The organism is Mycobacterium sp. 852014-50255_SCH5639931 (genome assembly GCF_001665605.1).
GTDB classification, from domain to species: domain Bacteria; phylum Actinomycetota; class Actinomycetes; order Mycobacteriales; family Mycobacteriaceae; genus Mycobacterium; species Mycobacterium paraffinicum.
In genome coordinates, this window is record NZ_LZSV01000024.1 from 56,886 (window position 1) to 239,811 (window position 182,926).

Consider the following 182,926-nt stretch of genomic DNA (forward strand, 5'->3'; position numbering starts at 1 on the left):
GAGTCTGGATCTGCTCGGCGTAGACGCGGCTTCGGGACTCATGGACCGCGGTGCCGACGGTGGCGGCGACCGGCACGGTGAACAATGACACCGCGACGGCCAACACCACGAGCAGCGCCTCCACGCGGTCGCTTGCTCGTACCAGTGGATTTCGACCCAACAGCCGAGTGAACAGCCTTCGTGGCAAGGGCACGGTGAACGTCTCCAGCACGGCGTGATCGTCCGGCGGATGGGCGCTCCGCGGTTGAGGATCGTGACGCGGGGTGGTCATCGAGTGTCCTATCGACGGATCGGCATGGGTTTGAGGGATCCGCAAGGGAGGCGGCAGCGACACCATCCTCGAAACCTGGCCGTGTTTTCTACCTCGATGATGTCGCGGATGGGCACCGCAAGACTTGCCGAAGTCCGACAATGGCGCCGCGGCGCGTTGTCGGATTTCGACAGCGTTCGATCAATAGATGTCGGTGGCCGCGAGTTCGATCATCATGGCCAGCCGCTTTCTGGCGTCATCCAATGGGAGATTGGTGATTTCGGCCATCTTGCGGAGTCGGTAACGCACGGTGTTTTCGTGTACTCCAAGACGCTCACCGGCTTCCGCCGGGTCGCCCTGGGCCTCTAGCCACGCCCGGAGGGTGGCGAGATAGTCGGTTCCGTTGGCGCGGTCGTGGCGGCCCAATTCGGCCACCGGTCCACGGGTCGGAGACCGGCCGGCTCGCGCCGCGGTGCGTAACCGCTGCAGCAGGATGTCATCCCACGATTCGTCGTAGGCGGGAAGAGATAGTCCGGGCGACGCCTCGTGCAGTGCCAGGCATTCGTCGGCCTCCTGGCGCGCGGCGGTGAGATCGGCCACCTCGGCCGCCCCGCTGATGCCGGCCAACACAGTCACCTGTTCGGGCAGGGCGGCTTTCAGGCCCGTCACCCACCTGCGCGCCGTCGAGGCATCCTCGGCAGGAAGCACGGTGTAGATGGTGTTGCCTGCCAAGGCGCTCCGACCCGGCCGTGACCAGCCGAACCCGGTGGTGGCGCGCTCGAACGCCAGCAGCAGGGCGGCATCGCGTTCGGCGCCGACGGACGCCTGGAGTGCGATCACCCGCAAACCGGTCTGTGGCAGACCGAGCTTGCTTGCCGCCGTGACGGAATCAGCGCTGCCTTCCAGCAGCCGGATCACCAGCTCAGTCTCGACCTGACGTTCGAGATCCGCGCTCGCTTGTGACCGCAGCAGGTGCAGGGCGACGGTGTGCGCACCCTCAGCCAGCGCGCCGCGCGCCGGCTCGTCCAGCGGCTCTGAGCAGGCCACCCACACCGACCCCATCGGTTCTCGGCCGGAGCGCACCGCCACGACCATGCGTCCGGTCAGGCCGTAGTCCGCATCGCCCTCGACAAAAAGCGGCTCCTCTGAGCTCGCCAGATGTGCAAACACGCCGCGGGCATCGAACAGCGCGCGCAGTCGGTCCGGGGTCTGTCGGCCCAGGATGGTCTCGACCCGCGCCGGGTCGGCGTGTTCCTGTAGCCGTGAATAGGCGAGCACGCGCAACAGCCGATCGTGGATGACAACGGCACTGCCGATCGCGTCCGCCAGGCTATCGGCCAGCGCGAACAGATCGGTCGGGCCCCGACCGGCCGCGGTTTCGCGGCCCTCCAGCACCAGCCCGTAGATGACCGCGGCCACCTCGCTCCACGAGAGCGTCTCGTCGATCAGCATCACCGCGCCGACCCCGGCGTCCTCGTCGAATGTCATCGGCTCGGCATGCTCGCGTGTCAACATCACGACTGCGTGCGCCGAGCTCGCCCAGCGGATCCCTTCGTTGACCGAGCGGGCACCGATTGCCAGCAGAACGTCGCCGACGACGACGCGGTCGTCCTCGTGAATGACCACGCTGCGCAGCTCAGTGGACCTTGGCACCGAAGACCAAACCAGCCGCACCCCATAACCACCCAGCACGTTGACCAGGCGGTCCAAAGTGATCATGAGCGCTCCCAACGCCACTGAGAAATGAGACGCTGATGCCTTTGTATCGTCCGGCGGTCAGCAGCTGCACGCGATTACCCAATCCGTCGCTCCCGAGACCGCGAAACTTGACGCTTTCATATGTGGCAACCGGCGGCCCTGGGTGGGGCGAACCGCGTCATGCAGCGGTAACCAGACAGCTCAGAGGATGTGCATGCCCTGGGCCAGCTGCGTGACGCCGACCACCGCGAAGACGGTCACCAGGATCTGCCGGTGATAGGCGCGCGTGCAGCTGCCGCAGCAGGGCCTGGGTTCGAGCCGGTGCCGCCACATAGCCCACCAGTATCATCTCGACAACGGCATACATCAGCAGAACGAAGGCGATCGAGGCGCTGACCTGCGTGGTGACCGCTGCCCGGGATGCCACGATGATCGCGAGAATGAAGAGAACCCCGTCGACGGGCACCGATGCCAGCCCGATCACCCAGGCGACCCACAGCGATCCTTTTTCCCACGCGCGATGGGCGCGATGGAGCAGGCGCCGGACTCCGGAACTGTCGTCGGCCGAGACATCCCGTGCGCGGCTCAGGAATCGTGGAACGGCGATCGGTGAATCGGAGGCCGGCGCGGGTGTCGAGGCCCCGTCGCTCGATGCGCGCGCCTCCGCGCGCTGACGCGTCGAGAAGCGCACGGTCATCAGCGCGGCGATCGACAACCCGAGCACGCCGAGCCCCATTTGGATTCGTGGGAGCGTCGAGCTCGCGGAAGGGCCGGCCGAACCGTGCCCGATGGAGCCGAACGTTGACGTGAAATTGAGCAGGATAAGCGGGGCGAGCAGCTCGGGCACACATACGGTGAGGCCGCCGACCCAATAGGCAAGCAGATTCGGCCCGGGGCGCGGCCGGGAGATCATCAAGAGTGCGAGGCCCAGACGCACGGGATTGAGTGCCGCCAGAATTCCCTACCCCAGCACGGACCCCCACATTGGCGCAGCTCTACCCGCGACCGAGGGAGTCTAAACACCGGCGCTAGGAATTGTGGCCCTGTGCATCAATTCACACCTTGCAGACGGCCGAGCCCTCTCAAAGCCCCGAATTGTGGTTTTTTGCAACAACTTCGAACAACATCCTCCCGTGAATATGAACGCCCCGCCAACGCGGCGTAAACGCATGCGTGGAGGTCCGTCGGGGCGGTCACGGCCGTAGTCGTCGGCGAGATGGCGCCGCGGCAACGCATAGCCAGCACCCAGGTCCGCAGCCGCGTCAGCCGCAAGATGAATGCACTGTCCTTGGCATGCTCCGCTCGGCGCAGCAACGTTCGACGCCAGCGGTAGTCGCGGCGCGGGCCGGACGACAGCAAGCGCCGATGTCCTTGGGTTCTGCGAAGGGGCGCTTGCCGCAAAGCGCATGCGGTCGTTTCAACAATGTTGTATGTCGGTGTAAGCAAACGGCGAGCGATGCGGCCATCGCGCGCCGGACACGGCGCGGCGCCTGGGCTCCAGAGGGGCGAATGGCGTGTCGGGACAAACGTTTGTTTTGCTGAGTGACGAGAACCAATCCAGGGCTGCGAATCTCTTATGCAGGAACGAGATTCACAGGTTTGACCGCACCTACCGCCGGGTACATGCGGAGCCGTGGAGTGCGACATCCAAAGTCGTAGTGCCAGCCTGTTAGTGGTTCGCTGGTGCGCCGACGGAAGCCCCCGCAGAGCGGCGTGTGCGGTTCCCGGGTTACCGTTGACGCTGCGGACGGTATTGCGATTCGGGTCGGGGACACAACTGGGGCCAGAACCGCAGCCATCACGGTCACATCACGACGGGGATCTCCGCGAAGCTTCTTGGCGCTGGCATCGTGCCGGTGGGCAGGTCGCCATACTGGTCGAAACTAACGGCCAATCCTGAAGCGCTGCACCGTTTCTAGTGCTGCGCGCGCAGCGCTTCTGCATTTTTTCATCTCGTATGTAGGAGGTCGTCCGTTGCAGTTCAATCCGTTCGACGATGACAGCGGCAAATTTTTCGTATTGGTCAATAACGAGGAACAACACTCCCTTTGGCCCGTCTTCTCCGACGTCCCGGCCGGCTGGCGAGTGGTGTACGGGGAGGCCGACCGCGCGGTCTGTCTCGACTACATCGAACGGAACTGGCCCGACATTCGTCCGAAGAGCATACGAGACAGGGTCTCCGCTGCTGGTTTGTGATGTATAGACGGTCTAGGTATGAAGGAGTCGGGAAGGCTTTCGGGGGGATTTAGTGGAATTGGGTGACCGGGCACTACCGCTGACGCGGGCGCAGCTGGATATCTGGCTCGCGCAGCAAACGGGTCACTTCGATGTGGCGTGGCAACTCGGCGTGCTCGTGCGGATCGAGGGCCCCGTCGACCGCGCTCTGTTCGAGCAGGCCATGCGTCACGTGGTAGGCGAGGCCGAAAGCCTCAGGGCGTACTTCTTCGAGGTAGACGGCCAGGTCTTTCAGAAGGCGATCGACGACCCGGATGTCGAGCTGGCCTTCTACGACCTGAGCGACGCGTCCGATCCCGAGCGCGAGGTCCGGGAGCGGGCGTCGGCGATCCAACGGACTCCGATGCCGCTCACCGGTCCGATGATCAACTTCTACTTGTTCCAAACGGCGCCCGCTGAGTACTACTGGTTCACCTGCTGTCACCACATAGCCATCGACGGGCTGGGCCTAGCCCTGCTGGGCCGCCGAATCGCGGCTGTCTATTCCGCGCTTGCCTCTGGTGCGGCCATATCTCCCGCCTTCTTCGGCACCTTGCGCGACCTCGTCACCAGCGAGTCGGAGTACGCCGCATCTGCCGATTACGTTTCGGATCAGGCCTATTGGGCTGAGCACCTCCCGTCGGCAAGCGAATCCGAGTATCGGTTGACCCAAGCCGCCAGCGAGCGGGACCCGTATGCGCCCTCTGCGCCAGTCCAATTGGAATCGTCGGTGGTCGGCTCGATCAAACAGCTGTCCAAAGCGTTGGGCATCCGCCGATCATCGATCCTCACCGCCGCCTGCGCGCTCCTGGTCCGCGGATTTCGCACTGACAATTCAGACGAAGTGGTGCTCGACTTCCCCGTCAGCCGCCGGCTGGATCCGGAGTCGAAGACGCATCCCGGAATGCTCGCCGGGGTTGTGCCGCTGGTGCTGAATGCGCCGCCGACGGCCACGGTCGCCGACTTCCTTCAGCAAGTCGATACACGGTCACGAGAAGCGTTGCGGCATCAGCGGTTCCCAGTGCACATGCTTGGCGGCGACGGCGGCTTCCGTGGTGCTCCGCAGGCGTCCAACCGAGTGGTCGTCAACTTCGTCCCGGCCAGACTGACCCTCAGCCTCGCGGGCGTACCGGCGACCGCGACCTACACCACGTTCGGTCCGGTCGGCCACTTCGGGCTGTTCTTCCTCGGATTCGGGGACCAGCAATACCTGAGCACGGTCGGGGTCGGACAACCCTTCTCGAACTTCGACGTCTCGGATTTGGCCGGGCGGTTGCAGGAGCTGTTGGTGGCGATGGCGGCTGACCCCGGCCAGGCGTTGTCGTCGGTGGATGTGCTTGGTGAGGCTGAGCGTGCCCGGTTGGGGGTGTTTGGGAATACGGCGGTTTTGACGGGGCCGGTGGGTGTGCCGGTGTCGGTGCCGGAGTTGTTCGCCGCGCAGGTGGCATGCGTGCCGGGGGCGGTGGCGGTGTCGTGTGGTGGGTTGTCGGTGTCGTATCGGGAGTTGGATGCGGCGTCGAATCGGTTGGCGCATTTTTTGGTGGCCCAGGGTGTGGGGCCGGGGTGCGCGGTGGCGTTGCTGTTGTCGCGGTCGGCCGAGGCGGTCGCGGCGATGTTGGCGGTGCTCAAGAGCGGGGCGGCGTATGTGCCGATCGATCCGGGGTCGCCGGATTCGCGGATCGGGTTCCTGTTGGCCGATGCCGCGCCGGTGGCGGTGCTGACCACCGCCGAGCTGGCCGGGCGGTTGGCGGGTCATGGTGTGGCGGTGGTCGATGTCGATGATCGGCGCATCGACACCTTGCCCGACACTGCCTTGCCCGAGCCGGATGTCGGGGGGTTGGCGTATGTGATTTACACCTCGGGCACCACGGGTGTTCCCAAAGGTGTTGGGGTGACTCATCGTAACGTGGCGCAGTTGATCGGGTCGCTGGATGCGGGGTTGCCGGCGCCGGGGGTGTGGTCGCATGCGCATTCGTTGGCTTTTGACGTTTCGGTGTGGGAGATCTTTGCCCCGCTGCTGCGCGGTGGACGGGTGGTGGTGGTCGACGAGGACACCGCGCGCTCACCCGAAGAGCTGCATGCGGTGTTGGTCGCTGAGGGTGTGACGGTTTTGACCCAGACGCCGTCGGCGGTGGCGATGTTGGATCCGGCCGGTTTGGATTCGGTGTCGTTGGTGATGGCCGGGGAGGCTTGCCCGCCCGAGGTGGTGGATCGGTGGGCGCCGGGTCGGGTGATGGTCAACGCCTATGGTCCGACCGAGACGACGATGTGTGTGGCGATCAGCGCCCCGCTGACCCCCGGGTCGGGGGTGCCCCCGATCGGGTCGCCGGTGCCCGGGGCGGGGTTGTTCGTGCTCGATGGGTGGTTGCGGCCGGTGCCGGCCGGGGTGGTCGGGGAGTTGTATGTGGCCGGGGCCGGGGTGGCCGTGGGATATCTCGGGCGTGGCGGGCTGACCGGGGCGCGGTTTGTGGCGTGTCCGTTCGGCGGGTCCGGGCAGCGGATGTATCGGACCGGGGATCTGGCGTGTTGGGGTGCTGATGGGCAGCTGCAGTACTTGGGCCGCGCCGATGAGCAGGTCAAGATCCGCGGGTATCGCATCGAGCTGGGTGAAATCCAAGCCGCACTGGGTGCTTTGGATGGGGTGGGGCAGGCGGTGGTGATCGCCCGTGAGGACCGTCCCGGGGATAAGCGGCTGGTGGGTTACATCACCGGGACGGCCGATGCGGCCGAGCTGCGGGCGCGGCTGTCGGAGCGGTTGCCGGCGTTCATGGTGCCCGCGGCCATCGTGGGCCTAGACGGGTTGCCGTTGACCGCGAACGGCAAGCTGGACACCCGCGCGTTACCGGCACCGGAATATCAGGCCGGTGCCTACCGCGCCCCGCACGACGCAGTCGAAGAAATCCTGGCCACCATCTACGCCGAGGTCCTCGGCGTCGACCGCGTCGGCATCGACGACTCCTTCTTCGAACTCGGCGGCGACAGCATCTCGGCGCTGCAGGTGGTGTCGCGAGCGCGGGCGGCCGGATTGACGTGCCGGCCCCGGGACGTCTTTGTCGAACAGACGGTTGCCCGCCTGGCCCGCGTGGTCGGGGCAACCGACGGCGAGGCCGGCGTGATCGACGAGGGCATCGGTCCCGTCCTTGCCACCCCGATCATGCGGTGGCTGCAGGACGTGAACGGCCCCATCGATCAGTTCAACCAGACGATCGTGCTGCAGGCGCCGGCCGGAGTGACCGAGGCCGACGTGGTGCCCGTGTTGCAGGCCCTGCTGGACCGGCACTCCATGCTGCGGCTGCGCGTCGAGGGTGACGGGCGGGCGTTGTGGGTTCCCGAGCCCGGCTCGGTGGACGCGGCCGGCTGCCTGCGATCCGTGGCTGCGTTGACCGATGAGGCGCTGGTGGAGGGGCGGTCGCGGCTCAACCCCGCCACCGGGATCATGCTGAGCGCGCTCTGGGTCGGTCCCACCCGTCAGCTGGCGTTGATCGTCCACCATCTGGCCATCGACGGGGTGTCCTGGCGAATCCTGTTGGAGGATTTGAACATCGCTTGGGCGCAGCACCGGGGCGGTCAGCCGGTGGCGCTGCCGACGGGTGGCACGTCGTTCGCCCGATGGGCCACGCTGCTCGGCGAGCATGCGCACCGCCCGGAGGTTATCGAACAGACCGATGCCTGGGCGCGAATCGCGGCGACCCCGTCGTCGTTGCCGGCGGTACGGCCCGGCGCCGACACCTATGCCACCGCCGGGCACCTGTCCGCGTCCCTGGATGTCGAGACCACCCGCACCCTGCTCGGCGAGGCGCCCGCGGCGTTTCACGCTGGCGTGCAAGACATTCTGTTGATCGCGTTCGCGGTGGCATGGGCGGAGTTCTTCAGCGATGCCGCGGGGCCGATCGGCATCGACGTCGAAGGCCACGGCCGGCACGAGGAACTCACGCCCGATGTGGACCTGTCGCGTACGGTCGGCTGGTTCACCACCAAATACCCGGTGTCACTGACGGCCGGTGGGCTGGACTGGGCGCAGGTGCTGGCCGGCGAGCCGGCGCTGGGGGCGGTGATCAAAGAAGCCAAGGAACAGCTCCGCGCCGTGCCGCACCCGCTGACGTACGGCGTGCTGCGCTACCTGAACGGTGACGTGGAACTGGACGGCGCCGACCCGACGATCGGGTTCAACTATCTCGGTCGCCTGGTCGCCGGGCAGGAGCTGTCCGAAGATTTGTGGCGACTGCACCCGGAGAGCCTTTCCCTGACCGCTGCCGCCGCGGCGATCCCAATGTCGTTGGCGCACACCGTCGAACTCAACGCCGGCACCGTCGACACCGACGCCGGCCCGCAGCTGCACGCCAACTGGACCTGGGCGCCGTCGGCCCTCGACGAAGCGCAGATCTCCCGGCTGAGCCAATTGTGGTTCGACGCCTTATCCGGCATCTGCGCGCACGTGCGAGCCGGCGGCGGCGGCCTGACGCCGTCGGACATCGCGCCCGCCCGCCTGAGCCAACCGCAGATCGACGAGCTGCACCGGCGGTACGAACCCGCCGACATTCTGCCGCTGACCCCGCTGCAGCAGGGTCTGCTCTTCCACTCCAGCACCGCGCAAGGCAGCGACGACATGTACGCCGTGCAGCTGGACTTCACGCTCACCGGCCCCCTCCACCCCGACCGCCTGCACGATGCGGTGCGCACGGTGATCAACCGGCATCCCCACCTGGCGGCCCGGTTCTACGAGCGCTTCGACGAGCCGGTGCAGATCATTCCGGCCAATCCGGTGGTGGCCTGGCGCTACGTCGAGCTCGATACCGAGGAGCAGATCGAGCGGCTGTGCGTCGACGAACGCGCCGCGGTCTGCGACCTGGCCGACCAGCCGCCCTTCCGGGTGGCGTTGGTGCGCACCGGGATCGACCGGCACCGGCTGGTGCTGACCAACCACCACATCGTGCTCGACGGCTGGTCGCTGCCGATCCTGCTGCGCGAAATCTTCACCAGCTACTACGGTGAGCCGCTCGCCGCGGCCGCGCCCTACCGCAGCTTCGTCACCTGGCTGGCCGATCGGGACCTCGACGCCGCCCGCGCGGCCTGGGCTCAGGTGCTCGCCGACTTCGAAACGCCCACATTGGTCGGCACAAAGGATCGATTGGGACAAGGGCGGCGCGGATCGGCATCGTTCCGTGTGGCAGAGGAAACCACCCAAGCCCTCACCGAACTCGCGCGCTCGTGCCGGACCACCGTCAGCACCGTCCTGCAGGGCGCCTGGGCGTTGCTGCTGACCTCGCTGACCGGCCAACCCGACGTCGTCTTCGGCACCCCGCGGTCGCGCGTGGGCCAACTCGAAGTGGCCGGCGCCGAATCGATGGTGGGGCTGCTGATCAACACGGTGCCCGTGCGCGCCGCCATCACCGCGACGACCACCCCCGCGGACCTGCTGCGGCAGTTGCAGGACACGAACAACGACACGCTCGAGCATCAACACCTGGCGCTCAGCGACATTCATCGCCTCACCGGCCACGAGCAGCTCTTCGACACCCTGTTCGTCTACGAGAACTACCCGATCGGCGACGGCATGGAGTTGGGCCCCGACGGGCTGGCCATCGCCGGGTTCACCAACCGCGAGTACAACCACTACCCGCTGACGATGGAGGCCCTCCCGGGCCGCGAACTCGGCCTGCACGTCGAGTTCGACACCGACGTGTTCGACGCCGCGAGCGTCGAGGCGCTGGTCGAACGGTTCCGGCGCGTGTTGGTGGCGATGACTTCCGATCCCGCCCGCCGCCTGTCATCCGTTGAGCTGCTGGATCGCGGCGAGCGTGAACTGGTGCTGTCGCAATTCTCCGGCGCGGGTGTCGCCGCGCCGGTGGGGGTGGCGCCGAAGTTGTTGGCGGCCGCGGTGGCGACCGACCCGGGCGCGGTGGCGGTGGTCGACGGCGACCGGCAATTGTCGTACGGCGAACTCGACGAGTGGTCAACCCGCCTGGCGCGCAAACTGATCGACGCGGGCGTGGGCCCGGAGCGCGCGGTGGGTGTGGCGATGGATCGCCGGGTCGACTTGGTGGTTGCCTTTTGGGCGACGGTCAAGGCCGGCGGCGTGCATGCACCGGTGGATCTCGACCATCCGGTCGAGCGGGTCGCCGCCGTGCTGGACGCCGCGGGCGCGGTCTGCGTGTTGACCTGCGACACAGACGAAGTGGCCGGGGCCGGCACGCGGCCGGTGCTACGGATCGACGGCCTTGACCTGTCCGGGCAGTCCGACGTGCCGATCACCGACGCCGATCGATTGGCGCCGCTGACCGCGCACGACACCGCGTACGTGATTTTCACGTCCGGGTCGACCGGCGTCCCCAAAGGGGTGGTGTTGAGCCACGCAGGCCTGCTGGGATGGGCCACCGCGCAACGTGATTCGTGTGGATTGGATGCAGACACGCGGGTGCTGATGGTGGCCTCGCCGACCTTCGACGCGTCGGTCGGCGAGATGTTGCTGGCGGCGGCATCCGGGGCGGCGCTGGTGGTGGCCCCGCCACAGGTGTACGCCGGGGAGCCGCTGACCGCCCTGCTGCAGAGTCGGCACGTCAACGCGGCGTTCCTGACGCCGACGGTGCTGTCGTCGCTGGATCCTGCCCGGCTGAAAGCGTTTGACAAGCTGATGATCGGCGGCGAGGCCTTCCCGGCGGAGCTGGCGGCCGCCTGGGCGCCGGGCCGGCGCATGTTCAACGTCTACGGCCCGACCGAAACCACCATCTGGATCACCGCTGCGCCGCTGTCGGCCGAGGGTCCGGTTCGCATCGGCACCCCCGTCCCGGGCGTGTGCGCCGTGGTGCTCGACGCCTGGCTGAACCCGGCACCGATCGGCGTCGTGGGCGAGCTGTATGTGAGCGGGCCGGCGTTGGCGCACGGCTACCTGGGTCGGGCCGACCTGACCGCGGAACGGTTCGTGGCCAACCCATTTGGCGGCACCGGCGAGCGCATGTATCGCACCGGCGACCTGGTGCGCTGGACCCGCGACGGCGTCTTGGACTTTGTCGGTCGCGCCGACGCACAGATCAAACTGCGCGGCCAGCGTATCGAACTGGGCGAAATCGAAAACACCTTGCTGGCCTGCCCGCACGTGACTCAGGCCGCCGTCACGGTGCACGACAGCGGCGCCGGTTCCCATCTGGTCGCCTACGTCACCCTCGATCACAACACCAGCGCCGACCACGACGCGGAAAACGTCGAAGAGTGGCAACACCTGTACGACGAGTTGTACAGCCCCGATGCCGGGTCGGACTTCGGCATGGACTTCCGCGGTTGGAACAGCAGCTACACCGGCGACGCCATCCCGCTCGAGGAGATGATCGAGTGGCGTGCCGCCACAGTGGATCGGATCATGGCTTTGCGGCCGCGCCGAGTGCTGGAGATCGGCGTCGGCTCGGGATTGCTGTTGTCACAGATCGCCCCGCAGTGCGATCAGTATGTCGCCACCGACTTCTCGCCGGTGGCGATCGAAAACCTGGCCCGCTCGCTGGAGCGGTTGCGGTTCGCATGGCGCGACCGCGTCGAGCTGCTGACCCAGCCCGCCCACGTCACCGACCAACTGCCACTGGGGCACTTCGACACCATCATTCTCAACTCGGTCGTCCAATATTTCCCCAACGCGAGATATCTGGCCGAAGTGATCGACAACGCGATGGAACTGCTGGCCCCCGGCGGGGCGATGTTCATCGGCGACGTGCGTAACCACACCCTGCAGCCCGCGTTCCAGACCGGAATCGCGCTGGCGCGCAACGGCGCGGACGCCACCGACGCGTCCGACATCCGGCAGCGTGTTCGCCACGCCATGCTCGGTGAGACCGAATTGCTCTTGGCCCCGGAGTTTTTCACCACCTGGGGGGTCAACAGCCAGTCGGCGGACGGGCTCGACATCCAAGTCAAACGCGGATTTGCAGACAACGAACTGAACCGGTACCGCTACGACATCACTATCCACAAGGCGCCCGCACGCGCGCGCTCGGTGGCCGCCGCGCCCACCTGGACGTGGACCGAGTGCGGGGGCCTGGACGGGCTGCGCGGCGAATTGGCGGCGCTGCGTCCCGCCGTCGTCCGCATCACTGAAATCCCCCAGGCCGGAGTGATCGCCGACGTCCGCGTCGAAACCGCGCTCGCAGCGGGGCTGCCCGTGGCCGATGCGCTCACCCAAGCCGGCTCCGACGCCGGCCCCGGTGCCGCCGTCGCCGAAGAACTGCATCGCATCGGTGACTCCACCGGTTATCGGGTCGCGGTGACCTGGGGGACCCAACCGGGCACGCTCAGCGCGGTTTTCGTCGACGCCGCCGACCAGCCCGCCGAGCCCCTGATCGACCTCTACCTGCCCCCGGCCGGGACGCGCCAGCGCACGAGCCACGCCAATGACCCCCGCACCAACACCAAGATCGGCGAGGTGCGCGAGCGGTTGAACGCGTGGCTGCCCGAATACATGGTGCCGACACACATCGTGGCGCTCGAGGAGTTCCCGCTGACCGCCTCGGGCAAGCTCGACCGAAAGGCCCTGCCTGCACCGGATTACCAGGACGTGGACCGCTACCGCGCGCCGGCCACCGCCGTCGAAGAGATCCTCGTCGGCATCTACGGCCAGGTGCTCGGGCTGGAGCGCGTTGGCGTCGACGACTCGTTCTTCGACCTGGGTGGGGATTCGCTGTCGGCGATGCGCCTGATCGCCGCCGTCAACACCAGCCTGAACGCGGACCTCGGGGTGCGGGCCGTCTTCGACGCACCCACGGTTGCCGAGCTGGTGCTCCTCATCGGTGACGGAGCCAACCGGCCGGAGCCGCTGGCGGCGGGGGAGCGTCCCGCGGTGATTCCGCTGTCGTTCGCCCAGAGCCGGCTGTGGTTCATCGACCAGTTCCAAGGCCCCTCACCGATTTACAACGTCACTGTCGCATTGAAGCTGCGCGGTCACCTGGACGCCGACGCGCTTGGTGACGCCCTGGCCGACGTCGTGAGCCGCCACGAAAGCCTGCGCACGGTGTTTGCCGCAACCGACGGCGTCCCGCAGCAGGTGGTGGTTCCCGCCGAGCGGATCGGCTTTGCCTGCGACGTCGTCGATGCCCGCGGGTGGCCGGAAGACCGGCTGCGTGAGCGGATGGCGGCGGCGGCGCGTTACACCTTTGACCTGGCGAACGAAAGCCCGTTGCACACCGAGCTTTTCGCCGTCAGCGACGACACCCACATGCTGGTGGTCGCGGTGCACCACATTGCCGCCGACGGCTGGTCGATCACTCCCTTCGCGCGTGACCTCGGGGTGGCATACGCCAGCCGGTGCGCGGGGCATGCCCCCGACTGGGCGCCGCTGGCCGTGCAGTATGTCGACTACACGCTATGGCAGCGCGCGCATCTCGGAGACGTCGACGATGGCGACAGCCGCATCTCGGCCCAGCTGAACTTCTGGGCGGACGTCCTGGCCGGGCTACCCGAACGCCTGCAACTGCCCACCGATCGGCCCTACCCCCAGGTCGCCGACCACCGCGGCGCCCGCCTGGCGGTGGACTGGCCGGCGGAACTGCAGCACCAGATTCGCCGGGTGGCGCGCGAGCACAACGCGACCAGCTTCATGGTGATTCAGGCCGCGTTCGCCGCGCTGCTCGGCAAGATCGGCGCCGGCGACGATGTGGCAGTGGGCTTCCCGATCGCGGGGCGATCCGAGCCCGCGCTCGACGAGCTGATCGGGTTCTTCGTCAATACCTTGGTGTTGCGGGTCGATGTGGCGGGGAACCCGACGTTCGCGGAGCTGCTGGCCCAGGTGCGACGGCGCAGCCTGGCCGCTTTCGAGCACCAGGACGTGCCGTTCGAACTGCTGGTGGAGCGGCTCAATCCCACCAGGAGCCTGACCCATCATCCGCTGATTCAGGTGCTGCTGGGCTGGGAGAACTTCCCCGGGGAGGTCGCCGATCCCGCGGGCGGTCTGGCCCTGGGGGATCTGCAGGTCACGCCAATGCCGGTGCACACCAACACCGCTCGCATGGATCTGACCTTCTCCCTGGCCGAACGTTGGACCGACTCGGGGCAGCGCGCCGGCATCGCGGTGACGGCGGAGTATCGCACCGACATCTTCGAGGGCAAGACCGTCGAGGGATTGATCGAGCGGTTGCAGCGGCTGTTGACGGCGGTCACCGCCGAGCCGGAGCGCCGGCTATCGTCCGTGGACCTGCTCGATGCGGGCGAGCAAGCCCGGCTACAGGAGTGGGGCAACGCGGGAGTGCTGGCCCGGCCGGTGACGCCAGCGTCGGTCCCGGCGTTGTTCGCCGCGCAGGCGGCCCGCACGCCCGGCGCGGTGGCACTGGTCTGCGAGGGCCGGTCCATGACGTACCGGGAGCTGGACGAGGCGGCCAACCGGTTGGCGCACCTGCTGAGGCGCAACGGCGCTCGCCCGGGTGAGCTTGTCGCGCTACTGTTTTCGCGCTCGGCCGAGGCGATCGTGGGGATACTGGCCGCGCTCAAGTCCGGGGCGGCCTACCTGCCGATCGACCCGGCGCTGCCGGCGGCCCGGATGGAGTTCATGCTCGCCGACGCCGCGCCGATCGCCGCGCTCACCACCGCGGCGCTGGCCGACCGGCTGGACGGGTTCGACCTCGCGGTCATCGACGTCCATGACCTCGCCGTCGCCGACCAACCGACCACCGCCTCGCCGGCGCCCGCCCCCGAAGACCTTGCCCACATCATCTACACGTCCGGCACCACCGGTGTGCCCAAAGGCGTTGCGGTAACCCAAAACAACGTCGCCCAGCTCTTCGACTCGCTGAAGATCGGCATCGAGTTGTCGCCGGAGCAGGTGTGGACGCAGTTCCACTCGTACGCCTTCGACTTCTCGGTATGGGAGATCTGGGGCGCGCTTCTGCACGGCGGGCGACTGGTCGTGGTGCCCGAGTCGGTGGCGCGCTCACCGGAAGAATTCCACGCGCTGCTGGTCAGCGAGCGCGTCACCGTGCTCACCCAGACCCCGTCGGCGGTCGGAATGCTTCCGGCCGACGGTTTGGATGCGACAGCGCTCGTGATCGGCGCCGAGCCCTGCCCGCCAGAGCTGGTGGATCGCTGGGCGCCTGGGCGGGTGATGGTAAACGTCTACGGCCCAACCGAAACCACGATGTGGGCGTGCAAGAGCACGCCGCTGGAAGCGGGATCGGGTTTCCCGCCGATCGGCTCCCCGGTCACGCGGGCCGCCTTCTTCGTGCTGGACGAGTGGCTGCGGCCGGTGCCGGCCGGCGTGGTCGGCGAGCTGTACCTGGCCGGCGACGGCGTCGGCGTCGGATACTGGCGCCGGGCCGCGTTGACCGCGTCGCGCTTCATGGCGTGCCCGTTCGGCGCGCCCGGAACCCGCATGTACCGCACCGGCGACCTGGTGTGTTGGGGCACCGACGGGCAACTGCGCTACCTGGGCCGCGCCGACGAGCAGGTCAAGGTCCGCGGCTACCGCATCGAACTCGGCGAAATCCAAGCGGCGCTAAGCGCTTTGCCCGGCGTGGAGCAGGCGGTGGTCGTCGCCCGCGAGGACCGCCCAGGCGATAAGCGCCTGGTGGGTTACGTCACCGGGACGGTGGACGTGGCCAAGGCGCGTTCCGCGCTCGCCGAGCGACTCCCCGCGTACATGGTCCCGGCGGCGGTCGTCGTGCTGCCGGCGCTGCCCATGACGGTCAACGGCAAGCTCGACACCCGCGCCCTGCCGGCACCGGATTACCGAGACATCGACAGCTACCGCGCGCCCACCACCGCGGTCGAAGAGATCCTGGCCGGCATCTACGCCGATGTGCTCGGCGTAGAGCGCGTCGGGGTCGACGACTCGTTCTTCGATCTCGGCGGCGATTCATTGTCCACGATGCGACTGATCTCGGCGATCAACTCCTCGCTGGATACCGATCTACCGGTGCGCGTCGTGTTCGAGGCGCCGACGGTCGCGCAGTTGGCCCCCCGCATCGACGAGGGCGCGGGCCGGCTGCAGCCGCTGGTGGCCGTCGAGCGCCCGGCGGTGATCCCGCTGTCGTTCGCCCAGAGCCGCTTGTGGTTCTTCCAGCAGCTGCAGGGGCCGTCGCCCATCTACAACATGGCCGCCGCGTTGCGGCTGGGCGGCCGACTCGACACCGACGCGCTGCGTGCGGCCCTGGCCGATGTGGTGCGACGCCACGAGAGCCTGCGCACGCTGTTCCCCGCCCGCAAGGGAACGCCTCAGCAATTGGTGGTTCCCGCCGAAGAGGTCGATTTCGGCTGGGACATCGTCGACGCCACCGGCTTCTCGACCGGTGAGCTGGACGAGGCCATCGAAGCGACGACGCGCTACACCTTCGACCTGGCGGCCGAAACCCCGCTGCGCGCCAAGCTGTTCGCCCTCGACGAGCAGGAACACCTGCTGGTGATCGTGGTGCACCACATTGCCGCGGACGGCTTGTCGCTCACGCCGTTGGCCACGGATCTCAGTGTGGCGTACACCAGCCGCGCCTCAGGACGGGCGCCCGGCTGGGCCGACCTGCCGGTGCAGTACGTCGACTACACGCTGTGGCAACGCGCGCAATTCGGTGAACTCGACGACAGCGAGAGCCCCATCGCGGCTCAGCTGTCCTACTGGCAGGACGCCCTGGCGGGCATGCCCGAGCGGTTGGAGCTGCCGACCGACCGGCCCTACCCACCGGTCGCCGATCAGCGCGGCTCGAGCGTGGTCGTGGACTGGCCGGCGGAGCTGCAACACCAGGTTCGCCGGGTGGCCCGCGAACACAACGCGACCACCTTCATGGTCGTGCAGGCCGCACTGGCGGTGCTCTTGTCGAAAATCACCGCCAGCTCGGATGTTTCGGTCGGCTTCCCGATCGCCGGGCGTCGCGACCGCGCGCTCGACCAGCTCGTCGGCTTCTTCGTCAACACGTTGGTGTTGCGGGTCAATCTGGCCGGCGACCCCAGCTTCACCGAACTGTTGGCACGGGTTCAGGCGCGCAGCCTGGAGGCCTTCGAGCACCAGGACGTGCCGTTCGAGCTGCTGGTGGAGCGGCTCAACCCGACCCGAAGCCTGACCCATCACCCGCTGGTGCAGGTGATGTTGGCCTGGCAGAACTTCGCCGGGCACGACGATCCGGCCGCCGGTCTGGCGTTGGGGGACCTCGAGGTCACCTCCGTGCCGGTCGACACCGATTCGGCCCGAATGGATTTGGTGTTCTCGCTGGCCGAACGCTGGAACGAGACCGGCGAGGGCGCCGGAATCGGTGGGCGCGTCGAATTCCGCACCGACGTGTTCGACGCCGAGACCATCGAGGCGCTGATCGCGCGGCTGCAGCGGGTGTTGGTGGCGATGGCGGGCGACCCTTCGGGGTTGTTGTCGTCGGTGGATCTGCTTGGTGAGGCTGAGCGTGCGCGGTTGGAAGTGCTTGGTAATAGGGCGGTTTTGACGAGGCCGGCGGCTGTGTCGGTGTCGGTGCCTTCGTTGTTTGGTGAGCAGGTGGCCCGTGCGCCGGGGGCGGTGGCGGTGTCGTGTGGTGGCTTGTCGGTGTCGTATCGGGAGTTGGATGAGGCGTCGAATCGGTTGGCGCATTATCTGCTAGCTGCGGGTGCGGGCCCGGGTCGCACGGTGGGGCTGTTGTTGTCGCGGTCGGCTGAGGCGGTCGCGGCGATGTTGGCGGTGCTCAAGACCGGCGCGGGGTATGTGCCGATGGATCCGGGGTCACCGGATTCGCGGATCGGGTTCCTGCTTGCCGATGCCGCGCCGGTGGCGGTGCTTACCACCGCCGATTTGGCCGATCGGCTCGACGGGCACGGCGTTGCGGTGATCGATGTCAATGATCGGCGCGTCGAGGCCGAGTCCGGCACTGCCTTGGCGGAACCGGATGCCGAGGGTCTGGCGTATGTGATTTACACCTCGGGCACCACGGGTGTGCCCAAAGGTGTTGAGGTGACGCATCGTAACGTGACGCAGTTGATCGGGTCGCTGGATGCGGGGTTGCCGGCGCCGGGGGTGTGGTCGCATGCTCATTCGCTGGCTTTTGATGTGTCGGTGTGGGAGATCTTTGCTCCGTTGCTGCGCGGTGGCCGGGTGGTGGTCGTTGATGAGGAGGTGGCGCGTTCGCCGGAGGAGCTGCACGCGGTGCTGGTCGCCCAGGGCGTGAGTGTGTTGACGCAGACGCCGTCGGCGGTGGCGATGCTGGATCCGGCCGGGCTGGATGGGGTGGCGTTGGTGATGGCCGGTGAGGCGTGTCCGTCCGAGGTGGTGGACCGGTGGGCGCCGGGTCGGGTGATGGTCAATGCCTATGGGCCGACCGAGACGACGATGTGTGTGGCGATCAGTGCCCTACTCCAACCCGGGTCGGGGGTGCCGCCGATCGGTTCGCCGGTCGCTGATGCGGGGTTGTTTGTGCTGGATGGCTGGTTGCGGCCGGTGCCGCCCGGGGTGGTCGGGGAGTTGTATGTGGCCGGGGCCGGGGTGGCCACCGGCTACCTCGGGCGCCCGGGGCTTACGGGGTCGCGGTTTGTGGCGTGTCCGTTTGGTGGGTCCGGGGCGCGGATGTATCGAACCGGGGATTTGGCCTGTTGGGGTGCTGATGGGCAGCTGCGCTATCTGGGTCGTGCCGATGAGCAGGTCAAGATCCGCGGGTATCGCATCGAGTTGGGCGAAATCCAAACCGCGCTCAGTGCTTTGGATGGGGTGGAGCAGGCGGTGGTGATCGCCCGCGAGGACCGCCCCGGTGACAAGCGCCTGGTCGGTTATATCACCGGAGAGGCCGATCCGGCTCAGCTGAAGACCGCGTTGGGTGAGCGGTTGCCGGCATTCATGGTGCCCGCGGCCATCGTCGGCCTGCAAACCCTGCCGCTGACCGCCAACGGAAAGCTGGACACCCGCGCGCTACCGGCACCGGAATACCACGCCGGTGACTACCGCGCCCCGCAAAACGCAGTCGAAGAAATCCTGGCCACCATCTACGCCGACGTCCTGGGCGTCGAGCGCGTCGGGGTCGACGACTCCTTCTTCGAACTCGGCGGCGACAGCATCTCGGCGATGGGCCTCATCGCCGCGATCAACAGCAATCTGAACGTCGGCCTCCCGGTGCGCGTCGTGTTCGAGGCGCCCACCGTCGCCCAGCTGGCGCTGCGGATCGGTGAGGGCACGGGCGGGCTGGAGCCGTTGGTGGCCGCCGAGCGGCCGGCCGTGGTGCCGTTGTCTTTCGCGCAGAACCGGTTGTGGTTCCTCGACCAATTGCAGGGCCCATCACCGGTTTACAACATGGCGGCCGCCCTGCGGCTGAGCGGGCCGCTCGACGCCGACGCGCTGGGCGCGGCGCTGGCCGACGTGGTGGCCCGGCACGAGAGCCTGCGCACCCTGATCGCCGCGCCCGAGGGCACGCCGCAGCAGCTAGTGACCCCCGTCGAACGGGCCGATTTCGGATGGGAGATCGTCGACGCCAGCGCCTGGTCCGCCGGCCAGCTCCATGAGGCCATCGGCGCCACGGCGCGCTACACCTTCGATCTGGCGACCGAAATCCCATTGCGGGCAGAGCTTTTCCGCATCCGCGACGACGAGCACGTGCTGATGGCGGTGGTCCACCACATCGCCGCCGACGGGATGTCGATGACCCCGCTGGTGCGCGACCTGGGCATGGCGTACGCCAGCCGCTGCGCCGGGCATGCCCCCGGCTGGGCGCCATTGGCGGTGCAATACATCGATTACACGCTGTGGCAGCGCGCACAGTTGGGCGACCTCGACGACCGCGGGAGCGCCATCACCGCGCAGCTGGCCTACTGGGAAGAGGCTCTGGCCGGGATGCCCGACCGGGTGCAGCTGCCCACCGATCGGCCCTACCCGCTGGTGGCCGATCAGCGCGGCGCCATCATCGAAATCGACTGGCCCACCGAGCTGCAACGGCGAGTCAGCGAAGTGGCCCGCAAGCACAACGCCACCAGCTTCATGGTGGTCCAGACCGCTCTGGCGGTGCTGCTCTCCAGGCTCAGCGCCAGCCCCGATGTGGCCGTGGGGTTCCCGATCGCCGGGCGGCGCGACCCCGCGCTCGACGACTTGGTCGGGTTCTTCGTCAACACTCTGGTGCTGCGGGTCGACGTGGCCGGCGACCCCACCTTCGCCGACCTGCTGTCCCAGGTGCGGCAGCGCAGCCTGGCGGCCTACGAACACCAAGACGTGCCGTTCGAGGTGCTGGTCGAGCGGCTCAACCCGACCCGAAGCCTGACCCACCACCCCCTGGTCCAAGTCATGCTGGCCTGGCAGAACTTCGCCGGGCACGACGGCGGCCCGGTCGCCGCCCTGGCGCTGGGCGACGTCGAGATCACGCCGATACCGGTGGACACCCAGACCGCGCGGATGGACCTGACCTTCTCACTGGGCGAACGGTGGAGCGAAGCCGGGGATCCCGCCGGCATCGGCGGGACGGTGGAATTCCGCACCGACGTGTTCGACGCGGAGAGCATCGCGGCGCTGATCGGACGGTTGCAGCGGGTGCTGCTCGCGATAACCGCCGACCCCGCACAAACATTGTCATCGGTGGACCTGCTCGATGAGGCCGAACACGCCCGGCTGGACGGCTTCGGCAACCGCGCCGCGCTGACCGCAGCGGCGACCGAGACGTACTCGATCCCGGCGCTATTCGCCGATCAGGTGGTGCGCACCCCGGACGCCGCGGCGCTGGTGTGTGCCGGCCACTCGATGACCTACCGCGAGCTGGACGATGCGTCGAACCGGTTGGCCCATTTGCTGGTCGGTGCGGGTGTGGGGCCGGGGCAATGTGTCGTACTGCTTTTTCCCCGGTGCGCCGAGGCGATCGTGGCGATGCTGGGAGTCCTCAAGACCGGGGCGGCGTATGTGCCGGTTGATCCGGCGCACTCGGCGGCGCGGATGGAGTTTGTGCTCGACGATGCTGCACCGAGCGCGGTCATCACCACGGCGGACCTGCGGTCACGGCTGGATGGCGCGGGACTGCCGGTGGTGGATGTGTATGAGCCCGCCGTACAGGCTCAATCGTGCGCGGCGTTACCGGTGCCGGCCGCAGAGAACATCGCTTACGTCATCTATACGTCCGGGACGACCGGCACTCCTAAAGGGGTGGCCGTTCCCCAACACAACGTGACTTGGCTGGTCGAGTCACTCGATGAAGGGCTGCCGCCGGGCCGGGTATGGACGCAGTGTCACTCCGCGGCGTTCGACTTTTCGGTTTGGGAGATCTTCGGTGCGCTGTTGCGCGGTCGGCGGCTGGTGGTGGTGCCCGAGTCGGTAGCTGCTTCCCCTGAGGACTTTCACGCGTTGCTGGTCGCGGAAAAGGTCAGCGTGTTGACCCAGACCCCGTCATCGGTGGCGATGTTGCCGGCGCAGGGGTTGGAGTCCACCGTATTGGTGGTTGCCGGTGAGGCCTGCCCCGCCGAAGTGGTGGATCGGTGGGCAGCGCCGGGGCGGGTGATGATCGATGCCTATGGGCCGACGGAGAACACGGTATGCGCGTCGATGAGTTCGCCGTTGGTGCCCGGGTCGGGAGTGGTGCCGATCGGGTCTCCGATCGCGGGTGCGGCGACGTTTGTGTTGGACGGATGGCTGCGGCCGGTGGCGGCCGGGGTGGTCGGTGAGTTGTATCTGGCGGGCCGCGGCGTCGCGATGGGATATATGCGCCGCGCCGGTTTGACGGCGTCGCGATTTGTGGCTTGTCCGTTCGGGGCGCCTGGAGCGCGCATGTATCGCACCGGGGACCTGGTGCGCTGGGGTGCCGATGGGCAGTTGCAGTATGTCGGGCGGGCCGATGAGCAGGTGAAGATCCGCGGGTATCGCATCGAACTCGGCGAAATCCAGTCGGTGCTGGCGGGTCTCGACGGCGTCGATCATGCCGTGGTGATCGTCCGCGAAGACCGTCCCGGGGAGAAGCGCCTGGTCGGCTACGTTACCGGCGCCGCAAAATCAGATGGTTTGCGCGCTGAGCTGGCCGAGCGGTTGCCGGCTTACATGGTGCCGACGGCGGTGGTGGCATTAGACGCGCTGCCGTTGACAGCCAACGGCAAACTCGACACCCGCGCCCTCCCGGTACCCGAGTACACCACCGGTGAATACCGTGCCCCAAGCAACGCGGTCGAGGAGATCCTGGCCGGCATCTACGCCCAGGTCCTCGGCGTCGAACGCGTCGGCATCGACGACTCCTTCTTCGATCTCGGCGGCGACAGCATCTCGTCGATGCAGGTGGTGACCCAGGCGCGTGCCGCAGGCCTGGTGTGCAATACGCGCGACATCTTCACCGAGCAGACGGTGGCCCGGCTGGCCCGCGTGGCCGAGGCGGTCGGCACCGACGCCGCCGTGATCGACGAGGGCCTCGGGCCGGTGGTGCCCACCCCGATCATCCGTTGGCTCGAAGACGTGGAAAGCGCTGGCGGCCAAGTCGATCAGTTCAACCAGACCATGCTGGTGCAGGCGCCCGCCGGTGTCACCGAGGGCGACGTGGCGACGGTGTTGCAGGCCCTGCTGGATCGCCACGCCATGCTGCGGCTGCGCGTCGACCGCGACGGCTCCGGCTGGTCCCTGACGGTTCCCGAGTCGGGCTCGGTGGATGCCCGCGCGTGCCTGCACGCGGTGGACGAGCTGTCCGACGCGGCGGTCGTCGACGCGCGGTCGCGGTTGAACCCGGCCGCCGGGATGATGCTCAGCGCGCTGTGGGTGGTCTCCACCGGCCAGCTGGTGGTGATCGTTCACCACCTCGCCGTCGACGGCGTTTCCTGGCGAATCCTATTGCAGGACTTGAATATCGCCTGGGCCCGGCATCACGGCGGGCAACCGGTCGAGTTGCCCGCCGCGGGCACCTCGTTTGCCCGGTGGTCGTCGCGGTTGGCCCAGCACGCGCACCACCCCGACGTCGTCGATCAGGCCGACACCTGGACAAAGGTGGCGGCGACACCGCCGGCCCTGCCCCCGGTGCGGCCCGAGGTGGACACCTTCGCCACCGCCGGGCATCTCTCGGTGGAGCTGGATGCCGAGACCACCGGCATGCTGCTCGGTCAGGTGCCGGCGGCGTTCCATGCTGGGGTGCAAGACATTCTGCTGATCGCGTTCGGCTTGGCATGCGCGGAGTTCTCCGGCAACCGCGGCGCCATCGGCATCGACGTCGAAGGCCACGGGCGCCAAGAGGAGGTGGGTCGCGACGTCGACCTGTCCCACACCGTGGGATGGTTCACCGCCAAATACCCGGTTGCGTTGTCGGTGGGTGGCGTCCCCTGGGCGCAGGTAGTCACCGGAGGGGACGCGCTGGGCGCGGTGCTCAAAGACGCCAAGGAGCAGCTCCGGGCTCTCCCGGATCCACTGACCTACGGACTGTTGCGCTATCTGAACACCGGAGTCGACCTGGACAACTCCGACCCGCCGATCGGGTTCAACTATCTGGGACGCCAGGGCGGTGCGGCCGAGCTCACCGTCGACATGTGGCGGCCCGTGCAGGACGGCTGGTCGGTCACCCGCGCGGCTGCGTCGATATCCATGCCGCTGATGCACACCCTTGAGCTCAACGCGGTCACCGTCGACTCCGAGGCCGGCCCGCAGCTGCACGCGAACTGGACGTGGGCGCCATCGGCGCTCGACGATGGGCAAATCACCCGGCTGAGCCGGCTGTGGTTCGAGGCCCTCGCCGGCATCTGTGCCCACGTGCGTTCCGGCGGCGGCGGTTTGACGCCGTCCGACATTGCCCCCGCGCGTCTCAGCCAAGAGCAGCTCGATCAGCTTGCGCGGCAACACCACCCTGCCGATGTGCTCCCCCTGACCCCGGTCCAGCAGGGGCTGCTCTTCCACGCCAATACCGCGCGGGCGAGCGTCGATCTCTACGCGGGACAGCTGGACATCAGCATCCGTGGCCCGCTCGACCCCGACCGCCTGCGCGATGCGGTGCACACGATGATCGCCCGGCACCCGAACTTGGTGGCGCGATTCTGCGACCGGTACAACGAGCCGGTCCAGGTCATCCCGGCGGACCCAGAGGCGTCCTGGCAGTACATCGAGCTCGACGGCGATTCCGACGTCGACGAGCATGTCGAGCGGCTGTGCGCCGCCGAGCGCGTGGCGGTCTGCGGCGACCTCGCCGAGGATCCCGCCTTCCGGGTGGCCCTGATCCGCACGGCATCCGACCGGCATCGGCTGGTGCTGACCAATCACCACATCGTGCTCGACGGCTGGTCGGTGCCGATCCTGCTAGGGGAGATCTTCGCCGGCTATTACGGCCAGCGGCTACCGGCGACGGCGCCCTACCGCAACTTCGTCACCTGGTTGTCCGAGCGAGACCTCGATGCCGCCCGCACCGCCTGGGCCAAGGTGTTCGCCGGCGTTGACAGCCCGACCCTGGTCGGTCCGCAGGACCGGGTCCAACTTGGGCAGCAAGGCGTCGAGTTGTTCGCCCTGCCGCCCGTCCTCACCCAGGCCATCACTGACTTGGCGCGGTCGTGCCACATCACCGTCAACACGGTCCTGCAGGCCGCCTTCGCGCAACTGCTGTGCGGCTTGACCGGCCGACGTGATGTCGTTTTCGGCACCACCGTTTCGGGCCGGCCCGCCGAAGTCACCGGCGCTGGAACGATGGTGGGCCTGCTGATCAACACCGTGCCGACGCGGGCGAACATCACCGCGACCACCACCACCGCCGATCTGCTCGAGCAACTGCAAGGCGCTTACAACCACACGCTCGACCACCAGCACTTGGCGCTCAACGAGATCCACCGGATCGCCGGACACGATCAGCTGTTCGACACCCTGTTCGTATACGAGAACTATCCGATCGACGCCGGCGCGCTGTCGGGCAACCACGAGCTGGCCGTCACCGACATCATCAGCCGGGAATCCACCCACTACCCGCTGACGATGCAGGCGCAGCCTGGGCACGAGATGCGTTTACAGGTCGAATACGACACCGATGTTTTCGACGCGGCACACATCGCAACGCTGCTCGAACGGATGCGGCGGTTGCTGGTCGCCATGACCAGCGACCCGGCGCGCCCGTTGTCTTCGATCGACGTGCTCGACGACGCAGAACACAACAAGCTCGACGAGATCGGAAACCGCGCGGTCCTCATCCAGCCGTGGGTGGCGATGTCGATTCCGGCGTTGTTTGCCGCGCAGGTGGCGCGGGCGCCGGGGGCGGTGGCGGTGACGTTTGAGGGCCGGTCGTTGTGCTATCGGGAGTTGGATGAGGCGTCGAATCGGTTGGCGCATGCGTTGGTTGGTCGGGGTGCGGGGCCGGGTGAGTCGGTGGCGGTGGTGTTGTCGCGGTCGGCGGAGGCGATCGTGGCGATCTTGGCGGTGTTGAAGTCGGGGGCGGCGTATTTGCCGATTGATCCGGCGTTGCCGTGGGCGCGGGTCGAGTTCATGCTCAGCGATACCGCGCCGGTGGCGGTGGTGAGCACCGCGGCGTTGGCGCCGCGGTTGGCCGGGTATGGCCTGCCGATCGTGGATGTGGGTGATCCGGCGTTGCTTCGCCAGCCGCGTTGGGCGCCGCTGGGGCCGGGTCCAGAGGATGTGGCGCACGTTATTTACACCTCGGGCACGACTGGGGTGCCCAAGGCGGTGGCGGTCAGCCATGCCCAGGTGACTCGGTTGTTCGACGCGCCGCAGGTGGGGGTGGTGTTGGGACCGGGGCAGGTGTGGGCCCAGTTCCATTCGTATGCCTTTGATTTCTCGGTGTGGGAGATCTGGGGGGCGTTGCTGCACGGTGGGCGCCTGGTGGTGGTGGCGGATGCGGTGGGGCGTTCGCCGAAGGATTTGCACGCGCTGCTGGTGGCCGAGCAGGTGAGTGTGCTCAGTCAGACCCCGGCGGCGGTGCGGATGCTTTCCCCGCAGGGTTTGGAAGGCATGGCGTTGGTGATCGGGGCCGAGCCGGTGGGTGCGGAGTTGGTGGATCGGTGGGCGCCGGGGCGGACGATGATCAATGTCTACGGGCCGACGGAGAGCACGATCTTCGCCACGGCGAGCACGCCGTTGGTGGCGGGGTCGGGTCTGCCGCCGATCGGGTCGGCGGTGCCCGGGACAGCGTTGTTCGTGCTGGACGGCTGGTTGCGTCCGGTGTCGGTCGGGGTGGTCGGGGAGTTGTATGTGGCCGGGCGCGGGGTGGGTTATGGGTATGTGCGCCGGGCGGGGTTGACCGCGTCGCGGTTCGTGGCGTGCCCGTTCGGGGCACCCGGGCATCGGATGTATCGGACCGGGGATTTGGTGTGTTGGGGTGTTGATGGGCAGCTGCGTTATGTCGGGCGCGCTGATGAGCAGGTCAAGATCCGCGGGTATCGCATCGAGGTCGGTGAAATCCGTTCGGCGCTGGCCGCCCTCGAGGGCGTGGACGAGGCGGTGGTCGTCGTGCGTGAGGACCGCCCCGGCGATAAACGCCTGGTCGGCTATTTCACCGGCACCGCCGACCCCGCCGAGCTGCGCACCGCGCTGGCCGAGCGCCTGCCGGGCTACATGGTCCCCGCCGCCATCGTCACACTCGACAAACTGCCCCTAACCCTCAACGGCAAACTCGACATTCGCGCCCTGCCCGCACCCGAATACACCGCCTCGGGGTACCGAGCCCCCACCAATCCCACCGAAGAAATCCTGGCCGGCATCTACGCCCAGGTGCTCGGCGTCGAGCGGGTCGGGATCGACCAGTCGTTCTTCGACCTCGGCGGCGACAGCATCTTGGCGATGCGCCTGATCGCCGCGGTCAACACCGACCTGGACGAGTACCTGTCGGTGCGCGCCGTGTTCGAGGCGCCCACCATCGCCCAGCTGGCACCCCGGATCGGTGAAGGCGCCGGACGGCTCGAGCCCCTGGTGGCCGGTCCGCGGCCGGCGGTGGTCCCGCTGTCGTTCGCCCAGAGCCGGTTGTGGTTCCTGGACCAATTGCAGGGCCCGTCACCGGTTTACAACATGGCGGCGGCCATGCGCCTGCGTGGGCGGCTCGACGCCGGCGCGCTCGGTGCGGCCTTGGCCGACGTGGTGGCCCGCCACGAGAGCCTGCGAACCGTGTTCGCGGCACCCGAGGGCACGCCCCAGCAGGTGGTCATCCCCGCGGAGCAGGCCGATTTCGGCTGGCAGGTCGTCGACGCCAGCGGCTGGTCGGCGAGCCGGCTGGACGGGGCCGTCAAGGCCGCCGCCCGCGAGACCTTCGACCTGGCGACCGATATTCCGTTGCGCGCCTGGCTGTTCCGTGTCGCCGACGACGAACACGTGCTGGTGGCCGTGGTCCACCACATCGCCGCCGATGGCTGGTCGCTGCGGCCGTTGGCCGCCGACCTCGGTGTCGCCTATGCCAGCCGGTGCGCGGGGGAGGCCCCCGATCTCGCCGAATTGCCGGTCCAGTACGTGGATTACACGCTGTGGCAGCGCGCCCAGTTCGGCGACCTGAAGGACAGTGACAGCCGCATCGCCGCGCAGCTCGGCTACTGGGAAGAGGCCCTGGCCGGCATCCCGGAGCGGTTGCAGCTGCCCACCGACCGTCCCTACCCAGAGGTGGCCGACCAGCGCGGGGCCACGGTGGCGATCGACTGGCCGGCCGACTTGCAGCAGCAGGTTTCCGCGGTGGCCCGCGAACACAATGCGACCAGCTTCATGGTGGTACAGGCCGCCCTGGCGGTGCTGCTGGCCAAGCTGAGCGCGAGTAGCGATGTGGCGGTGGGCTTCCCGATCGCCGGGCGACGCGACCCCGCGCTCGACGACCTGGTCGGATTCTTCGTCAACACCCTGGTGCTGCGCGTCGACGTGTCCGGCAACCCCACCTTCACCGAGCTGCTGGACCGGGTGCGCACGCGCAGCCTGGAGGCCTTCGAGCATCAGGACGTGCCCTTCGAGGTGCTGGTAGAGCGGGTCAACCCCACCCGAAGCCTCACCCATCACCCGCTGATTCAGGTGATGCTGGCGTGGCAGAACTTCGGTGGGCAGGACAACGACGCCGCGACCGGGCTGGCCCTGGGCGACGTCCGGGTCACCTCGATACCGCTGGACACCCAGGTCGCCCGCATGGACCTGACGTTCTCACTGACCGAGCGCTGGACCGAGACGAATGAGCCCGCCGGAATCGGCGGGCGGGTGGAGTTCCGCACCGACGTGTTCGACGCGGACAGCATCGAGACACTGGTCGGGCGCCTGCAGCGGGTGCTGTCGACGATGACCACCGATCCAGCCCGCTCCGTGTCGTCGGTCGACCTGCTCGAGGCGGACGAACGTGCCCGGCTGGACGAGATCGGCAACCGGGCGGTGCTGGCCGCGCCGGCGGACGCGCCGACGTCGATTCCGGAATCCTTTGCCGCCCAGGCCGCGCGCACGCCGGATGCGCCTGCGCTGCGCAGCGGTACCCGGTCGTGGACGTATCGCGAGCTCGACGAGGCGGCCAACAGGTTGGCTCACCTGCTGGCCCACCGCGGCGCCGCCCCGGGGCAGTGCGTGGCGCTGCTGTTCGACCGCTCGGCCGAGGCGATCGTGTCGATCGTGGCGGTGCTCAAGACCGGGGCGGCCTATCTGCCCATCGATCCCGCGCATCCGGCCGCCCGGATCGGCTTCATGCTCGCCGACGCCGCGCCCGTCGCGGTGGTCACCACCGCCGCCCTGGCCGACCGGCTCGACGGGCACGACGTGGCGGTCATCGACGTGGACGATCCCGCCGTCGACGCCCAGCCCGTCACCGCGTTGCCGGCGCCGAGCCCGGAGGACGTCGCCTACCTCGTCTACACCTCGGGAACCACCGGTGTGCCCAAGGGCGTGGCGGTCAGCCACCGCAACGTGACCCAGCTGATGGCGACGGTGGACGCCAGCCTCCCGGACGCCGGCGTGTGGTCGCAGTGGCATTCCTACGGCTTCGACGTGTCGGTGTGGGAGATCTTCGGCGCGCTGTTGCGCGGCGGGCGCCTGGTGGTGGTCCCCGACGCGGTGGTGCGGTCCCCGGAGGACCTGCACGAGTTGCTGGTCGCCGAGCGGGTCAGCGTGCTGAGCCAAACCCCTTCCGCCGCAGCGATGCTCGACCCGCGGGGGCTGGAGTCGACGGCGCTGGTGGTGGCCGGCGAGGCCTGCCCGACCGAGCTGGTGGACCGGTGGGCGTCCGGGCGCGTGATGATCAACGCCTACGGACCCACCGAAACCACGGTGTACGCGGCGATCAGCGCGCCGATTGTCCCCGGCTCCGCCGCCGTTCCGATCGGCTCCCCGGTGGCCGGGGCGGCGTTGTTCGTGCTCGACGAATCCCTGCGGCCGGTGCCGCCCGGCGTGGTCGGCGAGCTGTACGTGGCCGGCGCCGGGCTGGCCCGCGGTTACTGGCGCCGGGCGGCGCTGACGGCGTCGCGGTTTGTGGCCTGTCCGTTCGGCGGGCCAGGGGCACGCATGTATCGCACCGGCGACCTGGTCTGCTGGGGCGCCGATGGGCAGCTGCAGTATTTGGGACGCGCCGATGAGCAGGTCAAGATCCGCGGTTATCGCATCGAGCCCGGCGAGATCCAGGCGGCGCTGGCCGAGCTGCGCGGGGTGCGGCAGGCCGCCGTCATCGCCCGCGAGGACCGGCCCGGTGATAAGCGCTTGGTCGGCTACGTCACCGGTTCGGCGGACCCCGCCGAGCTACGCGCCCGGCTGGCCGACCGGCTCCCCGCGTACATGGTTCCGGCGGCCGTGGTGAGGCTCGACGCGCTGCCGCTGACACCCAACGGCAAGCTCGACGCTCGCGCCCTGCCGGCGCCCGAATACCGGGAGGTCGATCGCTACCGGGCCCCGAGCGGTCCCGTGGAGGAGACCTTGGCCGGCATCTACGCCCAGGTGCTCGGCGTCGAGCGGGTCGGCGTCGACGACTCGTTCTTCGATCTGGGCGGCGACAGCATCTCGTCGATGCAGGTGGTGACGCGGGCGCGGGCCGCCGGCCTGACGTGCCGGACGCGCGACATCTTCGTCGAGCAGACCGTGGCCCGGCTGGCCCGCGTCGTCGGCGTGGCCGACGGCGACACCGGCGCGACCGACGAGGGCATCGGGGAACTACCGGCGACGCCGATCATCCGGTGGCTCCAGGGCATAGAAAGGGCAGGCGGTCCGGTCGACCAGTTCAACCAGACGATGGTGGTCGAGGCTCCCGCCGGGGTCACCGAGACCGATGTGCTGGCGGTGCTGCAGGCCCTGCTGGACCGGCACGCCATGCTGCGGCTGCGCGTGCACGACGGCTGGTCGCTGACCGTGCCCGAGGCGGGATCGGTCGACGCCGCCGACCACCTGCACGCGGTGGACGTGTTGTCCGACGCCGCCGTGACCGCGGCGCGCTCGCGGCTGAACCCGGCCGACGGGGTGATGCTGAGCGCGCTGTGGGCGGCCTCCACCCGACAGCTGGTGCTGATCGTCCACCACCTCGCCGTCGACGGGGTGTCCTGGCGAATCCTGTTGGAAGACGTGAACATTGCTTGGGCGCAGCATCGCGGCGGGCAGCCGGTGGCGTTGCCGCCCGGTGGGACGTCGTTCGCCCGCTGGGCGGCCCTACTGGGCGAGCACGCGCATGACCCGGCGGTGGTGGAGCTGGCCGGCGCCTGGCGGCGGATCGCGGCGACGCCGCCCGCGCTACCGGGGGTGCGCCCCGAGACGGACACATACGAGACCGCCGAGCACCTGTCGGTGGCGCTGGACGTGGAGACCACCCGCACGCTGCTCGGAGAGGCGCCGGCGGCCTTCCACGCCGGCGTCAACGACATCCTGTTGATCGGTTACGCCCTGGCCTGGGCGGAGTTCCTTGGCGGCGACCTTCCTGGCGGCGGGCCGGTCGGCATCGACGTTGAGGGCCACGGCCGACACGAGGAGCTCGCCGCCGGAGTGGACCTGTCGCGCACGGTCGGGTGGTTCACCACCAAGTACCCGGTGTCCTTGGCGATGGATCAATTGCCTTGGGAGCGCGTGGTTTCCGGTGACTCCGCGCTGGGGGCCGTGCTCAAGCAAGCCAAGGAGCAGCTGCGCGCCCAGCCGGACCCCCTGACCTACGGGCTGCTGCGCTACCTGAACGACGAGGTCGACCTGCACGGCTCCGACCCGACGATCGGCTTCAACTATCTGGGCCGGCTGGGCGGCGCGGCCGCCGAGTTGTCGGACGAGTTGTGGCGAATCTCGCGGGACGGCTCGTCGGTGACCGGCACCAGCACGGCGGTGCCGATGCCGCTCATGCACACCGTGGACCTCAACGCGGGCACCGCCGAGACCGAGGCCGGCCCGCAGCTGCACGCCAACTGGACGTGGGCGCCCTCGGCGCTGGACCGCGAGCAGCTCGCCCGGCTGAGCGGGCTGTGGTTCGAGGCGCTGACCGGGATCTGCGCCCACGTGCGTTCCGGTGGCGGCGGACTGACCCCGTCGGACATCCTCCCGGCCCGCTTGGTCCAGCAGGAGATCGACGAGCTCGAGCGGCAACACCGGATCGCCGACGTGTTGCCGTTGACCCCGCTGCAGCAGGGGCTGCTCTTCCACGCCACCACCACGCGGGGCAGCGCCGACGACCTGTACGTGGTGCAGCTGGACATGAACGTGACCGGCCCGCTGGACCCGGACAGCCTGCGCGACGCGGTGCAAACCGTGGTCGACCGGCATCCGCACCTGGTCGCCCGATTCTGGGACCGGCCCGACGAGCCGGTGCAGATCATCCCCGCCAACCCGGCGATGGCATGGCGGTACGTCGAGCTCGACGGCCGCCAAGGCGCCGACGAGGGCATCGGGGAAATCTGCGCGGCCGAGCGCGCCGCGGTCTACGACCTGGCCGATCAGCCGGCCTTCCGGGTGGCCATGATCCGCACCGCGCAGAACCGGCACCGGCTGGTGCTGACCATTCACCACATCGTGCTCGACGGTTGGTCGGTTCCCATCCTGGTGAACGAGACATTCGCCAGCCTCACCGGGCAGCGGCTGGCTCCGCCGGCGCCGTACCGCCGGTTCGTCAGCTGGCTGGCCGACCGCGACGTCGATGCCGCGCGGGCGGCGTGGGGCCGGGTGCTCGCCGGCTTCGACACCCCGACGCTGGTCGCGCCGCCGCACGAGTTGGAGCTGGGTGCCCGCGGCCTCACGACGTTCGCGGTGCCGGCCGAAACCACCCGGGCGCTCGCCGAGCTGGCCCGGTCCTGCCAGACCACGGTCAGCACCGTGCTGCAGGCCGCGTGGGCGCAGCTGCTCACGTGGCTCACCGGCAACTACGACGTCGCGTTCGGCACCACGGTGTCGGGCCGGTCCGCCGAGTTCGTCGGCGCCGAGTCGATGGTGGGCCTGATGATCAACACGATCCCGGTGCGCGCCCGCATCACCCCGGCGACCACCACCACGCAGCTGCTGGACCAGCTGCAAAGCGCCCACAACGACACGCTCGAGCACGAGCACCTGTCGCTCAGCGAAATTCACCGGATGACCCGGCAGGAGAAGCTCTTCGACACGCTGTTCGCCTACGAGAACTATCCGCTGGAAACGTCCGCGATGGCGGTCAACAACGAGCTGTCCATCACCGACTTCAACGTCTTCGAGCGCAACCACTACCCCCTGACGATGCAGGCCGCCCTGTCCGGCGAACAACTCGGCCTCCGAGTGGAATACGACGCCGGCGTCTTCGACGCGCGCACCATCGAGGCGCTCACCGAGCGACTGGAGCGGGTGCTGGTGGCGATGACCACCGACCCGACCCGGCGGCTCTCCTCGGTCGACCTGCTGGACGGGCCGGAGCACGCCCGCCTGGATGAAATCGGCAACCGGGCAGCGCTGACCCGGCCGGTGCCCACGCCGGTGTCGATCGCGGAGCTGTTCGCCGCGCAGGTCGCCCACCAGCCGGACGCCGTGGCGATCGGCTGGGGCCGGCAGTCCATGACGTACCGGGAGCTGGACGAGGCGGCGAACCGGTTGGCGCACCTGCTGATCGCCGAGGGCGCCGGCCCGGGACAATCTGTGGCGCTGCTGTTTTCGCGTTCGCCGCGGGCGATCGTGGCGATCCTGGCGGTGCTCAAGACGGGGGCGGCGTACCTGCCGATCGACCCGGCCGCCCCGGCCGCGCGGATCAGATTCATGCTCGAGGATGCCGCGCCGATCGCCGCGGTCACCACCGCGGGACTGCTGTCGCGGCTGGACGGCAGCGGCGTGCGGGTCATCGACATCGAGGACCCGGAGATCGACGGCTATCCGCGCACCGCGCCGCCCGCACCCGCGGCGGACGGCACCGCCTACATCATTTACACCTCGGGGACCACCGGTGTGCCGAAAGGTGTTGCGGTCACGCATCGTAACGTGACGCAACTCATCGGCTCGCTCGACGCCGGCCTCCCGGCCCCGGGCGTGTGGACGCAGTGCCACTCGTACGCCTTCGACGTGTCGGTGTGGGAGATCTTCGCCCCGCTGCTGCGCGGCGGGCGCGTGGTGGTGGTGCCCGAGTCGGTGGTGCGCTCACCCGAGGAATTCCGCGCCTTGCTGGTCGACGAAAAGGTCAGCGTGCTGACCCAGACGCCGTCGGCCGTGGCGACGCTGGACCCGGCGGGCCTGGATTCGGTGGCGCTGGTGATGGCAGGGGAGGCCTGCCCGCCCGAGGTGGTCGATCGCTGGGCGCCGCGTCGGGTGATGGTCAACGCCTACGGCCCGACCGAGACGACGATGTGCGTGGCGATCAGCGCCCCGCTCGCGGCGGGCTCGGGAATGCCGCCGATCGGCTCGCCGGTGCCCGGCGCCGGGTTGTTCGTGCTCGATGGCTGGCTGCGGCCGGTGCCCCCCGGCGTGGTGGGCGAGTTGTACGTGGCCGGAACCGGGGTGGCCGCCGGCTATGTCGGGCGCGCCGGACTGACCGGTTCGCGGTTTGTGGCCTGCCCGTTCGGTGAACCCGGGGCGCGCATGTACCGCACCGGGGACCTGGTGCTCTGGGGTGCCGACGGGCAGCTGGTGTATGTGGGCCGCGCCGACGAGCAGGTCAAGATCCGCGGCTACCGCATCGAACTGGGCGAGGTTCAGGCCGCGCTCGCCCGGTTGGACGGCGTGCAGCAGGCGCTGGTGATCGCCCGAGAGGACCGCCCCGGGGACAAACGCCTGGTCGGCTACGTCACCGGAACGGCCGATCCCGCCGAGGCGCGCACCGCGCTGGCCGGGCGATTGCCGGGCTACATGGTTCCCACGGCGGTGGTGGGACTCGACGCGCTGCCGCTGACGCCCAACGGCAAGTTGGACACCCGCGCCCTGCCGGCGCCCGAGTACTCCGGCGGTGGATATCGGGCCCCGTCGAACGCAACCGAGGAGATCCTCGCCGGCATCTTCGCTCAGGTGCTCGGGGTCGAGCGGGTCGGTGTCGACGACTCCTTCTTCGACCTGGGTGGCGACAGCATTTCCGCGATGCGCGTGATCGCGACGATCAACAGCAACCTGGTTGTCGACCTTGCGGTGCGCACCCTGTTCGACGCGCCCACCGTCCGCACCCTGAGCCAGCGCCTGGGCACGGACACGACCGCCACGCAGGACGTCGTACCCATTCAGACCCTGAAGCAGGGCGCCGGCACTCCGCTGTTCTGCATTCACCCCGCGGGCGGCGTGAGCTGGCCGTATCAGGTGCTCGGCAGCTACCTGGACTGCCCGATCATCGGTGTCCAGCAGACCCGTCAGGGCGAAGAGACCGAACCGCGATCGATCCGCGAGATGGCGGAGAACTATGCCGACAGGCTGCAGGAGATCTATCCCTCCGGGCCCTATAACCTGCTCGGCTGGTCGTTCGGCGGGGTCATCGCGCACGAACTCGCGGTGGAGCTGCAGCGGCGCGGATGCGTAATCGCCCGCCTGATCCTGCTCGACGCCCAACCGACCGTGAACGGCGGTGTCGCCCCGCCCGAGGATGCGGTGGGCGAACTACAGCTTCCGGAAGTCTCGCGATCCAGGCGGCTTGTCGACCTGCTCTCCGAAAACCTTCGCCAGAACATCGACCGGTACCGAACCCACCGGCCCGGCGTTTTCCACGGCGACATCACCATCTTCTCCGCCGCGGGGGACGGGAGCGACCGCAGTGGGTTCCTGTCCCAGTCGTGGCGGCCGCTTGTCTCCGGCGAGATTCTCACGTACTCGATCGACTGCGCGCACGACGACATGCTGACCCACGATTCGGTGGGTCTGTACGGGCAACGACTCAGGCATCTGCTGGTCCTCGCGGAACGCCGGCTCGAGCTGGCCCACGGCGGTCAGCAAGTGGCGGCGTCGCGGGACGACAAGCTGCCCGGGGAGCGCGCCGGGTAATGGTCAGGAGACCGAAGTGCCGATAGCGCCTCTGTGTTGGGGGCAATAGGACGCCACTGAGGCGCCGAGAAGATAGCCGGCTTCGTGCGCCGACAAATCGGTGGCCCGTACCACGTTCAGCACCAACGAAGTTGGCGTCTTCCCCGAATCGAGTCCGGCGCACATGTTATGTCCCGCGGCGATCGCGGCGCCGCGGTCGGTAAAGACAATCCCGTTGCGCTGAATCTCCGAAATGAACGCATCGTCTTTTTGATCGGCCGACGCCGGTGCCGCGAAAAACACCGCGGCTCCCGCGAGCGCGACTATTGTCGACCAATTCCCAAGGCGCGCAATTGTTCGGGTCACGATGTTCCTCGATGTGGCATCTGGGCTCTACGCCTTAACGGTGGCTGAACATTAGCCAGAATCGACGCATTTTTCCCGCCGGCTTCAACCGCGCCACCTCACACAAATCGGCCCCGATCTCCAGGGCGATTGGCGGCTCGCGCCCCAGCGCGCGCAGCGGCCCGGCGCCGTGCGGGCATCGAAAATTCCTGTGTGGCGGGCATTTCCATTCGCCAGCACCGGTCCGCGCGATCCGCGCACCGGCGGGAGCGGCGAGGGCGGACGTCGCGGCGGGCCCGGTGGGCGGCCAACGGCGAGAGCAGAGCGCAACCAAGATTTAACCGTCGCGGCCATCGCCGCGGGCAAACTCCGGCCCTCCCACCGGTAATCCGCGCCCGATTTGCGAGATTGCCGCCGTCGGCCCCCGGAAGCCGGTGCGACCTGCGCGCCGACGCATTTCACAGTGGCCGTACGGGTGCGCCGGAACCCCCTTCGGTATGGTTCAAGGAGTGTGCGGAGTCACCGGGGAGGTACGGCTCGACGGGCAGGTCCCCGATGTAGCAGCGGTGTCAGCAATGGCCGGCGTGATGGCGCGACGGGGTCCCGACGCTTCCGGGTCCTGGTCACAGGGCCGTGTCGCGCTCGGCCATCGTCGCCTCAAGATCATCGACCTGAGCGAGGCCGGAGCCCAGCCGATGGTCGACCCGGAACTGGGTCTGGCCATCGCCTTCAACGGCTGCATCTACAACTACAAAGAGCTGCGCCGCGAACTCACCGGACACGGCTACCGGTTCTTCTCGCACAGTGACACCGAAGTCCTGATCAAGGGCTACCACCATTGGGGCGACGACTTCGTCAGCCACCTGCATGGCATGTTCGCCTTCGCCATCGTCGAACGCGACAGCGGCCGGGTGCTGCTCGGTCGCGACCGGCTGGGGATCAAGCCGCTCTACCTGACCGAGGACAGCCACCGGATCCGGTTCGCCTCGGCCCTGCCCGCGCTGCTGGCCGGCGGCGGCGTGGACACCCGCATCGACCCGATCGCGTTGCATCACTACATGACGTTCCATTCGGTGGTCCCCGCGCCCCTGACCATCCTGCGCGGCGTCCGCAAGGTGCCGCCCGCTTCCCTTGTTGCCATCGAGCCCGACGGCCGGCGCACCATCACCACGTACTGGACCCCCGACTTCACCCGGCACGACGACCGCGCCGGCTGGTCGGAAACCGACTGGGAAGACGCGGTGCTGGACGCGCTTCGCGTCGCGGTCAAACGCCGGCTGGTCGCCGACGTGCCGGTCGGCTGCCTGTTGTCCGGCGGCGTCGACTCGAGCCTGATCGTCGGCCTGCTCGCGGAGGCGGGCCAGCACGGCCTGATGACCTTCTCCATCGGCTTCGAGTCGGCCGGTGGCGTCGAGGGCGACGAGTTCCGGTGGTCGGACATCATCGCCCGGCGCTTCGAAACCGACCACCATCAGATCCGCATCGAAACCGACCGGATGCTGCCCGCGCTCGACGGGGCGATCGGCGCGATGAGCGAGCCGATGGTCAGCCACGACTGTGTGGCCTTCTACCTGCTCAGCCAGGAAGTGGCGCGCCACGTGAAGGTCGTGCAGTCGGGCCAGGGCGCCGACGAGGTGTTCGCCGGCTACCACTGGTATCCGCCGATGGGCTCGCCGGCCGCCGCCTCACTGGAGGGCTCGGTCGCCGAGTACCGCGGGGCCTTCTTCGACCGCGATTCGGCCGAAATGGCGGGCCTGCTCGGGCCGGGCATCATGGCCCCGGGTGACCCCAGTGAGCGCTTCGTCACCGAGCACTTCGCGCGCGCCGGCGCCGAGACGGGCGTCGATCGCGCGCTGCGCCTCGACACCACCGTGATGCTGGTGGACGACCCGGTGAAACGCGTCGACAACATGACCATGGCGTGGGGTCTGGAGGGCCGGGTGCCTTTCCTCGACCACGAGCTCGTCGAGCTGGCGGCGACCTGCCCCCCGGAACTGAAGATCGCCCACGAAGGCAAGGGCGTGCTCAAACAGGCTGCGCGACGGGTGATTCCGTCGGAGGTCATCGACCGGCCCAAGGGATACTTCCCGGTCCCCGCGCTGACCCACCTCGAAGGGCCCTACCTCGACATGGTGCGCGACGCGCTCTATGCGCCAGTTGCCAAGGAGCGCGGCCTGTTTCGCACGGAGGCGGTCGACGCCCTGCTGGCCGACCCCAACAGCAAGCTGACGCCCTTGCGCGGCAACGAACTCTGGCAGCTCGCCCTGCTCGAACTCTGGCTGCAACGGCACGGCATCACGGGCCCGGTGGCATGACCGTGACCGATCCCCCCGGCGATCCCACCGAGGCGATCACGATGGGCCTCCACGACGCCTCACCGCCGGAGCTGGTGGAGGCGATGGCGAAGGATGTCGAGCTCGAATTGGGTTGGGGCCGGCTGATTTTCGGCCAGACCTTCGCCGACTCCCACGAGCTGGTCGAGGCGCTGCGCCGGGAGGGCCCCGGGCGTCGCGACATCTGCATCTACGCCCGCGAATCCCACGTGGTGGTCGCCGAAGCGCCGACCGAGCTCTTCATCGACCCCAGCCACACCTATCGCCTGCGCTTCACCGATGCCAAGCCCGAAGACCTGTCGCCCGCGCCGCTCGGCGTCACCGTGCGCACGCTGAACGATCCGGTCGACGCCGACGCCATGAACCGCGTCTACGTGCGCTGCGGAATGGTCCCGGCCGGGGTCGACGTCATCTGGAACAACCACCTGAACGTGCCCGCGGTGACCTACCTGCTGGCGGTGCGCGACGAAGACGGCGCCGTGGTGGGCACCGTCACCGGCGTCGACCACGAGCTGCTGTTCTCCGACCCCGAGCAGGGGTCGAGCCTGTGGACGCTGGCCGTCGACCCGGCCGCCGGGCTCCCCGGGATCGGCGCCGCCCTCACGCGGGCGCTGGCGGAGCGCTTCCGCAACGCGGGCCGCGCCTACATGGACCTGTCGGTCGCGCACGACAACGCCGCCGCCATCGGCCTGTACGAGAAGCTGGGTTTCCGCCGCGTCCCCGTGCTGGCGATCAAGCGCAAAAACGCCATCAACGAGCCACTTTTCAGCCCGCCGCCCGAGACGGTCGACGACCTCAATCCCTACGCCCGGATCATCGCCGACGAGGCGCTGCGCCGCGGCATCTGGGTGGAGGTGCTCGATGCCGAGACCGGCGAGATGCGCCTCACCCACGGCGGCCGCAGCGTGGTCACCCGGGAATCGCTGTCCGAATACACCTCGGCGGTCGCCATGTGCCGCTGCGACGACAAACGGCTGACGCGCCGCCTCGTCTCCGAGGCGGGCATCACGGTGCCCCGCGCCCGGCTGGCCACCTTCGACGAAGGCGACTACAACTTCCTCACCGAGGTCGGGGAGGTCGTCGTCAAACCCACCCGCGGCGAACAGGGCAAGGGCATCACGGTCGGGGTGACCGCCGACAACGGCCCCGAGGAGCTCGCCGCCGCCCTGGCCCGCGCCCGTCAGCAATACCCCGACGTGCTGATCGAGCAGCGCGTGCTGGGCGATGACCTTCGCTTGGTGGTGATCGACGGCCGGGTGGTGGCCGCCGCGCTGCGGATGCCGCCCGAGATCATCGGCACGGGCGAGCACACCATTCGCGACCTGATCGCCGCCGAAAGCCGGCGGCGCTCCGCGGCCACCGGTGGCGAATCCCGCATCCCGCTCGACGACCTCACCGAGGCGACGGTCGCCGAGGCGGGCTGGTCGCTCGACGACGTGCTGCCCCAGGGCACCCGCCTCCGCGTCCGCCGCACCGCCAACCTGCATCAGGGCGGCACGATCCACGACGTCACCGCGGTGGTGAACCCGGAACTGTGCCGGGTCGCGGTGACGGCGGCCGAGGCGATCGGCATTCCCGTGACGGGCATCGACCTGCTGGTGCCCGATGTCACCGGCGCCGAGTACGCCTTCATCGAGGCCAACGAACGACCGGGGCTGGCCAACCACGAACCACAGCCCACGGCCGCGGCGTTCATCGACTTCCTGTTCCCCGGCCACCCGGGCCAGCCGCAGGCCTGGACTCCAGAGGAGTCGCGCGCCGAACGCGGCTGAGGCTTGCCGCGCGCCTCGCTTGGGTAATTCTGAATCACCTCAGATAGGAGCCAGATGAGCGGAAGCGTGCAAACCGGAACCATCACGACCCGCGTGCCGGCGCGGCTGGACAGGCTGCCGTGGTCTCGATTCCACTGGCGCGTCGTCATCGGTCTCGGCGGGGTGTGGATCCTCGACGGGCTCGAGGTCACGATGGTGGGCAACGTGTCCGCTCGCCTCACCGAAAAGGGCAGCGGCATCGACCTGAACGCGGCGCAGATCGGCCTGGCGGCCGCGTTCTACATCGCCGGCGCCTGCCTGGGCGCGCTGTTCTTCGGTCACCTGACCGACCGCTTCGGGCGCCGCAATCTGTTCATGCTGACCCTGGCGGTCTACCTGGTGGCCACGGTTGCGACCGCATTCGCTTTCGCCCCTTGGTATTTCTTCGCCGCGCGCTTCTTCACCGGTGCCGGCATCGGCGGCGAATATGCCGCGATCAATTCGGCCATCGACGAGTTGATCCCTGCCCGCCTGCGCGGCCGCGTGGACCTGATCATCAACGGCACGTACTGGCTCGGCTCGGCCGCGGGAGCGGCCGGCGCTCTCGTCCTGCTCGACACCTCGCACTTCGCACCCAACATCGGCTGGCGGCTCGCCTTCGGCGTCGGCGCCATCTTCGGCATCTTCGTCCTCCTCGTCCGCCGCAACGTCCCGGAAAGTCCGCGGTGGTTGTTCATCCATGGCCGCGACGAGGAGGCCGAGCGGATCGTCGGCGAGATCGAGGAAGCGGTGCGGGAGGAAACCGGCGAGCCGCTGCCCGAGCCGCACGGGCGTGAGCTCAAAATCCGCCAGCGCGAGACGATTTCATTCCGCGAAATCGCCCGGGTGGCGTTCAAGCTCTATCCGCAGCGCGCCATCCTGGGGCTGGCGCTATTCACCGGGCAGGCGTTCCTCTACAACGGGGTGACGTTCAATCTGGGCACGCTGTTGAGCGGGTTCTACGGGGTGCCGTCCGGGAAGGTGCCGCTGTTCTTCATCCTCTGGGCGCTCAGCAATTTCGTCGGGCCGCTGGCGCTCGGCCACCTCTTCGACACGATCGGGCGCAAGCCGATGATCACGGCGACCTACATCGGGTCCGCGGTCGTCGCCGCCGTCCTGGCGGTCCTGTTCGTGACCCAGACCGGCGGGGTCTGGGCGTTCATCGGCGTCCTCGCGGTCGCGTTCTTCCTCGCCTCCGCGGGCGCCAGCGCCGCCTACCTGACGGTCAGCGAGATCTTCCCAATGGAGACCAGGGCGCTTGCGATCGCGTTCTTCTACGCGGTGGGAACCGCGATCGGCGGCATCAGCGGCCCGTTGCTGTTCGGGCAGCTGATCAATTCCGGGGAACGCGGTCAGGTGGTGTGGTCGTTCTTGACGGGCGCCGCCGTCATGGCGATCGCGGGCCTGGTCGAATTGCGGCTCGGGATCGCGGCCGAACGCCGCCCGCTCGAAGAGCTGGCCTTGCCCCTGACGGTCGCCGACGCCGACGCCGATCGGCGGGATCAGCCGTAGGCGTCCCACCAGGTGTGCAGGTCCTCAACGGTGGCCGGGTCCCCGGACACGTCGCTGAGCATCAGCTTCTCGTCGTTGGTCCAGATCACGTTCGGGTGGTTGTTGTAGGTGCCGCACGCGATCAGCCCGGCCATGTCGTTCGGGGTCTGGTCGTAATGCCAGCTGACCGGTGAGCGCCCCTCGCCGGGACAGTTCACCAGGCTGACGTTGGCGATGTCGTTCTCGAAGGCCCGCTTCAGCCGGTCGGGCGTCGCGAACAGCCCGTAGGTGGCGTGGCTGGGACCGCCGGGCTGGGTGTTCTGCCCGCACGTGACCATGGCGACCGCGTGCACCCAGATGCTGCCCGACTCCGGGGTCGCCGGCGTGCACGTGCCGGCCAGGTAACCGGGTGGGAGCAGGCTGATCAGCCGGGCCTGGTCGTCGTTGGGGGCGGCGGTCGACGGAGGCGGGGTCTTCGCGACGGTCGCCTTGGCGTGCCGCTGGCCGGCGGGTTTCAGCATGAGCCAGAGCCCGACGGCGCAGACGGCGACGACGACCACCGCGGCGGCGGCGGCCACGATCGGCCAGCGGTTGCGCTTAGCCGGTGCGCGCGGGCGCTCGGAATCTGTTGCGGGGGACAGGATTTCGCTCTGGCGCAGGATCGTGTCGGCGCGTTCGCGCTCGGGGCTGCTGAGCGCCCGGTGCGCGGCCTCGGCCAGGGCACCGGCGGTAGGGTAGCGCTCGATCGGGTTCTTGGCCATGCCGCCCGCGATCACGGCGTCGAAGGCCGGGCTCACCCCGGCTCCCTGCTCGCTGGGTTTGGGGATGGGCTGCATCATGTGGGCGCTGATCAGCATGCCGGTGCTGTCGGCGCGATACGGCGGGGTCGCGGTCAGGCATTCGTAGAGCACGCAGGCCAGCGCGTAGACGTCGGCGCGCTGCGTCACCTCTTCACTCGAAAACCGTTCGGGGGCCATGTATTTCAACGTGCCGACCGCGGTGCCCAGTTGGGTGAGCTTGTCGTCGGTCTTCGCGCTGGCGATCCCGAAGTCGACGAGATAAGCGAAGTCGTCGCCGGGGATCAGGATGTTCTGCGGTTTGACGTCACGGTGGGTCACCCCGGCCGCATGGGCGGCGTCAAGGGCCGACGCGACCTGCCGGATGATGGCCACCGCCCGAGGTGCCGGCAGTGGCCCGGCCCGTTCGAGCATGCTGCCCAGGTCGATGCCCTCGATGAGCCGCATCTCGAGATACAGCTGCCCGTCGATTTCGCCGTAGTCGTGTATCGGGACCACATGGGGTTCCAACAGTCGGCCGGTGATGAGAGCCTCGCGCTCCATTCGCTTGCGGAACACCGGATCCTGGCTGAACGTGTGCGACATCAGCTTCAGCGCAACCGTCCACTGTTTAACGGTGTGCTCGGCTTCGTAGACCTCGCCCATCCCGCCGCGACCGAGCAGCCGCTTGAGCCGGTAGGGCCCGAACATCGTCCCCACCCGCGGGTCCTGCGCGCCGGTCACTGCTGACTCCCATCGAAGGACCACGGCGGTGAGCGCCCACTGGCCTCACCGCAGGAAACGTACAACACATCGCCCCGGCACGTGTCGGCTGCGCGAGGCGGGCCGCCGGGATCATCGGGCCGGGGGAGCGATCTCCGTGACGGTGCCGTCGGCGGCCAGCACGATGGTGCCGCTGAGGGCGCCGTCGCTGGCATTGATCTGCAAGTGCAAGCCGCCGTCCTTGCGCGACTCGATCGTCAGGAAGATCCGGTTGGCGTCGTAGATGTGCAGGGTTTGGGGTGCCTGCTGGACGACGCCGACGACGGCTTGCACGTCGAACTTGCTCAGATCACCGACCGCCAGGCGGGCCGCCAGGGCCATTTTGGGCCCGACGCTCGCCCAATTCCCGTCGCGGTACAGCCAGGTCACCAACTTTTGGGCGTTCGCGGTGTCCGGGCGTTCGACGACCGCCTGATCCTGGTAGATGTTCAGCTGGTAGCCCAATGTGTCGCCGAACTGCGTCCGCATCTGGGCCAGCACCCCGCTCACCCCGCTCAGGGTCAGCAGCTGCGGCGGTGGCGTGCTCGTCGTCAGGGCCGCGGAGCTGGTAGGGGCCGCGGTGGGGGTGGTCGACGCCGGCGGGGCGGAAGTGGTGTCGCCCTGCAGTCCCCAGGCGAGGCCGGCGCCGAGCAGCACCAGCGCGCAGGCGACGGCGATCCAGGCCCCGCGTCGGCCGATTCGTGACCGCGACGCCGGCGGTTGCTCCGAGGCCGGGCGGATTTGCAAGTCCGTCACCAGCGACCGCAGCTCGCGCAGCGTGGTCGCCCTGGTTGCGGCGGCTACCCGCTCGCGGTGCTCTTCCGTCGACAGCTGACCGTCGCCGAGCGCGGCGTCGAGCACCTGGCAGATGGCGTTGCGGTCGTCGTCGCTCGCCCTGGTGTCATCGCTCATCGGCCGGCTATCCGAGGAGCTTCGTCAACCAGGCCGGGTCCTGATAGTTCACCGACGCGGTCCCATCCCACACGAACGGGGTGGAGTTGGCGTTCAGCCCGGACAGCGTCGCGTAACCGCTGGCGGACTTCGCCTTGCCCGTGCCGACGTCGTCTCCGGACTTGATGCAGGTGATGACGTCGGTGTCGGCGCCGACGTTTTTGGCCAGTTGGGCCAGTTCACCATCGGTGCGGTCCTCCGCGGCGTCCTCCGCCGGCTGGAAGTTGCTGGCGAACAAGCCGGAATAGAAGTCGGTGTAGAGCTTGGCCTCATTCTGGGCGGCGACGCAGTACGACGCCGCCACCGCACGGGTCGAGTAGTTCTTGCTGTGCGACTTGTCGTCGAGGAAGTCGAGCAGGTGGTAGCGCACCGCGAGCTTCTTGTTGTTCACCGCGGTGTCGATGTCACCCGCATTCGACCTGATGAAACTGCCGCAGGGCGGGCAGATGGGTTCGTTGAAGATGTCGATGGTCATCGACGCCGCCGAGCTGCCGACGAACACACCGTCATCGAGGACTCGGAGCGCGACGGCGTCCGGTGGTGGCGGCTGCTTGGTCGGCGTCGCCGGGGACGACGACTCCCATGGCCGAACGACGGCGAGCGCCACGCCCACGATGGCCACCAGGGCGGTGGCGGTGACGCCCACCCACAGCCAAGGCTTTCTACTCCGCCGCGGCGGCTGGCCCCATGGCGGCGCCCCGGCGGTGCTGGGACCCCAAGTGGGGGCACCGGCCCAGCCCGTCGGCTGGGGCACCGGACCCCCGGGCGGTGGCGGCACCGCCGCCCACATCGGGCCGGACGAAGGGGCGTGCGCGGGAGGGGCCTGGGCGATTCCCCCGGGCTGCTGGCCGGCGAATGCCGCCGGCATCCGCGCCACCTGGCTGCGGGCCAGGATGTCGGTGGCCCGGTCCTGGTCTGGTTCGGCCAGTGCCGCGTAGGCGGCCGCGGACAGGTCACCGCAGCTGGCGTAGCGGTCCGCGGGATCCTTGGCCATGCCGCGGGCGATCACCGCGTCGAAGGCGATCGGGATGCCGGGCCGCGCGGCACTGGGCTGCGGGATCGCCTGGTGCAGGTGGGCACCCATCACGCTGATCTGGTCGCCGGTGTACGGCGGGGACCCGGTCAGGCACTCGTACAGCACGCAGGCCAAGGCGTAGATGTCGGCCCGATGGGTGACCTCGGAGTCGCTGAAGCGCTCCGGGGCCATGTATTTGACGGTGCCCACGGTGGTGCCGATCTGCGTCAGCTTTTCGTCGGCGGTGGCGCTGGCGATTCCGAAGTCCACGAGGTAGGCGAAGTCGTCGCCGCTCACCAGGATGTTTTCCGGCTTGACGTCGCGATGCAGGACGCCGGCGGCGTGCGCGGCGTCGAGCGCCGAGCCGATCTGGCGCACGATGGCCACCGCCCGGGGCGGGGAGAGCGGCCCGTACCGGCTCAGCATGGTGGCCAGGTCTTTGCCGTCGATCAGGCGCATGTCGACATACAGCTGGCCGTCGATCTCGCCGAAGTCGTGAATCGGGACGACGTGCGGTTCCTGCAGCCGACCCGCGGTGCGGGCCTCGCGCTGCATGCGGGAGCGGAAGACCGGGTCGGTGGACAGCGTCTGCGACATCAGCTTCAGCGCGACGGTGCGTTCCCGGACCGTGTCCTCGGCCTCGTAGACGTCGCCCATGCCGCCGCGACCGATCAGCCGCCGCAGCAGATATGGCCCGAACTGCGAACCCTCCCGCGAATCCGCGGTCGTGTCACCCATCCCGACTCCTCAGTCACCGACCGTGCGCAGGCATAAGGCTAAGGTTTCACAGGCCGCTGGGCACGGCGAATAGCGAAAGCCAGCTAATAGGGCAACGCGGATTAACGGAGTTCGTCGTCACCGCTGGTGCGTTCGGTCAGCCCTTCGCGGGACAGGGCCCGCACGAATCCGAACGCCTGCATCCCGGCGGGGCCGGGGTTTTCGGTGATCCAGTCGTTGATCTTCCCGAACGCGTTGGCCAGGTCGTCGCGCTTGACGCGGATCAGATAGGTCATTCTGTCGTCGTCCGGATCGTCGATGGATTCGGCTACGGCGACGGGATTCTTGAAGGCGTACGCGATCCCGTGTACGGCGTCGTGGTTCAGCGCCCATTGAAGTTCGCTGGGCCGCAGCCGGTTGACCGCCAGATTGCGGTAGTCATGGTCGTCTTTTGAGCTGCTCACCTGGCCGATAGTCCTCCTCTGTATGGCTCGAGAAAGTGGACGGCGAGGAACTGAAAATGATGCCGCGCAGGCGATTCGATACGAGTGCGCAACCGGGCATTTCCATCATAGGAAGCGGGTCCGTCGGCTGCATGTCGAGCGGAATCAGCGGCGATATTTCAAGAACACGTAGCCGTCGCAAACCAGGGCGTGTTCGAGGCGCATCGTCACCGGTGCGGGCAGCGACGACGGGGTGAGGCGGTGGCCCACCGGCTGGCTGGCGGCGAGTTTGGGGGCCAAAGTCACGCAGATCTCATCGACGGCGTCGGCTTCCACCAGCTCGTCGAGCACGGTCGGTCCGCCCTCGCACAGGATGTGGTGCAGCCCCCGTGCGCGCAGCAGCGCGACGGCCTGCGCCACATCGACGGATTCTTCGCCCGCCACCAATACCTGCCGCCCACCGTCGCCGAAGTCGTCTCGCGCCGCCGCGGCGTGCGCGCACGTCACCACGATCGGTGGCTGGTCGGGGTCGTCGAACAGCCTCGACGGCAGCCGGCCGCTGCGGCTGATCACCGCGATCGGGGGCGGTGCGGTACGGGTCGCGTCGATGAGCCGCACCGGGCCGTAGTTCTCGGCGCGCGCGGTGCCGGCGCCCACCAGGACGACGTCGGCGAAGCCGCGCAGGGTTTTCAGCAGCTGTTGGTCGATGGGACACGACAGCGGACCGGCCCGACCGCCGAACGCGGCCGCGCCGTCGGCGCTGAAGATCATGTTGGCGCGCACGCCCGGCGGGGGATCGGCGTAGAACGATGCGAGTTCGGTGATGCCGGCGACGGTGCCCACCCGGGGGATCACTGCTACGCCTCGTGGCCGGGTTCCAGATGCTGAACGTCGCTGAACGACACCCAACTTTCCAGTTCCCGCGGGGGCCGGCCGTCCACCGGCGCGAGCAGATGCCCGACGTGGTCGCCCAGCGTGAAACGCTCGAGAATTTCACCGACGAACCACGCGGCCGCGTCGTCGAGGATGGGCATCTGCTCCGGACCGCTGTGCCACGAGCAGCGGTCGAACTTGTTGATCGTGTCGCCGGTCTGGCTGCCGAAGAGCTCCACGATGTCGAGGTGCTCGTGGTCGAAGACGTGCACCGCCAGGTGAGTCGCCTCGGTGGCGACCCGGAATGTGTGGTTCTTCCGGGACAGACCGACCAGAAATCGGGGTGGGTGAATGCTGGTCTGGCTGGCGAACCCGACCAGGCAGCCCGCCGCGACGCCGCCGGCCCGCGTGGTCACGACGTACATCGGGTAGTTCAGCAGCGCGACCAGCTTTTCGAACGCGTCTTCTCCCGGGTCGGCCATCCGCTCAGTGTTCCCGTTCGGCCCGCGGGGGAATCGGGCGGTGCCGCTAGGCCTGGCAGCAGGGTTCGTCGGTGGTTTCTCCGAAGGTGTCGGAGTCCGCGATCACGGTGTAGACCTCCCAGCGTTCCCCGCCGGGGCCGGTGACCCAGACCTTGTCCTGGCTGGCGAAGCAGCAGGTGGTGTTGAGCTCCTCCTCGGTGACCAGCCCTCGTTCGGTGAGGCGGGCGATTTCGGCGTGCACGGTGTCACTGGTGGCGACTTCCACGCCGAGGTGGTTGAGGCTGCCCCCGTGACCGGGGTTCTCCAGCAGCACCAGCTTCAGCGGGGGCTCGGCGATCGCGAAGTTCGCGTACCCGGGTTTGACCTTGGCCGGTTCGGTGTCGAACAGCTTGGAGTAGAACGTGATCGCCTCGCCGAGGTCGTCGACGTTGAGGGCGAGTTGCACACGAGACATGAGGTGTCCTTTCTTCGGGTGCGGGGCTATGGGGTTGTGGTGGAGAGGAGTTCGGCGATCAACGCCTCGACGCGTCGGGCGATGTCGTCGCGGATGGCACGCACCGTGGTCAGCGGCTGGCCGGCGGGGTCGGGCACCTTCCAGTCGCGGTAGGACACTCCCGGAAAGTAAGGGCAGGCGTCGCCGCAGCCCATGGTGATGACGACGTCGCTGGTTCGCACGTCGTCGCCGCTGAGGATTTTCGGGTTGGCGGCGGTGATGTCGATTCCTCGTTCGGCCATGGCGGCAATCGCAACGGGGTTGACCTCGTCGGCGGGTTGCGTTCCGGCCGAGCGGACTTCGATGCGGCCTTCGGCCATCGTGCTCAGCAGGGCGGCGGCCATCTGTGAACGTCCGGCGTTGTGCACGCAGACGAACAGGACGCTTGGTTTACCGGACATCGGCGCGGGCCCCTCGGGTCGACTCGGCCGGGAACCTCCGGGCGCGCAGCGCAAGCGAAACGTAGACCAGGCCAACGAGCACGGGCACCTCGATCAGTGGTCCGACAACCCCGGCGAGCGCTTGCCCCGACGTGGCGCCGTAGGTCGCGATGGCCACCGCGATGGCCAGTTCGAAGTTGTTCCCGGCGGCGGTGAACGCCAGGGTGGCGGTGCGGGCGTAGCCAAGCCGCAGCAGCAGTCCGAGGCCGTACCCGCCCGCCCACATGATCGCGAAGTAGGCCAGCAGCGGGATGGCGATGCGGGCCACGTCCCATGGCCGTGATGTGATCGCATGGCCCTGCAGGGCAAACAGAATCACGATGGTGAACAACAACCCGTACAGGGCCCACGGCCCGATGCGGGGGAGGAACCGCGTCTCATACCAGTCGCGGCCCCGAATCCGTTCGCCCAGCCGGCGGGAGGAGTATCCCGCGAGCAGCGGGATGCCGAGGAAGATCAGCACCGCCTTGGCGATCTGCCAGGGGGAGACGTGGATACCGGTTTGGGGCAGGCCCAACCACCCGGGCAGCACCGACAGGTAGAACCAGCCCAGCGCGGCGAACATGACCACCTGAAACAGCGAATTCAGCGCGACCAGCACGGCCGCGGCCTCGCGGTCCCCACAGGCCAGGTCGTTCCAGATGATGACCATCGCGATGCAGCGGGCGAGCCCGACGATGATCAGGCCGGTGCGGTACTCGGGCAGGTCGGGCAGCAGCGACCAGGCCAGCGTGAACATCACCGCGGGACCGACCACCCAATTGAGCAATACGGAGGACACCATCAGCTTGCGGTCGGCGGTGACCTCGTCGAGCCGGTCGTAACGGACCTTGGCCAGCACCGGATACATCATGACCAACAGGCCGACCGCGATCGGCAGCGAAACCCCTTGCACGGCAACGGCGCTCAGCGCCGTTCCGAGCCCGGGAACGATGCGTCCCAGCAACAGGCCAGCAGCCATCGCCGCGCCGATCCATATCGGCAGGAACCGGTCCATGACGGGGAGCCGGGCCGGCGCCGCGGCTGGGGTGGTCGTTGGTGTGTTCATGGCTTCAAGACCGCCGAAAGTTGTTGCAGTGCCGCGGGAATCACCCAGTAGTACACCCAGGTGCCGCGTCGCTCGCAGTCCAGCAGCCCGGCCGAGCGCAGCAGCTTGAGGTGGTGGGAAATCGTCGGCTGGGAGAGGTCGAAGGTGGCCGATATCTCGCAGACGCACGCCTCGCCGCCGGGGTGGCTGGCGATCAGGCTCAACAACCTCAGGCGCACGGGGTCGCCCAGCGCTTTGAACATCGTCGCCAGCTCGGTGGCCTGGGACTCGGCCATCGCGGCCGCCCCCAGGGTCGGGCAGCACGCCATCTGTTGATTCGACATCCTTCTATATAAACATTTATCGAATCAATGCGCCACCCTCACTTCGCGCGGACGACCCGAATCGCGTAGGCGGCGATGCCCATGCCCAGCACCGTCACGCCCGACAGCACCGACGACAGCGGCATCGCGAACGCGAGGAGCACACATCCGACCAGGCCGGTCAACGGAATCACCGGAAGCGGGCGGCCCTCGTCGGGCCTGAGGGTGAACGCGGAGGCGTTGGCCACCGCGTAGTAAATGAGCACGGCGAAAGAGGAGAACCCGATGGCTCCGCGCAGGTCGGCGGTCGCGGCCAAGACCGCCACCACGAGGCCGATCAGCAGTTCCGCTCGGTGGGGGACCCCGAACCGCGGGTGCACGGCGGTGAGCACGTGGGGCAGATGGCGATCACGGGCCATGGCCAACGTGGTGCGCGAGACGCCCAGGATCAGCGCCAGCAGGGAGCCGAGCGCCGCGACCGCGGCTCCCACCTGCACGACGGGAACGAGCCAGGCCGTCCCGGCGGCCCGCACCGTGTCCACCAGCGGCGCCGTGGCCTGGCCGAGGCGCCGGGGTCCCAGCACCGCTAGCGCCGCGACGGCCACCAGGGCGTAGACGGCCAGGGTGATGGCGAGGGCGAGCGGTATCGCGCGGGGGATGGTGCGCGCCGGGTCACGCACCTCCTCGCCCAGGGTGGCGATGCGGGCGTAGCCGGCGAAGGCGAAGAACAACAGCCCCGCGGCCTGTATTACCCCGGCGACGGTCGTGCCCACCGGGCGGAGTGGTACCGCGTCACCCGCTCCGGACGTGAACGCGGCGACGACCACCGCGGCCAGCACGGCGAAGACGAGCGCGACGATGACGCGGGTCAGCCAGGCCGACTTCCGCACCCCGGCGTAGTTCACCGCGGTCAGCGCCACCACGGCGGCGACGGCGACCGGGTGCGCGTGCGAGGGCCACGCATAGGAGCCGATGGTCAGGGCCATCGCGGCGCACGAGGCGGTCTTGCCGGCGACGAAGCCCCACCCCGCCAGGTATCCCCAGAAATCGCCCAGTCGCTCGCGGCCGTACACATAGGTGCCGCCGGAGGCGGGGTAGCGGGCGGCCAGGCGCGCGGACGAGGTGGCGTTGCAATAGGCCACCACCGCGGCCACCCCCAGGCCCAGCAGCAGGCCCGAGCCCGCCGCGCGCGCCGCCGGCCCGAGCGCGGCGAAAATCCCGGCGCCCATCATCGAGCCCAGCCCGATTGTCACCGCGTCGAACAAACCCAGGCTTCGGCGAAGCTCGCCGGTGTCGTTGTCGGCCAATCGGTCTCCTCACCGCGCACGCAGTGGCTAACCTATCAAACTAGTTTGATGTAATGTCTGCTGGGATGGTGGCAAGCAAGACGGCGGTTCCGTCGCTGATGCAGATGGCGTCGCACCCGGTGCGCTGGGCGCTGCTGACCGAACTCGCGGGCAGCGACCACCGGGTGCGGGAATTGGCTGCCGCCGTTGACGAACCGCAAAACCTGGTTTCGTATCACTTGCGCCAGCTGCGCGCGGCTCGGCTCGTCGACGCGCGGCGCAGCAGTTTCGACGGTCGCGACACCTATTACCGCCTGAACCTGACGGGCTGCGCCGGTGCGTTTCGCGAGGCCGCCGCGGCGCTGCATCCCGCACTCGCGCCGACGCCAGTCGCCAAGCCGGCGGCGCGGTCGGTGCTGTTCCTGTGTACCGGCAACAGCGCACGATCACCCATGGCCGAGGCGCTGCTGGAGCACAGGGGCCAGGGGCGCATTCGGGCCGCGAGCGCCGGCAGTCATCCCAAACCGCACCTGCACCCCAACGCGATACGCATCATGCGCGACAGGTACGGCATCGACCTCGGTGGGCGCCGGCCCCAACCGTTGACCGCCGTGGCCCGGCGTCGCTTCGATTGTGTGATCACGCTGTGCGACAAGGTCCGTGAGTACGCGCGCGACCACGACCTGGTCACGACAATGCACTGGAGCCTGCCCGATCCGTCGGCCGGCCGCTACCCCGAATTCGAGCGGGTGGCAAGCGAATTGGACGACCGCATCGACTTCCTGTTGCCCGTCCTGGACGCATACCCGCGGAGGCGATGACCGTGTCACTCGATCGTCGTGAGTTTCTCAAGTGGGGCAGCGTGGCCGCCCTGGCCGCGTGTGGGCGGCCCGAACCACCCAGCGGTAAGGCCGACTACACGCTGCGGATCGGCACCGGCGCAGTCGAATTGGCGCCGGGCCACGTCGTGTCGACCCTGACCTACAACGGACAATTCCCCGGCCCGTTGCTGCGGTTCACGGAGGGCCGGTGGACGACGGTGGATGTCTTCAACGACACCGATTCCCCCGAGCAGCTGCACTGGCACGGCCAGCACGTCGGCGACGTCGTCGACGGCTCCGCCGAAGAGGGCACGCCCTACATCCCCGCGCACGGCATGCGGCGGATCTCCTTCGTCCCCGGCCCGGCGGGCTTCCGCTTCTACCACACCCATGTGGTGCCGCGATCCGACCTGTCCCGCGGTCAGTACACCGGACTTGTCGGCCCCGTCTACATCGAGCCCAGGCAGAACTCCGGGGCCTATGACCAAGAGATCTTCCTGACGCTCAAGGAATTCGAGCCCACGTTCAGCCGCGGCGGCGACATGGCCAGTGAAATCCTGGCCGGCGACGAAGACCCGGAGCTCAAAGCCAAGGGCGAATCAGCGATGGCGGCCTCGCTGGCTCGCGGCGAACCGCGCGGCTTCGAGGTCGGCTACGGCGCGTTCGCCGTCAACGGCCGCATGCTGGGCCACGGCGACCCCATCCGCGTGCGGACCGGCCAGCGGGTGCTGCTGCACGTGCTGAACGGTAGCGCCACCGAGACCCGCAGCCTGGCGCTGCCCGGGCATGCCTTCAATGTGATTGCGCTGGACGGCAATCTGGTTCCCAACCCGGCACCGGTGCCGGTGTTGTGGCTCGGCGCCGGCGAACGCATCTCGGCGCTGGTGACCATGACCAATCCTGGCGTGTGGGTGCTGGGCGACGTCTCCGACGACGACCGGGGCCGCGGCATGGGGGTGGTCGTCGAATATGCCGGGCGCGGCGGGGATCCGCAGTGGGCGGCGCCGCCGCCGTTCAAGTGGGATTACCGGCTGTTCGCGCGGCCCGCGCCCGTCCCCCCGCCCGACCGCGCGATCGAGCTGCTGATCGAGAAGCGCAATGCCGCAGAGAACGGGTTCAACGTGTGGACCTTCAACGGCACACCGTTTTCCATGGACACCAACCATCCGGTGCTCGACGTGCAGCGCGACAAGCGCTACCGGCTGCGCTTCCGCAATGCCAGTGACGACCTGCACCCGATGCATTTGCACCGGCACACATTCGAAATCACCCACTTCGCCGGCACGCCGACGGCCGGCGTGCGCAAGGACGTCGCGATGCTGGGCGGCTACCAGAGCATGGACGTCGACTTCGTCGCCGACCAGCCCGGCCTGTCGCTGCTGCATTGCCACCAGCAGATCCACATGGATTACGGTCTCATGCTGCTGCTCAACGGCGCCTGATCTCAATCAAGCGGATTATTCTCCCGCACACCGCGATACATGCCCCAGCGCACGATCCACGGCATCACCACCCGCTCGACCGACCACGCCGGAAACCGGAACGCGTGCCCGCTGGGCAGAAACACCTCCAGCCCGTTGGGTTGAATACCGACCAGCGAACCCCACCGCCGCGTCGGCGCACGATAGGTCTCGAGCCGCCCGCCGCTGAGTTCGGCCAGGACGTTGCGGGCCACCAACGCATCTCCGCGGTTGCGGGCCGAGCTCCGCAGCGGATCGGTCGCCGCGACATCGCCGACCGCGAAGACACCCGGGTGCCCCGGGACCCGCAGCTCCGGGGTCACGCGTACGAACCCGTCCTCGTCGAGCAGCTCGCGCGGCAGCCAATCGGTGTTGGGTCGCACCCGCCCGATCGCCCACAGCACGGCGTCGGCGGACGCCGGGGGTTGTCCGGTGCTCCAGGACACCGGGTCACCGGTGATTTCGTCGCCCGCGAACGCGTCGGGCAGCACGGCGCGGTGGCCCGGGTGGATGCCCACGCCCAGCGCCGTTAGTCGGGCGTGAATCCGCCTCCAGATCCGCGGATGGTGTCCGCCCAGCGCGGATTCTCCGGGGAAGTACAGGTCGATCCGCTTGTCCGGCCACGTGGTGGCCATGTTGAGCGCGCTGCTCACCGCCGCCGCGCCGCCGCCCACGACGGCGACCGAGCCGGCGGCCGCCAGCCGGTCGTGCGCGGCACGCAGCTCCGCGCCGACCTCGGCCACCGATTGCAGCGTCGGCCGGCGCCAGAAGCCGTTGCTGACCCCGGTCGCGATGATCAGCGCGTCGTACCCCTCCGCGAGGTCAGCCCCGTCGGCGTGTTTGCCCACGACGGTGCGGGCGGCCAGGTCCAGGCCGGTCAGCCGGGCCTGCATCGTCCGCACCCGGTCCAGGCGCCGGAACCGGTCGAACGGAATCCAGTAGTCACGGGCCCAATCGTCCGGGCGCGAGAGCCGAACGCCGAGTTCCTGACCGCTGACCAGCGCGGGCTTGACGGAGATGCCAACGACGTCGGCGTACCCGGACAGCCGGATCGCGGCCAGGACACCCGCGTCTCCAAGCCCGGCAATGACGACACGCTTGCGGTTCATGTCGCTATCCTGCCTGGCATGACGTTTCCGACCACGCACTGATCGACCGATTGCCAGGAGCACGTCAGTTGATCGCCACCGAGTTGCAGCGGCCGATGCACCCGCGCGCGCGTGCCGCGTTGCACGCCGCCGTGCGCGCGTCGGCCCCGCGCCCGGCCGCTGCCCGGCGGGCCGCCAAGGACTTCGCGAAGCCGGCCCTGGGGGCGGCGGTGCTCGCGGAGATCCGGTGGGCGTTCACCGCGCCCCGCACGTGGCTGATGGGCGTGGTCGCCAACATCATCTTCGCCGCGGCGTGGCTGCTGGTGCAGCCGCTGACCATCGGCCGCCACCACACCGACTGGGTGATTTTGATTGGCACCTATTTTTCATCGTGGGTGCTGGCCGACGTCACCACCACCAACCTGTTCGGCGCCGATCACTATCGCGTCCTGGCCGGCCTGTCCGACGGCGTGCCGTTCTGGCGAATCCTGCTGATCAAAAACCTTGCCCTGCTTGCGATCGTCGGGCTGCCCACCTTGCTGGCGGCCATGGTGTTGACGCTGTGCCTGGAAACGCCTGGGCGGCTGGGGATCACGATCCCCACCGTCGCCGTGCCCATCGTGTCCTGGCTGGGGGTGGGCAACGTGATCTCGGTGCTGCATCCGGTCAGCGTCGAGCCGCTGATTCGGCGATGGCGGCAGCGCGGCGATCGGCGCCGCACCGGCAGCTGGCTGACGGTGCTGACCCTGCCGTACGCGCTGTACTACGTCGCCGACCCGATGAACGGGGTCGAGCACAAGGTGCTCTGGACCAAGCTGCCCGCGATGATCTGGCCGGTGTTCGGTCGGGACACCAAGAGCTTCGTGCACCTGGCTGTTGCCGTGGCCGTCTGGATCGCAGGCACCGTCGCCGCGGTGTTGTGGGTTCGCAAGCGCGGGTTGACGATCAGGTGATCGGTCCCGGCACCTTGGGCTTGATTTCCTCGATCACCCACTGCGCGTAGTCGAGGTATTCGTCGACGCCGCCGACGGCGGGGATGGGCACGGCGCTGACCGTCACGCCCTGCTCGGCGAGCCAGGCCAACCGGTCGACGATCTCGTCGGCGCTCATGCCGGGCCGTTCGGCCGGGTCGTCGCGGGCGACGTGTCCTTCGCCGACCCGGTTGGTGCTCAGCCCGTGCATCACCTCGAACGGCCGGCCGTCATAAGACGGCTGGGATTTGAGGTAGTCGAGCCTTTCGGCGATCCGCTCGGGCGGCGTCAGGAACGGCCACCAGCCGGACGCGTACTTGGCCGCCCTGCGCAGCGCCGCATCGGCGTCGCCGCCGATCCAGACCGGAAGGTGGGGCTTTTGAACCGGTTTCGGTTCGAACGCGATGCCGTCGAACGACACGTAGCGGCCGTCGAATCGCGGGGTGTCACTGGTCCACAGCTCCACGATGGCCGCGAGGTATTCGTCGGCGATGCGGCCCCGCTCGCCGAAGGGCACTCCGAGGAGCTCGAATTCCCTTGCCAGCCAGCCGACCCCGAAGGTGACCATCATCCGGCCCCCGCTCATCCAGTCCGCGGTGGCCAGCGCCTTGGCCAGGGCGATCGGCCGGTGCAACGGCAGGATGGTGACGCAGGAGTTGATCGCGACCCGCTCGGTCGCACCGGCGATGTAGGCCTGGGCGGCCGTCGAGTGCAGGTAGTGCGGCCCGGAAAGCTCGACGTGCTCGGTGGGGATGACGAGATGCTCGGGGACGGCGATCATGTCGTAGCCCCACCGATCGGCGCATTTGATCATGCGGGTCTGGTCCGGCCCCGTGACCGCCGCTTCCCAGGGTTGCGTCATCGCCGGCAGGCGCACCATGTGCGGAAGGGGGAACGCGAACTTCATGTTGTTTCCTCCAAAGCCATCACGCATCTCCGGGGACCGGCTGTCTCCCTGAGACCATCGCCCAGCACACTGCATCCCGCCTAGCGGTCCGCGTCAAACAGATCCTCGTCCCGGGTTGTTAACCTTGCGTCGTGGACTCCGAACCGGACCCTACCGGCGAAAACAAGTCGAAGGCGGCGCTTGCCGCCACGAGTTGGGCGCTGCTGGGCATGATGTCCTACGAGGAGGAGGTCTCCGGCTACGACCTGAAAAAGTGGATCGACTGGAGCGTCGATCTCTACTACTGGAGTCCGTCTTACAGCCAGATTTACACCGAGCTGAAGAAGCTCGAGGGGCTGGGCTTGGTGACCTCACGCGTTGAGCACGACGAGGGTACGCGCAGCCGCCGACTCTATAAGATCACGCCAGCCGGGATGGCCGCTGTCACCGACTGGACCAACAACGCCCCGGTGGACCCCCCGGTGCTCAAGCACAGCGTCCTGTTGCGGGTGACGTTTGGTCACCTCAGCAACCCGGCGCGGCTCAAGGAGCTGCTGCAGGAACACGTCGCCTACGCCGAAGCCAGGCACCGCAAAGCGGTTGAGGACGCCGACGGCGCCGAGGCCCAACCCGCATGGGCGTATTCGGTGATCGCGCTGCGCTGGGCGGCCAAGTACTACGCGGCCGAGCGCGAGTTCGCGCTCGAACTGATGAAGGACATCGACGAGGCGGACGCCATCCTGAAGAAGGCGACCAAGGGGGGCTTCGGGCAGCCGCGCCCGATGCCCGGCTACTGGCGTGAGGTCGAGAAGCAGGTCGAGGCCAAACGCAAAGCGGACTAGCCCGTCGCGTCCCGCGCCGCGTCGCGGGCCGCGATGTAGCCGTACACCAGGCCCTGCGCGATCGTCGCGCCCGCGCCCGGGTACGTCGTGCCGAACGCGTTGGCGGCGGTGTTGCCGATTGCATACAGGCCGGCGATCACGCTTCCATCCTCGCGGAGCACCCGTGCGCGCTCGTCGGCCTTGAGCCCGCCGCACGTGCCGAGGTCGCTGAGCACCATCTTCACGGCGTAGAACGGGCCCTTGGCCAACGGGCGCAGATTCGGGTTCGGCTTGATCGTCGGGTCGCCGTAATAGCGGTCGTAGGCGCTGCGCCCTCGGCCGAAGTCGGGATCCTCACCGACAGCGGCGTTTTGGTTGAAGTAAGTCATCGTCTCGCAGAATTCTGGCACCGGAACGTTCATCCGGGCACCCAGCTCGCCGAGGTTGTCCGCCCGCACCGCGATTCCCGCGTCGTACCAGGCTTGCGGGATGCGCATGCGCGGGAACAGTTCGGCGCCAAAGACATAGCTGTTGCGGTACTGCTGGTCGAAGACGATCCACATCGCGTCCACGGGGCTGCCCGACCGCTCCAGCTCGAGCAACCGCTGGCCGAACGACATGTAATCCGCGGACTCGTTCGCGAATCGGTGGCCGTTTTGGTCGACGATGAGACTTCCAGGCAGTGAACGTTCCGCCAGCATTACCGCCGGCGCCTTGCCCGGCAGGGGCGCGATGGCGGGAAACCACCAGGCTTGATCCATCAAAGCAGTATCGGCGCCGAATTCCTGCCCCGCACGAATGCCGTCGCCCGTATTGGATTGGGCACCCAGGCTCAGATTGGCGCCCAGCGACTCGGACTGAAACTTCCACCTCATGTCCATGCTGTGGTCGAAACCGCCGGTTGCCAGCACCACTCCTCGCCGGGCGGTGATCGTCACCTCCAGCCCGTCATAGTCGACGACCGCGCCAGTCACCCGCTCCCCGTCGCCGTCCAGGCGCACGAGCGGGCAACCGGTCCACACCGGGATACCGGCGCGCAGCACCCCCGCAAACAGCCCGGCCATCAGACCCTGGCCGCCCGCGGCGTAGCGCCGACCGATAATCCTCCCGCCGAAGCCCTGCGCCACCCGCTTGCCGAACGTGGGAATGCCCTTGCGCGGCACCCGGGCCACGAGGTTCATCCACCGGTAGTCGGCGCCCGTCGTCGGTATCGAGACGCCGGCCTCGAGCACGCCGGGCCGCAACCGCGTGCGGTACCGGCCGAGGATCGATGTGTCGAACGGGTGGCATTCGCACGTCCGGCCCGCCGCGCTGCCACCCGGCTCCTCGGGGTGGTAGTCGGAGTAGTCACGGGCCCAGAACAGCCGCAGCGGGGTAGTGCGGCGCAGCATGTCGACCGTCGCCGCGACATGAGCCACGAATTCGGCCGATCGCTGCGCCGGGGCCGAACCCGCCACCACCGAGTCCAAATACGCGGCGGCGCGCTCGGGGGAGTCTCCGGCGCCGGCATCTCGCAGCACGGGACTGACGGGTAGCCACAATGCGCCGCCCGACCGGGCTGTCGACCCGCCCACGTACGACGACTTCTCCACGATCAGCACCGACAGCCCGAGTTCGCGGGCGGCCAGTGCCGCGGCCATGCCGGTCCCGGACCCGACCACCAGCAGGTCGACCGCCACATCGGCCACGGGAAGCCCGGCGGGGATCGTCGCGCTCTGGGGGTTCACGCGCAAAACCGTATGCCCAGGCCGCCCGACAACGGAAGAGCCGTCCTGATCAGTGGGAACAAGCGGCCCCGCAAACGGCGCGACGGGAGTTTAATCTTCCCTATGACGACGCAGTCCGAGGTCGACGAAGTTCGGCAGATTGAAGCGCAGGCCGTGCCGACGCGGTTCGCGCGCGGCTGGCACTGCCTGGGCCTGATTCGGGATTTCGGTGATGGCAAGCCGCACGCGATCAACGCCTTCGGACAAAAGCTCGTTGTCTTCCGCAGCGCGAACGGCACCATCAACGTCCTTGACGCCTTCTGCCGGCACATGGGCGGTGATCTCTCGCAGGGCGAAGTCAAGGGCGACGAGATCGCCTGCCCGTTCCACGACTGGCGCTGGGGCGGTGACGGGCGGTGCAAGCAGGTGCCCTACAGCCGGCGCACGCCGAAGCTGGCGCGCACTGCGGCGTGGACCACGCTGCAGCAGGACGGGATGTTGTTCGTGTGGAACGACCCGGAGCGCAAACCGCCGCCCGCGGAGGTCACGATCCCGCGCATCGAGGGTGCCACCAGCGACGAGTGGACCGACTGGCACTGGTACACCACGGTCGTGCACAGCAACTGTCGCGAGATCATCGACAACGTGGTGGACATGGCCCACTTCTTCTACATACACGGCTCGTTACCCACGTATTTCAAGAACATCTTCGAGGGGCACGTGGCCACGCAGTACATGAACGGTGGGAGTCGTCCCGACATCGGTAGCCCCGAGGGGACCACGATGCTGGGGACCACGTCGGTGGCGTCCTACTACGGGCCGTCCTTCATGATCGACGACCTGACCTACCACTACACGGACGGCGACGCCAAGACGATCCTGATCAACTGCCATTACCCGATCGACTCGAATTCCTTTGTGCTGCAATACGGCATCATCGTCAAGAAGTCGGACAAGTTGCCCGGCGATGAGGCGCTGAAGACCGCGATCAGCCTGGGTGACTTCGTCAAGATCGGCTTCGAGCAGGACGTGCAGATCTGGCGGCACAAGGCGCGCATCGACAACCCGCTTCTCGTCGAGGAGGACGGGCCGGTCTACCAGTTACGTCGCTGGTACCAGCAGTTCTACGTCGACGCCACCGATGTCCAACCGGATATGGTGGACCGCTTCGAGTTCGAGCTCGACACCACCCGGCCCCACGAGGCGTGGATGAAAGAGGTCGAGGCCAACATGGCCGCGCAGGGCGCTGGCTAGCGTGATGTCGCTCGATTCGTCTGTGCGGCAAGACAATCGCCTCGACGAGATGCCGATGCGCCCAGTGGGGTGCCGCAGGTGCGGGGCGCAGGTACTTGCTCGCAAAAGTAGCTGGAATCAGACCAGCGTGCAGTGGAACGCCGATGCGACGGCCCGGTGCGTCGAGCGTGCCGAAGCGCAGAGTATCGCCACGCCCGGCGGTCGTGGCGTGTTCCTGGCGTGTTCGGCGTTGCAGGAGTCGATGCTCGAAGCCGTGCGGCGTGGCGGTTTGGCCGTCGTCGACGAAACTGCTTGACCCTTATTCCGCCGACTGCCGAATTATGTTGGCTTTGAAGGCGTTTCCGTGCAGACGAGTCGACGCTCGGCGGTGAGGTGATCCCATCAGGCGAGCTGGAATGCGCTGATGGGCGCCTCTTCGGGGTAGACGGCGGGGCCGCCCAGGTCGTAGCCGGCGTTAAGCGCGCTGATGAACGCCGGGTCGTGCAATGGTTCACTGGGAATGTCAAGCTTGATGCCCCTGCCGTTGAGGTCGTCGACCATGATGTCAATGGCCTTCTCGATGGTCAGGTCGTGCGAGCCCTCCATGTTCTTCTTCAGCTCGTCGTGGTCGGTGAACACCTCGGCGGACCAGTGCACCAGGAACCGCAGTTGGTCGGTTTGGTGGCGGGCGATCACCTCGTCGCCGTTCTTGAGCAACCACTGATCCCGGTCACCGGGGTCACCGGAAAAGACGGTGTCGAAGGATAATCCGGCCGGAACTTGTTGCTCGAGTGGTCCATTCGCTTCGCCGCGATGCACCATCATTTCGTTCTGCACCACCACGCCACGGTTATTGATCGGCGGCAAAACGCGTTTGGGGGCCTTGAGCGGCCCGTCGGGCCAGTAGGTGAATCCGCTCCCGGGGTCGAGCGAGAACCAAGTGATCACCTGCGCCATTTTGATCAGGTAGTCGCCGAAAAGGCCGGACTTACCCATCACGCTGGTGAGCCAGGTCGGCGCGTTCTCGTGACGCACGCCGCGAAAGCTCGGCGAGTCCAAATGTCCCGGGTCGCGGTTGGCGCAGGGCCCGTTGATATTGAACAGCATCAGCTGTGGTTTGGCGTACGGGGCGTTCCAATAGCTTTTGGCCATCTCGAGGAACTGCGCGTTGTAAAAGCAGTCGTGCAGCTGTGGGTAGAGCACCGCGCCGTAATTGGCGAGGTAGCCGCGGAAGGTCGGGGTCAGGAACAGGTCGAGCGATGGGGTGAAGCCCTCTGGGAAGAGGCCGCTCATGGTGGCGATCAGCTCGTCGGGGGACGCGAAGTGTTGCGCAATGATCAACCGCCACGGCCCCTCCGTGCGTACCACGTCGAGCAGGCGTTCGCGCTGATCGTCCGTATAGACGTTGTCGACCTCGCGCGGCGGCGCGGCCGGCCGCAACACGTCGGAAAGCTCCATCCGCCGGTCGTCGGTGAGCATCAGCTGTCTCCTTTTGCAGTTCGTGGTCTGATTGTGGGCAGCGCGGTTGCGATAAGCGGGGCGGCAGCCCGGTCACCGGGACGTCAAAACCGGACCGGATGGCCGAACTTCGCCCGCAGTAGCGCGCCGATCTCGGCCATGGCCAGCCGGCCCCGCGCCGTCGCATCGGAACGCATCAGAAATCCGTGGCACATCCCGGGATAACGGGTCAGGGTGGTCTGCACGCCGGCGTCCCGCAGCCGTGTCGCATACCGCTCACCCCAATCCCGGATCGGGTCGCACTCCGCGGTGACGACGATGGCCGCAGGGAGGCCGCCAAGCTCGGATGCGTAGGCGGGAACCAGGTATGGGCTGCTGGGCGCACCCGCATCGCCGTCGACCAGGGAGTGCATGAAGTCGATGTCATCGCGGGTGAGCATCGGGGCGTCGGCCAAGGAGGTGAGGGAAGGAGCCGCCATGTCGCGGTCCAGGCCCGGATATAGCAACACCTGCGCGCAGATCGGCGGACCGCCGCGAGCACGCGCGGCGAGCGCAACGCCGGCCGCGAGCGCGCCACCAGCACTGTCGCCGATCACCCCGAGTCGTTCGGGGTCGACCCGTAGATGACGGGCATTGCGTGACACCCATTCCGTCGCGGCGTACGCATCGTCGAACTGCGCGGGCGGCGGCCACTCCGGGGCCAGGCGGTAGTCGACCGCTACGACGGTGGCTGCCGACGCCGCAGCCAGCTCACGCGCCAGGGGCTCGAACGAGCGGTTCGACCCCATCACGAGCCCGCCACCGTGCAAATACACCAGCACGGGTCCGCCACCCTCGGTGTCGGGGCGGTAGACCCGTGCCGGCATGTCGCCCGCGGGACCGGGGATGGCTACCTCCGTGACGGCGGCCATCTCGGCCATTGACTCGGGCGGTGGCGCGGATTCGAGCCCGGCGCGCACGGCCGCGAGCCCGCGCTGGCGCATCGGTGGGACGTCACCGAACGAAGCGATGCGGGCGGCGGCATCGGGGTCCAGCTCGGAGGACCCCATGTCAGAGCTGTTCGGCAATGAACCGGCGTTCCGTGCGCAGTACCGGCCGTCGTTGCGTGGCAAGCACTTCCGCGCGCTCCGCCATCGCCGACCCGACCTCCGGATGGGTGAGCAGGTAGAAGCGGCCCTCGGCGGCCTGTTCGAATAGTGTTTCGGCGGCCGTCAATGGGTCCATAGCCACCGCTTTGATATCCAGCATGGCCTCGCGGTGCGTCTCGGCGGCGCCGACGTCAGCCGTCTCCGTGGCATCGACACCCCCCGCGGATTCGAAGATATTGGACACCACCGGCCCGGGCAACACCGCCTGCACATGTATGTGGTGGTCGTGTCCCGCCAATTGCACCTCAGCGCACAGGCATTCGGTCATGGCGAGCACAGCGTGCTTGCTCACGATGTAGGGCGTCTGCAACGGCATTGTGACCACGGCGCCGACTGACGCAACGTTCCACACCCACGCTTGCTCGTCGACGGCCATCATTTTTGGCAGAAATGCCCGCACGCCGTAGAAGACTCCGCTGATGTTGACGTCGACGACGCGCTGCCAGTTGGTCACCGGCGTATCCCACAGATAGCCGAACTGTTCGATGCCCGCGTTGTTCACCAACAGTCGCACCGCGCCGAAGTCGCGGTAAACCCGGTCCGCGAGGCCCTGCACCGCCTCGGGATCACGCACGTTGCAGGTGATGTCGACGGCCGTGCCGCTGGCCGCGCACAGTTCGTCGCGCAGCGCGGCGATGCCGTCGGCGTCGATGTCGGCGAGCACCACGGTCATGCCCAACCGGTGGGCGTGCCGCGCCAAACCGGCACCGATCCCGGATCCAGCCCCGGTGATGACGGCGACGCCACCGGAGAATACGCCGCGGGCGGTCATGACGGGGCGGTGCTGTCGGCGTGCAGGTCCGCCAGCAGGACCGAGTTGGTCGCATCGAGGACGACGTCCATCTCGGTGAATTGCAGCCCATTGTCGCCGCGTCGGACGGCGACGTTGACAACCCCGCTGGAGACCGCGAACGGCACGAAATTAGCGATTTGGTTCACCAGGATGTAGAACCGCGCGCGGGTGACGTCACCGTCGGCGCCGGTGCGGTGGACGTTGGTGGCGTGGTGACGCAATGGGTACGGGCTTTGCTTGCGATGCTGGGACAACCACTCGATCACCGCGTCTCGGCCGTTGAGCTCGGGCGACATGAGGTCCTCGAAAGGACTTGCGCCCGAGTCGCTTCTCGTCACGTAGCGCACGTCATGGGCGTATCTAACCGCCAGCTCGTCGTAGTGGGCCTCGTCGTAGTGGTACCAGAACTCGCCGATGAACTCCTGCAGTTCCGACAGCGGGATGTCGTTGCTCATGGCATCGAATGAAACTCCACTGTGGCCTCGGCGGCACGGCGACTGCCCGATGAGTGGAACACCGTCCGTCACTCGGTAATGAGGCTCCACAAGCCCCCGGCGCTCGCGTGCATTGCAGCGTCGGTGATGACGTCGTCCCAGTAGCGCATCGAACCGAACTCCGATCGCCACGCGAGCGCGGCCCTGGTGAATTCATGCAGGCGGTGCTCACGGGTGGTGCCGATGGCGCCGTGCACTTGGTGGGCGTTTCTCACCACGACGGATGTCGCGTGGCCCGCACACGAACGCGCCGCGGCCACAAGGAATTCCAGGGTCGGGCTCGCCCACTCTGCCGTGACGCCGGCCGTCAACGCCGCCTCGGTTGCGGCCCTGGCGAGCGCGGCCTCGGCGGCAACGTCGGAGACCAGGTGCTGAACGCCTTGAAATTTCGACAACGGGCGTCCGAACTGGGTTCGTGAGGTGACGTGCTCGATGCAGAGTTGCAGTATTTCGTCCAGGGCGGCACACACCTGGATCGCCCGCACCAACCCCGACTTCAGCCGCAGCTGGCTGACCAGGGCCGGGCCGATGGGCGTTCCCTGCAAGCCGGAGAGCTCGGCAGCCACGGTGTCGCGTGGTTCACCGATCAAATTGGCGCCGGGGGTGATGGTGAGCGTCTCGGCTGCAACGTCGGCGACGCGATATTGCCCGTCGGCGCGCCATACGACCACCACCCGTTCGGCCGCGCTCGCCCACGGCACGTGCGTCGCGACGCCATGCGTGTCGACCACGCAGACCGTCCGCGCCGCGCCGTCGGCGGCCGACCCGCAGGCCTCCAGGAGCCAGCATGCCAACAAGTCGTGCTCCGCCAGCGGGATCCGAATACCGCTGCGCACCGCCGCCTTCAGGAGTTCGGCCGCCTCGTACCACCCAGCCCCGCTGCCGCCGTGCTCGACCGCACCGGTGAGGCGCAGCAGACCGAGCTCAGCGAGCTGGTGCCACAGGTCAGAGCCCCGCTCGACGAGCTTTTCGCCCACGAGCTTTTCGCGGCGACCGGCAAAGACGGCACCCATCATGTCGGCCAGGGCTTCGTCGACGGACGGCCAGGCGCTCACCGCAGCCCCAATCCGCGGGCGACGACTCCGCGAAGCACCTCATTGGTGCCGCCGCGCAGAGTAAACCCCGGGCGCTGGTCCACGGCGGCACGCACCAACTCCGCGAAGATCCGATCGGGGAAGTCCTGCAGGTCGGCGAACTCGGCGATGTCGCCTTCGGTGGTGGTGCCGAGCACCTTGACCAAGGCGGCGGGGATGTCGGCCGGCTCGCGCCGTTCCAACGCGCCGGCAACCGCGGTGGACATGTGGTGCAGACCGGTGACCCGCGCAACGAGCCTCCCCAGCTCCGCGTTGCGGGGAATGGCATTCGCCGCCATCCGGTCGGCGCAGGCGGCCAGCAGCACGAAGGTCGACAGGTAACGCTCGGGTCCGCTCCGCTCGAAGCTCAGCTCGGAAGTCACCTGCCGCCAGCCGTCACCGATTGCGCCGAACACCATGTCGTCGGGGACGAACGCCTCGTCGAGTACCACCTCGTTGAAGTGGTGGGCGCCGTTCATCGAGACGATCGGGCGCACGTCGACCCCGGGCCCGCGCAGGTCGACGATGAACTGGCTCAGTCCGGCGTGCCGGTGCTCTGGATCCAGTGGCGCTGTTCGGGCGAGCACGATGAATGCGTGCGCGAGGTGTGCGCCCGACGTCCAAACCTTGGTGCCGGTCAGCGACCAGCCTCCGTCGATGCGCAGCGCCCTGGTGCGCACGCTGGCCAGGTCGGAGCCGGACTCCGGCTCGCTCATGCCGATGGCGAAGAAGCACTCGCCGCGCACGATCCGCGGCAGGAAAGCCAACTTCTGTGACTCTGTTCCGTATTTCAGCAATGACGGCACGATCTGCCGGTCGGCGATCCAGTGCGCAGCGACGGGGGCGCCTGCGGCGAGCAGCTCCTCGGTGACGGCGAACCGCTCCAGGAACGAACGTCCGTGGCCGCCATATTCGACGGGCACCGTCATTCCCAACCAGCCGCGCGCCGCGAGCGCGGCGGTGAAGTTTTCATCCCATCCCGACAGCCAGGCGTCCACCGACGGGGTGAACGCCCCGGCCGCCCGTTGGTCGTCGAGGAACTGCCGCACCTCGTCGCGAAGGCCCTGCGTCGACAACGGGTCGATTGAGGTAGGGGGCACCAACCGGGAGAACGCCATCACCGTATCTTCCACCCTGCGCGTTTCACCGATCAGCTGATCCCGGGCTGAATCGCTCGCGCAGCATGCGTTTTAGCAGCTTGCCGCTGGGGTTCTTCGGTAGGGAATCGACGAAGAAGATTCGCTTGGGTGTCTTGAACCCGGCCAGGTGCGCGCGACAGTGCGCGAGTATGTCGCCCTCGGCGAGGTCGACGCCGTCGCGCAGCACCACCGCCGCGACGACGGCCTCGACCCAAACCGGGTGGGTCAGGCCGAACACCGCGACTTCTTCTACGCCGCTGTGTCGGTAAATGACTTCTTCGACTTCCCGGCTTGCGACGTTTTCCCCGCCGGTCTTGATCATGTCCTTCTTGCGGTCCACGACATGAAGCAGCCCGCGCTCGTCGTAGTAGCCGAGGTCGCCGGAGTGGAACCATCCGCCCCGGAAGGCCTCGGCTGTCTTCTGTGGGTCGTCCAGGTAGCCCAGCATCAAATGCGGGCTGCGATGGGCGATTTCACCGACGACGCCCGGGGCAAGCGGGGCGCCGTCGTCATCCAGGATCGCGGTCTCCACGTTAGCGACCGGACGCCCCGCCGAACCTGCGTGCGCGTCCTGTTCGTCGGGGCCGAGCGCGGAGGCCAGCGGCGCCATTTCGGTCTGGCCGTAGAAGTTCCACAACCTCAGGCGCGGCAGGCGCTCCCGAATCTCGCTGAGGATCTCGACTGGCATCGCCGAGGCGCCGTAATACCCTTTGCGCAGGCTGGACAGGTCGACGGTGTCGAAGACGGGTGATCGCAGCAACGAGATCCAGACCGTCGGTGGGGCGAAATAGTTGGTGACGGCGTAGCGCTCGACAGTGCGCAGGACGAGTTCGGGATCCGGCCGCGGCAGGATGATGCTGGTAGCGCCGAGATAGACATCGGTGGCCAGGAAATTGTCGAGTTGTGCGCAGTGGTAGAGCGGCAGGGAATGGATCTCGACATCGTCGGCGGACATGTCGCCGGCCAGGATCGTGCTGATGTAGTTCCACATCAGGCTTCGGCTGGTGTGCATGGCGCCCTTGGGTCGCGATTCGGTGCCGCTGGTGTACATCAGGCGCAGTAGTTGGTCGTCGTGGATATGGGGGCGTGGGGCCGTCGATGTAGTGCTCAGCCACTCGGCGAAGTCGGGCCAGCCAGCCGGGGCGGACTGCCCGGGTGGCAGCAGCGCCGCCTTCGTCGTTACCGATCCGCCCAGTCGCATGGCTTGGTCGGCGGTGGGTGTCAACGCCGCTTCGACGATGAATCCTCGTGCGCCACTATGGCCGAGGATGTAGGAGACCTCCTCGGCGGTGAGCATGAAGTTGACCGGGACGAGGACGACCCCAGCCCGGGCAGCAGCGAATACCAGTACGGCGTATTGCCAGCAGTTGTGCGACAAGAGCGCCAGTCGCTCGCCGGCTCTAAAACCGTTGTCGCCCAACGCCGCCGCCGCGCGGTCCACCAGGTTCTCGAACTCGGCGAAACTCAGCACGACATCACCGTCGACAATCGCGATCTTGTCCGGGTGCCTGCGCGCAGGCCGGCGGGGGATATCGCCGAGCGCATGACTGCGTGCGCGCACGACGGTGACGTCAAGGTCGCCCAACTGCATGCGGGCCACCGTAGGCGCCGACAATCGACGATTTGTTGCCGGTGTCCCGCTGAGTAGACAAGGGCTGCCCGATAGCGGTGGGCGGCGGCGATACTCGGCGTCATGAGCACTGGCGCAACCGCGAGAGCCGACCGCACCGGGCGCGTGGGCGTGGATCGCGACGAACTGCGGGCCAACCTGGTTCGGGCCGACCCCGGCGTGCTCGTCGCGGTGCTGACGCAACTCACCGGTGACGCAGGGGTGGTCGACCGCTTCGCGCCGAAGATCACCCACGTGCCCGACCCGCCAGAGCAGGCGGGCACTACCGACCCGGAGACGAGGGCGGCCATCGTCGAGGCAGTGGTCAGCGCGCTGCAGCTGCCCCGGTCTTTTCACGCTGCCGGTGCCGACGACCCCGACCTGTTCGCGCGGATCGCGCCGGTCGCACTCGGCGGAACGATCGACCCCGAGTACATCCCGCTGCTGTTGGAGCAGGGCGGATTCCAGCCGCCGCAGCCGGTGCTGCCCCGCACCGCGAAGCTCCCCGACGACTTCCGGGTGGCGATCATCGGCGCCGGTATTGCGGGATTGACCGCCGCGTTGGAGTTGGCCGACGCCGGCGTGAACTACCAGATTTTCGACCGTCATGACGAGGTAGGCGGAACCTGGTACACGACCACCTATCCCGGAATCGGTGTGGACACCCCCTCGGCGTACTACTCGTTGTCGCGCGACATCAACGGCGACTGGTCCAGCTATTACCCGATGGGGCCGGAGTATCAGACATATCTGGTGTCGGTGGCCGACAAGTACGAACTGCGGCAACGCACCCGCTTCGGTACCGAAATCGAAGCCCTTCGGTGGGACGACGAGCGTCATCAGTGGCAGATCAGTGCGCTGGGTCCCGGCGGTGCCCGTGAGATCAGCTACGCCAATGTGGTGATCCCCGCCGCCGGCTACCTCAACCGGCCACGCTGGCCGCAACTGAATGGAAGGGGGACTTTCGCCGGAGTCGAAGTCCATTCGGCGCAATGGGATCCCGGTCTAGATCTGACCGGCAAGCGGGTTGCCATCATCGGTGCGGGATGCACCGCGGTGCAGATCGTCGACGCGTGCGTCGACCAGGTGTCACACCTGACGGTGTTCCAGCGCCAGCCGCACTGGGTGGCGCCGCGGCGGCGGCTGACCGACGAGGTGCCCGACTATCAGCGATGGCTGGGTACCCGGTTGCCGTTCTACGCCAATTGGATTCGTCTCAAATCCTATTGGGGAACCGCGGACAACAACTACCCCGTGATCTTGTACGACGCCGACTGGGCGCGCGGCCATCTGTCCGTTTCACCGGCCAACGACGCGCTGCTGCAGATATGCCTAAAGTACATCGACGACGTCTTCGGCGCCGGTAGCGAACTCGCGCGCAAGGTCACGCCGGACTTCGCGCCGTACGGCAAGCGGATCATCCGCGATCCCGGCGGATATTATGCGGCGCTGGCCCGCGAGCACGTCGACGTCGAAGCGAGCGAGCCGGCCCGTGTCAACGAGGCGGGCATCGTGACGTCCGACGGCCGGCAGATCGACTTGGACGTCATCGTCTACGCGACCGGCTACCATCTGGATTTCCTGTCCACCATCGACATTCAGGGGCGAGACGGCAAGAAGCTGGCCGACGAGTGGGGCAATCGACCGCGGGCTTACCGCGGTGGGACCGTCCCCGGGTTCCCCAACTTGTTCATCTCGTCGGCACCCAACTACAGCCCCGGACACGGCGCGGGCCACAATTTCGGCGTCGAGGTGATGGTGCACTACGTCATGGAATGCCTGCAGCTCATGGCGCTGCGAGCGGCGTCGACGATCGAAGTGAGGCAGCGCGCTTACGACGACTACGTCGCCGACATCGACGCGACGATGCAGGGCACGGTGTGGTGTCACACCCCGTCCGCGCACACGTACTACCGGTCGGGCGGCGGGCGGATCGTGACGGCCTTCCCATATCGGCTGCTCGACGTATGGCGTGATCACCGTGCACCCGTTGAGGACGATTTCGAGTTGCGATGAGCGAGTTGCTCTCCGGCAGGACGGCTTTGGTCACCGGCAGTAGCCGCGGGATCGGCCGGGCGATCGCCCAGCGCTTGGCTGCCGAAGGCGCCACCGTGGCAGTCACGGCCCGTTCACACGCCGTGTCGTCGTCCATCCGCGGTGGGGCGGGCACCACGCTTCCAGGCACCGTCGGCGAGACGGTCGAGTTGATCGAGGCCGCCGGCGGGAAGGCATTCGCCGTCGCGGCCAATCTCGAGGATGCCGCGCAGCGCGACGGGCTGATCGACGCGGTGCTCGACCGCGCCGGCCGCATCGACATCCTGGTCAACAACGCCGGTTTCGCGGATTACTCCCTCGTGGAGGACATGAGTCTGGAAATGTTCGACCGCACGGTAGAGCACTACCTGCGCACGCCGTTCGTCTTGACGAAAGCGACTGTGCCGCAGATGCGCAAGCAGGGCGCAGGCTGGATCGTCAACATCGGCTCGGTGACCGGCGTCGCCCCGGTGCGACCGTATCGCGACTACAACAAGACCTCGGGCGACGTGATCTACGCGTCATGCAAGGCCGCGCTGCATCGCTTCACCCAGGGCGTCGCCGCCGAATTGCTCGATGCCAACATCGCGGTGAATTGCGTAGGCCCATCGACGGCCGTCCGCACTCCCGGTGCGGCCCAGCTCATTCCGAATGGGTTCCCGACCGAGCCGGTGGAATACCTGGCCGAGACCGTGCTGGCGATGTGTCACCTGCCCGCCGCCGAGCGCACCGGGCTAGTCGCGTTCAGCCTGCACTTTCCGTGGTCGCAGCAACTGCCCGTGCACAGCCTGGATGGAACCGCGGTGCTGCCGCCGCTGCCGCCACCGCCGACGGCCAACCCGAATATCCGGGCGGCGGGGCTCTAGCTCGCCGCCTCCACGCCGCTCTTTGGTCAGGTGAGAACCCGGTCGTCGCAGGCGCAGAAGCTGTGGCAGACGCGGTCGTGGATGATGACGTCGGGACACTCGGGGTCGAACCAGCGGTCCACGACGGCCCAGTGGATCGGATGCATCAAATACGGCCCCAACAGCCCGTCGACGTCGGAGAACTCTTGCTCGAACACGTGGGTCCAGGCGGAGGTTCCGACGCCCTCGGACACCCGGCTCAGCTGCCATGCGCGGATGGACGAGACATAACGCGCCATCGATGACAGTTCGTGCTCGAAGCGGGCGACGATCGCGCCCGGCGTGTCGGGGGACACCCGAAGTAACAGTGCGCGGTACACCGTGCCCGGGGTTTCGCTGCGGCGAACGGGCCTGCCCCGATAGTTGGCACCGTTGACCCGGGTGACTGCGAAGTCGGTGAGGAGAGGGGTCAATCGCCTCAGGGCTAGGCCGGCCCGGTCTTCGGCATCGAACCTCAGGTGCAGCAAGATGTCTCCGCCGTTACGCGCCCCCGGCAAAGTCGGCTGCACCACCCAGCGCAACGCTCGGGCGTTGCGGGCGGCCGCCCGCAACGCGGTGAGAATCCGGTCGCGTTCGTCCTCGACAACGTCTAACAACCTGGTGACGCTAAACATCGCAAAGTCGGTCCACGTCCTCGGGGGCCGCGGCGAACGATCGGGATCGCTCATGCACGAGTTCGGCTATGTTGCACCACCATTCGCCGAGGGCCGGGTCCGGCCTGCCCTTCCACGTCATCTCCCACCACGCCCGCACGTCGGGCAGCGTCCAGGTGATCGTCACGATGTTGGTTTCGTCATCGAACCAGATCGGTGGGCTGACCAGAACATCGCGCAACGTCATTCCGCGCTCCCGTGCGCCGGGGGCGTACTCGGCGAGGTAGGCGTCGACGAACCGTCGAGCGCAGCCGGGCCGGGTAACCACCCGGTCGATCACGAAGACGTGGCCGCCCGACATGTGCAAGCGTTCACGCGTACTGAAGGGCGGGCCGCGTCGCCGGACCTGCGGGACGCAGCGGGCGCAGCGGCTGCAGGGTTGGAGCGACGCGTTGCGGGCCGTCTTCGACGTTGCGCCAGATGCCCATCGCGGTCATGCGCACCGGGGCCGTCAGTCGCTGGTCGAACATCATGCGGTTCATTGGACCGCACACCGACACGGCGGCCACCGCCTCACCCGGGCCGCCGATCGGTGCCGCCACGCAGCCGAAGCCGAGCAGTGACTCCTCGCGCTCGAACGCGACGCCGTGGGCCCGCACCTTGGCTAGCTCGACGGCCAGCTGGGTGCCGCTGGAGATCGAGTATCTCGTCTTCCGAACCCGCAGATCGATTTCGGCATCCTCGTCGCGATAGGCGAGGATCGCCTTGCCGACTGCGGTGCAGTGGGCGGGTTGGCGACCACCCACCCGGGTGGGGATTCTCTGGTCACCGATCTTGTCCAGGTACACAACGTCGGGGCCGTCGAGCACGGCCAGGTGCACGACAAGGCCGGTGGCGCGGTGCAATTCACCCAGCAACGGGCCGGCCGCCCGCACCAGCCGGTCCTGATGCACGGCGAGCGATCCGAGTTCGACGAGTCGCATGCCCAACTCGTAGTCGCGACCGCTGCGGCGCAGCCAGCGCAGCTGCACCAGGCGTTCGAGCATCCGATGCGCCGACGAGCGCGGCAGGCCGGTGCGCCTGACGATCTGCGCCAGGGTGAGCCGCCCCGGACCCTCGAATGCGTCGAGAACCAGCGATATGCGGTCGATGACGGCCGTGGGGGTGGCGGGTTCGGCGATACCTGACATCGATCCTCCAATGTGCCTGACCGATATATTCCTATTAGGAATATATTCCTAGCACACCGGTATGGCGCTTGTCACGCGTAGCGGCCCGGGGCGTCGGGGGCGTGGGGCTGTGTGGCGGCGGCGGTGAGGTATGCGGCTGGGCTCAGCCCTTGGCCGCGGACCGGCCCGCGCGGCGGCCGTAGAAGCTGCCGTCACCGAGCGAGATACCGCTGGCGTAGCCCCACGCGGCCAGTCCGGCGGTGCAGCGCCCGGCGGCGAAGAGACCGGGGATGGGATCTCCGCTGACGTGGAGCACCTCGGCGTCCAGCGTGGTGGCCAGGCCGCCCAGGGTGAAACCGCCGGTGTTCTCCCGCAAGTCGATGGCGCCGACCGGAGAACCGATGGGCTTCAACCACTCCGGCTTCTTGTGCAGCAGCGGGTCCTCGCCCCGGGCGGCGCCCTCGTTGTAGGCCGCGACGGTCGCCTGCAGGGATCCCGGCGCCAGGCCCATGTCGCGTTCCAGGTCGGCGACGCTGTCGGCCACCCAGGTCGCCGGGCGCAGCATGAATTTCGGGGACCACGACGCCATCGCCTCTTGCTGGGCGTCGTCGTCGATGATCAGGAACGCGATGTTGTCCTGCTGGTAGAGCGTGAGCTGGCCGATGCGGCCCGGGTAGGTGTCCTCGGCGACGTAGCGCTGGCCGCGGCCGTTGACCAGGATGCCGCGCACCAGCTGCTGGGGGTCGATGAAGATCGCGACCTCGGTGGCGTCCATGTGCGCCAGGTCGGCGCCCAACGCCTGGGCCATGCGGATCGCCTGTCCGTCGTGCTGCTCGATGGATGCGGCCGGGCGGCCCGCGATTCGCGGGGCGTAACGGGCCACCATCGCGTCGTTGTAGGCGAAGCTGCCGGTCGCAAGCACCACGCCCGTGCGGGCACGGACCGCGATGTCGTTGCCGTACTGGCGCGCGCGGATCCCGACCACCCTGCCGTCCGCTTCCACGATGAGGCGTTGGACCCGCACGTCGTAGAGTGCGCGTGCGCCGGCGGCGGTGGCCGTCTCGACGAGCGGCTTCATCAGCATGTAACCCGCGCTGGCTTCGCCCTGCTTCTTGTTCGACATCTGCGGGACGTGCCCCCGCGGGGCGGGGGAGGCGATCGTGTTGAAGGGGTACGCGTTTTCGCCGCCGCTGTACATCAGGCCCTGGTCACCCATCGGTTCCCAGCCGGGCTCGGAAAAGAACTCCGCTTTGAACGGAACGCCGCAGCCGACCAGCCAGTCGAAGTGGGCGACGCTGCCGGCGCAGTAGTCGCCGATCCGCTTCTCGTCGGCGCCGGGCCCCATCGCGACGTTGAGAAAAGCCGCCATGTTATCGACGGAATCGTCGAAGCCACAAGCCTTTTGCAAGGGCGTGCCCCCGCCGAGGTAGATGAACCCGCCGGCCATCGCCGCCGCCCCGCCCCAGGACCCGGTGCGTTCCAACACCAGCACGTCGGCGCCGGAGCGTGCCGCCTCCACCGCCGCGGCGGCGCCGGCCACCCCGTAGCCGGCTATGACCACGTCGGCCTCGTCATCCCACGACGTGATTGATGCGGCCGGGACCGGCGTGACCTCGGTATCCGGCGTCATAGCCGCATGGCCGCGGGCATTTCGCCGATCCACTGGTGGCCCCAGTAGCTGTCGGCGGTGATTTCCTCTGCGGTGTAATAGGTTTCGTCGACGCGCATGCCGTCGGTACCGAACTCGATGTCCCAGTCGCCGGGCGCGCGGACGTAGAACGACACCATCTTGTCATTGGTGTGCCGGCCCAGCGTGGAGGACAGCTGGAAGCCCTCGGCGTTCACGCGGTCCAGAGCCTGGCCGACGGCGTCCAGGCTGTCGACCTCCACCATGATGTGCACCAGGCGCGGGTCGCGCTGATGTGCGGCAGGCACGATCGCCAGGCTGTGGTGGCGTTCGTTGATGCCCAGGAAGCGAACCCGCACGGGCCCAAACTCTTTCGGCAGCGGCACCCGGAACGCGCCGCGGGCGCGGAAACCCAGCACCTCGGTGTAGAAGTCGAACAGCCCGCCCGGGTCCATCGCCGGCACCACCACATGGCCCATGCCCTGATCGCCGGTGACGAATTTCGCGCCGAACGGGGTGACGACGGGGCTGTGGTCGAGCACCGCGCCATGGAAGACCTCGAGCGTGGTGCCGGCCGGGTCCTCGAACGTGATCACCTCTTCCACGCGGCGGGCCTCGGCCTCGTCGGCGGACAGTTGCTTGAACGGGGTCCCCGCGGCGTCCAGGGTCGCCTTGACCCGTTGCAGCGCCGGGCGGTCACGGACCTCCCAGCCGACGGTCAACACCCGGTCGGTCTCACCGGGCACCACGATGAGCCGGGCGGCGCGCTCGTCCATCCGCAGGTACAGCGCCTCGGGGTCGGGACCCTTGCCCTCGGCGAAACCCAGGACACCGAAGGCGAATTGTCGCCAGCGGTCGATGTCGTTCGTCGAAATGGTGATGTAGCCCAGGCTTTTCAGGTCGGTCAACGTGTTCTCCTAGATCAAAGCCCGCAGTGGGCCCTCGGGCGGATCGATACCCAGCGAACTCAGCGCCGACGCGTGATAGGTCGTGCCCGGCATGTGGATGGCGTGCAGCTGGCCGACATGGACATCGCGCCAATACCGTTGCAGCGGCTTGTCCATCCGGGCCGCGTTGCCGCCCGAGCGGGCGAAGATCTCGTCGACCGCCGCCACCGCGCGCCACACCGCACGGATCTGGGTGCGTCGACCGGCCGCGCGGTCGGCGAACGACACCTCCTTGCCTGCGGCGACCATGTCGTAGATGCGGTCGGCGTTGGCCAGCAGTTCCTGGCGTGCGGCGTTGATGTCGGCGGCCGCCTCGCCGATGGCGAACATGACGTAGGGGTCGTCCTTGATCGCGGTGCCGGTGGCGCCGACGCGCTCGCGCTGGTAGTCCAGGTGTGCGGCCAGGGCCCCCTCGGCGATGCCGATCGTCGCCGCCGAGATGCCCAGCGGGAACATCGTCGACCACGGCATCAGATACAGCGGCTCGGTCATGCCGGCCTCGCGCTGGGCGGTGCCGTCCATCACCTTCGTCGCGTCCATCGTCCGGTAGGACGGGACGAACGCATCCTTGACGATGACGTCCTTGGAGCCGGTTCCACGCAGCCCCACCACGTTCCACGAGTCCTCGACGATCTCGTAGTCCTTGCGCGGCAGGATCATATGCAGCATCTGCGGCGGCATGATCGGAATGCCCTTGTCGTCGCCCAGCATCGCGCCCAGGATGATCCAGTCGCAGTGGTCGGTGCCCGAGCTGAACTGCCAGCGGCCGTTGAAGAGGTAGCCGCCGTCGACGGGTTTGGCCACCCCCTGCGGGGCGTACGGCGAGGCCATCCACGTGTCGACGTCGTCGGCCCAGATTTCGGCGGCGACCCTCGGGTCGGCGTAGGCCAACTGGTAGGGGTGCACGCCGACCACGCCGACAATCCAGCCGGCCGCCGGGTCCAGCGCCGCGGTCGCCATCGTCGTCTCGGCGAACTCGCGGGGATGGACCTCGAATCCCTGATATTGCTTGGTTTGCAGCAGCCGGATCAGGCCGGCGCCCTTCATCTGCTTGACCGTGTCATCGGTGAGCCGGCCGATCCGCTCGGCCTCGGGGGCCTGGTCGCGCAACTGGTCCGCCATCGCCACGACCCGGTCGAGTACCCGTTCGCTCATGTTGGTGTCCTTTACGTCTGGGGCTTAGTAATGGTCTACCGCAGTTCGTGCCTCAGCCGAAGCCCTTCCCGATGAGCGGAAGCAAAAGCGCTCAGAATTCAATGCACAATGCGGCGCTCACGGGCCGGGCCTGGCACGCCAGGATCAGTCCGTCCAGCCTGTCGCCTGGCTCGAGGATGTCGTTCACGATCGTGTCGACCTCGCCCTCGACGACCGTCGCCACACAGGACCCGCAGCGGCCCTCCCGGCACGAGTGGGGCACATCAATGCCCGCACCGAGCAACACGTCGACGAGCGTCTGATCGGGTGGCCAACGAAGCCGGTGACGCCGACCACGCACGTCGACCTCCAGCCGCGCAACCTCCGCCATGCGGGGGATCGTCTGCCTCCGAGAACGTGCCCGCCAACGTGCGCGCCCGATGGCCGGGACAACGTCACGGCAGTGTCCGGTGACCGGGAACCGGCCCCGGCGGTCGAGCTGGCAGGACATACCGTCCCTGCCTGTGGGTAGCGCGGAGCTGGTCGACGTTGTCGTGGTCGGCGCCGGGTTCGCCGGCCTCTACGCCCTGCACAAGCTCCGCAGTCAGGGACTGTCCGTGCGGGTCCTGGAGGCGGCGCCCGAGCTGGGAGGCACCTGGTACTACAACCGATACCCGGGGGCGCGCTGTGACGTCGAAAGCGTCGATTACTGCTATTCGTTCTCAGATGAACTGCAGCAAGAGTGGAACTGGACCGAGAAGTACGCCGCCCAGCCGGAGATCCTCGCGTACCTGAACTGGGTGGCCGACAAACTCGACCTGCGCCGCGACATCACATTCCGCAGCCGCGTCGTCGCCTCGGCGCTCGACGAAACCACGCTGCGCTGGGTGGTTACCACCGACGGCGATGACGTGCTGTCCGCCCGGTTCTGCCTGATGGCGACGGGCCCGCTGTCAGCCGCTCTGACGCCGAACTTCCACGGCCTCGATTCGTTCGCGGGCGAGATCTACCACACCGCCGCGTGGCCACAGCAGCTCGTCAATTTTGCGGGAAAGCGGGTCGCCGTTATCGGCACCGGTTCGTCTGGCATTCAATCGATTCCGATCATCGCCGAACGCGCCAAGCATCTCTTTGTCTTCCAGCGCACGCCCAACTACAGTGTCCCGGCCGGCAACAAGCCGCTGAGCCAACGGGAACTCGACGATATCAAGGCGAACTACGCAGAACGGCGGCGGCTCTCGTGGCGCAGCAGCGGCGGGTCACCACACATTACGGCGCCGAAGCCGACGATGGAGTTCACACCGGACGAACGTCGCGCGGCGTTCAATAAGCGTTGGCAGCTGGGCGGCGTGCTGTTCTCAAAGACGTTCCCCGACCAGATGACAGACTTGGCGGCCAACGACGAGGCCCGACAGTTCTACGTGGAGAAGGTGCGCGCGGTCATCGACGACCCCGCGCTGGCGGACCTGCTTATTCCCAATGATCACCCGATCGGTACGAAGCGGATCTGCACCGACAGCAACTACTTCAGCACCTTCAACCGGCCGAACGTGTCGCTCATCAGCGTGCGCGACACACCGATCGAATCCGTCGACACCACCGGGATCAGAACCGCTCGCGCGCACTACGACGTCGACATGATCGTGCTGGCAACGGGTTTCGACGCCCTCACCGGTGCGTTGGCCAAGATCGACATCATCGGACGCGGCGGTCATCGCTTGCGGGACGACTGGGCCCAGGGACCGCGCACCTACCTGGGGCTGGGCGTCGACGGATTTCCCAACCTGTTCCTGATCTCCGGTCCCGGGGCGCCCGCAGTGCTGGCGAACATGGTGCTGCATGCCGAGGCGCAGGTCAATTGGACCGCCGCAACAATTGCTTACCTCGATGACCACGGGTTGGCCGCGATCGAAGCGACCCGCGATGCCGTCGACGGCTGGGGAGCCGAATGCGCCCGACTCGCCGGGGCCACGCTGTTCACCAAGGCGGAGTCCTGGTACATGGGCGCCAACGTGCCTGGAAAGCCAAGGGGATTCATGTTATTCGTCGGCGGCTTCGCGACCTATAACGACATCTGCGACGAGGTGGCCAGGGCCGGTTACCCGGGCTTCGATCTGGTTAAGATGCCGCGATGAAAAGACTGCTTGGCAAGGTAGTGTTGGTCACCGGCGCCGCCAAGGGCACGGGACGGGTGCATTGTCAGCGCTTCGCCGACGAGGGCGCAAATGTGATCGCGCTCGATGCCGCCGCGACGAGCGACGAGTTGCTCGACACTGCAAGGGATGTCGAAAGCCGCGGTCGACGCTGCGTGATGGGCGTTGCCGACGTGAGCGACTTGGAGGCTGTATCGAGCGCCGTAGCCAACGGCGTCGCGGCACTGGGGCGACTCGACATCGTCGTCGCGAATGCCGGAATTCATCTTGCCGGCGGGCGGACATGGGAACTTGACCCCCAGGACTGGCATCGCACGCTCGACATCAACCTGACCGGCGTATGGCACACGGTCAAAGCCGGCGTACCGCGCATGGGCGAGGGTGGCGCCATCGTGATCGTCAGTTCGACCAATGGTCTTCGCGGGACGCCAAATACCGCGCATTACACCGCGAGCAAGCACGCGGTGGTGGGGCTGGCGCGCACCCTGGCGAACGAGCTCGGGCCTTCCGGCATCCGGGTCAACACTGTTCATCCCGGGCCGGTCGCGACCCCGATGGTTCTCAACGACACGACGTTTCGGCGCTTACGCCCGGATCTCGAAAACCCGACCGCCGCGGATGCCGCGGAGGTGCTGCGGGCGCGCAACCTGTTGCCGGTGCCGTGGGTAGAGCCCGTCGACGTCGCCAATGCGGTGGTGTTCCTGGCCTCCGAGGAGGCCCGCTACATCACGGGCACCCAGCTCGTCGTAGACGCCGGCCTCTCGCAGAAGGCGACATGAGCACGCGACCGGATAAACGGTCACCACGCTCGTGGGGGTGGCGCGATCAACCGTGCTCGCGCGGGCCGCGCACTTCGCGCAGCAAGGGATGGTGGGGATGATGGGAGACGAGGGCAGCGGCGCACCGGCGTATGAACCGCTCGCCCGGTCCGTTCGCCGACTGATTGAGGCGACCATCCGCACCGAGGCCGGCGCCGGTACCGTTGCGGCGGCGAAGACGCACATTGATTGCGCGGTAGAGCAATTGAGCGAAAGCCTCATGCCGGGCTCATTCGGTGTTCGCCATCCGTTCGACGGCCAACCCGTGACCTCCGGCAACGTCATGATTGGCGCACGCAACCCGGTCGCACCTCCGCTGGTAATTCACCGCGACGCCGGTGGTGCCGTATGGACGGAAATCACACTGGGCGCCGCTTACGAAGGGCCTCCGGGACATGTCCATGGCGGAGTGTGCGCTTTGGTCCTCGACCATGTCCTGGGCGCGACCGCGCACCAACCCGGCCGACCGGCCTACACCGGCACGCTCACGCTGCGCTATGTCCGGGGGACTCCGTTAGGTCTGGTGCGGGTAGAAGCGTGGGTCGACCGCGTCGAGGGCGTGAAAACCTTTGCGAAGGGGCAGATCACCGGTAGCCAAGGAATCACGGTCGCCGCGGAAGGCGTGTTCATAACGCCGCGCGGTGACCGTGACTGAGGGATTCACGGGCGATCGGTGACGGCGTCTGCCGAAATCCGATGTTGGTGTTGGTCCACCAATTTCAGCGCACGCGCGGTCTTCGCGGGAGCCGTCAGGACCGCGGTATGCGGCGCCCGGGATCCGCTGTGCTGCGGTGGTGGTGGGGCAGCCTCGGCGGGCTCGTCGAGTTGCGGGTCATCGGTGAGTGGTGACTCTTCGTCCCGGCCGCCCAACCGCAACCGGTTGGTGGCGGCGACGGCGAGGACGGCGGCCGCGGCGGTGCCCAGCCCCTGCGTCCAGCCCAAGGGGCCGACCGGTGTGCAGCCCAGGAGTTGGCTGATTCCCGGGGTGCTGATCATCGCGGTGAATGCTGCGAAGGAGCCGGCGGCGGTGAGTAGCACCAGGGGCGCGTGGGAGTCGACCACGGTCTGGCCGAGCTCGACGCCGACCAATGAGATCAGCGCGACAGTGGATGCCCGCTGCGGTAGCCCGGTGACCGAGGCCATCACCCAGGCCGTCGTGGCGGCGGTGGCGGTGAGCGCCCCCCGCGCGACGACGGTTCGCCGTAGCGCGAGTTCGTCGATGCCGCGGCCGACGCGTTGCACCGGCCCGGCGGGCGTGCTGACGGCGACCGCGGTCGCGGGCAACGCGTCGGTGAGCATGTTGATCAGAAGCAACTGCCGGGTGTTCAGCGGCGACGTGCCGGTGAGGGCCGTCCCGATGACCGAGAAGATGACCTCGCCGGCGTTGCCGCCGAGCAGGCCGGCCACGGCCGCCTGGACGCCGCGCCACAGTCGGCGTCCCTCGTCGATGGCGGCCGTCAGCGTCTCGATGCGGCCGTCGGTGAGGACGAGGTCGGCGGTCGTGTGGGCGGAGTCGCTGCCGCGGGCGACCACACCGACGCCGACGCTTGCGGCCCGGATCGCGGCGGCGTCGTTGGCGCCGTCGCCGACCATGGCGCACACCCGCCCGCCGCGCTCGAGCGTCTGGACGACCTGCACCTTGTTTTCCGGTGACATCCGGGCGAAGATCACCCGCTCGGAGACCGCGCGCTGCTGATCGTGGCGTGACAGCGCGTTCCATTCGGACCCGGTGATCACTTGGTCGGCGCTCACCGACACCCCCAGTTCGCGTGCTATGGCGGTGGCGGTTACGGGATGGTCGCCGGTGATCAGCCGGATGGCCACGCCTCGGGCGGCCAGGTCGGCCAGCAACTGTGGCGCCTGGGGGCGCGGGGTGTCCGAGAGGCCCAGGAATCCTGTGAGCGTCAATCCCGTCTCGCACAATCCGGTGATGCTGTCGGGGTCTTGCCGCAACGCTGCCGCCTGTGCCGCGCTCAGGCGTCGTTGGGCCACCGCGATGGTCCGCAGCCCGGCCGTCGTCAGGGCCGCTACCGCGTCCTCCACCTCCGCGCCGGCTTCCCGGCACGCCGCCAAGACCACTTCCGGTGCGCCCTTCACGGTCAACTGCGTGCCCGTCACCGAGGCCGAAAACGCCCGGCCGGACCGGAACGGCAGGTGCGCGTCGGGCTCGGGTCGTGAACCGGACCCCGCCACCGCGTCCGCCGCCTTGATGATGGCCTCGTCGGTGGCGTGGACGTGGGGATTGCCGTCGTCCGCCGGTGCGGCCTGGGCGGCGCCCCTCAGGACATCATCGCGGGAATGGCCCGCGAACGCGTGCACCTCGGCGACGCGAAGACGGTTCTCGCTCAGCGTCCCGGTCTTGTCGAAGCAGACCACCTCGACACGACCAAGCGCCTCGGCCGCGCGCGGCACCCGCACCAGCGCCCCGCATTCGCCCAGCCGCTGCGCCGACGCGGATTGGGCGAGCGTGGCCATCAGGGGCATGCCCTCGGGGACGGCCGCCACGGCGACCGCGATGGCGCTGCTGAGGGCTTGGCGCAGACCGCCGGCCCGCAGCAGGCCGAGCGCGCCGACCAGGATGCCGCCGCCCGCGCTGAAGGGGAACGCCCGGCGCATCAGCTGGCTGAGTTGATGGTGCAGTCCGACGGTCGGCAGTTCACCGGACGCCAGTTCGGCCGCGCGGCGGCTCTGGGTGTCGGCCCCGACGGCGGTGACCAGCGCGACCGCGGTGCCGGCCACCACGGTGGTACCGGCGTAGATCATGCAGCGTCGCTCGGCCAGTTCGGCCCCGGGCGTGGCCTCGACCTGCTTCTGGACCGACAGGGATTCACCGGTCAGCGACGATTCGTCGACCTCGAGGTCGTGTGCGTCGATCACCCGAGCGTCGGCGGGCACCACCTCGTCGCTGCGTACCTCGATCACGTCGCCGGGCCGCAGCTGCTCGATGACAACTTCGCGGTAGCCGCGCGCGGCGTCGGGCCCCTGGGTGACCACGCGGGCCGGTGGGGTCTGCTGAGCGAGCAGGCGGTTCAGCCGGTTCTCGGCCCGAAGCTGTTGGGCGGTCGACAGCAGCGCGTTCCCGGTCAGCACGGTGCCGACCAGCACCGCGTCGGTCGGTGACCCCAACACCGCGGTGGCCGCCGAACACAATCCGAGGATTGGCGTCAACGGGTCACCGGTCAGCTCGGCGACGGCGGCCCTGGCGAATTCCCACGCCGCGGCGGGGAACCGTGCGCCGTCTTGCGCGGAATCCGGCGCGGTAGAAAGGTTGTCGGGATCGCCTAGCGCCGCCAGCACTTCGCGGACCCGCTCTGGCGACATCGCGTGCCACTCGAACGCGGGCGCGGGCCGGGGCACGGGCGTGCGAATCGTGCCGAGCGCCAACAAGTATCCCGACAGCAGCCCCGCGACGGCGCCGACGGTCACCGGGCCGGGCCCGCGCAACCGGCGGACCCCGGGCACCATGAACAACGCGCCCAGCGCCGATGCGCCCACTGAGATCGCGATGCCCTGCTGGCTCGCCCTCCTGGCCGCCGGTAACGCATGCAGCACCCGCCACGCTCCGGCCAGGTCGTCGAGCATCAGGTCGGCAGTCCAGGGCGGCGGAGCATCCGCGTCCGGCCTTATCCCCAGCGCCACGTCGGCGCCCGAAAGGGCTTGCGCGCCAAATGAAGACAGAACAGCAACGGTATGCCCGTCCCGTTGCAGCGCGGACACCGCATCGGCGAGCGCGCCTTCGATGTCGCCGCCGCCAACCGCGTGGACGTCATCGAAGGCGGGACGCAGGTCACCGAGCAGGTCGGTGTCAACGGACACCAGGCGCGCACCGGAGTCGCGCGCGCGGGTGATCAACGCCGACGCGAGAGGGTGTGGGGCCGGAGCGATGAGCGCCTCTACCGCCCCGCCGCCATCGACTTCGTCGTTGGAGGTCGCGGAAATCCGGTGCCAGCCCGGGGCCGGGCCGTCGTCGAGCAGCTCCTGCGCAGCGGCCCAAGCCGTCGGCAAGTCGTCGTCGCGCGCGCCGCGGACGCGGACCACGCGCATCTGAGCGCCACAGAGCACTCGCGGATCGATCAGCAGTGCATCTACCTTGTCGAGCCGGCGCAGACTTTCCGGCCGCAGCGGAAGCACCGCGTGCCGGTCTGCCAAGCCTCGCCCGAGCGTGGCCGCGAACGCCTCATGCGTGGTGCGCATCGCCTTCGGCGAGGCCGCCAGCGCCGCGTTCGACGCCATGGTGACGTTGCGGGTGATGCCCCCGGTCAGGCTGACGCCGATCATCTGCACCCACGCCACGCGCTTCCCATGGCGTTCGATAGGACCGGCCGGTGCGGGAACCGGGCGCAGGGAACGGTGCAGCTCCGACTCGTCGGCATGCCGGGCCAACTCCGGCTCATAACGGGCCCACGCCCGCGCCGCGGCCCGGCACTCGGCGGCCTTGAACGCCTGCATCGCCAGGTCGACTGAGAGCTTCGCCGGCGACAGCGTGACAACATGCGCGGCGGTGCTGAACACCGACAACGCGGTGTCCGTTGCACCGGGGCCGATCCCGCCCTCGACCAGGCGACGCAGCCACGGTTGATGATTCGCGATCGCCGACACGGCCTCGACGGCGATCGGGGCCGCCGGCATCCGCAACGCCCGGCCCGCGACCGCGACCGCGAACCCGGCCGCGTTGACGGCCACCATCGCGCCGCGGGTGGCCAACAGCAGCCCGTCACCGGGCAAGCTGTCGGCACGCGTGGAATCGCTTACACCGCAGGCACGTTCGGCGTCGTCGAGCGCGGAGAAGAGCGCGTCGAGCGACACGCCGTCGTCGATCTCGACGACCACCCGCGACAGCGGACGGTTCAGGCTGACCTGCGTGACGCCGGGCTGTGCCCGCAGCGCATCAACGGCGGCGCGCCCACGTGCCGCACCGTCCGTGCCGTCGAGGCCGCGCACCTCGATCCACACCCGACCGTCGCCGCGGCCGCACCGCCGGGTCAGCGTGGAGCGGGAGAGCTCACCCGAGAGCACCTGTGCGCCCACCCGGACCGGCAGCGCGACAACGTCGAGGCCGGCGGTCGCCAGCCTGCCGACCGCGTCGCCTAGTCCCGCGGCGGCCCCGAGTCCCGTCGACACCACCCGCAGAGGTGAAAGCTGTCGCACGCGCAACCCCTTTCACGCACGTGACGAATGGATGCTTCGCGGTTTTCCGCGAGGAAGGCCGCCGACCGACGCTGGCCGCGACTGCAAACCCGACCAACCTAACCCGCGGTCAAGGGGCCAGCAACTTGAGATGGATCCGCGTAAAGAACATGTAAATAGTGATCGCGGCTGTTAGGGGGTTTCGATCAAAATGTTCGGGTCGCCTGATTCATAGATTGAGCAAACCCCCATGGGCCGTTGCGGTTACCCCGCTACGGATTGAAGCCCGTCAGCCCTTGATGCTCAAGCCGTCCGCCCTAGCGTGTGGGGGGCTGGTAGTGTCCGCTGCCGCGATCCCGACGATGAGGAGCAACCATGACCGACCTCGACGAGTTGGCGGCTCGGCTGCGCCGGCTCGAGGACGAACGCGATATCGCGCGGCTGATCGCCTCGTACGGTCCGGCGGTCGACGCAGGGGATCCCGATGCGGCCGCGCGGTTGTGGGCGCACGACGGAATCTACGACGTCGACGGCTGGCGCATGGAGGGCCGGGCGGAGGTGCACGCCATGGTGAGCTCGTCGGCCCACCAGAACCTGGTGGCGAAGGGATGCGGCCACTTTCTCGGGCCCTGCGTCGTCACGGTCACCGGCGACTCGGCAGTGGCGGTGTGCGAGTCCTTGGTCCTGGTTCGCGACGGAGAGGGTTATCGCGTATGGCGTTGCGCCGCAAACCACTTCACGCTGCGGCGGATCGACGGTCAGTGGCGGATCGACGTCCGTACCACCCGTGTCCTGGACGGCAATCCCGACGCGCACGACCTGTTGAGCAGAGGCCTGGCCGGGTCGGTCTAGTCCTGATGGTGGCGACCCGCTTCGCCCGGCTAAGCCGCGCTCGCGAATCCACTAGCGCGAGAGAAACGCCAGCACGGTGCTCTCGAACGCCTCCCGGGCTTCGATCATCGCCCAGTGGCCGGAGTTGGGGAAGATGTGCAGCTCCGCGTTGGGGATGGTGCGCATCGGGATGAGCGCCATGTCCGGCGGGCTTACCCGATCGTCGCGTCCCCATGTCAGCAGGGTGGGCGCGGTCAACTTGTGCATGACGGCCCATGGCAGCGGGCGGTCGGAGGCGGCCATCGCGGCGTTCATGGCGGCGAAGGCCGCCTTCCCGTACATGCGGCGCGCGGCGGCCAGCGTGGCCGGGTCGGTGGCCAGCTCCCAGCGTTCCTCGACGAGTTCCTCGGTGATCAGCGCCTGGTCGTAGACCATCGACTTGAGCCAGTCCACCAGCCGCTGGCGGGTTGGGTCCTCGACGAACTCCTGCAGCAGCCGGATGCCCTCGCTGGGGCTCGGGCTGAAGATGTTGGTCCCGATGCCGCCGATGGTCACCAACCGGTGGACGCGGTCCGCGTTGTGGGTGGCGAAGTTGATGCCGACGCCGCCACCCATCGAGTTCCCGACAATGTGCACCCGCTGGACACCGAGCGCGTCCAGGAACGGTGACACGGTGCCGAAGGCGGTGACCATCGGGTGGCCGCCGAAATCGTCGCTGACGCCGAAGCCGGGGAACTCCAGGATCAGGCAGCGGAACCGCTCGGCGAACGCGGGCAGTATGCCGCGGAAGTTGCGCCACCCTGTGACGCCCGGTCCCGAGCCGTGCAGGAACAGCAACACCGGAGCGGATTCCGGGCCGCTGTCGTAGTAGCGCAAAGCGCCCTTGGGAGTGCTGATTTCGCGCAGGTCCTGCTGCGTAACGGTGTCTGCCACGGGTGTCACCTTGCCATGCCACGGCGGCGTGGCCCTACAGGGTTGGTGGCTCAGGCCTGGTCGTGCCTGGGCTCGCTGCAATTGAGCAGCTCTTTGAGCGCCGCGGGAAACGCATCGGCGAGGTCCCAGAGGTCGGCAACCAGGTCGGGGCAGGAGATGAGGCCGACGCCGAGTCGGCCGTGGAGCGACATGACGGTGACGTTGAGTCCGGCACCGGCGATGATCGGGCCGAGCGGATACATGGCGTCGACCCGGCAGCCCATGAAGTAGAGCTGTTCCTGCGGCCCGGGCACGTTGGACAGCACCAGGTTGTGCGGCGGCTTGTCGGGCAGCGGGATACGGGGCAGCAGCTTCATCGCGGCGCCGAACATGGTCTGGCCGGCCACCTGCGTCCAGTCCTGCAGCAGGCTGGAACCCATGGCGGCGGCATGGTCCTTGGCCGCGGCATTGCTCTGCGCGATGCTGCTCAGCCGTTCGGCCGGATCGTCGATGTGGGTTTCGAGCCGGCAGAGCATCCAGGTGGTCTGGTTGCGGCCCGGCCGGTCGGATTTGCCCCGCACCGAGACCGGCACGCTGGCCACCATCGGGCTGTCCGATAGTTCGTTGCGGTCCAAGAAGAACTGTCGAAGCGCCCCCGCGCACAGCGCCGTCACCACATCATTGATCGTGACTCCGAACCTGTTCTTGACTTTCTTGAGGTCCTCGAGGTCAAGCGTCGTCAAGGCGACGTTTCGGCGCCGGGTGAACGGACCGTTGAACGCCGTGGGCGGCGCTGCGAAGGGGGCTGCCATCGTGTGCCCGCCGCCGCTGGCGCGGAGCATCGTTTGCGCCAGCGTCAGGGCGGTTGCCGGCACCACTTTGGCAAGGCGCCACGGCCGCAACGCGGCCCCGATGAGGCCGGACGCCGCGATCTGAAGGGGATGCGCCGCGCCCGCGCGGGCGGCGGGTTCGGGCGCCGGGGCGTCAGGCGCGGTGCTGCACAACTGGGCCATCAGGTTGGCCCCGCCGATCCCGTCGATCACGGCGTGGTGGGCCTTGAGGACGACCGACAGCGCGTCGCCGTGCAGGCCCTCGATCACCCACATCTCCCACAGCGGGCGATCACGGTCCAGCGCAAGCCCGGCGACGTGCCCGCAGATCTCCGCTAACTCCCGGGATCCCCCGGGCGCCGGCAGGGCCACCCGGTGGAGATGCCGCGCCAGGTCGAAACCGTCGTCGTCCACCCAGACCGGGTGGTCGAAGTTCAGCTGGTTGTCGGCCAGCTTGAGGCGGAATTCCGGCACCGCGTCCACCCGCGCCGACAGCGCCTCGCGAAATCGGCCGAAGGTGTAGCCCCCGGGCAAGTCACCGGGGTCCAGCTCCAACACGCAGCAAACATTCAACGGCTGCTTCGGGGATTCCAGGTACAGAAAGAACGCGTCTAATCCACTCAGTCGTTGCATTTTCGCTCGTCTCGATTGTGCAGCCATGACCGCTGGTCACGTGACCTGCGCTCAACCCGGGCCCCACCGGGGAACGCAATCACGGTTGACTGCAATCTCTAGGTGTGATTCCTATCTGTAGCCGTTGAGCGGTCTGCGGCAAACATTTGAGCAAGACATTCAACGAAATTGCCACCGACGTTCATCTCGGCGCAGGACTCAGTCGCCGCGAGACTGCCCTGCCATGGTCGACCCGGGCGCCGCCCAGTCGGTCGACACCTTGCGATGCTTGATCAGCCAGGCGTCACCGTGGGGCACCAGGGTGTCGCGATAACGACCGAAATGGTCGAGGCCGATGTTGGTGAGCACGGTGAAGTACGACGAGACCTGCGCCTGATCGGCATCGAGCGCGGTGAACAGCACGTTGGTGAGGTTGTGCCGGACGACGGGCTTGACGCGGGTGCCGGCGGCGACGTTCCCGGTGATGCCGCCGAGGAAGGTGATGATCGCGGATCGGCCGCGCAACGGCTCGAATCCGCGTATCTCGAGGACGCCGTCTGGGCAGAAGGTCTCCGCAAGACCCTCGAGGCGGCCCGCGTCACCGGACCAGTTGTATCGCGCCAACGTCTCGCGGATTCGCTCACGGGCGACCAGTTCCCACGTCTCCACCGTCGTGACTCCTCGCCAGGAGCGCTCTCGCGCTGCGTATCGCCGGGTCTTTGTGTTGGATGACTAGCGTAGGCAGGTGGCGAGCAAGCAGGGGGCGGTCATTACAACAAGCGATCTCACACGTGTCGTCGGCGCCGACATCGAAGTCGAGGTGACGGCGCCGACGACCCTGGAATTCCAGGTCACGGTGGCCCAGCAGCCGGGTATCGACGTCAGCGAGTCGCTGGCGATCACCTTGGACGGCAAGCCAATTCAGCCGCGCGAGATCGTCGGTGAGCACGGCACCAGGATCCATTCCATCGAGGTCGAAACCGGGACCGTCACGCTTTCGTACTCTGCAACGGTGGTCGGACAAGCTGAGCCCCCGCCGGTGCGCGACATCGACTTGATCACCTATCTGCGCCCGAGCCGGTACGCGGAGGCCGACAAATTCTTCGGCTTCGCCGCCACAGAATTCCAGCAGTATGCGACCTCGGAGATGCTGCTCGAAAGGGTCTCGTCGTGGGTGGGTACGCGCCTGAATTACGTTCCCGGCTCCAGTGATCCGATCGACGGGGCCACCGACACGTTGCTGGCGGGCGCCGGGGTGTGCCGTGACTACGCCCACCTGGTGATCGCATTGCTGCGCGCGCTGAACGTCCCCGCCCGGCTGGTGGCGGTCTACGCGCCGGGATGTCAGCCGATGGATTTCCACGCGGTGGCCGAGGCATTCGTCGACGGCGCCTGGCGTGTGGTCGACGCGACGTGCCTGTCGCCGCGGCAGTCGATGGTGCGGATCGCCACCGGTCGTGATGCCGCCGACACGGCGTTCCTGGACAACCACAAGGGTGCCATCACGTTGAACTACGCGACGGTCACCGCGGTGGTGGACGGAGAGCTACCCAAGGATTCGGTCGATCAACTGGTGACCCTTTGGTAGCGGCTCTGAGAAGTCACCTCACGATGTGGGGCCGGAAGCCTTGTGGGGCGGCCGGTGTCACGCCATTGAGATCGAAGACGGCGATCAGGGCCCGCAGCAGGGCGGGGGACCAGTCCTCGAACGGTTGCGCGTCCAGTCGGCTGAGGACTTCATCTCGCAGATAATCGATGCCCGACGGGTGGCGTTGGTCGCTCAACGCGCCAGCTCCCTTCCCGAAGACCTACTGCGTCGACGCTAGGGCCGGGGCGTCGCGCTTGTACAGCTGACTGGTCAAACTCAAATGTGTTTCAAGGGACGCCCCACGCACCACCAACCCGCCATCCGTTCATGCTTATTCCGCACACGGGAATGAATCCCGGCCCGGGGCCGTCACATCACGCATGAAACTGAACGACGCCGCCCGCGATCTGATCGGCAAGGGTGCCGACGCCACCCTGGTCACCCTCAACCCCGACGGCAGCCCCCAGGTCAGCCTGGTCTGGGTCGCTCTGCAGTCGACGCCCGACGGAGACGAACTCGTCACCGCGCACCTCGCCGCCCACAAGAAGGTTCGCAATGTCCGTAACGACCCGCGGGTGGCCGTCACCATCGTGTCGCTCGACGAGCCGAGCGCGGGGATGCGGCCGTACCTCTCGATCACCGGCACGGCACGAATCGTCGAGGGCGGCGCGCCCGAGCTTCTCGAGGAGCTCAACCCGATCCTCGGGGACCCGAACATGAAATTCCCGCCGGACGGCGCGCCGCCCGGGTTCCTGACCCGCATCCGCATCGAAAAGGCCGGCGGCATCGGCCCCTGGGCGTCCTGACCCGGATCGCCACTTCCGCGACGGTCGGTAGCGGAATACAGTGGGTGGGTGACGACGGGCGAAGACGGCAGGCATCTGCGCACCTGCCCCCTGTGTGAAGCCATGTGCGGCTTGGAGATTCAGGTCGACGGTGGCAGGGTCACCAGCATCCGGGGAAACCGCGACGACGTGTGGAGCCGCGGACACATCTGCCCCAAGGGCGTCTCACTTGCGGCGCTCCACGACGACCCGGACCGCATCCGCCGGCCCATGATCAAGGTCGACGGCCAGTGGCAGGAGGTCAGCTGGGACGCCGCGTTCCGCCGCTGCACCGAATTGCTGACGCCGGTGATCGAGAAGTATGGAATCGGGGCGGTCACCGCCTACACCGGCAACCCGCTGGCGCACTCGTTTTCACTGGCCCGGTACGCGGGTGTGCTGATGGGCATGTCCGGCATGCCGATCACGTATTCACCGGGGACGGTCGACCAGTGGCCCAAAAACCTGTCGTCGCACCTGATGTACGGCCTTTGGTGGAACTTCCCGGTGCCCGACATCGAACGCACCGACCTGATGGTGATCATGGGCGCCAACCCCGCCGCGTCGCAAGGTTCCTTGCTGGCTGCGCCCGATGTGATGGGTCTGATCGACCGGATCCGCAAGCGCGGCAAGGTGATCGTGATCGACCCGGTGCGCACGCAGACCGCGGCGCGCGCCGACGAGTGGCTTCCCATCGTGCCCGGGACCGATGCCGCGCTGCTGCTGGCCGTGGCGCACACGCTGTTTGACGAGGGCCTGATCGATCCCGCGCCACACGTCGACGGTGTTGACACGATGCGCCGGGTCGCCGCGGAGTGGCCGCCGGACCGGGTCAGCGCCGTCACCGGCATCGACGAGGACCGCATCCGGCTCTTGGCCCGCGAGCTCGCCGGCACCGAAAAGGCGGTGGTGTACGGCCGAATCGGTCTGTGCAATCAGGAGTTTGGCAGCCTCGCCAGCTGGCTGGTCGACGTCATCAACATCTTGACCGGCCATTTCGACGTTGCCGGGGGAGCGATGTTCCCCAAGCCGGCGGCCTGGTCGATCACCACGCAACCGCTGCCCGGCCTGGAAGGCGGCCTCCCGGAATTCGGCCGCTGGCACACCCGCGTGCGCGGGGCAAAGGAAGTGCTCGGCCAGGCGCCGGTGTCCTGCATGGCCGAAGAGATCGCCACCCCGGGCGAAGGACAGCTCAAGGCCCTCATCACCGTCGCCGGCAACCCGGTGTTGTCCACCCCCGGCGGCGACAAGCTCGACGAAGTCCTGCCGATGCTGGAAGCGATGATCTCCGTTGACCTTTGGCTCAACGAGACGACGCGGCACGCCGATGTGATCTTGCCGGGCCTATCCCCGCTTGAACAACCCCACCACGACGACCTGATCCTGCTTTTTGCGATCCACAGCATCGCGAATTACTCGGCGCCGGTGTTCGATCCGGGGGATCGCCCACACGAATGGGAGATCCTGATCCGGCTGACCGGCCTGTGCACTGGCACGCCGGCCGAAGATGTCGATGTCACGGCCATCGACGACGGCTTCTTCGATTACCTGGCTTTCACCCGCGGCGTCGACGGGGCGGAGATCCGCAAGCTCTACGACCGGGGCGGCCCCGAGCGCATGCTGGACCTCACGCTGCGAACCGGACCCTTCGGGGACCAGTACGGGAAAAACCCGGGCGGGCTCACGCTGGACCTACTGAAGGCCAATCCGAACGGCATCGACTTCGGCCCGATGGTCCCGCAGCTGCCGGACATCCTGGGCACCCCCGACAAGAAGATCCGGCTCGCCCCGCAATACCTGCTCGACGACCTGCCCAGGCTGGCCGCCCGGATGGAACGACCGGCCGAGCCGCTCGTTCTGGTGAGCCGCCGACACCTGCGCTCGAATAACACCTGGCTGCACAACGTGCCGGCGCTGATGAAGGGAAAGGACCGGTGCACTTTGCTGATTCACCTCGATGACGCGGCCCGCTGCGGCATCGAGGACGGCGATGTCGTCACCGTGAAATCGGCCGCCGGGGAAATCAAAGTGCCGGTCGAGGTCACCGACGCGATCAAACCCGGGGTGGTGTCGATGCCGCACGGCTGGGGCCATGGCAAGCCGGGGACCCGCATGGCGGTGGCCAACAGCTCCCCGGGCGCCAACACGAATGTGCTTTCCCTGCCGACGTTTATCGACGAGCCGTCCGGCAACGGCGCGCTCAACGGCATCCCGGTGACGATCATCGACGATCAAGCGCGATTCCGGTCCGCGCAAACAATCTAGGCGCGTGGGTCCGCTGCCCCGGCTTCCCTCTCGCTTGGTTAACCCTAAGTGCAGGACTGTGGTTCATCTCACCTGGATGACACTCCGATGAACCGTTGAGCGGAGCCCGTCGTCGGATTAGGCATGACTGCAACATCGCATCTCACATCCCCATCGTGGGCCGTCCAGCGTGGCGTCGGCGCGCCGCACATCGCCGGCGCCGCGGTGGCCTTCACCTCGCACCGCTACGACCAGGACGAAGTCGCCCGCGAGCTAACCGAATTCGCCGACCCGCGGTTTATGCGCTTCGCGCAGACGACGGGGGTCGATCACCGCAGCCTCGCGCTGCCGCTCTCGCGTTACCCACGGCTGAGTGGCTTCACCGAAGCGAACGATGCCTATCTCGAGGTCGCCGTCGACCTCGGCGAACGCGCCATTCGTTCGGCGTTGGCCGAGGCGGACATCGAACCACACGAGGTGGACACCATCGTGATGGTGTCCAGCACCGGCATCGCGGTGCCCACCATCGACGCGCGGCTGATGACCCGAATCGGGCTGCGGCCCAATGTCAAACGGGTCCCGCTGTTCGGCCTGGGTTGTGTTGCCGGGGCCGCCGGGATGGCGCGTGTGCACGACTATCTGCATGGCTACCCCGGTCACGTGGCCGTGCTCCTGTCGGTGGAGCTGTGTTCCCTCACGCTGCAGCGTGACGACACCTCAATTCCCGCCCTCATCGGTGTGTCGTTGTTCGGGGACGGCGCCGCGGCCGTGGTCGCCACGGGCGCCGACCGAATTCCCCCGGGCCGCAACGGCCGCCGAGCCCCGCGCATCCTCGGGACCCGCAGTGCCGTGGTTCCGGAGACGGTCGACGTCATGGGCTGGAACGTAGGATCGAGCGGGTTTCAACTGGTGATGTCGCGCGACGTGCCGAAGATGGCCGACACCTACTTACGGGAAGAGGTCGACGGTTTCCTTTCCGACCACGGCTTGTCGCTCGCGGACGTCTCTGCCTGGGTGTGTCATCCCGGCGGCCCGAAAGTCCTCGACTCGATCGAGGACACACTGTCGTTATCGCCGGAGGCGTTGATCCACAGCCGAAACTCCATGCGCGACAACGGCAATATCTCCTCGGCATCCGTGCTCGACGTGCTGCGCCGGACCGTCGCGGAGCCGCCGGCCGAAGGAACCTTCGGGGTCATGCTGGCGATGGGTCCGGGCTTCAGCTTCGAGCTGCTGCTGCTGCAGTGGTGAGGGGCGAGGCCGTGTACTACTACCTGTTGATTCTGGCGATCGGCGGCGAACGCCTGATCGAGCTGGCGGTCGCGCAGCGAAACACCAAATGGTCACTCGCGCACGGGGGCAAGGAGTTCGGCCTGGACCACTACCCGGCGATGGTCAGCATGCATGCGCTGCTGCTGGTTTCGTGCGTCGTGGAAACCTGGGCGCTCCGCCGGCCGTTCATTCCGTGGCTGGGCTGGCCCATGCTCGCGATCGTGGTGCTTAGCACGGTGGTGCGATGGCGCTGCGTGAGCGTCCTCGGCAGGCGTTGGAACCCAAGGCTAATCGTGATCCCGGATGCTCCGCTGGTTCGCGACGGGCTCTATCGGTGGGTGCGCCACCCCAATTACACGGCGGTCGCGGCGGAGGTGGCGGCGCTGCCGCTGGTTCACTCGGCGTGGCTGACGGCAACCGTGTTCACCATCGCGAACGCGCTCGTGCTCAGGGTGCGCATCCGGGCGGAGAACGCCGCGTTGGGCCTGGTCTGAGGACTGCCCGCGCGATCAGGGCGCGATGGGGCGATTCGTCCACTCGCGGTCGGGCCGGCGCGACGAGCGGAACCAACCGCCCGCCGCGCCGGTACCGCCGTCGGTCGGGATGGTGTGGCCGGTGACGAAGGCCGCCAAGTCGGAGGCCAGAAACAGGATGGCGTGGGCCTGATCCTCGGGCACGCCCATCCGGCCGACCGGCACCCACTGCGGCCACTGGGTCTGCTCGTCGGCCGACAGCCACTGCGAGTAGGGCACCTGGAGGGATTCGGTGACGTCGGGGGCGATCGCGTTGACCCGCACCCCATGCACGCCCACCTGCACCGCAAGGCTGCGGGTGAACTGGATGACGGCGGCCTTGAAAGCGGCATAGACCGGGTCCTCCGGGTAGCCGCGCAGGCCCTCGACGGAGGAAACGTTGACGATCGCGCCGGCCCGCCGGGCCACCATCGCCGGCAGGAACGCGTGGGTGACCAGGAAGACGTGGTGCAGGTTGATCCGGTACAGCTCGTCCCAGAACTGGGGGTCGGTGTCGACGAAATCTCCCGGATGGCGCAGCCAGTGGCCCACGTTGTTGACCAGAACGTCCACCCGGCCGTAGCGGTCCAACACCGATCGCGCCAGGTCGTCGACCGCATCCGCATCACGGACGTCGGTGACCACCGCCACGGCCGATCCACCCGAGGCCGCGATGTCATCGACGGTGCCCGCGGCAAGTCCGCCGTCGATATCGACGATGACCACGTGTGCGCCATGCTGAGCGAACACCTGCGCGGTGGCCGCGCCGATGCCGCCGCCACCGCCCGTCACCACCGCCACCCGGCCGCCGAGCAGCGACTCAGCGCGCGTTTCGTCACTCATCGCTCATATCTTGGCCCACCGGGCGGAGATCGGCCGGAAATCGGCCAGGCCCAGAGGCGGCAAGCCGCCGGAAACGTCCCTTGTACCCAGCCACCCGCGTCGATAAACCGTGATGTAGCCAACATTCGTGCGACCTTCACCCGCAGTTTTTCCGGGCCATGGAGGGGTACTCCCTGCCCACGTAGGAGGGATTGCATGGTTAGCACCGCCGATCCACGTCGCGTATTGCCAAGTCGCGCAATGAAGCGGCGAATCCACCATCGCCACAGTCCGCAAGCGGTCGCGGTCTCGTTGGCCAGCCGCCTGATCGTGAAAAACACCGTGCGCGCGTGGGCAATCACCCCGAACCTGCGCTGGCCATTCGAATACGTCGACGGACTCGCGGGCTTGGCGCCGCGCCTGGGCATCGCAGCTGATATTGAACCGGTGCGGCTGGAAAATTGTGCCGCCGAGTGGGTTTGCGCCCCCGGCGCGTCGACGGATCGGGCCATCCTCTATCTGCATGGCGGTGCGTTCCTGACCTGCGGCCTCAACACGCATCGCTCCGTGGTGACGCGCCTTTCGAAAGCCGCGGACGCCGCCGTGCTCACGGTCGGATACCGAAAGCTGCCCACGCATCAGTTAACCGACGCGATCGACGATGGAATGAGCGGTCTTCGCTGGCTGCAGGATCGCGGCTTCGACGGTGACCAGGTAGTGGTAGCCGGCGATTCCGCCGGGGGATATCTCGCGTTCATGACCACGCTGCTGGCCATCAGCAATGAGCTGATGAGACCCGCGGGGATTGCGACGATCTCACCGTTCACCGACGCCGACCCGGCACGAAAGCTGAAGCACCGCAACGCGCGCAAGTGCTCGATGTTCACGCGCGGGGCTTTATCGATGTTCGCTCAATACCTCAGCCAGGCGCAGCTCTTGGAGGGGCGCGGCGACTCCACCGTCGCCTCACCTGTCGACGCCGATCTCTCGTCGTTGCCGCCGGTGACCATCCACGCCAGCTCGGATGAGTTGCTGCTTCCGGATGCCGAGTTCATGGCAAAGCGCTTGGAAGCCAGCGGAATCCCGTGCGATCTGCACCTATGGGACGGACAGATCCACGACTTCCCGCTGGCGGCGGACATCCTGCCCGAGGGCAGACGGGCCATTCGCTACATCGGGGATTTCATCAAGGACGTCACCGCAGCGCGCGAGTCGTGGCGCTATAGTTTGCACGCCACCGCGGCGGCGGGGTAGCAGAAGCCTCGGACGCGCCTGCGGCGCATGCTAATTCAGCGATGACGAGGCGCGTCCACTACTGATGCCCTCGGATTCGGGCTCCATCAACATGATTTCACGCTGCCCCTGCCAGTCGGGCGGGGGCGTCTCGAGCCGCACCCCACTCTCTCGTCGCCGGGCGGAACGTCCGCTGTGGCGCGCTGCCGCTCCGCGGCAACTGCGGCGGGGTCGTCGTGAGAAAATTATCGTCGCTCTCTCGCATGAACGGTGGGTTATCCGCCGCCCACCCGTCGAACACGGGGGCCAATACGTCGCGTCGTAGCTGGTGGCGAGGCCCCGGCGAATTCGGCGTCCTGATTCTTGCGGCTGCCGATACAGTTGGTCCTGATGAGCCGACCAGCCCCGCCCGTGTTGACCGTGCGGTACGAGGGATCCGAGCGCACGTTCGCCGCAGGCAACGATGTTGCGATCGGGCGTGACCTTCGGGCCGACGTACGCGTGGCACATCCCCTGATCTCCCGCACCCACCTCATCGTCCGATTCGACCAGGGCCGATGGATCGCCGTCGACAACGGCAGCCTGAACGGGCTGTTCGTCAACCATCATCGCGTGCCCATGGTCGACATCCAGGACGGCACGCGCGTCAACATCGGCAATCCGGACGGTCCGGCGCTGACCTTCGAGGTCGGCCGCCACCAGGGCTCGGCCGGGCGGCCCCCGCTGACGACGTCGATACCGATCGTCAACCCAGCCAGCGCGGCGAACCCACAGGTGTCGCAGACCCAGCCGCCCAGCGCGCCCTGGCCCGGCCAGCCCCAGCATTCGCCGTCGGCCGCTTTCCGGCAGCCCACGCATCAGCCCAGCGGACCGCAGCCCGTCCACCCGCCGAGCGGATCGATGCCGAGCCACCCGTCCGCCCCCCAGCCCCGATACCCGACCGGTGGCCAACCGGCGACCCCGCCGAGCGGACCGCAACACGCCCCGCACATTTACCGCTCGTCGCCGATGAATGTCCCCCCGGCCCAGCCGCAGCAGCCGGCCGGGCTGGAGACCGGGCGCGTCGGTGGTGATGCGGCGAACCTCGCGACATCGATGCTGAAGATCCTGCGGCCCGGCAAAGCCGGGCTGGACTCCGCACCGGGCGCGATCAAAATCGGCCGGGCCAACGACAACGACATCGTCATTCCCGAAGTGCTGGCGTCCCGCCACCACGCCACCCTGGTCCCGACGCCGCACGGCACCGAGATCCACGACAACCGCAGCATCAACGGCACTTTCGTCAACGGCGCGCGGGTCGACACGGCGGTGCTCCACGACGGCGACGTCGTCACGATCGGCAACATCGACCTCGTCTTCGCCGGCGGCACGCTGGCCCGCCGCGACGAGAGCGCGACCGCCACCCCCACGGGCGGCCTGGACGTGCGCGGGGTGACCTGGACGATCGAGAACAACAAGACGCTGCTCGACGACATCTCGCTGGGCGCGCAGCCCGGAACGCTGACGGCCGTCATCGGCCCCTCGGGTGCGGGCAAGTCGACGTTCGCCCGGTTGGTCGCGGGATACACGCACCCGACCAGGGGCACGGTCGCGTTCGAGGGCCACAACGTGCACGCCGAGTACGCCTCGCTGCGCAGCAGAATCGGCATGGTCCCCCAGGACGACGTGGTGCACGGACAGCTGACGGTGCAACAGGCGTTGATGTACGCCGCCGAGCTGCGGCTGCCCCCGGACACTACGAAGGACGACAGGGCTCAGGTGGTTGCCCGGGTCCTCGAGGAACTCGAGATGACCCAGCACCTGCACACCCGGGTCGACAAGCTCTCCGGCGGCCAGCGCAAGCGCGCCTCGGTCGCCCTGGAGCTGCTGACCGGGCCGTCGCTGCTGATCCTGGACGAGCCGACCTCCGGCCTGGACCCGGCGCTGGACCGCCAGGTGATGACCATGCTGCGGCAGCTGGCGGACGCCGGACGTGTGGTGCTCGTGGTCACCCACTCGCTGACGTACCTGGACGTCTGCGATCAGGTCCTACTGCTAGCGCCCGGCGGCAAGACCGCCTTCTGCGGGCCGCCCAACCAGATCGGGCCGGCCATGGGCACGACGAACTGGGCCGACATCTTCAGCACGGTCGCGGGCGACCCCGACGGGTCCAAGGCGCGGTACCTGGCGCGCACGGGGCCGCAGCCGCCGCCGCCCCCCGCCCAGCAGCCCGCCGACCTGGGCGACCCGTCGCACACGAGCCTCTTCCGGCAGTTCTCCACGATCGCCAGGCGCCAGGTCCGGTTGATCTTCTCCGACCGCGGCTACTTCGTCTTCCTGGCGGTGCTGCCGTTCATCATGGGTTCGCTGTCCATGTCGGTGCCCGGCACCGTCGGATTCGGCATCCCCAATCCCATGGGCGCCGCACCCAACGAGCCCGGGCAGATCCTGGTGTTGCTCAACGTCGGCGCGGTGTTCATGGGGACCGCGCTGACCATCCGCGACCTGATCGGCGAACGCCCGATCTTCCTGCGCGAACAGGCGGTCGGCCTGTCGACCAGCGCTTACCTGATGGCGAAGGTCTGCGTCTACACGATTTTCGCGGTCATCCAATCGGCGATCGTGACCATCATCGTGCTGCTCGGCAAGGGCGGTCCGACCCAGGGTGCCGTGGCGCTCGGCCGGCCGGGTCTCGAACTGTTCGCCGACGTCGCGTTGACGTGCGTGGCCTCGGCGATGCTCGGGCTGGCACTGTCGGCCATCGCCAAGTCGAACGAACAGATCATGCCGCTCCTGGTGGTGGCGGTCATGTCGCAGCTGGTGTTCTCCGGCGGCATGATCCCGGTAACCGGGCGGCTCGGGCTGGACCAGATGTCCTGGGCGACCCCGGCGCGCTGGGGGTTCGCGGCGTCGGCCTCGACCGCCGACCTGACCAAATTGGTGCCCGGCCCGCTCAGCCCGAAGGACGCCCACTGGCATCACACGCCGGGCGCTTGGTGGTTCGACATCGCGATGCTGGTGGTTATCAGCGTGTTCTACCTGAGCTTCGTCCGCTGGAAGATCCGGCTCAAGGGCGGCTGAGGCGGCGCTCGGTCAGGCTCCCTTGCGGATTGCCTGCTCCGCGGCCGTCCGCATGCGGTCGGACAATTCCAGGAGTGCATGCTCGCCAACGCCCAGCGGCAGGGTGTACGCCAGTTGGCGCAATTCGACGGCATAGTTGCGCATGTCTTCGCGGAGGCGGGTCTCAACACTGGGCATGACTTCTCCCTCAGGCTGCGGCTGGGCAGAGTGCCTGGTCAGCATCGACCGGCCGATGTAAAAAGCTTGGCAGCGATGCCGCGGATCTGCGAGAGCGCCGATACGAATTAACGGGAGTTTGACAGCGTATTTACAGTCGGGACGCGCAGACGATCTCCTCCCGCGCCGAGGGCGACGTCACGACGAAATCCCTGGCGCGATCTCGCCTTGGCGTTACGCTGGCGCTGCTTGGTGGAAAGCCTTTCAGAAAGGCTGCAGAAAGGCAGTGGCGCCGGAATGGATTTCGAACTCGACGCCGGGCAGCGCGCCTGGCTGGCCGAGGTCCGCGAGTTCCTGCACGACAACGTCACCCCGGAGTTGCGAGCCGAGCTCGCCGAGCACGACCTGGAGTTCCCCGGCGGCGAGGTGGCGCGGTTTCGTCGCAAGATCGGGGGGAAGGGCTGGTTCGGGCTGAACTGGCCCCGCGAGTACGGCGGGCTGGGGCTGGGCGCCATCCACCTGCACCTGTTGATGAGCGAATTCGAGTACTGGGGCGTCCCCGGGCCCGACCTGACGGTCACCTCCGTCGCGCCGATGATCATGCGCCACGGCACCGAACGGAACAAAATCGAATGGCTGCCGCTCATCGCCAGGGGCGAAATGGTCTGTGCCGTCGGATATTCCGAGCCCGAGGCCGGAACCGACCTGGCCAATTTGCGCACCAGCGCCTTCCGCGACGGCGACGAATGGGTGATCAATGGCACCAAGATCTGGAACAGCGGCGCCCAGCGCGCCACCCACGAGTGGCTCTGCGTGCGTACCGATCCGAATGCCGTTCGCCATCGGGGCATCTCAGTCATCATCGTGCCGATCGACAGTCCCGGTGTGACGATCAGGCCGCTGTACGCGTGGTCGGGCTATCGCACCAACGAGGTGCACTTCCGTGACGTGCGGGTGCCGGTCACCAACCTGGTCGGCGAGGTCAACCGCGGCTGGACGTACATCACCGGCGCGCTCGACCTGGAACGCGGCGCACTGACCAACGCGGGCGACCTGCATCGCGCCGTTGAGGAGCTGCGTGAGCTGGCGCGGGTGCCGCGCCGAGATGGCACGGTGCCCTCCGACAGCCCGTCGCTGCGGCGCCGGCTCGCGCAGGCGGAAGCCGACGTGGCGGTGGCCACCCTGATGGGCTACGAGGCCGCGTCGATCCTCGACAGCGGCGTCATCCCTTCGGTGGAGGTCAGCGTCGAGAAGATCTTCACCAGTGAACTGCGCCAGCGCATCGCGGTGCTCGCGCTCGACCTGCTCGGCCCGGACGGTTTGTTGGCGCACCGCAGCCAAGAGGCGCCGCTGGGCGGCAAGTTCGAGCGGCTCTATCGGGCCGCGCCCCTGATGCGTTTCGGCGGCGGCACCAACGAGGTGCTCCGCGACATCGTCGCCCAGCGCGGGCACAAGATGCCCAGCTACGGGCGCTGACGGGAACGCACAGTAATCAGATGAAGGCGATACCCACCGCTGAGCAGCGCGAGTTCGCCTCGGCGTTGCGCGCCCTGCTGGCGGCCGAAAGCCCAGTGCCGTTGGTGCGCGCGCTGAACGAACCGGGCGCGGACCGTCGCACCCCGGCGCTGTGGAAAGCGCTGAACGACGCGGGCGTCCTCGGGCTGGCCATCGCCGAGGAATACGGCGGCTCCGGCGGCTCGCTCGACGATCTCGCCGTTTTCTACACCGAGGCCGGACGCGCGCTGTGCCCGACGACGATCCAGAGCAGCATTCAAGCGGCGCTCGCGGTCGACCAGCTCGGCTCCCCGAATGCCAAGGGCACCTGGCTGCCGCCCCTGGCCCGCGGCACCGTTCGCGGCACCACGGCGCTGTGGAGCGCCCGCGACGCGGCCGTGGTGTCGGCTGCCCTCCGCGCCGACCCCGTGTCGGGGCAATGGCGGCTGAACGGCACCGCGGACTACGTCGCCGACGCCGACGTCGCCGACATCATCGTGATTTCGGCTGCGGCGCAAGAACATACGTTCGCTTTCATCGTCGACACCAATGCAACCGGGGTGGTCACGAAACCGCTCGCCATGGCCGGCGGGAACCGGGCGTTCACCGTGCGCTTCGACGACGTCATGGTCCCCGCCGACGCGCTGCTCGGTGACGTCTCCGCCGTGAAACTGCGGCGGTTGGCCAATGCGGCGGTGGCACTGGGATCGCTGGACCTGGTGGGAGTCGGCCAGGCGGTCATCGACCGCACCGTCGAATACACCACGCTGCGTCACCAGTTCGGCCGGCCCATCGCGTCGTTCCAGGCCGCCCAGCACCTGGTCGCGGACATGCACATCGCCGTGGCGGCGGCGCGGCTGGCCGCGCACGCGGCGGTCTTCTGGATCGCACGCGGTCGCACGGCGACCCGGGAGACCGCCATCGCGCGCATGCACGCGGCCGGCGCGGCCAGGCTGATCACATTGGACGCCCACCAATTGCACGGCGGCATGGGATATGTCACCGAAACCGACCTGCATCTGTGGACCGAGCGGGCACGGCGGGGCTCGACGTGGGGCGGCGGGGCGGACGTCGCCGCATCGTGGCTGGAGGAGACCTTGGACTCGGAGGAGCCTGGATGAGCTCGAATGAACACGACAGCTTGATCGATGCCGAATCCGCGTCGCGCGTCGGCACCGTCGCCGCCACGGCGACGGGCGAAATGAACCGGCGTGACTGGCAACGCTGGGCGGCGGCGATCGGTGACCACAATCCGTTATGGTTCGACCCGGACTACGCCAGGACCAACGGCTTTCGTGACATCATCTGCCCTCCGCTGTTTCTGCAGTACGCGGTGCTCGGTGTTACGCACCTCGAGGCACTGCGGCCCGACGGTTCCTCCGGCGCGATCTCGGGCAGCCTCGCCTTTCCGCGCGCTCCCAAGCGCATGGCCGGCGGCGAGAGCTTCACCTTCCACCTGCCGGCCTACCACCGCGACGACATCGAAATGGTGCGCAGCATCGAATCGATCGTCGAAAAGCAGGGCCGCTCCGGCAGATTCGTGTTGGTCACCTGGCGCACGGTATACCGCAACCAGCACCGAGAGCTGCTCGCCGAAGCATCGACTTCGATGATCGCCCGTCCCTAGGAGCGTCATGGCCGACCAAGTCTTTTATGAGGACGTCGAGGTGGGTGACGCGATCCCCGAACTCACCGTCACCGTCGACGAGACGCAGTTGTTCTTCTTCAGCGCCGCCACCTACAACGGCCACCGTATCCATTACGACAAGGACTGGGCGCGCACGGTCGAGGGCTACGACGACGTGCTGGTCCACGGCCCGCTGCAGGCCGCGCTGCTCGGCCGGGCCATCGGGGACTGGATCGGCGGGCATGGCCGGCTGGTGTCCTTCTCCGTCCAGAACCGCGCGGTTGCCCACCCCGGCCAGCCACTGAGCTTCCGCGGCACGGTCACCGGCAAACGCCTCTCCGACCGGGGCGCCGGGATGGTGGACCTCGACATCGCCGGCCGCCGCGAGGCGACGGTGCTGATGCCCGGCACGGCGACGGTCGAACTGCCCCGCCGCGGAACGCCTCGGGGAGCCGATCAGTGACCGGGCTGCGGGGCGAGGCCGCGATCGTCGGCATCGCCGAGCTGCCGGCCGAACGGCGTCCCACCCGCCCGCCGCTGTTCACCCTCGACCAGTACGCGATGCTCGCGCGAATGGTGATCGAGGACGCCGGCGTGGATGCCGCGTGCGTCAACGGCCTGCTGACCCACGGCATCGCCGAGTCGGCGATGTTCGCACCTGCCACCCTGTGCGAATACCTCGGCCTGCCACTCGATTTCGGTGAACGCGTCGACCTGGGCGGCGCAACGGCGGCGGGCATGATCTGGCGGGCCGCGGCCGCCGTGGAGCTCGGCATCTGCGACGCGGCCCTTGCCGTGGTTCCCGGATCGGCTTCCCAGCCGCAGTCCGAGAAGCGGCCACCGCCGGCCGGAAATTGGTATGGGGCGTCGTCGAACAACTATGGGTCGCCGCAAGCGGAATTCGAGATCCCGTACGGCAACGTCGGCCAGAACGCGCCCTACGCGCAGATCGCCCAGCGCTATGCGGCCGAGTTCGGCTACGACCCTGCGGCGGTGGCCAAGATCGCCGTCGACCAGCGCACCAACGCGTGCGCCCACCCGGGCGCGGTCTTCCACGGGACCCCGATCACGGTCGACGACGTTCTCGCCAGCCCGATGATCGCCGACCCCATCCACATGCTGGAGACCGTGATGCGGGTGCACGGGGGAGCGGGCGTGCTGATCGCCAACGCCGACATCGCCCGGCGCGGCCGCCACCGCCCGGTGTGGATCAAGGGCTTTGGCGAACACATCGCCTTCAAGACCCCGACCTACGCCGAGGACTTGCTGCGCACCCCGATCGCCCGCGCCGCCGACCGGGCGTTTGCGATGGCCGGCCTGAACCGGCCCGAGGTGGACATGGCGTCGATCTACGACTGCTACACCATCACCGTCCTGATGAGCCTCGAGGACGCCGGCTTCTGCGCGAAGGGCGAAGGGATGTCGTGGATCGCCGACCACGACCTGACCTACCGCGGCGACTTTCCACTCAACACCGCGGGCGGCCAACTGTCGTTCGGGCAGGCCGGCATGGCCGGCGGCATGCACCACGTCGTCGACGGTGCCCGGCAGGTGATGGGCCGGGCCGGCGATGCGCAGGTGCGCGACTGCCACACCGCTTTCGTCACCGGCAACGGCGGCATCATGAGCGAGCAGGTCGCCCTGCTGATGCGGGGGGACTAGCGATGAGCATCCCCGTTCCTGAGCCGACGCCGGTGTCGCGGCCCTTCTGGGACGCCCTGGCCCAGCACCGCATCCTGGTGCAGTACTCACCCTCGCTGGGGCGCTACGTGTTCTACCCGCGCACTCTTGCCCCGGGAACATTGGCCGACGATCTGGAATGGCGCGAAATCGACGGCGCGGGAACGCTGTACACGTTCACGATCGCCCGCAGGCCCACCGGTCCACCCTGGGCCGGTTCGCTACCGCAGCTGCCGGCCGTGGTTCAGTGGGACGCGGGACCGAAATTCAGCACCGAGCTGGTGGACGTCGACCCTGGCGAGGTCCATATCGGCATGCGGGTCGAGCCGGTGTTCTACGATCTGCCCGAAGACGGAATCACCCTATTGAAATACCGGCCGGCGTGACCGACTCAACGAGGAGTTCGGGAGGTGTACATGGACGATCCCTTTGACGGCGTCCAGGCGATGCTGCGCGATTTGGACGCGGGATTCCCGCGCGTCGAGACGATGACCGCCGCGCAGGCCCGAGCCGCCGTCGCCCAGCGGCGCCAGCCCGTCGACAACATCGACGACGTGCACCGCACCGAGGACCGCTCGATCCCGGGCCCCGCCGGCGCCATCCCCGCGCGGGTCTACTACCCGCACGGCGGGCCGCAGGAAGACCGCGCCGCGGTCGTGTTCTGCCATGGCGGCGGATTCGTGTTGTGCGACATCGAGTCCCACGATGGCTTCTGCCGCGCCCTGGCCCGCGGGACCCAGGCCGTCGTCGTGTCGGTCGGCTACCGCCTCGCGCCCGAACACCCGGCCCCCGCGGCCGCCATGGACGCCTTTGCGGCGTTCTGCTGGGTCGTCGACCACGCGTCAGAACTCGGCATCGACCCGACGCGGACCGCCATCGCCGGTGACAGCGCCGGCGGCAACCTCGCCGCGGTCACCGCCATCCTGTGTCGTGAACGTGCCGTCGCCGCGCCGGCCGCGCAGCTCCTGATCTATCCGGTCATCGATCCGTCTTTCGATACCGACAGCTATCAACGCTGCGCCACCGGCCACTTCCTCACCAGCGCCGCCATGCAGTGGTATTGGCGCCAATATCTGGGCGCCCAAACGCTTTTGGGCCAGGACCACCTGGTGGCACCGTCGCGCGCGGGGTCGCACGCCGACCTGCCGCCCGCGGTGATCGTCACCGCCGGCCTCGATCCGTTGCACAGCGAGGGTTGCGGCTATGCGCTCCGGTTGCGCGAGGCGGGGGTGCGCGTGGTGCACCGCGACTTTCCGGACCTGTTCCACGGCTTCCTGACCATTCCGTCGTTTCCACCGGCGGCCTCGGCGCGTGACCTGATCTGTTCCGACCTGCGGGAGCTACTCCAGCCCACCCTGTGCGAGTCGGCATGACGCAAGCCGACGTGATCGTGATCGGCGCGGGGTTCGCCGGGCTCTACGCCGTGCACCGGGCCGCGTCGGCGGGCCTGTCGGTGATCGGCCTCGAGGCGGCGCCCGACGTGGGTGGCACGTGGTACTGGAACCGGTACCCGGGCGCCCGGTGTGACGTCGAAAGTGTCGACTATTCCTACTCATTCGACGAGGAACTGCAGCAGAGCTGGATGTGGACCGAACGCTTCGCCGCCCAACCGGAGATCCTGGCCTACCTGCGCCACGTCGCCGACCGGTTCGATCTGCGCCGCCACTACCGTTTCGGCATCGACGTCGTCGGCGCCGCCTTCGAGCAAGGCCAATGGCGGGTCCGCGCCCGCGACGGTCAGGCCTACGCCGCGCAGTTCCTGATCTGCGCGACGGGCTGCCTGTCGGCGGTCAACCGCCCCGACATCACCGGCGTCGACGATTTCGCGGGCGAGGTGTACTTCACCGCCGCGTGGCCACGCGAAGACCCCGACCTGCACGGTAAGCGGGTGGGCCTGATCGGCACGGGATCCTCTGGCATCCAAGCGGTTCCGATCGTCGCCGCGCAGGCGGATCGACTGGTGATATTCCAGCGGTCCGCGAACTACAGCATTCCGATGCCCAACCGCCCCTGGACGCCGGAGGAGCAGCAACAGATCCGGGAGCAGTATCCCGAGCGCCGCCGCGCCGCGGCCTACGCGGCTGCGGGCACCCCGCACGGCACGTACCACAAGAACGCGGTCGACACCGACCCACAGGAACGCGCCGAGGCACTGTGGCGCCGCTGGCGCGAGGGTGGGGTGCTGTTCGCAAAGACGTTTCCCGATCAGAACTCCGACCTCGCCGCCAACCACATCGCACGGGAGTTCGCCGAGGAGCGGATCCGCGAAATCGTCGCGGATCCGGGCGTGGCCACCGACCTCATACCCGTCGACCACCCGATAGGGACGAAGCGGATCTGCACCGACGGCGGTTACTACGCCGCGTTCAACCGCGACAACGTCGCGCTGGTGAACCTGCGCCGCGAGCCAATCGAGGCGATCACCGCCGACGGCGTGCGAACCAGCGCCGCGACCTATCCCTGCGATGTGCTGATCTTCGCCACCGGCTTCGACGCGCTGACCGGCGCGCTGACCCGCATCGACCCGGAGGGGCCCGGGGGAGTGCGACTGCGCGACGTGTGGGCCGACGGACCCCTGACGTTCCTCGGCCTGATGGTGCCGGGCCTGCCGAATCTGTTCACCATCAGCGGCCCCGGCAGCCCGTCGGTGCTCGCCAACATGGTGCTGCACGCCGAGGTGCAGGTCGACTGGGTCGTCGAGCTGGTGTTGACCGCCCGCCGCCTTGGGGTGACGGAGGTGGAGCCGCGGCGCGACGCCGCCGAGGCCTGGACCGACCACGTCGGCCAGGCGGCCGAGCGGACGCTCTTCCCGAAAGCGGCCTCGTCGTGGTACCTGGGCGCCAATATCGAAGGCAAGAAACGGATTTTCATGCCGTACGCCGGTGGGTTCGGCACGTATCGACGCCACTGCGATGATGTGGCGCGTCGCCACTACGCCGGGCTGGTGCTGACCACCCGATGATCGAGACGGTCCAGCAGCTGCTGCGGCAACGTCGTGGCGACGACACCCCGGCCCTCTCCTCCGGCGAGCACACCTGGACGTGGCGCGAACACCTCGCCGAGGCCGAGGCGGAGGCCGCCGCGCTGATCGGGATTGCCGACCCGGCGCGTCCGCTGCACGTCGGGGCCCTGCTGCCCAACTCCCCGGCGATGCTGCGCGCCATGGCCGCCGCCGCGCTGGGCGGCTACGTGCTGTGCGGGATCAACACCACGCGGCGCGGGGCCGGGCTGCTGGCCGACATCCGGCGGTCCGACTGCCAGCTGCTACTCGTCGACCCGGAACATCGCGAACTGTTGGATGGCTTGGACCTCAACGGGATTCAGGTGCTGGACGTGACGGGTCGGCGCTACGCCGAACTGGTGGCCGCCGCGCCGCCCCTGGTTCCGCACCGCGAGGTCACCGGCGGGGACACGCTGATGATGATCTTCACCTCCGGGACCAGTGGTGACCCGAAGGTCGTCCGGCTCGCGCACGCGATGGCGGTCATGTGCGGTGCCAGCCTGATCTTCCAGTACGACGTCACCGCCGAGGACGTCTGCTACCTGTCGATGCCGCTCTTTCACTCCAACGGCATCGCCGCCGGATGGGCGGTCGCGATCGGTGCCGGCGCCACCATGGTCCCGGCCCGGTTCTCGCCGTCACGCTTTCTCGACGACGTGCGCCGCCACCGCGTGACGTACCTCAACTACGTCGGCAAGCCCCTCGCGTTGATCCTGTCCACCCCCGAGCGGCCGGACGACGCCGACAACACGCTGCGGGTGGCGTTCGGCAACGAGGCGACCGACCGCGACATCGCCGAATTCGCAAGGCGTTTCGGATGCCGCGTGGTGGACAGCTTCGGTTCCAGCGAGTTCGCGGTGATCGTCGTCCGCGAGGACGGCACCCCGCACGGATCGATCGGGAAACCATATGCGGGAGTCAGCATCTACAACCCGTTGACGCTCACCGAGTGCGCGGTCGCGGAATTCGACGAACACGGGGCGCTGACGAACTTCGACGACGCGGTCGGCGAGCTCGTCAACACCCAGGGCGCGGGCCCGTTCGTGGGCTACTACAACGACCCGGCCGCGACCGCGCAGCGGATGCGGCACGGCATGTACTGGTCGGGCGATCTGGCCTACCGCGACGCCGACGGCTGGATCTACCTGGCCGGCCGCACCGCGGATTGGATGCGGGTGGACGGCGAGAACCTGGCGGCGGGGCCGATCGAGCGGATCCTGGAACGCCTGCCGGAGGTGAGCCAGGTCGCGGTCTACGCGGTGCCCGACGAGCGGGTCGGCGACCAGGTGATGGCCGCGCTGGTGTTGCGAGACGGGGCGCGGTTGGGGCCAGAAGGCTTCGCGAGCTTCCTCGCCGCACAACCGGATCTGTCGCCCAAGGCCTGGCCGCGGTATGTGCGCATCAACGCCGAGCTGCCGACGACGGCGACCAACAAGATCCTCAAGCGCGCGCTGACTGCGGCGGGCGTCAGCGCCGAGGGCGGCGTGTTGTGGACGCGCCGGGCGCGCGGGACGGCCTACCGTCAGCTGACGGCTTCGTCGGCTTGAGCCGATTCGGGAACCTCCTGCGGCGCTTCCCCGAACCGCGCCAGCACGAGTGTCGCCGAGACCGCCACCACGAAGCCCGCGATGACCAGCCAGCCGAGCCCGTCACGCGCGCTGTCGCCCAGCCATACCGCGCCGACGAACGCGGGCGCGATGGTTTCACCGATGACCATCCCGGCGACGGCCGTGGTCACGGACCCACGGTGCAGGGCGGAGGTCAGCAGCAGGAAGCCGGCGGCCCCGCCCGCGGCCGCCGCGTACAGCGCCGGATTGGTGTAGAAGGCGCGTTTGGTCGGATCGATCACCTCGATCAGCCGCACGCCGACCTCGATTACCCCGAAACCGGTCCCGGCCGCCAGCCCCAGCGCCAGCGCGCGCGGCCGGTCCGGGAGTCGGCCCGTCACCGCACCGGCAATGAAGATCGCGGCCACCACGCCCAGCAGAGCCCACCCGAGACCGGCCGGGGCGTGCCGGAAGTGCCCGGGCCCGGCCGCGAGTGCGAGGACGACCAGACTCGCGCAGACCACGCCCACCGCGGTCCATTCGGAGGGAGACAATCGCGCCGACAGCAGCCAGGCGGATGCGATGCCGGTGACGGCGATCGAGGCGGCCAACGCCGCGGCGACCACATAGATCGGCACCAGGCGCAGCGCCGCCACTTGCAGGAGGAAGCCGACGCCGTCCAGGCCGACGCCGACGAGGTACCGCCACTGCCGGGCGGCGCGCATCAACAGCACGGTATCGACGCCCGAGCCGCTGCCGGCTTCCACCGATCGCGTCGCCGCCGCCTGCAACACCGACGCGGTGCCGTAACAAACCGAGCAGCCCAACGCGAGAAGGAAGCCGATCAGCACACCTCGAACAATAGGCGTCAGCACCGAGCGGTGCGGGCGGGCGGCCGGCTGAGAATTCTCTGAACAAATGTTTGGGCAGGGTGTAGTGCGGGCACGTCACACCTACGCATGGCGTCAGCCCCGGCCGGGCCGCGATCACGAGCAGTGAACAGCTATGCGTTCTTTCTATTGCCATTGAGTGCCTGTTGAACAATGCGCTACAAGGTAATTCAATACAGACGTTTAGAGTGAGTGTACAACTGTGTACTCTAGCGGCATGGCTGAACGAGGCGCCGAGCCCCAGGTCCCACGGGGACGACGATTGTTCCTGCGGGCGGTGCGGCGCTTGTTCAGCCCGCTCCAGCCGGACGACTACCTCGAGATGATCAACCCGCTGTGGACCACCAAAGAGCTGCGCGGGAAGGTCGAAGCCATCGAGCAGCAGGGCTCGGAAGCGGCCAGCATTCTGATCCGCCCCGGATACGAGTGGCCGGGCCACAAGCCCGGTCAGTATGTGCGCCTCGGCGTGGTCATCGACGGCGTCTACCACTGGCGCGCGTATTCGCTGACGTCGGATCCCTCGCCCAAAGACGGACTCATCAGCGTCACGCCCAAGAGGGTCGACGGCGGCGCGGTGTCGCCGTATCTCGTGCACAAAATTCAGCCCGGCGATCTGGTGCGGCTCGGCGAGATCGAGGGGGTCTTCACGCTGCCCGAGCCCGTGCCGGACAAGATGCTGTTCATCAGCGCCGGCAGCGGCATCACGCCGATCATCAGCATGCTGCGCAGTCTCGATAGCAGCAACGAGTTGGGCGACGTGGTGGTCATTCACTCCGCGCGCACCCGCGCGCAGACCATGTTCGCCGACGCGCTCGACGAGCTCGCCGGCCGCCACGACGGGATGCGGCTGGATCTGCGCCTCACCTCCGAGCAGGGGCGGCTGACACCCGAGGACCTCGATGACCTGTGCCCCGACTGGCGAGAGCGCGAGGCGTTCTGTTCGGGTCCCGGCGAAATGCTCGACGCCCTGATCGAGCACTGGGAAGAAAACGGGGATCGCGAACGCCTGCACTTCGAGCGGTTCCAACCGAAGATAGGCGGCGACGCGAACGCCGGCGAGGGTGGCACGGTGTGCTTCCTCGACAGCGACAAGGAAGTCGAATGTGACGGCGGCACATCGATTCTCGAGGCGGGTGAGAAGGCCGGTCTCAACCTCGCATTCGGCTGCCGGATCGGCATCTGCCACACCTGTGTCGGCACGTTGAAGTCAGGCAAGCTCCGCGACCTGCGCTCGGGCGACGTGATCGAACCGACCGGACAGGACGTCCGAATCTGCATCAATACCGCCGAGGGCGACGTCGAACTCGAACTCTGATCGAAAGGAGCGGCTTGTGACAACTGCCGTGAAGAGGGCCGGGGAGAGCCCGCTGTCCCGACTTGGGGAACAAGAACTCGAAAAACTCGCGAAGGAATTCGACGCGATCCACGACGACGTGTTCAACGATCTCGGCGACCGCGACCGGCGCTACATCAAGAACGTCATCTCGGCACAACGTCAGATCGTCGTGGCCGGCCGGGTGCTGTTGCTGGCTTCGCGATCGAAGACCGCGTGGCTGCTGGGCACCGCCTGTCTCTCCATGGCCAAGATCTTGGAGAACATGGAGATCGGCCACAATGTGATGCACGGTCAATGGGACTGGATGAACGATCCCGACATCCACTCCTCGGTCTGGGACTGGGACACGGCGTCGACCGCCGAGTCGTGGAAGCACTCCCACAACTACATCCACCACACGTTCACGAACATCCTCGGCAAGGACAAGGATCTCGGCTACGAGATCATGCGAATCGACCCCAACCAGAAGTGGGCTCCGCGCTACCTGGGCCAACCGATCTACAACCTGCTGCTGACGCTGCTGTTCGAGTGGGGTGTGGCCGTCCACGACCTGGACATAGACGCGATACGCAAACGCGAGAAGCCGTGGTCGGAGGTGCGCAAGGACCTGCGGGGCATCGGCGTGAAGGCGCGCGCGCAGATCTATAAGGACTACCTGGGTTGGCCGGCGATAAGCGCCGGGGCGTTCGCCCTCACCCAACTGGCGTTGCGCGGCCGGCTCGAGCAGCCGGCGCAGTCCCGCATCGGCAGGAGGATCCGTCGGGTGTCCAACAAGGGCAGGGCCGCCAAGGCGGCGAACTTCCTCGACAAAGTCGCGCCCGGCGTCGAAAGCACCTACCTGCGCACCCTGACCGCCGACGCGCTGGCCAACGTCATCCGCAACGTGTGGGCGCACGCGATCATTTTCTGCGGCCACTTCCCCGACCAGACGTACACGTTCACGCAGGAAGAAGTCGAGAACGAAAGCCGCGGCGGTTGGTATGTACGCCAATTGCTCGGCGCCGCGAACATCGATGGCGGCCCGCTGTTCCACCTCATCAGCGGCAATCTCGGTTACCAGGTCGAGCACCACCTCTACCCGGACATGCCGAGCAGTCGATACTCGGAGATCGCGCCGCAGGTCAAAGACATCTGCGAGCGCTACGAGCTGCCGTACAACTCCGGCCGTTTCTCGAAGCAGTGGGGGACGGTGCACCGCAGCATATTCCGCCTGGCTTTCCCGGGTGGAAAGCCCCGACCGAAGCCGGGTCCCTACCACGGCAACGTGCATCGGCCCGATCCCGAGCGGCCCAGCGAAAGCGCCCGATTCCGCGATCGCGTCCCGGCCGAACACCCGGCCGCGGGACCCGAACACGACTCCACGGGCGTCGAGGTTGAGCCACCGCCGCGGGGCAAGGACTGACCCGGCCGCCGAGTGTGAACAGACTCCGAATCTGAACCATTTTCGTCCGCCGGTCGTGGATGATCATCGATGATGCCCCGCATCCGCAGATCCGATATCGATGACACCGGGCCGACGGCCGATGCCGGAGGTTACGGGTTTCCCGCGCGGTTGTGGCGCCTGCTGGACGAGCACCCGCCGCCGGGTGTCAGGCAGGCACAACGGTGGCGCAGCCCGCTCCGGGGTCCTTGGCTGACGTCCGTGTTCGGTTCGGTGCTGCTGGTCACGCTGCCCATCGTCATCATCACCGGCCTGCTGTCGTATGTCGCCTACGGGCCGCGGTTCGGCCAAGCCATCCCGGGGGACGTCGGGTGGCTGAAGCTGCCGACGTTCGATTGGCCTACCAACCCGTCATGGCTGTATCGGCTGACCCAAGGACTGCACGTCGGGCTCGGGCTGATCCTGATCCCGGTGGTGCTGGCCAAGCTGTGGTCGGTGATACCGAGGCTGTTCGCATGGCCGCCGGCCCGATCGATAGCTCAACTGCTGGAACGGGTTTCGCTGCTGATGCTGGTCGGGGGCGTCCTGTTCGAGATCGTGACGGGCGTGCTGAACATCCAGTACGACTATATCTTCGGGTTCAGTTTCTACACCGCGCATTACTTCGGCGCGTGGGTGTTCATCGCCGGGTTCGTCGTGCATATCGCGATCAAGATCCCGGCCATGTGGTCCGGCTTGCGCTCGATCTCGCCGCGCGACGTCCTGCGCACCGGGCCTGCGGACACCACCGCCCAGGCGTGGGAGCCGGACGGGCTGGTCGCCGCGGACCCGCACCCCGCGACGGTGAGCCGCCGCGGCGCCCTGGCGCTGGTGGGCGGCGGCGCGCTGTTCCTGGCGGTCATCACCGCGGGCCAGACGCTGGGCGGCTACACGCGGCCTGCCGCGCTGCTGCTGCCGCGGGGGCGCACCCGTGGCGATGGGCCCAACGACTTCGAGATCAACCGAACCGCGGTAGTCGCCGGAATTTCCGCCGAGAACACCGGCGAGCGCTGGCGGCTCACCGTGACCGGCGGTCCTCGCCCCGTGGTACTGGACCGCACCGCGCTGCTGGCCATGCCGCAGCGCACCGCCGTCCTGCCGATCGCCTGCGTGGAAGGCTGGTCGACCACCCAAACCTGGGCCGGGGTGCGGTTGGCGGACCTGGCCCGGCTCGCCGGCGTTCCCGCGCCGGCCTCGGCGCATGTCGCGTCGCTGGAGCGCTCCGGCGCATTCGGCCGCGCGACACTGCAAGGGAGCCAGGTGCTGCACCCCGATGCGCTGCTGGCGTTGCGCGTCAACGGCGCCGACCTGTCGCCGGACCATGGCTTCCCGGCGCGCATCATCGTGCCGGCGCTGCCCGGGGTGCACAACACCAAATGGGTGGAGTCGATAGCCTTCCAGGCGGCCGCAAATGCGTAGTGCCCGAAGGGGTTTCGCAAGGGTCTACGGGTCCTACCCGTGGCATCTGCTGACCCTGATCGCCGGGTTTGCGCTCCTGGGCTACGTGGTGGTCATGATCAAACCGGTCACGCTGTGGAACCCACAGGTGTGGTGGCAGTCGATCATCGTGTGGTTCGCCGCGGCCATCGTCGCCCACGACCTGGTGTTGTTCCCCATCTATGCGTTTCTCGACCGGCTGCTGTCGGGGACCGTCGGCCGGCTCGCAGCACCGCCCGTGCGGGTGATCAATTACATCCGGGTGCCAGCGCTGGGCGCGGGCCTGGCGCTGCTGGTGTTCCTTCCGGGCATCATCAAGCAGGGCGGCGCCACCTATTCGGCCGCGACCGGTCAGACGCAGGACCCCTTTCTGGGTCGCTGGCTGTTGCTGACGGCGGCGATGTTCGGGGTTAGCGCCGCGATCTACGCGGTCCGCGCGGCAACGGCGCGCCGGCGGACCGACGCGGCCGACCTACATGTTGGCGATGATGTGTAGGCGCCGGGCGCTGTACTCGGTGTCGGAGATCGCGCCCCTGGCGTGCAGGTCCTCCAGCTGCTTGAGGCGCTCGGAAAGCGGCGGTTCGGAGAGCGGGAGCGCGGCCGGGTGAACGTGGATGCCGCCGGTGTGCTGCAGTGTGGCGCCCTTGGTGCTCCACCCCTCGCCCAGGCCGATGAGCCGCAGGGCGAACAGCACGCCGGCGCCGGTGATCGGCAGCCCGAGGTAGAGCATCCACCCCAACGGCACGCCGGCCCGGCTCAGCGCGAAGTAGCGCGTCAGCAGCACTAGCGCGAGCATCCCGCCGGCCAGTAGCACGACGACCTTGCTTTTCATCCGCTATAACCTCCGTATAGGTCGCTGCGGGTCGCAGCGGTGGTGGGGCAAGTGCAAATCACCCGTGGCGCTACCGATCCCAAAGCGCGCCGGGCGACTTCACCGTCGGTGGCCGTCCTTGGAGGATTCTTGGCGACTTCTTGGAGTGTTCTTTCAAGTCCGCGCGTGTCCTGCGCATCGCGCAGCGAATAACTACGATGGGGAGGCGTGGGGAATGGACAAGCCCGGACGGCGGCGGTGAGCGCCTGCCTGGCCGCACTGGTTTTCACGCCGTTCGACGTCACCGCAACGACTGCAATGACCAAAACCGTTGCGCCGTCCCCATCCTCATCGACCCACGACAGTGCCTTCCGGGGCGGACCCCCCAGCTCTCCCTGCTTCATCGGACTCAATTGCGGATGTGTTCAACACTGCCAATCGCCGCCGCACCCACGTCCTCCGGACGTCGCCGGCGATCCCCAGCACGCACCTCCCGCCTCGGCGCCGTCGAATCCCCAGTCCGGCCGCGCAAATGCGTGGCCCGCGGCGAGTAACTACACTGCGGAATTGTGAACAAGCGACAAGCCCGGCCCGTGGCGGGGTTGTGTGGTGTCGTTGCGGCACTCGTCGTGGCGTTCGCTTGGTCGCCCGGGGACACGAACGCTAAGGCTGCGAGCCCTCCTTCTTCCAGCGCGACGCCGGCGCCGGCGCCGGGTGGGGGCGCCTTGCCCGTTCAGCCTGTTGGCGGGGGTGGCTGCATCATCGGCTTGAACTGCGGATGTGTTCAGCACTGCCACCCGCCGCCGCATCCCCGCCCTCCCGCCATCGCCGTCGATCCACAGCGCCCCGCTCCAGGTCCGGGCCCACAGAATCCCTAGCAGCCGGGGCCGCGAAGGCAACGACCCGACTTGCTGACAGCGCCGTTCGCGGCTTTCCTATGATCTGGCCATGGAGTCCGAGTCCTCGCCGGCGTTCACCGACGAGGACTCGGCCCGGTTTCGTGCCGCCGGCTTCTGGTCTGACACGACACTTTCGGACGCGGTGCGCCGCAACGCCGAACAGTCGCCGGATCGTCTCGCCTATGTCGACCATCCGGGGACGTCGCTGACCTGGCGCCAATTCGACAGTGCCGCAACCGATGTTGCCGAACAGCTGGCCGGCGCGGGAGTGGCACCCGGCGATCGGGTGGCGGTGTGGCACGGCGACTCCGCCGCCCTCCACGTGCTGTTCGTGGCGATCGAGCGGTGCGGGGCCGTCGTCGTCGGTGTCGGCGCGCGCGCCGGCACCCGTGAGGTCACGGCGATCCTGCGCAGCTCGCAGCCGCAGATCCTGATCAGCGATCAGCAGCGCGGCAGGGAAGCCGCGACTGTCGCCGACGAGCTTTCGCTGCCCACCCTCGTCTTGACCGCTGACGCCGGCAGGCCTCGACTGAACGTCCCGGTACCGCCCAGGGTGCTGACCGGCGAGTCCCGACTCGGCCCCGACGATGTCTTCCTCATCAACTCCACCTCAGGGACCACCGGCCTGCCCAAGTGCGTGGTGCACACCCAGAATCGTTGGTACTACTTCCACCAGAAGGCCGTCGCCAACGGGCGGTTGACGCCGGAGGACACGATCCTGCCCGTCATACCGACGCCGTTCGGCTTCGGGCTATGGACCAGCCACACCACGCCGATCTATCTCGGCGCCACCGCGGTGATCCTGGAACGGTTCGGTGCGAGGGCGACCTGCGAGGCGATATCCCGGCACAAGGTCAGCGTGTTGTGTTGTGTCAGCACGCAATTGACCATGCTGATGGCGGATCCCGCCACCCGCGGCTACGACCTGAGTTCGCTGCGCGTCGTGTTCACCGGCGGCGAGGCGCTGCCATACCGGCCGGCCGTCGAGTTCGAGGAGCTCACCGGCGCCACGATTCTGCAGTTCTACGGCTCGAACGAAACCGGGATGCTCAGCGCGACCACGATGGACGACTCACGCGAACGCCGGCTGCGCACCGGAGGCCGGATCGTCCCCGAGATGGCCGTCCGGCTCTTCGACGGGGAACGGGACGTCACCGCGACGGGACGGGGCCAGCCCGCATGCCGCGGCCCGGCGACCAGCCTCGGCTACCTCGGCGGGACCGACCACGACAAGCTGTTCACCCGCGACGGCTGGATGCGCATGGGCGACATCTGCGAAATCGACGCGGACGGCTATCTGACCGTCACCGGGCGAACCTCCGACTTCATCCTGCGCGGCGGCAAGAACATCAGCGCGACCCAGGTCGAGGACGCCGTCACGACCCACCCCGCCATCGGGGTGGCGGCGGCCGTGGCGATGCCCGATCCGGTCTTCGGCGAAAAGGTCTGCCTCTACGCCGAACTCGTCGACGCCGCCACCCTGGACCTGCCCGAGCTCGTCCAACACCTGTTGGCGCTGGGGGTATCCAAGGAGCTACTGCCCGAACGGCTCATCGTGGTCGACGAGCTGCCACGATCGTCCGGCGGGAAGGTTGCCAAAGGCCGGCTCCGCGAGGATATTCGAGCCAGAACGGAGACTTGATGATGAATGCTCCTAACGCGCGTCGGGGCGGCCTCGAGGTCTGGGCGCCGTCGGTGGTTCCCCCGATCGGGGTCGAGCTGTCCGACGAGCAGGCGCTCGCCGTGGCCTTCCGCCACCTGGCCGGCATCGGATTCGCCGAGAACATGGCGGGACACATCACCTGGCAGCCGGACGGACAGACGGAGATGCTCGTCAATCCGTGGGGCCTGTGGTGGCAGGAGATCACCGCGTCCGACATCTGCGTGGTCGACGCCGACGCGCAAGTGTTGCGCGGCCGTTGGGATGTCACACCCGCCATCCACATCCACACCGAGCTGCACCGCGCCCGCGGCGACGCCCGGGTGGTCATCCACAATCACCCCTACTACGTGTGCGTGCTCGCGGCGCTGGGCAGGCTGCCCGAATTGGTGCACCAGACCGGTTCGCTGTTCCTCGATGACCTGTGCCTGGTGGACACCTACGACGGCGAGATCGACAGCCCCGCCCGCGCGGCCGAACTGGCGGCCCGCATCGGGCCCGCGAACCTGACCATCCTGGCCAACCACGGGGTCATCGCCACCGGTTGCAACCTGCCCGAGGCCGTCTACCGAGCGGCGTCGATCGAGCGGGTATGCAAGCTGGCCTACGACGTGCTCCTCACCGGCATCCAGCCGGTGGCCATGAACTGGGCGGACATGGCGGGCATGCAGCGGTCGCTCGTCGAGCGCGCGGCCGACGTGTACTGGGCGGGAGCGGCCAGGATGACCATCAAGGCCGATGCCGATGTGCTCACGTGAACCGCACCGGCGAGTGTGCACCCATGGCGGCGACACGCCGACAGCCGTCGCCGCCACCGCACACTGAAAGCCGCCACCGCACACTCAACCGCGCCGTCCCGCAAGGAGATTACGAGTGAAATCGATCGACGAGCTGGCCGGCGACCTGAGCTTCACCACCGCGAAGACCGGCGAGCACCGCTCGGTCACCTTCCTGCCGGACCCACCGCGGGCGCCCCGGCGCTACACGGTGATTTCGGTCGACGACCACATCGTCGAGCCGCCGGACACCTTCACCGGACGGCTGCCGCACAAGTTCGCCGACCGCGCACCCAAAGTCGTGGAGACCGGGAGGGGGGGACAGACCTGGGTCTACGACGGCCGGGAACTGCCCAACGTCGGGTTCAACGCGGTGGTCGGCCGACCGGTGGCGGAGTACGGCTTCGAGCCGGTCCGGTTCGACGAAATGCGCAGGGGCGCCTGGGATATCCACGAACGCGTCAAGGACATGGACCTCAACGGCATCTACGCCTCGCTCAACTTCCCGTCCTTCCTGCCCGGGTTCGCCGGCCAACGGTTGCAGCAGGTGACCAACGACCGCGACCTGGCGCTGGCCTCGGTGCGCGCATGGAACGACTGGCACCTCGAGGTGTGGGCGGGCTCGTATCCCGAGCGCATCATTGCGTGCCAGTTGCCGTGGTTGCTGGATCCCGAGCTCGGCGCGCGGATGATCTACGAGAACGCCGAGCGTGGGTTCCACGCCGTCACGTTCAGCGAGAACCCGGCGATGCTGGGATTGCCGAGCATTCACTCCGGGCATTGGGACCCGATGATGGCGGCGTGCGCCGAGACGGAGACCGTGGTGAACCTGCACATCGGCTCGTCGGGGTCTTCGCCGTCCACCACCAAGGACGCGCCGCCGGACGTGCAGGGCGTGTTGTTCTTCGCCTACGCCATCTCGGCGGCGGTCGACTGGCTGTATTCCGGGCTGCCCAGCAGATTCCCCAACCTGAAGATCTGTTTGTCGGAAGGCGGAATAGGCTGGGTCGCCGGCCTGCTGGACCGCCTCGACCACATGCTCAGCTATCACGCGATGTACGGCACGTGGCAGGCGCTGGGCGAAAGCCTTACCCCCGCCGAAGTTTTCACGCGGAATTTCTGGTTCTGCGCGGTGGAGGACAAATCGTCGTTCGTGCAGCGCGATCGGATCGGCGTGGACAACATCATGCTGGAAGCCGACTACCCGCATTGCGACTCCACCTGGCCCCACACCCAGCAGACGATCCACGAGCAAATCGGTGACCTGCCTCAGGATGTGATCCGCAAATTCAGTTGGGAGAACGCATCCCGCCTGTACCGCCACCCGGTGCCGGAAGAAGTGCAGCGCGATCCCGAGGCGTTCTGAGCCATGACTACGGCCAAAGCCGACTTCAGCTCTGTCCGCTGGGGCTCGGTGGAGTGGACGAACCTCGTCACGCTGTACCTGCGCGCCTACGAAAGCCGTTCCCCCCGACCAATTTTGGGCGACAGGGCGGCCGCGGAGGCGGTGGACCGGATCGCCTACGACTTCAAGAGGATCCATCGCAGCTCGCTGCCGGTGTCGAACCAATACCTGGTCGCGTTGCGGGCGAAAGCGCTCGATGACTGGTGCGCGGACTTCTTGCGGCGTCACCCCGACGCGGTGGTCCTGCACCTGGGTTGCGGCCTCGATGGGCGCGCCTTCCGGCTCGCCGTGCCGCATTCGGTTTCGTGGTTCGACATCGACCTACCCGGTGTCATCGAGCTGCGGCGGCGACTCTACGACGACACGGAGTCCTACCGGATGATCGGCTCGTCGGTGAGCGATCCGAAGTGGCTGGAGCAGATCCCGACCGGGCGGCCCACGTTGGTGGTCGCCGAGGGCCTGCTGATGTATCTGACCGAGCAGCAGGTCCGCGTGTTGCTGCAGCGGCTCACCGATCGATTCGATTGCGGCGAAATGCAATTCGACACGCTCTCCGCTCTGGCGCCGCTGCTGTCGAAGCTTTTCACCAGGGGGATCATCAAGTGGGGCATCCACGACGCGCGGGTGCTACAGACGTGGAACCCGAGGCTGCGGTTGGTCGAGCAGGCGCCCGCGCTGGCGGGCTACCGGGAAATCGAATCGACGGCGGTGCGGTGGATGTACAAGCTGACGTGCGCATCGCCCGGCGGCAAGTACGACGTGCTGAACCGCTTCGAGTTCTAAGGCGTCACAGGTCGGAAGCCAGCCGCCGCAGGATGTCGGATGTCGGTTCGGCGGTGGCGCTGCGGTATCCGGTGCCCGCCCACAGGTGGACGTAGTCGGGCTTGCCCGCCGCGGCTGCGGCTTTGCGCAGCGGGCTGGTGAGGTAGTGGATGGCGGGATAGCCCAGCGGCGCCTGGGCCTCGTGGGCATCGATGAACGAGTTGCGCAGCCCGCGGGCGGGGCGGCCGGTGAAGGCGTGTGTCAGCACCGTTTCGCTGTAGGCGGGATCGGTCAGGGCGGCCTGGTGCGTGGCCGAGGCGCCGCTTTCGTCGGCGCGCAGCAGGACCGTCCCGACCGCGGCCGCGGCGGCCCCCGCGTGGATCACCTCGGCAACCGCGCCTGGGGTGGCGAGCCCGCCGGCGGCGATCACCGGCAGCGGCACCGTCGCGACGATCCGTTCGACCAGCTCGGCGATCGGCACCGGCATCAGTGGCTTCCGCGGCGAGAGCGTGCCCGAGTGACCGCCGGCGGCCACCCCCTGAACGGCGAGCATGTCCACCCCGGCGTCGCGCGCCTGCGCCGCCTCCTCGGGCGTGGTCACCGTCTGCACCACGACGCTGCCCGCCTTGCGCAGCGCCGCGATCACGCTGTCCGACGGGATGCCGAAGGTGAACGACACCATCGGAACCGGGTCGTCGAGCAGCAGCGCGATCTTCTCGTCGAACTTGTCGGTGTCCTCGACGGGCTCCGGGGGCAGCGTCACAGCAAACTGGTCGGCGTCGCGCTGAACGATAGCGGCATAGGCCCGGTAGGCCTCGGGGTCAACCGGTAGGGGATTGGGCGCAAATACGTTGATACCGAACGGGATTCCCTCGGAGCGGACCTGTTTGAGCTCGGCCTCGACGGCCTCCACGGTCTTGTAGCCGGCGGCGAGCATGCCCAGGCCGCCCGCGCGAGTCGCGGCCGACACCATCGCGGGGGTGGTCGGGCCGCCCGCCATCGGGGCGGCGACCAGCGGAATGGACATTCCGAACTGTGGCAACATCTCAAAGCCCTTCCGGTGTCGCAGTGTCGCAGGCGCGGAGATCGCCGCCTCGACAATAACGACGTGCCGTCGCGGCGGCATTCCGCCCTGGAGCGGGACCTGGCAGGATGCTTCAGCGTGAACAGGCCCAACTTCCTCGTGATCGTGGCGGACGACCTCGGGTTTTCCGATATCGGCGCGTTCGGCGGCGAAATCGAGACACCCAATCTCGATCGGCTCGCCCACGCGGGGATCCGGTTCACCGATTTCCACTCCGCGCCCGCCTGCTCGCCCACCCGGGCGATGCTGCTGACGGGAACGGACCACCACGTCGCCGGAATCGGCACCATGTTGGAGGTCGCCGGGCCGGCGTTCCGCGGCGCACCCGGCTATGAGGGTTATCTGAACGATCGGGTCGTGGCGTTGCCCGAGCTGCTGCGCGACGCCGGATACCTGACGCTCATGTCGGGCAAGTGGCACCTGGGCGCGACCATCGAGACATCGCCGTGGGCGCGCGGGTTCGAGCGCTCGTTTGCCTTGCTGCCCGCGGGGGCCAGCCATTACGGGGGCCGGGCGGCCGGCGGCTTCTCGCCCATTCCAACGCTTTACACCGAGGATGACCAGTTCGTCACGGTCGGGGACGACTTCTACTCGTCGGACTTCTACACCGACAAGCTGTTGCAGTACCTGCGCGAACGGGCACCCGGCGAGGACCGGCCCTTCTTCGCGTATCTGCCCTTCCAGGCACCGCACTGGCCGCTGCAGGCGCCGGACGAATCCATCGCGAAATACCGTGGCCGCTACGACGGCGGTCCGGACGCGCTCCGCGAGGAGCGACTGGCGGCCCTCAAGCGGCTGGGCTTGTGCTCGCCGGACGTCGAGGCGCATCCGGTCGTCGCCGACGACGCCCCGGAGTGGGCCGACATGACCGACGAACAGCGTGCGGTGTCTGCCCGCAGCATGGAGGTCTACGCCGGGATGGTCGACCGGATGGACTGGAATATCGGCAGGGTGATCGAATACCTCTCGGACAGCGGGGAACTCGACGACACCGTCGTTATCTTCCTGTCCGACAACGGTGCCGAAGGTGCCATCGTTGAAGCGATGCCGCTGCACGGTGCGCGTATCGCCGCGCAGATCGAAAAGCATTGCGACAATAGCGTCGACAACCTCGGCCGGCCCTCCTCGTTCATCTGGTACGGACCGCGGTGGGCGCAAGCGGCCACCGCGCCGTCGCGGCTGCACAAGGCGTTCACCACCGAGGGCGGCATCCGGGTGGTCGGCTTCGTAACCTGGCCCGGCTTTGACCGGCAACGAGAGGTCGGGACCGCGTTCAGCACCGTCATGGACATCGCCCCGACGGTGCTGGAACTGGCGGGGGCGGCGCATCCCGGCGCCGCCTATCGCGGGCGTGAGGTGGCACCGATGCGCGGCCGCTCCATGGTGCCGTATCTGTCGGGCGGCGCGGAGGCCGTGCATGCCGCCGAGACCGGCACGGGCTGGGAGTTGTTCGGCCGTCGCGCGATTCGCCAGGGGGACTGGAAGGCGCTGTACCTGCCCGCACCATACGGTCCGGGCAGCTGGCAGCTCTACGACCTCGCTACCGATCCGGGTGAGATCCACGACCTCGCCGGCTCGCACCCAGACAAGCTGGCCGAACTGCTGACGTTGTGGGACCGCTACGTCGAGGAAAACGGCGTGATCCTCGATCCCGTCTCGGTGTTCGACGTCGAGTTTGAGGCTGAGTCTGATGGCTGAGACAACCTCGTGTGCGATCGTCGGTGGCGGCCCGGCCGGAATGGTCCTGGGGCTGCTCCTGGCGCGGGCGGGTGTCCAAGTCACCCTGATGGAGAAGCACGGTGACTTCCTGCGGGACTTCCGCGGCGACACGGTCCACCCGACCACCATGCGGTTGCTCGACGAACTGGGCCTGTGGGAACCGTTCGCGGCCTTGCCTTTTACCGAGGTCCGCACCGCGAAACTCGAATCTAACGGGCAGTCGGTGACCTACGTCGACTTCGAGCGGTTGCGCCAGCCCCACCCCTTTGTCGCGATGGTGCCGCAGTGGGACTTGCTCAAGCTCCTAGCCGGTGCGGCACAGGAGGAGCCGAGCTTCTCGCTGCGGATGAACACCGAAGTCACCGGCCTTCTGTGGGAGGGCAGCAGAGTTGCCGGTGTGAACTACCGCGGGCCCGAGGGTCCGGGTGAATTGCGGGCCGAGTTGACCGTTGCCTGCGACGGCCGCTGGTCGGTCGTTCGGCACGAGGCCGGACTGAAGGCGCGCGAATACCCGGTGAGGTTTGACGTGTGGTGGTTTCGGTTGCCGCACAAGGAAGACACCGAATACTCCTTTTTGCCCCGCCTCGGTCCGGGCAAGGGGCTCGCCGTGATCCCGCGGGAGGGTTACTTCCAGATCGCCTACCTCGGGCCGAAGGGCACCGACGCCCAGCTGCGGGCGCGCGGCATAGAGGCGTTCAGGCGCGACGTGGAAGAGTTGCTACCGGACATGCCCGAGTCGGTCGCGGCGCTGCAATCCATGGACGACGTCAAACATCTGGACGTGCACGTGAATCGGCTGCGGCGCTGGCATACCGACGGGCTGCTGTGCATCGGGGATGCGGCGCACGCGATGTCGCCGCTGGGCGGGGTCGGCATCAACCTGGCGATCCAGGATGCGGTCGCGGCCGCGACCGTACTGGCCGAACCGCTGCGACAACACCGGGTCGGTGACCGCGAGCTCGCCGCGGTGCACCGCCGCCGCGTGTTCCCGACGGTGGTGACCCAACTCGTGCAGCAGGTGCTGCACCACATGTTGCTCGGGCCGTTGTTGCGCGGCGCGGACCCCACGCCGCCCGCGGCGCTGCTCGGCCTGATGAAGCGGCTGCCGTGGCTGTCGGCCGTGCCGGCCTACTTTGTCGGCGTCGGCGTGCGGCCCGAGCATGCGCCGGCATTCGCGCGCCGTACGCCGCGGGAGGCGGTTTGATATTTCGCGAGCGAGGGTAACCTACTTGTGAAAATTTTTCGAAGGTCGTGAAATTGGTTCTGTCTCCGCAGTGCGGACGCCGCCTCTGGCGAGCCATGGACCGACAGGAGGCCAGTCATGAATCTCAAGAAACTCGCAGGTAAGGCCATCGTCACCGGTGCATTGAGCGCGGCGGCACTGGGCCTCGGAACCGGGATGGCACAGGCCCACCCCGGACCGTGGCCGCCGCCAGTTCCGCCGGGTCCGCACGTGGTCGACAATGGTCACTGGAATCCGCTGCCGCCTGGGCAGGTCAAGCAGATTTGTCCCTGGCAGGCGCCGCCCGGGCATTGGGTTGGTGGCCCGCACGGTGTTCCCTGCACCTGATCTCCGCACAATTTGATGCACGCTTGCCGCGCGGCGTCGCCGTGATTCCGACGAGTTCTACTGGCGAAGCCCGAATACGCTGAGCATGCCGATGCCGATGCCGAGCCAGTCCAGCCTCGTGCTCATGTCATGAGGACCGGCTGGCCAGCTGGGCCAATTGTGCTGCCCCCTCGGCCGTTTGGGTGGTCAGTGCGATCCGCCCGGAGCCGACCTGGTCCTCGATGATCGGGGCCTCCAGAACGAGATTGTCGCGGATGAAGGCCACGTGGTCCTTCAGGTGCGAGGCGGTGTAGGACGCCCATGCGGTTGCCGACGGCGGGTCCAGGGTCAGGGTCACGTCGTAGAAACCCGCGGCCAGTGACTTCGGTGGGTCGACGTGTATCAATCCGAGCTGCATGCTCTCCGGACCCAGCATGTACAAGGTGGTCCGCCCGACATCACAGGTGGTCAGCGCATCGGTCGGTGCCACCACGTGGTCGGTGGCCGGGCACTTCTCCGGGGTGGTCGGCTGAGACTTCGTCACCGGCCGGACGGGCAGCGGCGCAATCTTCACAATCGGCGCGGGCAATGCGGTTGTGGTGGGCGCCGGGGCGGTGCTGGCAGTGGTGGTCGACGTGGTGGGTGCGGCCTGATGCCGCGTCGGCTGGCAGCCGCAGAGCAGCGCCCCGAACAGGCCGGCGCACGCGAGCCAGGCGGCGATGACGCGCCCGCGGCGGCGCGTGCAGCGATGCCTCACCACGCCCTCTGTCTGATCACTCCGACGTCCAATCATCCGACCCATTGTTCCAGTCGGACACACGCCGTCACGCCGTTGTCTGATCGTCGTTGCGTCGCAGACGTTTTCGTGCGGGGCGGGGAAAGTCCCACTTGGTGGCCCGCCTGCCCGCCGTCATGGGCGATCACATCGCCCTTTACCGACACTACGAATATAGAGTAAGGTCTCGGTCCGAGACGGATCGCCATGGACAAACGCCGAAAACCTAATCCCGGGGAGCGCCGCCGCGACTTGTGCGATGTGGCGATTCAGTTGTTGGCCGACGACGGGGCCAAGGGATTGAGCCACCTCAAAGTCGACCGCAAAGCCGGCGTGCCCGACGGCACCACGTCGTTCTACTTCCGCACCCGCTCGGCGCTGCTGCGCGCCGTGGCCGAGCGGTTGGCCGAGCTCGACCTCGCCGAGCTGCAATCGGTGGCGGACAGCTCGGCCGAGCGGAAAAACGATGCCTCACCCTCACGGTTGTCGCAGGTGGTCATTCAGGCCGCAAGCGACCCGCAGTTGTCGCGGACCAAAGCCCGATACGAGCTGACGATGCAAGCCACTCGCGACCCGTCGCTCGCCGCGATCTTGCAGCAGGCCACAGACGAGTTCACCAAGCTGCACCGGGAGATCCTCGTGCAACTGATGCCGCACGGCGCAGACCTGGAACCGGCGGTGGTCGAGGATCTCAGCAACGTCACGCTGACGTTCATCAACGGCCTGTTGCAGCGGCTCGCCCATGGCGACCGGCTCATCGATACCGCGGAGCAGTTGGATGGGATCTTGTCCGCGATTGCGGCGGGGATTCTCAAGAGTCCGAACAAGGGGCGCCTGACACGGAGCGACGGCGTGCCACCAGCGCGCCGCGGCGGATCCGGGTGAGCGTGCGGGGCCGGACACGGAGTGCGTGGCTCTGGCTCTTGCCAGGGCACCCGCTGTATGGTTCTCTACGAGAATAGAGTAGAGCCACGTTCGCGGGCCGCTTCAGCCAAAACCCGTGAGCAACTGCGAACAATGCAATTAAGCGGAGTGTATAAATTGGCCGAGCCCGATCCGGCGCTGACAGACCGGCGGCGCCGGCTCTGTTGCAGGGGGCGTAGGTACCCGGAAATGTCTGCAGTAGGAGGGATTTCGTGACGGCGAGCACCGATAGCCATGTTCGTTTCGACCCATATGATGTCGAGTTGATTGCCGACCCATATCCCATGTTCAAACGCCTGCGTGACGAGGCGCCGCTTTACTACAACTCCGAATACGACTTCTACGCGCTGAGCCGATTCGCCGATGTAAACAAGGCAATCATCGACTACGGCACTTACAGCTCCGCTCGAGGCGTGATCATGGAACTGATCAAGGCCAACCTCGAGATCCCGTCAGGCATGTTGATCTTCGAAGACCCGCCGATCCACGACGTGCACCGCAAGCTGCTGTCGCGCATGTTCACCCCCCGCAAGATCGCGGCGTTGGAGCCGATGATCCGCGAGTTCTGCGCGCAATCGCTGGACCCACTGGTGGGGTCGGGGCGGTTCGACTTCGTCTCCGACCTGGGCGCGATCATGCCGATGAAGGTCATCAGCGCACTGCTCGGGATTCCCGAAGAAGATCAGGAGTACATCCGCGATCGCGGCAATGCCCAGCTACGCACCGAGCCCGGCAAGCCGATGAGTGCCGCCGAGCACGGCTTGTCAGTAGGCGAGCAGTTCGAGGCCTATATCGACTGGCGTGCCGACAATCCGTCCGACGACATCATGACCGAGCTGCTGAACGTCGAGTTCGTCGACGAGACCGGCACGACGCGGCGACTGAGGCGCGAGGAGATCTTGGTCTACCTCAACGTGGTGGCCGGCGCGGGAAACGAAACGACAACGCGGCTTATCGGTTGGGCGGGCAAAGTTCTCGCGGAGCACCCCGACCAGCGTCGCGAGCTCGTCGAGAACCCCGGACTAATCCCGCAGGCAATCGAGGAGCTGCTGCGCTTCGAGCCTCCCGCGCCGCACATGGCACGCTATGTGACTCGCGACGTCAGCCTCTATGGCCAGACGGTGCCGGAAGGCAGCGTGATGCTGATGCTGATTGGGGCGGCCTGCCGCGACGAGCGACAGTTTGGGCCCGACGCGGGCGAATTCAACATTCATCGCGCCGCCCGGCCGCACCTCACGTTCAGCGTCGGCGCCCACTTCTGCTTGGGTTCGGCGCTGGCCCGGCTGGAAGGCCGTGTCGCCCTCGAGGAGATCCTCAAGCGGTTCCCGGAGTGGGAGCCTGATCTGGCCAACGCCACGCTCAGCCCGACGTCGTCGGTGCGGGGCTGGGAAACCCTGCCCACCGTGGTGCCCTAATGACCGGCCGCGTCGAGGGCAAAGTCGCGTTCGTCAGCGGCGCCGCCCGCGGTCAGGGCCGCAGCCACGCGGTGCGCTTGGCGCAAGAGGGCGCCGACATCGTCGCGATCGACGTCTGCGGACCGATCGAGAACCTGGCTTATCCGCACTCGACGCCGGAGGACCTCGCCGAGACGGCCGACTTGGTCAAAGCTCAGGATCGCCGCATCGTCACCGCGCAGGTAGACGTCCGCGACTACGACGCGCTGAAATCCGCCGTGGACGCCGGTGTGGAACAACTCGGGCGGCTCGACATCATCGTCGCGAACGCGGGCGTGGGTACCGACGGCCGGAAGCTGCACAAGATCCGGGAGAACGTCTGGCAGGACATGATCGACATCAACCTGAGCGGCGTCTGGCATACGGTCAAAGCGGGCGTACCACACCTACTTGCGGGTGGTCGCGGCGGATCGATCGTGCTCACCAGCTCGGTCGGCGGGCGCAAGGCCTACCCGAACACCGGCCACTACATCGCCGCCAAGCACGGCGTCATCGGCCTGATGCGTGCATTCGCCGTCGAGCTGGGCCAGCACATGATCCGCGTCAACGCCGTGCTACCCACCCAGGTGAGCACCACGATGGTGATGAACGACAACACATTCCGGCTGTTTCGCCCGGACCTGGAAAATCCGGGCCCCGACGACTTCGCCCCCATATCCCAGATGATGCACACCCTGCCGGTGCCCTGGGTGGACGCCGTGGACATCAGCAACGCGGTCCTGTTCCTCGCCTCTGACGAATCTCGTTATGTCACCGGCGTTTCGCTTCCCGTCGACGCGGGCAGCTTGCTCAAATAGGCGCTAGTTCAAGAGAAGTTGGAGAAGATTATGCCTGAATACGACTACGAAGAAATGAAAAAAGAAGCCGAGCAGTACATCAAGTTCGAGAAGGACAAGAAGAATCGGATCGCCTACATCACCTTCAACCGCCCCGAGGAGCTCAACTCCACCACCTTGGGTATGCGGCAGAACTACGCCGACCTGATCCACAAGTGCAACGTGGACGACGACGTCAAGGTCGTCGTGATCCGTGGCGAGGGAGATGATTTCGGAAGCGGTGGCGACCTGCCCGAGCAGCGGGGAATGCTGGAGAACCCCGGCATGCCACTGCTGCACGAGCTGGCCATCAACGATGACGACGTCAAGTACCCGCCCGGCGGATCGTATCGCTACCTGTCGACCGTCACCGACTTCTACGCCAAGGCCCGCGCGGGAAACCGCCCCCTGCAGGAGCTGCGCAAGATCAGCATCATCGAGGCCAAGGGCTACTGCTACGGCTGGCACTTCTACCAGGCCGGCGACGCCGACCTGGTGGTCTCTTCCGACGACGCCCTCTTCGGCCACCCGGCGTTTCGCTACGTGGGTTGGGGACCGCGCCTGTGGTGGTGGGCCGAGACGATGGGCCTGCGCAAGTTCTCCGAAATGCTCTTCACCGGAAGGCCGTTCAGCGCCAAGGAGATGTACGAGTGCGGCTTCGTCAACAGCGTGGTGCCGCGCGAGAAGCTGGAAGAAGAGACGCTGAAGTACGCGATGGCTTGCTCGCGTTCCCGCCCGACCGACACCGTCGCGGTGCAGAAGACCTTCCTGGAGCTCTACAAGCAGCACAAGGGTGAATACTTCGGCAGCCTGCTCACCGGCATGGTCGAGGGGATGCTGCCGATGATTCAAAACGACGCGGAGGAAGTGGACCTGACCGCGGGCACCTTCGAGAAGGGCCTCAACAACGTGGTGAAGGACAACGACCTGAACTTCCCGCCGGAGTGGCGCCTGAGCCGCTCGGGACGCGCGAAGCCCTGACCGTTTTGGGAGAGCTCGCATGTCGGCGCTGACGGGTTTCCGGGTCGTCGAGCTGGCCGGGTCCGTGGCGGGGGAGTACTGCGGAAAGTTGTTGGCCGACTTCGGCGCCGAGATCCTCAAGGTCGAGGCGCCGGAGTCCGGCAGCCCGACGCGGGCGATGGCTCCCATCGTCGCCGACGGCCCCGACGGCAGCGGGCTGTTCGCGTACCTCAACACCAACAAGCAGTCCGTCGTGCTGGATCTCGGTTCGGATGACGGCGTCGAGGCCGTCCACCGGCTCATCGGCACCGCGGACGCGGTCATCGACGACGGCGACACCGGCTGGGCGCGGCTGCACCCGGACGTGGTGTTGTGTTCGATCACACCGTTCGGGCAGGACGCGCCCGCCGAGTTCGGCAATGCCAAGAGCATCAACGTGTTCCACGCCAGCGGTTGGGGATACCACACGCCCAGCCACCCCGACCCCGCCAAGCCGCCACTGCAGGGGCCCGGCCGGTTCCTGGCCGACTACGAAGCGGGACTGGATGCCGCGCTGTGCGTGGCGTCGGCGCTCTTCGGGCGTCTGCACAGCGGCCACGGCGATTCTATCGACATCTCCGAACACGCCGTGCTGGCCTCCCGCGCCGACTGCATCATCGGCCGGTTCATCACCGGTGAGGTGACCGCCGAAGGCCGCCGCAGCGACTACGACCAGGCGGGCCCGGCAGCGTTTTTCGCATGCACCGACGGTTTCGTCTACCTGTACATGACCAGCCGCGCCCACTGGCTCGGCCTGAAAGAACTCATGGGCCACCCGGAGTGGCTGGATGCGTTCGACGACGACTGGCTGGAGTTTTCCGTCACCCCGGAGAAGGTGGCCGTGTTCCAGCGGGGCTTCGCCGGGTGGATCCGGGACCTTGCCAAGGACGAAGCGTCCGATCGAGCCCAACGCCTGGGTGTGCCGTTGGTGCCGGTGAACGGCGCCGCGGACCTGCATGATTCGCCGCAGTACCGGCACCGGGGTTTCTTCCAGCAGGTGCGGCACCCCGTGTTGGGCGACGCGGCTTATCCGACGGTGCCATACGCGTTCAGCGCGTCACCGGCTCGAATCACCTCCGCCGCACCGGCCCTCGGCGAGCACACCGGGCCGGTTCTGGGCCGCATCGATACCCCGCGCCCGCGGCCGCGGGTCAAGTCGGCGCAACTCAAGCCGCCCAAGGATCCGCGCGGTGGGCCGCTGCAAGGGGTTCGGGTCGTCGAGCTCACCAAGGTATGGGCCGGGCCCTACGCGGGCAAGCTGCTGGCGATGCTGGGCGCCGAGGTCATCAAGGTCGAAACCGCGGGTTTCCCCGAGGAGATGCGCGCTTACGGCGGCACCGACATCAACCACGCGCCGTACTTCCTCAGCATCAACCCCGAAATCCTTAGTGTGGACCTCGATATCAAGTCCAGCGAGGGCATGGCGCAGCTGCGTGAGTTGATCGCCCGCAGCGACATCGTGATCAACAACCTGCGCCCGGGCGCGATGGAACGCCAAGGCTTGGGCCATGCGCAGCTGACCGAGGTCAAGGCGGACATCATCTCCGTGTCGATCAAGATGTGGGGCAACGACGGGCCGCTGGGCCACCAAACCGGTTACGCGCCATGCTTCGCCGCCCTGGCCGGGCTCGCCCCGCTGGTCGGCTATCGCGGCGGACCGCCCCTCGGGACGAGCATGCGCTACGGCGATTCGACCGTCGGTGCTGCGGCCGCGTACGCCGCGGTGGTCGCATTGCTGCATCGCGAACTCACCGGCGCCGGGCAGTTCGTCGACTTGTCGGCAGTGGAAACCCTGTCATCGATGATCGGCGACTGCCTGCTCGAGCAGGCCCTGACCGGACAAGCCTTCGTTCCCAACGGCAATGACCATCCGGACCTGTGCCCGCATGGCTGCTATCCGTGCGCGGACGGTGGCTGGATCACGGTGGCCGTCGCCGACGACGCGCAGTGGCGCGGGTTGTGCGACGTGCTCGGCGCGGGATCGCTGGCTGGAGAACGCCGCTACGCCACCATGGAGGGGCGACGGCGCGATGCCGAGGCACTCGACGCCTGCCTCGCGCAACTCACCCGGTGCCACGCAGCCGAGCAACTGGCGGACCGCCTGCGCGCGGCGGGTGTCCCGGCCGCCAAGAGCGCCACCTCTCTCGACGTGATCGGTGATCAACGACTGTGGGCCCGCGAGCTGTATCGGTTCGTCAGCGACCATCGAGAGGGCCAGCGCCCGATCGTCGGGTCATCGTGGCGGATGGCCCGCGGCCAGGCGCGCATCGCCCGCGGCGCGCCGGACTTGGGCGAGCACACCGAGTACGTGCTACACGAGATACTGGGCGCATGACGGGGACACTTGCACACACCGCGGCCCTGGTCACCGGCGCGAGTAGCGGTATCGGGGCCGCGACGGCCAAAGCGCTCGCCGCGGAAGGCGCGGCGGTGGCCCTGCTCGCGCGACGCGCGGACCGGCTCGCCGAGTTGCAAGCCGATATCGAATCCGCCGGTGGCACAGCGCTGGCCGTGGCAGCCGACGTCACCGACGCCGAACAGGTGTCGGCGGCCGTGCAGCGTGCCGTCGCGCAGTTCGGCCGGCTCGACACCGTGGTGAACAACGCCGGGCTGATGCAATCCGGACCGGCGGCCGAGGCGTCGCTGCGGGATTGGGACGCCATGGTGACGGTCAACGTGCAAGGGGTCCTGTACGTCACGCGCGCGGCGCTCCCGCACCTGATCGATGCCGCCGCCGACTCGCCGCGCGGTGTCGCCGATCTGGTCACCATCAGTTCGACCGCCGGGTGGGTGGCCCGGCCGAACACCGCCGTCTACTCGCTGACCAAGTTCGGGGTGAACGCCTTCAGCGAGGGCATTCGGCAGGAGGTGCTCGGGCAGCGGGTCCGAGTCGGCGTGGTGGGCCCGGGAACGGTCGATACCGAAATCTTCGACCATCTCGCCGAATCGTCGCGGGAGGCGTTCGAGCGCCAGACCGCCGACATGGTCAAGTTGCGCCCCGAAGACATCGCAGACGCGGTGCTGTTCATGGTGACCCGGGACCGCCGGGTGGCCGTAAACCACATGCTGGTGCGAGCGGCCGAACAAACCTGGTAAGCAATTGACTTCACATTGGGCCGTGGGCGACCAGTACGGGTTGGCGTTCCCGGCCGACCCCGCGGCGCTGGAAAGTGTTGCGGCGCCGTTCCTCACCGAGGCGTTTCTCGCCTCGGGCGCGTTGCGGGACAACGGCATCGCGCGCGTTACTGAGTTTGCCGAGGTGGCCGGCGGCAGCACGGGACGCAAGGCGATGCTCTCCGTCGAATACGCCACACCCGCCCCGGAACTGCCCGCCGCCCTATTCGTCAAGTTCTCGCGCGACTTCGACGACCCGGCGCGCGATCGCGGCAAAACCCAAATGGAACCCGAAGTGCGATTCGCCGCGCTGTCCTGTGCACCGGAATTTCCGATCGCCGTACCCCGGGTGCTGTTCGCCGACTATCACCGCCAGACGGGCACCGGAATCCTGGTCACCGAACGGATCCGATTCGGTGGCAACGGGATCGAACCGCAGTATCACAAATGCCTCGACTACGAGATGCCCGAACCCCTCGAGCACTACCGAGCGCTGCTCACCGCGCTGGCCCGGCTCGCCGGCACCCATCGATCCGGGCGGCTGCCGGCCGAGCTGACCGCGCCCTTCCCGCTGGACGTGGCGGCCGCGACGGTGGGGGATCGGGCGCCGCTCTCCCCGGACAAGCTGGAGCGCCGGGTGGACCAACTGGCGGAATTCGCCGAGATCCGGCCCGGGCTGCTGCCCGCTTGTTCACCGGAGTTGGTCGCGCGCCTGCGTGCGGACGTGCCGCGGTTCGCGCATTGCGAGCAAACCGTTGCGGGCCTGTTGGCCGATGACTCCGACTACGTCGCGTTGTGCCATTGGAACGCGAACATCGACAACGCATGGTTTTGGCGCGACGCCGACAGCGTTCTGCGCTGCGGCCTGATGGACTGGGGATGCGTCAGCCAAATGAACCTCGGCATGGCGTTCTGGGGAGCCATGTCCGGCGCGGAAACCGACCTGTGGGACTCTCATCTCGAAGAGCTGTTGCAGCTGTTCGTGACCGAGTTCCGTCGTTTCGGCGGACCGGAACTCGATCCGGTTCGGTTGCGCAGACACACATTGCTGTACGCGGCGGCGATGGGCGTCGCCTGGCTGCTGGGCGTACCGGCGTTGATTCGCAAGCGATTCGAAGCCATACCGGACAATCGACGCCATCCACTGATCAGGGACGACGAGGGCGTACGCGCGCCGTTGCAGATGCTGTCGAACCTGCTGTTGCTCTGGGATCGGCATCGCATGGGGGAGCTGCTTGACGCTGCGCTCGCGGAGTGGAACACCTGAGCTACGGCCCCTCGTCGTCCTCGTTTCGGAGCAGCTTCTCCGGATGATGAAAAGTGTTGGTGCGGGGCTGGCCGCGGTCCAAGTGCGGTGGCGGTAGCCATTCCGTGTCGCCCTTGGCGTTCTTGCGGGTGTTCCAGCCGCCGGGCTTGAGCAGGCGGTGGTGGGGTCCGCAGGCGAACGTGAGGCCGTCGACGTCGGTGCTCCGGCACTTGGCCCAGTCGGTGACGTGATGGACCTCCGAGTAGTAACCCGGCACGGTGCAGCCCGGTGCCGAGCAACCGCGATCCTTGGCGTACAGCACGATTCGCTGGCCGGGGGAGGCGAGTCGTTTGGTGTGGTACAGGGCCAGGGCTTTGCCTTTGTCGAAGATCGCCAGATAATGACGCGCGTGGCGGCTCAAGCGGATCACATCGCTCATCGGCAGGATGGTTCCGCCGCCGGTCAGACCACGCCCGGCCGCGGCTTCCAGCTCTTGCAGCGTCGTGGTGACGACGATGGACGCCGGTAAGCCGTTGTGTCGGACCAGTTTTCCCGAGGCAAGCAAGGCGCGGTTCGCCGCGAGCAGTGCGTCGTGGTTGCGTTGCGCCGCGGAACGGCCGTCGCGGTCGATCGTCTCCTGGCTTGGTGCGTCGTCCACGCATGGCACGTCGTCGAGCGGGTTGCACATGCCGGGTGCGGCCAGCTTCGCGAGCACGGCCTCAATGGTGGCCCGCAGTTCGGGGCTGATTACGCCGCGCAACTCCGACATGCCGTCGGCTTGCTGCTCGCCCAGGGTCAGTCCACGCCGCCGCGCGCGGTCGTCGTCGGTGTAGGTGCCGTCGGGGTTCAGGCAATCGGCGACGTGATCGGCGAGTTCGGCCAATTGTTCGGGGCGGTAGTTCATTCCGTGAGTGACCAGGTCGGCTTCGACGGCCTGACGGGTGACGAAGTCCACCCAGCCGGGCAGCTGACGGAAAAGCCTGCGGATCACCGCCACTTGCCCGGTGCCTAGCTTTCCCTCCCGTTGGGCGTCAGCGGTTGCGGCAAGGATCGGGGCCAGTGGTTCGCCGGTCAGCCCACGCCGCGGCCCGAGATCACCTGCCTCCTTGATGCGCCTCGATGCTTCGGCGCGGCTGATCAAAGTCGATTCGGCGATCGCATGGGAGAGCTTGCCGCCCAGCTCCTCTGCCGTGGCCTGGCGGGCCAAGTTGTTGATCAGCGGATGCTCGATAGCCGGCAGCTGGCGACGCACCTTTTCGCAGCGCTCCAGCATCGCCAACTGCTCGCGGGTGGCTAGGTCGTCGCCGTCGTAGCCGACCAGATCCCCCATGGCAGCGTCGATAGTGTCGAATGCTGCCAAAACGGCCTCGCGATCAATACTCACACCCCGAAACTATCGGGACCCACTGACAAATAACGCGTCGCTGAGACCGCTGAAGCTAAAGTGACGCAAGTGATTTCAGTCAGCCGGACCACGCCGGGCTGGTAGTCATCACCTCGACGCCGTCCTCGGTGATGTGAACGGTGTCCCGCCGGAATACCGCGCCGATTCCCTCCTGCCACACGTAGCCGGTGATCGCCAACACCATGCCGGCCTCCAGCTCGTCGTGTTCCCCCGCGGCGAGCAATGGCTCGCACACCACCGGCGGATCGAAGCCCAAACCCAACCCGTGCGCGATCGGCATCGGCGGTATCGGCTCGCCGGCCGACTGAAAGGCGGCGAGCAGGTCGGAGGTGGGCGCACCGGGGCGGCAGGCCGCAAGCATGCTCTCGTACAACGCGTCCGACCGTCCGAACAGCTCGCGGGCGGCAACGTCGACTTCGCCGACCGGCCAGGTGCGCCCCACCTCGGCGACATAGCCATTCGCCAGGGCCCCGGCGGCGAACGCGACCAGGTCGCCCGGCCGAGCCGCGCCGGAATCGGCACGGCGCCATGGGTGTTCCTTCGAAGTCACCCAGGCGGCGTCCTGAGTGGCCGGCGTGCTCACCCCGCCCGCGGCCATTGCCTCCATCATGGCCCCGGCCAGCGTCCGCTCCGATACTCCCGGCGCGAATTCGGCCAGGGCAGCGGCGAGTCCGTGTTCGGCGACGCGCAGCGCGGAGTCCATCGCCGCGATTTCGTCGGGAGTTTTGATGCGCCGCGCCGCGCGCATCGCCACCTCCGCGTCGACGAGCTCGGCAGTGGGGAACGCCTCGGGCAGGAGTGCGGCGAAAGTGGGCGTGATCGCATCGGTTCCGACCCGCCCGGCCCTTTCGGCACCGTCGATCTTCTTCAGCACGTCGATGAGCGTCATCGGGTTCCAGGCCAGTCCGTAGAGGTGATCGTGCCCGATCTCCTCCGGTACCCCCTCGTCATCGGTGCTATTGAGGTAGATGTCCCCGGACGCGCGCACCACCACGCACATGGGACCGAACGGTCGCGTCCCGGCTATCCAGAGCTGCGGCGCGCCGGTGACGTAACGAATGTTGGCCTGCCGCCCGAGCACGAGGATGTCGAGGCCGTGTGCGTCCATTTGCGCCAGCGCCCGTTCCCGACGGCCCGTCCGCAATGCGCGGGGGTCGGGCAAAACCTCAGTCGCCATAAGGGGCATAGGGGTAGTCGGTGATCGGCAGGTAGCCGTCTTCGGTGATCACCACGATCTCCTCACTGCGATATCCGCCTGTCCCGTCCTCCCACACCACGGGTTCCAGAACCAGAACCATCCCGGGTGAGAAGACGAAGTTGTCGTCGAATTCTTCGCCGAGATCCGTTCCGATCATGGGCGCTTCGGCGGGGTAGGTGCCGATGCCATGGCCCAGATAGAAATGCGGCAACCACGGTTTGCGGCCACCGTTGGCGGCGATCGCCGCACGCGCCAGATCACCGGAAGTGACACCGGCTTTGGTCACGGCGAGCACCGCATCCAGGATGGCCCGCCATTGCCGGAACTGATCCTGCTGCCGCGGGGTGGGCCGTTCGCCGACAACCCAGGTCCGGCCGAAATCGGAGCAGTACCCGAGGTAGGTCATGCTGATATCGGTCCAGAGCACATCACCGGCGGCGAGTTCACGATCGGTGGGCAACAGCGGCAACGCAAGATCGCCATGGGTCGTCCAGACTCCTGCTTCGCGTGAACTGGGCATGACCTGCCAGATGGCCTCCAGCATGTTGGTGGTGGCGCCCAGCTCGAATGCGCGGCGCACCAGCGTGGCGGAGAGGTCGATCTGCCGCACTCCCGGCTCCAGGGCCCGCTGCACGTCCACGATCGCTTCTTCGGTGATGCGGGCCGCCCGGCGAAGGCAGGCCAGCTCATCCCGTGTCTTCACCAACTGCGCGGCACCAACCACGATCGCCGCATCCGTCGGCGCGCCCGCCGGAAACAGCTTGGGGCCTGCCCTCCGCATCGCCCCGGTCAGCTCGTCGACGGCGATGCTCGCGCCCGGCGGGATCAGCCCGGCCAGCTCGCGCGCGAATTGCTTTACACCATGGTCGAATTCGAGGTAGACAGGGCCGTGCAGATGGTCGTCCGGCACCGGCGGCTGCGCGGACGCCCCGCCGCGGAATGGCATGAACAGGTGCGGATGTTCAACGTCGGCGAGCACGACCGCGACCGGGCGCTCCACGTGCGACAGACCCGCGTCCACCAGCGGCCAGCTGGCCCCCGTCGCGTACCCGACGTAGCCGTTCATCAGCAGGATCAGCGCGTCGACACCATGGTCGGCCATCGCGGACCGCAGCCGCGCCCCCGTTTCGGAACGCATGCGCGCCCGGTCCGGTTCATCGGGGATGTCGACGAGCGAGCCGGGGGAGGTTAGTGATTCGGTCATCTCAGACACCCAAGAAGCTTCTGACGTTCCCGCTGACGACGCGGACGGCGTCGTCGGGACCGACGGCGTCGACCACGGCGGCCAGTGACCGCTCCGAATATCCGTAGGTGCTTTCGTTGTGCGGGTAGTCGGACGACCACATCACCTTGTCGATCCCGATCTCGTCGATCTGGGCGAGCCCAAGGCCGTCCACCATGAACGAGGCGCACATGTGGGTGTCCCAATAATAACGGACGTCGTGTTCGGGCTGATGTGCGAGCATGTGCCGGTACGAGGCCAGTACGTGCTCGGCGTCTTGCAAAGCCGGCGGGACCCAGGCGATACCGCCCTCGAACCAGCCGACCCGCAGCCGCGGATGGCGGTCGAGGATGCCGCCGAAGACGTACTTGGAGAACATCTCCCGGAACGAGTCGATGTTGACCATCATGGCCACCGCGACGCTGTTGACCTCGCTCGGGACCTTCGGCTGGCTCTCGCCGATGTGGTGAGTGACCGGCAGCCCGGCGTCCTCGATTTCGTCCCACACCGGACTCATCGCGGCGCCCGAGAAGTCGATGGCGCGGCCGTTGTCGTCGTTGCCGGGGCTGATCGGCATCAGAAACGTCTTGAGCCCCAGGGACTTCAGCTCGGTCAGCGTGCGCCGGGCTCCGCGGGGATCCCACCAGTTGATCAGACCGACACCGTAGCAGTGGCCACCGGAGCGCTCCTGGAATGCGGCGATGTGTTCGTTGTAGATGCGGAAGATGCGCTCCCGCAGGGCCTTGTCGGGATAGTGGAACAACGCCAGCACCGCGTTGGGAAACACCAGTTCCTTGTCGACACCGTCTTCGGCCAGCTCACGCACACGGGCATCGATGTTGCTGCTGACAGCACCGGCCAGGTCGTCGTATTGCATGAGCACCGCGCTGAAATCGCCGACCACCATCGACTGCCCCGGCCGCCCGAGCAGGTACGCGCCGTCCTCGTACCAGATCCGCGGCGCGTAATCCTTCAGGTCGTCGGGGAAGTGCTCGTAGAAGATGTCCTCGGCCACCGAAATGTGGTTGTCGGCGGAGAACACCTCGGTGCCGGGGGGGCAGGCCCGTGCTGGCACCGGCGGCGTGACCGCGGCGGTGCTTGGGCGCACCGATCACACCCGCGGGGTAAAGGGTGTGGGTTTGCGATGACATCATCGTCCACTCACCATGTCACCGGAAGCTCGTAGAGGCCATAGGCCAGCGCGTCGTGTTTGAACGGCAGCTCTTCCAGGGGCACCGCGAGCCGCAGTGTCGGGACGCGGCGCAGCAGGGTGGGCAGGACGATCTGCAGTTCCATCCGGGCCAGCTGCTGCCCGACGCACTGGTGGCGACCGTAGCCGAAGCCGACGTGCGGGCCGTCCTCCCGGCGCAGGTCTAGCCGGTCGGGCTCGGGAAATTGCCGGGTGTCCCAGTTCGCCGGCGCCACGTCGAGGATGATGCCCTCGCCTGCGCGGATCGTCTCGCCGCCGACGTCGATATCCTCGACCGCGATGCGGCGCTGGCCCGTCTGAATGATGCTCAGGTAGCGCATCAATTCCTCGACCGCGACGGCAATCGCCTTCGGATCGTCGCTGTCGCGCATCAACGCCAGCTGGTCGGGATGGTCGAGTAGGGCCGCGACGCTCAGGCTGATCATGTTGGCGGTGGTCTCGTGACCGGCGATGAGCACGCCGGTGGCCAGCTGCGCGGCCTCGCGGACGCTGAGCTCTTCGGCGTTGACCCGCTCGGCGAGGTCGGACACCAAATCCTCCGAGGGGCTTTGCATTTTGGCCCGCACCAGATTGGCCAGGTACTTCGCCAACGATGCGGCGCCCTGGGCCGTATCCTCCTCCGTGGCGTAGCGGCCCATGCCCCGTTGGGCTTGGGCCTGGAAGAAGTCGGCGTCCTCGTAGGGCACGCCCAACAATTGGCTGATGACCAGCGATGGGACGGGCAGCGCCAACGTGCTGACGATGTCGCCCGGCTTGGGGCCGGCCAGCAGCGCGTCGATGTGATCGTCGGTGATCTTCTGCACCGCCGGCCGTAGCGCCTCAACTCGCTTGAACGTGAAGGGCTTTGACAACATCCGCCGGAACCGAGTGTGTTCTTCGGCGTCGGACGTGAACACCGACCGCGGGCGCTTGTGCACCGTCGCGAGCATGCCCGCGTTCCAATGCGGATAGCCGGGCAGTCGGTCGTCGACGCTGGCGCGCGCGTCGGTGAACAACGCCCGGATCGCCTCATAGCCGTGGATCAACCAGGGTGTGCTGTCGTCCCAGATCCGCACCCGGCTCAGCTGCTTGTCGGCGTTGAGCTCCAACACCTTTGGCGGCGGGGCGAACGGGCAACCCGGCGCGCGCGACATCGGGAACTCCGGAATATCGGTGGCGGTCGAGACGTCGGTCATCGTTCTCCTTGCTGCTGGCCTGCTTTGGTTTTCGGTCGACTAGCCGCCTGCCGCACCCACGTGCACCGGTGCGCGCCACAGGCCGACGATGGCGTCGATCAGGCCTTCGCCGGCGACCGGCCAGGCCGAACGCGAACGTGGTCCGTGCTCGGCCAAGGCGCCTTCGTGCTCGGCGCAGGTGTGCATGAGCAGGTTGCGCACCATGACCATGCGTTCGGAACGCACCCGCCTGGGCAGCTCGGGGAGGCAGCGGTTGATGCCGTCGATGGTCTGCACCAGCAGCGGCGACGCGAGCGCGTCTTTGGTGACGACGTGGCGGTAGGTGGGGTCGGCCATGGCCTGGGCGGCAAACCGCGCGTACCAGCTGGGCGCCCCGAGCGCGTGCAGGTGATCGGTGAGTGGCCGCACCAATGCGCCCACCCAGTCGCGCAGGTCGGTCGAATCGTCGATGGCGGCCAACATTTGCGCGCGGAGCTCCTCGATGGGCTCCCGATGCCTGCTCTCGATCGCCCGGAGCAGGTCGGTCCTGGTGCCGAAGTGGTAGCAAGCCGCGGCGTTGTTGCCCTGCCCGGCCGCCTCGCTGATCTGCCGGTTCGATACGGCATACATGCCGCGTTCGGCGAACAGCACTTCCGCGGCCGACAGGATCGCGTCCCGAGTGCCTGTCGATCGGTCGGACCGGGCCATCCGCTCGGCGGTCATCGCCTCAGTGAACACCGCGTGCCCGATTAAATCAAGCAGTTTATTTAACAGGCGTGGCGCCGCGGCGATGTGCTACGCATCCGCATTCGAATCCCCGTTCCGTCAAGGTGATTTCATCGCTGCGACGCCCGGGCCGGCCCGCACGGGAATACAGTCACCGTATGAATCCGCTCCAGCGGCTGGCCGGCAATCCGACGGCCTACCGCCGGTTCGTCCTCAATGGCCGGCCGGTCGCGGAAGCTGTTGAGACGCTGCTGCGGTTCGCGACGGGCGGACGGCTCGGCGTGTTGGACCTCGCCGGTCTGCCGAACGTGCGGATCACGACGTCGGGTCGCAAAACGGGCCTCGCCCGCACGGCGACGGTGCAGTACGTGCCCGTCGAGAATGGGCTGTTGCTGGTCGGTTCCAACTGGGGCCGGGACCGCCACCCGTCGTGGTCGGCGAATCTGAAAGCCACGCAGCGAGTTACCGTCCGCAGGCGCGGACAGCGCTTCGTCGCGACGGTGCGGTTGCTCACCGGCGAGGAGCGCGACAAAGCGTGGTCAGAGGTGCTGGCGCACTGGCCGAACTATCAACTAGCGCAAGATCGGGCGGGCGGGCGCCAGTTCCGCCTGTTCCTACTTACCCCCAGTGCATAGGCGCCGCGACGACCGCTAGCCCGGGTTGGATTTTTTCAGGTGCGCGATCTCGCCACCCCAAACCGATTGGGCCCCAGCATCACCCACGCGGTAGATCTGGACCGTCGATGCGATGGCGACGGCGAGCACCAGGATCGCGATAGTCGCCCGGACGACCACGCGGCGCTTGTCCGAGCGGCGTTCGATCACCCGCATCACCACCAGCACCACCGCGGCCGCCAGCAGTGCCGCGGAGAAGTAGGTCATCGTCGCGCCCAGAGCGGCGTGCTTCTGCAGGATGGCGGTGGGTTTGGCCCTCAGGTCGTAAAGCCATTCCCCGGCGTTCACCGTGATCGGCGTCAACACCATGGTGGCCGCAGCCGATAGCACTGCGAGCCACAACAGTGGGCCCCGCCGCGCTGTCGGCCAGGCCACGCACACGATCTCGAGCAGGGCGGTCAGCGGTACAAGCACGACCACGAAGTGCAGCAACAGGGCATGGGCTGGCAGGCCGTTGATGATGGTCATCGGGCTCCTTGGTGGTGGGCGGTCAGTTCGCGATCAGCCGCCGAGCCCCTTCTTGATGGCCGCATCTTGTTTCTGGCCCACGTCGTTGACGAAATCCGCGGGGGCCAGAGTGTCGGGCGGGCCGTCGAACTGCAGCGTGACGAAGGCCCTGCCCTCGGTGAACAGCAGTATCGTCACGCCCTTGCTCTTGTCCGGATTGTTGCCCAATAACGTCGTTCCGCCGGTTCCGACGTTGGCGGCTTGCGTCGTCGGGTTCTTGATCACGTCACCCTGAGCGCCCTTGGCCGTGTTCAGCGCGTCGGTGGCGGCGCCGGGGTCCGCGAACACCTGGATGGTGTCCTTGATGACGTGGCTGCCGTCCTCGTCCTTGAACGTCGTCGCCACGCCCGGCTGGCCATTCGGGTTCGGGGTCGGTGGGGTGCCGGTGAACGGTATCGGCGCGTTGATGTCGCTCGCCTGGATCAACAGTCCGGTGTACTCGCTCGGCTGCGCGGCGGCCGACGAAGTCGGTGCCGAGCTGTGCGCGCTGGTGGCCGAGCTGGACGACCCCGACTTCGACGGCGTTGACGTCGTCGAATTCTTGCCGCACCCCGCTACCGCCACCGCCAGCGCCGTCGTCACCGCGACGCCCGCGGCCACCGTCCGTGAAGTCCTCATAGCTCGAGCTCCCTTCCAGGCTGCCTCCGGCGCCACCGTCGAGTTCGTTCCCGAATCGCACAGTACATTGCGGCGCGGCGCCACCGTGGCCCCGAAGGCCCCTGGGGAGAGTGCAGGGGTTAATCCAGTTGGTCGCGCAGGCAGCGCAGGGTGCTGGCCAGAATGCGGGACACCTGCATCTGCGAGACCCCGATGCACTCGGCGATCTGGCTCTGCGTCATCGATTCGAAGAATCGCATGCGCAAGACCTCGCGTTCGCGCTCGGGGAGTGCGGCAACCAGGACGCGCAGCGCTTCCCGGTTGGTGATGTGCTCGATCTGCGGGTCGATGCCGCCGACCGCGTCCGCGACCAGTCGGGGCGTGCCCGAGCTGTCCGCGCCCACCGGCGCGTCCAGGGAATCCAGGCGGTAGGCGTCGCCCGCCACCAGGCATTCCACTATTTCCTCGCGGGGGACTTCCAGCGCTTGCGACAGCTCGCCCGCGGTGGGCGCGCGCCCCAGCTTCTGGGCCAGATCGCCAGTCGTCCTGCTGATCTGCACGTGCAATTCGCGCAGCCTCCGCGGTACCCGCATGCCCCAGCTGTAGTCGCGGAAGTACCGGCGAACCTCGCCCATCATGGTCGGGACCGCGAAGCCGATGAAGCTGGGCCCTTTGTCGGGATCAAACCTGTTGATGGCGTTCATCAGCCCCAGTCGTGCCACCTGGATGAGGTCATCGAGACCCTCGCCGCGGCGCGCGAAGTGGCTGGCCACATGGTCGGCCAGGGGCAGGCATCGGGTCACGATCCGTTCGCGCTGGCGACGGTAGTCGTGCGACTCGGCCGGCAGCTGGCGCAGCAGCACGAACATTTCGACCACGTCGTCGTACGAATCGTCGGCTTTTTTGTCACGGCGCGGGGCCGAAGGGGCGGAAGCAGGACGGGCGGGAGCGATCACATTGGTCATAGGCGCACGCGCCCATTCTCGGCGCAGCTGATCCTGAAAGCTTTGGTGTACAAACATTTCTGCATTACTGACTCACTCCTCTGAGTCGTGTGCAGCGAGACTGGCAGCTATGCGCACGTCGCCTCACTGCACCTGTATCCGCAGGACTGGTCGTTTATCGAACGCGCTGGTTACCTAAGGGAGATGACTCGAGTGTTGATCGCCGGAGCCATGTCAAGCTCAGTAGCCGTGCGGCTGACTGGCCGCTTTGAGCTAAACGGCGACACGTCCAGAACGGACTTCATTTGTGACTATACGCCCCATCGCGTGTGCCCGCGATCGCTTACCGCAACTCGGCCCCGGCTCTTCTCCCAACCGTTTACGAAGGGCATCGCAGCAAAGCGTCAGACGCTTGCCAGGCCGGTGCCATCATCTGACCGGAACTGGATTATCCGGCTCTTTCGGCTTCGAACCGCCGGCAGCCGGCAAAGCGGAGCGGCATGCCGGTTATCCGGAGTCACCGGCGCTGCTCACCTACGCGCGTGTCGGAAGGTGTCGACCGCAATTCTCATTTCTGTCCCAGCTGGGTACTGTTCGCCTAATGTTCGAGACCGATCTCCCGCGACTTGCTCTCATCCCTAGCCGAGAGCCGTTCGCGCACAATGCATTACGGCGGCGATGAATATTGACGGGCGCCTGCTGGACGGGCGTGGCGTGGCGGTGGCCGGCGGCAGCCGTGGGATTGGACGGGCAGTCGTCGAGCTGCTCTGCGGCCTGGGAGCCGGCGTGGTCGTCAACGGGCGCGACGCGGACGCGGTCGAGGAGACCGTCGCCGTGGTCACGGCGTCCGGCGGCCGTGCCAGCGCGGTGGTCGGACCCGCGGATGACGAGCGCATCGCCGGCCTCCTGGTCGACGACTGCGTGCGCAGGTACGGACGGCTGGACGCACTGGTCAACTGCGCGGGGATCGCCGAGCCGCCCGGCTCCTCGATTCTGAACATCGCGCCGGGCGACTTCGACCGCCTGATCAGCGCCCACCTCGGCACCGCGTTCCACACGTGCCGGGCGGGGGCTCGCGTCATGGCCGCGCAGGGGCACGGCGCCATCGTCAACACCGGTTCGGTCGCATTTCTGGGCGACTACGGCGGCACCGGCTATCCCGCGGGCAAGGGCGCAGTGAACGCCCTGACCATGGCCATCGCCGCCGAACTGAAGGGCCACGGCGTGCGAGCCAACGTGGTGTGCCCCGGCGCCCGGACACGTCTGTCCACGGGTGCCGAGTACGAGAAGCACATCGAAGACCTGCACCGGCGCGGCCTACTGGACGAAATGACCATGCGGGCCTCGCTCGACAGCGCCCCGCCCGCATTCGTGGCTCCGCTCTACGCGTATCTCGTGAGCGACCTGGCGCGGAGCGTGACGGGTCAGATGTTCGTCGCGGCAGGCGGATTCGTCGGTAGCTTCGACCGGCCGACACCGCGGATGCTGGGCTACCGCGACCACCACGACGCCGAACCCTGGTCGGTCGAGGAGCTGCACACGATGATCGGCGCCGCGCAAGCCGCGCACTGAGCGCGCCGAAACCGCCGGGCGACAGCAAATCGATCGCGTCTACGCCGTGGCCGTGCCGGCGCGGGCCGGGCCCGCCGCCCCCGGGCACCCTGATTTCGCCACCGGTGCACCGGAAAGACGCACGTTGTGGGTGTGCGAGGCGGCCCGGCGGCCTAGGCTGTCCTGCGAACCGCAGGAGGGTGTTTTGACAATGCAACCGAACCCGCTCGACCCAGTTGCCAGCGAACGACTGTCGCACGCAGGCAAAGTGTTCACCTCCGATCTGTCGATCAACGAATTCGCCTTGTTGCATGGGGCCGGGTTCGAGCCGATCGAACTCGTGATGGGTGTCTCGGTCTACCACGTCGGGTATCAGTTCACCGGAATCCGGCAACAATCCGAACTGCCCGTGCTCACCGACGCGACCTACCGGGCGCGCTGGAACGCGATGTCGCGGATGCAGGCGGAGGCCGATTCGCTGGGCGCGGACGGCGTGGTCGGCGTCCGCCTCGAATGGCGTCATCAGGGCGAGGGCGAGCATCTGGAGTTCATCGCGGTCGGCACCGCGGTGCGATACACGGAGAAGCCCGGGGCGTATCGCCGTTCCAACGGGCAGGCGTTCACCAGTCACCTGTCCGGGCAGGATCTGACCACCCTCCTGCGATCGGGATTCGTCCCGGTGGCGTTCGTGATGGGCAACTGCGTGTTCCACATCGCCGTGCAAGGGTTCCTGCGCACGCTCGGCCAGGTTGGACGCAACGCCGAGATGCCCCAGTGGACGCAGGGGAGCTACCAGGCGCGCGAGCTGGCGATGTCGCGCATGCAGAGTGAGGCCGAGCGCGATGGCGGAACCGGCGTCGTCGGGGTGCACTTCGCCATTTCCAACTACGCGTGGGGGCATCACACCGTGGAGTTCTATGTCGCGGGAACCGCGGTGCGTCGCGGCGGTGAGGTGCAGACGCTGACGCCGTCGTTCGTCCTGCCCATGAGCGATTGATGACGAGCCTCGATTACGAGCGGGTCGGCGAGTCCATCGGAACGGCCTTGTCCGGTCCCGGGGGAGTCGGGCTGGTGCTGAGGGTCTTCTCCGGCGTTCCGGGGGTGATTTTCGCTCCCGCGCGCCGCGGCTTCTTCCGGTCGCAGCCGGAGCGGGTGCAGATCGGCCACTGGCGTTATGAAGTCACCCCCGACGGCCGCCTGAGCGCCGCCCACCTGGTGAACGGCATCGTCCTGGCCGAAGAGGTCCTCGCCGCCGGCGCCGTCGGACCGCACATCGCTCGCGCCCTCGGGCAGCTGGTGACCAGCTACGGTCCGACGATCATCCCCAACATCGATGCGGCCCTCGAGGTCCTCGAGGCCGGGGCCGGATCGCGCTGAGCGCCGGTCTATACGCGGCCGGCGGCGAAATCGGCCGCCTGGTCGACCATGCCCGCCTCGACGTACTGGCGGTGCGCGACGGGGTTTCCCGCGTCCGAGCAGATCGGGTCGCCGGGCACGCACAATTCGATGGTCTTGGCCGCGTACGGGGGGCCGATCGTCACGGGCGGTTCGTTGATGATGTTCATGAACTGGCTCGACGGCTTTCCGAAGAGCGCGATCGCCGCCACGTGGTTGGAGACCTCGGCCGGCATCGGCTGCAGCGCCTGGACCAGGTGCACCCCGTCCGGCACCGCGCTTTCGGTGACGAAGCCAATCACGGCCGCGCCCTGGGAGTATCCGCCCAACACCATCCTCGTTCGCGGGCAGGAGGCGGCCATGTGTTCGACGTGCGCGCCCGCGTCGCTGATGCCATCCACGGCCCTGGGGAAGTCCGTGGTCGCCGGGTAGTCGACGGGATACACGCCGAGGGACCTGCCGCCGACACGCGGCCGCATACTGTCCACGAAGCTCTGCCCGATCCGGCCGACGCCGGGCGGCTCGTTGGTACCCCGGGCGAACACCACCTCGACATCGGGGCACGGCCCGGCGGCCGCGACGGGAGCGACCGGGAGCGCCCAAAAGGGTGCCAGCACAGCACAAATCAAACTGCCGAGACGATGCGCCTTCACAGCGTGATTTTGTCACAGGGTGACAAAGTGCGCGCGTTATGCGGTTGCGGCCGCCGGCGTGCTACCGCGTCGCGTCGGCACCAGGCGCACGGGGTCGCCTGTGCACGAACGAACGGGCGGCCCGGAGTACACCGCGAAACGCGTAGGCGGCGGTCACGACGGTCAGGATGATGAGCAGCACGAACATGGGCAGCCAGTTGCCCCGGCTGTGGTCGACCTCCCACCAGATGATGGTGAACAGCACCACGCAGACCAGCAGCACCACGTCCCGCCAGTTCCCCTGGTAAGACAGCGCCGCTTTGCGCAGCGCCCGGCTCCGGTCCGCCGTGTCGATCAGGTCGTCGATGCGGGCGTCGATGGTGCGTTGCAGCTCGGCGCGCCTCTTGGCGGCCTCCGGCGGCAGCCGGTCCAGCAAGTCCATGTCCTGCTTGATCAGCCCCCGATAATCCGGGCCCCGGAATTGCCCCGCGGCGACGGCCAGCATCGCGCCGCCGAACACGGGCGCACTATTCAGAGCGATCTGTCCGAGACCCGTCATGCCCGCTCCTTCTGGTCGTCGTCAACGTCGCACGATGACGGGGTCAGGATGCCCTGAAAGGGCGCCGTCGCGTTCGCGGCGGCTCGGGGCTTTGCAGCGCGTCCATCGCGCGCTCCATCTGCGGGTAGGCGATCGCCGGTCCGAGCCAACGCGTGAGATAGCGCCGCAGATCGGCACCGCTGCGCGGCGGGCGCCCCGGGTCGGCGAGAAACGAATGCAGCACCCGCAGGCTGAATTCGTTCAATTCGTCGAGGCCGTCTTTGTCGAAACCGTAACTCTCCCAATCGATGTCATAGCGATGCAGCATCGACCGGCCGAACGCCAGGGCGGTGTCCGAGATGATGGAGACCTTCTGGCCGCCGCGATGACGTTGGTTGAGCACGAATTCGACCTGGTTGTCCGAGGCCAGCTCTTCGATGGCGTACGCCATTCCTTCGGTCATCGCCACGACGGGATCGGTGACCCCCTCGAGGTGGGCCGCCATCCGATCCAGGAACCCGTCGGCCGATCGCATCGCCGACGCCACCAACAGCGCCTGCGTCCCGGGGAAGTACCGATACACGGTCTGCCGGGTGACCCCGAGCACCCGCGCCACGTCGGCGATCCGCAGCGCCGAGCCGCGTTCGTCGATGATCTTGTCGGCGGCATCCAGGATGCGCTCGATCGCCTCCTCGTCGGAGGCGGGCGTGTTCCCTGCCCAACCGTGACTGCGCATTTAACGGGCGGCGAACCCGTAGTCGATGATCCCCACAGCCGGATCATAGCGGCTGGAAGCAGGCGATCGTTGCTGGTTAACGCGGCCGGACACTTCCGCCATTATGAATGCTCACTGCGAACCTTAGGGTGCCGCGCGGCAGGAAGGCCGAACTTTGCACTACGACACGGTGCTTAACGCCGGTCGCTTAATCGTTGCCGCGCAGCGGTTTACGCCACGGATGCACCCAGAATCAGGTTGACGGCCTCGTCGAGTTGTCCCGCAATCTCGTCGAAGCTGACGAACCGGGCGGTCATCAGAGCGCCGGAGAAGGTCATCTGCAGCGTCGATTTCACGGCGCGCGGCCAGCCCGGCCCCAGTGCGGCGCCGATCCGGGTGGCCACCTCCTGGCCGATCTGCTCCCGAATCGGCTTCACCGCCGGATCGTCGGCCATCAGGGCCGCGCCGCACGCGGCGGTCAGTTCGGGCTCGTCGGCTACCACGACGGCCATGTCTCGCAACGTCGCGCTGACCCGCGTCTTGGTGGTGTCGTTGACATCGGTATGCAGCGGCAGCTCGCGGAGAAAGCGCAGGTACACCGCCGCGACCAGTGCGCTTTTCGACGGAAAGTAGGTGTAGGCGCTGGCCGGCGACACTCCGGCGCGACTCGCCACCGAACGCATCGTCAGGTTGGCGTACGACGACGCGCGCAGCTCCTCCAGCCCGGCATCCAGGACCTTGCGGATCGTCTGTCCGGGCCGGCGATCGGACCGGCGAGCCGCATCTTTAGACACCCGTCCAGTGTAGGAAGGCGGCGAGAACGCGAACAACTTCCTTCCGGGTCTTGCCCGGGGGCCGATCCGCGCCCGGCGCTGTCGTTTTGCGTCACCCCCCAAAGGCCGGTCCGGTATTCGTCGGCAGAGATTTACAGACAGCTGTCCAGAACAGCAGGTGCCACTAGAGTGGCGGTTATGGCCGAGGCGGACCGGCATCGCTGGGACGAGCGGTACGCGACCAGAACACCGCCGTCGGTGGAGGCGGTGGGACCACCCGACTTTTTGGCACCCCATGTAGATGTATTGCCCACTGCGGGAAGGGCTCTCGATCTCGCTTGCGGACCCGGAGTCGGCGCGGTGTGGCTCGCGATGCGCGGGCTCGAGGTGGTGGGTGTGGACGTCTCCCCGGTGGCGGTCGGCCAGGCGCGCGAGCTGGCCCAGCGCGCCGGCGTGAGCGATCGGTGCCGCTTCGAAGTCGCCGACCTCGATGACGGTCTGCCGGCCGGGCCGTCCGTCGACGTCATCCTGTGCCATAGATTCCGGGACCGGCGCCTCGACCGGGCGATCATCGAACGCCTGGCGCCCGGCGGCGTGCTGGCGATCGCTGTGCTGAGCGAAGTGGGGGCCGCCGCGGGGCCGTTTCGGGCGGTCGCCGGTGAGCTTCCCGCGGCGTTCGCTGATCTCGACCTGTTGGCCGCCGGTGAAGCCGAGGGTTACGCCTGGCTGCTGGCGCGCGCACGGCGCGAAGCTCGCTGAGTAGCAAGAGTTTTCGCCGTACAAATCGAGGCTTGCCGAAATGGCATTTGGCGGTGCCATTTCGGCTGCCGGCCGGGTAATGTCACGCAAATGGAGCGGCGCGTCCTCGAAGCGATCATCTATGAGCGCGAGCCGCCGATTGCGCGGATCATCCTGAACCGGGTCGACAAGGCCAACACCAAGGACGCGGTCCTGGTCACCGAGGTCGACGAATGCCTGCACGAGGCCGACCGTGACAAGGAGATCAAGGTCGTCATCCTCAAGGCCAACGGGAAAGGGTTCTGCGGCGGACATGTGGCCCGCTGGGGCCCCGACGAAAACCCGTATCCCGACTTCGGCGAGACGTTCGAGGATCTGTACAAGGGCACGGCCGACCTGTTCCTGTGGCCGACGCTGTACCTGTGGGAGTTTCCGAAGCCGACCATCTCCGCGATTCACGGCTACTGCATGGGCGGCGGAATCTATCTCGGTCTGCTGACCGACTTCTGCGTCGCGTCGGAGGACGCGTATTTCCAAATGCCGCTTGCCCAAAGCCTCGGCGAGCCCGGCGGGCACACCATGATCGAACCGTGGTTGCTGATGAACTGGCATCGCACCATGGATTGGCTGCTGCTGGCCCCGACGCTCTCCGCGCAGGAAGCCCTCGACTGGGGCCTGCTCAACAAGGTGGTGCCGCGCGAAGACCTCGACGATGTCGTCGAGGAGATGGCGCGCAAGATCGCCCAAATCCCGTTGACCACGCTGATGGCGGTGAAGAACAACGTGAAGCGCGCGTGGGAACTGATGGGCATGCGGGTGCACCTGCAAGTCAGCCACATCCTGACGAACATGGTCGGCGCCGCCTCCGACGTCCAGGCGCGGCGGGCCGAGCTGAAGCAATCGGGCATGAAGCCACGCGATTTCGTCGGCCGCGACGAGAAGGATGCCGGGACCTAGCGGCCTGGATCGCCGGCGACACCCCGGCCGCCGGCGTGCCGGGCGGCGACATAGCCGAACACCATTGTGTAGGCGATGCTTCCGCCCGCGCCCAGATAATTGCGGCCCATGACAGTCGCGGTGATGTTGCCCGTTGCGTACAGTCCGTCGATCACGCGGTCGTCCTCGTCGAGCACCTGGGCGTGCTCGTTCGTGATCACCCCGCCGCAGGTTCCGACGTCGGCCGGAACGACTTTGGTGGCGTAGAACGGTGACCGCTCGAGCGGGCCGAGAGCGGCGTTCGGGCGATGGCCGGGATCACCAAGGCAGTCGTTGTACGCCGACTGACCGCGCCCGAAGTCCGGGTCGAGGCCCTTGGCCGCAAAACCGTTGAAGCGCTTGATCGTCTGCTCCAGCGCGTCGGCCGGGACGCCCATCTGGCGCGCCAGATCGCCGATGGTCCTACCCCGCATCACCGCCCCCCGGGTGATGAGTTCTTCGGGGAGGCGACGCTTCTTGAGCGGGTTGGCCCCCGAAACGTACCGGCTGATGTAGCCCTCGTCGAAGACCATCCAGCACGGCACCGCCTTGTTTGCGTACATCGCCTTGCCGACCTCGACGTACGAGTTGGACTCGTTGCAGAACCGCCGGCCGGTTCCGTCGACGTAGACGGCGCCGGGGCGCTGCCGCCCGCTGCCCAGCGCCTTCGCGGCGTCACCTCCGTCGGCGATGAAAACCGACGGCAGCCACCAGGCCTCGTCCATCAGGTCGGTCTTGGCGCCCAGCCGGATCGCGGTCTGCAACACCTCACCGGTGTCGCCGGCGTTCGCGATCGACCAGAGTCCCTCGTTCGGCTGCTCCCCGCTGTAGCGGCGGCGCATGTCCGCGTTACGGCTGAAGCCGCCCGCGGCCAGCAGGACGCCCTTGCGCGCCGCGATGTTCAGCGCCTCGCCGTTACGCGAGACGCGCGCGCCGACGACCCTGCCGTCCTCGACGATCAGGTCCTCCATCGCCGCGCCGGCCCAGATCGGGGGCTCGGCGCGCAGATCGATCAGCGCCTTGAGCATCTGACCGATGAGCGAGGCGCCGTTGGTGAGGATCTCCCGACGGCGGAGCCGGGCGGCCCTGGTGCGCGCAAACACTCGCATCGCCACCGCGAAAGCTCGCGGCGACCGATTGAAGTACTGCACCGAACGCAGCTCGTTGGTCTTGAGCACGAACCCGCCGTAGGCCTTGGCCATCGAGGGCTGGACCTTGTCACGCCAGCTGCCCAGTGCGGCGGCGTCATACGGGACGCACTCGATCGCACGGCCGGCTTCGTTGCCCCCCTTGTGGTTCGGGTAATAGTCGCTCCAGCCGGGGCACCGCACAAACCGAACACCCTTGCGGGTGAGGAAGTTGATCATTTCGTATCCTGCGCTGAGGAACATCTCGCGGCGCGCCGGTGACGAGGCCGGACCGATGTCGCCCACGACGTCGTCGAAATATGCCAGGCCGTCCTCGTGCGAGTCCGGGATGCCTTCGGCGCGCATGAGCGGGTTGTTCGGCAGCCACACCATGCCACCCGAAAGGCCGGTGGAACCTCCGACCAGGGCTTGCTTTTCGATCACCAGCGGCTCGATGCCGGAGTCGAGCGCCGCCAGCGCCGCGACCATGCCGCCCCCGCCGCTGCCCGCGATGAGCAGATCCACGAAGCGGTCCCACCGGGTGGTCATCGTGCCTCCGCGCTGAAGGCCAGGTCGGCGATCGGTACGTCGATGGTGGTGTTGGTCTTCTGAATCGCGGGCACCAACGCCTCGTGCGGCAGGCCGGCGAGGAAGCCGTCGACGACGCGTTCGAAGTTGGAGATCAGGCCCTCGATCTGGTTCGACAGGCGCATGTATTCGAAGCCCTTGGAGTGCAACCCTTCCTGCTGTCTCGGCAGGTTGGAGAAGTCCTGCGCGGGGATCGGTGGCCAGCGCGGGTCGTCGGGCGCCATCGGCTCCGGGGGCTGGGGCCTGCCCGCGGAAACATCGTCGGGAAACCTGGTGAGGGACCAGATCTCGAACAGGGTGTCCTCGGGGCCGAGCGGGCGGATGCGGTACGACGACGCGCTGCTGTAGGTGGGCAGGATGAAGTAGTGCGGGAAGCAGAACCCGATCGCGTCGGTGATCCCGCGGCGGACCAGCTCGTTGAGGTCGGGCATGGTGCTGCCCCGGGCCCGATGCCAGCTGACGACGGCGTCGTTGAGGGCGCTGCGCCAAGCATTCATCGCCGCCGCGGGATCGGCGGGCAGCTCGATGTTCTGCAGTCCCTCGGCGATTCGGATGTCGTTGTCGTGCGTCATGCCGCCCATGCCGGTGCCGAGGGTACGCATGAAGTACAGGCTGCTCGCGACGACGGGATGCACCGCCGATTTGGCGAGGCCCCCGTTCTGCGCCGACGGCAGCAGCTGGGGATGGGTCTGGGGGACGTGGTAGCCCTCCATGAACGCCGCCGCCGCCAGCTTCCAATTCACCGGCAACCGGCACGACTGCCACCACTCAACCCGCAGCGATTCCACCCGCCAGGCGTCGTAGGTCGACGCGAAGGGCTCCAGGCAGTCGCGCAGCGCGGGGGCCCCGTCGTCGAGGTTGATCCACGCGCATCCGCCCCAGGTCTCACACCGCACCGAAACCAGCTGCAGATCTTGCGGATTCATGTTTTCGGCGGCGAACGCCTCCGGTCGCAACACGAACGTGCTGCGCCCGTCGATGCCCCAGCACCAGCCGTGGAAGGGGCAAACGAAAGTCCGCCGGGAGCCGCTGCCTTCCACCAGCTTCACCCCGCGATGGCGGCACGCGTTGTGGTAGGCCCGCACCGTGTCCGCGTCGACACGCACCACGATGATCGACTGATCGAGGATCTCGTATTCGACGAAGTCGCCGGGCTTGGGAATCTCCTCGAGCCGGCACGCCATCTGCCAGACGCGCGGCCAGAAGGCCTCCGCTTCCAGCGCGTAGAACTCTTGGTCGTAGTAGCGCTGTTTGGGAATGCGGTCGGCGGTCTGGACCGCCCACGGCACCGGTAGCGGTGTCCAGTTCCTGTCCGTGCCCACCGAGCTTGTCACTGAGTCTGTCTTGGAAGCCATCTCGCCATCCCTCTTCGATTACACGATTCGCGTTGCCCGCCCCTGCCAGTAACGCTCGCGAATGCGTCTCTTGTACAGCTTTCCGTTCGGGTCCCGGGGCAATTCCGGAGCGAATTCGACGGTGCGCGGGCACTTGTAGCCCGCCAGGTGCGCCCGGCAGTACTCGATGAGCTCGGCCTCGAGGTCGGGCCCCGGCCGGACACCGTCGATCGGCTGTACGACGGCCTTGACCTCCTCGCCGAACTCGTCGTTGGGGACGCCGAAGACGGCCGCGTCAAAAAGCTTGGGATGCATGATCAGGAGGTTCTCGACTTCCTGGGGGTAGATGTTCACCCCGCCGGAAACGATCATGAACGTGGACCGGTCGGTGAGGTAGAGATAGCCGTCGTCGTCGACGTACCCCATGTCGCCCAGGGTGCGCCAGCCGCGGTCGTTGTACACCGAGGCGGTCTTGGCGGGGTCCTTGAAGTATTGGAAGTCGGGCCCGCCTTCGAAGAAGAGCTCACCGGCGTGGCCGGCGGGCAACTCGACGCCGTCGTCTCCGATGACATGCACCGGCGACATGGGTTTGCCCACCGAACCGGGATGGGCCAGCCATTCCTCCGGACCGATGGTCGTTCCCGCGAATCCCTCGGTGCCGCCGTAGTATTCGTGGATGATCGGCCCGAACCACTTCATCATGTGGTGCTTGACGTCGACGGGGCAGGGCGCGGCCGCGTGGATCACACATCGCAGGCTCGACACGTCATACTTTTCCCGAATCGACCTGGGCAGCTTGAGCATTCGTACGAACATGGTGGGTACGAACTGGGCGTGCGTCACGCGGTGCGCCTCGATTAACCGCAGGACGGTCTCGGCGTCGAACTTGCGCATGAGGATCGCCGCGGCGCCGACGCGATTGACCGCCATGGTGTAGTTCACTCCAGCGGCGTGGTACAGCGGCGCGGGGGAGAGGTAGACGCTTGACGGGCTCATCCCGTACTTGTGGGTCAGCGCCAATTCCAGCACCGCCTGAGCCCAGGAGCCGTTCCCGTCGGTCGGAAGCGGCCGGCGGACCGCCTTGGGCCTGCCGGTGGTGCCTGACGAATACAACATCTCCGACCCGTCCGATGCGGGCGGTGCGGCACCGGCCGTCGCCAGCGCCTCCTCGTACGCGCGCCAGCGTGGCAAGGCTCCCCCCACCGCGAGGTGAACGGTGACGGCCGGGTTGGCCGCGCGGACATGGGCGGCAAGCTCGGGCATGGTGGCGTCGATGAAGACCGCCCGCGCATCGGAGTCGTCGATGACGTAGGCGGCCTCGTCAGCGGTGAAGTGGGTGTTGACCGCGGTGTAATAGAGGCCGGAAAGCTGGCAGGCCCAGGTGATTTCGAGGAACTCGGCCCGGTTGGGCAAGATCAGGGCCACGCCGTCGCCTGGGCGCAGCCCTGCGCCGTGCAGCACCGCGGCGACGCGCTGGCTGCGGACGTACAGCTCGTGGTGCGAGATCGTGTCACCGCCCGCGACGATCAGGGCCGGCGCCTGCCCGGCCCTCGTGGCGTGATCGGCAAGATTCACTGGCGCGAGCCCCGCGGAACCCTAAGTGGCCGTTGTGCCGTCGGTCGACGCAGCCGCCGCGGCCTGTCGCCGCGCGTGCTCGGACGGCAGCACCTTGTCCCTGAACACCGTCTGGATCAGCTCTTGGACGTCCCTGCTGACCGAGGCCAGGGCGACGAGGTCGTTCGAGCTCTGCCAGTGCACCCGCATGCCCATCAGCTCCCAGGCCCGCTTCAAGTTGGCCTTGGTGGCCAGCAGCGTGGTCATCGGCGCCTGCGCGATGTGGCGGGCGATCGCCTCCACCCGGTCGTCGAGCTGGTCACGCGGTACCACCTCGTTGACCAGACCGAACTCCAGGGCCTTCTTGGCGTCGATCACCTCGGCGAGGTACAGGTAATAGGCCGCACGTCGCCAGTTCATGAAAACCCAGGGCTCGATTGAACATTCACCCGATGGCATGCCGAAACCCTGCAGCGGCGGGTAGGAGAAGTAGGCGTCTTCGGAGGCGATGACGATGTCAGTGGTCAGCCCGTAGTGCGTGCCCCCGCCGACGCAGTAGCCGTGCACCTGTGCGATCGTCGGTTTGGAGAATTCCCACAGGTTCAGCACCGGCTTTACGAACAGGTCGGTCTGCGGCTTCCACGGCGTGCCCATGACTTTGGCACCTTCGACGAAAGCCGGATAGTCGACGGCGTTGTTACCGATGGCGTGTCCGGAGCAGAAGCCCTTGCCGTTGGCCTTGAGGACGAGCACCTTGATGTCGTAGTCGCGGTCGGCGTCCAGCAGCGCGGCGTCGACCTCTTCGGCCAGCTTCTGATCCTGGGCGTTCGCCTTCTCGGGCCAGTTCAGCGTGACCCGGGCGATGGGTCCCTCTTTCTGGTAGATGATTCTCTCGCGAGTCTCGTTGAGATCCATACGTGCTCACCTTTCCTGGTTCAAGAAGTGATGACGCCGATTGCGGCGCCGATGTCGTAGGTAGTGCCGACCTGGCCCGTCCATTGCACGGTGCCCGATGCCCCCGCTTCGATCTCCTGTTCCACCTTCTCGGTGGCGATCACGTAGATGGGTGTGCCCGCGTCCACATGCTGGCCGGCGTCGACGAGAAGGCCGGTGAGCTCGGCCTCCGACACGGCCACCGAGACCCGCGGAATGCGGATGATGAAGTCAGCCATGCACTCTCGCCCCCGACAGGGTCCTTCCCAAAGTCTTCAGCGCCGCGGCGACGATTCGTGCCGGGGAGGGGTACACCTGCGCCTCGAGCGCCGCCGCGGCCGGGTTGGGGACGAATCGGGCGGCCACCCGTTCGACGGGCGCGGCCAGCTCGGAGAACAGTTCCGCGTGCAGGATCGCGGCGAGCTCCGCTCCGGGGCCGGCGAATTGGACGGCGTCATGGATGATGACGGCACGGCGGGTGCGGCGGGCGGAGTCGACGATGGTCTCGACATCGAGCGGTACCAGCGTGCGCAGATCGACGACCTCGGCGCTCACGCCCTGCTCGTCCAGCGTGGCCGCGGCGGTGAGGGCGTCGTGCACGCAGCGTCCGTAGCCGATCAGGCTCACGTCGGTGCCCGGCCGCTTGATGTCGGCTCGGCCCAGCGGGATCGAGAACGCGGGATCGACGGGGACGGGACCCTTCTTGCCTTGCAGCCGAATGGTTTCGACGAAGAGGCAGGGATCCTCGTCGAAGATCGCCGAGGTCAGGAGGCCCTTCCCGTCCCGGGGTGTGGACGGCACGATCACCTTCATGCCCGGGATGTGCATGAACCAGGCCTCGAGGCTTTGCGAATGCGTGGCACCTGTGGCCAGCCCGGCGTAGACCTGGGTGCGAATGGTGATCGGCGCCGTTGTGCGTCCGGCGGTCATGAACCTCAGCTTCGCGGCGTTGTTGATCAGCTGGTCGGCCGCGATGCCGATGAAATCCATGATCATGATCTCGGCCACCGGCAGCAGGCCGTCGATGGCGGCGCCGATGGCCGCGCCGACGATCGCCGCCTCGGAGATCGGTGTGTCCAGGACGCGGTCGTGACCGTACTTCGTCGACAGGCCCGCGGTCGGTCCGGACGCGCCGGGATCGGCGATGTCCTCACCGAGCAGGAACACCCGGTCGTCGGCGGCGAGCGCTTGATCCAGCGCGAGGTTGAGCGCCTCGCGCATCGTCATCTCCCGCTCTTGCATGTTCATACCGGGAACCTGATCGGGGTCGCGTACACATCCAGGTCCAGCTCTTCGATAGACGGGGAATCGGCGCCCATCACGGCTTGCAGTGCCGTTTCCACCGCCGCCAGCGCCTCGTCGTCGATGCGGTCGAGTTCGTCCGGAGTGCAGATGCCGGTGTCGGCGAGGTGGCTGCGGAACCGGGGAACCGGGTCGGCTTCCATCGCGGCGGCAAGTTGATCCTTGGGAATGTAGGGCATCCGGTCGCCGAAGTAATGGCCGCGGAAGCGGAACGTCACGCATTCGATGAAGGTGGGGCCGTCACCGGAGCGGGCCCGCCGCAGCGCGTCCTCGAGTGCGGATTTCACTGCCAGCGGGTCGTTTCCGTCGACGCGCACCCCGGGCATGCCATAGCCGGCCGCCCGGTCGGCGACGCGTTCGAGCTTCATGGTGTCGGCCGTGGGCGTCATCTCGGCGTACTGGTTGTTCTGGCAGACGAAGACCATCGGCAGGTCCCACAGCGCGGCCATGTTCGCCGCCTCGTGGAAGGACCCGGTGTTGGTCGCGCCGTCACCGAAACTGACCACCGTGACGCGATCGGAGCCCTTGCGTTTGGCCGCCATCGCCAGTCCCACCGCCACCGGCGGTCCGGCCCCGACGATCCCGGTCGAAAGCATCACGCCCTTACCGGGATTGGCGATGTGCATGGTGCCGCCCTTGCCGCGGCTGGCGCCGACGGTGCGTCCCATCATCTCGCCGTAAATCTCCTCGAGCGGGACACCCTTGCCGATGAGGTCGTGCAGGCCGCGGTACGTGGTCACCAGCTGATCGTTGGGGCGCAGCGCCACGCCCATCGCGGCGGCGATGGCCTCCTGGCCGCGCGAGGGCCAGTAGACGCACATGAACTCGCCGGTGCCGATGCCTTTGGACAGCCGGTCGTCGGCCGCTTTCATCAGCACCATCAGCTCGTACAGCCGGCGCTGGGCACCCGTTGCGGAGTCGGTCATCGATCTCACGCACCCGACCACGGCTTGACCTTGAGGAAGCCGCCGCCGTCGACACGGAGCTGCTGCCCGGTGATGTAGCGCGCCGCGTCGGAGGCCAGGAACAACACCGCCTCGCTGATGTCCTCGGGTTCGACATAGGGGATCGGCATTGCCTGCACGAGCGGGAAAACCGGTTCGGCATCCTCGCGGGTCGGATCCTTCAGGTCCGGCCGGAAGGCCCGATACATCGGCGGGCTGTGCAGCATGTCGGTGTTGACGTTGGTGGGGTGCACCGCGTTCATCCGGATCGAGAACCGGGCAAGCGCCAGGGCGAAGTCGTTGACGTAATGCGCGGCAGCCAGTTTCGCGAAGGCATACCCGGCGCCGCCGGGCCCCCCGTCGATGCCGGTGGTGTTCATCGATGACATGAACGCCGCGTTGGAACCGATGACGATGATCGACGCGCCGGCCTGCAGATGCTTGAGGCTCGCGTGCACCAGGTTCAGCACGCCGACCAGGTCCACGTCCACGGCGTCGGCGAAGGCCTGCGGCGGCAGGCCCGCGGTCAGCGGGCAGATGCCCGCGTTGGCGACGACGACGTCGAGATGCCCCAACTCGGCGACGCCCTCATCGATCGCGGCGGACAGGGCTACCCGATCGCGAACGTCCGCGACCGCGGTGAACGCGCGCTGCCCCTCCTTCTCGACCAACCGGGCCGTCTCGTCGAGGTCTTCCCGCCGGGCCAGGGGATACTCATTGGTCTCGATGTCGGCGCACAGGTCCACCGCGATGATGTCCGCGCCTTCGGCGGCCAGCATCCGCGCGTGCGAACGGCCTTGGCCGCGCGCGGCGCCACTGATCACGGCCACCTTGCCGGTTACCCTGCCCATCGCCCGTCCTTCGTCCGTGTATCCACATCGCGACCCACGTTGGGGCCCAACACTATTCGTCTGTGCCACCACCGGTGTGGCCGCAATGACTCCGCCGGCCGCCCTTTTTCGCCGGGATATGCGGGGTCACGGGTGTTGGAATCGGGCCAACGGTCGGATTCATCGCATCTCTTCCACGAAAAACTGCTCTGACCTGCAGCTGGGCTACCACTACGCCCTAGACTAGCTAGAATATCTAAAATAGCAAGGAATGAACCGGTCGACCGAGGGAGTTGGGGATGTCTGGCGTGCGCGGTGGTGTCCTGCAAGGGGTGCGGGTGGTCGAATTGGCGTCGTGGACCTACGTGCCGTCGGCCGGTGCGGCCCTGTCGGACTGGGGCGCCGACGTGATCAAAGTCGAGGGTGTGGTCTCGGGGGACCCCGGGCGCGCGCTGGTCGTCGGCGGCTTCACCCGGCAGGCGGCGCGCCCGGACGCCGACTTCATCCTCGAGCTGGGCAACCGAGGCAAGCGCAGCATCGCCATCGACATCAAGTCCGCAACCGGTCGCGAGCTATTCGGCCGCCTCTTGGCGAGTGCGGATGTGTTCCTTACCAATTGGCTGCCCGGGGCGCTCGAGCGGGCCCGGCTCACCGTGGACGACATCCGTTCGTTCAACCCGAAAATCATCATCGCGCGCGGCACCGGGCTGGGGGTGCGGGGGCCGGACCGCGACCGCGGCGGGTTCGACGCGGCCACCTATCTCGCCCGGGGCGGTGTCGCTTACACGCTCACGCCGTTCGGCACGGACACGCCCGCGGTGCAGGGTCCGGGGTTCGGCGACCTCCAAGGTGGGGCGACGCTCGCCGGGGGCGTATGCGCCGCGCTCTTCCACCGCGAACGCACCGGTGAACCGACGATCGTCGACTCCTCGCTGCTGGCCCAGGCGATGTGGGCGATAGCGCCGTCCATCTCGGCGGCCGACTTCTTCGACATCGACGGGATACCGGGCGCACCGCCGGGGTTGGCCATCAACCCGCTCGTGAACAGGTACAAGACCCGCGACGGCAGGTGGATTCAGTTGGTGTTCCTGCAGCCGGACAAGTTCTGGGCAGGGTTCTGTGAGCGCGTGGGCCTGGCTGACCTGGTCACCGATGAGCGATTCGTGCCGTCGAGCAACTTGATCGCCAACGCCGCGGAGGCCACCGAGATCCTGGCCAACGTGTTCGCCCGCCATGATCTCGCCCACTGGCAGAAGGTGCTCGAAGACGAGCCGGGCGTGTGGGGTGCCCTGGCGACGCCGCGGGAGACGCTCAACGATCCGCAGGTCGAACCGAACGGGTACGTGGTGACCAACGTCGACGACCACGGCGAGAAGTACCGGATCGTCGCCGCGCCCGTTCAGTTCGACGAGACCCCGCCGGCGCCCGCGCGTGCGCCGGAACACGGTCAGCACACGGAAGAGATCCTGCTGGAACTCGACGTCGATTGGGACGACATCGCCAGGGCCAAGGATCTCAAGGCGATTCTGTAGGGCGCCGGGGCAGTCGACGAAAGGCGCTATCTGTGGTGACCAAAGTCATCGGCTGCCGATAACCCGGTGACCTAGGGCGCTCGCCGTCGTACGTTCGGTGCAAGGAGCACCGACATGACTGCATTCATGCGCGCCACAGACGCGTTCACCTGGGCGATGGAGACTGACCCACGGCTGCGATCGACCGTGGTCAGCGTCGTACTTCTGGACCGGTCCCCAGACTGGGACGAAGTGCGGAAGCGATTCGACTTGATCAGCCGCACGTTGCCCATGTTCCGGCAGCGCGTGGTGCAGTCACCTCCGCCGGCCCCGCCGCGATGGGAGCGTTACCGGGACTTCGACCTCGATTACCATCTGCGGCGAGCGACAGTTTCGGCCCCCGGAACGCTTGACGACGTGCTCGAGATGGCCCGATTGGCCGAGATGCAGGATTTCGATCGGGCCCGCGCGTTGTGGGAAACGACGTTCGTCGAGGGTCTGGAAAACGGCGGCGCGGCCGTGATCTGCAAGTTTCACCACGCGCTCACCGATGGGGTCGGCGGGGTCCAGATCGCGATGCACCTGTTCGACCTCTCGGAAGATCTGTATTCCGGGGAACCCATGCCGCCCGAGCCGGAGGTCGCGGCCCCAGCGCTGCTGGGGGGTTACCGCGACGCCGCGCGCTACGACACCGGCTTGCTCAGCAGCGCCCTGACGGGTGCGGCCTCCCTGGTGCCACGTTTGATGTACGACGGCGTCCGGCGGCCCGTCGCCACGATCCGGTCCGCGGCGACCACCGCGGCATCGGTCTACCGAACCGTCCGGCCGATCAGCCGAACCGGGTCACCGCTGGCGACGGACCGTGGCCTGATCCGGCGTCTCGGGGTGCATCAGGTGCCGACGCGGCCGCTTCGGGAAGCGGCGCACCGTTGCGGTGGGGCATTGAATGACGCTTTCGTCGCTGGGGTGGCGGGTGGACTACGCCTCTACCACGAGAAGCACGGCGTCGCGGTGAATGACTTGCACATCACGATGCCGATCAGCCTGCGGACCGAAGCCGATGGCATTGGCGGGAACCGGATCACGTTGATGCGCTTCGACGTGCCCGTCGGCGAGGCGGATCCGGCAAAGCGCATCGCGGCGATACGCCAGCGCACCGCGGCGGTACGGAACGAAAGATCGCTGCCCTACACGCAATTGATCGCCGGAGTGCTCAATCTGGTGCCCCGGTGGTACATCGGCTCGGTTCTGCGCCACGTCGATTTCGTGGCCAGCGATGTGCCGGGCGTTCCCGTGCCGGTCTACCTCGGCGGTGCAGCGGTGCGGTCCCAGTACGCGTTCGGACCCACCATCGGTGCGGCGGTCAACGTCACACTTCTCACCTATGTCGACACGTGTGGTCTCGGGTTGAACGTCGATACCACCGCGATACCCGACTACGACGTGTTCCATGACGCTATCGTCGCCGGCTTTGACGAATTATTGTCTTTGGCAAACTGACCCGAAGATCACGGATTCCGGCACCGACCAGGCACTTCACCGGATTGGTTGATTAGCAACAGATCCCGGAACGGTCACAGGCGGGTATCGATCGCGGCGATGGTCTGGCACAACGCGAAAGATCGACAAATCATGGCACAGGGCGCCTTTGAGGTTTGCGGCCGCGATGATGCGTAGCGCAGGAATTCCTCGTCCGCTGTGCGAGTGGTGGATTCGTGACGGCGCCGCAGGAGGTATCCACAACATGACGACGAACTGGGTTCCCGCCCAGACCTCGTGTGGCCCACACTCTGGTCGCATCCTCGACACCGCGCGGGGCATTCTCATCGGCCTTCGCCGGTGCCCGTCGGAAGCGGCCCTGGACGAATTGCACAGCGCGGCATTGCGGCACAAGGTGCCGGTATTCGCGATGGCGTGGGCGCTGGTACACCTGGCCGGCGACGGCGAAAAGACACCGAGCTTCACCGACGCGCAATCCGCGGCTCGGCACGAGTGGGGAAAGCTGTTCTCCTCCGCCGCAGTGCCCTGCTAAGCGGGCATCTAGACGTTGGAACGGCCGAGCTTTCGAGGGGTAACCCGGCCGTCCCCAACTCCAATCACGCCGGCATCAACGTGCTCCGCTGACGCTAGCGCGGCCAGGCCGCCGATTCGCCGGCCGCGCGCAATGCCGCCACGATGCGCTGTTCCTTCTCCCGGAAGCGCTCCGTCGGTGCCGGCACCGAGATAGCGACCAGATTGTCGCCCACCCCGCGTCGCGCGATCGCGGCCGCCGAGATACCCGGCGTGTGTTCGTCTCGGTCGAAAGCGATTCCGGTGCGCCGGATCTCGGCCACCTCGGCGCGGAGGCGGTCGGCGGACCCAGGATCCAAGCGGGAGATCACCGCCTCGGCGTCGGCGTCGTCGAGGGCCGCGAGGGCCGCTTTGCCGTTGGCGGTCGACTCCAGCGGGAACCGGACGCCGACGGCCGACACGGCGCGCAGGCGATGCGACGATTCGATCTGGTCGACGAACCACATTCGCCGGCCCCGCAAAACCGAGAGGTCGACCGTCTCGCTGTCGGTCGCGCGCGCTACCCGTTCGATCGTCGGCCGGAATACCGCCGCGATGTGCGCGTCGTCGGAACTGCCTAACCCCAGCAATCGGTCGCCGAGGGAGAAACGGCCCTGTGGATCGACACTGGCCAGTCCGACCTCGACCAGGCTCACAAGCAGCCGGCGAGCTGTCGACTTGGCCAGCCCGAGACGCTCACCGAGGTCGACCAGACGCAACCGCCCCGGCTCCGCGGCGATCTCGTCCAGCGCGGCGGCGGCGCGACGCAATACTTGGATGCCCTCGTCGCGGCCGGCTGCAAAATTTTCCCCCGAGGACGGCATTCGTCCACTATAGTGTTCCGCATCGCGGATCACAAAGATCCGAAACGCGGATCACGGGAGATTCCAGATGAGCGGGCTACCGGCCGGGCGGCACCATTTCCGCGGCGATGACGGCTACGAGGCGGCCCGTCGTGGCACCGTCTGGCACCAGCGGGTGCCGGAACGCTACCCCGAAGTGATCGTGCAGGCCGTCGACACCGACGACATCATCGCCGGTATCCGCCATGCGAAGGCCCACGGGCTCAAGGTCAGCATTGTCTCGGGTGGACACAGCTTCGCGGCCAGCCACCTGCGCGACGGCTCCGTTCTGCTCGACGTCAGCCGCCTCGACCACGTTTCCATCGACGCCGAAAAGGGCCTCGCCCGAGTGGGTCCGGGCAAGGGCGGCAGCCTGCTGATGGCCGACCTCGAGGCGCAGGGCCTGTTCTTTCCCGGCGGTCACTGCAAAGGGGTGTGCCTCGGTGGCTACCTCCTGCAGGGTGGATACGGCTGGAACAGCCGCATTTTCGGCCCGGCCTGCGAATCCGTCGTGGGCCTCGATGTCGTCACCGCCGAGGGCGAACGGATTCACTGCGACGCCAGCAACAACGCCGACCTCTACTGGGCCGCCCGTGGTGCCGGACCCGGTTTTTTCGGCGTGGTCACGTCCTTCTATCTGAAGCTTTATCCGCGCCCCGGCGCCTGCGGCACCAGCGTCTATGTCTATCCGTTCGAGCTGGCCGACGAGGTCTTCACGTGGACCCGCGCGGTCAGCGCCGAAGTGGATCCCCGGGTCGAGCTGCAGGCCGTGGCATCCCGCGGCGAACCAAACATGGGCATCGACACCCCGGTCATCTCGCTGGCGTCGCCGGCCTTCGCGGATTCCGATGCGGAGGCGGAAAAGGCGCTCGCCCTGTTCGGCACCTGCCCGGTCGCCGATCAGGCCCTGGTCAAAATCCCTTACATGCCAACCGATCTGGCAACCTGGTACGACGTCGCGATGAGCCACTACCTGTCCGATCATCACTACGCGGTTGACAACATGTGGACGTCGGCTCCCGCGGAAGACCTGCTGCCGGGCATCCGGACGATCCTGGACACCATGCCCCCACACCCGGCGCATTTTCTGTGGCTGAACTGGGGTCCGTGCCCTCCCCGCCAGGACATGGCCTACAGCATCGAAGGCGACATCTACCTGGCCCTCTACGGTTCGTGGAAGGACCCGGCCGACGAGGCGAAGTACGCCGACTGGGCGCGGTCCAACATGGCCGCGATGTCCGAATTCGCCATCGGGATTCAGCTCGCCGACGAGAACCTCGGTCAGCGTCCGGCGCGCTTCGCCAGCGACTCCGCCATGGCCAAGCTCGACCGCGTGCGCGCCGAGTACGACCCCGATGGTGTCTTCAACAGCTGGATGGGACGACTCTGATGGCGGGCGACCTGTATCTGGGGTATCGCGGTGACGACGCGAACACCCCGTTCGGCAAGTTCTTCACGCCCGAAATGGCCTCGCTGCCACGCCATGTCGTCGAGGCACTCGAACACGGGCCGCAGGGCGCCATGGCGCTGTTGGCCTTCGATGACGCCGCGCGCGTCGCCGACGACGGGTACCAGCGGACCGAGAACGGCTACGGGGTCCTCGACGACGGCGGTTATCAGGTGTCGGTACGCACCGACATGCCGGGGGTCACGCCGGAGATGTGGTCGTGGTGGTTCGGCTGGCACGGCTGCGACACCCGCCGTTACAAGCTGTGGCATCCGCGGGCCCATCTGCACGCCGCCTGGAAAGGTCAAGAGCAGGATGGCCGGGACGACGTGGCTGTTGGCCTACGGGGCGCCGAACGCTACGTCGGCCGCTGGTCGTTGATCAGCGAGTACATCGGCTCGACGATGCTCAATGGCGCAATCCAATTCGTCGATCCGGCGGCGATGGGCTGCCCACCCGACAGCGACGGTGCGGTGGCGATCTGCGCCCGGCTGGGATCCAGCGAGGCCCCGGTGGACGTCGGATGGTTCATCCACCACGTCCGGTCGACGCCGAACGGGTCCGAGATGCGGTCACGATTCTGGATGGGCGGACGGCACATCGAAGTGCGCAACGTACCCGGCGTCGCATCGCGCGCGGTGCGCCCGATCGCCTCGCGGGTGCTCGGCAACGCGGAAACCGGCGCTCGCAATCTGATGGTGCACTGCGCACAGGAGATGAATCACCTCGCGGCCTTCCTCCCGGAACTCTATGCCGCCTTCGGCGACGAATAGGCCAGGATAGGGCTCACGCCAACCTAATTCGCCGGCGGGAGCTGACGCGGGCCGGTCGGCGAATCCAGTTCGGCAGGACCCTCCCGCTGCGCCAACTCCGGGTTGTTGGCGCGCTCGCCCAGCGACGGGCCGTGCGGCTCCTGGCCACCCACCTGCCGGTGGGTCACCGCCGCGCGCTCTACGCGCGACGAGTCGATGAATCCCGCCTCGCCGGGAGGGGCTTCATCGGCCTCAGCGGGCCGGGTGGGCCGACCGCCGGCGGCGGAACTTTCGGCGTCGACCGTCACTTTGTGGGTGCGCCTGAACGCGAACGTGATCTCCTCGACCTCTTCGAAGACGTGCCGCGCGGTGCGCAGCGGCGCGGTGGTGGTGTCGATCACCCGGGCCACGAACGGCGGCACCAGCGGGCGTATCCAGCGCGCCGCGGCCTTGGTGGCGTCCGGAATCGACGGAATCGACGAAGTGTCACGCTCTTTGCGCGGCTCCACCTCGCGCCCGATGGGCGCCGGCAGGTTCTCCACATCGGCGGTGTGCACCGGGACGGGCGGGCCGAGGGCCGCGCGGCTGGCGGCCTCGGCTTCCGCGGCGATCGGCAGGTAAATGTCTTCATCGGCGGGCTCGAAGGTGCGGTGCGACGCCAGCACCGGGGGATCGACGGCGTCCACGATGCGCCGGCGTTGCTGCTCGCGGTCGATCTCGGTTTGGGCCTCGATCGCAAGCCGGGCCTGGGTGAGTTGGTGCTCGGCCCACATGATTTCGGCCTCGCGGCGAACCTCGGCCCGCTTGATCGCGATCGCCGTGTCCGCCTCGAGTTCCGCGCGTTCCCGCTCGGCACGCGCCGCCGCGTGGCGATCGTGGCTGGTCTCGCCGCGCCACCGCCCCAGGATCAGCGGCAGCAGGTAGAGCAGCACGCAGAACGCGATGGTCAGCAGCCGCAACGTCAGCGCACCGAAGTCGGCGGAGGTCAGGTCGTTCATCGCGACCCAGCGCGCACCCAGGCCACGATCGGCGTCCGCGATGACGCCGTGGCGTGCCTCGTCGAGTGCGTGCGCTTCGCGGGAGATTTCGGCGTCCAGCCCGGGCGCCTGGCGATCCCGGGCCGCCAGCGCGTCGTCCAGTTCACGCTGGGCGTCCGCGAGGAGCTCATTCGCCGTGCGGGTTTCGGGCCCGGCACCGGGGACACCGGTGATCCGGGTTTGCGGGCAGCTGGAGGTGGGGTGGTATTCGCAGCGCGCGATGACCAGGGCCTGATCCTGCTGCTGGTGAGCGCGGTCGACGGCGGTGTCGAGCGCGCCGCGTGCATCCCTGGTTTGTTGCAGGGACGCCGTCGCCTGCGCAACCGCCGGCGAGGAGCCGGCGTTGCGCAGGGCGCGTTCGTCGAGACGGTGATCGATCGAGCCGGAGAGCAGGACGACTGCGGCCAATTCGCCGACGGTGACGCCGAGGGCGGCCGCGACCACCGCGCGTGCCGCGAGGCCGGCCGGACCCCGGCCAGACCCGGAGGTGATGGCGCGGGTGACCGCGCCGACGAGCAGGCCGAAGAGCAGGGTCAGCGGCACCACGAACAGGAGCGACCAGTGGGCCGACTCGCCCACCGCCAGCGCCGCGACGAGCCAGGCCAGCAGCGCTCCGAACAACACCACCGCGCCGGTGACGGCGTGCGTGGACCGCTCGTGGCGCTCATCCAGCTCCCGCCGGTGCCCGCCGCCAAGCCAGGTGAGCAGGCCCGCGGGCGAGAAGTCCGAGCGCCGCTCGGGATTTTTCTGGGCACACATCGAAATCACCTCCCAAGTCATCAAGCCTCCCAGGCCACCACCCGCCGGATCGAATCGAAGTGCCCGACCTGTGGCGCGCTTCACAGCGCGCCCGGATCAGCGGTGATCCCAGCGGGGTGTAACGAACGCGGATTTCTGCGACGCGTGCAGATCATCGACGGTTCCGGCGGCCGACGTGAGACGGTATAAGCCTATGGAGACTCACGATTATGTCACCTACGAAGAGTTCGGACGCAGATTCTTCGAGGTCGCTGTCACCCCCGAGCGTGTCGCCGCCGCATTTGCCGACATCGCCGGCAACGAGTTCGCCATGGAGCCCATCGCTCAGGGGCCCGGCGGGATCGCCAAGGTCAGCGCCAACGTCAAGATCCACGAACCCAAGGTCACCCGTCGCCTGGGCGACAGCATCACGTTCGTCATCCACATCCCCTTGTCGATCGATCTGCTGCTCGACCTTCGGCTCGACAAGCAGCGGTTCGTCGTCTCCGGGGACATCGCGCTGCGGGCCACGGCCCGAGCCGCCGAACCGCTGCTGCTGATCGTCGACGTCGCGAAACCGCGGCCCTCCGATATCACCGTCAACGTGTCGTCGAAGTCCTTCCGCGGCGAGGTGCTGCGCATCCTCGCCGGCGTCGATGGCGAGATCCGCCGATTCGTCGCCCAGTACGTCGCCGAGGAGATCGACGCGCCCCAGTCGCAGGCCGCGCAGATCATCGACGTGGCGAAGCAATTGCAGGAGGTCTGGCCCTAAGGGGCGCGGCGAACGCGTAGGCACGGCCCCACCGGGGTACCCAGTGCACGTTGCGCACCGGTCGCCTGTGCTGCCGAGCCGGTGCCAACCGCAATCATTGTCTGGGGAGGAGCGACAACGCGTGGCACGAGTAGATGTTTCGGTGTCGTCGGAGGTAGACCCGGAGGCCGCCTGGAAGCTGGCGTCCGACCTGAGCCGATTCGACGAGTGGATGACCATATTCGCCGGGTGGCGCGGACCCGTTCCCGACAAGATCGAGGAAGGCACCTGCGTCTCGTCGTGCGTGAAGGTCAAGGGATTCCGCAACGTCATCCACTGGACGATCACCAACTACGACGAACCGAAATCGATTGAGCTGCAAGGCCGCGGTCGCGGTGGGATCCGCCTCGGGGTCGCGATGACCGTCACGGACCAGCAGCCCGGAACCGACTTCCATCTCACCGCCGACCTCAGGGGCGGATTACTCAGCGGCCCGATCGGCGGGTTGGTCGCCCGGATCCTGCGCTCCGATGTGCAGAAGTCCGTGAAAAACCTCGCCTCGCTGCAGTAGGCGTTGCAACCGGCGCCGCTACCGCGCCACGTGGCCGATCGGCCAGTCTCGTTCCGCCTGGCGAATCCGCCTGCGGTCCATGCCAAGCCACGCCAGCCCGGCCCCGAACGCCAGCATGGCGACGATCGCGGCGGCGACACCCGCGCCGGCGTCCCCGAGGGCGAATGTGGCCACGCACATCACGAGTGCCAACACGGCGGCCCCGACGATGACCAGCCCGGGCGTCCGCTTCAAGTCGTGTGCCGGCTCGGCGTCACCCGGGCGGAGGGTCCGATCATGGTCGACAGGGCTGTGGCTCATGGGCGTCTCTCCTCTGGTCGCTTCCGTTCGGCGCTTCCGTGGAGCTACCCGGATTGCCGATGGGACAAACGACCTGAGGCGTCGGCGCCGAGGGTTCGGCGCTAGGCCCTACAGCGTCTGGTGCCGCCCAAAGTATTTGTGGTCCTCGCTGTAACCGCCGTAGCCGCTGCCGATGTCGCGGTAGTCGGCCACGAACTCGATCCCTTTGATCCACTTGACGAGTTTGAAACCGTGCTGCAGTTCGTTGCGCAATCGCAGCGGCCTGCCATGCATGTAGGGGAGGGGTTGGTCGTTCATGTTGTAGGCGAGCATCGTCATGTGATGGTCCATCTGGCCGATGTGATGGGCGTTGTAATAGATGCCGCCCGTCGCGCCGAGGCCCATCGAATAGAACACCGCCCATTTGGCTTCGGGCAGCGGTTTGACGATGTCCATGATCGTGTTCATCTGCACGCCACCCCATTTGGCGACGCCCGACCAGGCTTGGATGCAGAAGTGCTGGCTGATCTGCTCGTGGTACGGCAGCGCCATCAAGTCCTCGAGCGAAAACTCCATCGGATGCTCGACCAGACCGTAGACCTTGAGCCGCCAGTCCCGGAAGTCGTTTGCTTCCAGCTCTTTGTACTCGACGGTCTCGGGCAGCCGGCCGTTGCGCCAGTGGTGCGGCGAGATGTCCTTTTCGGTGAAGGCGCCGGGCTTGGGGTCGAGCTGTTCCAGCATCCGCTGGAACGGGCCGACGAGCGCGTATCCGACCCGCTGAATCACCCGCGGATGACGAATAGTGAAGGGAGTGGCCCAAACCCACGCGATCGCCGTAAACACCATGGCCGCCGCGAAGATTCCGAAGCCCACCCAGCTGTTGTCGTCGCGGGAGGCGAACATGTGGTTGAGGTTTCGCAGCGCGCTGGTGGTCAACACCATCGTGACGTGCACCAGGATGAAGAACAGGAAGTAGACCAGCACCACGAAATGCAGTGACCGCGCGTGCTGGATGCTCAGCCGCTTGCTGAGCCAGTGCACGCGCTGCGACAGCGCGGGCGACATGCCCAGCCCGGTGATCAACGCCGCGGGGGCGGCAATGAAGACCGTGGTGAAGTAGGACAACAACTGCAGGCCGTTGTAGGCGACCCAGCCGTTGTCGGTGGGCCAGTCCAGCGACAGGTACTGGACGGCCACCGATGCGGCGTTGGGGAAGACATCCCAACTGGTGGGCACGATATGCCGCCACTGCCCGGTGGCGAAGAGCAACACGTAGAAGACCGCACCGTTGACGAGCCACAGCACGTCGACCCCGAGGTGCCACCACCGGGCCAGCCCGATGGAGTGCCGGAATCCGGGCAGTCCCAATTGTGGTGGCAGGGCGACGGTGTCGGCGTTGGCGGTCCACAGCTCGTCGTCCGGTACCGGCGGGCCGACGCGCAGCCACTCGTCCTTACCCGGGGTGGCGTTGCGGCTGAAGTAGAGCCGGGGATGGTCGCAGAGGATTTGGATCCCGGTCCTGATGATGAACATCATCATGAACAGGTTGAAGAAATGCGTCCACCCGATCCAGGCCGGCAGGCCGGGGGTGACATTGGAGCTGTCCGTCCCGGGGTGACGCTGAATGAACGACTGGACGGCCGGCATGTTGTGCAGGCCTTTGCCGACCGCCACCCCGGCGATGAGCAGGGCGAAGCCGATGGGGATCAGCCAGAGCAGGTTGAACCACCGGTCGCGGCCGATGCGCAGCTTCGGTGCGGTCGCCCGCCTGGTGAGATCGAAACCGCCGCCGTAGGTCTCGACATCGATGACGTCTTCGGCGGTGTGAATCTCGTTGCGGTAATCCGGGGCGGAGTCCAGCGGCGTGCCCACTGCCAGTGTCGATACGTTGCCGTTCGGCGCTTCCCGTCCTCCGGTGGTTCCGGCGGTATTGACGTTCAGGTTCCGATGTTCGGTGTTCGTCACGCGGCCGAAAATACACGGATCGACTTGTAAAAATTGGACACGATCAGGAAGAAGCGCACCGGCCGCGGCCTAACCCGGGCCCAGGGCGGCCGGCTCCCGCCCGGAGCGGGCAAAATCCAGCTCGCCCTCCGAGTTGATAACCGCACCTGCTTAACTAAGCGCCCGTTTGCGCCGCAGATTCGGTTTATGGAGGGTCGCTGTGAATTTGCGCAAAGTCTTCTGCAAGCTCGCTAGATCGCGTCGTGTGGCCGCACCCGGCGGGCCTTGCGGGTCTCAAGGGCGTTGATGGTCAACGCACGGCGGCCGATCAGCCATCCGTCGGTCAGCTCGTATTCGTCGTCGTAGCGCAAATGCCAGACCACGTCGACGAATTCGTCGCCGCGCTGGTCCCAGTGGTGCGCGATGCACGCAACGCGCCCACGGGCCGTACCCGGCCCGGTGGCCTCGTAGACCTCGCCGACGATGGCGTGTTCGGTGCGGGCGACCGCCGCGACGGTAGCGACCGCCGCGGTGATGGCGTCTCGCCCACGATGCGAATGGATCGGCTCCAGCGCCGTGGGCGGGTCGGGCACCGCAAGCACGGCGGTGTCAGTGAACAGTGTTGCGACGGAATCGAATCGGCGTTCGTCCACGTGTGCCGCGTATCTGTGCACCAAACCACTGAGGGCTGACCGGTCGTCGGCTGACAGGCTCATCGGGGTCACGCGATCAGCGACAGCCGCTGCGCGCACTCCGATAGCACGTCCTCGGCCTGCTCGATGTCGACAGTCGACGGCATCGCCAACACGAGCCGGTCGGCGCCCTGATCGGCCAGGCTGGCCGCCCGTTCGGCGTCGATCTTGTTGACCGCGTGGCCCAATGACACTTCCAGGGCCGCCGGATCGCGGCCCGCCGACGCCGCCTCGTCGCGCATGAGCGCGATCAGTGACGCCAGCTGCGGCCCCGCCACCCCGAGCGGTTGGAAGCCGTCCGCCAAGCGGCCGGCGCGACGGGCCGCCGCCCGGCTGTGGCCACCGATGTGAACGGGAAGCCGTTCTCCGGCAATGGGTTTGGGGTAACACATGACGTTGTCGAAGCTGAAGAACTCACCGTGGTGCGAAGCCCCGTGCGGTTGGTCGGCCCACAGTGCCCGCAAGACGGCCAACTGCTCGTCGGCGCGTCTGCCGCGGTTTTCGAAGTCCGCGCCGCACGCCTCCAGCTCCTCCCTGAGCCATCCGACGCCCACGCACAGCCGCAGCCGTCCGCCCGACAACGCGTCCACGCTTGCGGCCCGCTTGGCGAGGACCACCGGATGGTGGTTGGGCAACACCAAGACGCCGGTGGCCAACCCGAGGGTGGTGGTGCGGCCGGCCAGGAACGCCAGCAGGTCGAGCGGGTCGGGGATGGGGCAGTCGGCCGCCAGCCCCACGCGTCCCGAACTGTCATACGGGTAGACGCTGTCGTAGCGGGTGACCAGCACGGTGTGCTCGACCACAACTATCGACTCGAACCCGCACTGTTCCAGGTGGCCGGCGAAGGCCGCCATCCATTCCGGATCCGCGGTGACGCCGTCGGCCACCGGCGCCACGACTGAGACCTTCATGGCCTCAGAAGCTAACAGGCGCGCTCTCGACGGCCGCGGGCGCGATTGCACTGCGCACGGCCTCGGCCAGGTTGGCCGCGCGGACGTCGGTGAACAGGTCCTCGAGCAGCACCGGGCGCCCGGCGGGGTCGGTCAGCGGAATCCGCCAGTTGGGGTATTCGTCGGTGGTGCCGGGCTGGTTCTGGGTCCGGCGGTCACCCACCGCGTCGGTCAGTGCCACGCCCACCAACCGCGACGGCGTCCGGCCCAGGTACCGATACAGGGCGATGACGATTTTCTCCGCGTCGTCTTCGCCGTCGTCGAGCAACCCCACCCGACGCAACTCGGCCATCCAGGCCGCCAGCTCGGCCCGGTCGGTGGCGAGCTCGTCCTCGGCGGGGCGGGTCAGCAATCCGAGAGCTTCGCGCAGCCGCACGTGGTCGCCGGCCAGATAGCCCGCGGTCGGCGGCAGATCGTGGGTGGTCACCGAGGACAGGCAGTACTCGCGCCAGCGCTCGGCCGGCAGCGGACCGCCGTTTCCGTCACGATCCAACTCGAACCACAGGATCGAGGTGCCGAGCAAGCCGCGCAGTAGCAGGTAGTCGCGCACCCACGGTTCGACCGTGCCCAAATCCTCGCCCACGACCAGTGCCCCGGCGCGGTGTGCCTCCAGGGCGACGATGCCGATCATCGCGTCGTGGTCGTAACGCACGTAAGTGCCCTCGGTGGGCGGCGCGCCCTCCGGGATCCACCACAGCCGGAACAATCCGATGATGTGGTCGATGCGCACGCCGCCGGCATGCCGCAGCACCGCGCTTATCACTGCCCGAAACGGCCGATACTCCTCGGCATCGAGCCGATCGGGTCGCCAGGGCGGCTGGGACCAGTCCTGGCCGAGTTGATTGAACTCGTCCGGCGGCGCGCCGGCGGTGACGCCCAGCGCCAACACATCCTGTAGCGCCCACGCGTCGGCGCCATTGGGATGCACGCCGACGGCGAGGTCGTGCATCACGCCCAGCGCCATTCCGGCCCGGATCGCCTGCGACTGCGCCGAGGCGAGTTGCTCGTCGAGTTGCCACTGCAGCCACCGATGGAAATCGACTGCCTCCGCGTGCTTCTTGACGAACCGGTCGACGCCGGGCGCGCGGGGATGCTGTAGCGACTTCGGCCAGGAATGCCAATCGTCGCCGTACTTCTCGGCCAGGGCGCACCAGGTGGCGAAGTCATCGAGTGGGGTTCCCTCGCGGGCGCGGAAGGCTTCGTAGGACAGCTCGCGGCCGGCGGACCGCGGCACCCGGTGCAACAGCTGGAGCGCCGCGCACTTCGCCGCCCACGCGCTGTCGCGATCGATTGCGTCGAGCCGAGCGGCTCGCTGTTGCACGTCGAAACGCAGGCGCCGCACCCGGCTGCGCTTGGGCAGCTCGGCGAACTCGGGAATCGCCTCGACGTGAAGATAAATGGGGTTGACGAAGCGCCTCGATGTCGGCAGGTAAGGCGACGGCTCCATATGGGCCACCGGTCCAGAAAACTGAGCCGCGTGCAACGGATTGACCAATAAATAATCGGCGCCGTGCCGCGACGCCGACCAGACGGCCAGGTCGGTCAGATCCGTCAGATCGCCGACGCCCCACGACTGTCTGGAGCGCACGCTGTAGAGCTGGGCGGCCAGGCCCCAGCCCCGCCGGGCGCCGAGCCGCTCCGGCAGCCCGAGCCAATCCGGCGTCACGATCACCGCGCTGCTGGTCTCACTGCCACCGGAACGCAGGTGCACCCGGTGATAACCGAGCGGCAGATCGGCCGGCAGCACGAAGCTGGCCTCGCCGACCCAGCGCCCGTCCAGGTCGAACGGCGGGGTGAAGTTGTCGACCTGCTGGATCCCGCCGCGTACCGTGCCGTCCTCGAGCTGCAACCAGACCTCGGCGGGATCGCCGTGGGTCACGTGCACCCAGAAACGCGTCTGCTCACCGGTGCGGCCGACGACGGTCGCCGGCAACCGGCGCGCCCAATACGACCGGAGCTTCGCGGTCAGCGCGACGTTGCGCTCCTGCTCGGTGCCGGCCGCGACGCCGAGCGCGGCCAACACTGCCACCAGCGTGGTTGCCGAGACCGGCACCCGCCGCCCGGTCCAGTCGTCGTACTCGGTCGCGATGCCGTGCCTCCTGGCAAGTTCGACCAGCGACGGCGCGAGCTCACTCATACCGCTCATCTTGCTGCCAGAATTCGCCGGCCGACCAATCGGGGAGAGGCGGCGGGCGCCGCCGCCCGTTTTGCCGGCCCGTTTCGCCGCTCTTCCGTTCGCTGAGGGCACCCGCTCGACAGGACGAGCCTGCCATTCGCCATTACGATGCCCTGAGGAGACGTGAGTGTCCGGACGGGGATCGGCGGGGGAACGCGAAAGTGCCAGTTCAACGGCGCTTGGCGTGTTGCCCGCGTCGGCCCGCGCGGCGAGGCGAGGGCGTCCGCACAGATGTACGCAAAGTGATGTAGATGTGAACGCAAGTCGCCGCGTGGCGAGGTCGCTACGGGTGACTTACCGTTGTCGATGTAATTCGCGCTGCGGATATTTTCAGGGACAATATCCAGGCGTTCTAGAGACCGGATGGTGAATTAACGTGGCGGAAGAGAGTCGCGGGCAACGCGGGTCGGGGTATGGCCTCGGGTTGTCGACGCGGACCCAGGTGACCGGCTACCAGTTCCTCGCTCGCCGCACCGCAATGGCGCTCACCCGTTGGCGCGTCCGCATGGAGGTCGAGCCGGGACGCCGCCAGACTCTGGCCGTGGTGGCCTCGGTGTCGGCGGCGCTGGTGATCTGCCTGGGCGCGCTGCTCTACTCGTTCCTCAGCCCGGCGGGCCAGGTCGGTGATTCGCCGATCATCGCCGATCGCGACTCCGGCGCGCTGTATGTCCGTGTGGGCGACAAGCTGTACCCGGCGCTGAACCTGGCGTCGGCGCGGCTGATCACCGGCCGCCCGGACAATCCGCACCTGGTCAAGTCCAACCAGATCGCCACGCTGCCGCGCGGCCCAATGGTGGGCATCCCGGGTGCGCCGTCGAACTTCCACCCCTCGAGTCCGTCCACGTCGTCGTGGCTGGTGTGCGACACCGTCGGAACCTCGACCGGGGTCAGCGCTCCGTCCGGGGTGACGGTGACCGTCATCGACGGGAACCCAGACCTCAGCAACCACCGGCACGTGCTGAACGGGTCGGACGCCGTGGTGCTGAGCTACGGCGGCGACGCGTGGGTGATCCGCGAGGGACGCCGGTCGCGCATCGACGCGACGAACCGTTCGGTGCTGCTGCCGCTTGGCCTGACGCCCGAGCAGGTGGGCCAGGCGAAGCCCATGAGCCGCGCCCTGTTCGACGCGTTGCCGGTGGGCCCCGAACTGACCGTGCCGCAGGTGCAGAACGCGGGCGCCGCCGCCTCGTTCCCGAATGCCCCCGGCCCGATCGGCACGGTGATCGTCACGCCGCAAATCAGTGGGCCGCAACAATATTCGCTGGTGCTGGCCGACGGCGTGCAGACGCTGCCGCCGTTGGTGGCCCAGATCCTGCAAAATGCCGGTCCCGGCAACACCAAACCGGTGACCGTGGAACCGTCCGCCCTGGCGAAGATGCCCGTGGTCAACAAGCTGGACCTGTCCTCCTACCCGGACGCCCCGCTCAACGTGGCGGACATCCGCGAGAACCCGTCGACCTGCTGGTGGTGGCAGAAGACGTCCGGGGAGAACCGGGCCCGCATCCAGGTCGTGTCCGGCGCGACGATTCCGGTCGCGGCTAAGGACGAGAACAGGGTGGTGTCGCTGGTCAAGGCCGACACCACCGGTCGCGAAGCCGACCAGGTCTTCTTCGGTCCCGACTACGGGAACTTCGTAGCCGTCACCGGCAACGACCCCGGCGCCAAGACGACGGAATCGCTGTGGTGGCTGACGGACGCGGGCGCCCGGTTCGGGGTCGACGACACCCGGGACGTGCGTGAGGCGCTGGGCCTGAAGACGAAACCGAGCCTGGTGCCGTGGGTGGCGCTGCGGCTGCTCCCACAAGGCCCGACCCTCTCGCGGGCGGATGCACTCGTGGAGCACGACACCCTACCGATGGATATGTCCCCTGCAGAATTGGCGGTACCTAAGTGAAACGCGGGTTTGCGCGGCCGACACCGGAGAAGCCTCCGGTCATCAAGCCGGAGAACATCGTCCTTCCGACGCCCCTGAGCATTCCGCCGCCGGAGGGCAAGCCCTGGTGGCTGATCGTGGTCGGCGTCGTGGTGGTCGGCCTACTGATCGGCATGGTCGCCATGACCTTCGCCAGCGGCTCACACGTGTTCGGCGGCGCCGGGTCGATCTTCCCGATCTTCATGATCGGTGGTGTCGCGATGATGATGTTCGGCGGCCGGTTCGGCGGTCAGCAGCAGATGAGCCGGCCCAAGCTGGACGCGATGCGCGCCCAGTTCATGCTGATGCTGGACATGCTGCGCGAGACCGCCCACGAGTCGGCGGACAGCATGGACGCCAACTACCGGTGGTACCACCCGGCGCCCACGACGCTTGCCGCCGCGGTGGGGTCGTCGCGGATGTGGGAACGCAAGCCCGACGGCAAGGACCTGAACTTCGGTGTGGTGCGGGTCGGCGTCGGCATGACGCGTCCCGAGGTGACCTGGGGTGAGCCCCAGAACATGCCGACCGACATCGAGCTCGAGCCGGTGACGGGTAAGGCGCTGCAGGAATTCGGGCGCTACCAAAGCGTCGTCTACAACCTGCCCAAGATGATCTCGCTGCTCGTCGAACCCTGGTACACGCTCGACGGGGAGCGGGAGCAGGTCCTGGGACTGATGCGGGCGATCATCTGCCAGCTGGCGTTCTCGCACGGCCCGGACCACGTGCAGATGGTCGTCGTCACCGCGGATCTGGACGAGTGGGACTGGGTGAAGTGGCTTCCGCACTTCGGTGACCCGCGCCGTCAGGACGCCGCCGGGAACGCTCGGATGGTCTACAGCTCGGTGCGCGAGTTCGCCGCCGAGCAGGCCGAATTGTTCGCCGGACGTGGCTCTTTCACGCCCCGGCACGCGAGTTCGTCGGCGCAGACTCCGACGCCCCACACGGTGATCGTCGCCGACGTCGTCGACCCCCAGTGGGAGTACGTGATCAGCTCCGAAGGCGTCGACGGCGTGACGTTCTTCGACCTGAGCGGCTCCTCGATGTGGACGGCTGTCCCCGAGCGCACCTTGCGCTTCGACGACAAGGGAGTCATCGAGGCGCTGCCCCGCGACCGCGACACCTGGATGGTGATCGACGAGAAGCCGTGGTTCTTCGCGCTCACGGACCACATCAGCATCGCGGAGGCGGAGGAATTCGCCCAGGCGGTGGCCCGCTGGCGGCTCGCCGAGGCGTACGAAGAGATCGGTCAGCGGGTCGCCCACATCGGCGCCCGAGACATCATGGCCTACTACGGAATCGACGATCCGGGCCGCATCGACTTCGAGTCGTTGTGGGGCAGCCGCAACGACTCGATGGGCCGGTCGCGCTTGCGGGCACCGTTCGGTGTTCGTTCCGACAACGGCGAGCTGCTGTTCTTGGACATGAAGTCTCTCGACGAGGGCGGTGACGGCCCGCACGGCGTCATGTCCGGTACGACCGGTTCCGGTAAATCGACCCTGGTGCGAACCGTGATCGAGTCGCTGATGCTCAGCCACCCGCCGGAAGAGCTGCAGTTCGTGCTGGCCGACCTCAAGGGTGGGTCGGCGGTCAAGCCGTTCGCCGGGGTACCGCACGTGTCGCGGATCATCACCGACCTGGAAGAGGACCAGGCGCTCATGGAGCGCTTCCTCGACGCCCTCTGGGGCGAGATCGCCCGGCGCAAGGCGATCTGCGACAGCGCCGGTGTCGACGACGCCAAGGAGTACAACTCGGTCCGCCTCAGGATGCGGGCACGCGGCCAGGACATGGCGCCGCTGCCGATGCTCGTGGTGGTCATCGACGAGTTCTACGAATGGTTCCGCATCATGCCGACCGCGGTCGACGTGCTCGACTCGATCGGCCGGCAGGGCCGCGCCTACTGGATCCACCTGATGATGGCGTCGCAGACCATCGAAAGCCGCGCCGAAAAGCTCATGGAGAACATGGGTTACCGGCTGGTGCTGAAGGCGCGCACCGCCGGTGCGGCGCAGGCCGCCGGTGTTCCGAACGCCGTGAACCTGCCGGCGCAGGCGGGTCTGGGCTACTTCCGGCGCAGCCTGGAGGACATCGTCCGGTTCCAGGCCGAGTTCCTGTGGCGGGACTACTTTCCCCGCGGACTCACCGATGACGGCGAGGAAGCGCCCGCGTTGGTGCACAGCATCGATTACGTTCGCCCGCAACTGTTTACCAACTCGTTCACCCCGCTGGAGGTGAGCGTGGGCGGACCGGACCTCACGCCGGCCGCCATCACGAATGGCGAGACGCTGGGAGGCGACGGCCTGCCGCGCGATGACGACGACGTCGAGGGCATCCGGGTTCCGAAGGTCGGCACGGTCATCATCGATCAGCTGCGCAAGATCGACTTCGAGCCGTACCGGCTGTGGCAACCGCCGCTCAACCGGCCGATCCCCATCGACGAATTGGTCGACCGGTTCCTCGGCCACCCGTGGCAGGAGGACTACGGCACGGCCCGCGACCTGGTCTTCCCGATCGGGATCATCGACCGTCCGTTCAAGCACGACCAGCCGCCGTGGACGGTCGACACCTCGGGTCCGGGCGCCAACGTCCTGATCCTGGGCGCCGGTGGTTCGGGCAAGACCACGGCCCTGCAGACCCTGATCTGCTCGGCCGCGCTGACCCACACCCCCGAGCAGGTCCAGTTCTACTGCCTGGCCTACAGCAGCACCGCGCTGACCACCGTCGCCCGGCTGCCGCACGTGGGTGAGGTGGCCGGCCCGACCGATCCGTACGGCGTGCGCCGGACGGTGGCCGAGCTGCTGGCGCTGGTGCGGCAGCGGAAGAGCACCTTCCTCGAGTACGGGATCGCCTCGATGGAGGTCTTCCGGCGCCGCAAGTTCGGCGGTGAGCCCGGCCCGGTTCCCAACGACGGGTTCGGCGACGTCTACCTGGTGGTCGACAACTACCGGGCGCTGGCCGAAGAGAACGAGGTGCTGATCGAGCAGGTGAACCTGATCATCAACCAGGGCCCCTCGTTCGGGGTCCACGTGATAGTCACCGCGGACCGCGAATCCGAGCTGCGGCCCCCGGTGCGCAGCGGCTTCGGCTCCCGGGTCGAATTGCGGCTGGCGGCCGTGGAAGACGCCAAACTGGTGCGGTCCCGCTTCGCCAAGGACGTTCCGGTCAAGCCGGGCCGCGGCATGGTCGCGGTCAACTACGTCCGACTGGACTCCGACCCGCAGGCCGGTCTGCACACGTTGGTGGCCCGGCCCGCGCTCGCCACCACAGCCGGCTACGTGTTCGAGTCCGACAGCGTCATCGACGCGGTCAGTCGTCTCACGAGCGGCCAGGCCCCGCCGGTGCGCCGGCTCCCCGCCCGGTTCGACGTGGAGCAGCTGCGCGAGTTGGCCGCGCGGGACACCCGCCAAGGGGTCGGCGCGGGCGGAATCGCCTGGGCCATCTCCGAATTGGATTTGTCGCCGGTCTACCTCAACTTCGCCGAGAATGCGCACCTGATGGTGACGGGTCGACGCGAATGTGGGCGCACCACCACGCTGGCCACCATCATGAGCGAAATCGGCAGGCTGTACGCACCGGGAGCCAGCAGCGCACCCCCGCCACCGGCCGGCCAGCCGTCGGCACAGGTGTGGCTGGTGGACCCACGACGTCAGCTGCTGACCACACTGGGCCCGGACTACGTCGAGAAGTTCGCGTACAACCTCGACGGCGTCCAGGCGATGATGGGCGAGCTGGCAGCCGTCCTGGCCGGACGCGAACCGCCGCCCGGCCTGTCCGCGGAAGAGTTGTTGTCGCGGTCGTGGTGGAGCGGCCCGGAGATCTTCCTGATCGTCGACGACATCCAGCAGCTGCCGGCCGGATTCGATTCGCCGCTGCACAAGGCCGCGCCGTGGGTGACCCGGGCCGCCGACGTCGGGTTGCACGTGCTGGTGACGCGCACCTTCGGTGGCTGGTCTTCGGCGGGCAGCGACCCGATGTTGCGGGCCCTGGCCCAGGCGAACGCGCCGTTGCTGGTGATGGACGCCGACCCGGACGAGGGATTCATCCGCGGAAAGATGAAGGGTGGCCCGCTGCCCCGCGGTCGAGGCCTGCTGATGGCCGAGGACACCGGCGTGTTCGTACAGGTCGCGGCGACGGAGTTGCGCAAGTAAGACGGAATGCCGCTGCGTTGGGGTTGGCTGGATCAGCCCCAGCGCAGCGGTAATTCTTTGAGCGCGAAACTTTTTGAGGGGTAATTGATCGCGGGGACGTAGTCCGCGGGAACGTCGAAGTCGGGAATCTGCCTCAGCCATTCCCCGACGATCACCGTCAGTTCGATCCGCGCCAGGTGGGACCCCAGGCAGCGGTGCGGTCCGCCACCAAACCCCCAGTGCCGGTGGACCTTTCCATCCATCACGAGCTCGTTGACGGACGTGGCATCGCTCTCGTCCCGGTTGACCGCGGCCATGCACAACCGCACCGATGTGCCGGGTGGCAACGTCATGCCGCCGATCTCGACGAATTGGGTGGTGATCCGGGGCGCCACCGGTGCCGAGGGCTCCAGCCGGACGATCTCTTCGATGAAAACCCGGATCTGCCTTGGGTTGTCGCGAAGCAAATCACGCAGCTGCGGCCGGCGCGCCAGCTCGAAGAGGCAGAAACCGATCGCCGCGGTCACCGTGTCCAGGCCCGCCAGGATCAACAGGTGGCTCATGCCCAGCAATTCCAGATCGCTGAAATCGCCGTCACTGCCCATGATTTGCGACAACATGTCGGAACCGGGGTTCTGCCGGCGTTGCTGGATCGCATCGACCAGATACGCCAGCAGCTGCTCGCTCTTCTCGATGTCGGCCTGGGTGATGTACGGCTTGTCGCTGACGACGGCGTCCTTCCAATCGATCAGGCGATCGCGATCCTCGATCGGCAGGCCGTAAAGATCCATGAAGACCTGAAACGGGTACAGGTGCGCAAAGTCCGCCATCACTTCGCATTTGCCTTGGCCCGCAAGGGCGGCGATCATTTCGGCGGCGTGCCGCTCCAGCACCGGGCGGGATCTGCTCAGACCGAGCGGGCTGAAGAAGGGCTGCAGCACCTTCCGGTACCGGGTGTGCTGCGGCGGGTCGAATGCCAGTGGCAACACCGGCAGTGGGTGACCGGGAGGCTGCAGGATCGTCGACGAGAACACCTTGGGATTGCGCAGCGCGGCCAGCACGTCCTCACGGCGGGTGATGTGGTAGTGGCCGTTCATGAACACCACCGGCCCGGCGTCGCGCAACGTCTTCCACCCGACGCCCCGGTCCTCGGCCATCGGTAACTTCTCGAAATCGAGGCGCGGTAGGTGGAACGTGCCTTGCTGGCCTTGGCCAGGAGTGCTCATGGGCTCTCCGCTTGTCTATCTTGATCTGCTCACCGCTGCGGCGGGGGCGTCGTCGGCACCGTTTCCAGCCGGCACACCAATATCGCATGTGTCGCAAAGGGACACGAATCCGACCGCTGGTCGGGAGCGGCGTTTACAGCGCCCGGCCCCGCCCGGCGAGTATCTTCTACACTTCAACGAGCGGCTGATATCCGTCTGGATTGTTTCGCGGAACCGGTAGGGAGGAAACCTGATGAGGGTTCGTCTCGAACAATCCAAATGCGTGGGTCATGCCCAGTGCTACGCCGTTGATCCGAATCTGTTCCCCATAGACGACTCGGGCTATTCGATCCTCGAAGAGCACGAGGTGCTGCCCGAGGACGAGCAGCTGACTCGCGACGGTGTGGCTTCCTGCCCGGAAATGGCATTGATTCTCGAAGAGGACTGACAGCACAACGCTCCAGGGCGGCGAACCGCGTTGTAAGCAAACCCCGGATGAACAATCAGTTGCCAGAAATGAACGGCGGCCGACGGGGAGTGAACAGTGGCTGGCCTGGAATGAACAGTTGGCATCGCGTATCGGCGTGCCCGCGATAACGAACTAATCTCATGGACGAGCGACAGTTCGGGTAGACGTGAACTGTCGCTCGGTTGCTGACAGCAGGGGATCAATCGAGGCTAAAGGTGCACGTTGTTCCTGACCGGGCGTCCGAGAAGCGTGGTGCGAGACCACATTTGGGTGCCGGGCATGGGATCGGCAGGATGCGCCGGCCAGCCCGCCGACTGGGGTGGCAGACCGAGAGGTCTGAGTCGGTGATTCCGGGCGGTCAGCGACCTACGGGTGGCAATTGCTTACGAAGCCGTGACCACGGCCACCACTGATCCGATGCGACTGCCGCGATCGCCAGCGATCGCGGCCAACTGAGGAGAACAGGTGTTTGACTTCGGGGCGTTACCGCCGGAGGTTAATTCCGGTCGGATGTATGCGGGTCCGGGTTCGGGGCCGTTG

The 182,926-nt window shown here is 67.7% G+C and carries 136 protein-coding genes and 3 pseudogenes (1 of these 139 running past the window's edge); 68 read left to right on the forward strand and 71 right to left on the reverse strand.

The window, feature by feature from the left end; genetic code table 11:
- From A5758_RS14480 to A5758_RS14490, 3 genes are all read right to left on the reverse strand, one after another.
- Nucleotides 1-271, reverse strand: the 5' portion of a protein-coding gene (locus tag A5758_RS14480; RefSeq protein WP_067740977.1) for a hypothetical protein. The gene continues 359 nt to the left of window position 1, outside the view; the window shows 271 of its 630 coding nt (coding positions 1-271); it begins with the start codon at nt 269-271; the stop codon falls past the left edge of the window.
- Between the two features lie 180 nt (nt 272-451).
- The gene (locus A5758_RS14485) at nt 452-1,969 is read right to left on the reverse strand and encodes a CdaR family transcriptional regulator (protein WP_067740979.1); all 1,518 of its coding nucleotides are present in this window, start codon (nt 1,967-1,969) and stop codon (nt 452-454) included.
- Nucleotides 1,970-2,126: 157 nt separating this feature from the next.
- Nucleotides 2,127-2,885: a GAP family protein gene (locus tag A5758_RS14490; RefSeq protein WP_231987320.1), complete on the reverse strand. Its 759-nt coding sequence runs from the start codon at nt 2,883-2,885 to the stop codon at nt 2,127-2,129.
- A 1,037-nt stretch (nt 2,886-3,922) separates the two neighbouring features.
- Between A5758_RS14490 and A5758_RS14495 the strand changes: the two genes are divergently transcribed.
- Together A5758_RS14495 and A5758_RS14500 are read left to right on the forward strand one after the other, a co-directional pair.
- A complete protein-coding gene (locus A5758_RS14495) occupies nt 3,923-4,144 on the forward strand; it encodes an MbtH family protein (RefSeq protein WP_067740982.1) in 222 nt (73 codons plus the stop codon).
- A gap of 52 nt (nt 4,145-4,196) precedes the next feature.
- Nucleotides 4,197-35,315, forward strand: coding sequence for a non-ribosomal peptide synthetase (locus A5758_RS14500; RefSeq protein ID WP_082939697.1), 31,119 nt, complete (start codon nt 4,197-4,199; stop codon nt 35,313-35,315).
- A gap of 3 nt (nt 35,316-35,318) precedes the next feature.
- On the opposite strand, the gene A5758_RS14505 is transcribed toward A5758_RS14500, so the two are convergent.
- Nucleotides 35,319-35,597 (reverse strand): DUF732 domain-containing protein, encoded by a 279-nt coding sequence (locus A5758_RS14505; protein WP_231987321.1) that lies wholly within the window; start codon nt 35,595-35,597, stop codon nt 35,319-35,321.
- Nucleotides 35,598-36,148: 551 nt separating this feature from the next.
- Here A5758_RS14505 and A5758_RS14510 point away from each other — a divergent pair.
- The 3 genes from A5758_RS14510 to A5758_RS14520 are packed head-to-tail and all read left to right on the forward strand — an operon-like array spanning nt 36,149 to nt 41,274.
- Complete coding sequence (locus A5758_RS14510) at nt 36,149-37,954, forward strand: N-acetylglutaminylglutamine amidotransferase (RefSeq protein ID WP_067740984.1); 1,806 nt, start codon at nt 36,149-36,151, stop codon at nt 37,952-37,954.
- Nucleotides 37,951-39,744 carry an N-acetylglutaminylglutamine synthetase gene (ngg, locus tag A5758_RS14515; protein WP_067209201.1) on the forward strand — a complete coding sequence of 598 codons (1,794 nt, stop codon included), beginning with the start codon at nt 37,951-37,953 and terminating at the stop codon, nt 39,742-39,744. Before A5758_RS14510 ends, ngg begins: the two co-directional genes overlap by 4 nt.
- Before the next feature lie 54 nt (nt 39,745-39,798).
- The gene (locus A5758_RS14520; RefSeq protein ID WP_067740986.1) at nt 39,799-41,274 is read left to right on the forward strand and encodes an MFS transporter; all 1,476 of its coding nucleotides are present in this window, start codon (nt 39,799-39,801) and stop codon (nt 41,272-41,274) included.
- Here the strand turns inward: A5758_RS14520 and A5758_RS14525 are convergent.
- The 10 genes and pseudogenes from A5758_RS14525 to A5758_RS14575 form a co-directional block, all read right to left on the reverse strand.
- Complete coding sequence (locus A5758_RS14525; RefSeq protein ID WP_231987322.1) at nt 41,265-42,773, reverse strand: serine/threonine-protein kinase; 1,509 nt, start codon at nt 42,771-42,773, stop codon at nt 41,265-41,267. The genes A5758_RS14520 and A5758_RS14525 overlap by 10 nt on opposite strands.
- A gap of 111 nt (nt 42,774-42,884) precedes the next feature.
- On the reverse strand, nt 42,885-43,703 hold the full coding sequence (locus A5758_RS14530; RefSeq protein WP_067740988.1) for a DUF1707 domain-containing protein: 819 nt from the start codon (nt 43,701-43,703) through the stop codon (nt 42,885-42,887).
- Between the two features lie 7 nt (nt 43,704-43,710).
- Nucleotides 43,711-45,495 carry a serine/threonine protein kinase PknE gene (locus A5758_RS14535; protein WP_067740990.1) on the reverse strand — a complete coding sequence of 595 codons (1,785 nt, stop codon included), beginning with the start codon at nt 45,493-45,495 and terminating at the stop codon, nt 43,711-43,713.
- A gap of 101 nt (nt 45,496-45,596) precedes the next feature.
- A complete protein-coding gene (locus A5758_RS14540) occupies nt 45,597-45,938 on the reverse strand; it encodes a hypothetical protein (protein WP_067209182.1) in 342 nt (113 codons plus the stop codon).
- A 144-nt stretch (nt 45,939-46,082) separates the two neighbouring features.
- Nucleotides 46,083-46,772 carry a pyrimidine reductase family protein gene (locus A5758_RS14545; protein WP_082939698.1) on the reverse strand — a complete coding sequence of 230 codons (690 nt, stop codon included), beginning with the start codon at nt 46,770-46,772 and terminating at the stop codon, nt 46,083-46,085.
- A gap of 2 nt (nt 46,773-46,774) precedes the next feature.
- Nucleotides 46,775-47,272 (reverse strand): flavin reductase family protein, encoded by a 498-nt coding sequence (locus A5758_RS14550; protein WP_067209178.1) that lies wholly within the window; start codon nt 47,270-47,272, stop codon nt 46,775-46,777.
- A 46-nt stretch (nt 47,273-47,318) separates the two neighbouring features.
- A complete protein-coding gene (locus A5758_RS14555; protein ID WP_067740993.1) occupies nt 47,319-47,726 on the reverse strand; it encodes an ArsI/CadI family heavy metal resistance metalloenzyme in 408 nt (135 codons plus the stop codon).
- Nucleotides 47,727-47,752: 26 nt separating this feature from the next.
- A pseudogene (gene arsB / locus A5758_RS14565) lies at nt 47,753-49,253 on the reverse strand (ACR3 family arsenite efflux transporter).
- Nucleotides 49,250-49,576 (reverse strand): helix-turn-helix transcriptional regulator, encoded by a 327-nt coding sequence (locus tag A5758_RS14570; protein WP_067741002.1) that lies wholly within the window; start codon nt 49,574-49,576, stop codon nt 49,250-49,252. The pseudogene arsB and the gene A5758_RS14570 overlap by 4 nt, the downstream one beginning before the upstream one ends.
- A gap of 38 nt (nt 49,577-49,614) precedes the next feature.
- Nucleotides 49,615-50,862 (reverse strand): APC family permease, encoded by a 1,248-nt coding sequence (locus A5758_RS14575; RefSeq protein WP_067741012.1) that lies wholly within the window; start codon nt 50,860-50,862, stop codon nt 49,615-49,617.
- Nucleotides 50,863-50,915: 53 nt separating this feature from the next.
- Between A5758_RS14575 and A5758_RS14580 the strand changes: the two genes are divergently transcribed.
- Nucleotides 50,916-51,662: an ArsR family transcriptional regulator gene (locus A5758_RS14580; protein WP_156622642.1), complete on the forward strand. Its 747-nt coding sequence runs from the start codon at nt 50,916-50,918 to the stop codon at nt 51,660-51,662.
- Nucleotides 51,659-53,104: a multicopper oxidase family protein gene (locus tag A5758_RS14585; protein WP_067741015.1), complete on the forward strand. Its 1,446-nt coding sequence runs from the start codon at nt 51,659-51,661 to the stop codon at nt 53,102-53,104. Before A5758_RS14580 ends, A5758_RS14585 begins: the two co-directional genes overlap by 4 nt.
- A gap of 2 nt (nt 53,105-53,106) precedes the next feature.
- On the opposite strand, the gene A5758_RS14590 is transcribed toward A5758_RS14585, so the two are convergent.
- The gene (locus A5758_RS14590) at nt 53,107-54,231 is read right to left on the reverse strand and encodes an FAD-dependent oxidoreductase (RefSeq protein ID WP_067741017.1); all 1,125 of its coding nucleotides are present in this window, start codon (nt 54,229-54,231) and stop codon (nt 53,107-53,109) included.
- 95 nt (nt 54,232-54,326) lie between these two features.
- Between A5758_RS14590 and A5758_RS14595 the strand changes: the two genes are divergently transcribed.
- Nucleotides 54,327-55,163, forward strand: a complete 837-nt coding sequence (locus A5758_RS14595) for a hypothetical protein (protein ID WP_197503951.1) — start codon at nt 54,327-54,329, stop codon at nt 55,161-55,163.
- Here A5758_RS14595 and A5758_RS14600 read toward each other — a convergent pair.
- On the reverse strand, nt 55,156-56,088 hold the full coding sequence (locus A5758_RS14600; RefSeq protein WP_067741019.1) for a TIGR03619 family F420-dependent LLM class oxidoreductase: 933 nt from the start codon (nt 56,086-56,088) through the stop codon (nt 55,156-55,158). The genes A5758_RS14595 and A5758_RS14600 overlap by 8 nt on opposite strands.
- Before the next feature lie 131 nt (nt 56,089-56,219).
- Between A5758_RS14600 and A5758_RS14605 the strand changes: the two genes are divergently transcribed.
- Nucleotides 56,220-56,909, forward strand: a complete 690-nt coding sequence (locus tag A5758_RS14605; protein ID WP_067209148.1) for a PadR family transcriptional regulator — start codon at nt 56,220-56,222, stop codon at nt 56,907-56,909.
- Here A5758_RS14605 and A5758_RS14610 read toward each other — a convergent pair.
- Nucleotides 56,906-58,615, reverse strand: coding sequence for a 3-ketosteroid-delta-1-dehydrogenase (locus A5758_RS14610; protein ID WP_082939699.1), 1,710 nt, complete (start codon nt 58,613-58,615; stop codon nt 56,906-56,908). The genes A5758_RS14605 and A5758_RS14610 overlap by 4 nt on opposite strands.
- 102 nt (nt 58,616-58,717) lie before the next feature.
- Here A5758_RS14610 and A5758_RS14615 point away from each other — a divergent pair, with 102 nt between their 5' ends.
- Nucleotides 58,718-59,848 carry a Rieske 2Fe-2S domain-containing protein gene (locus tag A5758_RS14615; RefSeq protein ID WP_067741023.1) on the forward strand — a complete coding sequence of 377 codons (1,131 nt, stop codon included), beginning with the start codon at nt 58,718-58,720 and terminating at the stop codon, nt 59,846-59,848.
- 4 nt (nt 59,849-59,852) lie between these two features.
- Entirely contained in the window at nt 59,853-60,143 is a 291-nt protein-coding gene (locus A5758_RS14620) for a ferredoxin (RefSeq protein ID WP_067209233.1), read from the forward strand.
- Between the two features lie 86 nt (nt 60,144-60,229).
- Here A5758_RS14620 and A5758_RS14625 read toward each other — a convergent pair whose 3' ends face one another.
- The 7 genes and pseudogenes from A5758_RS14625 to A5758_RS14655 form a co-directional block, all read right to left on the reverse strand.
- Nucleotides 60,230-61,306 carry a hypothetical protein gene (locus A5758_RS14625; RefSeq protein WP_067741026.1) on the reverse strand — a complete coding sequence of 359 codons (1,077 nt, stop codon included), beginning with the start codon at nt 61,304-61,306 and terminating at the stop codon, nt 60,230-60,232.
- A 67-nt stretch (nt 61,307-61,373) separates the two neighbouring features.
- Nucleotides 61,374-62,334: pseudogene (locus tag A5758_RS14630) on the reverse strand (alpha/beta hydrolase); the annotation flags it as partial.
- A gap of 1 nt (nt 62,335) precedes the next feature.
- Nucleotides 62,336-63,205 carry an SDR family NAD(P)-dependent oxidoreductase gene (locus tag A5758_RS14635; protein ID WP_067741037.1) on the reverse strand — a complete coding sequence of 290 codons (870 nt, stop codon included), beginning with the start codon at nt 63,203-63,205 and terminating at the stop codon, nt 62,336-62,338.
- A complete protein-coding gene (locus A5758_RS14640) occupies nt 63,202-63,681 on the reverse strand; it encodes a nuclear transport factor 2 family protein (RefSeq protein WP_067741042.1) in 480 nt (159 codons plus the stop codon). The genes A5758_RS14635 and A5758_RS14640 overlap by 4 nt, the downstream gene beginning before the upstream one ends.
- 68 nt (nt 63,682-63,749) lie before the next feature.
- Nucleotides 63,750-64,775, reverse strand: coding sequence for an acyl-CoA dehydrogenase family protein (locus A5758_RS14645; RefSeq protein WP_067209126.1), 1,026 nt, complete (start codon nt 64,773-64,775; stop codon nt 63,750-63,752).
- Nucleotides 64,772-65,911 carry an acyl-CoA dehydrogenase family protein gene (locus tag A5758_RS14650; RefSeq protein ID WP_067209122.1) on the reverse strand — a complete coding sequence of 380 codons (1,140 nt, stop codon included), beginning with the start codon at nt 65,909-65,911 and terminating at the stop codon, nt 64,772-64,774. Before A5758_RS14650 ends, A5758_RS14645 begins: the two co-directional genes overlap by 4 nt.
- Before the next feature lie 25 nt (nt 65,912-65,936).
- Nucleotides 65,937-67,523, reverse strand: a complete 1,587-nt coding sequence (locus tag A5758_RS14655; protein ID WP_067741045.1) for an acyl-CoA synthetase — start codon at nt 67,521-67,523, stop codon at nt 65,937-65,939.
- A gap of 102 nt (nt 67,524-67,625) precedes the next feature.
- On the opposite strand from A5758_RS14655, the gene A5758_RS14660 reads away from it, so the two are divergent.
- Nucleotides 67,626-69,557 carry an NAD(P)/FAD-dependent oxidoreductase gene (locus tag A5758_RS14660; protein WP_067741050.1) on the forward strand — a complete coding sequence of 644 codons (1,932 nt, stop codon included), beginning with the start codon at nt 67,626-67,628 and terminating at the stop codon, nt 69,555-69,557.
- Nucleotides 69,554-70,441, forward strand: a complete 888-nt coding sequence (locus tag A5758_RS14665; protein ID WP_067741055.1) for an SDR family NAD(P)-dependent oxidoreductase — start codon at nt 69,554-69,556, stop codon at nt 70,439-70,441. Before A5758_RS14660 ends, A5758_RS14665 begins: the two co-directional genes overlap by 4 nt.
- Before the next feature lie 26 nt (nt 70,442-70,467).
- Here A5758_RS14665 and A5758_RS14670 read toward each other — a convergent pair whose 3' ends face one another.
- From A5758_RS14670 to A5758_RS14700, 7 genes are all read right to left on the reverse strand, one after another.
- Entirely contained in the window at nt 70,468-71,094 is a 627-nt protein-coding gene (locus A5758_RS14670; protein ID WP_067741059.1) for a Dabb family protein, read from the reverse strand.
- Nucleotides 71,087-71,434, reverse strand: coding sequence for a hypothetical protein (locus A5758_RS14675; RefSeq protein WP_067741062.1), 348 nt, complete (start codon nt 71,432-71,434; stop codon nt 71,087-71,089). The genes A5758_RS14670 and A5758_RS14675 overlap by 8 nt, the downstream gene beginning before the upstream one ends.
- Before the next feature lie 10 nt (nt 71,435-71,444).
- Nucleotides 71,445-72,254 carry an IclR family transcriptional regulator gene (locus A5758_RS14680; RefSeq protein WP_156622644.1) on the reverse strand — a complete coding sequence of 270 codons (810 nt, stop codon included), beginning with the start codon at nt 72,252-72,254 and terminating at the stop codon, nt 71,445-71,447.
- A 151-nt stretch (nt 72,255-72,405) separates the two neighbouring features.
- On the reverse strand, nt 72,406-73,872 hold the full coding sequence (locus A5758_RS14685; protein WP_067741068.1) for an FAD-dependent oxidoreductase: 1,467 nt from the start codon (nt 73,870-73,872) through the stop codon (nt 72,406-72,408).
- Nucleotides 73,869-74,777 carry a biphenyl-2,3-diol 1,2-dioxygenase gene (gene bphC, locus A5758_RS14690; protein WP_067741071.1) on the reverse strand — a complete coding sequence of 303 codons (909 nt, stop codon included), beginning with the start codon at nt 74,775-74,777 and terminating at the stop codon, nt 73,869-73,871. The genes A5758_RS14685 and bphC overlap by 4 nt, the downstream gene beginning before the upstream one ends.
- Nucleotides 74,778-74,786: 9 nt before the next feature.
- Nucleotides 74,787-75,971, reverse strand: coding sequence for an acyl-CoA dehydrogenase family protein (locus A5758_RS14695; protein WP_067741074.1), 1,185 nt, complete (start codon nt 75,969-75,971; stop codon nt 74,787-74,789).
- A gap of 91 nt (nt 75,972-76,062) precedes the next feature.
- The gene (locus A5758_RS14700; protein ID WP_067209094.1) at nt 76,063-76,341 is read right to left on the reverse strand and encodes a 2Fe-2S iron-sulfur cluster binding domain-containing protein; all 279 of its coding nucleotides are present in this window, start codon (nt 76,339-76,341) and stop codon (nt 76,063-76,065) included.
- A gap of 133 nt (nt 76,342-76,474) precedes the next feature.
- Here A5758_RS14700 and A5758_RS14705 point away from each other — a divergent pair, with 133 nt between their 5' ends.
- The 3 genes from A5758_RS14705 to A5758_RS14715 all read left to right on the forward strand — a co-directional run bounded on the left by A5758_RS14705 (nt 76,475) and on the right by A5758_RS14715 (nt 79,576).
- Complete coding sequence (locus A5758_RS14705; protein WP_369816441.1) at nt 76,475-78,085, forward strand: flavin-containing monooxygenase; 1,611 nt, start codon at nt 76,475-76,477, stop codon at nt 78,083-78,085.
- Nucleotides 78,082-78,882 carry a mycofactocin-coupled SDR family oxidoreductase gene (locus A5758_RS14710; protein WP_067741076.1) on the forward strand — a complete coding sequence of 267 codons (801 nt, stop codon included), beginning with the start codon at nt 78,082-78,084 and terminating at the stop codon, nt 78,880-78,882. The genes A5758_RS14705 and A5758_RS14710 overlap by 4 nt, the downstream gene beginning before the upstream one ends.
- A gap of 100 nt (nt 78,883-78,982) precedes the next feature.
- On the forward strand, nt 78,983-79,576 hold the full coding sequence (locus tag A5758_RS14715; RefSeq protein WP_067741318.1) for a PaaI family thioesterase: 594 nt from the start codon (nt 78,983-78,985) through the stop codon (nt 79,574-79,576).
- A gap of 5 nt (nt 79,577-79,581) precedes the next feature.
- On the opposite strand, the gene A5758_RS14720 is transcribed toward A5758_RS14715, so the two are convergent.
- Complete coding sequence (locus A5758_RS14720; RefSeq protein WP_067741079.1) at nt 79,582-84,069, reverse strand: cation-translocating P-type ATPase; 4,488 nt, start codon at nt 84,067-84,069, stop codon at nt 79,582-79,584.
- A gap of 354 nt (nt 84,070-84,423) precedes the next feature.
- On the opposite strand from A5758_RS14720, the gene A5758_RS14725 reads away from it, so the two are divergent.
- Entirely contained in the window at nt 84,424-84,900 is a 477-nt protein-coding gene (locus A5758_RS14725) for a nuclear transport factor 2 family protein (protein WP_067741083.1), read from the forward strand.
- Between the two features lie 51 nt (nt 84,901-84,951).
- Here A5758_RS14725 and A5758_RS14730 read toward each other — a convergent pair whose 3' ends face one another.
- The 3 genes from A5758_RS14730 to A5758_RS14740 form a co-directional block, all read right to left on the reverse strand.
- Complete coding sequence (locus A5758_RS14730; RefSeq protein ID WP_197503947.1) at nt 84,952-85,821, reverse strand: alpha/beta fold hydrolase; 870 nt, start codon at nt 85,819-85,821, stop codon at nt 84,952-84,954.
- Between the two features lie 41 nt (nt 85,822-85,862).
- The gene (locus tag A5758_RS14735) at nt 85,863-87,254 is read right to left on the reverse strand and encodes a wax ester/triacylglycerol synthase family O-acyltransferase (protein WP_067741086.1); all 1,392 of its coding nucleotides are present in this window, start codon (nt 87,252-87,254) and stop codon (nt 85,863-85,865) included.
- 198 nt (nt 87,255-87,452) lie between these two features.
- Nucleotides 87,453-87,902, reverse strand: a complete 450-nt coding sequence (locus tag A5758_RS14740; protein WP_067741089.1) for a nuclear transport factor 2 family protein — start codon at nt 87,900-87,902, stop codon at nt 87,453-87,455.
- 76 nt (nt 87,903-87,978) lie between these two features.
- On the opposite strand from A5758_RS14740, the gene A5758_RS14745 reads away from it, so the two are divergent.
- Entirely contained in the window at nt 87,979-88,821 is an 843-nt protein-coding gene (locus A5758_RS14745; RefSeq protein WP_067741092.1) for a transglutaminase family protein, read from the forward strand.
- Nucleotides 88,822-88,834: 13 nt separating this feature from the next.
- Here the strand turns inward: A5758_RS14745 and A5758_RS14750 are convergent, their stop codons facing one another.
- On the reverse strand, nt 88,835-89,017 hold the full coding sequence (locus A5758_RS14750) for a hypothetical protein (protein WP_067209067.1): 183 nt from the start codon (nt 89,015-89,017) through the stop codon (nt 88,835-88,837).
- Nucleotides 89,018-89,201: 184 nt separating this feature from the next.
- Here A5758_RS14750 and A5758_RS14755 point away from each other — a divergent pair, with 184 nt between their 5' ends.
- The 4 genes from A5758_RS14755 to A5758_RS14770 all read left to right on the forward strand — a co-directional run bounded on the left by A5758_RS14755 (nt 89,202) and on the right by A5758_RS14770 (nt 93,655).
- Entirely contained in the window at nt 89,202-89,627 is a 426-nt protein-coding gene (locus A5758_RS14755; RefSeq protein WP_067741095.1) for a PPOX class F420-dependent oxidoreductase, read from the forward strand.
- A 48-nt stretch (nt 89,628-89,675) separates the two neighbouring features.
- Entirely contained in the window at nt 89,676-91,910 is a 2,235-nt protein-coding gene (locus tag A5758_RS14760) for a molybdopterin-dependent oxidoreductase (RefSeq protein WP_082939700.1), read from the forward strand.
- Between the two features lie 123 nt (nt 91,911-92,033).
- Nucleotides 92,034-93,140: a type III polyketide synthase gene (locus A5758_RS14765; RefSeq protein ID WP_082939701.1), complete on the forward strand. Its 1,107-nt coding sequence runs from the start codon at nt 92,034-92,036 to the stop codon at nt 93,138-93,140.
- Complete coding sequence (locus A5758_RS14770; protein WP_231987324.1) at nt 93,134-93,655, forward strand: isoprenylcysteine carboxyl methyltransferase family protein; 522 nt, start codon at nt 93,134-93,136, stop codon at nt 93,653-93,655. Before A5758_RS14765 ends, A5758_RS14770 begins: the two co-directional genes overlap by 7 nt.
- 15 nt (nt 93,656-93,670) lie before the next feature.
- On the opposite strand, the gene A5758_RS14775 is transcribed toward A5758_RS14770, so the two are convergent.
- Nucleotides 93,671-94,516, reverse strand: coding sequence for an SDR family NAD(P)-dependent oxidoreductase (locus A5758_RS14775; protein WP_067741098.1), 846 nt, complete (start codon nt 94,514-94,516; stop codon nt 93,671-93,673).
- A 195-nt stretch (nt 94,517-94,711) separates the two neighbouring features.
- Between A5758_RS14775 and A5758_RS14780 the strand changes: the two genes are divergently transcribed.
- Both A5758_RS14780 and A5758_RS14785 read left to right on the forward strand, forming a co-directional pair.
- Nucleotides 94,712-95,749 (forward strand): alpha/beta hydrolase, encoded by a 1,038-nt coding sequence (locus A5758_RS14780; RefSeq protein WP_067741101.1) that lies wholly within the window; start codon nt 94,712-94,714, stop codon nt 95,747-95,749.
- A gap of 369 nt (nt 95,750-96,118) precedes the next feature.
- Nucleotides 96,119-98,788 carry an FHA domain-containing protein gene (locus A5758_RS14785; RefSeq protein WP_082939707.1) on the forward strand — a complete coding sequence of 890 codons (2,670 nt, stop codon included), beginning with the start codon at nt 96,119-96,121 and terminating at the stop codon, nt 98,786-98,788.
- Nucleotides 98,789-98,800: 12 nt separating this feature from the next.
- On the opposite strand, the gene A5758_RS26070 is transcribed toward A5758_RS14785, so the two are convergent.
- A complete protein-coding gene (locus A5758_RS26070) occupies nt 98,801-98,965 on the reverse strand; it encodes a hypothetical protein (protein WP_197503948.1) in 165 nt (54 codons plus the stop codon).
- Between the two features lie 276 nt (nt 98,966-99,241).
- On the opposite strand from A5758_RS26070, the gene A5758_RS14795 reads away from it, so the two are divergent.
- From A5758_RS14795 to fadD1, 9 genes are read left to right on the forward strand one after another with little or no spacing between them, the layout of a single operon-like run.
- A complete protein-coding gene (locus A5758_RS14795) occupies nt 99,242-100,420 on the forward strand; it encodes an acyl-CoA dehydrogenase family protein (protein ID WP_067741107.1) in 1,179 nt (392 codons plus the stop codon).
- A 20-nt stretch (nt 100,421-100,440) separates the two neighbouring features.
- Nucleotides 100,441-101,559, forward strand: a complete 1,119-nt coding sequence (locus A5758_RS14800; protein WP_067741110.1) for an acyl-CoA dehydrogenase family protein — start codon at nt 100,441-100,443, stop codon at nt 101,557-101,559.
- On the forward strand, nt 101,556-102,065 hold the full coding sequence (locus A5758_RS14805; protein ID WP_067741113.1) for a MaoC family dehydratase N-terminal domain-containing protein: 510 nt from the start codon (nt 101,556-101,558) through the stop codon (nt 102,063-102,065). Before A5758_RS14800 ends, A5758_RS14805 begins: the two co-directional genes overlap by 4 nt.
- Nucleotides 102,066-102,072: 7 nt before the next feature.
- Nucleotides 102,073-102,528, forward strand: a complete 456-nt coding sequence (locus A5758_RS14810; RefSeq protein WP_067741116.1) for a MaoC/PaaZ C-terminal domain-containing protein — start codon at nt 102,073-102,075, stop codon at nt 102,526-102,528.
- The gene (locus A5758_RS14815; RefSeq protein WP_067741119.1) at nt 102,525-103,727 is read left to right on the forward strand and encodes a thiolase family protein; all 1,203 of its coding nucleotides are present in this window, start codon (nt 102,525-102,527) and stop codon (nt 103,725-103,727) included. Before A5758_RS14810 ends, A5758_RS14815 begins: the two co-directional genes overlap by 4 nt.
- Before the next feature lie 2 nt (nt 103,728-103,729).
- A complete protein-coding gene (locus A5758_RS14820; protein ID WP_067209034.1) occupies nt 103,730-104,131 on the forward strand; it encodes a Zn-ribbon domain-containing OB-fold protein in 402 nt (133 codons plus the stop codon).
- Nucleotides 104,132-104,161: 30 nt separating this feature from the next.
- Nucleotides 104,162-105,118 (forward strand): alpha/beta hydrolase, encoded by a 957-nt coding sequence (locus A5758_RS14825; protein ID WP_067741348.1) that lies wholly within the window; start codon nt 104,162-104,164, stop codon nt 105,116-105,118.
- Nucleotides 105,115-106,707, forward strand: coding sequence for an NAD(P)/FAD-dependent oxidoreductase (locus A5758_RS14830; protein ID WP_067741122.1), 1,593 nt, complete (start codon nt 105,115-105,117; stop codon nt 106,705-106,707). The genes A5758_RS14825 and A5758_RS14830 overlap by 4 nt, the downstream gene beginning before the upstream one ends.
- Entirely contained in the window at nt 106,704-108,293 is a 1,590-nt protein-coding gene (fadD1, locus tag A5758_RS14835) for a fatty-acid--CoA ligase FadD1 (protein WP_067741125.1), read from the forward strand. Before A5758_RS14830 ends, fadD1 begins: the two co-directional genes overlap by 4 nt.
- On the opposite strand, the gene A5758_RS14840 is transcribed toward fadD1, so the two are convergent.
- A complete protein-coding gene (locus A5758_RS14840) occupies nt 108,269-109,144 on the reverse strand; it encodes a DMT family transporter (RefSeq protein WP_231987325.1) in 876 nt (291 codons plus the stop codon). The two genes, fadD1 and A5758_RS14840, sit on opposite strands and share 25 nt — an antisense overlap.
- Before the next feature lie 256 nt (nt 109,145-109,400).
- Here A5758_RS14840 and A5758_RS14845 point away from each other — a divergent pair, with 256 nt between their 5' ends.
- The 4 genes from A5758_RS14845 (at nt 109,401) to A5758_RS14860 (ending at nt 113,872) form a co-directional block, all read left to right on the forward strand.
- Nucleotides 109,401-110,498, forward strand: a complete 1,098-nt coding sequence (locus A5758_RS14845; protein ID WP_067741130.1) for a ferredoxin reductase — start codon at nt 109,401-109,403, stop codon at nt 110,496-110,498.
- Between the two features lie 28 nt (nt 110,499-110,526).
- Nucleotides 110,527-111,921 carry a fatty acid desaturase gene (locus A5758_RS14850; protein WP_369816445.1) on the forward strand — a complete coding sequence of 465 codons (1,395 nt, stop codon included), beginning with the start codon at nt 110,527-110,529 and terminating at the stop codon, nt 111,919-111,921.
- 72 nt (nt 111,922-111,993) lie between these two features.
- Nucleotides 111,994-113,358: a molybdopterin-dependent oxidoreductase gene (locus tag A5758_RS14855; protein ID WP_082939702.1), complete on the forward strand. Its 1,365-nt coding sequence runs from the start codon at nt 111,994-111,996 to the stop codon at nt 113,356-113,358.
- Nucleotides 113,351-113,872, forward strand: a complete 522-nt coding sequence (locus tag A5758_RS14860) for a hypothetical protein (RefSeq protein ID WP_067741136.1) — start codon at nt 113,351-113,353, stop codon at nt 113,870-113,872. Before A5758_RS14855 ends, A5758_RS14860 begins: the two co-directional genes overlap by 8 nt.
- On the opposite strand, the gene A5758_RS14865 is transcribed toward A5758_RS14860, so the two are convergent.
- Nucleotides 113,849-114,208, reverse strand: a complete 360-nt coding sequence (locus tag A5758_RS14865) for an SHOCT domain-containing protein (protein ID WP_067741139.1) — start codon at nt 114,206-114,208, stop codon at nt 113,849-113,851. The two genes, A5758_RS14860 and A5758_RS14865, sit on opposite strands and share 24 nt — an antisense overlap.
- Nucleotides 114,209-115,135: 927 nt before the next feature.
- Between A5758_RS14865 and A5758_RS14870 the strand changes: the two genes are divergently transcribed.
- The 4 genes from A5758_RS14870 to A5758_RS14885 all read left to right on the forward strand — a co-directional run bounded on the left by A5758_RS14870 (nt 115,136) and on the right by A5758_RS14885 (nt 119,710).
- A complete protein-coding gene (locus A5758_RS14870) occupies nt 115,136-116,728 on the forward strand; it encodes a class I adenylate-forming enzyme family protein (RefSeq protein ID WP_067741142.1) in 1,593 nt (530 codons plus the stop codon).
- Between the two features lie 2 nt (nt 116,729-116,730).
- The gene (locus A5758_RS14875) at nt 116,731-117,504 is read left to right on the forward strand and encodes a class II aldolase/adducin family protein (protein ID WP_067741145.1); all 774 of its coding nucleotides are present in this window, start codon (nt 116,731-116,733) and stop codon (nt 117,502-117,504) included.
- A 115-nt stretch (nt 117,505-117,619) separates the two neighbouring features.
- Nucleotides 117,620-118,888, forward strand: coding sequence for an amidohydrolase family protein (locus tag A5758_RS14880; protein WP_067741148.1), 1,269 nt, complete (start codon nt 117,620-117,622; stop codon nt 118,886-118,888).
- 3 nt (nt 118,889-118,891) lie between these two features.
- The gene (locus A5758_RS14885) at nt 118,892-119,710 is read left to right on the forward strand and encodes a class I SAM-dependent methyltransferase (RefSeq protein ID WP_067741150.1); all 819 of its coding nucleotides are present in this window, start codon (nt 118,892-118,894) and stop codon (nt 119,708-119,710) included.
- 4 nt (nt 119,711-119,714) lie between these two features.
- Here the strand turns inward: A5758_RS14885 and A5758_RS14890 are convergent, their stop codons facing one another.
- Nucleotides 119,715-120,734 carry a nitronate monooxygenase family protein gene (locus A5758_RS14890; RefSeq protein ID WP_067741158.1) on the reverse strand — a complete coding sequence of 340 codons (1,020 nt, stop codon included), beginning with the start codon at nt 120,732-120,734 and terminating at the stop codon, nt 119,715-119,717.
- A gap of 117 nt (nt 120,735-120,851) precedes the next feature.
- Here A5758_RS14890 and A5758_RS14895 point away from each other — a divergent pair, with 117 nt between their 5' ends.
- The 3 genes from A5758_RS14895 to A5758_RS25275 all read left to right on the forward strand — a co-directional run bounded on the left by A5758_RS14895 (nt 120,852) and on the right by A5758_RS25275 (nt 124,062).
- Nucleotides 120,852-122,471 carry an arylsulfatase gene (locus tag A5758_RS14895; RefSeq protein ID WP_067741355.1) on the forward strand — a complete coding sequence of 540 codons (1,620 nt, stop codon included), beginning with the start codon at nt 120,852-120,854 and terminating at the stop codon, nt 122,469-122,471.
- Nucleotides 122,464-123,696, forward strand: a complete 1,233-nt coding sequence (locus tag A5758_RS14900) for an FAD-dependent oxidoreductase (RefSeq protein WP_067741161.1) — start codon at nt 122,464-122,466, stop codon at nt 123,694-123,696. The genes A5758_RS14895 and A5758_RS14900 overlap by 8 nt, the downstream gene beginning before the upstream one ends.
- Before the next feature lie 117 nt (nt 123,697-123,813).
- Nucleotides 123,814-124,062: a hypothetical protein gene (locus tag A5758_RS25275; RefSeq protein ID WP_082939407.1), complete on the forward strand. Its 249-nt coding sequence runs from the start codon at nt 123,814-123,816 to the stop codon at nt 124,060-124,062.
- Between the two features lie 127 nt (nt 124,063-124,189).
- Here the strand turns inward: A5758_RS25275 and A5758_RS14905 are convergent, their stop codons facing one another.
- Nucleotides 124,190-124,801 carry a preprotein translocase subunit SecD gene (locus A5758_RS14905; protein WP_231987327.1) on the reverse strand — a complete coding sequence of 204 codons (612 nt, stop codon included), beginning with the start codon at nt 124,799-124,801 and terminating at the stop codon, nt 124,190-124,192.
- Between the two features lie 222 nt (nt 124,802-125,023).
- Between A5758_RS14905 and A5758_RS14910 the strand changes: the two genes are divergently transcribed.
- The 7 genes from A5758_RS14910 to A5758_RS14940 all read left to right on the forward strand — a co-directional run bounded on the left by A5758_RS14910 (nt 125,024) and on the right by A5758_RS14940 (nt 133,389).
- A complete protein-coding gene (locus tag A5758_RS14910) occupies nt 125,024-125,701 on the forward strand; it encodes a TetR/AcrR family transcriptional regulator (protein WP_067741164.1) in 678 nt (225 codons plus the stop codon).
- A gap of 251 nt (nt 125,702-125,952) precedes the next feature.
- Nucleotides 125,953-127,155: a cytochrome P450 gene (locus A5758_RS14915; protein WP_067741166.1), complete on the forward strand. Its 1,203-nt coding sequence runs from the start codon at nt 125,953-125,955 to the stop codon at nt 127,153-127,155.
- The gene (locus A5758_RS14920) at nt 127,155-127,991 is read left to right on the forward strand and encodes a mycofactocin-coupled SDR family oxidoreductase (protein ID WP_067741169.1); all 837 of its coding nucleotides are present in this window, start codon (nt 127,155-127,157) and stop codon (nt 127,989-127,991) included. The genes A5758_RS14915 and A5758_RS14920 overlap by 1 nt, the downstream gene beginning before the upstream one ends.
- A gap of 30 nt (nt 127,992-128,021) precedes the next feature.
- Nucleotides 128,022-128,990 (forward strand): enoyl-CoA hydratase/isomerase family protein, encoded by a 969-nt coding sequence (locus tag A5758_RS14925; RefSeq protein ID WP_067208961.1) that lies wholly within the window; start codon nt 128,022-128,024, stop codon nt 128,988-128,990.
- Nucleotides 128,991-129,009: 19 nt separating this feature from the next.
- Nucleotides 129,010-131,343 carry a CaiB/BaiF CoA-transferase family protein gene (locus A5758_RS14930; protein ID WP_067741172.1) on the forward strand — a complete coding sequence of 778 codons (2,334 nt, stop codon included), beginning with the start codon at nt 129,010-129,012 and terminating at the stop codon, nt 131,341-131,343.
- Nucleotides 131,340-132,104, forward strand: a complete 765-nt coding sequence (locus A5758_RS14935; RefSeq protein ID WP_067201189.1) for an SDR family NAD(P)-dependent oxidoreductase — start codon at nt 131,340-131,342, stop codon at nt 132,102-132,104. The genes A5758_RS14930 and A5758_RS14935 overlap by 4 nt, the downstream gene beginning before the upstream one ends.
- Before the next feature lie 4 nt (nt 132,105-132,108).
- Nucleotides 132,109-133,389, forward strand: coding sequence for a hypothetical protein (locus tag A5758_RS14940; RefSeq protein WP_067741175.1), 1,281 nt, complete (start codon nt 132,109-132,111; stop codon nt 133,387-133,389).
- Between the two features lies 1 nt (nt 133,390).
- Here A5758_RS14940 and A5758_RS14945 read toward each other — a convergent pair whose 3' ends face one another.
- The 6 genes and pseudogenes from A5758_RS14945 to A5758_RS14970 form a co-directional block, all read right to left on the reverse strand.
- Entirely contained in the window at nt 133,391-134,698 is a 1,308-nt protein-coding gene (locus tag A5758_RS14945; RefSeq protein ID WP_067741178.1) for an HNH endonuclease signature motif containing protein, read from the reverse strand.
- 133 nt (nt 134,699-134,831) lie between these two features.
- On the reverse strand, nt 134,832-135,950 hold the full coding sequence (locus A5758_RS14950) for a Xaa-Pro peptidase family protein (protein ID WP_067741181.1): 1,119 nt from the start codon (nt 135,948-135,950) through the stop codon (nt 134,832-134,834).
- Nucleotides 135,940-137,175: a Xaa-Pro peptidase family protein gene (locus tag A5758_RS14955; protein WP_067741185.1), complete on the reverse strand. Its 1,236-nt coding sequence runs from the start codon at nt 137,173-137,175 to the stop codon at nt 135,940-135,942. The genes A5758_RS14950 and A5758_RS14955 overlap by 11 nt, the downstream gene beginning before the upstream one ends.
- Nucleotide 137,176: 1 nt before the next feature.
- Nucleotides 137,177-138,344 (reverse strand): annotated as a pseudogene (locus A5758_RS14960) (amidohydrolase family protein).
- Between the two features lie 10 nt (nt 138,345-138,354).
- Nucleotides 138,355-139,578: a cytochrome P450 gene (locus tag A5758_RS14965; protein ID WP_067201170.1), complete on the reverse strand. Its 1,224-nt coding sequence runs from the start codon at nt 139,576-139,578 to the stop codon at nt 138,355-138,357.
- 39 nt (nt 139,579-139,617) lie between these two features.
- Entirely contained in the window at nt 139,618-140,295 is a 678-nt protein-coding gene (locus tag A5758_RS14970; RefSeq protein ID WP_067741188.1) for a TetR family transcriptional regulator, read from the reverse strand.
- Between the two features lie 146 nt (nt 140,296-140,441).
- Between A5758_RS14970 and A5758_RS14975 the strand changes: the two genes are divergently transcribed.
- A complete protein-coding gene (locus tag A5758_RS14975) occupies nt 140,442-140,918 on the forward strand; it encodes a nitroreductase family deazaflavin-dependent oxidoreductase (protein ID WP_067741191.1) in 477 nt (158 codons plus the stop codon).
- A gap of 15 nt (nt 140,919-140,933) precedes the next feature.
- Here A5758_RS14975 and A5758_RS14980 read toward each other — a convergent pair whose 3' ends face one another.
- The 3 genes from A5758_RS14980 to A5758_RS14990 all read right to left on the reverse strand — a co-directional run bounded on the left by A5758_RS14980 (nt 140,934) and on the right by A5758_RS14990 (nt 143,026).
- Entirely contained in the window at nt 140,934-141,425 is a 492-nt protein-coding gene (locus A5758_RS14980; RefSeq protein ID WP_067741194.1) for a DUF2231 domain-containing protein, read from the reverse strand.
- Between the two features lie 33 nt (nt 141,426-141,458).
- Nucleotides 141,459-142,082: a hypothetical protein gene (locus A5758_RS14985; protein ID WP_067741197.1), complete on the reverse strand. Its 624-nt coding sequence runs from the start codon at nt 142,080-142,082 to the stop codon at nt 141,459-141,461.
- A gap of 119 nt (nt 142,083-142,201) precedes the next feature.
- On the reverse strand, nt 142,202-143,026 hold the full coding sequence (locus A5758_RS14990; RefSeq protein ID WP_067201158.1) for a SigB/SigF/SigG family RNA polymerase sigma factor: 825 nt from the start codon (nt 143,024-143,026) through the stop codon (nt 142,202-142,204).
- Between the two features lie 657 nt (nt 143,027-143,683).
- Between A5758_RS14990 and A5758_RS14995 the strand changes: the two genes are divergently transcribed.
- The 3 genes from A5758_RS14995 to A5758_RS15005 all read left to right on the forward strand — a co-directional run bounded on the left by A5758_RS14995 (nt 143,684) and on the right by A5758_RS15005 (nt 145,933).
- Nucleotides 143,684-144,577: an SDR family NAD(P)-dependent oxidoreductase gene (locus A5758_RS14995; RefSeq protein ID WP_067741200.1), complete on the forward strand. Its 894-nt coding sequence runs from the start codon at nt 143,684-143,686 to the stop codon at nt 144,575-144,577.
- 190 nt (nt 144,578-144,767) lie between these two features.
- Nucleotides 144,768-145,553: a heavy metal-binding domain-containing protein gene (locus A5758_RS15000; RefSeq protein ID WP_067741203.1), complete on the forward strand. Its 786-nt coding sequence runs from the start codon at nt 144,768-144,770 to the stop codon at nt 145,551-145,553.
- Nucleotides 145,553-145,933, forward strand: a complete 381-nt coding sequence (locus A5758_RS15005) for a DUF5073 family protein (RefSeq protein WP_067201150.1) — start codon at nt 145,553-145,555, stop codon at nt 145,931-145,933. The genes A5758_RS15000 and A5758_RS15005 overlap by 1 nt, the downstream gene beginning before the upstream one ends.
- Nucleotides 145,934-145,941: 8 nt before the next feature.
- On the opposite strand, the gene A5758_RS15010 is transcribed toward A5758_RS15005, so the two are convergent.
- The 4 genes from A5758_RS15010 to A5758_RS15025 form a co-directional block, all read right to left on the reverse strand.
- Nucleotides 145,942-146,568, reverse strand: a complete 627-nt coding sequence (locus A5758_RS15010) for a cutinase family protein (protein WP_067201146.1) — start codon at nt 146,566-146,568, stop codon at nt 145,942-145,944.
- Between the two features lie 97 nt (nt 146,569-146,665).
- A complete protein-coding gene (locus A5758_RS15015; RefSeq protein ID WP_067201144.1) occupies nt 146,666-147,142 on the reverse strand; it encodes a hypothetical protein in 477 nt (158 codons plus the stop codon).
- A 43-nt stretch (nt 147,143-147,185) separates the two neighbouring features.
- Complete coding sequence (locus tag A5758_RS15020) at nt 147,186-147,857, reverse strand: TetR/AcrR family transcriptional regulator (protein ID WP_067201141.1); 672 nt, start codon at nt 147,855-147,857, stop codon at nt 147,186-147,188.
- Nucleotides 147,858-148,066: 209 nt separating this feature from the next.
- Nucleotides 148,067-148,630 (reverse strand): TetR/AcrR family transcriptional regulator, encoded by a 564-nt coding sequence (locus A5758_RS15025; RefSeq protein WP_197503680.1) that lies wholly within the window; start codon nt 148,628-148,630, stop codon nt 148,067-148,069.
- A gap of 177 nt (nt 148,631-148,807) precedes the next feature.
- Between A5758_RS15025 and A5758_RS15030 the strand changes: the two genes are divergently transcribed.
- Together A5758_RS15030 and A5758_RS15035 are read left to right on the forward strand one after the other, a co-directional pair.
- A complete protein-coding gene (locus tag A5758_RS15030; protein ID WP_067201135.1) occupies nt 148,808-149,368 on the forward strand; it encodes a bifunctional 2-polyprenyl-6-hydroxyphenol methylase/3-demethylubiquinol 3-O-methyltransferase UbiG in 561 nt (186 codons plus the stop codon).
- 90 nt (nt 149,369-149,458) lie between these two features.
- Nucleotides 149,459-150,304 (forward strand): enoyl-CoA hydratase-related protein, encoded by an 846-nt coding sequence (locus A5758_RS15035; protein ID WP_067201127.1) that lies wholly within the window; start codon nt 149,459-149,461, stop codon nt 150,302-150,304.
- On the opposite strand, the gene A5758_RS15040 is transcribed toward A5758_RS15035, so the two are convergent.
- Genes A5758_RS15040 through A5758_RS15075 form a run of 8 tightly spaced genes read right to left on the reverse strand, consistent with a single transcriptional unit; the run spans nt 150,301 to nt 158,955 of the window.
- Nucleotides 150,301-151,998, reverse strand: a complete 1,698-nt coding sequence (locus A5758_RS15040) for an FAD-binding protein (RefSeq protein WP_067741206.1) — start codon at nt 151,996-151,998, stop codon at nt 150,301-150,303. The two genes, A5758_RS15035 and A5758_RS15040, sit on opposite strands and share 4 nt — an antisense overlap.
- Nucleotides 151,995-153,392 carry an SRPBCC family protein gene (locus tag A5758_RS15045; protein WP_067741209.1) on the reverse strand — a complete coding sequence of 466 codons (1,398 nt, stop codon included), beginning with the start codon at nt 153,390-153,392 and terminating at the stop codon, nt 151,995-151,997. Before A5758_RS15045 ends, A5758_RS15040 begins: the two co-directional genes overlap by 4 nt.
- 18 nt (nt 153,393-153,410) lie before the next feature.
- Nucleotides 153,411-154,946 carry an acyl-CoA synthetase gene (locus tag A5758_RS15050; RefSeq protein ID WP_067741212.1) on the reverse strand — a complete coding sequence of 512 codons (1,536 nt, stop codon included), beginning with the start codon at nt 154,944-154,946 and terminating at the stop codon, nt 153,411-153,413.
- Between the two features lie 21 nt (nt 154,947-154,967).
- Nucleotides 154,968-155,840, reverse strand: a complete 873-nt coding sequence (locus A5758_RS15055; protein WP_067201111.1) for an enoyl-CoA hydratase/isomerase family protein — start codon at nt 155,838-155,840, stop codon at nt 154,968-154,970.
- Nucleotides 155,841-155,860: 20 nt separating this feature from the next.
- On the reverse strand, nt 155,861-156,097 hold the full coding sequence (locus tag A5758_RS15060) for a lipoyl domain-containing protein (RefSeq protein WP_067741215.1): 237 nt from the start codon (nt 156,095-156,097) through the stop codon (nt 155,861-155,863).
- Nucleotides 156,090-157,100 (reverse strand): alpha-ketoacid dehydrogenase subunit beta, encoded by a 1,011-nt coding sequence (locus A5758_RS15065; RefSeq protein ID WP_067741226.1) that lies wholly within the window; start codon nt 157,098-157,100, stop codon nt 156,090-156,092. Before A5758_RS15065 ends, A5758_RS15060 begins: the two co-directional genes overlap by 8 nt.
- A gap of 2 nt (nt 157,101-157,102) precedes the next feature.
- The gene (locus A5758_RS15070) at nt 157,103-158,086 is read right to left on the reverse strand and encodes a thiamine pyrophosphate-dependent dehydrogenase E1 component subunit alpha (protein ID WP_067741361.1); all 984 of its coding nucleotides are present in this window, start codon (nt 158,084-158,086) and stop codon (nt 157,103-157,105) included.
- A 5-nt stretch (nt 158,087-158,091) separates the two neighbouring features.
- Nucleotides 158,092-158,955 (reverse strand): mycofactocin-coupled SDR family oxidoreductase, encoded by an 864-nt coding sequence (locus A5758_RS15075; protein ID WP_067201105.1) that lies wholly within the window; start codon nt 158,953-158,955, stop codon nt 158,092-158,094.
- A gap of 278 nt (nt 158,956-159,233) precedes the next feature.
- Here A5758_RS15075 and A5758_RS15080 point away from each other — a divergent pair, with 278 nt between their 5' ends.
- From A5758_RS15080 to A5758_RS15090, 3 genes are all read left to right on the forward strand, one after another.
- Entirely contained in the window at nt 159,234-160,466 is a 1,233-nt protein-coding gene (locus A5758_RS15080) for a CaiB/BaiF CoA-transferase family protein (RefSeq protein WP_067741229.1), read from the forward strand.
- Between the two features lie 114 nt (nt 160,467-160,580).
- A complete protein-coding gene (locus A5758_RS15085) occupies nt 160,581-161,945 on the forward strand; it encodes a wax ester/triacylglycerol synthase domain-containing protein (protein WP_067741232.1) in 1,365 nt (454 codons plus the stop codon).
- Nucleotides 161,946-162,189: 244 nt separating this feature from the next.
- Nucleotides 162,190-162,477, forward strand: a complete 288-nt coding sequence (locus tag A5758_RS15090; RefSeq protein ID WP_067201100.1) for an ANTAR domain-containing protein — start codon at nt 162,190-162,192, stop codon at nt 162,475-162,477.
- A 94-nt stretch (nt 162,478-162,571) separates the two neighbouring features.
- On the opposite strand, the gene A5758_RS15095 is transcribed toward A5758_RS15090, so the two are convergent.
- Entirely contained in the window at nt 162,572-163,318 is a 747-nt protein-coding gene (locus A5758_RS15095; protein ID WP_067741243.1) for an IclR family transcriptional regulator, read from the reverse strand.
- Between the two features lie 67 nt (nt 163,319-163,385).
- Between A5758_RS15095 and A5758_RS15100 the strand changes: the two genes are divergently transcribed.
- Both A5758_RS15100 and A5758_RS15105 read left to right on the forward strand, forming a co-directional pair.
- Nucleotides 163,386-164,726, forward strand: coding sequence for an FAD-binding oxidoreductase (locus A5758_RS15100; protein WP_067741246.1), 1,341 nt, complete (start codon nt 163,386-163,388; stop codon nt 164,724-164,726).
- Nucleotides 164,726-165,556 carry a DAPG hydrolase family protein gene (locus A5758_RS15105; protein WP_067741249.1) on the forward strand — a complete coding sequence of 277 codons (831 nt, stop codon included), beginning with the start codon at nt 164,726-164,728 and terminating at the stop codon, nt 165,554-165,556. Before A5758_RS15100 ends, A5758_RS15105 begins: the two co-directional genes overlap by 1 nt.
- Before the next feature lie 23 nt (nt 165,557-165,579).
- Here the strand turns inward: A5758_RS15105 and A5758_RS15110 are convergent, their stop codons facing one another.
- Entirely contained in the window at nt 165,580-167,331 is a 1,752-nt protein-coding gene (locus A5758_RS15110; RefSeq protein WP_067741365.1) for a DUF4407 domain-containing protein, read from the reverse strand.
- 193 nt (nt 167,332-167,524) lie between these two features.
- On the opposite strand from A5758_RS15110, the gene A5758_RS15115 reads away from it, so the two are divergent.
- Complete coding sequence (locus A5758_RS15115; RefSeq protein WP_067741252.1) at nt 167,525-168,082, forward strand: hypothetical protein; 558 nt, start codon at nt 167,525-167,527, stop codon at nt 168,080-168,082.
- Nucleotides 168,083-168,203: 121 nt separating this feature from the next.
- Nucleotides 168,204-168,632 carry an SRPBCC family protein gene (locus tag A5758_RS15120; RefSeq protein WP_067201088.1) on the forward strand — a complete coding sequence of 143 codons (429 nt, stop codon included), beginning with the start codon at nt 168,204-168,206 and terminating at the stop codon, nt 168,630-168,632.
- Nucleotides 168,633-168,650: 18 nt separating this feature from the next.
- On the opposite strand, the gene A5758_RS15125 is transcribed toward A5758_RS15120, so the two are convergent.
- From A5758_RS15125 to malQ, 5 genes are all read right to left on the reverse strand, one after another.
- On the reverse strand, nt 168,651-168,932 hold the full coding sequence (locus tag A5758_RS15125; protein WP_067741255.1) for a hypothetical protein: 282 nt from the start codon (nt 168,930-168,932) through the stop codon (nt 168,651-168,653).
- Nucleotides 168,933-169,040: 108 nt separating this feature from the next.
- Nucleotides 169,041-170,783 carry a molybdopterin-dependent oxidoreductase gene (locus A5758_RS15130; RefSeq protein ID WP_067741368.1) on the reverse strand — a complete coding sequence of 581 codons (1,743 nt, stop codon included), beginning with the start codon at nt 170,781-170,783 and terminating at the stop codon, nt 169,041-169,043.
- Between the two features lie 323 nt (nt 170,784-171,106).
- Nucleotides 171,107-171,571 (reverse strand): nuclear transport factor 2 family protein, encoded by a 465-nt coding sequence (locus tag A5758_RS15135; RefSeq protein ID WP_067741371.1) that lies wholly within the window; start codon nt 171,569-171,571, stop codon nt 171,107-171,109.
- Between the two features lie 5 nt (nt 171,572-171,576).
- Nucleotides 171,577-172,458 carry an LLM class F420-dependent oxidoreductase gene (locus A5758_RS15140; RefSeq protein ID WP_067741258.1) on the reverse strand — a complete coding sequence of 294 codons (882 nt, stop codon included), beginning with the start codon at nt 172,456-172,458 and terminating at the stop codon, nt 171,577-171,579.
- A 4-nt stretch (nt 172,459-172,462) separates the two neighbouring features.
- Nucleotides 172,463-174,634: a 4-alpha-glucanotransferase gene (gene malQ, locus A5758_RS15145; protein ID WP_067741262.1), complete on the reverse strand. Its 2,172-nt coding sequence runs from the start codon at nt 174,632-174,634 to the stop codon at nt 172,463-172,465.
- 415 nt (nt 174,635-175,049) lie between these two features.
- Between malQ and eccB the strand changes: the two genes are divergently transcribed.
- Both eccB and eccCa read left to right on the forward strand, forming a co-directional pair.
- Nucleotides 175,050-176,567 (forward strand): type VII secretion protein EccB, encoded by a 1,518-nt coding sequence (gene eccB, locus A5758_RS15150; RefSeq protein WP_067741266.1) that lies wholly within the window; start codon nt 175,050-175,052, stop codon nt 176,565-176,567.
- On the forward strand, nt 176,564-180,733 hold the full coding sequence (gene eccCa / locus A5758_RS15155) for a type VII secretion protein EccCa (protein ID WP_067741272.1): 4,170 nt from the start codon (nt 176,564-176,566) through the stop codon (nt 180,731-180,733). Before eccB ends, eccCa begins: the two co-directional genes overlap by 4 nt.
- Before the next feature lie 32 nt (nt 180,734-180,765).
- Here the strand turns inward: eccCa and A5758_RS15160 are convergent, their stop codons facing one another.
- Nucleotides 180,766-181,938 (reverse strand): cytochrome P450, encoded by a 1,173-nt coding sequence (locus A5758_RS15160; protein WP_067741276.1) that lies wholly within the window; start codon nt 181,936-181,938, stop codon nt 180,766-180,768.
- A gap of 232 nt (nt 181,939-182,170) precedes the next feature.
- On the opposite strand from A5758_RS15160, the gene A5758_RS15165 reads away from it, so the two are divergent.
- Both A5758_RS15165 and A5758_RS25810 read left to right on the forward strand, forming a co-directional pair.
- Nucleotides 182,171-182,365: a ferredoxin gene (locus A5758_RS15165; protein ID WP_067203191.1), complete on the forward strand. Its 195-nt coding sequence runs from the start codon at nt 182,171-182,173 to the stop codon at nt 182,363-182,365.
- A 486-nt stretch (nt 182,366-182,851) separates the two neighbouring features.
- Nucleotides 182,852-182,926: PPE domain-containing protein (locus A5758_RS25810; RefSeq protein WP_156622491.1), on the forward strand; the 75-nt coding region annotated here is incomplete at its 3' end.

Bases quoted from the DNA above. Each gene is read 5' to 3' on its own strand.
- A5758_RS14485 (WP_067740979.1), bottom strand. From the start codon at position 1,969: ATGATCACTTTGGACCGCCTGGTCAACGTGCTGGGTGGTTATGGGGTG.
- ngg (WP_067209201.1), top strand. From the start codon at position 37,951: ATGACCGTGACCGATCCCCCCGGCGATCCCACCGAGGCGATCACGATG.
- A5758_RS14520 (WP_067740986.1), top strand. From the start codon at position 39,799: ATGAGCGGAAGCGTGCAAACCGGAACCATCACGACCCGCGTGCCGGCG.
- A5758_RS14530 (WP_067740988.1), bottom strand. From the start codon at position 43,703: ATGAGCGATGACACCAGGGCGAGCGACGACGACCGCAACGCCATCTGC.
- A5758_RS14535 (WP_067740990.1), bottom strand. From the start codon at position 45,495: ATGGGTGACACGACCGCGGATTCGCGGGAGGGTTCGCAGTTCGGGCCA.
- A5758_RS14550 (WP_067209178.1), bottom strand. From the start codon at position 47,272: ATGGCCGACCCGGGAGAAGACGCGTTCGAAAAGCTGGTCGCGCTGCTG.
- A5758_RS14555 (WP_067740993.1), bottom strand. From the start codon at position 47,726: ATGTCTCGTGTGCAACTCGCCCTCAACGTCGACGACCTCGGCGAGGCG.
- A5758_RS14570 (WP_067741002.1), bottom strand. From the start codon at position 49,576: ATGTCGAATCAACAGATGGCGTGCTGCCCGACCCTGGGGGCGGCCGCG.
- A5758_RS14580 (WP_156622642.1), top strand. From the start codon at position 50,916: ATGTCTGCTGGGATGGTGGCAAGCAAGACGGCGGTTCCGTCGCTGATG.
- A5758_RS14585 (WP_067741015.1), top strand. From the start codon at position 51,659: ATGACCGTGTCACTCGATCGTCGTGAGTTTCTCAAGTGGGGCAGCGTG.
- A5758_RS14590 (WP_067741017.1), bottom strand. From the start codon at position 54,231: ATGAACCGCAAGCGTGTCGTCATTGCCGGGCTTGGAGACGCGGGTGTC.
- A5758_RS14595 (WP_197503951.1), top strand. From the start codon at position 54,327: ATGCACCCGCGCGCGCGTGCCGCGTTGCACGCCGCCGTGCGCGCGTCG.
- A5758_RS14600 (WP_067741019.1), bottom strand. From the start codon at position 56,088: ATGAAGTTCGCGTTCCCCCTTCCGCACATGGTGCGCCTGCCGGCGATG.
- A5758_RS14615 (WP_067741023.1), top strand. From the start codon at position 58,718: ATGACGACGCAGTCCGAGGTCGACGAAGTTCGGCAGATTGAAGCGCAG.
- A5758_RS14620 (WP_067209233.1), top strand. From the start codon at position 59,853: ATGTCGCTCGATTCGTCTGTGCGGCAAGACAATCGCCTCGACGAGATG.
- A5758_RS14625 (WP_067741026.1), bottom strand. From the start codon at position 61,306: ATGCTCACCGACGACCGGCGGATGGAGCTTTCCGACGTGTTGCGGCCG.
- A5758_RS14635 (WP_067741037.1), bottom strand. From the start codon at position 63,205: ATGACCGCCCGCGGCGTATTCTCCGGTGGCGTCGCCGTCATCACCGGG.
- A5758_RS14640 (WP_067741042.1), bottom strand. From the start codon at position 63,681: ATGAGCAACGACATCCCGCTGTCGGAACTGCAGGAGTTCATCGGCGAG.
- A5758_RS14650 (WP_067209122.1), bottom strand. From the start codon at position 65,911: ATGGCGTTCTCCCGGTTGGTGCCCCCTACCTCAATCGACCCGTTGTCG.
- A5758_RS14655 (WP_067741045.1), bottom strand. From the start codon at position 67,523: ATGCAGTTGGGCGACCTTGACGTCACCGTCGTGCGCGCACGCAGTCAT.
- A5758_RS14660 (WP_067741050.1), top strand. From the start codon at position 67,626: ATGAGCACTGGCGCAACCGCGAGAGCCGACCGCACCGGGCGCGTGGGC.
- A5758_RS14665 (WP_067741055.1), top strand. From the start codon at position 69,554: ATGAGCGAGTTGCTCTCCGGCAGGACGGCTTTGGTCACCGGCAGTAGC.
- A5758_RS14670 (WP_067741059.1), bottom strand. From the start codon at position 71,094: ATGTTTAGCGTCACCAGGTTGTTAGACGTTGTCGAGGACGAACGCGAC.
- A5758_RS14675 (WP_067741062.1), bottom strand. From the start codon at position 71,434: ATGTCGGGCGGCCACGTCTTCGTGATCGACCGGGTGGTTACCCGGCCC.
- A5758_RS14685 (WP_067741068.1), bottom strand. From the start codon at position 73,872: ATGACGCCGGATACCGAGGTCACGCCGGTCCCGGCCGCATCAATCACG.
- A5758_RS14695 (WP_067741074.1), bottom strand. From the start codon at position 75,971: ATGAGCGAACGGGTACTCGACCGGGTCGTGGCGATGGCGGACCAGTTG.
- A5758_RS14700 (WP_067209094.1), bottom strand. From the start codon at position 76,341: ATGGCGGAGGTTGCGCGGCTGGAGGTCGACGTGCGTGGTCGGCGTCAC.
- A5758_RS14710 (WP_067741076.1), top strand. From the start codon at position 78,082: ATGAAAAGACTGCTTGGCAAGGTAGTGTTGGTCACCGGCGCCGCCAAG.
- A5758_RS14715 (WP_067741318.1), top strand. From the start codon at position 78,983: ATGGGAGACGAGGGCAGCGGCGCACCGGCGTATGAACCGCTCGCCCGG.
- A5758_RS14725 (WP_067741083.1), top strand. From the start codon at position 84,424: ATGACCGACCTCGACGAGTTGGCGGCTCGGCTGCGCCGGCTCGAGGAC.
- A5758_RS14735 (WP_067741086.1), bottom strand. From the start codon at position 87,254: ATGCAACGACTGAGTGGATTAGACGCGTTCTTTCTGTACCTGGAATCC.
- A5758_RS14755 (WP_067741095.1), top strand. From the start codon at position 89,202: ATGAAACTGAACGACGCCGCCCGCGATCTGATCGGCAAGGGTGCCGAC.
- A5758_RS14765 (WP_082939701.1), top strand. From the start codon at position 92,034: ATGACTGCAACATCGCATCTCACATCCCCATCGTGGGCCGTCCAGCGT.
- A5758_RS14775 (WP_067741098.1), bottom strand. From the start codon at position 94,516: ATGAGTGACGAAACGCGCGCTGAGTCGCTGCTCGGCGGCCGGGTGGCG.
- A5758_RS14780 (WP_067741101.1), top strand. From the start codon at position 94,712: ATGGTTAGCACCGCCGATCCACGTCGCGTATTGCCAAGTCGCGCAATG.
- A5758_RS14785 (WP_082939707.1), top strand. From the start codon at position 96,119: ATGAGCCGACCAGCCCCGCCCGTGTTGACCGTGCGGTACGAGGGATCC.
- A5758_RS26070 (WP_197503948.1), bottom strand. From the start codon at position 98,965: ATGCCCAGTGTTGAGACCCGCCTCCGCGAAGACATGCGCAACTATGCC.
- A5758_RS14795 (WP_067741107.1), top strand. From the start codon at position 99,242: ATGGATTTCGAACTCGACGCCGGGCAGCGCGCCTGGCTGGCCGAGGTC.
- A5758_RS14800 (WP_067741110.1), top strand. From the start codon at position 100,441: ATGAAGGCGATACCCACCGCTGAGCAGCGCGAGTTCGCCTCGGCGTTG.
- A5758_RS14805 (WP_067741113.1), top strand. From the start codon at position 101,556: ATGAGCTCGAATGAACACGACAGCTTGATCGATGCCGAATCCGCGTCG.
- A5758_RS14810 (WP_067741116.1), top strand. From the start codon at position 102,073: ATGGCCGACCAAGTCTTTTATGAGGACGTCGAGGTGGGTGACGCGATC.
- A5758_RS14820 (WP_067209034.1), top strand. From the start codon at position 103,730: ATGAGCATCCCCGTTCCTGAGCCGACGCCGGTGTCGCGGCCCTTCTGG.
- A5758_RS14825 (WP_067741348.1), top strand. From the start codon at position 104,162: ATGGACGATCCCTTTGACGGCGTCCAGGCGATGCTGCGCGATTTGGAC.
- A5758_RS14830 (WP_067741122.1), top strand. From the start codon at position 105,115: ATGACGCAAGCCGACGTGATCGTGATCGGCGCGGGGTTCGCCGGGCTC.
- fadD1 (WP_067741125.1), top strand. From the start codon at position 106,704: ATGATCGAGACGGTCCAGCAGCTGCTGCGGCAACGTCGTGGCGACGAC.
- A5758_RS14845 (WP_067741130.1), top strand. From the start codon at position 109,401: ATGGCTGAACGAGGCGCCGAGCCCCAGGTCCCACGGGGACGACGATTG.
- A5758_RS14855 (WP_082939702.1), top strand. From the start codon at position 111,994: ATGCCCCGCATCCGCAGATCCGATATCGATGACACCGGGCCGACGGCC.
- A5758_RS14860 (WP_067741136.1), top strand. From the start codon at position 113,351: ATGCGTAGTGCCCGAAGGGGTTTCGCAAGGGTCTACGGGTCCTACCCG.
- A5758_RS14865 (WP_067741139.1), bottom strand. From the start codon at position 114,208: ATGAAAAGCAAGGTCGTCGTGCTACTGGCCGGCGGGATGCTCGCGCTA.
- A5758_RS14870 (WP_067741142.1), top strand. From the start codon at position 115,136: ATGGAGTCCGAGTCCTCGCCGGCGTTCACCGACGAGGACTCGGCCCGG.
- A5758_RS14875 (WP_067741145.1), top strand. From the start codon at position 116,731: ATGAATGCTCCTAACGCGCGTCGGGGCGGCCTCGAGGTCTGGGCGCCG.
- A5758_RS14885 (WP_067741150.1), top strand. From the start codon at position 118,892: ATGACTACGGCCAAAGCCGACTTCAGCTCTGTCCGCTGGGGCTCGGTG.
- A5758_RS14890 (WP_067741158.1), bottom strand. From the start codon at position 120,734: ATGTTGCCACAGTTCGGAATGTCCATTCCGCTGGTCGCCGCCCCGATG.
- A5758_RS14900 (WP_067741161.1), top strand. From the start codon at position 122,464: ATGGCTGAGACAACCTCGTGTGCGATCGTCGGTGGCGGCCCGGCCGGA.
- A5758_RS25275 (WP_082939407.1), top strand. From the start codon at position 123,814: ATGAATCTCAAGAAACTCGCAGGTAAGGCCATCGTCACCGGTGCATTG.
- A5758_RS14910 (WP_067741164.1), top strand. From the start codon at position 125,024: ATGGACAAACGCCGAAAACCTAATCCCGGGGAGCGCCGCCGCGACTTG.
- A5758_RS14920 (WP_067741169.1), top strand. From the start codon at position 127,155: ATGACCGGCCGCGTCGAGGGCAAAGTCGCGTTCGTCAGCGGCGCCGCC.
- A5758_RS14925 (WP_067208961.1), top strand. From the start codon at position 128,022: ATGCCTGAATACGACTACGAAGAAATGAAAAAAGAAGCCGAGCAGTAC.
- A5758_RS14930 (WP_067741172.1), top strand. From the start codon at position 129,010: ATGTCGGCGCTGACGGGTTTCCGGGTCGTCGAGCTGGCCGGGTCCGTG.
- A5758_RS14935 (WP_067201189.1), top strand. From the start codon at position 131,340: ATGACGGGGACACTTGCACACACCGCGGCCCTGGTCACCGGCGCGAGT.
- A5758_RS14945 (WP_067741178.1), bottom strand. From the start codon at position 134,698: ATGGGGGATCTGGTCGGCTACGACGGCGACGACCTAGCCACCCGCGAG.
- A5758_RS14950 (WP_067741181.1), bottom strand. From the start codon at position 135,950: ATGGCGACTGAGGTTTTGCCCGACCCCCGCGCATTGCGGACGGGCCGT.
- A5758_RS14955 (WP_067741185.1), bottom strand. From the start codon at position 137,175: ATGACCGAATCACTAACCTCCCCCGGCTCGCTCGTCGACATCCCCGAT.
- A5758_RS14965 (WP_067201170.1), bottom strand. From the start codon at position 139,578: ATGACCGACGTCTCGACCGCCACCGATATTCCGGAGTTCCCGATGTCG.
- A5758_RS14975 (WP_067741191.1), top strand. From the start codon at position 140,442: ATGAATCCGCTCCAGCGGCTGGCCGGCAATCCGACGGCCTACCGCCGG.
- A5758_RS14980 (WP_067741194.1), bottom strand. From the start codon at position 141,425: ATGACCATCATCAACGGCCTGCCAGCCCATGCCCTGTTGCTGCACTTC.
- A5758_RS14985 (WP_067741197.1), bottom strand. From the start codon at position 142,082: ATGAGGACTTCACGGACGGTGGCCGCGGGCGTCGCGGTGACGACGGCG.
- A5758_RS14990 (WP_067201158.1), bottom strand. From the start codon at position 143,026: ATGACCAATGTGATCGCTCCCGCCCGTCCTGCTTCCGCCCCTTCGGCC.
- A5758_RS14995 (WP_067741200.1), top strand. From the start codon at position 143,684: ATGAATATTGACGGGCGCCTGCTGGACGGGCGTGGCGTGGCGGTGGCC.
- A5758_RS15000 (WP_067741203.1), top strand. From the start codon at position 144,768: ATGCAACCGAACCCGCTCGACCCAGTTGCCAGCGAACGACTGTCGCAC.
- A5758_RS15005 (WP_067201150.1), top strand. From the start codon at position 145,553: ATGACGAGCCTCGATTACGAGCGGGTCGGCGAGTCCATCGGAACGGCC.
- A5758_RS15015 (WP_067201144.1), bottom strand. From the start codon at position 147,142: ATGACGGGTCTCGGACAGATCGCTCTGAATAGTGCGCCCGTGTTCGGC.
- A5758_RS15020 (WP_067201141.1), bottom strand. From the start codon at position 147,857: ATGCGCAGTCACGGTTGGGCAGGGAACACGCCCGCCTCCGACGAGGAG.
- A5758_RS15030 (WP_067201135.1), top strand. From the start codon at position 148,808: ATGGCCGAGGCGGACCGGCATCGCTGGGACGAGCGGTACGCGACCAGA.
- A5758_RS15035 (WP_067201127.1), top strand. From the start codon at position 149,459: ATGGAGCGGCGCGTCCTCGAAGCGATCATCTATGAGCGCGAGCCGCCG.
- A5758_RS15040 (WP_067741206.1), bottom strand. From the start codon at position 151,998: ATGACCACCCGGTGGGACCGCTTCGTGGATCTGCTCATCGCGGGCAGC.
- A5758_RS15045 (WP_067741209.1), bottom strand. From the start codon at position 153,392: ATGGCTTCCAAGACAGACTCAGTGACAAGCTCGGTGGGCACGGACAGG.
- A5758_RS15055 (WP_067201111.1), bottom strand. From the start codon at position 155,840: ATGGATCTCAACGAGACTCGCGAGAGAATCATCTACCAGAAAGAGGGA.
- A5758_RS15060 (WP_067741215.1), bottom strand. From the start codon at position 156,097: ATGGCTGACTTCATCATCCGCATTCCGCGGGTCTCGGTGGCCGTGTCG.
- A5758_RS15065 (WP_067741226.1), bottom strand. From the start codon at position 157,100: ATGCAAGAGCGGGAGATGACGATGCGCGAGGCGCTCAACCTCGCGCTG.
- A5758_RS15070 (WP_067741361.1), bottom strand. From the start codon at position 158,086: ATGACCGACTCCGCAACGGGTGCCCAGCGCCGGCTGTACGAGCTGATG.
- A5758_RS15075 (WP_067201105.1), bottom strand. From the start codon at position 158,955: ATGGGCAGGGTAACCGGCAAGGTGGCCGTGATCAGTGGCGCCGCGCGC.
- A5758_RS15080 (WP_067741229.1), top strand. From the start codon at position 159,234: ATGTCTGGCGTGCGCGGTGGTGTCCTGCAAGGGGTGCGGGTGGTCGAA.
- A5758_RS15085 (WP_067741232.1), top strand. From the start codon at position 160,581: ATGACTGCATTCATGCGCGCCACAGACGCGTTCACCTGGGCGATGGAG.
- A5758_RS15090 (WP_067201100.1), top strand. From the start codon at position 162,190: ATGACGACGAACTGGGTTCCCGCCCAGACCTCGTGTGGCCCACACTCT.
- A5758_RS15095 (WP_067741243.1), bottom strand. From the start codon at position 163,318: ATGCCGTCCTCGGGGGAAAATTTTGCAGCCGGCCGCGACGAGGGCATC.
- A5758_RS15100 (WP_067741246.1), top strand. From the start codon at position 163,386: ATGAGCGGGCTACCGGCCGGGCGGCACCATTTCCGCGGCGATGACGGC.
- A5758_RS15105 (WP_067741249.1), top strand. From the start codon at position 164,726: ATGGCGGGCGACCTGTATCTGGGGTATCGCGGTGACGACGCGAACACC.
- A5758_RS15110 (WP_067741365.1), bottom strand. From the start codon at position 167,331: ATGTGTGCCCAGAAAAATCCCGAGCGGCGCTCGGACTTCTCGCCCGCG.
- A5758_RS15115 (WP_067741252.1), top strand. From the start codon at position 167,525: ATGGAGACTCACGATTATGTCACCTACGAAGAGTTCGGACGCAGATTC.
- A5758_RS15125 (WP_067741255.1), bottom strand. From the start codon at position 168,932: ATGAGCCACAGCCCTGTCGACCATGATCGGACCCTCCGCCCGGGTGAC.
- A5758_RS15135 (WP_067741371.1), bottom strand. From the start codon at position 171,571: ATGAGCCTGTCAGCCGACGACCGGTCAGCCCTCAGTGGTTTGGTGCAC.
- A5758_RS15140 (WP_067741258.1), bottom strand. From the start codon at position 172,458: ATGAAGGTCTCAGTCGTGGCGCCGGTGGCCGACGGCGTCACCGCGGAT.
- malQ (WP_067741262.1), bottom strand. From the start codon at position 174,634: ATGAGTGAGCTCGCGCCGTCGCTGGTCGAACTTGCCAGGAGGCACGGC.
- A5758_RS15160 (WP_067741276.1), bottom strand. From the start codon at position 181,938: ATGAGCACTCCTGGCCAAGGCCAGCAAGGCACGTTCCACCTACCGCGC.
- A5758_RS15165 (WP_067203191.1), top strand. From the start codon at position 182,171: ATGAGGGTTCGTCTCGAACAATCCAAATGCGTGGGTCATGCCCAGTGC.